The sequence below is a fragment of the Pseudoalteromonas sp. OF5H-5 genome (genome assembly GCF_021530695.1).
Taxonomy (GTDB): Bacteria; Pseudomonadota; Gammaproteobacteria; order Enterobacterales; family Alteromonadaceae; genus Pseudoalteromonas.
In genome coordinates this window covers 1-230,686 of the sequence record NZ_JAKGBF010000002.1, presented here as the reverse complement: position 1 = coordinate 230,686, position 230,686 = coordinate 1, and the positions used below count along the sequence as shown (strand labels likewise).

Sequence of the window (230,686 nt, the reverse complement as noted above, 5' to 3'; positions counted from 1 at the left end):
ACATAACGACTGGCGTCACTGCGCCTTGGTCAACCAAACGCTTAAACAGTTTCCCGTCGAGCCATTTCGCACCGCGGGGGCCTTAATGGTGAGAAATGCCATTCGCCGTAAAGAAAGCGCAGAGGATAACAACACGCCACCGCATAAACTCGATGTTTGGCTAAGCAAGCTTAGTGGCAGCGCAGCAAAATTAGATCCGAACGTGAAGCAGGAGTATATAAAGTGAATGCCATTGCACAAATAAAACAGCTATTCGAGCAATATGGTCACGCCACCTATGACGAGGCATGCAGCCAAATTTATCATGCCGAGCAATGCGCCACCCTCGCGAAAGAAAATGGTTATGATCAAGCGACTCAAATCGCTGCATTTTTACATGATATTGGCCATTTTGTTGCTCAATCTCAGAATAACCCGGACTTTACCCCACAAGGATATAGCAATCATGGCGATTTAGGGGCAGATCATTTAACTCAGCTTGGCTTTGATCGCGCGGTGACAATGCTAGTGCGCAAACACGTAGATGCGAAACGCTATCTGGTCAGTATTGATGAGGAGTATTACCAAACGCTCTCTCCTGCCAGCCAATTAACGCTAACAAGACAAGGTGGAAAAATGAGCAGCGTAGAACTTGCGGCATTCTCCAAGCTACCTGAATTGGACGCTATTATCGCGCTGCGTCGTTTTGATGATTTAGGGAAAGATCCGAGTTTAGCCGTTTTGCCGAGTAGCTATTGGTTTAGCCAGATAGAAGCCTATTTGGCGAGTTAGGCCAGTCTGAGTTTACAAGTCTATGATTATAAATATTTATCCTGTCATAAAACGATAGTAAGCTTGTCACAAAAGGTTTTATCGACTCTATTATGCTGCTTTATCAACGTATTCGAAACCATATCCAAGCGCTGCTAGCCGCTGGCAGCATGACGCCCGGTGCCAAATTGCCTTCAGAGCGTGCGCTGCAAGAAACATTTAGCTCAACACGGATCACCGTCCGTGAAGCCCTAGCACGACTAGAAGCCGAAGGACTTATCTTTAGCCAAAAGCGTCGCGGCTGGTTTGTCACCCCCGAAAAACTCAAATGGCATCCAGCTAAAAAAGTGAACTTTAACCACCTTGCCATTGAACAAGGCTTTACACCAACAACTCAAGTAGTGGCAATTAATGCCCCTTCCACAGAGCCTGAGTTTAGCCACTCTCATTTTAACGGCCAGCCTGTATATGAATTAACTCGAGTACGCGCGTTAGATGGTCGCGCAATAATGATGGAACAGATCTATTGTGCAGCCGAACGTTTTGCCGACTTGCACAACCAACCGCTGGATGGCTCAATCACAGAAGTGATGTCGACCCATTACCAAGTTGACGTCAGCTTTGAACAGTGTGTAATAAGCGTCACCGTACTACCCGATGACGTTGCCGACAAATTAGAAAAGAACAGCGGCGCACCTTGCTTAAAGGTACTGCGCGCCCGCTATGACGCCGAGCAAGCATTGGTGGATTACAATATTGAATATTGGCTCCATGACGCCATAGAAATGATTGTTGAAGGCGTGTAACTCCCGTACCCGTAGGTCGTGCTTTAGCACGATAACTTTTCCTATCACCTGCGGTTGTCCTATTTTAGAAATAGCGCTAAGTTTAAATTCGGTACTCCCACATTTGACAACTGCAAGGAACATCAAGATGACTAATTTTAATGAGCGACTTAAAAGCCTAGATCTAAGCCGAATAACACATAGACTCAAAACCGCAACAGGTATGACAGAAGCAGATTGTTTACAAGCAGAAGTACTGTACAGGCAATTTCTTGTGTTAAAGTCAAAATATCCAGATACGCCTATCACACCTCCGCAGCTGGCAGATGAGGTATGGCATGAGCATATCACCGATACACTCGCGTATCACAATGACTGTGAAAACCTCTTTGGCACATTTTTACACCATATCCCAGACGAAGATAATCAAGAAACATGGCAAAAGGCTGTGTATTTATATCAGTTAGAGTTTGGTCTAGATGTGAGTGGCTTACAGGCTGCTGTGTGCAGATAATCAGCTAAGTCCGCTACTGCGGGTTTTTTCTTTTTGCTATCTGACTATTCATAAATCCAATACTTCTGGCTTTTGATGCTAGTGTTGCATATGAAGTGATAGAAATGGCAATAAACCTTGTCAGCAATGAAGTGACATACACAATACCTGATCCACGAAAGCTTACGGCTGCACTGAATAATTTGTATAAGTCAGTACCTGCACTCGGAGAAAAAACTACATGATACAAGTGCTACTGGATATTACGCCCATTCTCGTTAATATAGCTTCTTTTCTTTGCGGGCTTTTGCTAGGTCACTGGCTTAAACTTGGAATTGTTAGACGTGCAGAGTTCAATTCCTCTGTACAACCTATAAGGTGCTTATTATTAGATAATCGTTTCGTTAAAAAAGAATTAATAACCGAATTAGAATCTAAAATAGGTCGTCGAGCTAGAAAAATTGTATCTGTCTATAATAATGACTATTGCCCTAGCCAACAGCTACCAACAATACAACGTGAGGTTGATGAGTTTGGAGACCCAGTAGAGCCGATAGGGCAAAGCACTCTTGATAAAAATAAACAGACTCAGCAACGAGCGAAAAAAAACTGCTGAAAGCTTGCGAACTAAAGCGCTAGAAGTAGACACCTTTCAGTTCGGAGCTGTCAAATTTAGCAATGTTTAATTGGAATAGCGCCAGTGAGAGAGAACGAATCATTTAATATCAATGATATATTGGCTTTAGTCGAAAAGGATACGGAGCAATATCAAGAACTCAGCATTGCTTTAGATAGTATCAGAAGACATATGGGTCATTGCTGGTATCATTATCAGGAGTTTAAGAATGCTACCAAGATGCACAAAGAAGCAATGTTTGGCATATTACCCAAGACGGTTGATATTCAACACCCCGAATATTATAGGTGTGCATTTGAAGCGAACTGCTTTGCATTTTTTAGGGCGCTGCATGCTTTAATTGATAGTTTACCTCTAATCATATATCTATTGAGTAAAGATCTTGATTTTAAAGAAAAAGTAGAATGGAGAAAAGCTAAAGCATATTTAAAAGATTCGATATCAAAAGATTTAACGGAAAAATTAGAGGCTCTTAAGCAAAGTGATATATTCAATGAGTTAAAAGACTTGGTTAACATCACAAAGCATCGCAGGCTACCAAGGATAGACAGTTGTATATTTACAAACGAACCTGCCAAATTTTTAGCTGAAGACTTAGGTGGTATGTTGAGTGAAAACTCGATTGAACCTTTCATGGAAAGAGCTCATAAAGTAATCGTTGAGGAGTTTCTCATAGGTTTTGTTCGCGAACTTGGTTGCCGTTTAAAGCAAGTAAATGATGCTGACAGTTAAAATTTAAAACCATTATTGGAATAACTAAAATGGAAACCTGGAATCGAGAAACTTTACTTCACTACGCTCAAAATAATCAATCAGAGAAAGATATATCAAAATTGAAGAGGGCTATTAGCTCTGTAGTTGAAACTCAAATGCTATGCAACTACCACTACCGTACATTGCAAGCTTTACTTGACGAGCACATGCGCAATAACCCTACAGAAAGTTGTTTATTTAGATCAAGGTTCAGTGGAGATGCCGAGGCGAATAACAAAAATTTTGAATTTACATTAGGATGTAGAGCCAACATTATCGCTATCGTAAGAACTTTACATTCGTTGTCAGACATAGTGAGTTTTGTAATTTATCTGGGGCTAGGCCTTAACCTAAACAAGAGTACAAAGCTACCTAATTCTAAGATCACCTTGTACCATGTAAAAATAAAACTTGAAACACACACCAAATACATGGAACTATTACTTCTTTTAAATCGACTCACCGACAAAACCGATTATAAACACCTCGCTAGGCTGAGCAACCAAACAAAGCATTCAAGTATTGTAAGGCCACTTTCCCATTTCAACCTTAAAGAAAAAGGCATAGAACGTTATCAGTTCATCTTTGAAGAAATTGAAACACAACCTGGTTCAAATGAAAAATTTGCAGAAACTAGCGCAATACCTCTAATTGAGAAAGAGTTTCAGCGGCAGAACGACATTGTAATTAATATTTTGCATTGTTTGGACAAACTAGTATCAGAAGCCATATAAAAAAACCGGTGAAAGCCAATATTGGAACACGAACCATTGCTTATGCCGTGTTTAATGCGTACATCGGAAGCTTTCTAGCTTCTGTTAACACAGCGATGTTCTGTGATTTGGTAAAAGCGTGATTTTCTTAGTTGGCATCCAGCTTTAATGAGTGCAGAATCATTTTATGGGAAGGTGACAGCCCAGATTAGGCCATCGTTAAAACAATTGAAGATTCCCTGCTCATTTATTTAGCTAAAGGGGTGTAACCCCCTTAACCCATCGCCGCGTAAAGCGTCTCCTACCCTAACGGTTTACCAGTACTTTGCTTCAGAAATAGCTTTAAGTAGTCCGCTAATATCTGCGGCATACACTTCGCCAATATTACCGATCCTAAAGCAATCTGCGTTTGATACTTTACCGGGGTAAATTACATATCCTTTTTGCTTCAATGCTTCATAAAAGCGCTTAAACTCATAGCTTTCGTCACTTGGTGAATAAAAAGAAGTGATAATAGGTGAGTGCATGGCTTCTGGTAACAAGGCTTCAAAACCAAGGGCTTTCATGCCGCTAACGAGCTGTTTTTGATTTTCGCTGTAACGCTTGAATCGTGCAGAAGCGCCTCCCTCTTGCGCCAATTCTTCTAGTGCTTTGGCAAAAGCCCTGACAACATGCGTTGGCGAGGTAAAACGCCATTTACCATGATGATTTTCCATGGTTTTCCACTGAGCGTGTAGATCCAAAGAAAGTGAGCGTGCTTGTCCTTCAGAGGCAATCAAGAGCGCTGTTTTTGTAATCACAAAGCCAAAACCTGGAACACCTTGAATACACTTATTTGCTGAGCTAATGAGGATATCAATTTGCCACTCGTGCATATCCATCTCAATGCCGCCAAAACTGCTCATGGCATCAAGGATCATTACTTTATTGTGATGTTTCGCAAGCTCCGCTACGCGTTTAGCCGGATTCAGCATCCCCGTTGTGGTTTCGCAGTGTACCATTGCTACGTGGGTGATCTCAGGGTGTTGCTCAAGCGTTTGTGAGATCTGCTCAAGTTGCGGCAATTCGGTTTCAACAAAGTTGAGCGCTATCACATTAATATTTAGATAATTGGCTATCTCAATAATACGCGCACCATAGGCACCATTATTGATAACCAGTAAAGTGCCAGACTTAGGAATAAAAGTCCCAATAGCCGCCTCTACACTTGCTGTACCACTGCCCTGCATTAAGGTTGCACTGTAGTCACTGCGATACTGCGGATCTGCAACCGCAATTTCACAAAGCTGATTGCGAATAACTTGCACCACACCTTGGTTATATTCATCATCCCAGGTGCACCAGTCTTTCAACATGGCTTCTTTCACGGTGTGAGATGTACTGAGCGGGCCTGGCGTCAGGAGTAAATAATCGTTGTTCATAACTTGCCTCTAAACTGGTCTATACCAGAATATTTAACCGAGTTTAGGTGACAACGGCATGACAGTTTTATGAAACTAAGATTGATGTGGTAATGATGTTCAATGAAACCTCGCCTTTACCCTAAATGGCAAAGGCGAAGAGAAGCAACAGAGGCTCTGGTTATTTTATTTATACCCATTTGGATTATTGCTTTGCCAGCGCCATGTATCTTGCATCATGGCATCCAGTCCACGCTCTGCATGCCAGCCTAATTCGGATTTGGCTTTTTCAGGCGCAGCGTAACAAGCGGCAATGTCACCATCGCGACGCGGTTTAATGTCATAGGGTATAGCTTTGCCTGCAGCCTTTTCAAAGGCAGTAACCATCTCTAGTACCGAGTAGCCATTGCCGGTACCTAAGTTATAGATATGTGTGCCTGCTGCTACTGCGATTTTCTCAAGTGCTTTTAAATGGCCAATAGCTAGGTCAACCACGTGAATGTAATCTCTCACGCCCGTGCCGTCTTTGGTGTCATAGTCGTTACCAAAGACGCCTAAACTCGCCAGTTTACCAACAGCAACCTGTGAGATGTAGGGCAGTAAGTTATTGGGAATACCATTTGGGTCTTCACCAATTAACCCCGACTCGTGTGCGCCAACCGGGTTAAAGTAACGCAAAATAGCAAAGGCCCAACGCGGGTCTGATTTAGCGACATCCTGTAGTACCATTTCAACCATCAGCTTTGACGTGCCATAAGGATTGGTTGTGCCACCAACAGGGAAATCTTCACGAATAGGAAGACTGGCAGGATCTCCATATACCGTCGCTGACGAGCTAAAAACTAGCTTAAATACATTAGCATCACGCATTGCATCAAGGAGCGTCAACGTACCTTGGACGTTGTTTTGATAATACTCGATTGGCTTTTGAACCGACTCTCCTACGGCTTTTAAGCCTGCAAAGTGGATCACTTCTTCAATATCATATTGCGCGAATACACTATCAAGAAATGCCTTATCAAGAATATCCCCCTGATGGAATGCCGCTTCCTTTCCTACTATCTCAGCGACTCTATGTAATGAAGTCTGCTGAGAGTTGCTTAGATTATCTACGACCACTACCTTTTTGCCTTGCTGTAGCAGCTCTAATACAGTGTGAGAGCCAATATAGCCTGCACCACCAGTTACAAGAATCGTCATATCTCTTCCTATGGTTGTTGTCTACGCATCGCATCGAGCATTCTACTCAATTTGTTATTGTCAGTCTTGGCGGTAGCATACAAATGCCAGCTTGTTATCAAAAAAGCTCAAGCGAGAAATTGAAGTCTGACAGTAACTTCTTAAGTTTCTTAATAAGTGGACTTTTTTAGGCGCATTTAAATCCCGATAATAAATTTTATTATCTAGTGCATATGCCACTTTATTATCATCCAACCAGGTATAATCTTGCACTTGACTGGGAAGAGCAAAAAATCGCTGAATATGATCGCTCTCTCTGTGGTAAGTTGCGAACCACATTAAGCCATTGACTTGATATGTAAAAGCAAACACATCACGCGCACGGTTGTAAGACAAAGTTCGGCCAATATCTTCGGCAAGAATTTGTGGTAAATGACCATTAATATCTGTGTACTGTAAGGTATGCGGAGCACTCTCAGTCGCACCTAAAATAAACATAATCAGATCTTGGTTGCTCCCCCAAGCATGATACCCCACAGGTTCAATATGCTCAAAAACACGACTTGGTTTTGTAGCCTGATCAAACGGATAAAACCACAGTTTTTGCTTACCGGATCCCTCAACCACAATCGTCGTTAACCCTTTCCCATTCGGATGCAGTGTGGGTGAATACTCGGAGACAGGGGATTGCGTGAGGTTGGTTGTGTTTTGGCTTTGAAAGTCGTAAAAAAACAGATCCGTTTGGCTATTGCCATCAGCGCTTACTTCCGCGGTATAGTAAACCCCAGAATCAGTTACTAGCGGCTGATTAAAATATGCGGTGTTTTCAGTAATTGGTTTAGCACTGAAATGTTCACCTAATTCAGCTAGCCAAATTTGGCTTTTGGGCATGGCTGAATACGCAGGTAAACAGGACGCGAAAGCGAATAGACAAACTGCGAGCTTCACACGCATTGAAATGGGCATGGACGTTCCTTTGATTTTTCATTGTAGTTATATCACCCCGCTATGATACCCAACACTCGCCCTCAAGCAAAGCTTGCCAAAAACTTTGCTTCGCGTAACATCGAATTAACGGATGATGAAAGCTAAGGCAGATTTATGTCAGACAAACACCCTATTATCGCCATTACTGGTAGTTCAGGCGCAGGCACTACAACAACGACAAGCGCGATAAAACATATATTCCGCAGTCTTAATACCAAAGCCGCCTATGTCGAAGGCGATAGCTTTCATCGCTACACTCGCCCTGAAATGGATAAATTGCGTCGCGAAGCGCTGCAAGAAGGTAAGCACATTAGCTACTTTGGTGAAGAAGCCAATGACTTCGGCGCATTAGAAAGTCTGTTCAAAAGCTATGGCGAAACCGGCAATGGCAAAGTCCGTCGCTACCTTCATACGTTTGACGATGCCGTGCCATTTAATCAGCTACCGGGCACTTTTACTCCTTATCAAGAACTGGAACAAAACACCGATATGCTGTTTTATGAGGGGCTGCACGGTGGTGTCGTGACCCCCGAATATGATGTGGCCAGCAACGTTGATCTATTGATTGGCATGGTGCCTATCATCAACCTTGAGTGGATCCAAAAGCTCATTCGCGATACCAATGAGCGCGGCCACTCCAAAGAGGCGGTTATGACGTCAATTGTGCGCTCAATGGATGACTACATTAATCACATTACCCCGCAGTTTTCTCGCACGCATATTAACTTTCAACGCGTGCCCACCGTGGATACCTCTAACCCATTCAGTGCTAAAGACATACCCTCATTAGACGAAAGCTTTGTGGTTATTCGCTTTCGTGGCATCGAAGATGTTAATTTCCCTTACTACTTACAAATGATCGAAGGCAGCTTTATGTCTCGTGTAAACACGTTAGTTGTGCCGGGCGGGAAAATGGGGCTGGCGATGGAGTTGGTACTGACTCCACTTATCAAGGAATTATTAGTAAAGAAACGCGCCCTTGAGAATATGGCACCAGTCGATTTACCGATTTAACCCAGCTTATGTTTTGATTAGGAATAATAGCTTCCTTGCATCGCTCCATATCACACTTTACACTGACGCCTTTTAGGGCATCACGAGTAGTTGTTATATGGACATGCTTACCATTTTAGTGGGGTCTAAAAACCCAGTAAAAATCAATGCTGCAAAAACCATCTTTGCGCAGTACTTTCCCAATGCAAAAATTGATTGCCAGGGCATCTCAGCGCCGAGTCTCGTTGCGGATCAGCCTTTAGGTGAACAAGCCACCCGCGAAGGCGCAGAGAATCGTGTTACTTACTTACAGCAACATCATCAAGCCGATTTTTATTGTGCTATGGAAGGAGGCGCTGCCAAATTTGAATACGGTGCAGCTACTTTCGCTTATGTCGTCATTGCGGATAACCGTCGTACGAGTGTAGGCCGTAGTTGTAATTTGCCGCTACCGACATCGGTCTACGCACGCCTTGAACAAGGTGAAGAGCTAGGACATGTAATGGACGACCTGTTCAATACCACTAATATCAAGCAACAAGGCGGTGCTATCGGTTTACTAACCAACCATCTTGCCACCAGGGAAAGTAGCTACACGCAAGCCTTATTGCTCGCAATGGCACCCTTTAATCACCCCGAGATGTATTTATAATGCCGAACTACACACATATTTTATTTGATGCGGATGAAACCTTATTTAGCTTTAATGCCAAACTTGGATTACAAACGCTGTTTACTCAATATGACATCGTGTTCACTGACGAGGACTACGAAGAATATAATAGCTTAAATGCGCCACTTTGGGTGCAGTATCAAAATGGTGAGATTGACGCAAAAACACTTCAGGTAACGCGCTTTAGTCGCTGGGCTGAAAAACTCGATATCGCGCCTGAAGTACTCAATGCTAGATTCTTGGCAGCGATGGCAGAAATTTGCCAACCGTTACCGGGAGCTAAAACCTTGCTCGACAGCCTGAAAGGCCAATGTACTTTGGCTATTATTACCAACGGATTTGCCGCGCTTCAGCAAAAGCGCTTAGAGCACACAGGCCTTGTGGATCGTTTTTCTGAAGTGGTGATCTCTGAGTTGGTAGGTAAAGCCAAGCCAGATCCGAGTATTTTTGCGCATACGTTAGCGCTGTTGGGGAACCCCGACAAATCCAAAGTATTAATGGTTGGTGACACGCCAGCGAGTGACATTTTAGGCGCAAACCGCTTTGGGATTGACAGCTGTTGGTTAAAGCATGATGGCAAAGTCTGCCCTGACCATATCAAGCCAACCTATACCGTAGAATCTCTTAAAGAGTTGCAAGCGATTTTAATGGGGTAATGCCCTGTACAATTGTGTGGGAATAAGCTGACCTGTCGGGTTTTAAAAGCTCGCCGAATAAATCGGCCCCTACCAAAGGTAGACCTGTGTAGGAGCAAGTTTACCTTGCGAGCTCTTAAAGCTTTTGAAGATGCGCCGAGAAAATCGGCTCCTACCAAAAGTAGACCTGTGTAGGAGCAAGTTTACCTTGCGATCTCTTAAAGTTGTTGAAGATGCGCCGAGAAAATCGGCTCCTACCAAAGGTAGACCTGTGTAGGAGCAAGTTTACCTTGCGAGCTCTTAAAGCTTTTGAAGATGCGCCGAGAAAATCGGCTCCTACCAAAAGTAGAGCTGAGTAGGAGCAAGTTTACCTTGCGAGCTCTTAAAGCTTTTGAAGATGCGCCGAGAAAATCGGCTCCTACCAAAGGTAGACCTGAGTAGGAGCAAGTTTACCTTGCGAGCTCTTAAAGCTTTTGAAGATGCGCCGAGAAAATCGGCTCCTACCAAAAGTAGAGCTGAGTAGGAGCAAGTTTACCTTGCGATCTCTTAAAGCTTTTGAAGATGCGCCGAGAAAATCGGCTCCTACCAAAGGTAGACCCGTGTAGGAGCAAGTTTACCTTGCGAGCTCTTAAAACTTTTGAAGATGCGCCGTGAAAGCCGGCGCTTATTAAGTGATTAAAGTGCTGAGCGCTGTCTTAACACTTCAAATAAACAAACACCGGTCGCAACCGATACATTTAAGCTAGACACGCTACCTACCATCGGGATCTTAACCAGCTCATCGCAATGCTCTCGAGTTAAACGGCGCATGCCATCGCCTTCGGCGCCCATTACAATGGCCATAGGCCCAGTCAGGTTTGCATCAAAAACAGCTGTATCGGTTTCACCTGCCGTACCTACAACCCACACACCGGCTTCTTTAATATCACGCAATGTGCGAGCAAGATTGGTTACTTGGATAAGCGGAACCGTTTCTGCAGCGCCACACGCTACTTTTCTTGCAGTGCCGTTTAGCTTTGCAGACTTATCCTTTGGTACGATAACACCATGTACACCTGCTGCATCAGCACTACGCAGACATGCACCTAAGTTATGAGGATCCGTTACCCCATCAAGCACCAAGAAAAATGGTGTGGTTTCTCTTTGAATGATCTCATCAAGATCTTTTTCATTGTATCCGCGCGCCGCTTTAACATTGGCAATAATGCCCTGATGTTGCTCACCATTCGCTTTGTTATCAAGCGCTTTACGCTGCATAAACTGCACTGAAATACCAAACTTACGGGCATCGTTTACGACTTGATTTAAACGCTGATCTTCACGTCCCTTTAGTGCATAAATTTCTAAAAAGCGCTCCGGCGCGTTATTCAAAATGGCTTCGATTGAATGAAAGCCAAAAATTAATTCGTTACTCACGTTAAAGCTCCCGCTTTATAATCTATTGCGCTTTTTTGCTACGATTTCTTTCGTTTTTACCTGGGCGCTTTGCTTTGCCCTTTGCCGCTTTGGCTTTTTTACTCGTCGATTTTTTCTTCGACTTCAGCGTGCCTGCCTTTTTCGCCTGTTTGAGCTCACCCTTAGGGGTCGTTCTTTTGCGCTTTTTGGCTTTGTCATCGCCTTTATTATCTTTATCGCGACCAGACGTTTCACCGTCACGGCGCTTAGTTCCCGGGATTTTACCCGTTTTTAGCTGCTCACGAACACTACTTGCTGTGCTTTTTGGCGATTTTCGACGCCTTGCATACCTGTCTTGCTGACCTTCTTCAGCCAAAGCTAAGTTGATGCGACGATCGTCCAAGCTAACTGAAGCAACCACAACAGTAAGTTTATCACCGAGTCTAAACACCGTGCGACTATGCTCGCCAATCAAACATTGCTTTGCACCATCAAAGTGGAAGTACTCATGCCCTAAATTGCTAACATGGATCATCCCGTCAATCTGTAGATCGTCCAACCTCACAAATAATCCAAAGTTGGTGACTGATGAGATCACACCGGTAAATTCATCGCCAACATGATCTTGCATAAATTCACATTTAAGCCAATCAGCAACTTCACGAGTGGCGTCATCAGCGCGGCGCTCTGTCATCGAGCACTGCTCACCCAGTTGTTTCACTTCATCTTCATTGTAGATGTAAGCGCCACTTACTGGCTGTTGTTGCTGCTGTAAAATGCCTTTGATTGCGCGGTGTACCACCAGATCCGGATAACGGCGAATAGGTGAGGTAAAGTGTGCATAGGCTTTTAATGCCAAACCAAAGTGGCCAATATTTTCTGGCTGATATACTGCTTGCTTCATTGAGCGCAGTAACATGGTTTGGATCAATTCTTTTTCAGGGCGATCTCCCAATGACTCAAGCGCTTGGGTCAACTCCTCTGGCGACGGATCGTTAGGTAATTGACTTTCGATACCCAAGTCTTGCAAGAATTGTCTAAACTGGCTCAATCTTTCAGGGTCTGGCTCATCATGAACACGGTACAAGCTATGGGCTTCATGTTTTTCCAACAGCTTTGCTGCTGACACATTAGCCAAGATCATGCACTCTTCAATCAGCTTGTGGGCGTCGTTACGAACCACAGGCACGATAGAATCAATTTTTCGATGGGCATTAAATACAAAGCGCGTTTCTAGGGTTTCAAACTCAATCGCGCCACGCTCCTGCCTTGCAGCCTTCAGCGCCATATACATGTTATGGAGCTCAGTTAGATGAGGCACAAGAGGCTGATAATCCGCTCTGAGCTTTTCGTCACCTTGTAAAATCGCATGGACTTTGGTGTAAGTAAGACGAGCATGAGAGTTCATCACGGCTTCGTAAAAACGGTAGCCAGACAAACGACCCGCTTCGGACACGGTCATTTCCGCAACCATACATAAACGGTCTACCTTAGGATTCAATGAACATAGACCGTTCGATAGCACCTTAGGTAGCATTGGCACAACTTGCTCAGGAAAATACACTGAGTTACCACGCTCAATCGCTTCTTTGTCAAGCGCAGTGCCTTTGCCGACATAATGAGATACATCCGCAATAGCAACCCATAAACGCCAACCTCCTGACTTTTTACGCTCGCAATATACGGCGTCATCAAAGTCACGTGCGTCTTCACCGTCAATGGTCACTAACGGTAAGTCGCGCAGGTCGACACGGCCTTGTTTGGCAGACTCTTCTACAAACTCACCAAGATTTGCAACTTGTGCTTCTACTTCACTTGGCCACTCATGAGGAATGTCATGATTGCGAAGTGCCACCTCAATTTCCATACCCGGTGCCATATGATCGCCGAGCACCTCAAGTACTTTACCCATTGCATTCATTTGTTTGCTAGGGCTTTGAGTGATCTCTACCTGCACCATTTGATTATGGCGAGCACCATTTTCTTGGCCAGGTACGATGATGATATCTTGAGTAATGCGAGGATCTTCTGGCACCACGACTGCCATGCCAAACTCAACAAAATAACGACCGACGACTGGCGCACGCTCTTTTTCAAGTACCCGCACAATGCGCGCTTCCACCTTACCACCTGAGCCTCGGCTGCCAGCCTTTGCTAACACCCAATCGCCATGTAGCACGCGCTCCATTTGATACTTAGTGATAAACCAATCTTTGGGTTCGCCTTCGACTTCTAAAAAGCCAAAGCCGTCACGGTGTCCAACAACGCGGCCTTTGACTAGACCATCATCACTTGGAATGGTGTAACACTTAAATTTATTGAAGTGCAGTTGACCGTCTCGCTCCATTGCGCGCAAGCGGCGTTTAAGCGCAATTTGACGTTCTTCGTCTTGCACTTTTAAATCGTTACACAATTGAGAGAAAGAAGGTGGTTTGGCCGCGCTTTTAATGTGTTCTAAGATAAATTCGCGACTAGGTACTGGATTGTCGTATTTTTGCTGTTCTCTATCGAGATAGGGATCCTGTTTTGGCATTACTGTCTTGTTAAATAAGCTATGCTGTTATTTTAACCCAAAATAGCCTAATGACCTAGGCCAAGATCGATGAATCTTTTTATGCAGATAGATTAACCACTGAATTTGATGTCGATTCCAACGTTGCAATTTGGGCGTGAAGCTCTAATAAACGCTCAACTGAGCGTCTAGCAACCATAGCAAGACCGTCCCAATCGACTTGCTCTTCAGAGTAACTCAGCTGTACTGTTGCTGCTTGAACAAGCTCTGCAAAATTCACCATGCCGAGCTCTAGAGCTTCATTTTCAATGTAGGCTAGTTTATCAATGGCTAAATCTGTTACATTTAACTCTGTGAGTCCTTTAATTTGCGCAATCTCATATTCAAACCTGTCTGCTAAATACATTAACTTCGTTGCCAACACGCCTGAACTTTCACGGTTTGCGAGATCCATAAATCTTGATTGATCAATCAAAGTCTTACATTCCAAGCGAGATGTTGTTTTTACAGTCGCACATTCCAGTGCCGCATATAAACGGCTTGGCATGATAGGCTTAGTTAAACAGTCCTGCATGCCAGCTCGGAGGCATTGTCTTTTCAATTCAGGATCGCCATCACCCGTTAACGCTATCACCTTAACGCTGGAGGTAAAGCCAATTTCGTTGAAGCCCTCTTTAAACCACTCAAGACCATTTCCATCTGGCAGTCGCATGTCTAACAAAATAATATCGAAGTTGTGTTCTAATAGTGCGACTTCCGCTTCTGCAAGGCACTTAGCAATAGAAAACTCGCTCACCATATCGTTTAAATAAGTGCTGATCACATCAATATTCATGAGGTTATCTTCAACAACAAGCACATTGAGTGCTAGCTTCTCTGTATTAAACTCTGTGCTCTGTAACGGTGAATCACTACACTGGCAATCTAACTCAAAGCTAAACACAGTGCCATTGCCAAGCTTGCTGTCGACGTTAAGCTCAGAGTCTAGCCCTTGCAGCAGTTGCTTGCATAACGCCAACCCAAATCCTGAACTTTGCGAGATGGATTGTTCAGTATTTAATGTGACAAAGGGCTCGAAGATCTTTTCCATTTGTACTTCAGTCAGTCCTTTGCCCGTATCCTTAATTGCAAAACGAATAGTTTGCTTATCCTCAGCGCGACTTGTGCCTTCAAGGATCAGCGTAATAATGCCTTTATCTGTGTACTTAATCGCGTTCGAAAGCAGATTTCTGAGTACCAAAGACAATGTATCTTGCTCGACGACATGAACGTCCTGTGGATACAGACCTTTAACCTCGACCCTCAAACTCAACCCTTTAGCCAATGCCAGCGGCTGTAAAAGGCGAACTAACTCTTGCGAAAGACTATAAAGCGAGACAGGCACGCGATTTTGCGCGGCATATTCCCCTTTCGCTTGCAATAATACTTGATTGGCTAAGTCTGACATCGACATCGCGGCGTGGACGATAACATCGCATAGTTGAGCATGGCGATTGGGCTCACGCGGCACTTTTTTAAGTGATTCTGCGTGACCAACAATAGCGTTTAGTGGTGTTCTCAGTTCATGACTTAATAACGTTAAAAACTGTCCTTTTACTTGCGCTGACTGCTCAGCAGCAGTTTTTAACAGGCATAGTTCTTTTTCACGACGGCTGCTACATAACAGGCATAAAGAAAAACACAACAGCAGCGGCATCGTACTCACTGAAACTGCAAAAAACTGGTTAACCCAATTTGCCGAAACCAGGCTATCTGTCACCGAGTAGCCGCCAAGCATGACCACTCTAAAAGTAAACACGGCCAATAAGCTCAAGCACGATAGGCCAAACGCCCAATGTGCCGCACTAAACTGTTGTGATAATAATTTATGGCCTTTATTTAACGCTCGCAGGCAGTAAATCATCGCCATCGCCCAGACTAGGTAGTTGATCCCGACACGAGCTATAAAATTAAACTCCACGTACAAAAAGTAAGTAAAACTGGGAATACCCAATGCGGCTAATACATACCAAGGCATGTAATTGCTTTTCACACTAAAAAACGCATCAACACCACGAGCCAGATAAAAAAGTCCCAATGCGATAGTAAGATTGGGAATAAAAATTGAGAACGTAATGGGAAGTGTATAGGCGGCCAACAGGCCACACCCAATTGCGGTAAGCGCAATGAAAACAAGCCAATCTCGAGTGCCTGGTAGGCCTTTATTAATAAACCAGTTTACGGCCATAAAAACTGTACAAACCACAGTCGTTATTGCGGTAACTTGAATAAGTAATTTAGGATCCATCATTACACTCAAAATTAATACATTATTATTACTTGGCGGATGGTGCAGTATATTACCGCACTGCATTATTTTGAAGTATTAACTGGATATATGCTATTACACCGAGTTACAGCCATCCTTTTTGCTTAGCAATTCTTGCTGCATCTACTCGATTTGTCGCATGTAATTTCGCGATAGCGTCGGATAAATAATTCCTTACCGTTCCCTCGCTCAAAAATAGCTGTCCTGCGATTTCAGCAGTTTTTAGTCCTTCACTGGCCAAACGCAACGCTTTTCGCTCTTTATCAGTAAGCGGGTCAGCATCCTCCAAAGCGTACAGAGCAAGCTCTGGGTCAATAACCTTATATCCGTTCATTACCTTTTTCAGCGTTGATAGCAAGTACTCACTTGGTGCTTCTTTTAATACAAAGCCATTTACCCCTAAAGTGATCGCGCGACGAATATAACCTGCCTTAGAAAAGGTCGTCATGATAACTACTTTTGTGTCTGGCATTTTTTGTTGTAAGTGCTGAGCAAGCTCAAGCCCAGTGACTTGTGGCATTTCAATATCCGTTAGCACGATATCAGGCGTTAACTTTGCTAACTTTTCCTTTGCAACTTGACCATTTTCAGCCTCGCCAACCACCTCAATCTCTCTATCTAAGCTCAATAATGCCGCAATAGCCCCTCTTACTAATGCTTGGTCTTCAACAATAAAAACTTTGATCATCCTACTTCCCCTAGTACCGCCTTAAAGTATCCGCCCTGTTCGGTGTTATAAAATAATTGGCCACCACATTCTTTCAATCGGGTACGGATCCCCATTAAACCATTTCCTTCTTTTATGGACTTTATAGAGCCATTATCTTTAATTTCTACAAAGACATTATTGTCAGTTTGTCGTAGTGTGAAGCAAACCTTATCTGCGTCGCTGTGACGAATAATGTTGGTGCATATCTCTTTAGCAAAAAAGCACAAACAGGCTTCGCTTACTTTATCTAAAGTGACCGCCTGCAATTCTAGCGTTACGGCAATGCCCTTATCTTTTAGCCTTGATGCCAAAATGTGCAGCTGAGCATCAAGCGCTAGCTGATGGTAGCCGGTGACGGCTTGGCGCACTTCGCTTAGTGCTTCTCTCGCTAAGTCTGCAACCTGCTGCGCTTCTGATTGCGCTTGCTCTAATGCATTTGCAGCAGCAAATTTACTCGCCAACTCTGCTTTTAATGCTATCGAGCTGAGTGAATGACCAAGTAAATCATGTAGGTCGCGCGCAATACGCTCACGCTCAGCCACGGCGCCTAGCCGCTTAATCTCTTCTTCACTTTGCCTCTGCAACTCTTGATGTACTCGCTCTCGGTGTGACATCCAACCAAAAATAAAGAGTCCACATGCCACGCACAGTGCAGGCATCAAGAAATAAACCGTTTGCTGGGTCGCGATAAATTTAGCCGTTAGCAATACCAACGCTATGATGACCAGCATCGCAATGATTTTATAGCGAGGCAGAAAATTAAAACCGCAGAAAAAAGCAATAAAGCCAAATAACGAACTCGTCCCGGTCGTCACCCAACTACCTGCGACACAAAGCCCTGCCATCAGCACTAAATTCATCACCAACGCATTGCCCGTTTTTGTAATACTCTGCCAATAGAGCAAGACAAAACTAAGGTACACAACAACTTGCAACGCAATATTAACTGCGCTCAATTGCGCCCAGCTAAATATTAACGGGAAAAAGTAAAAGGTTGAAAATATAAGGGGTCCAGCATTCCAAAATGAGCGCCGTTTCTCTACTAGGGTAAATTCTGTGGTAATGGACACAAGCTTCTCTGGTTCACTCTTTTTATTATTATTTACGTTTAAGCGCAGAATGTTGAGTGACAAGTGTCAACAATCTTGTCATCTCAAAGCGATTAAATGATAGACTGCTAAAAAACAGTTCTAATATTCGATATGCGCCCACAACAATCCGCTTTGCTCTCGCTTCATAGTGCCGTTTTATTATTTGGTGGAACAGCATTATTTTCAAAATTAATTTCACTCTCAGCATTGGATATCACCGTTTACCGTACCGCCGTTGCTTTCGTTGTGCTACTACTGTTACTCAAAATACAACGGCAGCCGATAAAATTAATACACAAAAAAGATTATCTAACGGCTTTAGTTCTCGGTGTCATCGTGGGACTTCATTGGGTGACTTACTTTGCAGGCATGCAAATGGCGGGAATTGCAGTTGGGATCATTGCCTTTTTCACCTACCCCGTTATCACCGTTTTTTTAGAGCCGCTCTTCACTCGCAACCGTGTACAGCTAAAAGATTTTATCAGTGCGAGCGCGGTGCTATTTGGTATCTATCTGTTAGTACCAGAAGCGAACCTTGGCAACCAAGTTACCTTAGGGATTATTACGGGCGTATTCTCGGGCGCACTCTTTGCACTACGCAACTTGCTCCAAAAGCGCTTCTTTTCTCACTATAGCGGCCCACACACGATGCTTTATCAAACGCTTGTTGCATGCCTCATGCTGTTAGCATTTGTGGAAGTGCCAATTCAACAAGTTTCCACAGAAAACCTCTGGTTAATCTTGCTTGCAGGAGCAATATTTACAGCAATTCCACACGCTTTGTTTGCCTCTAGCCTACGTTATTTATCTGCCACCACTGCAGGGTTAATTTCTTGTTTACAACCATTGTATGGAACGCTATTAGCTTATATTCTGTTACACGAGACGTTGACACTTACAACATTACTTGGCGGGTTGTTGGTAGTTAGTGCAGCCTGTTTTGAAACTTGGTCTATTACAAGGAAAAAAGCATGATTCAAGTCTTAGCGCACCGTGGAGCCAGTGGCAGCTATCCGGAAAACACACTTGCTGCAATAGAAGCAGCTCTCCATATTGGCGTTGATGGTATTGAGTTGGATGTGCAAAGTTGCGCGGATGATTACGCCATTATCCACGACACTTGGCTAGACAGGACCACCAATGGCGTAGGTAGAGTTAATGAACAAACTCAAGCCTACCTTGCCACGCTTGATGCCGGTAAAGGACAATCAATTCCAACCTTGCAGCAAGTGTTTGCCACCATAGGCAAACAGACAGATATCAATTTAGAACTGAAGCATACCTTTGGCCTAGATAAATTCGTTACCTATATTGAAGAGCATATCCAGCAAGGCGTGATCACCAGAGAGCAGCTACTCATCTCCTCTTTTGACCATCATCAACTATTGTGGCTAAAGCAAAAATTACCTTGGGTAAGAATTGGTGCGTTAACCGCTTCGATCCCAATTCATTATGCGCAATTTGCCGAATCGCTCCATGCCTACAGCATTCATATGGACAAAAACTTTATTAATCATGAATATGTGTTGGACGCAAAATCTCGCGGATTAAAGGTATTTGCTTATACGGTCGATAAACAACAAGACATAGATATGATGCTAAATTTCGGGGTGGATGGTATTTTCACTAACTTTCCATGCCAAACCAAAATGTATTTACAGGGCATTGGCGCTTACGCCACCCCAATTGAGTAACTGCTTGATCGCTTTAGCATTGTTATTCCATTTAGCTCATCTATACTGAGACAAATAAAGTGGCACAATGATGAGCCCAATATGAGTTTATATATGCGCATTTATAATTTTTTAGAAGAGACGTTTTTCTTTACCCTAACACGCAAAATCGTTGGCAATTTAGGTTTTTTACTTCTCTTTCAAGCAATTAGTTTATTTTGGCTGTATTCGGAGCTATCCCAATCTGGCGCGAATATGGGGCTGTTTTGGCTGATCACTATTGTGATTATTGCTGCGTTTGCATTTACCGTCTTTTATATGCGCTTTTTAATCGTGCGGCCTGTACAAGCGATGAAAGAGTCACTGGAACGTGTTAACCGCCAAGACGGTAACCTAGATGCAAAGCTGCCACAATTCACTTATGACGAATTTAGAGATTTAAGCGAGCAGTACAACGCCTTTACCACCCACCTTAGTGTCCTTTTGGAAAAAACATATGAAAGTGCTGCTGCGGCAACACAAAGCAACCGCGATATCACCAATTCCATGCAAAGTACCGCAAAGTATGGACAGCAGCAGCTGAGCCAAGGTGACACAATTATTGCAGCTTCCGATCAGGTCAGCCACAGTTTACAAAGTATTGTGCACAATACCGATCAGGTTTATCAGGCCAATACCGAAAGCTTGCATTTTGTTCGCGGTTCATCACAGTCGTTAACTAAGCTTGTCGCTGAAGTAAAACAAATCACCACGCTACTAGGTAACTTTTCATCGACGGTTTCAGGCCTAAAAGAAAATAGTGAGAATATTCGCAACATTCTAAAAATGGTTGAAGAGTTTTCCGACCAAACCAACTTGCTTGCGCTCAATGCGGCAATTGAAGCAGCTCGAGCAGGTGAAGCCGGACGTGGCTTTGCAGTGGTTGCCGATGAAGTTCGTGCGCTGTCGGTCAAGGTCAATGCGGCCACCCGCCAGATCAGCGATTTTATCAATCAAATGAACGTGCTTGTCGGTGAAACCAATCAAGAATCAGAACAATTGATTTCTCATTCAAGCTCAGCAGAGAAAGCCATCAGTGATACCTCTCAAGGCTTTATTTCGATGAGTGATGACTTTGAACGCAATCAAGCACAATTAGAAGAAATCGTTAGTGCGGTACACCAACTTGAAGAAACACAAAAACATACCCACCAAGCAGTGCAACAAATTGTCGAACTGGGTCAGCAGTCTAAATCACAAATTGATGGCGCGTTAGCTGAATGCCAAAGTGCCCAAAAGCTCACAGAAACCACTCAAAAAGAGCTTACTCGTTTTGTTTCGCGGCGCTAAGCTCGCGAAACATCAAATGTGAGCACTTCGCTTATGCTAGCTTTGTTTAGCGCCAGCATGACTAGCCTATCTACTCCCAGTGCAACGCCAGCACAATCAGGGATGCCTGCGTCAAGTGCAGCCAATAACCGCTCATCGGCCGGCACAGGATGCAATCCCATCTCAGCTCTGAGTTGGTTATCTTGCTCAAAACGCGCTCTTTGCTCTACCGCATCCGTCAATTCATTAAATCCGTTAGCCAGTTCCATGTTGCGATAATAGAGCTCAAAACGCCCTGCAACGCGATTGTCTTTCGGGTTAAGTTTTGCCAGCGCCGCTTGCGATGCCGGAAAGTGATAAACAAAACAAGGTTTCTGCTGACCTATTTTAGGCTCAATTTCCATGCAAAATAGCAATTGCAGTAAAGTATCTGGATTATTCTCGATAGCTGCAATATCACCATAACCATATTTGTTGGCGTGCGCTTTTAATTCCGTCAGCGACACGCTTAAAGGGTCAAATCCAAGGTATGTCTCAAAGGCTTGTTGGTAAGTCATCGAATCACTAGCAGGACAGTCCAATAACATCTGCATCAACTCATCGATTTCCGCCATTAAGTCAAATTCGTCAAAGCCCGGACGATACCACTCTAACATCGTAAATTCTGGATTGTGATGACGTCCTGACTCTTCATTACGAAAAGCCTTACATAATTGAAAAATCGCACCACTGCCGGCGGCTAGTAGCCTTTTCATCGCGTACTCAGGTGACGTTTGTAAAAATAAAGGCAAACCTTGGCTGTGATTTGGGCCAACAAATCGAGTATGGAAAGTATCTAAGTGAGGATCGGTCACTGAGGCTTGAGAAAGGCTCGGCGTGTCGACTTCCATCACGTCACGAGCCGCAAAAAAGTGCCGTATCTTCGCTAAAATTGCAGCCCTTTGCCTAAGCGTGTCTATCGTTGCACTCGGCTGCCAATTGTTCACCGTCATTGTTTACTCCAAAAAAATCCCAGCAACATGCTGGGATTTATAAAACATCGTAAATTGCTTTACGCTATTATTTTACGCGGCTTACGTATTCGCCACTACGCGTATCAACTTTGATCACTTCACCAATTTGAACGAACAAAGGAACACGAACAACAGCACCTGTGCTTAGGGTTGCAGGCTTACCACCAGTACCCGCAGTGTCGCCTTTCAGGCCTGGATCGGTTTCAGTGATCTCAAGTTCAACAAAGTTAGGTGGTGTTACTGCGATTGGGTTACCATTCCACAGTGTGATAGTACAAACGTCATTTTCAACCAACCATTTTACGCTATCACCCACTGCTTTTTCATCAGCTGCGATCTGCTCAAATGTTTCGTTGTTCATGAAATGCCAGAACTCACCGTCAGTGTATAAATACGCTAGATCAGTATCCATTACGTCTGCGCCTTCCACTGAGTCGCCAGACTTAAAGGTTTTCTCTAGTACTTTACCTGAGATAAGCTTACGGATTTTAACGCGGTTAAACGCTTGTCCTTTACCAGGCTTGACCATTTCATTTTCTAAGATAGAACAAGGCTCGCCGTCCATCATAATTTTTAGGCCGCCCTTGAACTCGTTGGTGCTATAATTCGCCATCGTATCCTCTAATCTACGTATATTCGAGTAATTAACCTGCTAATGATACAAATAAATGAAGTAAATTTGCAGACTAACTGGCAAAAAGAATTAGCAAATGTTGTCACTGACCCACAAGAGCTACTCAACATCTTGGGGTTGCATGACCAATTTGATGCACGAGACTTTGCAGCTAAGCGCTTGTTTCCTATGCGAGTACCTCGCCCATTTATCGCTAAAATGCGCCACGGAGATCGTCATGATCCCTTGCTATTACAAGTGTTACCTGTACATCAGGAATATTTAACTGAAGCGGGATTTAGTAAAGATCCACTCGAAGAACAAGACGCACCTGTACCTGGTTTGTTACATAAGTACCGTTCTAGGGTATTACTCATGCTCAAAACCGGTTGTGCGGTCAACTGCCGCTACTGTTTTCGACGCCACTTCCCCTATCAGGATAATCAGGTCAACAAACGCACCTTAGAGCCTGTATTTGATTATTTGCGCGCCCATCATGAAATCAATGAGGTGATCTTAAGTGGCGGTGATCCGCTGATGGCCAAAGATGACATGATAGCTTGGGTGCTAAAACAATTAGAGGCTATGCCACAAATCAAACGTTTACGTATTCACAGCCGCTTACCGGTAGTGATCCCAGCGAGAGTAACCGAGGAATTGTGCCAACGTTTAGCAAACAGTCATTTAAAGGTGATTTTGGTAAATCACATTAATCATGCAAATGAAATCGATGATACTTTTAAAGCGGCAATGCAAAAACTTAAACAAGCCAATGTGACCTTGCTAAACCAAGCAGTGCTACTTAAAGGAATTAATAACGATGTTGCGGCTCAGGCCCAATTGAGTGAAGCCCTATTCGATGCAGATATACTGCCTTATTATTTGCATTTACTCGATAAGGTAGAAGGCGCTAGTCATTTTGATGTAGAAGAGCGTGAAGCCAAGGCGATAATGGCTGAACTTTTAGAAGTGCTACCAGGATTCTTGGTGCCTAAATTGGTGCGAGAAATTGGTGGTCAGCCAAGTAAAACGCTGATCGACTTAAATTTACTAGACTAAAATAACAAAAAATCGGTGCTAATGACCCTAGCACCGATTGCTTTGCACATATCTATCGGACATGCCGAAGACAACGTGCCATCAGACATAAGCTTACGCGTATGTATTGATGTTGTTGCCTAACGTTGCTGTCACTGATTTCGCTGGCGTTTGTGCTGCTGCACTGCTGCCCGCAGATTCAATTAAAGCAAGTGCGGCTTGTCCATCTGCTTGCTGTTGCTTCTTTGCCAATGCAGCGCTGTACACTTCACCACTTTGGCTCGCTCCAGACATAGCAGGTAGGTTACTTCCGGAAATATTCATAAGTGATTACCTGACTTTTTGATGGATCAAATTGGTTATCGGCGTATAAATTTAAACCTTTAGGATAAATTACGAGATAAGTTTCCAATTCCTTTGTACTACTTATAAAAGGGTAGATTTACACCTGACATTTGTAAATGAAACCCTTAAAATAAGCCCTTTTAGTAGGGCGATTAGGACTGACCATGCAAGCCGTTATCGAAAAACTCAATGAAAATCTCAAGATCATATACCGCCAAGCACTAGATGCGGATAAAAAACTCGATGAATTGCAGCAGCAAGGTCACGGTAAGTTTAAAGCACTATTTACAGAAGAAGCGGGGTTTACGTTTGAAGCCAAGCGCTTTAAACCTTATGTTTTGGATGTTGCAGCCGACGTTGAAGGTCTATCGACGACTGAAGAGATTGACGAGCAAAAACTTGCACTTGTTGTGAAAAAGCTACAGAGCCTATTACAACTGCTCGCTACCTTTAAATAATTTATCAATTCAGGTTCTGTTGTTTGGGGCCTCTGTAATGTACAAGGAATGAAATCATGTTTACATACCCGACTTGGGTTGGCTTTGATTTAGACGGTACTTTAGTAAGTACCGCTGAAGATATCGCCTACGCTTTAAACACGACATTAAACCATTACTATTTGCCGGATATTGAACTTGCCCTTGTTAAAACTTGGATTGGCAATGGTACAACTAAGCTGACTGAACGTGCGTTAGACTTCCATAACAATACCAATATTGACAGAGCCGAAGCGACTCGTTTACTTGAAACCATTTACGATGACTGTGTTACACGCTCATCCAGTTTATTCTCTAATGCAAAAGCTACACTGCAGAGTTTACATCAGCAAAGAATTAAACTCGCTTTAGTCACCAACAAGAATACTTCACATACTCATAAGTTATTAGAGCACTTAGAAATTAAAGCTATGTTTGACACAATTGTGTGTGCTGACACTTTGAAAAAGAAAAAGCCAGATCCACTGCCTTTATACACCTCTGTAAATAATATGAATTGCGAAGTACAAGATGGGTTTTATGTCGGTGACTCCATCAACGATGTGACAACTGCACGAAATGCAGGTTGTAAAGTTGTTACCGTTGACTATGGCTATAATCATGGCAATCCAATTTCACAAAGTGAGCCTGACGCCATTATCAGTGATTTATCGGAAGTATTAGCACTATTCAATTAGTAATCTTAGATAAAAAAGCTCACATCCATGTGAGCTATGAGAAAGTAAATACATTACTATAGAATATGAACCCGTTTTAGATGACGATTTAAGCCGCTTCCTTCAAAGCGACTGCGTCCATGTAATAAAGCTAGATTATCCACAAACACAAACTCGCCTTTCCTCCAACTATGTTTATAAAAGTAGTTCGACGAGTAAAGTAACGAGTTCATTTCTTTCAAAAAGACGTCACTTTGATAAGTATCAAAACCTATCACCTGTGCCTCAACTGGATTCACTGCCATATTATCTTTATTGAAAGGTTCAATATAACGCATGCGAGGCTTGCCTGTCTTAGGGTGACGGCTTATTAAAGGAACTTCAATCACCCCTCCATAGTGGGCTTTCTTTTCCGTTTCATAACGGATCCGAATTTGCTTCCATTGCTCAATGGTATCGTTCGGTAGACTTTCTAGTAACCGTGTTGTATTCAAAAATGTAGTCTCTCCACCACCGGAGCTGGAACTACTCTGCAAGCATTGAAAGAAGTTAAACCTTGGCTCTTCTGAGGCGAATGCTCCGTCCCAGTGCAGCTCTACCTTACCCTCACTGAAAATATGATTTTGCGGTTGCTCTTGTATTTTTAAATCAAGTACATAACCGAAGTCCCACTGTAAAAGCGGACCGATCTCTTTAGCTACTAACTCCATATCAGTATCATTGAGGGGCTCAAATCCTTTGAGCACAACCAGTCCTTGAGAAAATATTTCATCGATCAATGACGCAATATTAAGACGCTCAACTCGTTGACAAGCCATAGAAGTTGCATCAATGACAACTCCAACGCTATCCAAGGCTTTAATTGTATCCATCACTCCGCTCCTCGATGAATACGCTCAAAATGGCTTGCACGGCCTTCGTTAAACACCAATACACAACCTAACTTCTCAGCTTGTTCACGCGGCATGAGTTGATAACTTGTATTATCTTTCACCAATACTGAATGCCATGGCGTTGTCCAGACATCAGTTTGTGAAACTAAAGAAATACCAATTTTTTCAGACACTAAGTATTGAGGGTGAATTGATAGGCGTAACGCTTCAGGTAAGTGATCTTTCAACAATCGACTCCATGCATTACTCCTTTGGATCACTCGGTAGGCAGCTGTTTTAGCAACTTTTTGCAACGCTGTGCGGCTATAATCCGAAAACTTTTCAATGCCAGAGAAATCCTCCAACATAAAGCGTGTTATGCCTTTATACATCGTGGACGCTTCTTTTTCATTTTTCACTCGTTGACGTAAGTCTGACAAGCTCTCTCCGTAGCGGATCATCAGCTCTTCACGAAGTACAGTAAAGTCATCAACTTTGTCAAATACATCTTCTAAATTAAAGAATTCAAAATAGTTAGGGTAATGACGAGCCGCGTATTGGCGTAGCGTATTTACATACTGACTGACATGTGAATCCGTGACATGAATGATATCGGCAAAAACACGACCATCAGAACAAATTGTTACTTTTGCACCTGGTTCATAAATAGATTCAATCTGTTTACAGAGATTGACTAAGCGTTCAAATGCATAGAACTCCCCTTTATCAGGCAAGAAACCCAGTGTTTTCGTTCTATTTGGTGACTTTGCAGGGAAAGCTGGCAATACCATATTAATAGGTTCGTTATTTGCGATGAATTGCTCGACTCTCTCCACATGCCCCGCGATCTGCTCAGTGAATGGTGCGTTATCTTCTATAGGTAACAAACGGCGTTGCTCAAAAATTAGTGAAATAATATCTTCTGCTAACGACTGTATTTGACAATCCTGGATGCGGTGTTTAATAGCTAAATTTTCCATTTTCTTTGCCTAATTATTATATGTGAAAAAGCTGCATAGCATGGGTAAGTGATAATTTATCTTCGATAGCAGCTTGAACTACCATCGGCATTTTTTCTTCGTCAAAGTCGACCTTTTGAATTTCACATAAGCTACGTAAAAACCCCTGATAGGTGACTTCCAAAAGTGCATGATCTAACTCTGCAATCGCCGCATCGTCTAACATTGCACCTCTTGTATGTGCGTGTTTCATACGTTGTCGCGTGAGTTCAATATCGAAAAAGTGTCCACGATTGTAGCGGTATTCATACCCTTTGATTAATTGAATAAACTCATCTTTTAATACGTGAATGCGTGCAATCGCAGCATTTTCTATCATCGCGATAGCTTTTTGATTAACTTCGTCTTGACTCATTCCATGCTGGCTTGGGCAATAACCATAACGACGAGACATAGAGGACGGTAAAATAAAACCAAACCAATGCATTAGTAATGCTTCAAAATGCGTTTTATGTACTTCATAACTACCATGGTAGTTACCTGTAATGTGCAACATAAAACTCTCATACCAAGAAAGAAGGTACGCATTGAATGCCTTTGTTTTACCAGCAAACACTTCTGCATCTTCGGCGATATCCGCCTCAATAAGCTCGCCAATCATGCGGTTAGCATCGGTTAGGTAAGCAGAACCTGGTGATAACAAGGGATCTAAAAAGGCTGATGACATTCCAGTTAAGAACCAGCGTTCTGTAGAAAAGGATTGCTTTGCCTTTCTAGATAGTCGCTTCATCGAGGTGTAATCTAATAATTCAGCGTGCTGTCCTAGAATTTCATTGAGTGCTTGATGGGAGCGTAAAAACTGCTCAAATTCTTCAGCTGAACGAATATTTAAATTCACTTCATTATTTTTAGCAGTAATCCCTATGCTAAAGGTGTCTTGATTCAATGGAATTAACCAAATCCAATATCCTTTATACATAAAGTGATTGGTAGCCAGTGCTCTACTCGTAAAGTTCGATCGAGCACGCCACTCATCACTTCCAAGGTGATCAATCAGCTCAATATGCTTAAACCTTCCCCAGTATGAACTCACAGGGTGGCGATCATTTTGTGATTCAATTAATCCAAGCTGTTTACCCAACGGTGAATTAAAGCCAGATGCATCAACTAAATAACGACAAGTATAAGTGCTACCACTGCTGGTAACGACAGTGTGTCCTTGCTGCGCATCGAGACTAATTTCATTAACTGTAGTGCCCATTACAACATCGACACCTAGTTCACGATTGAACTGCACCATATCGTTATCAAACTTTTCGCGGTCAATTTGATGCGCAGGGATGCCATGATACCAACTACGCCCAAGCTCACTCAGTTCTTCCACACTTAAATCGCGGTTATCACTATCAAAGTAAAAACGCAGCCCATGTTTGTATAGGTGGTTTGTTTCAAGATAAAAACCAAGCTTTAAATCGTTTGCCATGTAGTCCCAAAAAGACTCCAGTGTCGACTCTCCAACCCAACTATTAAACGCCTGCTTTCTCTCTATAACCGTAATTTTCATATCTGGATGAGCCAATTTTAGTTGTCTTGCCAAGCAAGCCCCCGCCATTGAACCACCAATAATCAATACATCTGCGTATTGGCTTACCATAATTTCTCCTTAAAGGTAGTAAGTCAGCCTAAGTTCTATAAAATCATCATCTTTAAACCCGTAGGTCGCATCACGCTGGGTTTGCTCTAAAAACAAGTTTGCTTCAAGCGCTAGACTCAAGTGACTGGAGAGCCTAGTCGAAAATTCGGTTTTAATGGTGTGAGCCCCAGTATCGTTATCGATTAAGACCCCAGTAATCATGCTCGTATCATCAACATCATTCCACGCGAGTCGCATGCCAATAAATGTCGCATCTTGATAGAGACGATTTAGATTCACCTGTTCTTCGGTATCTCTATGTAACTCCATGAGTAAACTGAGATCTTTGTTGGAATTGGCGATGCCGTAAAAGTAGTATTCGGCACCGACTACATAAGCCCAGCTTTTCCCTCCCATTTGGTGATGGCGATGTACCGCTTCAACCTTCCCAAGCAGGTACTCAGACGTCCACTGTAAGTCCAATGCTGTTTGTTGAAGGCGCCGATAAATGGCATCGAACTCTTGATTATCATTAGGGCGTATAACGGGCTCCCTGTCGATGCCGTCGAAGTAGTAGGTTCCGACATCCCAATCACCAAGTACACCGCGATAACCTAATAAGTAGCTACCTCTATAATTAGCATCTCGACCTACAAATTGCTCATCGGTCACAGCTAGTGGCAACGACAAGCGGTCATCAGGAAGGCCGAAATCACGCTCACGAAAATAAGGTAAAGACATGGCAAACCAATGACCATTATCAGTAAAATGCTGATAATGGAGTAGTAATTCTCCAAGCTTAGCCTCGTTATCTAAATTTCGTGTCGGCTGCTTTTGATTGACGATATCAACCAAATGACGAGACTCTGCAACTCCCCAAAAAACAGTATTTACACCAACATTCAACTGTCCTTGAGAGAAAGAACGAGTGATATATGCTTCTTGAATGTCGAATGCCCTTACCCCCTCATTTTTCGCTGCACTCAATACAGGTTTAAGCCCTCCGCTTAAGCCTGTCTTTGGGTTTTCAAAATCCAGCTCCCACATCAATTTAGCATCGAACTCTCGGTCAAGTTGTGAGGCTCTCATCGGAGAGCCATTATACTGCCGAGTGCTAAGGTCAATGCTGGTACTACTTTGCCATTCCATCTCAGCTTTCGCATACGGAATGCAAGATAGCACAACAGCAAGCATCGCCTTGAGTCGCATACCACCCCCTATTTCAACGACGATTTAATAAAGTCGCGAGCACTCAAGGAAATATCAAATTGGTAGTCTGAAAACTCTAATATCGTCTTTTTGCCCGACTGGTGATTTTCCATTGTCATGGTAAGCGGACGCCAGTACGCCTGTTGATATAACTTGTAGTTATCTAGGCTCAATGTTTTTAAATGACTGCCTTTTCTATCGTAGAAGTCTATTTTTCTAACTTGATAATCCTTGGTATCTATTAATGCACGTTGTTTGGTATATCCCGAGTTTTCATATTTTGGAAACCGATCTATCACCGCACATGTCAGCTCACCACACGCCTCTTCCGCTACATATTCATAGCTATACTTATTGAGTTCTTGAGCCGTAAAATCTTCAAACGCAAACTCGCTGCCAACAAATGGTCCCGATTTGTTTGCAGAAGAGATCCGTTTAACACGCTTAAGCGCTGGGAGATATAACCACTGATCATCAGCATCTATAATTTGCGCATGTGAAAGCAGCTTGGTTTCTTTTACATCTGCAGGAGAGTTAAAAATGATAAGGCTTTTGTCACCCTTGTCTTCGTCTGCCACTTCCATGGTTTTCATGGTCAATAAACGTTCGGTTTCTTGGCCTTTCTTGTCTATCAAACGCATTTTTAAATCAACCGCACTGACTTCAAAACCTCGATCTGAACGATCTGCTTTAGCTGCTATGTTGTAGCCTAGATTGTCTTGCGTTGCGTTGCTGGCAAAAGGTATAACCAGCAATCCGATTGCTAAATGCGATAAAAACTTAGACGTTGTAGATTTCATTTTTCGTTCCTTCTTGAATAGGCGCTTTGCTCGCTTGCTTTGATCTTTTAGCCAGTAACATAAGCAGCGCGGGTAAGAATAAAAAGTCCACGATGAGTGCCATGACAATGGCAAGTGCAGTTAGCAGCCCCATCTGCGCATTGATCATAAAGGTTGAATAGGCCAACACTGCGAAGCCGCCAGCCAGAATAAATGTGGTCAGTAAAATAGCTTCACCGACGGTTTCAAAGGCATACTTCACCGCACCTGCGGGGTCCAATCCCTGCTCTCGCCTCGCCCGTAAATACTTGGATAGGAAATGCACGGTATTATCAACAATGATCCCTAAAGAAGTTGAAGTTACCGTAGCCGCCGCCACACCAACTTGACCGACCAATATAGCCCAAATACCAAAAGTGAATAGCATCGGAATTGTGTTGGGTAGAATACTTGCGATCCCATATTTAATACTTCTCAGCGTCATCACCATAATCAAGGTGATCACGATAACGGCAATTAAATTACCGCTGAGCATGCTTTCTGCGTTACGCTGGAAAATATGTGAGAACATTACGGTCGCACCAGTTGCTTTAGCATGCATAGCATCTGGTGTATGGTCGACTAACCAAGCCTCAGTGCGAGCGATAAAAGATTGGATCTGGCCAGTTGAGAGGTTATCTAGAGTCAAGCTTACTCGAGTTGCCGATTTATCCATACTGATCCTGTCCGTCAGGTCTAACCCAAATGGCAAGGACATTTCATAAAGCAGGAGATACTGCGCTGCTAACTCTCTATCTGCAGGTAAACGATACATACCGGTATCATCTTGATGCATATTTTTGTTGAGACGCTTAACAATATCCGTGTAACTATAGACATGAACCACCTCTGGTTGCATTCTCAGCCACTGTGTAAATTGATTCAGATTGGTAAGATATTCAGGTTCACTGATCCCGCCTACTTTGCCACTTTCAACATCAAACTCAACCACATAAATACCAGTAAGGTTTTCCATGGTAAAATCGGTATCACGGCGAAACTCCACTCGATGATCGAAGTACTTCACAAACTCATCATTGAGATCAATATTGGGGACCACGTAGGCACTAGCCGCAATCGCAACAACAGTAAATAGCAAAATAGCTCGATACTTCTGCGCTACAGCACCACCAAAACGACCTAGGTAATGAGATAACATGCTTGTACGAGTTGCATAGCTCTTTTTGTCTGGCAAAATGGCGATCAGGCTGGGTAGTAAAATTAGAGATAATACCCAAGCAGCAGCAATACCAAATGCTGTAATGTTGCCCAAATCTGCAAATGGAGGGGCATCCGACATGTTAAGAGTTAAAAAGCCTACAATTGTAGTCAAGCTAGTTATAGATACGGGAACGAAGTTAATTCGTAAACTTTCCACTATCGCGTGATTTTTTTCGTGTCCTGCTTTTCTTGCAGCATAGTAAGACAACAAAACGTGTATGCTGTCAGCTATCGCTAGCGTTAGAATAATAGTTGGTGCGGTTATCGAAATAGGAGTTAATTGAATACCAGCGTAGCCACTGACCCCCATAGCCACAACACTTGAGAAAATCACCACAGATACAGCTGCAATAGTTCCTGGAAAACTGCGTAATCCACAGTACATTACAATGATCAAAACCAAATACATGATAGGCGTAAGGGTTTCGGCATCTTGCTGCCCTGACTCACTAAACGCATTGTTTAGCATCGAAATTCCAGAAAGCGCAAACACTAAATCAGGATTCTCTTGCTGTGCTTTTGCAACTATTTCGCGAACATGTTTTACCGCTGTCGGTACTTCAGTCAGTGATTCACCTGGGTACTGAACGGTAATATTGATACCTGTCGTCTTACCATTATTTGCGATCAAGCGCTGTTTTAATAAGGGTTCTTGTTGTGCAATTTCCGCTTTTTGTAAAATGTCTTCTTCACTTAATGACTGGACGTTTTTCATCAAGTCCGCAACTATCAGCTCATCTCCCTCCGCGTAACTATGCTGAAAGTTAGTCACAGAGTCGACTCGACTAGCATAGGGTGTTTGCCACGCAGCCTCTGTCAGCTGTTCAACCACCATTGCGTGCTGTTTGGATAAACCGTTACCCGCCTTTTGATGTACAACAATAAGAATATTATCGTTCTTGGTGTACTTATCCTGAAAAGCTTCAAAAGCCAGTAGTTCGGGGTTTGAAGCACTAAAAAATGCCCGATAATCATTAGAAAATGTTAACCCTTTTGCCCCAATACCAATTGCAATACAAGACATGATACTGAAGAGTAAACACAAGTATTTATATCTAGTGACAAACTCACCGAGTCGCTTAGCAACTCCTTCTAGCGATGATCCCATTGTCTCTCCTTAAATAACAGAACAATCATTCTGATATAAAATAAAAAAATAGCTAAAAGCTTTTCTTCACGATCACTTCTAGCAATTAAGCAAACGCTTTGGGTAATCTTTACTGATCACTCAATTCAAATCTTTATCACGACGTATTATCTTTCGTTACTTCTGCGCCATCATGTCAAAAATCGTAGTTAAGTAATGTCTCAGAGTTTCACGATGGAAATCTCCTTTTGCCATCACGGCTACACCTTGAAGCACGCCAAGTAAACAAAAGCTCAAGCTGTTTGCATCAATCTCTTTGCGAATCTCACCTTGCGCTTGCGCTTTTTCAATGAAATCTCGAAACTGCGCACTCAGCGCACTGTAGACCTGTTGCACCGCTGAATTCATATCAGAGTCGGATTCACCCACTTCTGTGGCCGTATTACAAATCAAGCAGCCATTAGCACCATGCTCTGCAATGTTTTGACTATACAAGTTAAAAAATGCAGTTAAGTCTGCCAAGCTGCCATCGCTTGCACTTAAACGCTTAAGCCCAGGCCCAATTTTACGCAGAGAATACTCCTGCAAACAGCGTTGAAACAATTCCTTTTTATTACCAAATTCTTGGTAAAACCCGTACCGACTGACACCAGTACAAGTGACTAACTGTTCCATGGAAGTATTCCTATATCCTTGCTTCCAAAACAGGATTGTCGCTTGTTCCAATGCTTTATCGACATTAAACTCTCGCGTTCTTCCCATAGGCTCCTCAAAAAACAGAATATACATTCTGAAATAAAAAAGTCAACAAAATCACAACAAAATAATAAAACCGTAACAATTGGATTGTTATGACTTTAGTTCAGCTTAGGTGCTTATAAAAGCATCCAACCTAAGTACGAAATAAGTAGTGAGTTACGATTAGAACTATTCACAACTCCAAGAAACAGTAACATGTATTTGAGGTAGGCAAAATATTTTGAGGTATAAAACTAAAAATTACTACAATAGAGTACGAGTAGTAGCAACTCATTTAACTTACTAATATTCAGCTAAAAGAAGATGAGAACACCCAGTCTCGGCGCTCTCATCAAGATCACCATAGCTGTTGATCAACTCAACTAGCTTTCTTCATTAAGTCATCTTCAAACCAGTCAGTTAAAAGACGCTTTTCGTAATAAAAGGATTCGTCCATTCCCCTTTTTATTCTATCCATGAATGACATATCTTTTAACGTCACACCATTTTCCTCTGCGATGGTTTTACCAGACTTATCAGTTAACTTATAACTAATTTCAAAACGGGGGAAATGGATTGGTTTAATCACCCGAATATCAGTAGTACCATAATGAACATCACCTGCAAGATCTATATCATCAAAAGTAATCGCAAGCTTGTAACCCTCGGGTAAGTTGGTCGCTAATTCTTCTAGGTGTTTCTGTAGTTGCTTCTCAACCCGTTGATGAAACGAACCTCGCGTTTCATTACCTGGCCTAACATCGCGATACTCTTTAAAGTCCTTCCAAGTCACAGCGACTTCACCTGCATTGACAAACAAGGGAGTCATAAATAAAGCAAGTATTGCAATTTGTGTTTTCATCTTTGGATCTCCTTCAAACTCTACCATCACCTTACTCCTTCATTATGCGAAGTAAAGCAAGATCACACCCTTTTACGCAGTGTGACATTTGGCTACATTTACATCAATATAATAGTAAGACCGAAGTTATTGGTAAATGTTCTCAAACAGGTATAAACACCATGAAATGAACGATAACTTTCATTTTTCATCTGCGCTACACCCTCTACCTGCTCAGTGAATAGATCGGTAATATTTATTCTGTCGTCAGCGGTTAATCGCATAAAGTGTAGTCAATGGTTGCTAATGCCCCCTTAATATCTATCACTTCAGTCCTAAAAGTGTCGCGTAAATTTCCTATGTAACCACATTATCGATCTTAGATCAGACCTTATGACAGCCGCGACATTCAGAATTTAGGTACACCACAAGCTACGTCTTGAGGTATGTTTGCATGGTAAAGTTGGAGACATAGCCGCAGAACACGATGGTGAACGCGACATGTTGCCGAGTGATTTTTTTTGCAGTAGTAAGGGAGTTACTAAGCTGAGCAACCAGCCTTCAGTTTTGATGATTTTTTAGGTCGGGATTTATCCTGCTATATCTCACTTGTCATTGTGAAAGAAATCACTACTTCTCGAATGTTTGTGCTGCATTAAAACCTAATCACATAAAAAACAGGTTACATTTTACCGATTTGTTTGGTTTACTGGTCTATTAAATAACCTGAGCTTCGGATAATTAATACCTTATTCAAACCTCAGGTTCACGAGTCAGATTATAATAATTAAAAGAATTTATATGAAAAAAACGATTAACATCTCCCTTGGTACTTTAGCTAGTTGCCTTTCTGTGCTTGCAACGAATTCTCATGCGCTTGGAAATGACAACAATTCAACAGACAACCTGCCAAGCACAGCTTTGCAATGGCAAGCCGTAGCAAAACAAGATATCCATTACGCCTATCAGCAATCTGCTACTAATCACCCCGGTATATTGGATAGCCACAATCCTGGCTTTGCGCAGTTACTTGAAAACGCAAAACAACAAGCGTTAGTGCTTGCTGAAAAGATCAAAGATGCCCCTGGCTATGAGGCCACAATTGCCCGTTTTAATACTGTTTTACAAGATGGTCATGCTGGCGCTGTGGCGGTTTTACCAAAGGCGGTGAAGCAACCTAGGCGCTGGCCGGGGTTCTCGGTGGTTTGGCGTGGTGATGGTTTAAAAGTGTATTACAGCGAGCATGATAAAGTGACTAAGGGCGACAAGGTCATACGCTGTAATGATACGCCTATTAAGCCTTTGATGCGTAACACGTTGTTTAAGTTTCATGGTCAAGTTGAGCAACCTGGTCATTGGTGGAATCAAGGGTGGCGATTATTAATCGACGACGGTAATCCATTTTTACCACCATTAAAAACATGCGACTTTATGCAATCGAATGGCGTGGCTTACAGTCTACAGTTACAGTGGGTAGAACGACCAGATAGCGTTAGTCAACACCTAGTAAATGCTTACAATGGCGATAAGTTGGAGGTCGGTTTACATTGGCCTGTTGAAGATATAGCCTGGATAGCAATGCCCACCTTTGCACCTAACGAAACAGAAAAATCAAATTACCAACAACTATTTGCTGACTTAGCTAGGCAACGCGAACAACTTCTCACAGCTACAGCCGTGGTATTAGACCTTCGTCATAATCAAGGTGGTTCAACGTATTGGAGTTTGAAAATCGCCGAGCAATTATGGGGGCAGCAAATCGTTAATTATCGAAAAGATAAACATGACGAAAAATCACAGGTGTGGTGGCGAGCATCAAAAGATAATACTCAGTATGTAGAGTCGTTAATAACTGTATTACGCGACCAGCCTGAGATGCATGAAATGGTGAAAGCAGTGTCTGTAGGTATGCGTGCATCTTTAGAGGCTGGAAAGCCATTTTATGTAGAGCATAAGCCACAAGCAAACAATGCTTTAAAGCAGCTAGCTGAAAGTGACTTTAAAAATAAAGCGATAGTGATCGTGCCGGGGCAATGTGGCAGCGCCTGTCTGGGTGCTGTCGATACTTTTAAGTTGTTTTCAAATACAGTGTTATTTGGCGCTCCAAGTAGCTCAGATTCAACCTATATGGATGTAAGGTTGGCTGATACCCCATCAGGCTTGAGCAAGGTCATTATTCCTAATAAAGTCTATGTAAATAGAGCCCGTGGCAATGGTGATTTTTATCAACCTGACATCCCATTTAATGAGGTAGAGTGGACAACAGAAGCCATATTAGAGGGAATCAAAAAAGTGGCCGATAAAGGGGTTAGGCGCTAGGAGTTAGGTGCTGGGAATCTGGATGTCTGCTACCAATTTGCAGTTTATGATTTAAATTGAGAAAAATAATGCAAAAAAATAAAACCTTATTTGTCATTACACATCTGCTGAAGGGCTAATGAGGATTCTTAGAAATAGGCAGCTATGGGCTACACATCCACGGTATTTGGATGATATAGGGACGTTTAATTAGATTTTTGGGAATAAAGCAAAGCTGCAAGGTGCTACAGAGAAAAGCTATGATAGCCATGATATGGAGTTAATTTTATACAGTGATAACAGCGAAATTGCTCTTCTCAATGCTCCAAAGTGCTACAAAAAGACATAAAAAACCTAACATCTGAATTAACCCCCAATGTTGGTCTCCAACTATTGGGGGTCGGTTCAAGCTAGGTGACTTTTTAATTTATCTATATTTTAGATAAGAATATGAGATTACATCTCTGGTCTATCAGTGTTACAGATTTCAATCGATAATGTATAAGTCGTAGGTCTGTCACAGTCGATTGAATTCAAGTTGCAGTTGTGTGTGACGAAACCACCACCAATTGCCGGAGTTGCCTTAACTGGCAGTGTTTTATTATCACGAGATAGGTTTTTGATGCTTTTTTTAGTTAGATGTAGTTTCATTTTCAATATTCCTGTTGAATTAGTAATTAATTATTCTGATATTTTTATTAGATTGAATACTAAAGATAATGTCACCATTGCTACAAAATACAATGTGCAGTGGATTATTCATAAGACATGACTCAATAGCATTAATTAAAGTTATCAAAATAGGAACTAGGTATCAACGGATTTTTGTACGTTTTTAATACCAACTTGCTTAATTAAGCTCTCTATTTTGAAGCGAGAAAGTCTTGTCAATAGCACAGCTACCGCATCCTGCTATCACCAAGGTAACGACATCCATACAGATAAGAAAAACTTTCTACTCAATTGTTTTAAATAATAAAATATTAAAACCAGCTGCGTCAAACTTGCTCCTTCAAATTAAGAAAGAAACTAGTATAAGTTCAAATGTAGCTGAAGATTTTTATTATTTTTTAACATGGCAAACGAACGCTTATGCGTTAATTTGCCATTATTATAGAGTGGTAAAGATAAGCTTAAAGTAGCCAACCCCTTCTTTAAATCCAAGATCGTTTAGATCGGTGAGCCTGGTGGCATTTCAAGCGCTTTAAAGCTTTCAGGCCACTCTCCTGAATCTAGGTAGCGATTGATTTGCTGTGCGAGCATATGTTTAAACGCTTGCTCAAAAGCAACATCGCTAAATACCGACGACTGATTAAAGTCTTTCGCAACTTTTGCTAAATAAAACTTTAATTGCGCCTGAACTTCAGGTGCGACTTTATCGTTGTGACTCAGTTTTACAAGCTGAGTTGCACTTAGGTATTGCACTCGTTGCTGTAGCTTTTGAGCCATACCTTTGCTGCCTGACTGGGTAAATACCTGCTGATATAAAGCATCTAAAAGTGCTTGAGTACCAAAATATTGAGTATCACGTGCGTGCTGCTGTGCAAGACGATTTAATCGCTGTGGGTTAAGCAGCAAGTTAAGGCTATGCTGTACGGCGACTTCTGGTAATGCCATCGCATCTAGGGTTAGCCCAGTTCTCCCTTTAATACTTTCGCGAGTTTTGTACTCACCGTAAGCCTTAGGAGGTATTAACGCCAAAATAGAGTCAGGAATAGTCAACGCCGCAGGCGACAGCGTACTCAAAAGCGCATTGGCCGCATTTTGCTGCGCCTCTTTAGCCACAACTTTCGCCCCTTTTATTACCTCGTCACCGCGAACTTCATAGTCGTAATCCACGCCGCCAATCAATTTTACTGCGGCTTCAACCTGATAACGATGGAAAAGATACAGTGGTACCAGTTTCTCCTCTAGCTGCGACAGAGCAACTCCTTTTTGAATGCTGTGAATACCAAAGCTATTCAACGCCTGCTTGCGGACATCCAACACACGCAGTAATTCGGCAGCAGGATCAGCCCCATTATCCCAAAGGTGCGCCGTTGGATGTGCCCCGCCCTGCGCTCTGGCGTCAGAGTCAGAGATAAATTCAAGCCCTTGCGCCTTATTTTCAGCAAGAATAGCTGCAAGCTCAGTGGCTTCATCAGCGCCAGCGAAATCACTATAACCATATTTAATCACTTGTGTATCCCACACGCCCATGCCTTTTGCGTAGCCCTTGGTAATATCAAGTTGGCCATTTTCAAATCCCACCAGCGGATGAGGATAGTCCATGACTGACGCGCGATCCTTTACCGACGCTGAGAAGTTGTGTGCAATGCCCAATGTGTGGCCAATTTCATGTGCACTCAACTGACGAATACGGTCTAGCGCCATAGCATGAAGTCGCTCAGTCACCTCATTACCCTCAACAAACGGCGCAGAAAGTGCCTCGGCGATAAGAATATCTTGACGGACACGCAACGAACCTAGCGTCACGTGACCTTTTAAAATTTCACCGGTACGAGGGTCAATCACCGACGCGCCGTATGACCACCCACGAGTAGCACGATGAACCCACTGGATCACGTTATAGCGAATATCCATAGGATCAGCATTATCAGGAAGTACTTTGACTTGAAACGCATTTTTGTAGCCAGCAGCTTCAAATGCTTGATCCCACCATTTAGCACCATCAAGTAATGCTGTTTTGACCGGCTCAGGTACGCCAGGATCAAGATAGTAAACAATTGGCTCTACGGCCTCCGAGACTTGTGCAGTTGGGTCTTTTTTCTGTAAACGGTGGCGTGGGATATAACGCACAAACATTGACTGTCCAAGCGGCGCTGAGTAATCCTTATGCTCGATACTCCAATAACCCGATTGCGGATGAAATGCACGTGGCTGGTAGTTATCGTCAGGCAGCTCAATTAAAGAATGGTGCTGATGTACCGTAAGCGCATAAGGATCTGCACTCACCTGGCGTACATATTCACCAGGCTTTGTTCCTTTGAATGTCAACACAGCTTCAAGTTCTGTGTTGTTAACAAATGCCTTTGAACGCGACATAAACACAGCACTGCGGCTTGAGTCTAAGCTAAAACTACCTTGATTACGATTTGCCAACGTGCGAGAAACACCATGCACATCGCTGAGTAGATAAGGCGTGTAGTCAACCAAAACACTGTCTTTATCTTCTGCGACCACGTTGAACCCGTGTAGAATGCTTGAAGCAAAAGCCTCTTTAACGCTTTGCTTTTCGGCCATATTATTCGCACTTGCGCGATAATACGTGTTGATAGCACGCAGCATGACCTTATCACCAAAACGTTCAAACTGAACTAAGTGCGTACCACCTAACTGCCCGCGGTCTAAACCTATATCATTCGAACCTACACCATAAGGTAAACTATGCTGTAACAAGAAAGGGGCGTCTAGTTTGTCGATGTCTAAGTACAGTTTGCCGCTCGAATCATCGCTATAGAAGGCGTAAAAACCGGGATGATAATTAAAACTGGCAGTAAATTCATCAATAGACTTAATTGCTGCGTGTGCTTGGGTTATCATACACAGTAGCAAAGCGGATACAGTTTGAGTGAAGCACGTTATTTTTCTCATGGCTGCTCTTTGTTATTTATGGTTTTGAGGCTTAACCCCAGTTGTATATGAAATCGTATACAATTTACAGTCTTTCAAGACGAATTACAGCGCTGTTTATGGCACCTCTCACACTATTTATTGCCATAAACACAAGGTGATCAGGATTTAAAAAATGCGTAGACTCCCTCCGGTGTTAATTGAAGATGGTTGTTCTCGTGAGTTGGTTTCTCTAATCCGAACCATTCTCGCGGCATGTAAAGAAATATCGTTCCGTGTTGGCCAAGGTGCACTTTCAGGTGTATTAGGTTCAACCTTAGATGAGAACATTCAAGGTGAAACGCAAAAGAAGCTCGATGTACTTTCAAACCAGCTATTGAAAGATATTTTGCTTGAATCTGGCTATGTCAAAGCCATCGCTTCTGAAGAAGAAGATTACACCGTCGCCGGCAATCCAAAAGCGAACTATATTGTCGCTTTCGATCCGTTGGATGGTTCATCCAATACTGACATTAACTCACTAGTTGGTACTATTTTCTCTATTATGGAAGCCCCTGAAGGTTCAGATCCTAGCGATCCTGCAATCTTTATGCAGCCAGGTCATAAACAAGTAGCAGCGGGCTATGTGTTATATGGCCCATCAACCATGTTAGCGCTATCAACCGGCAAGGGAACTCGCTTGTTTACCCTAGACAAAACACACGGTAGCTTCCTACTCACGCAAGACTTTGCTGCCATTCCTGAAGACACCAAAGAGTTTGCCATCAACGCTTCAAACCAACGCCACTGGACCCCAGCAATGCAAAACTACATTGCCGATTTACTTGAAGGTGAAACCGGACCGCGTGGTAAAAACTTCAATATGCGCTGGATTGCGGCAATGGTTGGCGATGTTCACCGCGTATTATGCCGTGGCGGACTATTCACTTATCCAGAAGATCGCAAAGATCCAAACAAGCCATTTAAACTTCGCCTACTTTACGAAGCCAATCCAATGGCGATGCTTATCGAACAAGCAGGCGGTATTGCCCACACTGGGCGTGAACGCATTTTGGATATTCAACCTGAAGAAATACATCAACGCGTTGGTGTTATCTTAGGTTCAAAGCACGAAGTTGAAGCGTGCCTTGCTTATCATAAGTGATCTATTTTGAAGCGAGAAAATAGCTCGCTTCGCAAATGAAAAAGGTGCCATTGGCACCTTTTTCACATTAAATAGTGGATTAATTTGTCTCAACGGGCACATCGGGATCAGCGCCCCATTCACTCCACGAGCCGTCATATACCGTCAAATGTTCATAACCTAGCTCGTCAGCCACCAGCGCTAAAATACAAGCTGTAACACCTGAGCCACAAGAGAATATCAGAGGCTTAGTTTTGTCCTTTGATAAGTCGCTATACAGCACTTCAAGCTCGGTGAGTGGTTTAAAGCAGCCATCAGCATTTAGCAAACTCGTATATGGTAGGTTTTTACTTTTAGGCACATGGCCGCTGCGCATATCTGCACGAGGCTCTTGCTCTTCACCAGTAAAGCGCTTTGCACCTCTAGCATCAAATAGATAACTCAGTTCAGCATCAATATTACTAAGCACAGCCGCTTTATCGACAAATGCTGTTTCGTCATATGCAGCGACAAAGTTTCCTGCTTGTTGGACTTGCGCGTATGCTTGACTCAAAGGGTATTGTTTTTCACACCAAGCAGGTAACCCGCCATCCAGTACATACACTTGTTTATGACCCATCATTTTGAGCATATACCAAGCTCTGGCAGCGCTAAACATGCCCTTATCATCGTAAGCGACTAACACATCATGTTGGTTGATACCAAGCTGTCGCATTTCTGCTTGAAATTGAGCTGGACTACAGCACATATTGGGTGTTTTAGCATGGGGATTAGCTAGCGCACCACTAATATCAAAACGCAGCGCGCCTTGAATGATTGCTGGGGCGTTATAAGGGCCTGACTGACCCGGTTTCACAATACCAGCATCCAATACTTTCACTTTGCCAAGGTTTGCAAAGAGCCATTCCCTATCGACCACATGCTTCATGCTATTACTTTCCTTCGGGTCTGCGTACGACCTCTATTATTTCCGTTGTTGAAATTGATGGAGTGCGCTCTAAATAAACCACATCACAGATATCTTTATATATATCGAACTTGTCTTTCCAATCATCACCCATCAACAGAACATCCGCATCAAAGTCTTTAATATATTGCGCTTTTAGCTCCAGAGATTCTTCCACAAACACTTCATCCACAAATCGCAATGAGCTAATGATTTTTAGGCGATCTGCTATTGAGTATATTGGATTTCTACCTTTTTTCGAAAAGTTAAGTTCATCTGATGAGATCCCCACAATGAGATAATCACCCAGTGCTTTCGCTCGCTCTAAAATATTGACATGACCAACGTGGAATACATCAAAGGTTCCAAATGTGATAACTTTTTTCAACTTGGCTCTCTTCATTCGTTAATAAGTTTATGTGTAAACACTATATGAAGTATCAACAGCACCTTCTAATCTTATGAACTATAAGTACCGAAGGTAGAATGTGATTGTAGCATTCATTGATTTTCTTACAACGATATGACGCTTTTGGGCGTTTACTTGATTGGCTTTTAAAGAAGTGTGAAAACGTTATAACCAAGTCACTTCTGCGAAACAACTTGGTTATACGGTGTTGTTAGTACTGTCTGACTTCTAGGTTTACTTCAAAACCATCAAAGTCATAAGCGTCATTATCTGTCGCTAAATCAGTCCAGCCACCACCATTGGAAGCCCATGGAGTGAACGTCGAGTTCCCAACTTCTCGCCCACCCCTATCAGATACTCGCAAGCCGATACGAAAATCGCTTAAAGAGCGGCTACTGTTCCAAGCTCTGGTTTCAATGCGAATGCGAAAAGCATCAGGGTCGAATCGGTCTGTATCAAATGCCATACCAGACCAACCACCACCTTCACTCGCCCAAGGAGTGTATTGCCAGTATCCAAAATCACCTCGGCCGCCTCGGTCTGCAGCTTGGATAGCTAATCGGAAATCACGGTTTGTCGGGATCTGGTTAAGTACAGATAAGTGTAAACGTAATGCATCGGGGTCATATGCATCTCGATCAACAGCCCAATCAGACTGAACATTAGAACCTGCAGAAAGATACTTAGTATACTCTACAGCACCAGGGTCTCTGCCACGATCATCTAGAGCTTGTAGTCCTATACGGAAATCGTAATTCGAACCTGTACCAGCTAAATTAACAGTTGAATCAATTTGCTCTGCCGCAAAAGTAGATATGCTAACGCCCAGTGAGCACATAAGCATGATAGATTTAAACTTCATGTAAAACTCCTTTTATATATAAATGTGTAGTACCAATTTGATACCTAGGAATTTTACGACTCAAAACATGATAATTTAATGTAAATAAAGTTAAAAATTGTAGCTATTGATTATAATTTGATTATCTCACTTCGCATCGGTGCTAGACGGGCCAGAACTTGATTTTGTAGAGAGTGAGCAATCCCAACCTCATTCATTGCGTTGATCAAGAGATCAACCACTCGATTAAAGTCAGACTCACTAATAGCCATGCCGGTGTGGATCTGCACCATGCTATCACCTTCATAATCACAAGGGCCATCTAAGGTATCGCACAAATGAGTGATAAACCCTTCACGAAAGTGCCTAACATTGGACTCTCTAAAATACGGTAAAATAACGTCATCATTGCCAATCTGTTTAATAAACGCGTCTACTAGCTTTTCTGCGCCGGCGTTACCCCCTATTTGCTCATACAGGGTGGTTTGTGGAGTTGAAGCACTACACGCCACGAGGAAAAGCAAGATTGCCGTTAGTGATAGCCATTTCATTTAAAAGTACCCCGTAACAGATAGATACCAACCCGTTTGAGAAGGTTGCCCTGCGATTTTTCCAAGGTCTAGCCATGCCGCCGTCACACTTACTGACTTATTCGGGATCCAAGCGACAAATACATCTTTCCAATCTGATTCACCAAGTCCAAGGTTATTGGATTTTTGGCGGTATTCTGCACCGACAGCCCAATGCCTAGATAAAAATACTGCGCTGCTGGCTTCTAGTTGCCAAGGCGCACTGTCGTTAGCCCCACCATAACCTAGTATGCCAAGTTGATTAGCTCTAGAGTGCCTCATCGTAATATTCCAGAACCAGTTATAACCGCCTACAGCACCCAAATGCAGTTTGCTTGCAGCTAAGTAATAATCCGTTCCTGAGTCTTCTTCAGCGCCAAGTAAATTGGCAACCGTTGCATCATCCAAGGACTTATGCTGAATACCAAAGCTCAATTGTGGATATTTACTGTAGACGATATCGCCATATAGCCGCACCTTAGCACCGACAATATCTTGCTCAATATCAAGATTAAGCGCATCCACATCGAAGTTTTGTCGAGCGAAACTTAACTCTACGCGATTGAATAAGTTGGCTTGAACGCCACACACATCGAGCTGGTAGTCTTTTAGGCTAGCTCGGCTACAAAACCCGCTCGCCGACCATTCATCTTCCGAAGCATATCCGGCAAGCTGCGCCCATGGCACAATACCGCCACCGGCACTTCCCTCAACCTGTGACACCCCGGGAGTCGCTAGTAACTTTCCTGTTGCGGCGTAAGTTGGTCCGCATACTATTAAGCACACAGCAAAAACATTAGCCCACTTCATTATATCTCCCCAGCCACAGGTCAAAGTCTGCGGCTTTGAGTGGCTTACTTAGATAGTAACCTTGTGCATAATCACACTGCATTGACTCAAGTAGCTCAAGCGATGCTTTGTCTTCAACCCCTTCCGCGACCACGCTAAAACCAAGTTGGTGACCAAGCGTGATGGTTGAGCGCACAATAAACTGATCTTTTTCCGATTGGGCGAGCTTTAAAATAAATACCTTGTCGAGCTTCAGCTCATCAATAGGTAACATTTTTAATCGACCAAGGGAAGTTTGACCCACACCATAATCATCAAGCGAGACCTGCACGCCAAGCTGTTTGAGCGCTTGGAGAACCGCAATGCCTTTTTCCTCATTCTCAATCATGTCTCGCTCAGTAAGCTCTATGGTGATCAACTCAGGTTTGACGTTATATGTGTCTAGTAGCGTCTTAAGATGAGACAAGAAGTTTTTATCTGCGATGTCTTGTGCCGATACATTAATGGCAGCCTTGATGCGTTCACCTTGGCGTACCCAATTAGCAACTTGAGACACCACGGTTTTTACTACCCACTGAGTTAACTCAACAATTAAACCTGATTGCTCGGCAAGATCGATAAATAGTTCGGGCGACACCCATTCGCCATTTTTACGTTGCCAACGAATAAGAGACTCAACCTTATCAATACGATTGGTTTTCATATTTAGCTTTGGTTGGTAGGTCATAAAAAGCTGACCATCGTCGTTGGCAATAGCGTGTTTTAGTTCATCAATAATTTGCAGGCGCTCTAGGTGGGCTTCATCTTCACCAGATTGGTAGTAGTAAACATCATGACCATCGTGCGCTGCAGTATCAACTGCTATCAAAGCCCGGCGAACAACATCCTCGGGAGTATGCGCTTGTTTGGGGTAATGCACTACGCCGATACTAAAGTGAAGCGAAATATCTAACCCCTGCACAGTGTAGGGCTTGCTCAGACCTTGATTTAGCATCTCAGCGCATTCAACAATACCGAGCACAGCACTTTGCGGATCGGCACACGCACTCGCTTGATGTGCAACTAAGAACTCATCGCCGCCAAGCCTCACATTCAATCCGCCTTCTGCTGTATTGATCTCCGCTATCCGTTTCGCCACGGCCTTAATACAATCATCCCCTACCCGAGGGCCGAGCTTGTCATTAATATGGCGTAATCCCTTTATGTCTATGGCAATAAAGTAATACTCTGCACCACTGCTGAGCATACTATGTAGTTTATCCAAAGCCGCATTACGATTAAAAAACCCAGTTAAATGGTCATGACTGGCTTGAAAACGGATCTGCTCTTCACGCTGTTGAATGTCTTCGCCCATATCATTAAAAGCGTCAACAAGCTGGCAAATTTCTTGGGTCGGTCGAGCCTCTTCCAGTTTGGCTGAGTAATCCCCTTTAGCAAAGCGTTTTGCCAACTCAGTAAGCTTACTAAGCGGTGTCGTAAGATTCTTGGCAACAATACCACTGGTGATAAAACCAATAAGGATAGTACCGAGGGAGAGTAAAATAATGGTCAACACCATTTTATCGAATTCTTGATACTGAGTAGTTAAATCCGCACTGAGTACCAAACTCACCGGGTTACTTTCAAGAGAAGGTAAGCTCACCTCAGCACTTTCATATACCGGATACTGGCTAAGCCACCGTGTCGTTTTTTGCGCCGCTAAGAAAGTAAATAAATCACCACCGAGTGCAAGAGCAGTCAGCGAGCTTGCTTTTAGGTTATCAGCGGCACCAACAAAGCTTGTTTCCATTCCTGTCAGCTCTTTGAGTTCTAGCGCCACAGCAGATCCAACCTCAAAGCCAATAATTGAGTATGCAATCGTCCTAGGTGCTCGCACAGGCAAAATAATCACTTGATACAACTGCTCACTAAGCACCACAAAAGCTGAGTGGTCGGTGTGGCTTTGCAACGCTTGCATCCAAGTTCTGGTGTCGCTCGGGAAGTCGAGTCCTTCTCTGTTAGCGGAGATCAGGTCGCCTTTCACATCCAGCAGCAGCATTAAGTCGGCATCAATACGGCGAGAGTGATTAAGCAACACACTACTGATGGTTTGTGCGTCTCTTGTCGCGACCGCCTGTTTAAAGCCAAAGTCGGCGGTCAGTACAGTCGCCGCGGTAACCAATAGCTGCTCTCGCGCTTTTAAATATTGTTGATAAACATTTTGTGCCACTTGAATTTTTCTTTGCACTTGCGCTTCATTGAATTTACTTGTGGACCACCAAAAACTTGCCAAGCTCATCCCCGCCGTGACTAGGATAAGCAAAATACAGAGACTAATTATTTTATTTTTAAAGCTGTTATTCATTCATGTTGTCCAAAGCGCTCGCCAAAGGTATTACGCGGCGCTGGATAAGTTGTTTTTATTGTTACGGACATCGGCTCCATAGTGTTCACTATTTGCACGGTTTGCCGACTATCTATGTCATTATCTTGATAAGGATGCCATACCGTTACTTGTTTCGTAGAATTCGGCAAAGTTACCAGTCCATTCGCATCAGATACCAATACTTGCTTGTCATCTGCAATGTAAATATAGCCCACCATAGAGTCGTGAATGTTACAACCTAACACCACTACACCAGCGTTTTCAAACTTAAGCGGCTGATTTGGCGTGCCAGCGTATAGCTTTAGCTCAAAAGGTTTTACCGCAGAAAACGAATAAACGTGATGACGGATATCATCGCTATTGGGAAAATTAACCAACTGTCCTTTTTGGATGGTAAGGATGAAAGGAACAAACTGTTTATTGATTTGATCCATAACCGCCACTGCTTTTGCTGCTGACTCAACAGGCTCGTCCGTCAATTCAACAACGGCGTGCTGCAAGGGCTTGCCGCTGCCATCTAGCACTGTTAATTGCCCAGCATTTGCGCAGCTTGAATCTAAAAGGAATAAAAAACAAAAACTTAGTAGGAGTAGAACAGACGTTCGCATATCTGACTCTATTTTTTGCAACAATTAGGTTAAGTAAAAGAGACCTTGCAATGAAAAGCAAGTGAATTGAGGAAATTGCCCTAATAAACTTGTCTATCAGGGCAACTGAAAAGGAATTAATCTATTAAACCGTACTGCTTATCAAGAATATCAATAACTTCTTGGCGAGGATCCGCAGGGATCGTTAGCTCACGGCCAACGATTTTACTTGCGATCCCAACGTAAGTTTCGCTTACTGACATCATCACAGCTTCTGGCAATAGATAGTCGCGAGCAAGCGCTTCTCGCTCAGGCATGCGGTCTTTATTCAGCAGCACATCGCTATCTGGTACGTTGTTTATCAATAGCTGGCGGAAACCTTCTTTTGAGTTTTCAACAATCTTACCATCACGATAAGCAGGGCCATCCCAAATACGTGACGAGTCAGGCGTACCGACTTCATCAATGTAAATTAGGCGCTCTTGGCCGTCTTTATCTTCAACGTAACCAAACTCAAATTTAGTATCAACAAAGATCTGATCAAGCTTTTCAAGCTCTTTACTGATCAGGGCAAAGCCCTCGGTTAGCAACTGCTCGTACTTATCCACATCTGCCGCAGATTTAAAGTTGAACGCTGCAAGGTTATCTTCGATGTTTTTACGAGAGATGTTTACGTCATCCACTTCTGGTACGTCTGCTAAACCTTTGACGATCCCTTTAGTTGATGGTGTGATTAAGACATTATCTAGTTTTTGATTGGCCTCTAAACCTTCTGGTAATTGCAAGCCACAAAACTCCCTTACGCCCTTTGCGTAATCGCGCCACATGCTGCCGGTAATATATTGACGCGCAATCGCTTCAACTCTTACCGTACTGGCTTTGCGCACAATCCAAACATAAGGATGTGGAATATCAACAATGTGATTACCTGCAAGGCCAGCTTTATCAAAAAGTGAAAACCAATGTGAAGCAACGCTGTTAAGCGCAATGCCCTTACCCGGTACACCGTTAAGACCATTTTCACCTTGCCAAATACAATCAAACGCTGAAATACGGTCTGAAATGACCATAATTGCCAGCTCTGTACCAACCGGGACTTGATAGCCTTTTTCTTCAATTAAACGTGCACTGTCGGCGTCGGTTAACCAATAAACTGAACGTACTTTACCACTGTGAACCGCACCTTTAGTGCGAATTGGAAGATCGTCATTAACGTCTAAAACTTTGTAGCTACTCATTGTTACTCCAATGACAGGATGCGCCTTGCTAAAGGGCACAAAATAATGAGGGGGTTAGGGTCGCTATAATAGTCGAGCTGAACAAAAATCACAATTTAACTTACACGCTTGTTGTTGAGCTTAACTTAGTTTTGCTTTAGTCATTATTGTTATACCATCACAACATTATTTGCCAGCGTTGAGGCGTTATGCTTACGATATCTCAATTACAGTTTACATGGCCTAAGTCGAGCACCCCGGTGCTAACCATACCTAAGCTACATATCGCCCGAGGTGAACACGTGTTTTTACATGGTCCAAGCGGCAGCGGTAAATCGACTTTGCTTGGATTGATTGCCGGCACCTTGGATTGCCAGCAGGGAGAAATTGAAATTGCAGGTACAAACGCGAGCGCACTGAGCCGTGGCCAACGAGATAAGTTTAGAGCCGACCATATAGGTACTATTTTTCAGAACTTTAATTTATTGCCCTATTTGTCGCCAGTTGAAAACGTTACCCTTGGCTGTGAATTTTCCAAAAAGCGCAGGCAAAACATCTCCTCACAGAATAAATCGCTTGAGCAGGAAGCCAAACTTCTGCTCTCTGATCTTGGCATAGACGAGCACACTCAGCAGCGCAGTGTCGCGGAGTTAAGTATTGGCCAACAGCAGCGCGTAGCCGCCGCTCGCGCATTTATTGGCAGGCCCGAAATCATTATGGCCGATGAGCCAACCTCAGCCCTCGATGCCGACAGTCGTGATGGATTTATTAAATTACTCTTTAGCCAAGCCGCGGTTTACAGTGCATCTATTCTCTTTGTCAGTCACGATAAAAGTTTAGCCTCGTTATTTGATAGGCAAATAAGCTTACCTGATTTACAACAAGGAGCACCGCTATGTTAATCAAACTTGCGTGGAAAAGTACGCTAAACCGAAAAGCCAGCGTTGCCCTAACTCTAGTGACCATTGCAATTAGTGTCATGTTACTGCTGTCGGTTGAGCGTGTACGCCAAGACGCAAAATCCAGCTTTGCGAACACTATTTCTGGCACTGATTTGATTGTCGGCGCACGTACTGGTGATATTCAGCTTTTGCTTTCAAGCGTATTTAGAATTGGTCATGCCAATAATGCCGTACAATGGCAAAGTTACGAGTATATCAAGGCACAACGCGGTGTTGCGTGGAGCATTCCCATTAGTTTAGGCGATAGCCACAAAGGCTTTGCTGTGCTGGGCACAGATGCAAGTTACTTCAGCCATTATCAATACGCTAAAAAACAGCATCTCACCTTTGCCGCTGGTCGACCATTTCACAATGGCCAAGAAGTGGTGCTTGGGGCTATGGTCGCAAAAAAGCTGGGTTATCAACTGGGACAAAAAATCGTCATTTCTCATGGCATGGGCAATACCAGTTTCCATCATCATGATGACAATCCGCTGGTTATTTCTGGCATTTTGGCAGCCACGGGAACGCCCGTAGATAAAACATTACATGTGCCGTTAAGTGCCATCGAGAGCATGCATAGCTCAGGCCACAGCAAGCCATCTCGAATGGTTGCACGAAAGCAGGATGCAACGCACCACGAGCATGAACATGAACATGAACATGAGCATGAACATGAACATGAACATGAGCATGAGCATGAGCATGAGCATGAGCATGAGCATGAGCATGAGCATGAGCATGAGCATGACAGTAAAAACAATAGCGCTCTACTTCACAACCTCGACTCCAAACCCGGTGATTTAATTGGCTCGACAAAGCAAATCACTGCATTTTTACTTGGTTTTGAGTCACCACTTTATACCCTACAAGTGCGCAGAAATATTAATCAATATAAAGGTGAGCCTTTACTGGCAATTATGCCGGGGGTGACATTGAGAGAATTGTGGGAAATGCTAGATATTGTCGAAAAAATCCTGCTGCTTATCACCCTCGCGGTGGTGTTGATAAGCTTGCTTGGCATGCTAACCTCATTGCTCGCCACGCTGAATCAAAGGCGTCGAGAACTTGCTATTCTACGCTCCGTTGGTGCGCGACCTTGGCATATTTTTACACTTCTCATTAGCGAAGCAATTTTTATTACCGTGTTAGGATGTGCTTTCGGTGTAGCGCTTTTTTATACCTTGCTCATTGCAGCCCAATCCGGCCTACAAAGTCAATTTGGCGTAGTCCTCAGTATCTCAGCGCTCTCAACCTATGAACTCACGCTACTAAGCGTTATTATAGGTGCAGGTACTTTGATCGGCGCCATTCCTGCCGCCCGTGCTTATTTTTACTCGCTTGCCGATGGCATGCAAATTAAAACCTAAGAGGATCAAGATGCAGTTAACCGCACGAACTCACGTTTTTTACTTCATTGCATTCATCACTGCGATGGTATTCAGTGGTATTGCAAATGCGGCACCACCTAAAGAGATATTCTGGGAAGATTTAATTCCAAAAGGGCATGTCCAGATCAGCAATCAAGACGCAGCAAGCCATGATGGCGCCGAACAAAATTGGGTGCAACCTGACTTAGACGCCCCAGTCGTCAAAGAGTTAGATGGTCAACTAGTCAGCTTACCCGGCTTTGTTGTACCACTTGAAGGTGACAGTGAAGTGATCACCGAATTTTTGTTGGTTCCCTACTTTGGCGCTTGCATCCACGTGCCGCCTCCGCCACCAAATCAAATTGTTCATGTCAAAATCAAAGGCGGTGTTCCGATTGAAAGCCTATATGATGCAATCACAGTCAGTGGCACGATTAAGGTTTCTACTTGGAAGGGCGACATCGCGCAAACAGGTTATATGATGGAAGCCAAAGGCGTCGCGCCATTTGAGCTCTAAAAGTCATATAAATCACTAAAAAAGAGTGCCAATACTTAATTGAGCTTGATTGGCACTCTTACCACTGCAAAACATACAATTTTATTTCTTTTATTTATCCTACTCAGTGGCAGGAACACTGGCATACACCAGTTCGATGAGATTATTCATGGTTCGCGACTTTTGCATATACGCCTTTTCCATATACGCCAGCTCCTGAAGCTCAAATAAAGTACTCTCTACAAGAGAAAACCACTTAGTGGTCGTCTCAGCTATCTCAACCTCTCCGCGACTCGATTTTTTAAGTGCTTCATAGAGAATATTTAAGTCGTTATATTGACGTAGATAATCCATATCACCCTCAGTCAGTTGTTACCCTTGTTTCATTTCACACTACAGTAACAAAAGCCTCGCTAAAAAATCTTGTCGAACCAACTTTTCTATTAAAATGATGAAAATAAAGTGAAAAGTATAAGTGTATTTCTGAGCGCCACATTCAGATCTTACTAATTAAATTTCCTCTTGCAGAAACATTTTTATTGATTACAATTACAAATTAACAAAGATTACACATAAAAATAACTTGGGTGGCACTGAGCAGACTCCCCATGCAAGAAAGGACTAAATTGGTGGGCAATCCCTATTTTAAATATAACGGTGACGACCTTAGAAGAATGCGCCTTGCTGCCCAAAAAACCACGCAGCAAATGGCTGACCTTGTGGGTATTAGCCGCCAAACCTACGAAAACTATGAAAATGGTGTAAGCCGTATACCTTGGGATCACTTTCAGGTTTGGTGTAGGTACTGTGATATTGACCTTTCTCCCATTATTAAACAGTTTCAAGCGCTACGAAGCTTAATTAGTGATACCCAATTAAGACGCAAAAGCCCGACCTCTCCTGATGCAAAGAAAGTGGAAGAGTAAGTAATCATGTTTTCAGCTGGTTTAAGTAGTAAAAGGATAAAAATAAATGAACTCATTAATGCAATGTACAACACCCAAAAATTTAAACTCCAGAAAAATATACTTTCATGAAATCAAGAAGGTAACTGGGGGAAGTCATGGCGGAACAGCAAAAGATCCGAAGTTAAGCCTTCATGCTCAAAAGGCAACGCAGCTCCAAGTGCTCGATATTCACCAGTTAAATACCGTAATCGGGGGTAGTGACGGTTTATTAAAAATAGATCCCAAAATCACAAAAGGTGAGTAAGGCAATCAAGACTAAAGTAAACCCAGAAGGGGTGGGATTACAGGCAAGCAAACAGCTGAACAAGAGATCACATTTAAAACCTCTCAGTTTTACAAGTGATTCTCAATAGGTGATTTTCAGGGTACAGTATTAACAAGTTTAACCCACTGCAAAGACCGCAAGGAACACTAATATGAAACTCTTGAATCGCCATTTCGTAAAAAAGTTATTACTCACAAAACCAAAAAATAAGCTAATTTACACCCAACCTATATATATTACTTCTGCCAAATTGGTGAGTGGTGGTAGTACAGGAAAAATTGGCGACGATCCAAAAGTAGAAACAGAAAATGTAACAGCCGATTTAGGAAGTTAACACGTATGAAGTTTGGAGTTATCTAATGAACAGAACATGGGGCTTTGCTCTCATCATGCTAACCCTTTGGGGATTGATCTCGTACTTTCATATTTATTTTGAACGTTTCGTTGATATCCCCTTGCTATTACTAGTTTTATCTTTCTCTTACATAGCAAAAGAACAAGAAAATATAATACATATTACTATCGGATTACTCCTATTTATTGCTATTGAATTTGTTGGCTATGAGTTAATTGCAGAACTATGGTTCGCTGAGCATCCAGCCTATGTAAAAAACACCCTAACATTATCATTTCAACTTTTGATGGATCTTGGGGTATTTTTCTATCTCAAAAATAGAGTTCGCTTATCCACCTATTATGTAAATAGATTTGCCCCGGAGAAGCAAGAATATATCTATATGACACATGCTGATATTCTGCTGGTCGGTTTATTCTTTTTGTTTATGCTAGTAGATCTGGCAACTTTAGCTGAGAACATTATTCGAAATCTAGAATACTTTGGAGTAGATGAAAGTTTTGCAAAACAATTTTGGAGCTGGAATTGGTTTTATAAGGCTTACCCCTACATTAAATCGATTCTGCTTTCATGTGTCATAACTGTACTCCTAGCAACAGTTTACGTTGAACGCTTTCGTCCTGCGCCAATTAAAGAAAGTGAAGAAGACTTAACGCTTAAAAAATCCGAGCCACAGCATAGGTCATAGTGATCTGTGCTGCTTTTACCCTAAATCAATTGAAGGAATAAACGATGGATTTAAAACTGAACAAAAAGCAATTGAAGTCATTAGCAGGTAGTAAGCTAATTTTGGATAACAACAAGACCCGTGAGATTGGCGGTGGTTGCTCCTACTATTGTAGTCGCGACTTAAACTGTGACACCGATGGCCCAACGATGGTCTGCCCATCAAAGGCGTTAGCATGTGTTCCTGAGCCAAATACATTACATTGTGATTGCCCAACCAATATGTGTTAGTCACTAACCTGTCGCGACACTATGTCGCGACAACAACCGTGCTATTCTCCGTTCAACTTATACCAATTGTATTAAGTATAGACCTCTGCTTGATACTGCTGAAAACGCATAAAGGCCTGACGAGCGCCGGTGATCAATGCATCTTCTTGCGTACTAGTTAACTCAACCGTATCGATAAATTGAATTAAGTGACGCCACGCACTGCCGCGCCCGGAACCTGGGCCTGCTAAGTAACGCGCACCATGCTCACCTGTGACAGGCAAACGCGCCTGCACTTGACGCCCAAGCATCGCGGCCCCAACCTTAGAGCCTTCAACGACATAAAGCGCTCCCAAAGCAGTCGCAAACTCGGTTGAAGTTGTGATAAACGGCGACAAAGACGGCACAGGTAATGTGTGCTGTAAGTCAGCAAAGTCCTGCTCCAACAACCCAAGCCGTCGGCGCGATTTGAGATCGTCAATATGCATAGAGAGTTCACGGTGATCATATAATGCAGCGACATCGTTAAGAAACAGGTACTGAAGAGTCAAAAACTGGAGATAACGCTCAATGCTGGCGAACGGGTCTTTTGCCATAATGCTGCTATCTATACTGTCATGAAGATCAGCAGTACTTGCTTTTAATTTCAATGCACGGCTAGTAAGTGCGCTGGCTGCGGTCATGGGACTTCCTGTAATGTAAAGCGAGGGGAAAATGAGTGGACTGTGTTGGCTTTTTGAAAAGCCGCTCCAGCGATTGACACTGGAGCGAAGAGATATATCTAACAATTAGTTAGTTGAAGGTAACTCCATAATGCCATCAATCTCAACTTGTGCGCCTTTTGGTAGTTCTTTTACACCAATTGCAGCACGAGCTGGATATGGCTTTCTAAAATACTGAGCCATGATCTCGTTGACCGTTGCAAAGTTACTCAGATCAGTTAGGAAGATATTAACCTTAACCATATCCTGTAACTCGCCACCAGCCTCTTCACATACTGCGATAAGGTTTTTGAACACTTGGTGCGTTTGCTCTGCAAAATCTTCAGAAATAAATTCCATCGTCTCTGGTACCAATGGAATTTGACCAGATAAATAGACCGCAGTACCAACTTTTACCGCTTGGTTGTAAGTGCCAATTGCTGCTGGCGCTTTATCTGTTGAAATAATAGCTTTGTTCATTAATGTTCCTTTATTTTTTACGATACACGCGTTGTACATCTGGCATCACTCGAATTCGGCGCATAATATCAGCGACATGAATTCGGTTTTTCACGGTAATACCTAAATCAATCACGTATAAATTACTTTCTTTTTCGTCCGTTGCGATTTCGACAATATTAGCTTGAGTCGTCGCAACCACATTGGTTAATTTAGCCAACGCACCTTGGTGGTTAATAATTTCCACACGCAGCGCTGCTATATATTCTTTCTCTGGGTTGTCTTCCCACTTCACGACGAAGTACTTCGAACGCTCGTTGCGCCAACCCTTAATATTTTTACATTCTTGGCGGTGAACCATTAGGCCTTTGCCTTGGCTCATATATGCTGTGATAGCATCACCCGGCACAGGACGACAACATTTAGCATAGGTTACCAACATGCCTTCTGTTCCGATTATCGCGGCTTTAGCACGTTTAGCAATATCTTCTACCGCATTATCATCTTGCAGTAAACGCTTCGCTATCAATACACTCATAATATTGCCACAGCCAATCTCAACCAGCAGCTCCAACAAGGTATTGAGGTTATGCTCTTCAAGTACGTTGTCGATTTGCTCTTGAGCAATATCATCTAGCTTATACTCACCCAGTGCCGAGTCGAGTAAACGGCGGCCTAGTTGGATCGCTTCTTCTTCTTGTTGGCTCTTGAGATAATTGCGGATCCCAAGGCGTGCTTTACCCGTTACCACAAAGTTCAGCCAAGTAGCGTTAGGGTGTGCACCTGAGCTAGTAATAACCTCGACCGTTTGGCCGGTATCGAGCGCTTTACTCAAAGGATAAGGCTTACGGTTTACACGAGCACCTACACAGGTATTACCCACATCGGTATGCACGGCATAGGCAAAGTCAACTGCCGTCGCCCCCATTGGTAACTCGACAATACGTCCATCTGGCGTAAAGACGTAAATTTCTTCTGGGAATAATTCGGTTTTAACGTTTTCCACAAATTCAAAAGACGAGCCTGCGCTTTGCTGTAGCTCAAGCAAGCTTTGCATCCACTGACGCGCACGCTGCTGCGCGGTATGGCCGGCATTATCACCTGACTTTTTATACATCCAGTGCGCTGCTACCCCTTTATCCGCCATATGATCCATATCGTGAGTACGAATTTGGATTTCTACCGGAATACCGTGCGGGCCTACCAGCGACGTATGAAGCGACTGATAACCGTTGGTTTTCGGTACGGCAATATAGTCTTTAAAACGAGTTTCAATTGGCTTATATAAATTATGTGCAACGCCTAGCACACGGTAGCAAGTATCTAGGTTGTCGACATTGATCCTAAAGGCGTAAATGTCCATCACCTCGTTAAACATTAACTCTTTATTCAGCATCTTGCGGTAAATACTGTATAAGTGCTTTTCACGGCCTTTTACTGAGCCTTGAATACCCGCTTCTTCCAGTCTAGATTCAATCTCAGACTGAATATTGCTGATCACTTCTTTACGATTACCGCGTGCTTTGGCGACTTCTGAACGTAACGCACGATAGCGCATTGGATATAACGCCTGAAACCCGAGATCTTCTAACTCATTTTTAATATCATGAATACCAAGGCGGTTTGCAATTGGTGCATAAATCTCTAGTGTTTCGCGGGCAATTCGACGGCGCTTGTCAGGACGCAAAGCACCTAGCGTTCGCATATTGTGCGTTCTGTCTGCAAGTTTAATAAGGATGACACGAATATCCTGCGTCATCGCCATGATCATCTTGCGATAGTTTTCGGCTTGGAACTCTTTTTTATCTTTGAAGCTCAGTTTATCGAGCTTTGACACCCCTTCCACCAACTCAGCGACCGTATCGCCAAAGATCTCCGCTAAGTCGTCTTGGCTAAAGTCAGTATCTTCAATAACATCGTGCATAAGCGCAGCCATGAGTGTTTCATGATCAAGCCTCATGCTCGCAAGGATCTGGGTTACTTCTACTGGGTGAGTGATATAGGGCTCACCGCTAGAGCGCGTCTGTCCCTCGTGTGCCTCACGGGCCACGACATAGGCTTTTTGCACCAAATCGACGTCTTCTGGTGACAAATATTCTGAGATTTTCTTTTTGAGGCCTTCAAACAGATACATTCACACTCCAATGTTTCAGAGAAGCTATACTCGGCGAGTATAAAACGGGTTACAAGCTAGTTACTTAAGAATATACGATGAAACACCAGCAATGCCAATGAACAATTTATGCTACTTGTTAGGAAGTTAAAGGCGTTACGCGTTGTGTAATGTGCTGGCGATTTATACCAATTTGCTTAATTTCAATTGCTATAAAACAATAATGCCAGCAAAAAAAGCTGGCATTATTGAATCTAGACAGTGGTTGGATTAGCGATTGCCACCAACGATTGCAGCTACTGCAGCAAGCTCTGCAGCTTCTTGATGCTGCTGCTCTTCACGGTCGATAATATCAAGCGAGTCAGTGGTGACAAAACCTTGCTCAATTTCACGTAGCGCGATTACGGTTGGCTTGTCGTTTTCAGCATCAACCATAGGATCTTTACCGCCTACAGAAATTTGGCGAGCGCGACGCGCTGCTACTAAAATCAAGTCAAAGCGGTTACCAATTTTATCTACTGCATCTTCTACAGTTACGCGAGCCATCGAAGCACTCCAAATTCAGTTCATTATGCAAAAGGCTAGTTTACTGTATGTCTAGCCTTTCGCCAAGTATTGATGGTTAAAAAACCTCAGGTTTAAAAGTAATTATTTTAGCAAGTCGGCGATAAGTGCTTGATGACGGATAGACTGTGCTTGTTGCTCAAGTCTTGCGGCAATAACAATATGTTCAAGCTCACCGCGTGTTTGCTCAAAGTCATCATTGACAAGAATATAGTCAAACTCGTTGTAGTGTGAGCTTTCTGATTTCGCTTCAGCCATGCGACCTGCGATTACTTCTTGAGAGTCTTGACCACGACCATTTAAGCGCTTTTCTAGCTCCGCAGTTGAAGGAGGTAAAATAAAGATGGTCTTTACTTCAGGCATCAACTCACGCACCTGACGCGCACCCTGCCAGTCGATATCTAAAAACACATCAATACCAGCGGCAAGCTGATCTTCTATCGCTTGTTTTGAAGTGCCGTAGTAATTTTCGAATACTTGCGCCCACTCAAAGAAATCGCCTTTATCGATCAGCTGCTTAAATTCATCAACCGAGACAAAATGGTAATGTACGCCGTTTTCTTCGCCTGGACGAGGAGCACGCGTAGTGTGAGACACCGACACTTTAATATCGTCGTGCTTTTCCAATAACGCTTTGATTAAACTTGATTTACCCGCACCAGAAGGCGCAGAAAGGATAAACAGATTACCGCGTGTAGGTGATGTCATAGTCATTCTCAACAATAAGTACCGGCCGAGTAATATTGGTTTACTCAAGTCTGCCGCAGAGCTAAAAGCGGGCATTATACCGAGTAACGTATAAGAATACACTAGGGATGAGAATAAGGAAAAGTCGAGGAATAAATTCAGCGTTGTGAGTAACCCAGAAACCTATCACTGTGCTAAATTTATTCCTCTAAAACAGAATGTTATTTTGCCGTGTAAAGCAGCGCCTACCAAGGTGTCCACCCAGTAGGAGCGAGTTCATCTCGCGATCTCTTCACAGCTCGCCGCGTAAAACATCTCCTACCAAGGCATTCACCCCGCAGGAGCGAATTCACCTCGCGATCTCTTAACCGCTCGCCGCGTAAAGCATCTCCTACCAAGATATTCACCCAGTAGGAGCGAGTTCATCTCGCGCTCTTTTAACTGCTCGCGTGTAAAGCATCTCCTAACAAAATATTCACCCAGTAGGAGCGAGTTCACCTCGCGCTCTTTTAACCGCTCGCCGCGTAAAGCGGCTCCTACCAAGGTATTCACCCAGTAGGAACGAGTTCATCTCGCGATCTTTTCACTGCTCGCCGCGTAAAGCATCTCCTAACAAAATATTCACCCAGTAGGAGCGAGTTCACCTCGCGATCTTTTCACTGCTCGCTGCGTGAAGCATCTCCTACCAAGGTATTCACCCCGTAAGAACGAGTTCACCTCGCGATCTTTTAACCGCTCGCCGCGTAAAGCGGCTCCTACCAAGGTATTCACCCAGTAGGAACGAGTTCATCTCGCGATCTTTTCACTGCTCGCCGCGTAAAGCATCTCCTAACAAAATATTCACCCAGTAGGAGCGAGTTCACCTCGCGATCTTTTAACTGCTCGCCGCGTAAAGCGGCTCCTACCAAGGTATTCACCCCGTAAGAACGAGTTCACCTCGCGATCTATTTAAAGCAAATCAGCTACGCTGCTACGTACTTCTTCAGGCCATACCCCAACTTGTACCTGACCAATATGCTGCTTTTGCAACAGCAACATCACTAAACGCGATTGGCCAATACCACCTCCTATGGTTTGTGGTAATTCACCCGCAACTAACTGTTGGTGCCAATCTAAGCTCAAGCGTGCTTCGTCATCGGTTAATTTAAGCTGTCTTGCAAGCGAATCAGGGCAAACACGAATGCCCATTGACGAGATCTCAAATGCGTCTTCTAGTACTGGGTTCCACACCAAAATATCACCGTTAAGCCCTTGGTATTTGTCGCACGTTGGCGTTGACCAGTCGTCATAATCCGGCGCGCGAACGTCATGAATCTTACCATCACCAAGCTCACCACCAATGCCAATTAAAAATACCGCGCCATATTCTTGGGCAATCGCTTTTTCACGTTGCTTGGCAGTAAAATCTGGATACATAGTGCGTAATTCTTCGCTGTGCACAAACGTAATTTTCTCAGGAAGGAATGCCGCAATGCCAAACTCATCCTCAACCACTTTTTCCGTTGCTTTAATTGAGCGATAAAGGGTTTCTACCGTTTCTTTTAGTTTTGCCAGCGAACGCTCACTGTTTTCGCAAATCACCTTTTCCCAGTCCCACTGATCCACATAGACAGAATGGATTGGCGATAGCTTATCTTCGTCTGGACGTAGCGCTTTCATGTGCGTATAGAGGCCTTCGCCTTTAGCAAAACCATAATCGCCTAGTGTTTTACGCTTCCACTTAGCAAGTGAATGCACTACCTCAAACTGCGCATCCGGTAGCGTTTTCACTTTTACCTGTACCGCCTGCTCGTGGCCACTTAGGTTGTCTTGAATACCGTCGCCCAAACGCGCCAAAATAGGCGCTTGTACTTCAACTAAACCCAATTGCTCGGTTAGCTGTGCTGAAAATACTTGTTTTACTCGTGCTATCTGTTTTTGTGTCTCTTGATACTTGCTCAACATGGTTAGGTCCTCATTCCCGAATTTGTCGTTTTGTTGAGTCTATATTTAAAGAAACCGACACAAACATCAATAACCCGCAACAAAAACACCTTTACGTAATTATTTTCATCAAAAATATGCTATAAATTTTATATAAACGATAATTGTTAATGGATATTTACATGGAAAATTATGAGATCGACAATCTGGATAGATCCATCCTTCACGCTTTAAAAGAAAATGCACGAACGCCCTACGCGGAATTAGCAAAAAGATTTGCTGTTAGCGCCGGTACCATCCATGTTCGGGTCGAAAAAATGAAGCAAGCGGGGATCATTGAAGGGACTCAAGTGAGCATTAATGCCAAACGACTTGGTTATGATGTCTGCTGTTTTATCGGAATAAACTTAAAACACGCTGGCGACTACCCAGGAGCCATCGCACGTTTAAAGGAATTTGAAGAAGTTGTTGAAGCCTACTACACCACGGGCAATTACAGCATTTTTATCAAAGTGATGGCGCGCTCCATCGACCACCTTCAAGATGTGCTTATTAATAAAGTGCAGACCATTGAGTCAATCCAGTCAACCGAAACACTAATCTCACTGCAAAACCCAATTCAGCGCACCGTTATGCCCTAGCTTCTTTTTTGTTATAATCGCGGGAATTTTTTGATTAGAGTAGTAAGTAGATGGCTGAGAATAGATTCCATCGTGTAAAAAGCGTATTAGATAGACGCCAAACCGACCTCACAGTGTGCCTAGATGAAGTGCATAAGCACCATAATCTGTCAGCGATAGTACGTACCGCCGACGCGGTTGGCTGTCACCACGTACACGCAGTATGGCCACAAGATCAAAGACGGTTAACAAACAATACCTCAGGCGGCAGCAAAAATTGGGTTGAAACCCATATGCATGAGGATATAGACCAAGCTGTTGCGACAATTCGTGAACAAAACCCAGGTGTACAATTATTAGCAACCAACCTTAGCGATAGCGCCGTTGATTTTCGTGAAATTGATTACACCAAACCTACCGCAATTATTGTCGGGCAAGAGCGTTTAGGGATCTCAGAGCGCGCACTTGAGCATGCGGATCAGCACATCGTGATCCCAATGCAAGGTATGGTGCAATCACTCAATGTGTCTGTTGCTGCAGCGCTTATTTTATACGAAGCGCAGCGCCAAAGAGATGCAGCAGGACTGTACAAACGTACAGATATGATGGATCCTGTGGTAAAACATAAGTTACTATTTGAAGGATGTCATCCAATCATTGCAACCCGCTGTCGCGAAAAAGGGCTACCTTACCCGGCACTTGATGAGCACGGTGAAATCGTTGCAGACGACGCTTTTTGGGACATTCTTAAGTTTACGCAGAAGAAATAAATAACGCGGATCACGCTAGAGGATTAGCATGTCGACACCAAATTTGGCCACTTATCCAATCACCGAATTAAAAGGCGTAGGCCCAAAAGCGGCCGAGCGTTTGGCCAAACTTGGCATTCAATCGGTGCAAGACATGTTATTTCACCTTCCGCTACGCTACGAAGATCGTGCGCGCACCTATCCTATCTGCGAGCTGCAAGCGCATAGCCATGTCAGTATTGAAGCCGAGATTGAACGCAGCGAAATCACGCAAGGCAAACGCCGCATGTTGGTGTGTTATGTTAATGATGGGACGGGGCGGATCGCGCTGCGCTTTTTCAACTTTAATGCAGCACAAAAAAATGCCATGCAAGCGGGCAAAGTGATCCGCTGTTTTGGTGAAGTTCGCCGTGGTCACTATGGCTTTGAAATGGCGCATCCAGAATACAGCATCAAAGAGACGCGCTCTGCACCGAGCGATCCGAGCCTTGCGACGCTTACCCCAGTTTATCCTACCACCGAAGGATTAAAGCAACTGAGCATTCGGGCAATTGCCGATCAAGCCGTTGAGTTACTACGCAAATATGATGTACCAGACTATTTACCAGCTCAATATCGACCATCGCAGCAAAGCCTAAAAGAAGCGCTGTTATTACTGCACCGTCCACCACAGGAAGTGGATTTAGCACAATTAGAGCTCGGGCAACATCCTGCACAGGCACGATTGGCGTTTGAAGAGTTATTGGCGCAAAACCTCAGCTTGCTTAAGCTAAGACAAAAAGGTCAAGCGGTAAAAGCGGTTGCACTACCGCCCACCAACCCACTTGAAGCTCAGTTTTTGTCATCCTTGCCATTTGCCCCCACCAATGCCCAAAGCCGAGTAGTGGCAGAGATCAAAGGCGATTTACAACATCCCTACCCCATGATGCGATTGGTACAAGGGGATGTTGGCTCAGGAAAAACGCTTGTGGCAGCGCTTAGTGCGTTAACGGCTATCGCGCAGGGTTATCAAGTAGCATTGATGGCACCCACTGAGATACTATCTGAGCAACACGGCATCAACTTCCTTAATTGGTTTGAACCTATGGGCATAGAAACCGTATGGCTGGGTGGTAAAACCAAAGGTAAGGAACGCACTCATGCGCTTGAGCGTATTGCTTCAGGACAAGCACAGATGGTGGTCGGCACCCATGCTTTGTTCCAAGAGCAAGTACAGTTTTCTAACCTTGCGCTTATCATTATCGACGAGCAACATCGTTTTGGCGTGCATCAGCGCCTAGCGCTGAGAGAAAAGGGAAAGTTTGGCGATTGCTATCCGCATCAGTTAGTGATGACCGCAACCCCAATCCCGAGAACCTTGGCAATGACGGCCTATGCAGATCTTGAAACCTCAATCATCGACGAGCTACCACCGGGCAGAACACCAATCACAACCGTCGCCGTGCCAGACACCAGACGCAATGAAGTGATCAAAAAAGTACAAAAGGCCTGTGTTGAAGATAAGCGCCAAGTTTACTGGGTATGTACGCTGATAGATGAGTCGGAGGCGTTACAATGCCAAGCCGCAGAAGACACCGCAAAAGCACTTGCCGAAGCCTTGCCAGAACTTAATATTGCGCTGGTACATGGTCGCATGAAAGCCCAAGAAAAGCAGACCATCATGGACCAATTTAAACAAGGTCATACCCATGTGCTGGTTGCAACTACCGTGATTGAAGTGGGCGTGGATGTACCCAACGCTAGCCTTATCATTATTGAAAACCCTGAGCGTTTGGGTCTGGCGCAGCTTCACCAATTGCGCGGCCGTGTTGGTCGCGGACAAATCGCATCACATTGTTTACTGCTTTACCATGCACCACTGTCGGTCACTGCGCAAAAGCGTTTGGGGGTGCTGAGAGAAAGTAACGACGGATTTGTCATCGCCGAGCGCGACCTTGAGATCCGCGGCCCCGGTGAAGTGCTTGGTACAAAACAAACTGGATTGGCGGAGCTAAAAATTGCCGATCTTAGCCGTGATAAACATTTATTACCGCAAGTGAGAAGCCTCGCTTTTACCGTGCTAAAAAACCACAGCGATATTGTTGACCCTATCATCTGGCGCTGGATGGGTGATAAGAGCGAACTAGCCATGGCGTAAGCCTGAAGCGCCAAATGATATAGAGATCGCGAGGTGAACTCGCTCCCACAAAATAACCCTGCTCCCATAAAATAAGCCATTCTGGTAGGAGCCGCTTCATGCGGCGAGCAATTAAAAGATCGCGAGGTGAACTCGCTCCCACAAAATAAACTCGTTCTCACAACTCTCTCATACAAAATAACCCATCGCGCTACGCTTGCTTCTTTTATCAAAGCTTGGCTACCATCTCTCTACATCAACTAAAAAAACTCAAAAATGAATCGTTTACTACGTGCTGTATGCACCTCATTTGCTGCTTGCATGGCGTCGATCGCCTCAGCAAAAGCAGTTTATCCAGATATACCTGAGCAGATTAATCCATCTGCCAAATATGTTTTTTACTCTCATGGCTATATCGTCGAAGGTGATAATGAAACGCCTATTCATAAGCGCTGGGGTAAATATGACTTTCCAGCCATCAAACAGGCATTAAGTGATGATGCCTATACGCTAATTGCTGAGCATCGCCCTAAAGGCGTCGCACCAGAAGCGTATACAAAAACCTTGGTTAGCAAGGTTCACAAGTTACTGGACGCGGGCGTCAGCGCCAACAACATTACACTCGTGGGGTTTTCTCGCGGTGGCGCGTTAACGATAATGGCAAGTGATGCATTAAAAAATGATGCCATTCACTACGTGGTACTAGCAGGCTGCGCTGGGCTTATCAAAAGTAAAACCGAGATTAAACTCTACGGCAAGGTGTTGTCGGTTTACGAAACCTCAGATCAAGTAGGTTCTTGCGATTTTGTGAAAGCACGCTCTGCAAACCTCAAAAGCTTTACAGAGCTTTCGATTTCAACCGGTAAGGAACACGGCGCTTTTTATCTCCCGAGAGACGAGTGGTTAAAGCCAGTTAAAAGCTGGATTTTAAATCACTAAATAACCTGAGGTTTGGTTAATTAGCGTGGCGTTCTTTCAGAGGAACGCCGTACAGCGCATTCATTCTACTCCCTTTGATATCTTTAAATCGCATTTTCAAGCAAGCCCCCTGATTACTTATTGCACTTTTAAAAATGCTCTCTATAATTGAACCTTATTCGAATAACATTCGAATAAGGTTCAAACTCTAAGGAGAAACGATGGCACCGGCACCTAAATATGATAAAGAAACCCAGCAACGCATGATTTTAAACGCTGCGGAACAATGCATTAATGAGTCTTCAGTCACTGACTTTACAATGGCAAAGGTCTCTTTGCTTGCAGGATTGTCTATGGGCTCAATCTATAAATTTGTGCAGACTAAAGAAGACCTAGTAATGGCGCTGGCCTATGAGTCTTTTACCCATACATCCAGTGTTTTTAAGCAAGTGTTGTCGTTACCACTTAGCACGCCAGAACGCATGCTCGCGGTGTGTCTTATCTCGCCACAAAAGCTAAAACGCTTCTCTTTTGATTATGAATTGCAGTCCTACTCTACCAATGAGGCGGTGATTAAAAGGGCTTCTGAGTTTTGGACCAATAAAATTATCGAATCCTGTGGTGGCTGTGAAAACGTGTTTAAACAAGCGCTAATTGATGGCATTGAAGCAGGTGAGTTGCAAGCTACACCAGATCTACACGACATGATAGAAGAAATTATCATCACCGGCTGGGCGCTTACCGTGGGATATGAGCAAGTACTGCGCTTGCAACAAACTAAGCAAATTGTTGAGGGCACAGCTTCATTGCTCGCACCACTTGAGCTTAATGATCCTGTTATTCGCAGCACGGTGAGGCTACTTAACAGTTATCCATGGCAACAACCTATCACTCAAGATTCTCTGGTACGCATAGAGAAAGAATTGCAAGCGCTCGAGCTTCGTTAACTTAAGGAAATCACAATGAACATCAAACGTTGGCTTATGGCCGTTGTCATCATTCTCATCGTTATTACCAGCCTTGGTTTTGTGAAGTTTACACAAATCCAAGCAGCAATCGCCTTCGGGGAGTCTTTTCCGGAGCCTTCGGCTTCGGTAAAAAGCACGTATGTATCAACCACTGAGCATATTAAATCGGTTAAGGTTGTAGGTCAGCTCCATGCCAAGCGCACCGTCACCATTAGTAACGAGTATCCTGGTCTTATCACTTACGTCGGTTTTAAACCCGGTGAACAAGTGGAAGCGAACCAAATATTGTTGCGCTTAGATAGCAGCATTGATGAGGCAAATCTATTAGCGGCTAAAGCTCGAGTAAAGCTTGCTAAATCAACCTATCAACGGGTTGCCAAATTACTAGAACAAAAGCGGATCAGCCCAGATGAGGTGGACAAAGCCGAAGCCGAGGTGGCAATTAATCAGGCAGACGTAAAACGACTAACCACATTAATCGAGAAAAAAACCATTCGTGCACCTTACCCGGGTCAAACGGGGTTAGAACAATATCAAGTTGGTCAATTACTTGATGCCAATAGCGAAATCACTTTCTTGGTTGGGTTAGAGGACAGCATTTGGGTGGATTTCAAAATTCCACAAACCTTACCACAACCTAATATAGGCGAAGACGTTAGCGTGGCAATTTCTAATGCTAGCGGCCAAATGCCTGCTCGCGTATCAGCCAAAATGCCAATGGTCGATGTCGCATCGCGTCAACAAAGTTATCGTGCTGAGCTACAAAACAGCAATGGCACACTCAGCCACAATCAAATGGTGTTAGTCAATGTACCAACCGAGATTGTGAACGCCGCAGTTGTGCCAACCAATGCGATTACGCGCAATCACTTTGGCGAGTTTGTTTATGTACTTGAAAAAGACGACAGCCAAAACTGGCGGGCAAAACCGGTAAAAATCACATTAGGCGATAAGGTCAACGATCAGCAACTTGTGCTATCAGGCCTTAGCGGTGGTGAATTTATTGCTGCTGAAGGCGCATTTAAGCTACAAGAAAACTTACTGGTTTATACCGATCAGATTGCCGCTGTTGATGGCAATAACGGAGGCCAGTAATGAGCGCATTACACGAAAATAAGCCGTCTATCATGGATATTTTTGTTAACCGGCCGGTACTGGCGATCGTGGTGTCATTGCTTATTGTACTAGCGGGTTTTAATGCCGCCCGAGATATATCGGTTCAGCAATATCCAAAAATAGAAAGTGCCTCACTGGTGATCAACACTGTCTATACGGGCGCTGCCGCAGACGTTGTAAAAGGCTATGTTACCGAGCCTATCGAGCGAGTGGCCTCTACCGTTCCGGGTGTAGACTATGTAGACTCGATAACTACCTCGGGACTTAGCAAAGTCACCGCTTGGCTTGAGCTTAATCACAGTACCACCGACGCCTTGGCTGAGCTGACCACCCGATTAAACCAGATCAAGTTTGAGTTACCCAGCGGAGCGGAAGATCCAGCCATTCAAATCGTACGTGCCGACAGCCCATATGCGGTATTCTATCTCGATGTAGAATCTCAAGGTCTGCCACGTAATAACGTGAGCGATTATTTGATCCGTAATGTTGTCCCTTCAATGTCTGATATTCCCGGTGTCCAAAAAGTGACACTGGAAGGTGGCCGCGATCCAGCAATGCGAGTTTGGCTCGATACCGAAAAGCTCGCTATCTATGGCGTAAGTGCTAGCGATGTATTTACCGCGCTACAAGCAAACAACACCATTGCCACCTTAGGTTACAGTGAAAATAACAGACAACGCATCGACCTGATGGCCAATACCTCGTTAAAAACGGTAGCTGATTTTAACAACCTAGTGGTAAAAGAAATCGATGGCACGCAACTCAAGCTCGGTAACATCGCCACGGTAGAACTCGGTGAAGCCGAGGGCATGGTAACCGCACGCCTTGATGACCACGATACCGTATTCTTAGCGGTGTGGGCATTACCAGGTGCCAATGAAATCGATATTGGTGACGCGCTGTATAAAAAGATTGATGAGATAAATACCATCTTACCCGACGGCATGCATCTAAGAATTGGCTACGATGGCACGCTTTATATGCGTGATTCCATAAAAGAAATCTTCACCACGCTTGGGGAAACCGTCCTACTTGTGGGGATTGTTGTACTCGCGATGATGGGCTCGTTTAGAACCGCCATGGTGCCGCTGGTTACCATTCCTATCTCGATTTTAGGCGCAATCGCGGTGATCTCAGCAATGGGCTTTTCGCTCAACTTACTGACTATTTTGGCTATCGTACTTTCTGTTGGGTTAGTGGTGGATGATGCCATAGTGGTAGTTGAAAACGTTGCGCGTCATATGCGCGAAGGCAAACCCAGATTACAAGCCGCGCTTATCAGTTCACGTCAATTACTCGTCCCAATAATTGCCATGACGCTGACCCTTGCAGCGGTCTACGCGCCAATCGGATTTTTAACAGGTTTAACGGGGTTCTTATTCCGAGAGTTCGCGTTCACCCTAGCCATTGCGGTATTAATTTCTGGACTGGTTGCTATTACCTTATCGCCCATCATGAGTGCTTACGTTAATCCCGAAGGCGGTAAAGAAGGTAAATTAACGCAAAAGGTCAATGGCTATTTTGATCGATTACAAACGTTCTATTTTCGTGCACTCGATACCTTGTTTAAGTGGCGTCCACAGGTCTTTTTTGTCGCTATCGTGTTCTCTTTATTGTCGGTGCCGTTTTACCTGTTATCACAAAAGGAGCTAGCGCCCATCGAAGATCAAAGCAGTATCCAAGTCGTAGTGGAAGCTCCACCTGAGTCTTCTCAAGCTTATACTTCAGCGAAAATGAATGACACTGCCGAGGTCATGAACGCCACTGAAGGCGCTGAGTTTACTTGGCAGATTATTACGGCAGCAGCGGGTTTTGGCGGTGTAGAGCTTGCACCATTTGATGAGCGAGAAAACTCAGTACACGACTTGCTATACGATCTATACGGCCGGTTAGGCAGCGTGACTGGGCTAAGTTTATTCCCTATTCTACCGGCATCGCTTCCTACCGCAGGGCAGTTTGACGTTGAAGTAGTATTCCGTGCCAGTGACGATCCAACCGCGATGAAGCAGTACGCCGATGAGATTATTCAACGGGCAACCGCCAGTGGCAGCTTTATGTTCGTCAATACCGACCTAAAAATTGACCTGCCGCAAGCCGAGCTTGAAATCGACCGAGAGCTAGTTGCTGACTTAGGTCTAAACTTGTCGTCGGTAAACGAGCAACTTAGCATTTATATGTCGAATAATTTTGCCAACTACTTCAACAAAGAAGGCAAAGCCTACCGCGTCATTCCCATTGTCGGCGATGGCGAAAGGTACAATCCTGAGAACATTCTTAATATGCAAGTAAGAACGGATGCTGGCGATCTTATTCCGATTTCAGCGTTTGCTACCTTGCGCACCTTTACAAGCCCTAGAGTGCTTGGCTCATTCAATCAGCAAAACTCGTTTAGAATATTGGCAGGCACACTGCCACACATTACCAAAGAGCAAGCGCTCACACAGGTTGAAGAAATTGCAGCAGAGGTCTTACCTAGTCACTACTCCATTGACTACGCTGGTGAATCAAGACAGCTAAGAAAAGAAGGCAACACCATGGTTGGCGTACTCCTGTTTGCCATGATAGTGGTGTTTTTCTTGCTGACGATCCAGTTCAACAGCTTTAGAGATCCGCTCGTGGTACTACTCGGCTGCGCACCTTTGGCACTCGCAGGTGCATTGATGCTACCGTTTTTATCACTCACGACCGTCAACATTTACAGCCAAATCGGCCTAATTACGCTTATCGGTTTAATAGCCAAAAATGGCATCTTGATTGTTGAATTTGCGAACCATTTACAGCTTGAAGGTAAATCGAAATTTGAGGCGGTAAAAGGGGCTGCGGCCACACGTCTAAGACCCATACTGATGACCACAGGTGCAACCGTGCTTGGTCACTTCCCGTTGGTATTGGTAACCGGTGCAGGCGCAGAAGCGCGCAACAGCATAGGTATTATCTTAGTCGCAGGCATGCTCATCGGTACTTTCTTCACTTTGATTGTCTTACCGCTGCTTTATGAAAAGCTAGCCAGCGATCACCGTGGCGAAGCCGAAACCATTGAAACCTATCCTGAAGCACCGTTAGTAGGCAAAGTCAGTATGACGTGATAACTGGCTAATAACCAAAAGGACACTAAGTGCCATGCTTAGTCGCTCCTGAAACAAATTTACAAACTGTCCGATGAGAATAGGCTGGCCATGTGGGGCGAAAGCCCATATTGGCCAATACTTTTGTGGAACACAGCTTTTTACCCATGAGCTGCCTTGCTGCCCAGTTAAATGACACGCTTTCGAAAGCGATTTGACGAAGATGGGGCTGAGTCGATGTTGTCGTTACCTGTTGATACTGGTCTTAAAAGTAATACCATTAAGCCTTCAAACTTGCGAGAAGTACTCGTAGACAGTACAACCATGGAGAAAAATGTTACCCATTCAAAAGGTTGTAAACTACTAGAAAAATACTGCGATAAACTGGCTGGTTTCGCTAAGCGGGCCGAGCGACTGTTAAAGCAAGAAAAAACGAGTAAAAACAAACTCTATAGCCAACATGAACCGAGTGTTGAATATATCGCCAAGGGAAAAAGCGCAAGGCCGTATGAGTTTGGTGTCAAAGAGAGTGCCGCAACGACATTGAAAGAGCAATTTGTAGTGTACTCTCATATGATACACAGTAATCCCTATGATAGTGACGCGTTATAGAACACGTTGAGCATAGTGGAAAATGTCAAAGATGAGCGACCTTAAAACTGTTTTTTAGATAGACGTTGGCGCGGGCACTTTACAGCACGTTATGATGTGTATATTGCTGGGCAATAACGGAAAATGGTGCAGAGCATTAAGAAAAAGCTCAGGCGACGCAATGCGATAGAGCCAATCTTCGGGCACATGAAACAGGACGGTCACTTAGGTCTTAACCGTTTGAAAGGAAAGCTGGGTGATAGGCTTAATGCAGTGCTTGCAGGCGTAGGCCAAAACTGCCGTACAATTCTAGCCCAACAGCTGCTTTTTTATGCTTTGATTTCATATCAGTTATTAGCAGCATGAAGCACTGTGCGATAACAGAGCTTTCAATACAGATAATACTCAGTCCAAACTGATTTAGTTCAGCAAGCTGAGTATTAATACGTCATTATTCAGAATCGACTAGATGAACAGGCCGAAGCGCTAGTCCGCTCGGAAAAAGTCGCAATAGAACGCACAGGCTGCGCCATTTACATGACGTGGCCTGTAAGTTCAATCGCTACAGCCAAAGTGTAGCGGTTGATCGGGAAGTTAATGCTGAGTAACTGCAAGCATTTTGTCCAGCAGCACAGCGCTGCCAAGCTCTGCATCATCGTCCGCAGTATCAGCAGCATGAACAGCCTGCATCAGACGTTCAAAACTGATTGAGACACCACTTTGCTCACTGCTCACAAGCAACCTGCCCGCAATATCCGTGGGAGTCAGCTGCACAGAGTCTGCAAACTGGAATTGCTCCAGCTGATAACTTGTTTGCTCGGAACCGACAAAGTAGTTGAGCACTGTGACACTGCTGTCTGGCGATATATCGATGATCAGATCCGCTTGAGATTGCCTGAACTGGACATCTGTTGAGCTAGCCTGAGTAAATATCAGCGTCTCTGTGCTCACCACTGATTCATCAAAATTGTTAATCACCACATGCCCGTCCTGAGCACCGATCACATAGGTATCATTGCCCGCCCCACCAATCAGATAGTCATTTCCACCGCCAGAGATGATCCAGTCATCACCGTTCTTACCATCGATCAGATCAGCACTAGAGCCGCCGAGCAGGGTATTTTGGCTGCCATCGCCAGAAAAACGTGACTCAAACCGCGTTTCATCAGGCAAGTTGTCATACTGTACTGAGCGCACTCGGCTTGGGTTTGTCATACCAAATGCGGAAAAGATCTGATCGGCTGAAATACTCGAGCCATCAGATAGTTGAATTTGTTCAACCACAAAATCTCCACCCAGAAACCAGTTTTTGACCGTCAGCTTGTCACCCCCAGAGCCGATATTCAGCACCAGATTGTTACCGGACTTTTGCAATCCGCGTGCTACATCAGAAAACCCAATGCCCTGCATTTCAATAACATCATCACCACCATGGGTGTTGTCAATGACATCCTGACCATCGCCAGCCCTGAACAGGTAGCGGTCATGACCGCGGCCGCCAATAAGTAAGTCATTGCCTTTACCACCAGACACAGTATCATCACCGGACAATCCCTCAATGATCTCATCGTTGTCTGTGCCATTCAGGGTATCGCTGCCTGCGGTGCCGTAACTGATTGCTGCGGCTGGCGCTTCAGGGTTCGGTAATGGCAAGCCAAAAGCGCCATAAATTTGCTGCGCATTGAACATCCCCCCGGTTTCAAACTGGAATACTTCAACCATGTTGTGGCCACTGGCAAAAAAGCCTTCTACCGTTAGGGTGTTCTCATTGCTGCCTTGTACTCTCAACACCAGATCATCACCAGATCGTGTAAGGCCAGATGCGACATCGGAAAAGGTAATGCCATTTCTGAACATCACAGTGTCAACGCCTTCACTATCACGGATCACGTCCTGGCCACTGTCGTAGAAGTAGTAGTCATCCCCTCTGCCACCCAGTAACAAGTCGTCACCCGCCCCGCCAATCAGCTCATCCGATCCAGCGCCACTGCTGAGCACATCATCGCCGTCACTGCCCGTTAGTACATCCTGTGTACCTCCTGAATTGGTCACAGAGGCACTGCTGTTGTCATTTGTTTTACCACCATCGTTCCCACCAGAGTCCGCTGTGATGCTTTGTTCAATATCAGCAATGCTGATCACTGAGCCATCTGTAAATTGTAGCTCATTGACTTTATAGTACTCAGTACCCATAAACCAGTTTTTCACCGTGATCTTGTCGGTACCTCCGGCAATTTCAATCACCAGATCTGTGTGAACCTGACGGAACACAAGGTCTTCTTTGCCTATCCCTTCTCCGAACTGGATCACGTCGTAAGAGGCTTCATGTTGCGGTTTGCGCATGCGTGGATCCCACTCGATGATGGTATCCTGACCATCTCCTTTGTTGAAAATGTAGGTATCATTTCCTAGGCTGCCGAAGATTTCGTCATTTCCTTTACCACCCTCAAAAGTACCTGAAACCCGGTAAAAGTCGTGAAAATATGCATGCAGCGTATCGTCGCCTTCACCACCGAATAGGTGATTCCCATCAAAAAAACCAGCTCTCAGTTCGTCATTACCAATACCGCCATCTAAATAGCCATTACCTTCAATGGTGTCATTGCCATCCCCGCCATAAAATTTGGAATAGATTTGGCCGTAAGAAATAATGGTGTCATTGCCACCCAAACCATGGATTTCAACGGCTGATTGCTCTTTCCCATAGAGCATGTCATCACCCTCGGTTGCAGTGTTCAATAGCTGGTAGAGATCTTCAAAGCGCAGTTGCTGGCCGTCGGAAAACTCAATGACTTCTATAGTGTAATCATTGACGCCATCACCCCAAAAATATTTATCTAGTTGTATCTGGCTATCATCTTCTTTAGCAATAATAGTCAAGTGGTTGGCATTACGTTCAAATCGCACGTCAGCCAGTGTGATACCATCTTCAAAAATGATCCAGTCATCCTTTGAGCCATACTCCTCAATGATGTCCTGGCCCCAACTTTTCGCAAAGATATACTTGTCGTTGCCCGAGCCTCCATTGAGTAGGTCATTACCAGAACCACCAACTAACAGGTCACCGTCTTTACCGCCTTCCAATACGTCATCACCAGCACCGCCAAACAGCTCGTCATAACCGGTTCCACCCACTAGAGTATCATTGCCAGCTTCTCCATAAAGCTTGTCTCTGCCTTTCCCCCCATCAAGTCGGTCATCACCAAGCCCGCCCTTTAGCTGATCATTACCATCCAATCCTCGAATGTCATCGTTACCCGCGCCGCCTTCGATATGATCAGGTTGTGCTAGACCTGTGATCGTGTCATCTCCATCTGTTGCGCCAAATGTCAACGCTTTTATCTGCTCGTAGGTGATCACGTCACCATTAGCAAAATGAATTTCATCGATGTGAGCAAAGATCCTTAGTGTATTAAAATCAACCTCAGACGTAAAAAACTGTTTCACGAGAATTGAGTCATCATCATGCTCAATGAGCAGTGATTCTTCAACACGCTTAAATGTCATATCGCTGAGTGATATGCCGTGACCAAAGGCTATAACATTGTGTGGATCATAACGCCAGTCAGCATTGGCAAACTCGCCATTTTCATCCAAATAAGCTTCAAAATACTCTCGCGGTGCAAGCAATGTGTCTTGTCCCCAACCCTGCTCAAAATAGAACACATTATCGCCATCAGTATCTTCTATGGTGTCGTTACCGATACCACCGGATATAAAATCATCGCCACTACTACCATAGATAGTATCGTCTCCCGCACCGCCATAGATGACATCATCACCACTACCACCATCCAGAGTGTCATTACCTTCGTCACCTAATAGCGCATCGTGGCCGGAGTCGCCATGCAGCGTATCTTTGCCTCGACCACCATAAAGCTCGTCATTGCCTGATTCACCCTTAAGCTCATCATCTCCACCCAAACCATACAGCACATCATGCTCGCCCCGATTACCTGTCAAGGTGTCGTTTTGCTCGCTACCATGTACGATCAATAACCGTGTTTTGATTTCATTAGCCGTCATGACAGACCCATCATGAAACTCGAACACGTCAATTTGCTGGTGCTGACTGACAAAATAGTCACGAATAGTGATGGTTTCGCCGCTGGGTAAGATAGTTAGAACGATATCTTTATCCTGCCGCGCCACCTCGATCTGATCTTTAGTCACATCCGAGCCAAAAACAATTTTATCATGAGCATTGGACCAGTAACGGGACATATCATTAATAATGATGTCGTTACCATCTCCTACATTCCACAAGTAAATATCATCATCGGCGCCACCAGTTAAAATATCATTACCTTGTCCACCTTGCAGTATATCTTCACCGGCACCGCCCTCTAGCCGATCATTTCCTAGCTCACCTTGCAATTCGTCATTGCCAAAGCCGCCATTTAGCACATCATTTCCAGCATCGCCAAACAAGATATCGTTATCTGCACCACCGTACAGATTGTCAGCCCCTTTGCCGCCAAGAAGTATATCGTTTCCCATACCGCCATAGCTTTGGCTGTCTATCTTATCTCCCACTAAAAGGTTATGGCTACTAGTTCCTTTCAATATTCGCCCATAGGAGTGCGCAGCATGTCGTACAAAACTTAGTTCTGACAATACCGCGCGTTTATGTGGGTCGCGTGCTGCAGCAATCACCTCGTCCTGAATGCGAGGGAATATGTGCTCAAAGACATCTTGGTCCGTTCTTCCTTTACTTTGCAACAGTGCAACTTCTGGGAAAAGCTCAAGCTCGCTCATAGAGCTTTCAAGAATAGATAGCAACTTACCAAAATCACCATTTTCCAGTTCTAGTCGTTTTTGTGGGTCAAGTAGTAAGATACGCAGCTCATCCTTAACCAGAGGATATATTTCAATTAACATCGACTCGCCAGGTTCTGAGTAATGATCCAGAATATCAATATATCGGAACAAATAGTCTCCATGTACCAACCCTTGCTCTATATCAACAACCAGCCGAGAGGTCGATACTACGAGGTCTACCGTGTCATCATATAAAAAGCCAAGGTAAGGCGCTAAGGTCGAAGTTGACAACATCTGAAAGTAGAACCCGTCAACCATTTCATCGAACGTGGCTTTGATCCTGTCACCGAGCCTATCTAGAGTCCATGATGTGATTTCCTCACCCCAAAGCTTTTCAAGAAACTGAACATAACCCGATTCCAGCCCTTCGCTCGGCGCATCCGCGGGGATACCAGCCCATTGCCAGATAATATCCATCAGCATATTGCGCTGAGCAACTGGCTCTCTTTCCTCAGCAAATGCCCGCACCAGAGACTTTAACTGGTCACCTTCTTCGAGCAGCATTGCGTATCGTAGTGATGCCATGTTGCCATAGCCGTCTGCATCGGGCAGCAACATCAACTCAGGAGGGATGCTTTTATCTTTACTCTGATGGATCTCAACAGGAATAGTATTTATCGTATCCCGCTCAAACCAGAGGCTTTCAGTCAACCCCTGACTTCCATCCGTGCGCGTGAAATAGCCGGCACCACGGTGATCAACCCCATTGGGATCCATGCCTGTCCCGCGTGACGTGCGTAGTGACAACTCAGTAATACTCAGCTCTGCAAGAGAGAACAGTTCACCTTCAGAGCTTACTCCATCGCTGTTCAGGTCCTGCCATACTTTAAGTGCTGCAAACTGCGTATCTTGCGCATCAATAATACCATCTTCGTTGCTGTCCAGCTCTGCCAGTGCCTCGTAACCATCTCTGGCGAAATCGCCACTCGCTAACATGGTCTCAGTACCGAAAAGCTCTCCACCACCATTTACAATCCCATCATGATTTCGGTCAAGAAATACAAAACCATCGTCGGGTGCCAGCCAACTGACTTTCTCTGCAAAACCACTGTTGTCTAGATCAAAGTGCACCCCATTTTCTAATGATTTGGTCTCTATACCATCACCATCTAAGTCCACCGCAAGCGGGTCTCTGGGGACTCTTGGCGGCGGCGGTGGTGGTTTAGGTTTATACTTAGGTTTCTTTTTACTGCCTGAACCACCATCATCATCATCATCATCGTCCTTGTTGTTACCATTGCCACTACCTGTTCTTGGTCTGTATGGCACATAGGTGGTACCATCGGGGTGAGTAAGCTTACCGGTGATCACATCCCGCAGTACCAAAGTAAAATATTCCACAAATTCCCCGGTGTGACTCTCTATCAGCTCAACACTAGGAGGAAGTAAATTGGTAGCTGGGTCTTTGTAGCCGCCTTTAGTAATAGAGCCATCTGGATTCACCCAGAGCTGATCGCTGGGGTGAATATCCTGGCCCATATAAATAAGATAGGGCTCTGTTGGAAAGGTAGTGTCAATTTTACATTCAAACTCACCGACCGGAAAGTCGGCCGCATCCAGCTCGGTTTTCAGCTCTTTAACCAGGTTATTAAATTTGGCGAACATGGCTGTTTTACGATCGTCCGCCAGCAGACTGTGCTCCCCCTTGTTATTGACATCGACAACATTATTGAGATAGTCATTAATCTTGCCCTTTTGCTCACTGAGCAACGCGTACAATTGTTTTTTTTGCGCCAGTGTCATTGATTCCAGCACTTTGAACGCTTCCGCAAAACGGCGCTCCTGCAACCCATATGACCTGCCATCGGCCTTGCCATCATCGTTGAAGTCCTTGGATCTATTACTGCCAAACAGCACTTCAAAAAAAGCATTATGAATGTTACCGCTGACAATCGCAGCCGACAGATTTTTGCCTACCATGGCCTCGGTACCGCCATTAAAAGCCAAAGATAACACTGTGGTACGCTGCGACTCACTCAGCCCATCCCAGTGGGCTTTGGCATCAGCGCGGCTTATTTTCTGACGGCTCGCCAAGGTGTTAATAATTTGCTTCTCATAGTCCTGCATAGCCGTTTCGAAAATAGGCTTCATGGCCTCTTTGGCTGCAGTATCATCGCCAAACTCACTAAAACTAAAGGTATCCTTCGCTTTGGCCTTTAATTCCGGATCCGTGATTTTATCCTTATACTTTTTTAGGATATCGTTGATTTTTTTGGTGTTAGCACTGAGGGTACTTTTGTTCCATTCTGAGTCATTAAAAACAGTTCTTACATCTTGCTCAAGATTGTTATAATTATCATTTAAAACAGATTCTCTATAACCAAGAGCATCGAGAACCAAATTTAGAACATCACTATTCCTAAGATTATACCCAACGCCTATTGTCGGTATCCCCTTATGATCAGGATAGATAGAATTTTCCACACCTTCATATTTTGATATGAAATCAAATACACTCTCTTCACTAGACAAAACAAACACTCCTTTTTTAAAAATCATCATTAATAATTATACCAAAAACCACACCATGAGCTCAGTTCTAGACGTGATTTACTGAAATCAAACATTGAAACTTTAATGTCTTGCTTACTTCCTACAGGGCCTGGGTTAATACTATTCATGAAGTAACCTTTTGAAACAGCATAGAAATCATTATTCATTCTAATAATTTCGTTCCTACCTTTAATGTTAAAATAACTAATAACTCCATCCACACCCAGTGTAAAATACGCATTATTGTAACCATTGCTCCTTGTCTTATTTAAAACTTCTTCATCAGGAAGAAGTTCCCATTCAGCTGCTTTATCCAACGGGCTTGCATCATATTCCCACATTTCACAATGGTAGTTAGGGTAAGAATATTTAACGATACTTTCGTTCTTTCCATCGTTATTAAGATCAACGTCAGCAATCTCCAACTTTAAATACCCACTTTGATATTTTTGCAATTGATCCTGCCAGTTGTTCTGTTTCCTGTGGTAAATCAGTGCTATTTGCTGATCCAGCTGCTTGAGCAGCTCTCCCTCAACCGGTTTAAAGGGCAGTGTCGTAAAACCAGAACCGGTCAAATCTGGAAGCTTACAGCTTCGAAAATCTTCCCTGGGTGTGCGGTTAAGCACCTTGAGGTAAGCCTGACATTCTTTATCTCCCCAGCCGTAGGTCGTCAGCCTGAAGTTGGGTAGCGGCGTGTCCTGGCCGTTGATCTGGGCGACCCGAGCCTGATAGGCACGGGTAAAGCAGTCGTTCGTCTTGCATTGTGCCAGCACAGCTTTATCCCACTGCTGCTGCTCAACCTCTAATGTCTTTTTAGCTTCTACACAGTCCCAGTCATCGTCATGCTGTAACTCACTCGCTAACTCACACAGCCATGCTCGTTGGTTGTAATAAGCAACTTGCAACGCGTTGTTTTCTATTTTGAGCATTGCCGACTTGCATATTCGTTTATCCAGCTCAGACGTCGGTTGTTTACAATTTGCTCCCACCGCCCAGACTGAGGGTGATATAATCAGCAAGCACAGACTGAGCCTGCTCAAAAATAATTCTTTTTTCATTGCTATCCTTAAATATTTTAATCAAATTAGTCTTTATAAGACCTTTAATAACCTTTATTTAAGTGGCGTAGCTCCTTAGCTACCAAAATCTATTAAACCTTCTGAAAAACCAATAAAATATAGATTCATTCAAACAACACACCTCACTGATTTATCGGCTCGATAACTCCCTCGAAATTTTTCAATACATTAATAAAAAATTTAAAGCTCTTTATAGCCGTATCAAAAATGACTGCATGGCCTCTTTGGCTTTCGACTTTCCAATATAAAAACGCCAAACTCACTAAAACTAAAGGTATCCTTCGCTTTGGCTTTTAATTCCGGATCCGTGATTTTATCCTTATACTTTTTTAGGATATCGTTGATTTTTTTGGTGTTAGCACTGAGGGTACTTTTGTTCCATTCTGAGTCATTGAAGATGTCTTTTATTTCTCTGAAAAACCCATCATAGTGTGTCACACTTAAGTTGGACGCATTATAACCCAGCTTATCCACCACCAACTTTAAAACATCATCATTATTTAGGTTATAGCCCACACCAATTGTTGGTATCCCTTTATGATCAAAGTAGATATTTTTCCTAACACCCTCATGCTCTGATATAAAGTCAAAAATATTATTCCCACTAGTCAAAACTCACTCTCCTTTCGCAATTAAAAAACTAGTAATTATACCAAAAACCACACCACCTTTCTTTTTCCCCCTTACCACTTTCAAATCTAAAGTAATCCATCTGGATATATTCCTTCCCCCCCCAGTTTTCATAATTTCTACTTGTCACCATACGATTCCCTTCAAAAGTCAAAAACTTACCTTCAAATACAACTAAATCATTCTCCTGCCAATATTCAACAGCTCCCAAAACGCCTTTCGAATCAAGATTGAAAAACAAGTTTAAATACCCATTCCTTTCATTTTTTCTCACAATCTCTTTGTCACTTAATTCCTGCCAAACAGCCTCTTTTTCGCTAGCTTCCATGTCGGCATCAAGCAAGTCGCATAGAAAACTAGGTCTCGAGTACTTAACTACCTTCTCCATCTTCCCATCTTTATCCAAATCAACTTCGGCTATTTCCAGCTTTAAATACCCACTTTGATATTTTTTTAGCTGCGCCTGCCAGTTAGCCTGCTTCTCGTGATTACGTAGCGCTATTTGCTTATCCAGCTTTTTAAGTAACTCCCCCGTAACCGGTTTAAACGGCAACGTTGTAAACCCCGAACCGGATAAGTCCGGAAGTTTGCAACCCCGGAACTCTTCTCTGGGCGTGCGGTTAAGCACCTTGAGGTAAGCCTGGCATTCTTTATCGCCCCAGCCGTAGGTCGTCAGCCTGAAGTTGGGTAGCGGCGTATCCTGGCCGTTGATCTGGGCTATCCGAGCCTGATAGGCTTGGGTAAAGCAGTCGTTCGTCTTGCATTGTGCCAGCACAGCTTTATCCCACTGCCGCTGCTCAGCCCAAAAGTCTTCCTTGGCGGCCATACAATCCCAGCCATCTTCACGGCGCAGAATCTCAGCACTCTGGCATAACCAGGCACGCTGGTTATGAAACGCCACATTCAACGCTTCATTAGCCGCTGTTAAACTAGCTGACTGACATATTCGTTTATCCAGCTCAGACGTCGGTTTTTTACAATCCGCCCCCACCGCCCAGACGCAGGGGGTCAGTAGCAACAAGGTACTGCTGAGTACAGCCAGTTTAGTGAAACCAGACATAATGCTTCCTTATTTAAGTTAAGTGTTGTGCCTTAACGCTCGCGGGCACCTTCGTCTAGGTGTTGTACAACGGGCGATAACAGAAATTCGATGATCCGACGCTGACCAGTTTTTACTTCAGCAGACACACTCATACCTGCACTAAGCGGAACAACGCGGCCATCGATTTGGATAGTTTGTTGATTAATCGCTACCTTGACAGGAAAATACAGGCCAAGCTGCTCATCCTCTACCGCATCTGTAGACACGTCGAGTACTTCACCTTCGATGATCCCATAACGGGTAAACGGAAAGCTGTCGATTTTCACCTCAACAATCTGTCCTTGGTAAGTAAAACCGATGTCTTTGTTTAATAGCCGTGCTTCTACTATCAGTTCATCTTCTGCCGGTACTATAGTCAGTAATTGTTGAGCTGGGGTTACCACTTCACCTAGTGTGCTTAGTGCCAGCGCCTCCACAGTGCCGGACACAGGTGCATACAGTTTATTTTGGTTTAACAAATACTGAGACTTTGCCAGTTCTTGCTGCGCATTCACTAACTCCTGCTCCAGCTGGTTGAGCTCGGCCTGAGCTGTGCGTATTAAAGTCGCTTTTAACGTTTCCTGTTCTTGCCGTGTTGCTTTTATGGTGGCCTGCAAGGTTTCTATGGTTGCCAGCTCAATATGACGCTGTTCACGGTTGTGAATCGCCGTTTGTTTAATTTCAAGATACTCTTCTCGCGAAACCAGTTTGTTAACTTGTAGCTGCTCCAGCGCTTGCGCCCGTTCCTCAACCAAAGGCAGCACCTTATCCAGCTGAGTTAGCTTCGCCCGCGCACCAGCCAGTTCGGCTTCAAATCTGAGTAATTGCGATGACAGCGAAGCCCGTTCACTACGATACTCGGCCAGTTCTGCTTCCAACAGCGCTTGCTGTGCAGGGTTGAGTAATCCGGTGCTAGATGGCTTAATCTGATTAAGGCGCGCAATGAGTAGCTGTTTACGACGGATCTGCTGAGAAAAGTCTTGTGTTGACAATCTGATACGCTGAAAATTTGACTCGGTAATGGCCGGATCAAAAGACACCAATAGTTGGCCTTGCTCAACCCGCTGCCCTTCATGCACATGGATCCCCCGTACCACCGCCGTTTCCAGTGGCTGGATCACTTTGACCTTTTGCTTCGGGATCAGCTGGCCCTGTGCCACAGCAACAATGTCTACCCGGCCAATGTAGGCCCAAGCAATTGCGATGATTATGCACACCAATAAAGTCCACACAATAGCCCGCGCACCTTGTGGCGGCGGAGCTGCCTCGATCTCAAGCGCGGGAGCCAAGAATTCATATAACCGAGTATCCTGCTTGCGGCTCATGGCGTCACCTCCGGCTCCAAAGAAGCGTACTGCACTTGTCCCCGATGCTGAATATGCGACAAACGGGCATAATGTCCGCCTAACCTGAGCAATTCAAAATGACTCCCCTGCTCAACGACCTCTCCTTTATCAATTACCAAAATACGGTCGGCATTTTGTACAGCGCTCAGACGGTGTGCGATAATAAAGACAGTGCGATTTTGGGCGATGCGTGCCATATTGTTGGCAATGATCTGCTCAGATTCATAATCCAATGCGCTGGTCGCTTCGTCAAAAATAAGGATGGGTGGATCGCTCACCAATGCCCTCGCAATTGCCAGACGCTGCCGCTGGCCCCCTGAAAGCATACCGCCTTGTTCACCTATCTGGGTGTCATACGCTTCTGGTAGTTGTAAGATAAACTCTTCGGCGCCAGCCATACGGGCCGCTTCTATTACTCGCTCCAACGGCATCGACGGATCGCTCAGTGCAATATTGTCGCGCACGGAGGCATTAAACAAAAAGTTTTCCTGCAACACTACACCAATTCGGGTCCTTAACCAGGCCGGCGGCAATAAGCTGATATCAATTCCGTCGATAAATACACGACCTTGGTGGGGTAAGTACAACCGCTGGATCAATCGAGTTAGTGAGCTTTTTCCAGATCCAGATCGCCCCACAATACCAACCACCTCGCCCGCTTTAATGGTCAGGTTTATGTTATTCAAAACAGGAGGTCTGTTTGGTGCATAACGAAATTCAACATCTTCAAACCTCACCTCACCACGCAGTTTTGGCAGCATCATATTGCTTGACCCCTGTGTTTCAGTGGGAGTATTGAGTACATCCCCAAGACGAGCCAAAGATATTTTTGCCTGCTGAAAGTCCTGCCATAAGTTTGCAAAACGCATGATCGGTGCGGCCACGCGCTGTGCTAAGATGTTAAATGCAATGAACTGGCCTATCGTCAGCGCGCCACTTGTAACACTAATGGCACCAAAATAGAGGATCAGTAAACCCGTTACTTTAGTCACATAGCCCGACAACTGACCATAAATATTATTAAGCTGAAATGCCTGAAATGACACACGGACGTAATTTGCCAGCTTTTCATCCCAGCGTTGCCTGAGCTGAGGTTCAACCGCCAGTGACTTAATGGTTTCGATACCATTGACTGATTCAACCAAAAACGAATGGTTTTCTGCACTGCGCTGAAACTTAGCTTCCAGCTGGGTTCTCAGGGCGGGCCCCATCAATAACGCTATCACAAAATAGCATGGCAGGCTGGCGACCACTATCCATGCTAGCGCGGGAGCGTAGTAAAACATGATGGCAAAAAATACCACGGTAAAGAACATGTCGAGTACCACGGTCAAAGCGGAGCCGGTCATAAACTCGCGAATGGTATCAAGCTCTTTGATCCGCGCAACAGTATCACCGACCCGACGGGATTTGAAATAGGCCAGCGGCAGCGCTAGCATGTGCTGATACAACTTACTACCGAGGCTGACATCCACCCGGTTGGTGGTATGACTAAACAAATAGGAGCGCAGACCGGTTAACACCACTTCAAAGGTAATGACAAACAAAAAACCGATCGCCAACACATCAAGTGTTGTCATCCCTTTATGCACCATCACTTTATCTATCGCAACTTGAAAAAATATAGGCGAGGCCAGTGCCAGCAACTGGATAAAAAATGAAGCCAGTAAGACATCGGTAAAATACACTTTGTACTTGGCCAGTGCTGGTATAAACCACTTAAAGCCAAATGCCACTTTACTAACGCGATCTAAAGCGCGTGGAGTCAGCATCAGCAGCCGCGATCTAAATAACTTCGCAAACTGAGCATATGGAATCAACTCAGGTGGCCGCTGTAGATCAAAATGTTGAATAACAGCCCCTTCAGCGGCTACTTTTGCAATCACGACAAACTGGCCATCAGATGTCTCGGCCATGGCTGGCAGCAGCTTATCATTGAGGTTTTCTAACCTTACATTTCTGAATTTGGCTTTATAGCCTACCGAACGGGCAGCTCTAATGATCTGAATATCAATAAATTCATGATCATTTCGCTGTTCTAACGGAAACTCATGACTAAGCTCGGTCATATTAATCGGTTTTTGGTGAAATTTACCTATCAGTGACAGACAAATGAGCGCCTGTTCAAAACGCGCTTCCGGGCTGATTTGTGTATTAAATTTTTTAATGGTCAATTTGAAATTCCCGCTTCCCCTAAATAGGGACTATCCTTTGTCGCGGAATATAACAATCAAATATTTCAACTTCAATGAAAATAGTAAGATATTACAGTCAAAACTCACAAAGCCGCATTAAGTGATCTGCTTTAATCAAAAAGCAGACACTTTGAGAAGGGAATATAATCCTACTATTAAGGTGTATGTATATGACAAAAAGAAAAAATAGAATTTATGTCAATGAGTTCAAACAAAAAACTGTGGTATCGGTAACGGAGTATAGCTATAGAGTATCTAAGACAGCAGCTTCTCTAGACATTACACAAATGATGTCTTTGCATATATGCGATATTACAACTTAGATCGGCTTCATACTGCCAACAACAATATGTCGCCAAACAACTATGAAAATTCCTTTAGGAGAGTCTCCGGTTTAACTTGAGCAGAACAAAAAAAGCCTGTTGTCATTAACTCAGGCATATCAGTTCTCTTACAACTAGATGAGTAACACAAATTGCAGACACTACTTTCTGTGAAATACCTAACTTACCAAATTCAGCAATATGAAAGATTCAGATTCTATACCTTATAAAAATAATGATATCGCTTTACTTTTCTTCCAAATGCTGTTGATTTGTTCCATCTGAACTGAGGTCTTGTATTCGGATCCATGGCTTATAGCTTTCTTCATTTACCAATCCCATACTTATTTTTAAGGGAGTGATTAAAATCTTCAATACTCGCAAGCCGCCTACTTTGCGCCATTCGTTTTGCCTACTTCAATAGCCTTAATTATGAAATATAGCTCCGGATTTGCTACGGGCAAACTCTATTATCGCTACATAGCTGTGAAAGGACAATAAAGTTTGCCCGCAAGGAATGATATGGACAATAAAGTTTGCCCGCAAGATGCATTAGTAACTTAAAATTATGCTCCTACACGTTAGAACTGTGCTTCGCTCTGCTCTCATATACCAACACTGTATGAGTATTTTCTAGCGTATTTTTCAAACCAATAGCTTTTCTGTTGCAACATAATTGTCCTTTCAAGTTACCGTAGAGTAAATTTGGAAGCTATAACACAAACTCCATTAGCTCCCCACTCTCCAAATCTTCCTCCGACAGAAAAGAGTTAATTCGAAAAGGCATCCACATGTAATCGCCAGTCAAGGAGATCTGTCCTTGGTCAATAGCATACCTCTTAAATGAGCTTGAGTGATGAAACAAAAACTGCAGGTCAATTTCCTCTTTGATCTCGTTATACTCAAACTTCAAAAAGGAGCAACTTTTATTCTTAGCACATGACTGGCAATCGCGCAGCTTAGGAAGCATCATAACTTCAGATAGCTGACCTCTTGGCGAAACAAACACTTTAACATATTCAACATGTTCGCTTATATATTCGTTTAAACTGGAGTTTCGTCTAAAAGACACAATCAATGCATTTAGCTTCCTAAGAGCTTGTGAGTAATCATTTGAATCTATTGGTAGATTCAATAAATTCCACGGGAGAAAGGCCCATTCAACTTTCGTTAAAAACTCAGCAACCTCACTCAGTTTGCTGAAATTTAACGTTAGCCAATTCGCCAATAAGCGCCCTAAGCAATATGGTGCATGAACTGCAAATAAGAGCTCAAGTTCCTTTGAATTATTGACCGATAATGATTCGACAGCACCCGAAGGTCTAGTTTGTGTACACACTTCGTTAATCGGTATGCCGCCAGCTAAAATTTCTTTTACATCTTCAATAGCATGTTTATATGAAGCTCTTGTTAAGTGCCGTAAGGGCAATTCATGCAAATAGCACCAAGTGTTTCGAACCCATTGATGTTTAAAATAACCGTGTCCATACTCGAAAATGGCCTCATTAACACATGTCTGACAAAATCGAATTTTCGTTTTATTTATCATCCGACTATCCTGCTTACCGTTGTTAAAAAATATACTCCATAGAGACATACAATAGTCATCGGAAGAGGTAAAAATGCCATCTTGGCAAGCTCGTATAGGCTCACCTACCTCTGCCGCTTCAAGCAAAATGCTATCATCAAGTCGATGAAAAATATGTTGTACTTCTTGATGGGCATAAGGAGATAAGTACCACATTCCATTTCTTGTTATCACTTTCTTAGGGTCTAGTTTCCCCGCAAATAACATCTGCTGCCGAAATAGAAAGCTTTGCAGTGATTCATCCAAAGGTATATTCATTTATTTCTTAACTTATAGTTTTCAATAATCGTCATAGCTGTTGGTAGTTTATGTCTATATCTCGTCAACCACCCATGAGCACCTAATAACTGTTCTAACTTAGTTAAAGTTACGGATTCTGTATTCTTAGACAAAAGATCACCGAGTTGTTTTGAAAGCTTTCTATCTCTTTCTTTCCAATCAACCCTTTGATTCCTACAGCCCTTAATCGCCGTTGGCAAAATGGTGCTCAACCAATCATGTTCGTGATTATATAACCAATAAAAAGCTGCATAATTACTTCTCTTACAATCTTGCCTAGATGCAAGCGGGTGTGTCTTAATAAAATTCATTATTGTATATTTATATCTACGACGCTTTGAGTCAGATTTACACTTCCTTCGCCAAATCACTAGGTCAGGACAACTAGAAATAAGTTGCTCAACACTTCCACTTGATATGCCATAGCGATTAGCAATCTCGCGTCGGTGAAATCCTTTCTTAGCTAAATTTATAATATATAATTTAACTTTTTTGGTTATGATTTTCGGCTTTGATTCAAATTCAACATTTTCTTTTAGTGCTAACGTTTTAATGTAACACCTGCTTCTACCAGTCCTCCGACTAATCTCAGCCATAGAATGACCTTCCTTTAAAAGCTTCAAGCATTGCGCTTCAATAATAGTAGGGTCTGGCTTTAGGCTTCTATTCAACACAGGCTTAACTGCCAAAAATTGAGCTACATTTAAATCCGACAGGCAGTAAGCTAATAAAAGGTGTTTGAAGGGATGCTGATTAACATTAGGTTTCAAAAGATTAGAGAAATATTTATAATCACGCTCTGACTCAGGCATTAGCTCGGTATAAGGGAAACCCAACTCTTCAACTAATCTCGCAAGTTCAGTCGCTAGTAACCGCCTTCGAATACACCCACCTTTTGTCACATACCCTTTATCTGCCAAAATAGGTAAGTAATCATTTTTAAGCTGCTTACCTGCTTGTATTGATTGTAATATTTTTGATGTGTACTTAGCAAAACTAAAGGCTTTATCATTACAGTTGAAAGTATTGCTACTTTCACAAGGTAACAACCCTTCGTGGACTTGACTAGCTTTATGCAAAGGTTTGTGGAGAAGCCATACTGGATGACTACAGCAACATTCAATTCCAGGTATCTGATGCTCAATATGCCAATAGGCCACCCCAAAGTGCTTAATATCGCTCATTGCACATAAAGGGCAATATTTTAATGTTAAACATTCGTGTTCCCTAAAGTTCGCCAGCTGGCAGCTTCTGAAACCATAAGGTGTAGATAACGCTGAGTAGTAAATTTCATTACTATGCGAAGGTAAATAATGGGCAAAAAGCGGGAATAGTGTCTGAGAAAAGTATAAGCTATTTGCTGACTCCTCCGCTTTACTCGCTATTTTGATAAGATTTGACGTAAGATATGGATGGAAACTAGCTCTTGAGCTTCCAAGTAGCCAGAAATAATAATGAGGGCGACTGCTCCCCGAGATTGTCAGGCCCCGGATTAAGCGGCTAAATAATGTTTCACTAGGAAGGACTGAAGGTAATCGCAAAACAAAGTCTAAACTCACTCTTGATTAATATTATTATAGACTCAAGTTTCAAGATAAAGACAGAATCTATTGTTGAGTAAAATGTTAATTAACAACAGTATTCGATTTCCATTGTTTGAACTTACAGACATCACATGCATATTTAATAGCATTAGCGTCAGCATCACTCGCTGTTCCTTTTGGTCTATGACTTGTACTGCGAATGTTACTTATGTTCTTGTTATTAGAAACAGGTTGAAAATCCCCCGTTCGACAACTTCTTATACTTGCATTTTTCTAGGTCCATTTGCTTTGTAGTTTAATCCGCAAGCTGGTGACCAATTTCCAACTACGTCACATTCTGAATGCACCTGAATCTATTGCTCGACATCATCGTTATAGGGCCAATAACAGATGGAGATGCTACTTTTCTGCGGACGGCTAAAGGCTTGTTCTGACTGAGCCCAAACATGAAGCATTCGGCTCAACACGTATTTTGCAAGGTAGTGTTGATAGCAGTTGGTGCATTCTCAGTTATTTCATTGAAGTGAGAAAACTCTTTTATTTTTCTGCTAACAATGTTTATTCCCATTCTATACTACTAACAGGTCGAATTGTTTAACATACTTAACGCCGCATACTAGGAAGGACATGGTAAGTAAAAATCAACTTGAATTAGAAAAAGAAATCCACAGTCTTAAATCTCAACTAGCTGAGACTTCTTTTGAAAGAGACAAGTATAAAAAGCTGTTCGAGGCTTCAGGAGATGCATTATCTATTCTAGACCTCAATACAGGTAAGTTCATAGAATGTAATCAAGCTGCTGTGGATTTACACGGTATCAAAAGTAAAAGTGAGTTTTTGTCATTATCACCAGCGGATATTTCCCCAAAGTATCAACCTTGCGGCCGTACTTCCGAAGAACTTGCGATGGAGTACATAAGAAACTCTCTGACCGAAGGGCCTCAGCTTTTTCAGTGGATCCACTCTAATTTAAATGGCTCAACATTCCCCTGCTTGATATCACTTACAGCTGTCCAGATCCAAGGCGAACAGTTAGTTCTTGCAATCGGAAGGGATATATCTGAATTAATTGATGCTAAAGAACAGCTAAAAAAAGCAAACACCAATATCAAACGTTATAAAACAGCTTACCAAAAGGAAAAGATGAAGTTTGAACGCTTTGTCAACTTAGCACCGATTGGTATTGCTGTTAATACACTAAAAGACGGTACATTTCACTATGTAAACAATGAGTTTAGTCGAATGACTGGATACTCTGTAGATGAGTTGAATAATACTGACTATTGGCAAATTACCCCTCCGAAATACCAAGAGGAAGAGCAAAAGCAACTAATTAACTTGAAAGAACAAGGGAGATACGGACCATATAAAAAGGAGTATATTCATAAAAGTGGTCGCACTTTTCCCGTTCTATTATCTGGTATAAGAGTGACTGATGAGAATGGCGAGAACTCTATTTGGTCAGTCATTCAAGATATATCTCCGCAAAAAAAAGCTGAAGAACAGCTTAGAATTGCAAGAAATAAAGCTGATTCTATGGCACTTAGAATGCAATTAGCCAACAATTCAGCTCAAATAGGTGTATGGGAGTGGGACTTAGTCACAAATGAACTGATCTGGGATGAGCTAATGTTCAAGCTCTATGGAATATCAGAAGTGCAGTTTACAAAAGTCTATGATGCTTGGGCTAATGCTGTACATCCTGATGATATAGATTTTGCAAGCGCACAGTTACAAGCAGCAATAGCTGGTACCGGAGTTTATGAGCCAGAATTCAGAGTTATACACCCAAATGGTGAGGTCAGAACAATCAAAGCAAGTGCGGAAGTTATTAGAGAGAATGGAAAGGCAATAAAAGTTGTTGGCGTAAATTATGACGTTACTGAAAAAATAGAAGCAATGGAAACTTCTGAAACGGCTAGACAAGCAGCTGAACACTCATCTAAGGCAAAAAGTGATTTTCTGGCTAATATGAGCCATGAAATCCGAACGCCAATGAACGCCATCCTAGGCGGTCTACAGCTACTCGAAAATGCTAATTTAGAACCCGACTTAGAGAAAGTATTAGCTAATGCTGTATATTCTGCCAAAAGCTTACTTACCATCATTAACGATATTTTGGATTATTCAAAAATTGAATCAAATAAAATTGAGCTGGAAAGTACTGAAATCTCAATTTTAGAAATTTTGGAATCGGTTAAGTATGACTTAGATGCCTTGGTCAGTAACAAAGGTATAGATTTCGCCGTAATAGTAGATAATAGCTTCGAAGATGGGTGGCTTGGTGACCTAGTTCGAGTAAAGCAGATTGTACTTAATTTGGCATCTAACGCTGTTAAGTTTACCAACAGTGGAGAGGTCAAAATAGTTATTAGCTGTCGCACTTATAATGACAAAAAAGCAATTTATTTAAGTGTCCAAGACTCTGGTATTGGAATGAATGAAGATGCGCAAAAACGTATTTTTGAGCGTTTTTCCCAAGCTGATACCTCAACAACTAGGAAGTATGGTGGTACTGGTTTAGGTATGTCAATAACCGTAAGTCTCATTAAGCTAATGAATGGCAATATAAATTTAATTAGTGAGGCAGGTAAAGGCACAAATGTTGATATCATTTTACCGTTAGAGAGAGCGAAAAATTTATCAAAACCTGCCCACAAAAAATCGTTCACACCGCCCAATCTAGAGAACACTCATATCTTGATTGCGGAGGATAATAAAATTAACCAAATTTTAATCAAAACCATGCTTAAAGAGACAAACGCTACATATGTGATCGTTGAGAATGGTATATTGGCATTAGAAGCACTCAAAGAAAAAGCATTTGATTTAATACTTATGGATATACATATGCCTTTCATGGATGGAGTCGGCGCAATAAAAGCAATACGAAAGGAGGGTAACCTGATTCCTGCTATTGCTCTAACTGCAAACGTTATGGTTGAAGATGTTAAACACTATATGGAAATAGGCTTTAATGCTCATATTGCAAAACCAATTGAACTCCCTGTTCTATACGGTATTTTAGCCGATTATGCTAAATCAGGAGGCTTAAGCTGAATAAACCTTAACTTTACCTTACAAGCTCTTTATTCAATGACTTAATTGTCCTTAAAATGTTCTTTTCGGATATAGGGCTTGAAAAGTAGTAACCTTGAATTTTATCAACTTTTACTTCTTTACAGACATAATATTGCTGGTAATTCTCTACCCCCTCTACAATAATGCTTAATTGCAAACTCTTAAGCATGTTCACTAAACCCAAAAAAATTCGCTTTCCGCGCTCCTCAACTCCAATTCTATCTGTCAAAGATTTATCTACTTTAACAATATCAATAGGATAATTAAGTAAGTGCGAAATTGAAGAGTAGCCTGTACCAAAGTCATCTAATGCAATCTTACATCCAAGCTCTTTAATACGTTGAAGGCTCGAGCTTACTCGCTTACTTTCAGTTAATAGCGCCGTTTCAGTTAGCTCAAAAGTAAACAAACTGCCGTCGACGTCTATACGCTTAAGGCAATCATTTATATATGCAGGTAGGGAAATATCTTCAAGTTGCAGTGGAGAGAGGTTTATTGCTAAGCGAACGGGATACCCAAGCTTAGTATTTACTTCCTTTAGCGTAGTAATTGCACGTTCGATAATCCATTTGCCTAACGGCTCTATCAGCTTGGATTCTTCTGCTATCGTAATAAACTCTTGAGGATTGCTAGTGAATTTGGCAGTAGGCCACCTAATTAAAGCTTCGAGTGAAACAACTTTGGGTAACTGAATATCTACAATAGGTTGAAATGCAAGTTCCAATTCTTGCCTTTCAATTGCTCCTCTTAAATCTTGTTCTACATTGTATTTCATTTGAAACTCTGTCTGCATGTTATCTTCAAATATACAAGCAGAAGAGCTTTGCGCTGATTTTGCTCTAAATAGCGCGATATCAGCAAACCGTATTAAGTCATTGGAATCACTACCATTTAGAGGATACAGTGAAATTCCCATCCTAATTTGGCAGTAAACGTCCTGAGACTGGATTGAATAAACTCGACTTAGTACCCTAATGAGTTTTTCAGCTTCAATTTTTATCTGTAAAGGGTTATCACATGAGACCATCAAACAGGCAAATTCATCTCCACCGAAGCGACTTACTATATCCTCTTGTCTAGTATGTCTCTTGAAGCTTGCTCCAAGCTCAATAAGAAGCTGATCTGCCACTTCATGACCAAAACGGTCATTAATCTTTTTAAAGTTAACAATATCGGCTACAAGAACACCTGCACATTTATAGCGCTTTTTATCTGCCTGCATCAACCTTTGACAAGTTTCCTCAAAATAATAGCGGTTATACAAACCTGTTAACGAGTCAAGTTCAGCTAATTGTTTTACTTGAAGGTAACTTGTATGTAGTTGCTTTTCTAACTCAAAACGCTTTTTTGCTTGCAGAATAGAGCGCGTTAAAAGTGACGCTGTAACCTCTTCTTTGAGGAGAAAGTCTTGCACGCCTAGATCTAGGCATTTTAGTATCAACTCTTCTGAATGTGAATTACTAATCATCACTATTGTAAGCTCTTTTATATGATTGATACGCTTTAGTTCAATTAGCAAATCTAGGCCATTTTTTGAGGGCATATTGTAGTCAAGAAGTAGCAAGTCAAAGCAAAGCTCTTCTAGTGCAAATATTCCCTCTTCTACTGTGCTAACCTCTGTCAATTGGTGTTCAATTCCTCCTTTTATTAGAGAGCGACGGATCATCTTGCGATCAACAATATCATCGTCAACAAGCAGTATATTCATACATCACCTCGCTACTTCGTTGGGAATTGTACAATACGCCAATATCCATCTAACATATCAACAAGGCTCATCATAGAGTCGCTTGCTTCTTCTTTTAGGAAATATCCAGCCACATTTTTTTCGTAGCTATAGTGAATATCATCTTCATCTTTTGAGGTGGTTAACACAAACACAACCGTGTCTTTTAACTCGCTGTCGGCTCTCAGCTTTTCTAGGAATTCAAGCCCCCCCATTCGAGGCATTTTCAGGTCTAGTAAAATAATATAGGGATATCCAATTTTTTTACCTTTCAGAAGCTCTAGTGCCTCCACACCATCAATAGCTCTAACCATTGGGTTCATGATTTTTCGTTTAGAAAAGCTTCGCTTTACTGTCATATAATCAATGTCATCATCTTCAACAACTAATACCGTAATATCATTATCTTGCATTGAAATTATACCTAATTGGGGTTAACTATGGTGTCTACTTTTGGCCACCTAACGACAAACTCTGTTCCAATATTACTATCTACAATATTTATTGAACCGCCATAATGGTTGAGTACTTTCTTTATTATCGCCAAGCCCATCCCACTACCTTCTTGCTGATCTCGTGGCTTCAGCGTTTGGAACATTTCAAATACTTTTTGTCGATATTCAGTAGGGATCCCTGGACCATCATCAATAAAGTGCATTTCATATTCATTAGAGCTTTCTTTTACTTGAATAATTAGTGATCCACTTTTTCGGTCATGATGCTTGAGTGCATTGCTAATTAAATTGCGGGTGATCACTTCTAGTGCTGTCTTCGGAAGGGTTACTTTTATTGGTGTACACTCCAGTTTCAACACCAACTCAATATCAATAGAGTCATATATCTCTTTGGTAAACTCACCGAACTCAAATGTTTCTATTTCGCTGTGCTTTCGATTTACTCGGGAATAGATTAGCAAGTCGTGTAGTAACTTGCTCATACGAGCAACTCGCTGTTGAATTAAGTCAAAGTTTTCCTTAGCACCTTCAGGAAGCTCATCGCCGAAATCCTCATCAATCCAAGTAACCAACTTCGAAATCGCATTTAACGGCGCTTTTAAATCATGTGATGCAATATAAGCAAACTCGTCTAGTGCATCATTGGACCTTTTTAATTGTGCCATCAAATGCTCTCTTTCAGTCACATCACTTGAGAGCCCGAGAATAAATACAGCCCCTTTTGAGTTAAAGAATCTCTTTTTTCGAGTGTATAAAGTTCTTACACCTCCATCAGGAAACGTAATTGTTTCCAAGCATTCAGCATATCCCAATTCCAATGCTTTCTTATCATCTTTGATAAATTCTTGAACCTCTTCAGGGTTGTAGGACTCAAGTGTAGTGAATCCTATTATCTTTTCCCTTGCTTCTGAGGGGTACATAGAGCGAAATGCGCTATTCGCTTTTACGATCCTAAGTTTATCGTCCTTAATGAATGCATAGTCTGGAATATTGTCAAAAATGAGGTCTGACAATGAGTCGTCACCAACAAATTGCTCTGCTTTTTCATCCATGCCAATCTCCTTTATTTTCTTATTACTTATAAAAGGGCATTTTATCTTTATAGACTCTGGTGTAGACAATGCAAGGAAACTACTTGAATTTAAGCTAAGTTAATTTGGCTCGAAGAAGCCTTTGAATCAGGCTGTTTTAAAGCTTTATATACAACCTGTACAAATTCATGGTGATCTATTGGTTTGGATATAAAAGCGCTCATTCCAACTTCAAGACACCGCTTTTTATCCTGCTCAAGAACGTTAGCTGTTAATGCAATAATCGGTATATCACGGTAGTCTCTATATTTACGGATATGTTGTGCTGCCGTAGGGCCATCCATTTCAGGCATTTGCATATCCATTAAGATCAATCCAAACTTCTCAGCTTTACAAAACTCTACGGCTTCTAGGCCATTTTCAGCAATAATAATATTTTCTAGTCCCATATCCTTTAGCATTGACTTCGTGACTATTTGATTGATTTTGTTGTCTTCTACAAGCAGAATTTCAATGTCACGATTAATAGTGAGTTTAATTTCTTGGAATTGTGAGTCTATGTCTTCATTGACTAGTTCGGAAATAGGAAACGTGACAGTAAAGCTGAAAGTCGAGCCTTCCCCTAAGCGACTCTCAACTTCGAGTCGAGAGTTCATCAGGTCTAATAATTTGTTTGAGATAGTTAAGCCCAGACCTGTACCGCCAAACCGGCGAGTTATAGAGGTATCGGCTTGGGAAAAAGCCTCAAAAAGCATTTCTATCCTGTCTTGTGGAATACCAATTCCCGTGTCAATGACACTAAACTTCAGCTGTGCTTTATCTACATTTTCCTCTTGTACTTCCACTAGTAATTTTACTGTGCCTTGCTCTGTGAATTTTATTGCGTTGCTAAGTAAATTCAGTAAAACCTGCTTGAGTCGAACAACATCTCCTGCAAGAACGTTTAACTTTATAGGTATATTATTCTCGATGATTAACTTTGCTGAAGATGATTTATTAAGCGTTTTTCCTGTATGTTCGAGTTCATACAATAGCTTATTAAGTGCAAATGGTTGCGATTCTAGCTCGATTTTTCCAGCTTCAATTTTACTCAAATCGAGAATATCATTTAAAATAACTAGCAAACTTTTTCCAGATGAATCAACAAGCTCAAGCATATTTATTTGCTCTTTGTTTAAGTCAGTTTGCCTCAACTGCCTTACCATTCCTAAAATCCCATTCATAGGTGTTCGGATTTCATGACTCATGTTGGCTAAAAAGTCAGATTTTATTTTTGATGTATGCTCAGCGACCTGTTTTGCCTCAATAAGTGCCTCGCTTAGCAATTTAAATTGATTTGCGGCGTTGGCTAGCGTGCCTATTTCATCTTTTCGTTCAAGGCCTTTTATCTCGTCAGATAAATTTCCTTCAATACAGTGCTGAAAATTCTCGGTAAGCCGCTTAATTGAACGGATTATATGGAAGTGAAAAAATAAAACGAAAAACACTAAAAAGAGTAAACCGACAGCCATTGATATTTTGATTATTCTCTCAAAATCGAGAACTTTTTCCTCAGCAGTATTTCGTATATAGTCTAGCCTTGATAATGAGTCTGTTCTCAGCTTATCCACTAAGTTTGAGAACTCCACAGCATCACCGGCCATTACCACATTGACTAAAGTTAAATAATTTCGATTTGCTTGAATACTTTTATTAAATGCGTCTCGAAACTTATGAACTTGGGCTTGCAAATTAGAAGTAATGTCACCACTCACCTTATTGCTAAAAAGCAACTTACTTTCTATTTTTTCTAGCCCGTCTAAAACCGCTTTTTTCTTCTTGTAGTCTTTTTGTGTTAGATACAGGTTTGCATCTCGATAAAGCGTCAACCATAAATCTAGCAGTTGATATATAGTGATTTTATCCTGACTAGAATCGCTGTCATTGAGAAATAATCGTAAGTAAACTTCCGCTTCTTTAAACACCTCTGGTAGCTGGATTTGAAGCAAATATTTTCTTTCTTGATATCGCTGCATGAGCACACTTAAGTTACTACCGTACCTGCTAACAATTTCCAACAATGAATCTATAAGCTGCTTTTCTACTTCGCTTTGTGCCTTTGACTTTATTTCTAAAAGTCTTGTGTTGATTAGCTTCTGGTTGGCCTGCACTTTTTCATAGATAGCAGGACTGCCAGAGCTGCTAAACACTGAGATATCACGCTGCAACTCCACGATTTCTTTGTTAATCTTAAGTACCGATACAGAGCTTTTTGAGACATTCAAAGTATTAATTAGAGTATTATCAATAACTTCTACACGCGAGCTTAACACTATGTACACAGCGGTTAGACTTGCAGTGAATGCGAGTAAGACCATCAGTATCTTGCTAGAAAGCGATCTAATTGAAAGTTCTGGCATATTAGCGCCTTATGCGTTTAATAATTCATACCAACGATCTAGACTGTAATCGTAGTTTTCCATGACTGTATTCCATACTGCAATGTTCGAAAATCGTTTAGTGTAACTTCCACCATCACGCAATTCACCTGTCTTGACGATGACTTTTCCATCCGTTCCTTTTAGAGGTGTTGTTGCAGGTTTGCCGTCATACCAATAACTCCATTCAGGTTCAGACATCATGGGCCTGCTACGCTCTGGATTTGAGATGTAATACCCTTGTCTCGCGATAAATGCTCCAGGGTACCCTGAGAGCCACCAGTTCATGTAGTCATACGCTGCGTCTTTGACCTGACCGTGTACATGAGATGAGAGACACATAACACCATGCCATGCCCTATATCCTTCTTTTGGTGACGCATAAGTGATCGGTAACCCTTGGCCCCTACAAGCGCTAACTCCAGGCGAGAACATACTCTGAATATGCACTCTTTTATCTAACATGAACTGCACCGACTGCGGAACTGAAGTCCAAAAACCAGAAAAATGCCCTTTTCGCTTTCTTATCAGCAGAATCTCAAAAAGCTTATCTATTTCGTCAATAGTCATGTTTCCTATATTTTTGAAAGTAGCCAAGCCTTTAGCTTGTGCTGCTAACGCTAAATCAAAAATACCGATAGTTGGCGCATTAACCACAGCTGTTTTTCCTGCATTTGATTCATCTAATAACCAACCCCATGACTCAGTTTCATAAGCGCTACCTTGTGGAATAAAGTCAGTGTTGTAACCAAAGGAGTCAACATTGTGCACATAGGGAAGAAAGCTTATTTTTTTCGTGGGATTGTTAGCTAGAGTTCCATCCTCTTGAACATACAGTAATTTATTTGGAGCGTCACCTGCACCAACTTTAGCTGATGGTATAAGCCTACCAGTCTTGGTTAGTGCATTTATTTCAGGCCAGTAAATAAGCCTTTCAATATCAATAGGCTGTATGGCACCGGCTTGCCAAAGTATATTGATGGAATCTGACCATTGCTCATAAAGGTCAAATGTAGCAGGATTTGCCGCCGCCCTTTGAAGAACCGCCGCGCTACCCATGGGGTAGAATTGGATATCTATTCCTAGCTCTTTCATGGCGCGCTTGCGTAAAGGTTCCTGTAACGTAACGTGTGTTCCCATTACACGAAGAGTTGTTCTATTCTTTGCGAATACATAGGGGGCTTTTATTGCAGCCGCCGATAAAGCTACCCCAAGACCAACTTTGCTTAAAAATTCCCTTCTTCCAATCTCTTTCATATAGAATTACTGTGTTTACATAGCGTGTTATTAAATATAGTTTATGATTACAGTAACCGCGGATAATATCCCAACTTTATTGGGTTACACGGCATACACGATTGCGTTATACCTAACAACACGGAATTGAAATACCTATGTTTGAGGAAGTAGCAGAGCTTAGTGACTGTACGATCGTCGTCGTCGAAGACTCTCCATTAACACAAAAAGTTCTATGTGCCTGCTTGGAAGATATTTGCAAAATAGTGGCATTTGAAAGTGCCGAAAAAGCACTAGACTATATTAGATTAGCCCTACCAGACCTAATCCTAATGGATTGGATGCTAGATGGTATAACCGGTATCGATGCATGTAAAGAGCTACAAAAAGATCCTATCACTGCACAAATTCCCGTAATGTTCGTCACCTCAAATATAAAAGAAAACCAACAGGAAATGTGCTGGGATGCAGGCGCTGTCGACTTTATTAGTAAACCCATAGTAGCGCGGACGTTATTTAATAGAGCGATAACTCACTTAAAATACAAGAAGCAGGCAGATCAACTTCGTGAATACTCTTATGTAGATGGTTTAACCGGCGCTTTTAATCGGAGGTTATTTGACTCGGACTTAGAGAAACATTTTCGAGGTGCAAAGCGAGCTAGTAGCCACCTTAGTTTAGTGATGATAGACGTAGATTACTTTAAACGATACAACGACGAATATGGCCATTTACAAGGCGATGACGTGTTAAAGACCTTTGCTTTAGTGACGCAAAGGCATATAAGGAGGCCAATGGATGCATTGTATCGCTATGGTGGAGAAGAGTTCGCTATTCTTTTACCAAATACACCTAACGGTGCTGCAATGGAGATTGCTCGGCGTATCACTCAGTGCTTTTTGGATGAAAAAATAGAGCATAAGCACTCACCGTTTGAATATGTTACAGTAAGTGCTGGAGTAGCCACCTACGAAAGTAACACTAAAATACACGAGTTAAAAGATTTAATCGATACCGCCGATTCAGCTCTCTATGACGCCAAAACAGCTGGACGTAACAGGGTATGCGGTAGGGGCTGAGTGGTGTTCCACAGGCGTTAATGATGCCTTGTTGTTTGGAAGAACAATATTCTTTGGTTGAAGAGCAAAGCCTTAGGCTCACCCACTTATATTCTACCTACTATTAATCCCTGTACTAAAGGCGGTGAAATTAATAATCACATTTCTCCAAATTTCATACATAAAAAGTTGGTGTCGGGCGAGGATTGTCTCTATTGCATTACATGGCTTAAGATTCTTCTTAATGCTAGGTTCCACTCCGCTCTTTTGCCACATCATAGCGCACAGCAAAGTGCCTTCGTTAACCTTGATCTACAAAACAGCGATAGAGTCCCTTGTCAGTGATATTTTCAATCATTCTCAATGTTTCCCATAAGGTGACATAAACGCCGCCAATCAATGAGTTCAATTTGAGACTAGTCATTTTGTGATGTTTGCGTGGTTAGCTTTGGCACCATTGCTACGCTCAAAGTGCAATTTTTTGGTTATCAAGTTCAAAATAGTTGTAAGATCAGAGTAATAAGATAGATTATATTTATTCCAATTGCCTTTCTCTACAAAAGAGCAATGTCTGAAGCTCATTGATAAGCCTATTTATCACTTTAGCTCACCTAAAGGGTCATCAAGTACCGTATTTGTGCCTTTTAATAGAGAAAACCCTTCATCTTGCTCTGCAATGTCTTGGAACAAACAAGGGTTGGCTATCCGATCTGGGAGGTCTACAGCCCCCAAAAGTTCAACTATACTTGATTCAAACTCTGGATGTTGGGGTCGAGTAACGTCAGCAATTGGCGTTCTGGTTGGTGTAGATAACTCCAGCTCTTTGGGGGAGTTCTGGTTGCGATTCCCAGTTGGCAATGATACAGACTCTCTAAGAGTCTGAATTTCAGGTGTATTGCGAGATAACTTACAAGCTCTTGCATAGGCAATATCTAACACGGCTGGCGTTATTCTCTCATCCGCTAAGGGATCTAAAATAACCATTCTTTGGGCTTCTCGATATATGCGATGAGCAATATCCAAATTGCCCAAAGAAAGCTTATACATCTTGTCACTCAACTCAGGAGTAAGTTCGTTGTATACCTTGGTCCACTGTATTTCCCACAGCTCTCCAATAAAAACGTCCCATTCACCGCTTTCTCTTGTTAACGGCTCAAACTCAAAGTATCCAGCACTTTCAGCTCGACGCGCCGCTTTGAGTTGTTTCGATAAAGTTTTATCAAAAGGCGGATTAGCACAAAAAACGAGTGGAACACCCAGTTTATTTACCAACTTATGAAGGAAATTCAACAAGTTATTTTCACCACCAGTTTTCTTAAGCTCCAGCCGCTGCATTTCATCTATAACAAGTACCCCGAGAAAACTTGATTTAATCCTTTGTTCAATTTGCCACAAAAGACCAGATATCGTTGCTGCTAGAGGCTCTTTTGGTTGGTTCATTGCTAGATCAAGGCTAAAAATTATATCTTCACATAGCTCTCTAACACTTGAGTTTCGAGAGCATTCTACCTTCACCCATACGACTTGTTTTGTATACTCTAGCTTTTGTCCATGATAAACATCATGTTTAATCACATGTGGAAGATAATTTAAAATTTGCTCAAGCATACAGGTTTTACCTACCCCACTTTCTCCAATGATAGTTATAGTCTCAGCCTTTGGCACAAAAAAGCCTGAAGATGGGGCAACTTCAGGAGGCTTATCAACGGGGTAATGTAAAAACTGTGAAGTGGTAGGGCTGAATGGATTTTTCCTTGAGTAGCCATCTTTTATTGCAGTTTCGATTGCTCTGAAGCATTCATAATATATAAAAAATGGTTGTCTTAATTGCTTTAATCGGATCGTATATTCTTCACGTATCAGTGGATCAGGGTTGTCTCTAATATGTTCATCAAGATCAACATAGTTGGAGAACTTCTCCAACAAATCTTCAGCCCCAAGCTTTGGAGGTAGCGCTTCAATAAAAGGGTTGCCTCGGTACTCTGGTAAAATAGCTTCATGATATTCAGCATCAACTTTTCTCACGTATTGTCCCCCTATTTCCTATTCCGCCTTGGCAACATAACAACATTCTGCTGCATACTCTTTGTATCTACATCGTCGCTGGTATTGCTAATCTCTGCATCTATTTCACTGTGAGTCGTTTTACGCAATTCTTCACGGCGATTTTCACGGATATTACGAATTCTTTCTGAGCGCGTTAACGTGCTTTGTTTAGCCCTTTTCTTAGCTTGAGTTTCTAACGCCTCATGTCTGGTTTTCATATCAATCGATTCGACGGTTACGGGAGAAAGCTCTTCAAACTTTGTTATCCAATCTTGCACAAAATCTACTTCAGCCATTGGCATATCTTTGAATATGGAGTTGCGCTTCAATAAAGTACATTTAGTAAAACCCTCATTATTATTCATTCTCACATAAATATAATTTAGAGTGTTGTCATCTATTCGTGCATCGAGCGACCAACGGCCGCCTTCTCGGGCTATAGCAGCTAGGTTTTCATCTTCTATTTTTTTGCACGTATAGTACATTTCTTTGAACTGAATCCCGCTTCGAGTCATACTGGCAGTTTCCGGAGGTAACAACTTAGCTATTGCCTCACTAAATGAGACTTGGTGAAGGCTATGTCGATGATTGGCTAAATATACTTTCCATGTATTGATTGGTGTGGGTTTTATATTTTTTTCGACAAGGATTGGGTTGTCAAAAACAAGTTTACTCAAAATATCACGGTTATGTTCTAGCACAGCTTCTATCAACATGCTCGTCACTTCATATAAGGTATATATTGACTCTTTACGAGGGTCGACATCACCGCGTACGACCTTTCCTCCGCGTGTTGTACCAATTAATTGATGAAGTAGCTTATCATTGATGGTTTTAAACCGTCGCTCCACAAAGCTCTTGTAATCGGGCCTATATGCAGGAGCGAAACTTAACTCAGCGAACGGCGTGATCTTTTCCCCTGGCTCTAGCCCAATCATTTCGCCATTGTCACATGTAAAGTAAGCAGGTACATGCGAGCATGGCCACTCGGATTCATAAATGTTGACACCGTATTGAGCACAAAACTCAGCTTTAGGAGTAAAACAATTAACAAAAGCTTGTCGCGCAGCACGCCAAGAAGCATGATAAAGAGAAACGTGCATTCCCGTTATCATTCGAGTTGCGCAATCAATAATATAATACACTGTAGGCCGCCCTAAGACGTACCTTGGACTGAATTCAGATATAATATTTATATCAGCCACCGTAGCATCTACTTCAAAGCAGCTACCCGGCACGAGACCATCCTGTAACGGGCTCTCTAACAATGCTCTTTTTTTAAGATTATAATTGTGATCGGTATTGCGTAGCCGAACTTCCATATTTTTCTCGACCAACTTACCTTTCCAATATTTAAATTGCTTATAAGAAGGTATATGAGGAGCTCTATCACATGCATCTGCGATTTTAACTTCATCTGCATGAAATTGCCGTAGATAATCCCTGTAGCATTCAGTAAGATACTTTCCATTTGGCTTTAAATAGTATTTCTTTAAAGTCTTTAGAATGTTCTTTTTATCTGCTTCTCGAATAATGTATTTTGGTGCTCGTTCAAACATCAATGTTCTAGAAGTGCGTGGTGCACCAAGTGGGGTTTCTTTAGCTATTCTTGGCTTGCCATAGCCACCACTGTTTGCATACGCAGGCAACAGCGCATTTTTACTTTGCCCGAAATGCCAGTAACGACTTAACAAACGGGACAAGCTTTTTCTGTCATAGCCAATTTGCTTTGCATGTTGTGCCAGTTTCGATGTTCTTTTTGAACATGCATAGTCTAATATGAACTGCTTGTCAGACACTAAGCTTCTTATCTTTTCATAGTTCGAATTTCGCCTTTCAAGGTTTTTAGGTTCGATTTCTTCGTCTGAAACGAGCAAAAATGCAGGTGGAGTAATGTCAATTTGAATTGCTCTACCTTCTTTGTTCCATGTAATAAAGGTAGGCAGGTGAACCGTTATAGGTCTACACGTACCAACAGTTTCGTTTAACTCAAAAAGAATGAGACAGTCTAAATCAGCTCTCACCTCTATGATGCGAAATACTCCATTTAAGTCACTCTCAGAGGTTTCTATTTTCCATGTACTATTTATTTCAAGCACCATATAAAGACCCACTTTGACTCTGAGCCAATGATAATATTTCTATAGTGTTAGATGTAACAATAGAGTAATCCAAATCAACATGAATATACTTTTCAGCAATGAGGTATCGCAATACATATAATCCATCAACACCTCTTCCTTTCAAGCTCAAGTTCAATTCGCTGCATAATTGAGAAAGCAAGTACTTTCCTTTGGATAGAGCTCCTAGTGCTATTTCAATATCTGCTTGTGTAATATCTACCGCACCAGAGCGAAAAGGACTTGTTGCCCACTTGATATTAGCAGCCTGAGCTTTAGTAATCTCATTACCAGTGAAGAAAGAAAATTTTATCCCCAAAAGCTCCCATATGACTCTCTCAATATCCAATTTTTCTGATATTCTTTGGGTTAGTTTTTCGTCTGGTTTAACTGATATAGCGTGAAAAGATGTATCGCCAGCACATTGACGGGTCAACAAAAAGTCTGTCGTCATTATGTTAGGCACATCCGTTCCCGTTACTATTGGGTGAGGAACACCAATTGCAGACGCAACTTTCTGTGATAACGTAAGCGGAAGTAGGGGGAACTGCTCTCGGATATCAATGACTGAATCACTAAATTCAGCAATATAAAAAAATTCAGATTCTCTTCCTGATAAAAAATGATGATATCGCTTTATTTTTCTTCCAAAAGCTGTTGATTTTTTTCCTTTAGAATTAACGTCTTGTATTCGTAGCCATGGCTTATAGGCTTCTTGCGTGCCAATACCATACTTTTTCTTGAGCGAGCGATTAAAATCTTCAATACTCGCTAGCCGTCTGCCTCTCGCCATTAACTCTGCCTACTACTCTAGTTTTCATTATCAAATATAGCTCTAGCTCTCACTACGGGCAAACTTTATTATCTTTTTAATATTTACGGGCAAACTTTATTGCTAACGGGCAAACTTTATTGTCTTTTCACAATAGCTAACAAGCCTGTCCGCATGCCCAGCCGGAGCTCCATGCGTATTGGAAATTATAGCCCCCGAGCCATCCGGTGACATCGGTTACTTCGCCGATAAAGTACAGGCCTTTTTGTTTTTTAGCTTCGAAAGTTTTTGAGCTTAATTCGTCGGTATCTACACCACCTAACGTAACCTCTGCGGTGCGATAACCCTCTGTGCCATTTGGTTTTATTTTCCAGCTAGTGAGGGTTTCTGTCAGTTTTTCAATCTCTGTGTGGCTGAGTTGGTTGGCGTTTTTATCTGGGATGCTGCCGTCGCTGATTAAGGCCTCAATAAAGCGCTTTGGTAAGATGGTCGAAAGCAAGTTCTTCAGGCTCTTTTGCCCTTGCTCACTACGCCAGTCATGGAGTTGTGCTTGCACATCTAAGTCAGGTAATAAATTGATGCTAACAAACTCTCCTGCTTTCCAAAATGAGCTGATCTGCAAAATTGCGGGGCCAGATAAGCCTCTGTGGGTAAAGAGAATATTTTCTCTAAATTGGATACCGCTTTCGCTGGTCACTAGGCTATCTACGCTAATACCAGACAAACCATCAAAGCGTGCTTTGTCGTGATCATGGAGTGTAAATGGTACAAGCGCTGCCGTGGTTGGTAATACCGTTAAGCCAAATTGCTCCGCTATTTTGTAGCCGATTGGCGTTGCGCCAAGTTTTGGCATGGTTAGGCCACCAGCGGCGATCACCACTGACTCGCAGTTGAAGGTTTGAGTTGTGGTTTTGACTAAGTAGCGGCCATCGCTTTGATGCTCAACCGCTAATACTTCTTGACGTAAATGGAGTGACACGCCCGCCCAGTCACATTCGGTAAGAAGAATATCTACGATCTCTTGCGCGCTATTGTCGCAAAACAATTGTCCAAGCGTTTTATGGTGATAAGCAAGGCCATGGCGGTCTACCAATTCAATAAAATCATGTTGGGTATAGCGGCTCAAACACGACTTTACAAAGTGTGGATTTTTACATAGATAGTTAGCAGGTGAAGCATTTTCGTTGGTAAAGTTACAGCGGCCACCACCACTGATCAAAATTTTACGGCCAGGCTTTTTCCCCATATCAACCACTGCAACTTGTCGCCCTCGGTATCCAGCCTGTGCAGCACACATCAATCCAGCAGCACCTGCGCCGATAACGACTACCTCTATTTGTTGCATAAACTCACTCAACTTTTTATCTAAGATTTCTACACTTACCGTTTTGCCAACAGTTTAGCTTTAAACGGCAAAATCGCGACCAAGCGAAAATTATACCTAGATTCTTTATCTAATCACAGCGACGAATAGAAGAAGCAACTCGCATACCTTTCAAACACTTGTAAACATTATGTCAGCGCTATCATTTCTCAAACCTTAAAAAACAAGAAAATAAGATTAGAATAATAAAATAAAACCAACCTTTAGCACCAACCAAACTCCCACTCTACTGGCTACAAATGCTTCACAAAGTTAAAAACACTATTTTGTTTACAGTCATTTACAATGTAACTGAAATTTATTCGCTCTCTCACAAAAATGAAAAATATCGATTAAAAACAATACAATAAGAATTTTTTATAGCCATTTATCCGTCCACATATAACTAAAAAATTAGTGCAAATAACAAAACAGCGCTTTCTTTTTTTTAACCATGAGTTTACTTTCACTGACCATCAGCTTTTTATTAACAGCTGAACAACAAGTTAGAAACTAGGGAAACATTATGACAATCAATAAAAACTTTAAGCGCGCTGCACTAAGCATCGCAGTGAGTACATTATTCACTGCAACAGCAGTTACAGCCGCACCAACACAATCAATCGGTCAAGATGCAGCACTTGCAGCAACGGCACAAAAACTATCATCACAAAGCACGCTTGGTACACAGTTCATCATCAAGTACAAAGATGCTAGTTCACAAATGATTAGCCTTTCAGCTGCGGATCTTGCTCCAGCAAAAATGCAACAGCGTGCAGAAAGCTTTGTACAAGGCTTTAAGAGCAGCAAAGCGAGTGCTCGCGCTAAGTACGTACGCCCAATGGCACTTAGCAATCACCACGTTATGCGTGCTGACAAAAAGCTTTCAGCAAAAGAAGCACAGGCGTTCATGAACGAAGTGATCGCTTCTGGTAATGTTGAATACATCGAAATTGACCAAATGTTAAAGCCATTCGCAACGCCTAACGATCCGCGTTATAACGATCAATGGCATTACTACGAAGCTGCTGCTGGTATTAATGCCCCAGCTGCGTGGGATAAAGCGACAGGTCAAGGTGTGGTAGTTGCGGTACTAGATACAGGTTATCGCCCACATTTAGACTTAGATGCCAACATTCTGCCTGGCTATGACATGATCTCTAATACCTTTGTTGCTAACGATGGTGGCGCACGTGACAACGATGCTCGTGACCCTGGTGATGCGGTCACTCGCGGTGAGTGTGGAACTGACTCTTCAGGTCAACCTGTGCCACGCGCAGATCAAGACTCAAGCTGGCATGGTACGCACGTAGCGGGAACGGTTGCTGCAGTAACAAATAATGGCGAAGGTGTAGCTGGTGTTGCTTACGACGCTAAAGTAGTGCCTGTACGTGTTCTTGGTAAATGCGGTGGCTTAACTTCTGACATCGCTGACGGCATCATATGGGCATCTGGCGGCTCGGTATCTGGTGTGCCTGCAAATGCTAACCCAGCTGATGTTATCAACATGAGTTTAGGTGGTGGCGGTGCATGTAGCGCAACTACACAAAATGCAATCAACCAAGCACGTAACAACGGTACAGTCATTGTTATTGCGGCAGGTAACGACAACGATAACTCAGCAAACTACAACCCAGGTAACTGTAATGGCGTAGTAAACGTAGCATCTGTAGGTCGTGATGGTAGCCGAGCTTATTACTCAAACTATGGTGCAAACATCGACGTTGCCGCTCCGGGTGGCGCACAAAGTTTTGCGAATGATCCTGAAGGTATCCTATCTACCCATAACTCAGGTTCTGGTGCTCCTTCAAATGATAGCTACCACTACTCACAAGGTACGTCTATGGCGGCACCTCACGTTGCGGGTGTTGCAGCGCTAATCAAGCAAGCAAAACCATCTGCTACGCCTGACGAAGTAGAAACTATCTTGAAAAACACTACACGTAGCTTCGCAGGTAGCTGTTCAAACTGTGGTACGGGTGTTGTTGATGCAGCCGCTGCGGTAAATGAAGCTTTAGGCGATGTTGTCACGCCACCTACAGGTAATACGCTTGAAGATGGCGTAGCGAAAACAGGCTTAAGTGGTGCAGCTGGTAGTGATCAGTTCTTCACTTTTGATGTACCTGCAGGTAAAACCAATGTTACCTTCACTATGAGCGGTGGTACTGGTGATGCTGACCTTTATGTAAAGCTTGGCAGTCAACCAACTTCAAGCAGCTATGATTGTCGTCCTTATGAAGGCGGTAATGCCGAAGTTTGTAGCTTTGACGCACCTCAAGCTGGTACATACCATGTAATGATTAACGGTTATAAAGCTTATTCAGGCGTAAGCTTAGTTGCTGCAACTTCAGGCTCAAGTACAGGAGGCCCTCAAGCGGGTGGCGGTACCGTTGAAGATATTTCAGCGTCAAGCGGTCAGTGGGTGCACTACACAATCGAAGTGCCTGAGGGTATGAGCGACTTCACCGTGAAAACATTTGGTGGCTCAGGTGACGCTGACTTATTCGTTAAGTTTGGCTCTCAACCTACAGCAAGCAGCTATGACTGTCGTCCATATGAAAATGGTAATACCGAGACTTGTGTAATCACTAATCCGCAAGCGGGTACATGGCACCTAAGTGTTAATGCTTACCGTACGTTCTCTGGCCTAACGTTAGACGCGCAGTACAAGCCATAAGCAAAATTTAGTAGGCTCTGATTGAGTCTTCTTTCCCCAACGAGAGGCCGCATTTGCGGCCTTTTTTAATTATTTCGAGTTTAGTTTGTGGGAACGAGTTTACCTCGCGATCTTGTAACTGCTCGCCGCGTGAAGCGGCTCCGACGTTTCAGCTTATACTGTCGAGATAAATCTCGACCTACGACACTCGCTGGTAGGAACGAGTTTACCTCGCGATCTTTTAACTGCTCGCCGCGTGAAACGGCTCCGACGTTTCAGCTTGCAGCAGTCGAGATAAATCTCGACCTACAAAACTCGCTGGTGGGAGCGAGTTTACCTCGCGAGCTTTTAACTGCTCGCCGCGTGAAACGGCTCCTACGTTTCGGCTTATGCTATCGAGATAAATCTCGACCTACGGCACAATCCTGATTACCGCAGGCCTAAGGTACCCCTAATCTCCCGCATTTTCTCTTTAAGGCTTTGCTGGATTTGTTGCACTTGCTCATGTGAGCTATTAACCTGACCTTTCATACTATCCATAGCGTGGCCAAAGGTATCTAAGAGATCCGATTGTTGATTGGCAAGATCCATTGCATGGGCGGCAACTTGGTTGGCGCTCTGTGCGCTCTCTGCCACACCTTCTGAATTGCGTTTCAACTCTTGTGCATGACCAGTTTGCTGCTGTGCCTCATCTGCCAAAGCCGAGATTTGTGTCGATACTTTGTTTGAATTATCACTCAAAACATTTAATTGCTGGTGGATATCAGTCAGTGAGGCTTGTGTTTGCTGTGCAAGCTTTCGTACTTCATCCGCAACGACCGCAAATCCACGGCCATGCTCTCCTGCGCGCGCCGACTCAATCGCTGCGTTGAGCGCGAGTAGGTTCGTTTGTTCTGCGATGGAGCTGATCATATCAATCACTTTACTCACATCTGAAACACCATTAAGTAATTCATTTAAGCTCTCTAATCCCTGCTCTACCCGCTTTTGCGTGGTCGATGAAGCGCTCAACATAGCATCCGCATAGGACACACTTTGTGTCATTGCTTCAAAGGTGTTATTGGCATTGTCGGCAACTTGCGCGTTGATTTGATTGGCATCCGCCCCAAGCGCTCTAAGCGAGTCAAGCTGTGCTTGGTTTTGCTCCACCTGCTCAAACGTGTCTCCAGCTTGTGCAGAGATCTGCGCCAAGTTGGTGTTCATCTCCTCCATAAAGGTATTGATCACACTCAGCATTTCTGAGCGTTCATCAGCTTCTGCTCGCTGCCTATCAATTAACTGATTAAAGTAACTCGCAATTTCGCCAATTTCAGTGTCTTGGTTTTTACTTTCAATATTGCGTAACTCATTGCTTTCGATTAGCTGAGCAAAGCCATCGCGTAGTTGTCTTAGCGGAGTTAACACTTGATTGAACTGTACAAAATACACACCACCCGCAAGGAGTACGAGTAACCCAATCGCCACACCAAACAGCATAAACACATTGGTTTTTACGTCAGCCTGCTCTGTTTTTAAGTTGGTTTCTGCTTGTAGGATATTCTCTGAGATTGCTTTAATATCACCTCGCAGTGCTAGCATGCCAGCTTGGCGTTGTTTCGACTGCTGTAAGGTATTTTCTAAGTCGCGGGCATAACGTTTAGGCCAGCTCACAAGCTCCGCTTTTATTTCTAGCGCTAAATCTTCGGCTTCGGCACCTAAAAATAGCTCGTCTTCGTCTACCTCACTCATTACCCCTAAGTTTTCGAGTCGGTCTATTCGCGCGGCAATATCCTGCAACCGGCTTAAGCTCGACATCAAACTCTGTTCGGTCTGCTGTTCGTAAGCCATGACTAATTGGTAGGTATATAAGCTCAAATTCGAGACTTCGCTAAAGTAGTCTGAAGCAAGATTAAAGTAGGATTCTTTGGCGGCACTGTATTGTGCTTTAATTGCATACTTAACTAGACTCGATGCTGAACCTGACATTTGCCTAAGCGCATTATCCAACAACGCAAGTTCGTTACCAGAAAGCTTGCCGAGTGCACGGTATTTGCCTGCAATATCTTGTTGTAGTTGTATGAGTTTAGTTTTAAGTTGCTCAGCAAGTGCAGGTGGCAACTGCTCTACACTTTGCTGTAATGCTTTGATTTGTTCATCGGCCTTATTTAAATACTGGCTATCGCCCGCACTCAAGTAATCTTCTACTGTACCCTCAAGCTCGATGATCACCGCATTTTTAACTTGATTGTAAGCGGCGTCTTGCGCATCAAGTTCAGTTAATACTTGGCTCGCCCAAAACAGACTCACCCCAAGTAGAATACTCGCTGTCGTCAATAATATTGCCAATAACCGAGTAAAAGTAGACACGCGCATAGAATCACAACCCCTTTATCAAAATGCTCCGCAAGAGTATTAAGGATTTATGACAACTTGATTAAATCTGGTTACCTTTCCTGAGCAATAGTACAAAACCATACTTTTTGCGTATATCCATCTAGATATCTGCTGCACAAAATTAAATCAGGTAGTGGTGTGCTATTTCATTGCAGAATTAACATAAACGTCAAAGCGGTTTTTCTTGGTTTTTATTTGCATACTTGGCGTTTTATCATTTAAAAATCCAGCGTAGTCTGGACGTTTTACCACCACCCTTTTTGTGGCTAACTGCAAAGCAAAAGGCAAAAGCGCGTCCGCATCCAAGTCATTGCCAACTAAGTCTTGGAATACACGCATTTCTTTTTTCACTTGCGCCGATTTTTCACGATGCGGGAACATAGGATCAAGATACACTATATCTGGACGCCAACCCGCTTGCTCTAGCAAGTCATGGCTGGAGCCAAACTCCAGTCGCATAGTTGACTGTACCCATTCGCCAATTTCAGCATCTTGATAGGCGCGTTGCAAGCCATCGTATAACAACGCTGCGACTACCGGGTTACGCTCGTGTAGCACGACTTTGCAACCCATAGACGCAAGTACAAAGGCATCGCGTCCAAGTCCTGCTGTCGCATCCAAGACCGTAGGCACAGCACCTTTATTTAAGCCCACCGCTTTTGCAATTGCTTGCCCTTTACCACCACCAAATTTGCGTCGATGAGCAACTGCGCCAGTCACAAAATCAACACGGATAGCGCCGAGCTTCGGTTCATCTTTTTTGAATAATTGTAAGCCTAGCTCATCATAAACCAATTGAAACTCCGCCTCGTTAATATTAAGCGCGGATAAATTAAACAGCTTAGTTAGCGTATTTAGGTAGGATCTGTTTTCTTCAAAAGGGGTGTGAATATACAAGCTAAGCTCCCAAGGGTTACCAACCGTGGCAGTATACCCCTTTCCCTTTCTAGTGTCTTTGATTATCCAGTGGCTTAAAACAGTTCAATATCAGCCTGCGACGCCACTTCATCCTCACCCCAAGGTTTCGCTATTTTGTTTAAACTCTCTATAAGCTGCTGACGTACCTCAGTCACTTCTCCTAACTTATATTTAATTATGGTTAGCTCATCGCTTAAATAAGTGAAATGCTCATAGAGTTCTTGCAACCGTTCTCTTTCACTTGGTTCTAAGACTGCAAGCTTGTCGCTTTCCAGCACCGTCTGAAACTCAGCAACTTTGCCACTGTAATGATCGCCAACGCCGCTTAAATGATCGCTTAGCTCAGCAAATACTTGCCCTATATGCTCCACTTTCTTAAGTGCATCTTCACTGACTTCCATGTCTCTGATTTTGGCATCAGTGGCTTCCAGTATGTGCGGAAATAAATCTTTATAACGACCATAAACGGCAACATCGTCCACTGGCATGTTCTTAATCAGTAAAGAGACTTTAGGATAGTTAATTATGGTTCTGCGACCAAAATCAACAAAACGACTGCTATCTTTGTGTTTCTCAAATAGCTCTTGCTCTATCGGTTGGATCGCTCCCTCGCTGGAGTAAAACATCGCGTCTTGGTGATACCAAAAAGCCACCGCAACATCGAGCTCCATCGGCATAAAAAACTCTAAAAAATGAGCGCTCAACGTATTGAGATCATGCGCGTGATACGACTGCCCAACGTAGCGCATTATACGGCCCATATCACCAGAGTCAGTCATGGCTATTTCAGCAGTGGTTTGAGCGCGCTGTACATCTTGTTTTAGCTGCGACGAGATTTTTCGATAGTCATCAAGGACATTAATACGCGCTAACAACTCTTCAGCGTTAAAAGGTTTGACTATATAGTCTGCGGCACCAGCGTTATAGCCCCGCATTCGCTCTGAAATATCGGCACGAGAAGACAAAAACATAACAGGGATCTCTGTAGTGTCCTCTAGTTTTTTGAGTTGCTCACATACCTCAAAGCCCGACAGCCCTGGCATCTCGACATCAAGCAAGATAATATCCGGACGATATTTTTTAGCCAACCGCAAGCCTTCCTCACCATTTTTCGCATGTAATATTTTGCATGTCCGCGATAGCGCCTCATCAACAATGTGATGGACGAGTTTGTCATCATCAATGGCAAGAACCAGTTTCGTCATGTGGCTTTCCCTATTAATTCATATCTTTATAGAATAGTCAGAGATATTGAATTTGCTAACAAAAAGTCACACTTTCTAAGACAAAAAAAACGCCTTCAGAAGAAGGCGCTTAGAGTGGAAATATAACTAGGCGGCGATCCCGCTGTGGCGTAGTAACGCATCCACTTTTGGCTCTCGACCACGGAAGCGGGTAAACAGCACCATTGGCGCTTCCGATCCACCCTTTTCAAGAATGTGATACATAAATTCACGCCCGGTTTGTGGGTTGAATATCCCTTCTTCTTCAAACTTAGAAAACGCATCCGCAGACAGCACTTCTGCCCACTTATAAGAGTAGTAACCCGCGCTATAGCCACCAGCAAAAATGTGGCTAAAGCTATGTTGGAAACGATTAAACTCAGGCGCTTTAACAACTGCAGTACGCTCACGCACCGCATTAAGCGTTGCTTGAATTTGGCAATCCGTGTTTGGCTCAAAGTCTGCGTGAATATGAAAATCAAACAACGAAAACTCCAACTGACGGAGCATTTGCATGGCTGATTGGAAGTTCTTTGCCGCCAGTAACTTGTCTAACATTTCTTTTGGTAACGGCTCACCCGTTTCATAGTGTCCTGAAATGAAGTTCAGCGCTTCTTCTTCATAGCACCAGTTTTCTAAAAACTGACTTGGCAGCTCAACCGCATCCCATGCCACACCATTAATACCAGCAACCGGCGCGGCATCTACTTGCGTTAGCATGTGATGAATACCGTGACCAAACTCATGGAATAAAGTGGTTACTTCATTATGGGTAAATAGCGCAGGTTTATTGCCAACAGCTTTATTAAAGTTACACACTAAATAAGCGACAGGAGTCTGCAACTCACCATTTGCGCGTACTTTTCGGCCCATGCAGTCATCCATCCAGGCACCACCACGCTTATGTTCACGAGCATATAGATCGAGATAGAAATGACCACGCAACTCACCTTTATCATCATGAATAGCAAAAAAGCGTACATCAGGATGATAAGTATCAACGTCTTTGACTTCACTCACACGGATCCCAAACAGGCGATTTACGGTTTCAAACAAACCGGCAAGTACCTTATGCTCAGGGAAGTAAGGGCGCAGCGCTTCGTCAGAAATCGCATACTTAGCTTGTTTTAATTTTTCGCCATAATATGCGTAATCCCAAGGTTTTAACTCAGTTACACCGTGTTCTTTATTCGCAAAGTCACGTAGTTCAGCCACTTCTTGCTCGGCTTGTGGTTTTGACTTAGCGGCCAGGTCATTCAAAAACGTAAATACTTGCTCTGGCGTCTCAGCCATTTTGGTTGCCAATGATTTTTCTGCAAAACTAGAAAAGCCAAGCAACTGAGCCAGTTCGTGTCTAAGTGTAAGTGCTTCATGCATAATCGCTGAGTTATCAAACTCTCCAGCATTAGGCCCTTGATCAGAAGCACGGGTTACAAACGCACGATAAGCCTCTTCACGGAGCATTTGGTTATCTGCGTAAGTCATCACAGGAAGATATGAAGGGAAATCTAGCGTAAATACCCAGCCTTCTAATCCTTTGGCTTCAGCAGTATGAGCGGCAAGCGCTAAAGCCGACTCTGGTAGCCCTGCTAATTCTGACTCGTCAGTAATATGCTTTTGCCATGCCTGAGTGGCATCCATTACATTATTGCCAAACTTTGATGCCAGCTCCGACAGCCGTGCCACTATTTCGCCATAACGCTTTTGCTTAACTGGCTCAAGTGCAATGCCCGACAATTGGAAATCACGTAGGGCATTATCTACGGAGGTCTGTTGAGCAATCGTTAAGTTACTAAATTCAACCGATTCTTTTACCGCTTTATAGGCTTCATACAACCCTTGGTGCTGACCAACATAAGTAGAATATTCAGAAATTAATGGCAGACACTCATCATAAGCTTTACGTAACGCTTCTGAATTTACTACTGAGTGCATATGTGAGACTGGTGACCACATACGATTCAATTTATCGTCTGACTCTTCTAAAGGCAGTACAAAACTGTCCCACGTATAGCTTGGTTGTGCTAAAACAGTGTCGATAGTTTCACGACAGTGCGCAATGGCAGATTTTAATGCTTCAACAATATGTTCAGGCTTAATTTTCGAAAAAGGAGGCAATCCTTCTAGCCCGATTAATGGGTTACTCATGGGCACGCTCTTTATTTTCTAATCTAATATTGAGGTTGAAATAAGGGTGAATGACCGCATTTACAAGTATCTGAACAGATTTTTGCTTAATATCGGTCTTCGGTTGTGCACTTGTGCTATTTAAAGTAGTAGGGTTTAAGCAAAACAAATAATTGGCGAGGAATTTTTATGGCTCAACATTTTGACTATATCGCAATCGGTGGTGGTAGCGGCGGGATCGCATCTGCAAACCGAGCGGCGATGCGAGGTGCCAAGGTGGCATTAATAGAAGCAAAGCACTTAGGCGGTACTTGTGTAAACGTGGGCTGCGTTCCAAAAAAAGCGATGTGGCACGGTGCTCAAGTTGCTGAAGCCATTAAACTATACGCACCAGATTATGGTTTTGATGTTGAACTAAAGAACTTCGATTGGGGTAAACTCGTTGAGAGCCGCGAAGCCTACATTGGCCGTATTCACCAAGGTTACAACGGCTACCTAGCGAAAAATGGCGTCACCGTGATCAATGGCTTTGCTAAGTTTGTTGATAACAACACCATTGAAGTCAATGGTGAGCACTACACTGCCGATCATATCAATATTACCGTAGGTGGCCGCCCAACGATCCCTAATATTCCAGGCGCTGAGCACGGTATCGATTCAAACGGTTTCTTTGAGCTTAAAGAGCAACCTCGCCGCGTAGCGGTTGTGGGCGCGGGTTATATCGCGGTAGAGCTTGCGGGCGTATTGCACAGCTTGGGCACAGAAACCCATCTATTTGTTCGTAAGCACGCCCCTCTTCGTAATTTTGATCCTATCTTGGTTGAAACCTTAACTGAGGTAATGGAAAAAGAAGGTCCAACGCTGCACACTCACGCAGTACCACTGTCAGTGACCAAAGAAGAGGATGGCTCAGTCACCTTACATCTTGAGAATGGTGAGTCTTACACCGTAGACAAACTGATCTGGGCAATTGGTCGTGAACCAATGACAGATCTTATCAACCTCGCTGCGACAGATGTAGAAACCACGCCTAGCGGCCATATTAAAGTCGACGAATGGCAAAACACCTCAGCCAAAGGTATCTACGCGCTCGGTGATATTATGGATGGTGGTATAGAGCTTACTCCGGTAGCCGTAAAAGCAGGTAGAATGCTAGCCGAGCGCCTATTCAATCCGGAATTACCAAACGCAAAAATGGATTACGATCTAGTCCCTACCGTCGTCTTTAGTCACCCACCGATTGGCACAATTGGTCTAACAGAGCCAGAAGCGGAAGAAAAGTACGGTAAAGACAACATCAAGGTCTATACCTCTACCTTTGCCGCAATGTACACCGCGGTCACTCAGCACCGCCAACCGTGTCGCATGAAACTTGTATGCGCAGGCCCAGAAGAAACCGTAGTGGGTCTACACGGCATCGGCTTCGCAGTAGATGAGATGATCCAAGGTTTCGCCGTTGCAATGAAGATGGGCGCAACCAAAGCAGACTTTGACTCGGTAGTCGCGATACACCCAACCGGCTCCGAGGAATTTGTTACTATGAGGTAACAGACTGATTTAATTATCAAATAATATTTTAAATAAAAAACGCGAGCCTCAAACAAGCTCGCGTTTTTTATTTCCCACACATCTCAACGCAAGCACTTATCCGTAGGTTTGATAAAGTGTGAAGCAGCGTCACCCAACACAGGTAAAAGCTTCGCATCGCACCTTCAAATAAGAAAGATAATTAACCTGAGCTGCGCATAAGAAAATGAACTAAAAGCCCTTGTGGTGATCAGATCTTTCGACCAAGAAACATAAGATTACCAAGGACAAGGGCATGAATAACTTAGACGCAATTTTCGTAGATGTCGATGACTTTTGTGTATTGTTTGAACCTCAGTGGCTGGCACACTTGCTCGAAACAGGTGAAAAGCAGCGTATTAAGCCATCAAGGCTGAGTTCTAGCGAAGTTATGACTATTCTTATCGCCTTTCACCATTCAGGCTTTAGAGATTTTAAAACTTATTACACCAAGTTCGTTTGCCAATATTGGCGGTGTTATTTTCCTGATTTAGTCAGCTACACCCGAATGCTGAAGTTAATACAAACTGTATTACCTGCCCTATGCAGCTATCTAAAACAGCGATTTGCTATGGGATCGCATTTATTGACTCAACATCGCTGAAAGTTTGCCACAACATGCGTATCCCTCGTCATCAAGTATTTTCAGATGTTGCGAAGCGAGGCAAAGGGTCTATGGGGTGGTTCTATGGCTTCAAACTTCACCTGATCATGAATGATGAAGGTGGTTTGTTAGCGGTTAAAGTGACGGAGGGTAATGTGGATGATAGAAAGCCTGTTTTGGATATGGTTGATAATGTGACAGGTAGTTTGTATGGCGACAAAGGTTATGTATCAGCAAGCTTAAAGGCTGAATTAGCTGAGCAAGACATTGATTTTATTACAGGCCAGCGAAGCAATATGAAGCGCCAACCTATTTCAGATTGGGATAAGGCAATGCTGTCAAAACGGTTCATTATTGAAACGGTGTTTGATCAACTCAAGAACATAACTCACATAGACCACACAAGACACCGTAGCTGTGTTTCATTTATGGTGAACTTGATGGCAGGCCTCATCGCTTATACTTTTCAAGCAAAGAAACCGAGCATAAAGGTTACTCGGCTTTAGTTCTTATACAGATCTCAGGTTAATTACATCCACATCACGGAGATGATTCTGCCGTGTACCCTAAACTCTCAAAAATTACCTCATTATGAAAACCTTGGAAAAGTGAAAGGTACTTTTCTTCACTTTCAAGGTCTGAATTAAGTCGCCACACAATTGTGCCTTTGTAAAAAATCATATAGATAATATCTAAGCGCTCTCTGTAGGCAGCAATGTCCCAGAGTAATTTATGGCACTGGCTAAACAAAGAATCGAACTTTTGCCTAAATAAGTAGTTATAAATATTAGATAAGTCATTAATATCTTGCTCTTTTATACGGTCATACATTTCACTATCTAACAGTGTCTGGAACTTATAAATCATTGCCCTACAAAAATTATAACCACTTCTGTCGGACTCAATTGCCTTATCAAGATTCTTGATTTTTTCAACACGGCTACGCTCTTTGTTAATTTCGAAGAGTATATTATTAGCAGTAGTGATATAGCCGAGCTTTCTTGCTCGTTTCTCCAATCTAACCAGCGTTTTAAAACGTTCTTCGGCGGTTTTAGCCTCAGCAAGAACCACATCAGACAGAATAGAAGCTTTAGAATTTTTGTGATAATCCTTTTTCCTCGCTCTAGCCAAGGCAATTGCTGCACTTTTGTTCGTCTTCTCTAAAAGGTGAAGGCGCTCAACATAGAGAGACTCGAGCATTCTTTTATCCTCTGCAGGACAAAGTTCATCACAAAGATCTAGGTACTTTTTTGCTTCGGAGTAATTAGACCTCATTCTGTAAGCTGATGCCAAATGTTCGTAGTACATGTATAAATTATCACTATCAACCTCTTTGATAGTATCTAGTAAAAGCTCTATTGCGGAAATTAGTTCAGCGTAACGAGAGGTATTACATAAAATGTACACATAAGCTCTGCTATAATAACATAGCTTGTTTAGCCTCCTCCCGTTCATTTCATTACTCTCACCGCTCATTTCATTATGGCTAATACTCTGTATACACGAATCAATTGCGTAAAGAAGCAAAGTCCCTGTATTATCTTCTTCTGTACTGTACCCAGCTTGGTAAACTTTACGATTGAGAGAACTAAGCTTAACTCCAGTCTTTGTTGGAATTACCGTAACTTTCAAATAAGCATTGGATATATCGAAAACTTCTGCTTTAGGTATTTTGCTAAGAACATAGTCTTTGATGATCGGGTTAATCTTGATGACTGTAGTAGAAGTGTCAATTTTGACTGTCGTCGCTAATTCAAACTTAACTAGCTCTTGAACGTGCTTAGGGTTAAAACCAGCTCCAAGTTTATCTCGCTTTAGATTAGTTAGTGTTTCTCCATTTTTTAGAATAGACAGAATATTCAACATCCTCAGAGTTAACCTTTTTGAACTATCTCTCATTAGGAGATCTATTTGATCAAGCGTAGTTTTTGGAATATAAGCAAGATGGAAATCATCATCGAAAATATCTTCATGAGCTAAAACTTCTTCTACTGAGCTATTGTCAAGAAAGTCCATTATCTGTTCAAGCTTATCTACAACGCCTTCAGAGCGATCATGAATTTGAACTATTTGAGATTGGGTAAACTGGGCCGAGTTAAATCTATCATTTAAAATTAATTGACTTTCATGCAGAGTAAGTGCGTTTAACTCAACATGAAATTTTCTAAACTGTTTTATCGCTATACTCGAAGAAAAAATAAAAAAAATATTTTTTCCAAAATCAGGTAGAGAATCTGGTAAGTTAGCCAAATACATTAAAGCATCGGCGCTCATTTTGCTCTTAATGTTGTCAAAAATGATGAAATATACCTCTTCTCTCGCTTTCAAGCCAAAAAGGTAAATAAGTTGGGATAAAGGCTGATTGGTTTCTGTCTTAATCTGCTTTTCTATTTGTACTCTTGTTAGCACTTCAGAGCAATCAATTCGCAAAAACTTTGCTTTTCGTTCCCCAAGGGCATGCCTATAAGATGAGATAAAGTCATAAACACCATAACCCAATGCTGCTCGAATAGAGAGTGCGTTATTACGATTAAGAAATGCCAATGAATCTAAAAACGTTTGTTTCCTAACATTGCTATTGTAGCCTCTGTCCTCTATATCATAGAAAGTAATCGCCTCTTGCCGTTGACGAACAAGCTCACGTTTTTCTAGATTTTTTTTTTTAAACTCACTTACCTGACTCAATTGAGCAAAGGTCGTATTGCAATCTACACCACAATAAAACTGAATGCGACCACGAGAAATAGCATCTTCAAGTGTACTGAACAAATCCTGTCGAGCATGCTCAATTCTCGCAGCTTCAGACTCATAAAAGCTCCAAAGAATATCATAATTAGCCACTGTATTAGTTACAGCTGTAGCTAATGAGCGGGTGAAGCTATCCTCCCAGCCACTATATGCCATAATAACGACTAAATCGCTACCAACAAGATTTTGTAAAGACATCTCAATTCGTGAACGACTCAGTTGCAGCTGACTGGTCGTGTGCATAGTATCGCCTTGATCCCATCTCCCATGCAGATGGTAAATATTGATATTGTCGTTAACTTTATTTTGAAATTGCGTATCAGCAACGACGCTGAATGAATTGTATGGAATACTTTGATTATCGAACTCTTCTTCCAACAAAGTATCAAAATTTGTTGTGATAATATTATTAACTTTAAAGTTGTTGTTTTTAATACCTGATACAAAGTCTTTAATCGCTTGTGGGACAAGGTGATTTCCATTGGCATCAATATTACTTTCTACCACATTTCGAATAATCTCATTGACAACACCTTGACCGTAGGAGCCAGCAATAATACTGAAAGCTTGTTGATATTTATCTTGTGGTTTTACTCCACTTAGCGCCTCTTGATAATCAGTTAGCCCTTCTAAATCGTCTTGCTTTCGTACATAGTCTTCAATGAATCCGAGCACTTCTTCAACATTAGGAATACCTGCACCACCATTATTAGCTTGGCTCAAGGCGGCACCGAAAAGAAACGTAGCTCCGTTGTTATGGTTCTTTATACGTCTAATGATCGAACGTTCTGAATGAAATTCTAAAGGCATGTATTACACAACTCCAATAAACCAAAATGACAACAAAATATAAACAAATTTATTTCATATTACATCAAAATAAAAACATATGCATCAAAGTTAAATATTCCCCAGCTCACGCTTTTTAGTTCCCAAACGACCTCAACGCAAATACTCGTTCGTATGTTGGAGAAGGAGTCGAACAGCACCACTCAACACAGCTAAAAGCTTCGTGCAATATTAGACACACGCGAGTGCTCCACTCTTTTGCAAAGCTAACAACAACGGGCTTTTTCGCTAAGACAAGTAATCTCTAGTAAGAACTTAGCGCGCTTAACTTTATTTGGCGTGTTTTAGTGAAAACCTTTATTCACCATTGAGATAAATTTATCAGACTGATGTTTGGTTTGTTTTTCTGATGATTGTATTTTAAACAATTTTTCAATACTTTAGATAATCCGCTTCGCATCGTCAAAACCAAATGACTCCGCTGTTATGCCCATACATATCCATCTATTCAAATGCTGTCTTTCAAGCTTATTACGTACTTCAACAACTGCATTACCAATCGCTTGAACAAAATCGTCAAAAGAATGCGAAGCCACAGCCTTTATCCTTATTACCTTACTGACGTTTTAATTTAACAGCTTTTATAACCTTTAAAAATTACAAGGCATTACAGTTAATTGCATATCATGTGGTGATACGAAAAAGTCCAAATAAGGATATTTGGGCTTTGGGGGAAGTGACGATAAACATCAACTAGTAGGGATTAGCGCTGAGCGCTATGTCAGATGTTATCGGTTAGACAGCTCAGTCAATGCCTGTTTAATAAGCTCAGGGTGGGTAAATGGGATCAGATGCTCAGTTGATGATATTGGTAAATACTGCCCACCACTGGTTTCAGCAACTTCTTGAGACCATTTTCTCCCCTCTGCCTCCCATTTAATGAGATTAGCTTTCGCTTCTTCAGAGTCTGCATTGGCGATATCTAGTTTTTCAAACTCACTATCTATCACTGAAATAGGAATGCTGCTGTCTGGCTGCCAGTTTCTTACTAACTCCAAGTCATCATGGTAGTTCATCATTTCGTGTACTCGAGTAAGTTGAGCTGCAACACTGTGGCGGGTTTGCATTATGTGATTGAAATATTGCCAATCCATGTAGTCTGCAAACTCGCTTCCTTCAAGCAGTGTTTCAATATGCGCCTGCTCTTCAGCTATTTTGCTATCCATCTTTTCTTGCCAATTACCAGCAGCAACATGATCAATCAAGTCTTGTCCGTATTGACGATAAACATCAACTGGGTAACCTTGATACTGAGCAATAGAATGTGGCAGTAAAATATCTGGGTCTAACCACAACATGCTTGCTATCTTTTGCTTAAACTCCTGTGATTTTTGCATCGCAATTAGCGGCACTGAATTACTATTTGCGTAACTCAACAAATGCACATCACTGAGATTGAGCTTTTCAAATAGTACAGGGAGGTCGTGTGCAAATTTATTCATGGAAGGTGTGTCATCAACACTACTTAATCCCTGCCCTAGCCTATCAATGACGTAAACATTGAAACTGTCTGCCAAGTAAGGCTGTAGTAACGCGAACCAAGCACTATCACTATGAAAATGCATATTCGCACCCGAGAGCATGACCACGGTTGGCTTATCTGCATGCTGCTTTAATTGCCGAACATGGTAATAATCGTTGTTTACTGCGATAAGATCAGAGCCTTGGGGCAGCACATAACGGCTTGTCGACTCAAAAAATGCCATTATCGATTCGGTGGTTTGAACAGGTGGTAAATTCCAACTATGACGAGCCCCGCCTACACTAATGAGCTGCGTTTGAATATTGCGATTAGGATAGTGAGTTAACGTCACGCCTTCCGCTATTTCTTCATCAACAGATAAAGCAGCCTCATAGTTTAGATTAGCAATAATTTTAATCGCTTGAGGTGACGAGAGTAGCCCAAAATTTGCGTGACTTTTGCCATTATAGGGCAATACTGAGTCTGCTTTACCGTGCATAATTCGGTAGTTTGTAGGTGTCGAAAAGTTACAGCTATCACCTAATTGGTAGGACATAGGTGCGGCAACCGTTACTATCGCATTAAACGTCTCCGAGCGGTTACATAATAAGTTTTGTACAAATAACCCGCCTTGAGAAAAGCCGGTCGCATAAATTTCACCGTCAATGACATCATATTTGGCTTTTATTTCTGCAATCATCTGATCAACAAAGCCTAAGTCATCTACACCTAAACGATGTGCCTTGTTACAACCACAGCCTTCATTCCACTCTTCGTTTTTTGATTTGGGATAAACAACAATATAATCATCGCTTTGCTCATGTAGCTTGGTTAAACCTGCCATACCGTAAGCAGTGCCTCCAGAACCATGAAAGGCTAACATCAGCTTGTACGCTTTATGTGGCTTTTCAATCGGCTTCATATAATAGTAACGCTCATTGAGTTGATGAACCTCCAGACCATTTACGGGCTTTAACACTCCATCGTCATTGCTTAACGCCTTTTTGCTGTCGCTACTGCTGCCACAGCCCGCGACTAAAGCTGCGAGTGTTAAACCTAACGCCTGTTTTAAAAACATTCGACTTGTCATGTTGGCCATTCCTATTTTATTGTTTTCATGTACTCTAAATACTTTGAAAAAGGGCGCGACGAATTCACATGAAATCGTTGTGAGGAATTCCTTACCAATAAATATAAACAATATAATCAAAGGGATAATAAATGCGCTATGAGATTGCAGCCATTCGGTTTGATACTGTTAATCGAACGCTGACGAGTAGCACAGACTCCATCAGACTTGAGCCTAAGCCATACTTATTGCTACAAACCTTAATTGCAGCAAATGGTAATGTTGTTTCGCGCGATAAACTCATTGCAGAAGTGTGGCAAAGTCGCGTAGTCACAGAGAGTGCAATCAATAAAGCCGTGTCGACATTGCGCCAGTATATGAATAAATTAGATGGTAAAACTGAGTATATAGAGACTATCCCTACTCTTGGATATCGACTGATTCCCGCGGCCACAAGTCATACTCCGGCTACAATAAATAAGACCAGCTCCCGGATCGCGCCACTTTTGGGTGTTTCTCTACTTATTACCAGCGTATGTGCGTTTATTGTCTATCAGTTCATGCAGCCAGCGCAAAATAACGAACCACTCCTACCACAAAAATTAACGAGCCAGAGCGGTATCGAGCTACAGTTAAGTAGCGCGCCTCAATATAAAAGCTTTAGCTACCTGCATCCTACCGGCACTCAGCAATCGGAGTTATGGCTCAATCACAGCAAGCAAAATAGAAAGCTGTTTTCTGGCAACATCAGCACACAAGCCTTAAGCTCAGACGCCAAACACATCGCCTATATTGACGATGATAATGGCTGTACCGTAAAACAATTTGATATCGCGCAGGCACGGCACACGACGCTATTCTCTTGCCAGCCTATCGAAAACATTAAACTAATATGGGGCGCAAATCCGCACGAAATCATTTATCGAAAACGCACAAATATACATAGTGGATACGGCCTTTACCGTTTCGACTCGAATACAAAGCAGCATATCCAGTTAACGCTTCCTCCAATCTCAGGAAACCTCAGGGGCGACCACCTATTTAGCTTATCCACAACTAAAGACCAACTCGCCGCCGCACGCTATCTTGGAGAAGATAAGCACGAGCTGACGGTGTACGATTACCCAAGCATGTCAGTTAAGAGCACCGTTAAGTTACCTTATAATCTCACGGCACTGACTTGGTCTGCTAGCGGACAATCTATTTACTTTAGCGCAGGCAGCAGCATTTATCGCGCTGATATAAAATCGAGCAAAGTAAAACTGCTTCACAAGCTCACAGCACCAATCGAAAGCCTAGTATTACAAGATAACAATGAGACCCTGCTCTTTAATCAATATAAGTTAACTAGTCTAATTCACCTTTTCGACGTATCGGAGCAAACCTTTTCACCACTTGTTGATAATCAGGCGTTGAATCGCTTACCTCGCGCAAATCAAATGCCGCAAGTTTGGTATATTTCGGATCACGGCGCGCGTTCCGCTTTATGGTCTATCAACACTGAAACACAACAACACACTCAAGTTCACTTGCCTCACATTTTTAACTTTCAACGTTATCAACTCAACAATGACGCTTCTAAAATACTTTTTGAATATCAAGACGCCATTTACCAGTTTGCTATCAACAGTCAAAAAACAACACAACTTATAGGTACTGAGCTTAAGCCTTACGTTGCCAATTACAGCCAAGATGACCATGAAATCATTTACAGCAGTGAACGCTCTGGTAGTTGGCAGTTATGGTCTCTAAATCTAATAACAAACCAACATCAGCAACTTACAACACAAGGTGGCTACAGCGGCTACAAGCTTAATAATGTGTTGTATTTTACCAAGTTTACACAGCCCGGAATTTGGCAACTGGAAGACGGGAAAGAGTCTGTAGTTGTGACGGATGTACCGGTGAGAAATTGGCTGAATTGGCGGCTCAGAGATAATGCGCTTTACTATGAAAAAGACAAAAGTATTTGGCGATTTGACCTGAAGACTAAACAAGAAAAGTTGTATTTCACCCCGCCACAACGATTTATTGGGCAGTTTGATATATTGCAAAACGGCGATGTGGTTTTCAGTGAGCTGAAGCAACCAAGTGGAGAGCTTTGGCAATTAGCCGTAAAAAATTAAAGCACAAACACAAAAAACCCAGCCGAGGCTGGGTTTTTATTGATTCTTGAAACGAATTACTTGATTTTCGCTTCTTTGAAGATCACGTGTTTACGAACCTTAGGGTCGAACTTTTTGATCTCCATTTTTTCAGGCATGTTACGCTTGTTCTTGTCGGTAGTGTAGAAATAACCAGTACCAGCAGTTGAAACTAAACGGATCTTATCACGCATGATTTAAGCTCCTTAAATTTTTTCGCCGCGAGCACGGATATCTACTAATACCGCGTCGATGCCTTTTTTATCGATAATACGCATACCTTTAGTAGTAGTGCGTAGAGAAACGAAACGCTTTTCACTTTCAACCCAAAAACGGTGTGTTTGTAGGTTAGGTAGGAAGCGACGCTTAGTAGCGTTGCGCGCGTGCGAACGGTGGTTACCAACCACTGGGCGCTTACCTGTAACTTGACAGACTTTAGACATGTCTATGTATCTCCAATAACTTCGCTCGAGCTTAATTTTCCCTTAAAGGCCTTTTAACTGCGTGCCCTAGGTAAAATCAAAGGGCGCTCTTTATACAGTATCTACAGGCAGAGATCAAGGATCTGATCCTACTGAAATCAGCTCATGGGTAAATTTGATAGCGGCCAATTATAATGATCCGAAGCCCACTAGGAAAGTAAAAACTGCATTTAAATTGAACTAATTTATAAAATTTATACAAATATGCTGATTTAACGAGCAAATTTCTTTTTTGGCCCTTTCTACATCGTAATTTTCACTGTTTAATTTTCGTGCTTATACGTATATTTGGGCAGCAACACTCCACCAGCTACCTCACACTTCGAGTAAAAGCTGAGTGATCAAGCTCCATTCCATTTTGCTCAGTTCAAAAGGACAGCTTGAGAAAGCGAAACCCACCTGATAAAACAGCAACTCAGCTTAAATCAGTCCTCGTTCGGCAAACGAAATACAATGACTTCCGGCGACGATTAAATGGTCAAGTACATTAATATCAACCAGTGCCAAACCTTGCTGCAATTTTTTCGTGATGAGTTTATCCGCTTCGCTGGGCTCTGCTACACCCGATGGGTGGTTATGGGCAAAAATCACGGCTGCACAGTGGTATTTTAGTGCCGCCTTTACTACTTCTCTTGGATAAACCGAGGCCGCGTTAATTGTACCGTGAAACAACACTTCATCTTTTATCAGGCGATTTTGGTTGTCTAGATACAGCACCATAAACACTTCATGCCCAAGCCCCCGTAGTTGAGCACTCAAATAGTCACGTACCGCTGTCGGGTTTTGAAATACCGTTTCTCTTAAGCACTCTTCTTTTAGATAACGCCGGCTTAACTCCAAAACGGCCTGTAACTGGGTGTATTTGGCAACGCCTAAGCCTTTTAACGCTGAAAACTCTTCTAATGAGGCATTGAATAAACGCTGTAACGTTTGCTGTTCTTGTAACAGGGATTCGGCAAGCTCTATGGCATTTAATCCTTTGATCCCAGTGCGTAAAAAGATAGCCAATAACTCGGCATTTGATAATGCCTCAGGGCCTTGCTCTATTAACTTTTCCCTTGGTCGTGCGGATTTGGGTAAGGCTGATATTTGCATCCTACTATTCCTTATATTTGTATGTCTCCTTGACTAAATTAAGCTTAGCGGGTGATCACGATTATTCAAAAGCAAACACAGACTGTGATATCTTTAGTTTATTGATACTGTGATCGTATAAAACAAACATGCAAAGAAATAAACGCCTCTTACTTGGGATCAGCGGTGGTATCGCTGCTTACAAATGCGCAGAACTCGTTCGCCGCCTAAAAGAACAGCAAATAGATGTCAAAGTGGTGATGACTGAGTCTGCTAAGCACTTTATCACGCCACTGACAATGCAGGCGGTCTCTGGTGAAATCGTTTCTGACTCTTTGCTTGACCCACAAGCAGAAGCATCAATGGGGCATATCGAATTTGCAAAATGGGCAGACCTAGTGCTGGTTGCTCCAGCGACCTCAAATATCCTCGCCAAAATGGCAGCAGGTATTGCGGATGATTTACTGACCACATTACTGCTCGCAACGCCCGCGCCTGTTGCCGTAGCGCCGGCAATGAATCAACAGATGTATGCACATCTATCGACTCAAGCAAACCTCAATACCCTTGCTTCACGTCATGTCCAAATCTGGGGACCCGGTAAAGGCGAGCAAGCCTGCGGAGATGTAGGCGCAGGACGCATGCTGGAACCCCATGAGTTGGTGCAACTGTGTTTAGCTGCACTTCGCCCTACTGAGCAAGTATTAGCAGGAAAAACGGTAACTATCACCGCAGGACCGACGCGCGAAGCATTAGATCCGGTGCGTTTTATTACTAACCACAGTTCAGGAAAAATGGGCTTTAGCCTTGCTGAGGCGGCAAAGGCTTTAGGTGCAAGCGTAAATCTGATCGCAGGCCCGGTTTCACTGAATACCCCCACAGGAATTACTCGAATTGATGTAGAAAGTGCTGAGCAGATGCAACAAGCTGCACTCGAATATGCCGTACAATCGGATATTTTTATCGGCTGCGCGGCGGTCGCTGATTACCGTGCAGCCACCGTTGCCGAGCAAAAGATTAAAAAGCAAGGCGATGAAATCACACTTACACTGGTCAAAAACCCCGATATTATCGCCACTGTCGCAGCACTAAAACAGTCTCGTCCTTATACCGTTGGCTTTGCCGCTGAGACGCAGAATGTCGCCGAATATGCGCAAGGAAAATTGGTCAATAAAGGGTTGGATATGATCTGTGCGAATGATGTGTCGGATAGCACAGGTGGTTTTAATTCTGATAACAACACATTGACCCTATATTGGAAAAAAGACCGACTTGAACTCCCTCACTCTAGCAAAAAAGAGTTAGCACTTACTGTCATGCAAGCTATTGCCGAAAAGATAAAATAACCTTCATGTAAAAGACTGGAAAGAAACTGAATAAAACATTAACATGATACCCCGATAATGTGTAAACAAGTCGGGGTTTGCACTTCTGCGCATCACTCTCTGTGCTTAATAAACCCGACAAAAATAATATAACAATTAGAAAAATAAGGGAAATTTCATGCCAGCGACAAAACGTAGTAATCGCAAAGAGCAAATTCTTCAATCACTCGCACAAATGTTGGAAACCAGCCCAGGACAACGTATCACCACAGCTAAACTCGCTGCTGAAGTCGGGGTTTCAGAAGCTGCGCTTTATCGTCACTTTCCAAGTAAAGCGAGAATGTTTGAGGGGCTTATTGAGTTCATCGAAGATACGTTGCTGTCACGCATTAATTTAATTCTAGAAAACGAAAAAGAAACTCGTAACCGGATCTACAACATTCTTACTCTACTCCTAGCCTTTGCAGAGAAAAATCCTGGCATCACACGTATCTTAACGGGAGATGCACTACAAGGTGAGCAAGAACGTTTACGTGAACGAGTTCAAAGCTTATTTGAAAAGCTTGAGACACAATTCAAACAAGTTTTAAGAGAGCGCAAGCTGCGAGAAGGTAAGGCATTCACGAGTGAAGAAAGTGTACTGGCTAACTTATTCTTAGCTTTTGTTGAAGGTAAGATGAACCAGTTTGTAAGAAGTGACTTTAAAGCAAAACCAACCGCGCAATTCGATAAACAGTGGGTTGAGCTTGAGAAAATCTGGCTTTAAACACCTGCGGCTAGCCGCTTAAATACATCCGCACACCGCAGAGCATTTTAGTTTCACTGTTAAAAGTGATAAAAACACAATAAATAAAGACTAAAATGCTCTAGATATGACTCTAAAACTCTCTCTTCTAAGTGCGGCACTTTTTAGTGTAAGCAGCTTAGCAGCTAAACCCAGCCTTGAATTTAAAGACGTTTTTGATTTTCGTTACCCACAAGGTACAGTAATCTCCGAACAAGGTACATTCCTCGGCCTAAGTGCAAAGCCTTACCGTGGTGACAGCGAAGGCCAAGTGTATTCTCTCGACAATAAAGCACTGATTGCATCAGTTCCCCGTGGTACAAATCCAGTTATCAATAAAGGCGCTCAATGGGTTGGTTTTACCCAACGCCCTACCCTACTTGAAAAAGAAACTGCAGATAAAAAGAAGAAAAAAACGCTAAAGAACAACTTAGTGTTGGTGAACACCACAACCAAAGCACAACAAACTTTTAGCTCAGTTAAAGATTATCAACTTTCAGATGATGGCCTGTGGCTGGTGTATCGTGAGGATGCAAAAAAAGGCGACAAAAAGTCAGACGCAAAAGCGAATACAGACGAGCAAACTGATGAACTCAAAATCAGTGCAGATAAGGGTGATGACGCCTTAACGCTTGTAGTGCTGAACCTTTCTCACAATGAAAGTACTCGCTATGACAATATCGCAGCATACAAAGTTGCACCAAATAGTAACGCGATACTGGTCAATCAGCGCAGTGAGGACGGCAGTAAAAACCGTGTTGCTGTTATTGACTTAGCAAGCAATCAAATCACGAGTCTTATTGATGAGCCTGGTGTCACTTTGGGAGACATTGCTTGGCAACCTAACTCACAACAAGTCGCTTTTTATTTGGGTAATTATGTCAACGATGACAAACGTCGTCGCAACTACCAGCTCAAATTATGGTCTCCAACAAGCAATAAAATTACCGACATCCACAACCCAAGCGGTTGGTTTTCGGGCAAAACAGCATCAATCAAATGGTCTGAAGACGGCTCACGACTGTTTTTTGAAAATCGTCCACAGCTTGAAGAAAAAACCAAAGTACTCAAATACACAGATGAAAGCTCGCTTTTTGATTACGATACCATTCGCCAACAAAAAGGCTTAAAGGTTTGGCACAATGCCGATCCTGAAATCAAAACTAGAGAAATAAAAACATGGAACGAAAGCCGCCGAGATCAACATTATCAAGCGGTTTACCACGTAAATGGCGAGCGTGTAGTACAGCTTGAAAACCTTCAGGTGCCTTCTATTTCACTTCACACAAACGCAAACTTTGTGCTGGGCAGTGACGATACACCATACCTAAAGCAAATTATGTACAAAGGCTTTTATCGCGACTACTACAGCGTTGATATCGATAATGGTGATAAACAACTCATCGTTAAAGAAAGTTCAAACCGCCCTACTGTCGCGCCTGACGGTAAACATGCTGCCTATTTCGACGGTGAACAAGTCTGGTTGAAGTCGCTATCCACTCAACAGCTTACCCCAGTAAGCAAAGCGGTTAAAAACGCACTATTCGCGGATGATAAACATGATAAGCCAGAACCAAATAAAGGGTTTGGATTTGCTGGTTGGCAGCTCAATGGCTCGACGCTCTACGTCTACAGTAAATATGATATTTGGGCATTTGATACCAAAACAGCAAAAGCAACTCGGCTAACCGACGGCTATAAGACCCAAACACAATACCGAATTGAGTATAAAGATAAGGACAAACTAAGCTTTAACCCAGACGATACCTTACTGTTAAGTGCGCACAACCTCGAAAATAAACAAACGCATATTGCAACGCTTTCCCTACAAGATAACAAGTTGCAAACTGTTTTGTCTGGCGAAGCTAAATATAGTGTAGTGAGAAAAGCCAAAGAGGCGGACACTTATATTTTCACAAGACAGTCTTATCAAGAATTTCCTGATTATTGGGTCTCAGATAGTAGCTTTAATAACCCGACAAAGCTCACAGATTTAAATCCACAGCAGCAGACATTTGCTTGGGGCCAAAAACCTGAACTTGTGAAGTACAAAGGCTACGATGGCGAAGATCTTCAAGGCGTGTTAATCAAACCTGCTGATTATAAAGCTGGTGATAAAGTGCCTGTGGTGATTTACTTCTACCGCTATATGAGCCAGCGCATGTATGACTTCCCGAAAATGGTGCTAAACCACAGACCAAACCTGCCAATGTATACCTCAAATGGTTATGCGATATTCTTGCCTGATATTCGTTTTGAAATTGGTCACCCTGGGCGCTCCGCAACACAAACAATGCTCAATGCAGCGCAAGCGCTTATTGATAGAGGTGTTGCTGATCCAGATAAAATTGGCTTGCAGGGCCACTCTTGGGCTGGTTACCAAAGTGCATTTATGATCACACAGACGGATATGTTTAAAGCGGTTGTCTCTGGCGCACCAGTATCCAATATGACCTCTGCTTTCAGTGGGATCCGTTTAGAATCAGGTCTTGCAAGACAGTTCCAGTACGAAACAGGCCAAAGCCGTATCGGTAAACCGTTAACGGAGGCGCCTGAATTATACATAGAGAACTCTCCGGTATTTTACGCGGATAAGGTAAATACACCTATTTTGATCATGTTTGGTGATAAAGATGGGGCGGTTCCTTGGCAAGAAGGTATCCAATACTACTTAGCCCTAAGAAGACATGATAAAGATGCCATTTTCTTACAATACGAAGGTGAACCTCACCATCTGAAAAAGCTGCCTAATCAGTTGGACTATTCAATTCGCATGAAAGAGTACTTTGATTACCACCTGAAAGGGTTGCCACCAGCAGCGTGGATCAAATCAGGCGAGGCATTCATTGCTGAATAGTAATTATTCTGGGTACCTTTGAGGTACCCTTTTTATTTCTCAAAAATAGGTTATTTCAACTTATATCTTTATAATTTTGCTATAAAAACCTACCCCACGGCTCCTCCTGGCTACTTTACAGTCTAAGTGTTGAAGTTTATGTAAATGCAATGTAAGTTCTATGCTGCAGGGAAATTTTCCTATTCTGCTAACAAAATACATAAGGAAATAAGATGAAACTTTCAAACCTATCAGCGAACATTAGGCTGTCTTTACTTGCCTGTTCAACGCTAACAGTGGGTGTATCTGGCATCGCTTATGCTGAACAGTCAGGCACCACAACAGCGAATACTGTCGAACGAATTGAAGTAACCGGTACACGAATCAAGCGAGCAGCAATGACTGGCGCGAGTCCTGTGACGAGTGTAACCGCTGAAGATATAGAAATCGCGGGCATTACCCGAGTTGAAGACCTATTGAACAACATGCCTGCGGTATTCGCAGATCAGACTTCAGGTACAGCAAACGGTGCTACTGGTACAGCAACCGTTGACCTTCGAAATTTAGGCCCTTCTAGAACACTAGTTTTAGTCAACGGCCGCCGATTACCCTCAGGCTCACCAGCTGGAATTGAGGGTGTTGGTGCCGACGTAAACCAAATCCCAGCCTCTTTGGTTGAGCGCGTAGATGTGCTAACCGGTGGTTCATCTGCAACATACGGCTCTGATGCTGTTGCTGGTGTTGTAAACTTTATTATGAAAGACGACTTTGAAGGCTTTGAAGTCGACTATCAAGGAAGCGTTTACAACCATAAAAATGACCATAAAGACATGCAACGAGCACTAACTGCCTCAGGCTTCGACATTCCTGATTCCTCAGTTACTGACGGTGATACTCATGATATATCTATGATTTTTGGTATCAACTCAGCTAACGATAAAGGCAATATTACAGGTTACCTCACTTGGCGTGAAATTGATGAAATCCGTCAGGACTCCCGTGATTTTAGTGCCTGCTCAATGAATATCAATCGTAGCAGAACGAGTTCAGCTCCAGGGCAAAGAATATGTCGAGGCTCTGGCACAATACCTGACGGTAGGATCACAGACCAAGCTAGCTATGACTTTAAAGTCGCAGGAGATGATCTAGTACCAACGGGTAATAGTGTCTATAACTTTGGCCCACTTAATTACTTCCAGCGTCCGGACAAGCGTAAAACATTTGGTTTGCTTGGCCATTACAATTTTACCGATCAACATACCTTTTATGCTGAATTGAACTACATGGATAACCGTACCGTGGCACAAATTGCGCCATCTGGTTCTTTCTTCAATGAAGTCGATATTAAATGTGATAACCCGCTTCTTTCAGCAAAACAACGAGAAGTCCTTTGCGGTGCCAATGGGCCTGCGGTCGATGGTGTTGTATCTGGCGCATTTATCGCAAAACGAAACGTAGAAGGAGGCCCTCGCCAAGATGATTTACGACACACCTCTACCCGTTTTGTATTAGGTATGAGAGGCGAAATTGATGATAACTGGACTTATGATGCATTCTTTAACTACGGAAATGTGTCTTATGAACAAACCTACCAAAACGACCTATCAAAACGTAAAATTGTTAGAGCCTTAAAAGCAACCACTGATGACAATGGCAAGATTGTCTGTGAGTCAGTTATTGATGGTAGCGATCCCGACTGTATCCCTTGGAATATATTCGACCCAGCAAATATTACCCAAGAGCAAATTGATTATCTTACCATTCCACTCTTTGCTCGCGGTGATACACGTTCAAAACAAATCAGTGGTTTCGTCACTGGGGACTTAACTGAATATGGCATAGTCGTGCCTGGTACTTCAACAGGCGTCGGTATTGTATTGGGTCTGGAACACCGCAAAGAAGCTATTGATTTTAATCCGGACATTAACTTCATTTCTAACGATGGCGCAGGTCAAGGTGGACCAAGAAAACCCGTTTCAGACCAGTTTGATGTAAATGAATTCTTTACTGAGCTAAATATTCCATTAATTGAAGATAGCTCATTTGCGGATTACATTACATTAGAACTCGCTTATCGCTATTCTGATTACTCAACAGATAAACAAACAGATACCTACAAAGCAGCGTTTGATATACGCATTAACGATAGTTTAGGTTTACGTACAAGCTATCAACGAGCAGTGCGTGCCGGTAACATTCAAGACTTGGCGAGACCGTCTTCACTTGCCCTAGTAAACTGGGACGACCCTTGTGCGGGAGCTAATCCAGCTTATACACTTGAGCAATGTATGAGAACCGGTGTTACAGCAGACCAATATGGTTCTGTTTCTTCAAATCCAGCGGGGCAATACAATGCGATTGAAGCAGGAAACCCAGACCTCAAGCCTGAGAAGTCTGATACCTATTCATTTGGTATTCTTTACTCTCCTGAGTTTGTTGAAGGCTTAGATATCGCTGTAGATTACTTTGATATTACCGTTAACGACGCCATTCAACCTTTCCCAGTACAGTATATCGTAGAGCAATGTGCGATAGACAATAACGAAGAGCTCTGTGGCCTAATAAACCGTGGTGAAAAAACCGGTTCGCTTTGGTTAGGAGAAGATGCCGTAACCGCTACAGATACCAACATTGGTAGTGTAGAGACTTCAGGTATTGATTTTGATGCATCATACCGTTACACGTTACCTGAGGATATGGGTCTTTTAAGATTCTCTCTAATTGGTACATGGATGGAGAAGTTTGATACACAAAACGCACCAGGTGGGATTGTTGATAAGTGTGCCGGGAAATGGGATAAAAATGTATGCGAAAGCCCAGTTCCCGATATGCGTTATAACTTTAAAACAACTTGGGTAACTCCATGGGATGTGAATATTACAGCGACCTATCGTTACGTGAGTGAAGTGGAAGAGTTCTATCGTCCTACAGCTGCGGAATTGGCTGACCCATCAAAATCACCAATACTAGTACCATTGAGTGCAAGAGATTATGTTGATATTGCTGCAACATGGAACGCAACTGAAAACCTCTCATTCAGAGCCGGTATCAATAACGTGTTTGACAACACGCCACCGCTCGTTCCTGATGGCCCTACAACCTTCTCTAATGGTAACACCTATCCGGGGTTCCACGATATCCTAGGTCGTTACATCTTTGCAGGATTTACATTTAGAATGTAAGCACTTTAAATAGTAAATGGCTAATTGCTAGCCATTTACTATTATTTAGATGTCATTTCACTCAGTTTTTATTACATGTCGGGCAGCTAGGTGGACGAGTTGGCTCTCCAGGTACCATAACCATCCCTAGCTTTTTAGTCTGACCATAATTGCCATCATTCATAAATGCTTCCACATAATACGGTCCACCACCCATCGAAAATCTCATTCTTACCACAGCACTTCCAGTAAGTTGATTCTCCGCATTGTAAATTGCTTTGGTTACGCGCTTAGTGCCTCCGCTAAAATAATCACTTTTTGTCGTAACACCAACAATTACAGGTACACTAGGATCCAAAGCAGCTTCAGAGAATTGATCTAATTCAAAATCAATTTTTACTTCGTATTTATCACCATACGGATTTTTAACGGCTTCCATTTTGGGCATATCTTGAACAATTACACCTTTAGCAGAGCACTCATCACTCACTGTTGACCAGACTAAGCCTGCACCATATGTAGAATTAAACGCCAGATTAAAGTATGAATTTGAGTCCCAATTACTTCGGTCATTACCTAAACGACCCCTTTCAGAGTTGTAGTAGGCGACATCTCGAAGCATGTCATTTGGATTACCTACCTCTAGATCTGTTTTAAATCTGTAGCTCTGATTACGTAGAAGATAAGTAGGGCCTGATAATTTTGCAGAAGAGCTTGAATTTATACCGGGTAAAGATCTCAGAAATTCTACGACCGTGTAAAAACTTGGGGCTCGATACAAGTTCCAACCAGCTTCGATAGTAGCTGGTAATTCAAGTAAATTAAGCTCGTGTATTGTACTCTCTTCATATTTACAGCCGCTTGGAACTCCAACTGCAAATGCACTTCCAGAAAAAGTACATAGTAATATTATAATTTTTTTCACTTAAATATCCTTCTATGTGTTTAAAGAGATCAAAATTTAATCAACCTCTATGCAACGTTAGCAAAAAACACATTTCAGGTACAAGTTATTTTGGTAATCTTTATAAATGAGAATTTCAGCTGTAATCGGAAACTAACCTATGGGAACCATGTAACAGTGTCTTAATCAAAATACCGTTGTTTTTTCATGTGAGCATCAATTTGTTTGTGCAATATTCGCCCTATTTTGGATTTAGACTGAGTTGAGCTTCTGCACTAACTTCCTGTGTTGTAGATATCACAAACACATATTTCACTCTGCACCCTTAGGCTAAAATCGAAAAACTTTCCAAAAGCGACCCTCATAACAGATCATCACTGCACTTTTTAAAGGTTGCTTCATCAACGTATAAGACAAGTAATATACTTGTCTTAGGTCACTACTATACACTGTTCTGATTATCTAAAAACTCAAGTAACTCCTTTTCAGGCATAGGCTTTGCGAGTAAAAAACCCTGTACTTCATCACAGCCGAGCTTTTGTAACACCGTCATTTGCTCTTCTGTCTCAACGCCTTCCGCAATTGTTTTTAGGCCGAGATGCTGACCTAAAGAAATGACAAGATCGGCAATTGCACCGCTGTCATCATGAGGGATATCTTTGACAAAAGCACGGTCGATTTTAAGCCGTGCTAAAGGTAGTTTTTGCAAATAGCTCAAAGAAGAAAATCCAGTACCAAAGTCATCAATGGCCACCTCAACACCAAATTCCTGGAGTTCTTGAAGTGTATTGATCACCGAGTTTACTTCGTCCATGACTACACTTTCTGTCACTTCGAGCTCTATATGTTTAGGCTCTACATCAAATGACAAGATAGTGTCCTTAACCTGCTGTGCATAGTTTGGCACCTTAAACTGCGGCACAGAGACGTTAACAGCAATGCTAAGCTCACCGAATCCCTGTTGCTGCAAAGTTGCCTGCAACTGACAGGCTTGTTCTAATACCCATTGGCCAATTTCGACAATAAGCCCTGCATTTTCCGCAAGCGGAACAAAAATCGCAGGGGAAATATAATTCCCATTTCCAGAAGGCCAACGTAATAAAGCCTCACAGCCAATCACCTTGCGATCAACAATGGAAAACTGAGGCTGATACCAGACCTCTAGTTTTTTCATCTCAAAATCTTGCCTGAGCTGTCTTATTAATCCCAGCTTCCAAGCCATTTTTTCTTCTAAGTCTGGGGTATACCAATCTAGTGGAATACTCGACTGCTTTGCTTGGTTAAGTGCAATATACGCGAGTTTTAAGGTTTCTATACCTTGCGGTTGGAAGTCTTCTTGACGACACACTCCAATATGAAAGTGCATGGTCAACAAATGCTCCCCAACATGGTAAGGAACACACAAGTTATCAATAAAAGACTCTTCATCAAACTGCGACTCAGGCATTAAAAAGCCAAACACATCTGCACCAATACGTGAAATTAACTGGGCCTCTGGAAACTCAATACTAATTCGCTCGGCAACCCCTAATAACAACAAGTTTCCAACTTCTTGGCCTAAACCGTTATTGATGTCAGAAAATTGGGCAATATCAACAAGAATAAAAACGAGAGATTGCTGCTGGTTAAAGTAAGACTCTATTTTCTCAATAAAGTTAGCGCGATTGGGAAGTTTGGTTAGATTATCCTTGTAAGCAACCTCACGCAACTCATTGAATAGCTTGATATTATCAAGACCAACACCAACGTTAGTCAGAAATATTTCAGCAAACTTCAATTGCGCTTCCGACGGCTCGCCCTCTAGCTCTAAATAAATGGCTGCCTTTTTGTTTTTGCTTTCAAGTAAGAAGGTAATGTCATGCGCGGTAGATTGGTGGGATTCGGTATCAATACAGTTTTGCACTTGCATGATGACACGACCATTATCAAGCTGCTCTATACCATGACCAAAAAATTCACGGTACTGCTCACTACCGCCAAACACCCTTAAATGCATATCATCATCTAGGTAGCCACTCACTAAGCCTTCGCCTGACGCATCTAAAATATTTGCCAATTGAGCGACAACTGCCGCTGCAAAGGAGCCCATATCGGTATGTCCGAGTATGGCACGAGAAGCTGAAAGGATCTGCTCTAGTGCGTGGCTTTGCGCTTCGAGCTCACAAATTTGTTGATAAGAACGGATAGCGGTAAGCAACGAGGTAACCAGTTTGCTGCGGGTAAGCTCTGTCTTCATTTTATAATCGTTAATGTCGAACTCACGAATGACCTTTTCTTCCGGTGCATAACCCGGTTGTCCTGTGCGCATAATAATACGTACTGCCATATTTTTTATTTCTTCGCGCACTCGACGAACGACATTAAGACCTGCGTCATCGGTTTCCATCACCACATCAAGTAATAGGATGCTGATATTATTTTGTTCTTTTAAAATCTCAATGGCTTCTTTTCCAGAATAGGCGTGAAAAAACCTGAGCTTTTTACCCCAAAACTCTAAATTAGACAGCGCAAGTTTAGTAACAGAATGGATCTCTGGATCATCATCAACGACTAAGACATCCCAAAAAGCACTTGTCGTTTCTTCTTCTTGAGTAACTTCTTCGTGCTCTGCAAACAAATAATCTTCTTGCTCAGGTGCCATGTTTTACCCTTTAAATCCGCACTACTCTTTAATTATAGGCACTGATTCACTCCAGTGTTTACCATCTTACAAAATATGGTACATTTTTACTATTACAGTTCTGTTTGATTAACATACATGAAATATTATAGTCGAGCATAGAACAAAAGAGATGATTTAGCATACTTTTTACCAAAGAGGATTCTGTATCAAACGTTTATCTACTCCTATTAGAATGCTGATGATTTTAGCACTTGTTATCGTGATTGCTGGTTTAGCGATGCCACACCATTATAAAGTGGTAAAAAGCACCGATATTTCTGCAAATAACACAACACTTTCCCCATTAGTGTTATCCCATTGGCCGACATTATTTAATTGGCAAACAACTGAAGACATCCACTTTCGCATACTGCCAAAAAGACAGCGAGTAGGAGCCTCAGCAGTGTTAGTGCATCCTTGGGGAGAAGCAGAAATAACCATCACCAAAATCGACGAACAGAGTTTAGAGCTGTCATTACATTTAGACGATGAACATTTAGCCAAAATTAGCCTTAATTTATTTACCATTCAAGCCGATAAACAACTGACCATCACAATTGAAGGAAGAGCCAATACGCCCTTTATTGGCAGTTTCATCGCACTTTTTATGCAGCAGTATTTACAGCAACTCACTAACTCCGCGGTAAATCATATGCACACACGATATAAACTACGAGCTTGATATGGCAGTCAAAAATGCACAAGTAAAATCAGCCTTAGCGCTTTCGATTGAAGAAAAGCTCGGCTACCCTATGGTGAAACGGATCACACCACTTGTCACTCAAAATGACCGTTATCAGTCTGATAAGAATAAAGACAACCAATACACGGTGCGAACTCAACATGGCACACTAAAACGCGCCCTCAAGCGCCAACAACTAATCAAAATCCAGCGCCAGCAAAATCTTGAGGCCATTATGGGCATGGCGCTTACATTGTGCCCCGAGGTTACCGCCCGAGGTCGCCCAGACCCCGATTGGTTGGAGCACTTCATCACCCTTGCAGAAGACATTGCCAATCACTCCATGCAAAAATTGTGGGCAAAGATATTAGTAGGTGAAAGCATTACGCCTGGCACTTTTTCAATTAAAAGTCTGCAAACCCTAAAGATGATGACCCAACGTGAAGCAACTGCGTTACAAAGATGCGCTCCGCTGTGCGGCTACTTAGAAAAAGAAGACAGCTACCTTATTCTTCATGGCTACTATAAAAAGCCGTCTATTTTTGATTTGCTACGTAAAGGCAGCACTGAATCCATCAATTTAAGCCAAGCAGGGCTGAACTTCCCGAATATACTTACGCTGATGGACATTAATATCCTTTACCGGCAAGAAATTGAGTCCGCTTCACTACAAAAAGGACAGTCAATGCAGCTGGTGTATTTACGTAAAAAAATGACCTTAACGGCCAAATCCAATGACTTGGTGCTAAGCTATTACAAGCTGACGCAAACCGGAGACGAGCTAAAAAAATTACTTCAAAGCCCGATAAATAAACAATACAAACAACTTGTAGAAAAGGCCTTTGAAAGCGAATTTTCTCTCGAGTGGGAAGAGAGATAAAGAAACTATTCTATTTACCAAACAAAAACAGCTTGGTCGATCACTCGTACCAAGCCGCTAAAGGAGTAAACTACACTATCTTAGAAGTGTAGTTGGATCCCTGCAAATGGACCAGAGACATCCAGGTCTGTGTAGATATCATCGATATCATCTAGCTCAAGTACCATAGAGCGGTAACCCACTTTTACCGCAACATCAACAGCCATATTGTCGATAAACTCATAAGCGATACCAATTTGATAATCTTGGATTTTGCTGTCATCAATTGCAAGCATGCTGCCTTCGGCAAAAACACTTAGCCCTGTAAGTGGTAAACCCACTTCACCGCGCAAATAACCGAGAGGAACAAAGCCTGAGAATTCAACTTCTTCTGTGCGTGTTTGACCATTTGCAGTACCAGTTACCATGATAGAACCGTCAAACTGCTTAAAGTTCACACCAAAGTCTAACGTCAACAAGTCATTGTCTAGCACTTCGTAATACAATGTGTAGTCGATGTGGTTTAGATCTGCGTTTGTTGTCGCATCAGTACCTACCGTATAAACTTGGCCGCCAAAGTCAAAAGACTCTGTTAACGTCGTTTGACCATTTAGCTCAAGCTCGGTATAGCGTAACTTGATATTTGGTACCAGCGGTACTGGGTGCTCAAGTGCAGCATAGAAACTCGTAAAAGTTTCATCGTCAAAGTTAAAGGTTTGCATATTGCCTTTTTCAGCAAAGCTACCTTCGGTTTCGGTATCCCACCCTTCTGCACCGACATAAAGCCCGAGTACCGTGTCTGCGTGTGCAGCAGGTGCTAAGCAAGCGAGAGATAATGCCGTTGCTAAAAAGTGTTTTTTCATGATGTTATCCTTGCGCTAAAAGTTCACTAAGTTCGATGAGAGCCGCATTGGCTCGCGAAATATAATTTGCCATAACCAGAGAATGGTTCGCTACCAAGCCAAAGCCACTGCCGTTTAACACCATAGGGCTCCACACCGTCTCTTGAGTCGCCTCTAACTCTCTGATGATCTGCTGTAGGCTGACAAGTGCATTTTTCTTTTCAAGCACAGGTCTAAAGTCATGCTCTACCGCTTTCATATAGTGCAGTAACGCCCATGTGGCGCCTCTGGCTTCATAAAATACATCATCAATCTGCCACCAAGAGGTTTTCACCATATTATGGCTTGGCGTCATGGTTGCTTGATCAGCTGCCGAATCCCCAGCTAAATCGGTATTTAATCTGTCTTGCCCTACGCTCGCACTTAATCTTTGGCTTAAGCTGCCCATGCGCTTTTCGGCCTCTTTTAACCAAGCTCTCAAGTTATCAGCACGCGCATAAAACTGGCTATCGCGGTTACTATTATCAGAAATTTGAGTCAAATACTGACGTAGTAAATCATTACCTTTTTGATACTCACCCTCAGCACTTGGCCACATCCACGCTGTTGAACTGATATTAAACTGTGGCTGAGCTAGCTTTAAACTCGGGTGCTCTGTCGATTGAGATTGTGAACGACTAAAATCTTTACGCATCGAAAGCGTGAGATCTCGTGTCATCTCAAGCACACCGTACTCCCAAGCAGGCATGTTATCCATCATTACGCTTGGTGGCATCATGTCATTCGACAAATAACCGCCCGGCTTATTCAGCAATGTATCCGTCACTTTAATCAAGGTATGTGTCGTTACATATCCAGTGACCAAAGTATTGCCATTTTTCTGCGCATCCGCTTTTGCAACTGCGACGACGTCAAACTGTTCTGGTTCCACACTCCAATATACGGCTATAACATAACCCAGAAGTATGACAGCGATAATGCCAGAGATGATTTTTCCCGTATGATTTCCCATTTAATACCTCACTGTTTTTAGTGATGAGAGTGATGTCCTGCGTTTGATTTTTCTTTGCCACCAAACATATCTGCAAGTGCGACGACTTCAGCCATTGTGAAGATCCTATCGCCATCAGCAAAATATAGCGTAAGCTTACGCTGCTCACCGACTTTTAATGTTTCTATTGGTTCAAACACCATTAAGTGATAACCACCAGGCTGAAATGTCACTGATTTCCCCGCTGGAATAACAAGCTCGTCAACGCGTTGCATTTTCATCATGTCTTCTTTATGTACATGCTCGTGAATTTCAACACGCTTAACACCCTCGAGCGCAGCCTTAACCAACACTTTATTTTGCTGTGTTGGATTTTCAATAACGAGATAACCTGCAGTTGAAGGTGCTGCCGGTAAAAATGCACGCACGGTTGCGTTGTGAACAGAAAGTTGCTCCGAACCATGATGATGTTCACCATGCTCATGCCCTTGATGAGCTGAAGCGTTAAAGCCGATAAAAGTTGATAAAGCAAAAATTAAGGTTTTGATTACACTTGATTTCATGTTGGCTTTCCTTGGATTTATAACTGCAAATAACTATATCACAGATCCCAATTTAGCGTGTTTTTTATCTCCTATCACCAACAAAAACCACTACTCAAGCTTTTGCCTGAGCAGATTTGTCTACCACTAACCACACAATTGCAATAATACAGATGAGTGGAAATAGCACTATCAGCGAATTAAATAGCAATGTCATTACTAGCCCAATGAACACAATAAGGAGCAACCCTAAAACACCTGCGCTCAAGAGTGCTCCTAGCACCACCAGCGCTACAATTGCAAATAGCAACGTGAGTATTTCAAAGCCAAACCAACCTAGGTCAAATCCCATATCGAGTTGCAGATCGCTGATGTCTAACCATATTAGTGGCAGCGACACCCAAGATAGCGCCAATAAAAATACCAGCGCTAATAATATACCGGCCACGACTTTCATAGTGCCTACCTCGTCGCCGTTACTTAGTTTTCGTATTGCGCTTTTGGCATTGCAAACCAAGCGACGCCATACGCTAGCATTACAAATATTGGAAACTTAAAAAACAGCAATACCGTTAGTAAACGCGTTAACCAAATTGGCATATCAAAACGTTGTGCTAGTTGCGCACATACGCCACCAATTTTCTTTGAACTATTCATTTGAGACAGTGTTGATTGATATCTATTTTTCATCTTTATCCCCTTTCGCTTTGATTGCTCAGTTGGTGTAGGAGGCGAGCCTAGCTCGCCATTTTTTGCTTCAGTTGGGCTAATTCATCGTCGATTTGTTGTTGCTTTTGCTCATCTTCAAAGCGCTGCCATACATCAGGCTGCCCTAAGTCATAGGATTCGACTTCAGCTTCAAGGCGCGACACCTTACGCTCTAACTCGTCGAACTTGCGCGTTGCAGAGTGCATGTCGTCACTATTCAGCGTTTGTTTGATGGTTAACCTTGCCTTACCAGTTTCCAAGCGGCGCAACATGGCCTTTTCTTTTGCCTTTAATTGCTGAATTTTGCTTTGCAACTTGTCCGCATCTGTGCTGAGTTTTTCAAGTGCAGGCGTTAGATCATCAATTTTTTGCTGTGCTTCTTGTGCTTTTTCGGTTTCTCGCTGCTTTTGCTCAAGGGCTGAGCGGGCAAGATCTTCACGACCTTTTTCAAGAGCATGTTCGGCTTTGCTTTGCCACGTTGTCGCAGCTTTGTTTGCTTGCTCAGCTTGACGCTGCGCTACTTTTTGTTGGCAAATAAGCTCAGCTGCCGTTGCACGACAATCAGATAGCGCTTCTTCTAAATCACGCACTAACTGAGTTGCCATTTTTTGTGGGTCTTCCGCTTTGTCTAGTAACGCGTTAAGTTCTGCTTTGATAAGGTCTTCAATTCTGTTGATGATGGTCATTGTTCGGCTCCTTTTATAATATAATTAGACTATTCCAAGAGCCGTGCCAAAAATAAAAACAAAATTAAATCATTGAGTTAAGGTTTTTTAAAAAGAAAAATAGATTTACTGAGAGACATTAAATAGTGAAAAAGACGATAAAATCGTCTTTTTCACACATAGGATTGGAGCAATATATTTTACACTTCAGGTACAAAAGACAGCGCCTTCTCCATCACCTCTATGCTAGCCTCTTTTTTGTGACCGTTTTCAGATAAGTGACGACGGAATCCTCTCGCACCAGGCTGATTTTGAAAAATACCCAACATGTGACGCGCAATATGCCAAAAGTTTGCACCATTCGACATTTCACTTTCAAAGTAGCCATACATGCTTCTTACGACTTGATGACGTGTTTGCGTAAACGCAGCTTCGCCATACAATAGCTCATCTACCTGTGACAACATAAACGGGTTGCTATAAGCTTCTCGGCCAACCATTACCCCATCTAAGTGGGCCAAATGATGCTGACATTCCTCAAGAGTTTTAACACCACCATTAATACTGATATGCAGATCTGGATAGTCTTTCTTCAATTGATAAACGCGAGGATAATCGAGCGGTGGAACCTCACGGTTTTCTTTCGGGCTTAAGCCTTGCAACCATGCTTTACGGGCATGAATGATAAAGTCATCACAGCCCACCGCCTGCGAGGCTTCAATCAACGCCGTAAGAAACTCATAAGAGTCTTGTTCATCAATACCAATGCGCGTTTTTACCGTTACCGGAATATTCACTTCTGCCTTCATCGCCGCCACACAATCAGCAACGAGCTGAGGCTCAGCCATTAAACACGCCCCAAAGCGACCATTTTGCACGCGATCTGACGGGCAACCCACATTTAGGTTTACCTCACTGTAGCCATATTCCTCAGCACGCTTAGCGCACTCTGCCAGCGCCTTAGGATCAGAGCCACCCAACTGCAACGCCACTGGTAACTCATGCGCACCAAATGCCAAATAATCCCCTTTACCAAAAATAATCGCACCTGTGGTGATCATTTCAGTATAAAGCACCGCATGTTTAGTCAGCTTACGGTGAAAGGTTCTGCAATGTCGATCAGTCCAATCCAGCATAGGTGCAACGCTAAAGCGGCGAAACGCCGAATTACCTGTGTTTATTGGCGCAAAGCCTGATTTATATGGGTTATGCATATTACCTCTAGTGCCCCGAATCACCTTGAATTTCCCTCAATATCGTTATATGGTGCCCCACATGTGCCCCAAATTTTGTAGGACGACATGGCATCATTAACCATTGAGAAGCGCAAAAAATCCAACGGTGAATATAATTACCGCGCCTTAGTGCGCGTAAAAAAATCGGGCGTAATTATACACCGAGAATCTAAAACTTTCACCCGTATCGAACACGCCCGCACTTGGGGTAAGAGGCGCATTGAACAAATTGAGGTTAACGGTTTAAAAAAATACAAAACGGTTACTCTCGGTGAACTGCTAAATTTGTACTACGAGGATCACGATTTATGGTCAAAAACTGGCAGGACAAAACGCTACGTAATTAAAATGCTAATGGACTGCGACCTATCACAGATAGATAGCAACGAACTGAGAACCAGCCATCTAATTGAACACTGTAGACACCGCCGCAATGCGGGAGCCAGCCCGCCAACTATTTACCACGATATTGCGTATTTACGGAGCGTCATGAAAAAAGCGATGTCGGTATGGGACATCACAGCAAACTATCAGATATTTGAAGATGCAGTACCCACATTGATAGACATGGGTCTAGTAGGCAAAAGCCAAAAGCGCACTCGCCGCCCAACAGATAACGAACTGGAGGTATTGCGATTGGGTCTACAAAAGCGCATGGAATACCGTCCGAACGGCGCAACCCGCATCCCCTATTTAGATATTTTGGATTTTAGTCTACTGACCTGCATGCGCATTGGTGAGGTATGCAAAATCACGTGGGATGACCTAAACACCAAACACAAAACAGTCATAGTTCGCGACAGAAAAGACCCACGAAAGAAAGAGGGTAATCATATGATCGTGCCTCTGCTTGGTGGCTCATTTGATATTGTAAAGCGCCAACCCAAAACAGACGAAAGAATATTCCCGTATAACCCGCGCAGCGTTGCCTCGGGATTCCAACGAGTACGTAATGAGTTAGGTATTGAAGATTTGCGCTATCACGATTTGCGCAGAGAGGGAGCAAGTCGTTTGTTTGAAAAAGGTTACAGCATAGAAGAGGTTGCGCAGGTTACAGGGCATCGCAATCTGAATATTTTGTGGCAGGTTTACACCCAACTATTCCCGCACAAATTGCATGACAAAGAAGATTTGTAATGTAGTGAGGGAGTCGAACCCCAAAAAGCAATGTGAATACCCCCACATACCCCGCCATATCTACGTTTTAGAATTTGACAATGGATATGTTGGGGTATGTTTTTCTCTGGGATAGCCCCAAAATGTCCCCAAACCCTACTGGATTTTTTCCTTGATTTCTTTGACCGATTCCTTGAGCCATCGAATATCTGTTTTGTTGGTCGTTACAGCGCCATACAGAAATATAGCATTCGCCAGTATCGTGAGTATCGTGTCTTGACTGATGTCCATCCCTACCTCGCTTGCACGGTTGCTACTGTTTGTGGTGAGACCTCACCATCTAACAACACCTGATACTCAGGCCGCAGCCTCATTTCAGCATCAAAAATGGTGTCCACCAATGCCTGATTTTTAGGGTTCAGCTTGATAACCGCTTCCAGCCACAGCTCATCTTTGACCTTGTAACTAAAATCCAGTTTTGATTTATCAAGGAAAAAGCCCGCCCATGCTCGTTCAATATCATGCGAGCCGTTCGCCTGAAATTGCAGTTTGGCCAGCAGATTCCCGAGCGGTTCGGTAAATGATTTTGAGCCGCTATTGATGTATTGGTAAATGTAGTAAACACCCCCAATAGTGAGCAATAGACTCAGGTTTTTGCTAATGAAGTTACCCATAGAACCCCCATTCAAACCCCTGCTTGATGGTCTCCAGTGGGAACGGTTGTTCGCCGTTCTCCATGTGTATCATCGCGGCCATTACATGCGGGTATTCATCACGGGTAAGCAGTCGGCTTGCAGGAATGCCCGTATAATCGACCACAAAGTTAATGTAGTTGGCGGTGTCGTTTTCATTGGTCGGCGCCCATCGTTCAATGATGCGGCCAATGGTTTTACGTCCGTGTTTATTGGCATAGGTGCGCAGAATGCGCGCCCCTGCCCTTAGTCCATATAGTGGCGTTTGAAATTCTTCAAAGGTGGGGTCAAGGTCAAGCTCGTGCTCGCCCTCCCACTCAATATCATTCCATTGCTCTTCTTTGATGTTTAGCGGGTTGTTGTTACGTAGCCCGCGAACCGTGTCTTTTGTCGTCATGAGATAGCCAATTCCTAATACAATTAATGCGGTGATGATGTGTGTAATGTCTAATTTCATCAGACACGCTCCTCCAGCACTTGCGCGATGCCAGCCGATACCAACACAGGCACTTCTGCGTACAAATCTAAAAAATAAGTGAACGATGTGCCGTAGTACTCAAGTGGGTAATGGTCTCGCACATCGCCGTCGACAAAGCTCTCAACCATGAATACCCTATGAGTACCTGCCGACATTCGCACTCTCGCGCGCATTTCACCACAACTGCGACCACCTGAACCAATACGCCATCCACCTCCGAATTCTAGCTGCTCGCTTTGCTCATCTCCGACTGTCCAAAATAGCGCTGGATTGGTCTCGTGCGTCCCTTCCCAATCGTAGGGGTCACTGGGGTATTGGCGCTGCACATCAACGATTGCATTTGCATAAATGTAAAAATACTGATTATCCAGTTCGGGCGGTATTACGATATCAACGTAGCGCACACCGCCCGCCTCCATTTCTGAGCGCGTGGGCATTTGGCTTTTGGGCCATGCGTATCGCGCAGGTTCCATCAACTGGTTTTCGTAGAATTTTGTTGTCGTCTCGTCAGTGACCCAATAGTAAAGCTCACCGTAGCTATTTATCTCAATATCCCGCCCCGCCTCGTACAACCTGCCGTTTTGCACAATGCCAGCGCCAGAAGTCATATTAGAACCACCAATGTACATGTCGCGGTCACATGTAATTGTGGTTTTTAGGCGCGGCGGGTCATAATCAAGCAGTTTATTGACGCCTGGCATCAGTGTTATTTGGCGTGATGTCATCATATTTGAGCGCATGGGCTGGGGCGTAAAATGATACTCGTGCCACGACACCCATATTGCGATATCCATTGCAAACTCTGTATATATCGCAACACGCGCAAACTTAACGCTATTCAGGTTCATACCCTGATAAATCTCAGTTTCCAGTTTTACACTACCGTGCTCATCAAAAAAACGTGCAAAGACACCTGTTAGCGCCCTTACTACAGCAAACGAGGTGCCCGGCACATTAACATCCCACAACTCACCTGCGGCTAGTTTGTTTTTCAAAATCATCAATTAGCCCTCATCATTGCTACAGCCATACCCATGCCACCCAAACCCAACATGACGTACATCATGGTTTTGTTGGTGCTGATTGCGAGTTGCTGACCATCCGAGCGCGTGGAGTGGTCTGCGAACTGCAGCGCTTGCTTATGCGCCAAAATAGTTTGGTCGCTGGCGTCTTTGTATGCGTCCTGCGTTGCTGTAATTACCTGCGCCCCCAAATCCTTTGCTAAGTTTGATGCGTTATCCATCGAATACACTGCAACGTCTGTCATGCGTGCATTTGCATTGTCGGCGGCATCAATTGATAGGCCAGCGAGTTGCGCCGAGTTATCCATTGCGTAACTGGCAACGTCAGTAATTCGTGCGTTTGCATCCCCTATCGCACCAATCGTTGTATTTAGCGTGTCACCAGCAAAACCAATAACATCGCTATTGATACCAGCAGACAGCCCCAACATCTCACGCGCTAAATCGCCATTTTCTGCAAGCGCATCTCGCGTTAGTGAGTTTTGTGCGTTGATACTGTCACCCGCAATGTTTCGGGTCATCGACAGCGCATCGCCCGCGAAATCTAGTGAGTCGCGATTTACATTCCCTGCAAAATCAAATCCGTCTCGAGTCATATTGCCAGCAGCATCAAACCCCGCGATATTTGCATCAACCAACCCCGCACCTAGTGACTCAATTGCGCTAACTAAGCCGCCGTCAGTCATGTTGTACGTGTTGCCGCTGCCATTTGTGATAAAGCCGTTATTGTCACCCTGAACACCAATACTCGTACTGGTGTTATTGGTGGTTTGGCGTGATGTACTTCTGGATTTACTACCCATTTAGCGTCATCCTATAAATTGCATAGCCGTCTTCGTCCGTCGACTCGTACACAAATTGATAGGCCGACAACAAACGTTTTAACGCCTTGCGTTTTGTGTGGTAAACAATGGAGGGGGCTGAAATGCGGCGAGCTAACGACACCACTTTTGGTGCAATCGACAGCAGGTTTTTACCTGCCGCGCACACCACACACAACCCGTCACGGTCTACACGCAACACGCAATAGCACCCCTCAAACTCAACCAGTACCGCCGAACCATGCGCCACTTCATTTTTTACGGTTTCATAGTCTGCCGCTGCCGCTGATTTAATTTGATGAATTTCGCTAATGTGCGCCACGCGCATACCGCCCCCTATTTTTTCAACAGAAATAAAGCAGCAATCGCCACAGCACCAATAATCAACAACTGGTTGTTAGTGCCGCCACCGAAATTGATATTTCCACCCTGAAAACCAATTCGCTGCATTTGGTCGCCAGTGCCAGATGTTGCGCCTGAACTAATGGGACTCCCAGCCCCATTAGTCATACCGGGTATCGCACCCGCTGCACCTAGCATTGCGCCAAACATTACGACTGCCCCGCAGGTTTGCGCATCCAATCACGTACATAGTCAGCCAAAATTGCACCCGCGACCGAGATAGCCACGCCATACGCAAAATACTTTAAGTTCTTCGGATTACCTTTCATTTCATTGCCTTCATAATTAGTGCTACAGCCAACAACCCACCAAATCCGTACAGTACGGTTGATTGTGGTAAACCAAACACCATTGGTTCAGTAGGTTGCGCGGTTTGGGTTTTTGGTGCGTCCACAAGTACCGCCGCGCCATTGTCTAGCTCTGTGGTGTTCATGTGTTCGTTTTGGGTGATGCCGTTTGATGACTTGATGGCCTTAACCTTTTCGACATCACCCCAAATTTTCAGCGCGTTACCCAAAAATGAGTTCGCGCCATCCCACCAACCGCCGCCCGTTGTAGTTGCCGCCATTGTTGGCGCTCCCTCTGGTTGCATTGGTCAACCCCCTTAGAATGTTGATTTTGCGTAGTCATCGAAGTAATGCACGACCACTTCAGCGCTACCCGCTTCAGACGCTTCAACACGTAAACGCATGTCATTGATGGTGTTATCCAGCGCTAGCGCACTAAACACATCCCCTGCCAAAAACAGGTCAATTGCGTGTGTATTGGTTCGTGGTGAACGGCCGCGCTGCTTTAGGTGGTGCGTGTGTAGTGGTGCAGGAATGTGGTCACGCCATTTCACGTTGTTCACCAGAAATTCGGCAGATGTAACGCCCGATTTTTTAATTTCAATTAGCGCGATTTTTGCACCTAATGGGCGCGGTAGATTTTCAATTTCATTGATACCAACCGCAAAGTTGTAGCGGAACGAACGGCGCTTGAACAACCAACCAGGAGCAGAGCCAGAAGATTTTTCCGCGAATGCTTTAATCACCGGTGCAATTGCATCCGTTGCGATATCAAATTTGATTTGTGCGATAGATAATCCAGTTGTACCCAACGCAAAAAAGCGTTGCTCAACCAGCGATGGATTTAATACACCCTCAATCTCAGGACGCACAAAGTACAGCGTTGCAATACCGTCAACCTGCTCACGTTTAAAATATGCATTTTCGTCAAGCAGGTCTTGCAGCGTGGCGTACTCTGTTAGCGTTCGGCCTTGTAGCTCAACTTTTAGATTTTTGATTTGTGCAGGTGTTACACCTGAATATTCAAAATGGATTTTTTCGTATGTGCGGCCAACTGGCAGCGTTAACGAAACACTGCCGCCAGCAGCAACACCAGTTAGGTTATTTAGTGGAGAAACTTCTAACATTGCACCCCCTTAACCTACGATTGTGCGTTTGATTGAACGAAGCGCACGAACGTTATTGAGGATGGCTAAAACGCCGAGGGTGACACCCACGGATGTCAGAGTAGATTTATTTAACATGCGATTACCTTGTTTGGTTTTAAAATCGCTAAGTAATAAATCAGGCGTTTCGCTCTTGAGGGAAACGGTTTTCGCTCCCCTTATAGCGAAAAGAGCGAAATTTTCGCTCTTTTAGGGTGTTTTTTAAGCAGCTCGGAGCTGGTCAAATGTCAAATTTTCAGCTTTGCCTGTTTTCAGATGGATTACTTTTGGCTCAATATTCCCTATTCCCCCCTTACTTTTTACCAAATAATAAAGCCGCTCATCTTCGTAGAGGGCGTTGAGTTTACTTATCAGGTAAATGTCCGTTAATTCCGCATCCAACTCCACAGAGACGCGCTTTGCATCCGCTTGCGCTTCCTGCGCACCAAGCACTTTACGTGGCGAATTGTTCCAGATGGTTTTGGGCACTTCCTGCGAACGCTGAAATACCGTGTGCAGAATCACACCGAATTTTCGCCCACCCGTTGCCAACTCACCAATGATGGAGTCATCCTTACCAGCGGTGTCGCTGAGCTTGGCGAGCTCTTCAATCACAACATGTAGTTCACGGTTGCCGTCTGCCGCTTCCCACATAAGCTGACCAAACCAATAGAGCTCGGCTTGCTTGGCTTTTTTCAGTTGCTCGCCTTTGAGGGATTTAGGGAACTCAGGGCTGTACGCCACAACAAACTTTTTACCCGAACGCCACGCTTCCACAAACGCCTGAGCAAATTGCTTGCGATTTGTGTAGTGATACACCGCACGGCCACCCAAACCATTGAAATGCCCTTTCTTGCGGCCATCGTATTTGTAATCGCCGTATAAATCGAAAATCGCGCATTGGTCGCCCACCATATCCAGCAACTTAACGGCGGTAGTTTTACCGCCGCCAGTTCCTGCCAAATAACATACATGCTTTGCTTTTAAAGCATTGTTAGAGTTAATGGCCACTAACAACCTCCGTATTTTCGCTATTTAATTCACTCTTGGTGTTCTCTTTTTCGTATGCCTTAATTTGCTTAAAGACCGAAATCGCAGCAGTGCCAAGAACAAGGCCGAGTTCAATTTCTTCTTTCCACTTCACCATCCAAGAGGGCATCCCGCCCTTGCAGTATTTGCGCACCACTGGCGCGGCTTTTTCTGCAATCACTTCGCGAGTATCGTTATCAATGGTTACTGGCGCTTCAATGGTAGACTCGATAAAGTCAGCCAGCGAAGAAACGCCATACCCAGCCAGCGCACTAATATCGCTTTCGGTCATTTCTTCCGATTCAGCAACTTCCCCCACTTGCTCATCCTGAACAGCAGTGAACTTATCTAGATGGCTGTATTCGTCCACCTGTGGCGATTGCTGCAACTCCGATTGCTCCGATTGCGAGCCATCCCCAAAAGTTAAATCCTCCATCGCCGTCGCTATCGGTGTTTTCTGCATATCGCTCGGTAGTGGATTCGCTTGGTTTTGCATGTTCATTTGCTCCTAGTTCGCTAATTTGCTCTGTTTGTGGCACCCATTCATCGGGTGCGGGATTGTGTAAAACCACCTGCGTTTGCATTTCGCTATTTTCGCTCTGCAAAGCTGGCGGTTGCTGGGATTGTTTATTTACCGCTTTCGCCCATTTCGCTTGAACATAGTCCCCGCTTCTTTGGTCCATTCCGCAATTGGAACAGTGCAAGTAAAAAAGTTTTTTGCCGTTTTTTCGGCGTTTGATACTGGCGAACGTGCCGCAGCCATCACACTCAATTACGCCTAGTTCCTCGTTAGTCGATTTCGCCATAAGTCGCCTCCAGCATTTCTATTCGACTGACCATTTCAGATATCAGTTGCACGGTTTCATCCAGCGCCTTTTCTGCTAGCTCAGCTTTTCGCCCCGCTTTGTAGGCTGGCATACTTTTCGCCTTTTCAATTTTGTCCTTGATAGACCTAACTATGTGTTGCATAACTCATTGACTCCTGCATTAGATTCCCGCCGCGAACCCAGTAATGAGTTACGGTTTGGTTGATTTCATCATCTTCTTGGTAAGTTGCCCCCCGCATCACCGCTTTTCGATGTTCGGGTGGTATTAAATGAATGGGGTTTACCTTTTCCCCATGCCCAATCTGCCAATCATTGGCTGGGGTATTACAGTTATTTCCAGTGCTCCAAGGAGAGTCGCTGTCGCTCCTCTTTAAAAGCCACTGAGTAACCCGAGTGACATAGGTAAACCCGCGCGATGCGATACCTATGGTGCGCTGTTTTGGCTCTCCGTATGCGTTTGCACCACTCTCCTCCTTGGCTAGTTCTACTGGTCTTGATTGCTCACCCAATGCGCCGCCGAGCAATTCAATAAACTCAGCAAAGCGGCTATTGTCGGCCGCTTCGAATATCTCTTTTGCGATTTCAGACAATTTTTCGACTGACTCTTTAGGCACACGGCGAAACTCGCGCCATATACCAACAGGCGCACCGCCGATAAATTGAAATTGACGAATACGCCAACGGCTAGCCCATGCCGCTACATTCATCACAATGCCGTTTTCAGACTCAATAGGTAGCCCCGTTTCGTCATCAAACATATCGCCCATGTGCGCGCCGTTTATGTTCTTGGAAATGTATTTGATGATGTACGACACCGCGTCGCCTTTGCTTTTGTCTTCCGGTGTGGCATCAAAACGATTTTCTGCAGCGCCCTCTTCGTCGCCATCGTGTTGCAAGGCATAGCGGCGCAGGGTGTTTGTGACTGTGACTTCGTCATTTGGCTTCATAAACAACACCATGTGCCAGTGCGGGGTTGCATCTGCGTGAGGCTCAACAATACGCAAACCAAACACCCCAATTTTAGCCTTGGATAACTCAGCGCGGACTTTCGACCATTGTTTTACCAAATACTCTTGGGTTTCGCGTGGCGATGCGTTGTTATATTTGCCGCTACAGGCGTGGTACTTAGACGGCGCAGTAACGGTGTAGAACATGCACGCCATGCCTTTTTCCTCTGCCCATTCTTTATAGCCACGAATGCGAACTATCATTTCAATGCGCCTAATTTCGGGGTTAGAAATGGAATGGTCAAAAACGTGTTTTAGGTCGATGGTTTCGCCGTCCTTGCTTTCAAGCTGCATGGACTCAACCCATTCACGTTGTGACTTTTTGCTGTGGCGGAACTCTTGAACTGCATCTTTGCTGGCATACGGGGAGACCCCTTTTTTAACCAGACCCATAGTGATATTTAAATGCTCAAGTGTGGTGTCGCGTAAACGGTTTAGTTTGCGCAACCACCATTTATCACATTGCATGCGGCGTATACCGCGCTCTAATCGGTCTGCTAGCAAATTGGTATCGCAACGTTCCCAAGTACCGTCTACCTTTTTTGACTTGGCGGCGTTAAAAGTGGCTTGATATGGGGGCGTCACCCCTTGCGACATCGTGAAGTCATGCATTGCAATGTAGCTGGCAAAAACCAGTTGCTCTGCATCTTCAAGAGTCGTACTTTCATCAAACTCAACAATACCCATTTGCTGGCAAATCGTGGTGATCTGCTTAGCTTTATCTTTACGGGCTTTTTTGCTGTTTAATTCGCGGATAGTAAGTGGCGAACGGTCAACAATTTCAGTGACTCGCTCAATGGTTTTTCGCAGGTAAATATTGGCTGAGCGCTCTGGGTTTTTCGCTGTCTCTGAGTTAAAGCGTTTCGCATACCCATGCGCAGCAATGCGGCGTAAGCGGTTAGTGGGTATTAGCGCAAGCTTTTCTTTAACTTGCTCTGCGACCTTATCAAAACCGAACTTACCCCAACAATGCGGAGCAGCCCTAGTAATGGTAATGGGCTGCATCTTTTCGCTATTGCCGACAAGCTCCCAGCAAATTGGTAGTGAACGTGAATCAATCATTTTTACGAATAACCGAACCAGGAGCGCCGTTTTCTTCAAAGCATTTAATGCAGCTACGACATAGCCAATGTTCTACAACTTCTTGATTCGGCTGCGATACCAGACCAACCATTTCTCTGCCAACAAAATCGCTGTTTTGGCAATTCTCACACTCCAGCAAATCATCAAGCAGCTCTTGCAGCGCCTCGCTAGTTTTATCAGCTCCCCACTCGTTAAGAGTGGCAATATCACAGCGCATTAATTCAACAGCCGCCAGATTCTCCCGCGCTTCTGTCTTGGCTTTTTCCTTTTCATCTGGGGTTAGCTGTTGGTATACATTAATATGCTTCCAGTAGTGCTCCATTCGTTCATTTATTAAAACTAATAGCGATTTCATAGCACCACCCTCTTGCTGGCGCTCATGCGGTTGCGTGCTGCCATGGCTAGCGCTGATTTCAATAATTGATTGCTGCGTTCGCCGTTGCGTTGGGCGCGGGTTTCTTGCTCAATGCGTTGCTGCTCGGCTTCGTGCTGCGCTTTGTGCCTTTGGATTTGAGCGCGCAATTGGCGGACTTTCATCAACTGGATGTCCCAATGTGATGGCTCGGTGATTAACTCGTCGATTTCTACGATTGAATGACTCATGGTTCACCCCTCAATGACCATAAATTTATTCATTAGCGCAAGTGTCATTTGGCAGTCAGCAAGCGCGCGGTGCGCATTAAACTTTGAAGTATCAATGCCCTGTTGCTCACACGCATTGACTAGCTTTTGCCATTTAAAATCACCGTAGTAATTAACTTCGCCGTAATATTCGGCATAGTCTTTCATCACGCAGATAGAATCTGCTATTCGATTCCACAGCAATTGCTCAAAACTGATAGATTGGGAGATAATGCGCAAATCGTAGTCGGCATTGTAAATGCACAGAGTTCTTCCACTGATAATGCTTTTAACTTTGGGTAGAATCTCATGAAAAGTTGGCTGACCTTTTACCATCTCATTTGTGATACCGTGTATCGCAATTGCCCCGTCTGGGATTTCTGCCATCGGGTCAACTAGCGAATTCAGCAACGTATTACCGAAGCCGTCAATTATCGCGATTTCACACACCACAGCATCATCACCTAAGCCCGTAGTTTCTGTATCTAAAACAATGATGTCTTTTCTGTTTATTGTATTATTCATGATTTCACCCGTTTACTTGTTGCCACTGGTTGCGGCCTGCTTCGTAGCGCTTTTCTAGGTACTCTGCTAGGTCACTGATATTGACTAGGGTCGGTGAACGCTCCGAATCCCGCGCCTTAAAGGTCGGAATAGGCAACTTTCCGCTTTTAGCATCCGCCTCAGCTGTCTTAGGCATGATGCCAAAGAACTCTTTACTAACATCTTTTAGGCTCACCACAGGGGATTGGTAGCGAGCAAGCAACGCAAAATACATATTCATACAAAAACTCCATTTAACAATGTTCCCGATTAGGTCATTACTATGCTAACCTGAGAATTAATAACGAATAACATTAAACAAGTGACCGAAGTGGATTTTTGTGAATCGACTTCAATTACTTTTAGATAATTGATCGGAATAGACCACATGTCAAATGATTTTTCTGACAGACTAAAGAAACTCCGTCTTCATACGGGGATGTCTCAAATTGAATTCTCGGAATTTATTGACGTCCCGACGCCGTCTTACAGAAAATATGAAGCGGGTGGCAGAGAACCTTTATTGAATGTGATTCAAAAAATCGTAATGAAGGATGAGCTAAAAGAATTCTCGTATTGGTTGATTACAGGTGAAAAGCTAGAACCTTCAAAGCAAGAAATTAGCAAGCAGCCTCTCAAAATGCTCACAACTGAGGAGGAATTTGAGGAAGCGTTTATTTCGGAGTCGATAAAGTCATTACAAATGTTTGGTTATCTAGATTGGATCAGTATTAATACTGATAAAATTGACTTTGATGCTTGTGGGAAGCTTTTTCTGAAAGATTTAAAGCCTGTGATTGAAAGTCATTACAGCAATAAGAAAAAGAAAGCAGGATAAACAAGGGCTGCTGATGCAGCCTTTTTATTTGACTAGTTTTAGCTTTGGCCGCTCCACAATATCAGCGACTTTGATATTTTGACCTTTCGAACGTTTGTAATATTCAATAGCCTTAGGATGAATTTCATTTCTTATTTTCTCGTAGCTTTCAGCTGTTTTTAATTCAGCTAACGCTTCACCTAGCTCGTATATTAACTTTTGCGAAACAGGCTCTTCAACTGCGCTCTCGCCACTTTGTTTTTTATCTTCAAGACCTAGCCAATTAAATATTTTAACTTCCAGCTTGAGGACTTTATCGCTAGATTGAACTGAGTGAACATATAACGCTATACCCAACCCAAACCCAAAAAACATAATTAAAAGTAGTGTGATTGATTCCAACATGATACTTCCTAGTACTGGTTTCTTAGTCGCCAACTACTAACCAGTGGATACACACCGACAGCCATTAACGTCCCGATATTAACAAACAAAATTACGCCTTTATAAAATGGCATGTAGTAATCTAGCCCAATAACACCTCTAATAAAAAATTGAATTATTTGATTCGCACACATAACAAGGGCTAAAAGCAAGGCAACCCTAGCGACATGTGAAAAACTACAACCTCTAATTTTATGTAAAGAGAACACACAAACGATAAAGGCCATTTCCATTATGAACATGAAAAAGTAGAAAACTTGCCTTAGTTCCATCCTTTCCAAATCAAGGCCTAAAATCATTTCTCTTATCGTTGAGGTAGATACGTGAAAGACGGCGACAGAAACTGCTGTGATAAAGCAACTATGCAAAAAAGCATCTCGCTCTGAGTTAATATCGCTTTTACCACCAAAAACCAACCTATTAACTTTTTGATAGCTCAAAAAGCAAATTGCTCCCAGAGCGATTACCTCTAAAGCAATAACGAACTGCCCTAAGAGTGTAAAAATCCCGTTTACCGTCATTGACTTACCTTATCTGATTTCAGTCGACCTTTAATGACTTTGCATCATCATATTGCTTAGTAGTGTACGATGTCGACTTCTGCACCTGAGGGGGTTCAACGCCATCACCACCGCCACTTCCACCACCAAACACTTTTGAAAGCGCTTTGCTTGTTAGTTTAATCATTTTCATTCCTTAATTTAGTCACAATTACAACCCTGTATTGTTGCCGCGATGTTAACGCAGTTTAACTATTATTACAACAATACGAGCTCATGATACTAAAACAGATCAACAATCTCACCATTTTGATACAAAAAAAAAGCGCCAACGTCGGCGCTTTCTATCTTTATGAGGTCGGTGCCCCACAATCGCAATACTTTTCTCAGTTGGTGTCCCTGTGGGCAAAATCGGTGCCCCACGCCTAAGCAGGTGCCCCACCTATGCCCCAAAACCGAAAAACAGCCTTATTTCACCTGATAATCAGTCCAATCCAGCATGGGTGCAACGCTAAAGCGGCGAAAGGCATCAACACAGTGGTTCGGTGTTTGTGGCTCTAAGGGTGGAGTAGGTTGTTGGCTCATGGTATGACTTTCTCAATCAGGTTTACTATCAATGACCTGTACTAGTTATGTCTATAGCAGTACATAGCTCAAATAGGTGATTGTGTAGTATACCGCAGCTTCTAATACTTCGTTAAGTATAGACAGCGATTTATTGCCAATAGTAATTAATCAGAGCTTCGGATAATTTATGCCTTTCTAGCAGCCTGTTTTTGCACTAGACAAGGAAATAATTAAATGTAATTTTAAAAACAATAACTTAGCTCATTTCTTATCCAAACCTCAGGTTAAATACCAAAAAGCCGCAAGTAATTGAACTTGCGGCTTTCGATTTGCTTAGGCTGCCGTCACAATCTTATGGAGAGTTAAAGATACTCCTTCACTACCGCTACTTTATTTTTTGCGAACTGACTGTTTGGGTTTATCGCAAGTAACTGCTGATAATGCTCAAGTGCTTGTGCATACTGCTTATTTAACTCATACGCTTGCGCGATGCTGTTGTGGTAATATGGCTGCTCGTTATTTTGTGTCAGTGCAAATTTAAAGATTTCGATACCATTATTAACTTGACCATCTTCAACAAGCTTATTGCCCCACTCCACCAAGATCTCTAAATCATACATTACACCGGTATCTTGCTGCGCTTTTGCAAACATAGCCGCAAAGTCGGCAAAGCCTTGTTTATCTGTAAGCTGCTTTAAGTACGCCATCGGCTGGTAGGCCTTTTGCTTACTAGCGTCGTTAAAGTTGGGAATATAGTAAGCGGCAATATCATCAACAAACTCAATGGGTAATCCACCCAACAGGTTAGTAAGCACAATCACGGAAACCTTGTCTTCAGGGTAGGTGATCACTGTAGTCGCATTTCCACCGCTTGCGCTAATCGCTGGGTGATACATACGCTGAGTCACTTGCCAGCCCATTGCATAGCCGTTTTCTTTGGTGTTAAAGGCTTCTGTGCGTCCGTTGTTCAGCTTAACTGGCGTCCATAGCATATCTAACTCTTTAACCAGCTCGCCTTGTTGTAGTGATACAACATAGTTAGCCAGCTCCGTTGCCGTTGAACTCATTCCTGCTGCAGTTCTTAGCATATAAGGGAATTCACCGTAAAAGTTTTTGTAATTTCCCTCACCTAAATGAATATATTGGCGAGCCTGATTTGGCACCATAAGTTCAAGATAATCAAAACCTGCCTGCGCGGTTTGCGGCATATTGGCACGTGCTAACTGCATCTTGGTAATAAAAGCAGGAAACCCTTCAGGTGCATATTTATCAATGATTTTACCCAAAATCACATAGCCGGTTTGGTTATAACTAAAACGCGAGTTAGGTGTAAATTGAAGAGGCTGCTTTTGCACAGCTTGCCATGAGGCTTCCACATCGTTCGGTACAATGGTTTCTAGGGCATAATTTGATGCAAGGATCGGCGGCAAACCTGTGGTGTGACCCATTAATTGATTAATTTTAAGTTGCTGCCAAGCCTTTGGTAAATCGGGTAAGTGCTTACCAATTTCATCGTCAATGTTTAGATAACCTTGCTCAGCGAGCTGTACAATCGCAACACCGGTAAACGCCTTTGTCATCGAATTAATCGGAAATAACGTCTGCTCAGTCACAGGCACTTGATGCTGTAAGTCTGCAAAACCATAACTTCCTTGCTTAATGATTTTATCGTCTTTAACCACGGCTAACTGTAAGCCCGGAATATGCCTTTCTTTCATGAGGGTTTTGATCAGCTTGTCTACCGACTCAGCCTTCACCAAGGATGAAAATAATGCCGACCATAAAAGCGTGCCAAACCATAACAGGGTTGATAGTAAAACTTTGTTGTTCTTGTACATGATAGTTCCATTACTCATTTTCGCTTGAGAGATGGCTCTATCTTTCCAAGTATTGTACCAACCTTAAAAACCATTATTTATCATCAGCTTAAATAAATCCAGCAAGTGAAAATTGGTGAATAAATTAACGAAAAGTGGTGAGATATACAAATAAATGGCGTTTTTAACAAGATAATCGTGAGGTGATAAAGTGGGAGTCTCAAGCGTAAACATCTCATGTAGGGATGTTTACGCTTGAGGTGTGAGTCAGCCTATAAGCCGGGTTCTGTTCACTCCCGAAGGAGATCGATAATCATTCGTCTAGGCCTAGGATCGCTCCTAGGCTCGAGCAACCTACCCGGTTCCGATGCGGGCCACACCATAAGGAACCCTATTTGGTCTTGCTCCGGGTGGAGTTTACCTTGCAACCAACTGTTACCAGTGGCCCGGTGCGCTCTTACCGCACCCTTTCACCCTTACCGGTCCCGAAGGACTTAGGCGGTCTTCTCTCTGCTGCACTTGTCGTAGGCTCACGCCCCCCAGCCGTTAGCTGGCACCCTGCCCATTGGAGCCCGGACTTTCCTCCCCCTGATCATTTTCGTCACAGGCAGCGATTATCCGGCTGACTCAGGCGGGCGATTATACGCACTTTAATGCAATAACGCACGCGATAAATTGCGTGTATTACGCTTCTCGCTCAGCAATGATAGCCTTATACAAGGCGTTCTTTTTTAGCCCTAAATATTCAGCTGCCACGCCGCAGGCCTTCTTCAATGGCATTTCAGGCTCTAGTAACTCAATCAGCTTTTTCGCTTCTGGCGTTAATGCTTGTTCATCTCTTTGTTCACCGGGTAGCATCAACACCAGCTCACCTTTTTGCTTTTCAGGCGTTGCGGTTAAAAACTCAATGAGCTCGATAACCGTGCCACTGAAAAAGGTTTCGTAGGTTTTGGTCAGTTCTTTAGCAAAAACGACTTGTTGTGTTTCGCCCAGCGCGATTTTCATATCTTCTAGACTCGCCATAATGCGGTGGGTGCTTTCGTACAAGATACTGGTGATGCCAGAGGCGACTGCATCTTTAAAAAATTGCTGACGCGCTTGGCTTTTTGCTGGTGAAAATCCCACGAATTGGAATTTATCTGTTGGTAAGCCTGAACAACTCACCGCAGCAATGGCGGCACACGCGCCAGGAACAGGAGTCACAGTAGCACCTGCTTCACGGCATAGGTTTACCACAGCATAGCCCGGATCGCTGATAAGCGGCGTACCCGCATCAGACACTAGTGCGATGTCTTTACCTTGGTTTAACCAATCTAAAATTTGCTGGGCTTTTTGCTTCTCGTTGTGATCATGCAGTGCAAAAGTTTTTGCTTTAATGCTAAAGTGGCTCAATAATTTACCGGTGTGGCGCGTATCTTCGGCAGCGATTAAATCGACCTGACTTAACACTTTCAGTGCACGTTCACTGATGTCATCTAAATTACCTATTGGTGTCGCTACAATATGTAGGGTGCCGATTTTGTTTTCGTTGTGAAGATTAGCCATTGAGCTCTCCAATATCAGTCAGTAAGATATCCACTCAGTCGTGAAAAAGAAGGTTTGCCTGTGCAGTTTAAAAAGATAGCGCTTTTAGTTGCCATATTGTCGGGGTTATCCGCTTGTAGTACAAGCACAAATGTCACCAAATCCCCCCAAGAAACTAAAACAACTAAAGCCGTTAGCCAATCGGATGACAATGCCGCGTCGTTATTTGCAAAGGCGCAGAGTAAAGAAGGCGTTGCCAAAATCCAATTGCTATATGCAGCCAGAGACGCTGCTATCTTAGAAAAAGACTGGCAAATGTTAGAGCAAATTGGTTTAGCGATGGAAGCTAAAGCCAGTGTTGATCATATTCAAAACAAATTATACATCGCATATGCTCGCAAAGAATTATCGCAGTATGCCAATGCGTTAGCCATCCTAAACACGCTAGAGGGCCGACTCAACACCCCTGAACACCAAGCTTGGTATGAGTATTTACTGGGTAGTATTTATGCCTCGCAACAATTACCAAAAAAAGCGTTGGTTGAATACTTTAAAGCGGCCGATATTGCCAATGAACATAACTTAGCGGTGGCCGGGTTACACGAAGAGATTTGGCTCGCGCTACAGCAGCTATCAAGTTACGCTCTAGAGCGCTTTGATTCTGGCTCTGTTTTACAACGTGGTTGGGTAACACTGGCTAAATATCAACAAATTTATTTGGGTTCGAGCGTCCAGCTCGACCAAGCCATGAATAATTGGCGTCGTCGTTTTACTAATCACCCTGCGGTTGCTTTGCTGCCTAAAGATTTACAAGGCGCTGTTGCGCTCGAACCTTACCAAGTTAAAAGACTTGCGGTGTTATTACCACAATCTGGTGCGAGCGAGCGACTCGGTACAGCGCTTAAAAATGGTTTCTTGGCTGCCACTGACGAAGGGACGATTGAAGAAGTCTTCTTCATTGATGAAATGGCATCCGAGTCTGAAATCGTAACGCAACTTGCTGAGGCAAATGTCGATTTTGTCATTGGTCCATTATTAAAATCCAACGTTGAAAAACTACTCGCAGATAAAGGTTTTGCGGCTTACCCAACTTTGTTTTTAAATGCACGCGAAACGCTTACGCCTAGCAGTAGTGAACAGTACTTTTTTGCGCTTAATCCTGAGCATGAAGTCGAGCAAGCAATGAAGCACTTTCTTGCTAAAGGCTATAAAAAACCCATGTTACTGGCTCCAGCGAATGCCTCTGGTAAGCGTTTAATTGAGTATTTTGATCAAGGTTGGAAACGCTACAGTGAGACCGCACCAGAAGTAGGTTATTACACTAATAGTAAAAATATGGCGGATGTCATCACCGACATTTTAGAGGTGGACGCTTCAAAGTCACGCACTAGCGTCATCAAAAGTCTATTTCGCAAAGAGGTCAAAAGCGAAACACGCTCTAGACGCGACATTGATGCCATCTATATTTTAGGTGATGCAATGGAAACTCGACTGCTCAAACCTTATTTAGACGTCAATGTCAGTACATTTGCCGACAGGATCCCTTTATATGCCAGCTCTCGCAGCTATAGTAAACAAATTGATGTTACTGATAAGGGCGATTTAGAAGGACTTTATTTTACCGAGCAACCTTGGATGCTACCGGGTGCCGTTGAAAAAGCACCGCTTCGAGATGCCTATCAATCTTTATGGCCTGAGCAGGCCGACTTAGAGCAGCGCTTGTTTGCAATGGCATATGACGCCACAAATTTAGTCCCCGAGCTGCGCCAACTGGCTTGGCTCTCGGGAAAAAGTTTTGATGGCTTAACCGGCCAGCTCAGCATCCGCGGTGGCAGTGACGTAGTACGAAAGCTCAGTTGGGCACAGTATCATAATAAACAAATTCGTTTGGTGAGCTTAGATGAACAGCCTCCACTACCATTATTTATGCAACAAGAGAAACCTGTGGGAGACTCTTTGATCAGATAGGATATCTGGATGTTTAAAGGACTATTTAGCAACACACGGAGTAAGGGCGAGCATTTTGAGTTGATTGCGGAGCAATTCTTGGTAAAACAAGGATTAACCCCCGTCACCAGAAACTATCTCTGTAAATACGGAGAGATAGATCTCATTATGCGAGAGTCGCAAACCTTAGTGTTTATTGAAGTAAAGTATCGCGATAGCAGTCACTTTGGTGGCGCAATTAACGCACTATCAAAAACTAAGCTTCAAAGATTAAAGCGTAGTATTTATAATTATTTAGCACAGCAAAATTTGCATAACACGCAACTTAGAGTCGACTTTGTTGCCATTCAAGGGGCCGATCCCCCTGAAATAAACTGGATTAGAAATATTTTTTAGCATGCAAGAATCTATAAAGTCTATATTTACAGAGTCAATTCAAGCGCAGATAGCGGCAGGCGAAGTATTGCCTAAAGCACTAGAAACCGCAGCTATGACTATGGCTCAGAGCCTGATCAATGGCAATAAAATCATCTGCTGCGGCGCGCCAAGTAATCATATGTTGGCGCACCACTTCGCAACCATCTTAAGCAACTTTTACGAAACCGAACGCCCGTGTCTGCCCGCGATTGCACTAACGAATGAGCAATATAATTTGGCGTCACCAGAAAATGGTAAAGCCAGAGAGCGCTTTGCCAAGCAAATACGCGCATTCGCGCAGCAAGGAGACTTGCTGGTGGCGTATGCCATAAACGGGCAAGAAAAGACGGTTATTGGCGCAGTGGAAGCAGCCCTGACTAGAGATATGAAAGTCATCGCGTTAGTTGGCGATGATGGTGGTGAAATCACCGGCCTATTGGGCCCACAGGACGTAGAGATCCGGATCCCAAGTAAACGCCCAAGCCGGATAATCGAGTCACAACTATTCAATACTCACTGTTTAAGTGAGCTAATCGACGCAATTTTATTCCCTCAGGACGAAGTATGATGATGAGAATAACCTCTTTACTTGCCGCCATCTTGTTACTACAAGGGTGTGCTGCTGCGGTAGTTGCTGGTACAGCCGGTGCGGTGTCTGCTGCAAATGATAGACGCACTATCGGTGCACAAATTGACGATAACAATATCGAGATTAAAGGTACGCTTGCCATCAAAGAGATTAAGCGCCTTGCAGATCATGCCAATATCACGCTGGTGAGTGTTAATGGCGTAGTATTAATGATTGGTCAGGTCACTAATCAAGAAATGAAAACGGAAGCTGAGCGTGCGCTACAGAACGTTGCTGGGATTAAGCAAGTACATAATCAGTTGAGAATAAGCTCAAACATCGGCATCACGACGCAAACACATGATACGTGGCTGACCTCCAAAGTTAAAACCAAACTGCTGGCGGCCGACGAAGTCAATGGCGCAAATATTAAGGTAGTTACTGAAAATGCCGAAGTGTTCTTAATGGGCTTAGTCTCCAAACAAGAAGCAAACTCAGCCGTAGAAATCGCCAGAAATATTAATGGTGTCAAACGTGTGATTAAAGCCTTTGAGTACATCTAAACAATAGCCATAAAAAAACCTGCATCCGCAGGTTTTTTTATTTTATCACTCGAAGGTGAGAACCTTTTTTCTTTTCAGGTTCCGGCTTAGTCTCTGGCGATTGTGAGACTTCCGTCTCTTCTACCAAATCAAACTCTTCATCTTCAAAGATTTCTTCTTCAGGTGTAAATACCGTGCCTTCACCATTTTCTCTTGCATAGATAGCCAATACCGCACCGTTTGGCACATATACCTGCATCGGTTGACCACCAAACCGAGCGTTAAAGCTCAGCGCTTGATTGTCCATAGAGAAATTCGTCACAGCAGACGGGCTTACGTTCAACACAATTTGCCCTTCTTGCACAAATTGTGTTGGAACCTGTACCGAGGGAAAGTCTGCGTTCACCACCAAATGCGGTGTACATTCGTTATCAACAATCCACTCGTAAAACGCGCGTAGTAAGTAAGGACGATTAGACGTCATTACGATCTGATCTCACGCTCTGCATCCGTTAGCGATGCTTGGAATGAGTCACGCTCAAATAAACGTAGCATGTATTCTTTTAGCTCTTTGCTACCAGCGCCATTCAGCTCAATACCAAGCTGTGGTAAACGCCAAAGTAGTGGAGCTAAATAACAATCTACTAAGCTGAACTCTTCACTCATGAAGTAAGGTGCTTCATTGAAGATAGGTGCTACAGCTAATAGTGCTTCGGTTAACTCTTTACGAGCTTGTACAGCTTCATCACCACCCGCAGAGACCTTTTCAGCAAGTGAATACCAGTCAGTTTCAATGCGGTGCATCATTAAACGACTACGACCACGCATTACTGGATATACAGGCATCAGAGGAGGATGCGGGAAGCGCTCGTCTAGATACTCCATAATGATATTCGCTTGGTACAAGCCAAGCTCACGATCGATTAGCGTAGGAACAGTGCCATACGGGTTAATCTCGTGTAGAGCTTCTGGTAAGTTGTCCTTTTCAGCCTGGTGAATATCAACACTTACACCTTTCTCAGCAAGTACGATACGTACCTGGTGACTGTACATACAGTTTGACCCAGAAAAAAGTGTCATTACAGGGCGCTTATTGGCAGCAACGGCCATGCCTACCTCCATTAAAAAACTAAAAGTAATTAAATCACTTTAAACAGCAAAAGGGGCGAACGCCCCTATTGCAAAAATCACCTTTGAATATTCAAATTAATGAACATCTCTCCAGTATTCTTTCTTCAAGAAGAATGCCAGGATGAAGAAGATAACTAAGAAACCAATAACCTTAATACCAATAGCTTCTGACTCTAGGCGAGAAGGCTCACCTACATAAGCTAAAAAGTTTGTAAGGTCACGTGCTGCTTGGTCATATTCATCAACACTCATCTCACCGGTACCATCTGTTTCAGTGCCGACAACTTTAGTCACTGTGTGACCGTGTTCTTCCACTTCTTCAGTGATCGGTGTTGGCAAGCCTTGTAACTCTTGTAGTACGTGAGGCATACCGACCAATGGGAAAACAACGTTGTTCACACCAAATGGGCGAGACTCATCTTTATAGAATGACTTCAAGTAAGTATAGATGTAGTCCGGAGACTTAACACGAGAGATAAGTGTTAAGTCCGGTGGCGCAGCACCAAACCATTTTGCAGCATCATCTTTAGCCATAGAGTTTTTAATATGGCTACCTACTTTTGAACCATCGAAAATAAGCGTTTCTTGACCAATTTCAGTTGGAATACCGATGTCACGGAAAGTACGCTCATAACGCTGATATTGCATTTGGTGGCAGCCAAGGCAGTAGTTCATAAATAACTTAGCGCCGCGCTGTAAAGATGCTTTATCAGTTAAGTCATTATTTGCTTCCATCAAAGGCACTGATGGGCCCGCTGCCATCGATAACGTTGGCAACAATGCGAATAAACCGATTACTAGCTTTTTCATCATTTCGTCAACCTCGTTGGTAGTGGCTTCGTCTTCTCGTTTTTACTGTAGAAGAATAGCAACACGAAGAACATAAAATAAGTTACTGTCGTGATTTGCGACAATAGCGTTTTAAAGTCAGTTTGCGGTGTTGCACCAATCCAACCAAGGATAACGAATGTGACAACAAACTGAGCAATGTTCAACTTATGGAAACCGCAACGGTAGCGAATTGAACGAACCGAACCACGGTCAATCCAAGGCAGTAGTGCCAATGCTACGATTGAAGCGCCCATTGCTAGTACACCAATTAGCTTGTCAGGGATAGCACGAAGGATTGCGTAGAATGGCGTAAAATACCAAACTGGGAAAATGTGCTCTGGCGTTTTCAGCGGGTTTGCAGCTTCAAAGTTTGGCGCTTCAAGGAAGAAACCGTTCATTTCTGGTGCAAAGAATACAATTGCGCAGAAGAAAATTAAGAAGCCAGCAACACCTAAGACATCTTTTACTGTGTAGTAAGGGTGGAATGGAATTGCATCCACAATATCTTTTTTATCAGTGTAGTATTCATGGAATTTAAATTTAGGTTTGTCTTCCTCAGCTACAGAGCCTTTCTTGCGCTTGATCTCAACACCGTCAGGGTTGTTTGAGCCTACTTCGTGCAGTGCAACAATGTGAAGGAATACTAAGATAACCAGTACTAATGGTAGTGCAATAACGTGTAGTGCAAAGAAACGGTTAAGCGTTGCACCAGAAATAACGTAGTCACCACGGATCCAAAGTGTTAAGTCATCACCAATTACCGGGATTGCACCGAATAATGAAATGATTACCTGAGCACCCCAGAAAGACATCTGACCCCATGGTAATAAGTAACCCATGAAGGCTTCAGCCATTAGTGCTAGGAAGATAAACATACCGAACAACCACAGTAGTTCACGTGGCTTTTGATAAGAACCGTAGATCATACCGCGGAACATGTGAAGATAGACCACGATAAAGAATGCGGATGCGCCGGTAGAGTGTAGGTATCGTAATAACCAACCGTATTCAACATCACGCATGATGTATTCTACGGATGCAAATGCACCTTCAGCAGAAGGTACAAAGTTCATAGTTAGCCAGATACCCGTTACAATCTGGTTTACCAGTACTAGAATGGCGAGTGAACCAAACAAGTACCAGAAGTTAAAGTTTTTTGGCGCTGGGTATTGAGCAATGTGCATATTCCAGACGCGAGTCATCGGAATACGAGCATCGATCCAATCAACAACTTTGCCCACAACGCCCGTATTTGCTGCTTTATCTACATTAACAGACATTATGCAACCCCTTCTTCTTCACCTACCAAAATGGTAGTGTCGTCAATAAAGGTATACGGAGGGATCTCTAAGTTTAGTGGTGCAGGTACGTTTTGGAATACGCGCCCCGCCATATCAAACTTCGAACCGTGACAAGGACAGAAGAAACCACTATCAGTGCCTTCTACTTTTTCACCAAAGCTTCCGTTAAGGAAAGATGGTGAACATCCTAAGTGAGTACAAATCCCAACCGCGACGAAAAGCTCAGGTCGCTTAGAACGGAAACCGTTCTGCGCAGATGCCAACTGCTGTGGCTCTTCAGAGTTAGGATCACGAAGTTGGTCTTCGTGTTGCTTCATTTGTTCTAGCATTTTTGGTGTACGATTAACAATCCAAACTGGTTTGCCTCGCCACTCAACACGAATAAGTTGTCCAGACTCAAGTTTGCTGATATCTACTTCTACAGGCGCACCTGCAGATTTAGCTCGCTCACTTGGATTCCAGGACGCAATAAAAGGAACAGCAGCTCCAACCGCACCAACGCCACCTACAACAGAGGTAGCGATAGTTAAAAAGCGACGTCGGCTGTTGTCTACAGGCGCATTGCTCATCCACTTATCTCCACTTGATTCCCAACACTTGCTATATTGAGAACATCAGTTACAGCAGGTTAATTTAAGAAATTACAAAATAGACGCGATCATAAATAAATACCTTGATTAAAACAAGGTTATTCCAGATCCATGCCCGAATAAACCCGCAGAAAATCATCTATGATTACTTCGAGCATGAAACCGAGTATTTATGATATCGCATCTGACACAACAATATACTGACTAAGATCAACCCCCCGACTAAGGATACGCACCAAATCGCGTGACTGGATCTCAGGCCTTTCTACTTGCTTCGCCAATTGTAGCAAAAAAAACCGCCAAGTTACCGCTCGAATTGCACTAATTATTATATTTATTGAACTTTTTTAACTCGACGCGATATTTTTGAGCAAATAAGTAGGACAAAACGAATTAGATACCTCGTAAATACGAGAGATTGATGTGCACATAGGAGATGCTAAAAACAAAAAACCCAGCATAAGCTGGGTTTTTGAATTCTTGAAACGTAATAAATTAACGCTTAGAGAACTGTGTCTTCTTACGTGCTTTCTTAAGACCAACTTTCTTACGCTCAACTTTACGAGCATCGCGAGTAACAAAGCCAGCTTTACGTAGAGCTGGACGTAGAGACTCGTCAAACTCCATTAGTGCACGTGTGATACCGTGACGGATAGCACCCGCTTGACCAGTTGTACCACCACCTGCAACAGTGATGTATAGGTCAAACTTTTCTGTCATTTCAACTAGCTCTAAAGGCTGACGAACAACCATGCGAGAAGTTTCACGACCGAAGAACTCTTCTAAAGAGCGCTTATTGATTACGATGTTGCCAGTGCCTGGGCGTAGGAATACGCGAGCACTTGAACTTTTACGACGACCTGTACCGTAGTATTGATTTGCCATGATAGTGCTCCTTAAATGTCTAGAACCTGAGGCTGCTGCGCAGCGTGGTTGTGCTCGTTACCAGCGTAAACTTTAAGTTTACGGAACATTTCACGACCTAGAGGACCGCGAGGTAACATGCCTTTAACCGCTTTCTCGATGATCATTTCAGGCTTTTTAGCTTGAAGTTTCTCAAAGTTGATAGACTTAAGGCCACCTGGGTAACCAGAGTGAGCATAGTACATTTTGTCCTGAGTTTTGTTACCAGTTACAGTAACTTTCTCAGCGTTGATTACGATGATGTAGTCACCAGTGTCAACGTGTGGAGTATACTCAGCTTTGTGCTTACCGCGAAGGCGACGAGCGATTTCAGTAGCGATGCGACCTAAAGTTTTACCTTCAGCGTCAACTACGTACCAGTCACGTTTTACAGTTTCTGGTTTAGCAACAAACGTTTTCATTATAAAAATCCAAAGTTTTCAATTTTAAAACCACAGGCAGTCCTTGGACTACCGCTCTACTTGTATTTGCTTTAACCCCTTCGAGTTTAAGACTTTTATGCCGCTCAAGTCAGTGGCTAAGCCGACGAGGGCAATAGAACGCAACGTGGCAGGCCGCGGATTATAGCAAGCCTTCTGGGTGAAAACCAGCGCTTGGTGCTTTTTTCTACAAGAAAATCTGAAGAATTTCGAAAAAAATAGAAAAGGCAAAAAATCCAACGAAATGACGACGTGTGCGTGACAAGGACTCGTTCAAATAAGATGTTTACAAACACCCACACCGAACAAGTCCTCTTAACAAAAAAGTAATTGCCGTTAGGCTAAATGCTCTTTTGCTAAATATTCATGGGATTGCATTTCTTGCAAGCGGCTAATGCAGCGTTTGAACTCAAAATTCAATGTACCTTCGGTATAAAGTTCAGTAATCGGCGCTGCAGCCGAGATGATAAGCGTTACATTACGCTCATAAAACTCATCGACAAGCGCAATAAAACGCCTTGCCGCATCATCGTTTTGCTGACCCATTTGCTTCACATTAGATAGGATCACTGTGTTATATAAGCGACTGATCTCCATGTAATCCACTTGCGAGCGAGCGGTTTCACATAGCGCTGGGAAATCAAACATAACAATACAATCAGACACTATTCGGGTTTGGATCATCCGACCTTCAATCTCAATCGCTTGCCCAGCTTTACCCGGCTCCGGAGAGAGTTTGTTAAAGTAGTCGAATAAGTTTTCATCCGCTTGTTTATCAAGTGGGCTGTGAAAAATTTCCGCTTGTTCCAACGTGCGTAAGCGATAGTCAATACCTGAGTCCACATTAACGACCTCAGTATTGGCTTTTACCAATTCAATGGCGGGTAAGAATCGCGCGCGCTGCAAGCCATTTTTATACAAATCGTCTGGCACAATATTCGATGTGGCCACTAACACGATACCGCGCGCAAACAGCGCTTGCATTAATCCACCCAGTAACATGGCATCAGTGATGTCTTGCACGAAAAATTCATCGAAGCAGATAATGTCAGTTTCAGATTTGAACGTATCAGCGATGCTTTCCAGAGGATTTTTCACTTCATTAAGCTTTTTCAGCTCTGCGTGAACACGATGCATAAAGCGGTGAAAATGCACCCGCATTTTGCGCTCCGTCGGCAACGCATCGTAAAAGGTATCAACCAGATAAGTTTTACCACGCCCTACTCCCCCCCAAAAGTATAACCCTTTCACTTTTGGCGGCTCAGCTTTACCAAACAGTCGCGAGAAGAAGTTTTGTTTGACCAGGGGCTGATTGATAAGGTCGTCATACAGTCGCTGTAAATGCTTTACGGCATTTTCTTGCGCGCTGTCATATTGAAAATCATCACGTTGTAGATCTTGCTGATATTTTTCCCAAGGCGTCATCGACTTAAATATTTTTTTACGATTTGTTTGTAGGTTATATTAACACGACTGTATTCACAGCGTATATTTAACTCTAACAGAGTTTTAATTTTATTTGCCGTTGAGGCACACAGGGAGAAACCTATGACTACCGTTACTTGGCTTGGATTACTGATCATTGTTGCCATTGCTGCATTCTTTTTAGGTGGCTTTGTAACGAAAAAGCAGTTCAAACACGACGAACTGGAAGTGCAAGCACAACAAGCTAAACATGACCTTGAGCAATATCGTCAAGACGTATCAGATCACCTAGCTAGCACCAAAAAACTAGTAAATAAAATGCAGGATAGCTATCAACAGCTGCTTACCCATGTGGAAGAAACCAACCAACTACTGACACAGGATCGCCCATCTCATCCTGCGGATCCTTTTTTCTCGAAAGAAACCACAGAACAACTACAAGCTTCTCTTCAAGCACGCCCAGAGAGAAGACGTAAACAAGACCCAAGTTTTGAGGCACCACCTAGTGACTATGCCGAAGGTGAAACTGGGCTATTTTCTGGTCAAAAAAAAGAAAGTGAGCAAATTAAAGCCTCTTGATGAAACTTTTTGTTGACCCCATAGTCTTTAAAAGAAGTTATTGATTACTCATAAGGGGCTAATTATCAGCCCCTTATGACTTATATTAACGCTAATAGCGGAGTACTTCACGACTATGAAATTTAAACTATCTTTGTTATCGGCCGCTTTACTTTCTTCTAGCTTATTGCTGTTACCGCAGCAAAGCATGGCCAAACTTCCTGTTGCCGTAGACGGCCAACAACTACCAACGCTAGCACCTATGCTAGAAAAGGTCGCCCCGGGCGTTGTTAGTATCCAAGTAAAAGGCGCTAAAGAAGTGCGTCGCCGTGTCGACCCTTTCGACTTTTTCTTTGGACAACCGCAGCCTCGTAGCCAAAAGCGCCCTTTTAGTGGCCTCGGCTCAGGTGTCATCATCGATGCAGATAAAGGCTATGTCGTTACAAATAATCACGTTATTGATGATGCAGACGAAATGCTGGTCACTTTAAAGGATGGCAGAGAGTTTGAGGCCAAATTAATCGGTAGCGACGCCGAATCCGATATCGCATTGCTACAAATCGACGGCGAAGACCTAACAGAAATCAAACTCGCTAATTCAGACAAGTTGAGAGTGGGTGATTTTTCCGTTGCTATTGGTAACCCATTTGGATTAAGTCATACAGTCACCTCAGGAATAATCAGTGCACTAGGCCGTAGCGGCTTAAATATCGAAGGCTATGAAGACTTTATCCAAACAGATGCGGCAATCAACCAAGGTAACTCAGGTGGTGCGCTAGTTAACTTAAACGGCGAACTCATTGGTATCAACACTGCTATTTTAGGCGCGTCTGGCGGTAATGTAGGGATCGGCTTTGCTATTCCATCAAACATGATGAAAAACCTAGTGGATCAAATTGTTGAGTACGGAGAAGTTCGTCGCGGTTCATTGGGTATTTTGGGTCGTACTTTAGATGCTGGTCTTGCTAAAGCACAAGGCTTTGATGTCAAGCGCGGTGCTTATGTCATGCGCGTGGTGGAAGATTCAGCAGCGGACAAAGCGGGTCTGAAAGCCAATGATGTCATTGTCAGCCTCAACGGCGACGACATTGAAAGCTTTAATGAACTCCACGGTAAAGTGGCTACGATGGGTGAAGGTCGTGAGGTACGACTTGGTGTCTACCGTGATGGCAAAACCAAGTTTATCGACGTAGAGCTTGGTGGTAAGCAAGAAGAACAGGCGAATGCAGAGGATGTACATCCAAACCTACGAGGCGCGGTACTAGAGAGTGGCGAGCGCAATGGCAATGAAGGTGTCGTCATTACCTCAGTAGAGCCTCGCTCACCAGCTGCACGTGTTGGCCTTGAAGAAGGCGATGTGATCATGCAAGTGAATCGCCAACGTGTCACTAGCGTTAAAGAGATGTCTAAACTAATTAATGGTATTAAAGGCAATATCGTACTAGGGATTAAACGCGATCGCGAGACGGTTTTCTACCTCATTCAGTAACGAAATCGACAAATATTAAAAATGAAACACAGCGAAACTTGTCGCTGTGTTTTTTTTTGTGTCATTATTAGCAGTATTACATAACGATAAATATAAGCTCTTGTGTTCAAATTAATTAAATTCATTTTTCCACCGCTGCTTGCCGGACTTGGGATCGCTTTTATCATCATTTGGTTTAATCCTGAGCTGAGGGATAACTTGCCAAAACTTGAGGCCCCACATATTCAGGCCCATCATATGAGTTTTGCTGATGCTGTAGAAAAAACGGCTCCAGCGGTCGTAACGATTTTTTCCGAGGGCTTTAGTAATCAGCCAAGATACCAGCGCCAAAATACGGTTAGAGAGCTTGGCTCTGGTGTTATTATGAGCCGAGATGGTTACATACTGACAAACTATCATGTGGTGAACAATGCCGACCAAATCATTGTACTTCTTCCTGATGGCCGCCAATATAGTGATACGCAACTGATAGGCTATGACACCATCACCGATTTAGCTTTATTAAAAATTCCAGCCGAGAATTTGCCTGTCATTCCTATCGATCACGACTACTCACCACGTGTTGGGGATGTGGTGCTCGCAATTGGTAATCCGTTGAACATTGGACAAACCATTACGCAAGGCATTATCAGTGCAACAGGCAAACAGACACTCACGGAAAGCCAATTCAATAATTTGCTGCAAATGGATGCCGCGATTAATGTTGGTAACTCAGGTGGTGCCGTTGTCAATTCTAATGGCGCACTAGTTGGCATTACCTCTGCACAATTTCGCACACGTTTGAATATTGATATCCAAGGTATCTCTTTTGCGATCCCTTATGATCTTGCACTGGACGTGATGCATAAACTTATTATGGATGGCAGAGTGATCCGGGGCTATCTCGGCTTTAGAGGCACGCCAGTTGATAATACAGGTAAAAGTGTAACGGATCTCTACACACCAATTGTCGGCCTTGCTGTGAGCGAATTAGACCCGCTAGGTCCCGCATGGCAAGCTGGCATGAAAGAGCATGATATTGTAGTTAAAGTAGGTGGAGAACCTGTGACTAATCCGCAAAGGACACTGAAGACGATAGGCAATACCGCGCCCGGTACTAAACTCGAGTTTGAAGTACTCAGGGGCGGTCAGCGCCTCACTATTACGGTGGAAGTCGCTGAACTCGAAACAGGGTTATATTAGGCAAAAAGGTTAAGCAAAAAGCGTCCCGGAAGACGCTTTTCGTTTTTTACCAATTTGCTTAATTATGCTCAGGTTTTACGGCGTTTTATATTTGCACCTAAACGGCTTAGCTTATCTTCTATCTTCTGATAACCCCTATCAACGTGATAGATGCGATCTACGATGGTTTCGCCTGTTGCAACAATACCCGTTAGGATAAGACTCGCTGAAGCGCGTAAATCGGTTGCCATTACCTGTGCACCAGATAACGACTCTGTCTCACCACAGATTGCAGTGTTGCCTTCTAAACGAATATTCGCGCCCATACGCTGTAACTCTGGCACATGCATAAAGCGGTTTTCAAAGATAGTTTCTGTGATTGTCGCGCTACCTTCAGCCACCACATTTAATGCAGTAAACTGAGCTTGCATGTCTGTTGGAAAGCCAGGATGTGGCATGGTTTTAATATTAACGGCTTTCAAAGCGCGTTGACGCATATCCACATAAATACTGTCTTCACTTACCTCAACGATAGCATTGGCGGCACGTAGCTTTTCAAGCACAGGTTCAAGACTATGATAATCCGTGTTTTTACATAGTACTTCGCCTTTTGCCATTGCCGCAGCAACCAAAAAGGTCCCTGTTTCGATGCGATCAGGAAGGATTTTATGCTCACAACCATTAAGACGCTCAACGCCTTCTATCTCAATTCGGCTAGAGCCTGCACCATTGATCTTGGCACCCATGGCAACTAAGCATTCAGCTAAGTTAATAATCTCTGGCTCTCGCGCAGCATTATCTATCACAGTTTTACCATCGGCGAGGGTTGCAGCCATCAATAAGTTTTCAGTAGCACCAACGCTGACGGTTTCCATAAAGATCTCAGCGCCACGAAGACGACCCTCGGTTACCGCATGGATATAACCATTCTCAACTTTGATCTTAGCGCCCATTTTCTCAAGGCCTGAAATATGCAGATCGACTGGACGAGCACCAATAGCACAACCTCCCGGTAGGGAAACTTGCGCCTGACCAAATCTGGCAACTAATGGGCCTAACGCCAGTATCGACGCACGCATTTGCTTAACGAGTTCATAAGGTGCAAGCACGCTATTTACCGTTGCTCCGTTGATTTCTAAGATATCGCCGTCCCACTCAACTTCAGCGCCCAGTGTTTTTAATAAGGCTTCAGTGGTACCTATATCGCGTAAGTGCGGTACATTAGAAAAACGGCTTTTACCATCGCCAAGCAGAGCGGCGAATAAAATAGGTAGGGCTGCGTTTTTAGCCCCTGAAATAGTGACTTCACCGGCTAAAGTGGTGCCACCTTGGATAACAAACTGATCCATTGCGGCACTCCGTTATTGTGGAAGAATAAATTTGCGCTCTTTTTGCCATTCATCAGGTGTGAATGCACGAATACTAACAGCATGCATAGTGCCGTCTTTAATAGTATCCATCAGTGGGCCGTAGATCAGCTGTTCTCTTTTCAGCCTTCTTAATCCGTCAAAACACGTTCCAACAGCAATGACTTCGTAGTGACTACCATTAGCTTTGACGATGATCTCGTCAAGCGATAGTGTATCTCTCAATAAAGTTTCGACTTGATTTGTTTCCATTAGACTCACTCAAATAGGGTTGTCACCTGTCCCAACTCCATTAAATTTTGCAGTTGCTCAGGCGTATTTTTCAGCTCGAGACGAATGTCGCGCTGTTTCAATTGACCTAAAGAGTGAATTAACCAAGCTAAGCCCGCGGTGTCAACCCTTGTCACCTCAGAAAGGTTAAAATAGACGGTTGATTGTGCATTTTTCAACACTTGAACGATGGTCGACTGTTTCAGTGCGCTTGGTAAACTCGCTCTCGTAAGCTCACCAGTTAACACGATTTCACCTTTACTTTCGGTGAATGAAATATTAGGCGTCACCATCATCCCCTCTAAATTGCACCGGAAGCTTGCTCTTCTTATCTAACAGTTGGATCACATGCTCAATACCTTGCTGACGCAAAATACCATGTAGCTCCGATTGTTTGGCATCTAGTAAACTAATGCCTTCCGCCATCATGTCAAAAGCACGCCAGTCACCGTCTTGCCCGCGTCTAACTTTAAAATCAATTTTGATATCAGGCTTACCTGGTTCTACAATTTTGGTCTTAACAACCACCACAGCCTCATTCTCAAATGGGCGATGCTCACCAAATTCTACCTTTTGGTCTTTATATTGAGTAAATACACCAGCATAAGTCGCTACCAAGTAATTTTTGAATACCTCAATAAACTCTCTAATATGCTCGACAGCAGCGGCTTTCTCCTCTTTACTTTCAATGTTGCGAACCTTTTGAATATAAGAACCTAATACACGATACGCAGCATATTTGTAATCAATGTAAGGCAAGAGCTCTTCTTCTACGATAACGCGTAAGTGTTCTTTGTCTTTTTCAATGATATTTTGCTCTTTCGTAACACGCTGAAAAGTTTGCGCCGCAACTTGCTCTACCATTTTATAAGGATCGCTTGAATCCACTTCTTTCGCCTGAACCAATGCGGTAGCCATCAATGCTACAAACAAAGTCAGACATTTTGCATAGATGTTTTTTAACATATTTACTCGCTCCCTTGATTAAATAGGAACTGACCAATTAGCTCTTCTAATACCAGTGCCGATTTTGTATCTGTGATCATGTCACCGTCTTTTAGCGCTTTTGTTTCCACACCAAAAAGAGACTCAAGATCAACGCTATCTTCACTCGTTACTTCCTGACCAAGACATTTTTGCTTCGCAGATTCAGCAGCAATAACCGGAGAAATACCTAAATACTGCTCACCTAAAATGCCCGACGTCAAAATCGAAACCGACGACGTATCGGAAAACTGACACTCGTAGTTTTTATCTAAACTCATTGAAACTACTGGCACGAACTCTTGTGGATGGATGTGAATTCCATCAACACGGCCAATCACAACCCCACCCACCTTAATTGGGGCACGAGTTTTCAACGAACCTATATTTTCGAACTTAGCATGCAAAGTGTAAGTTTCACCGTTGCCGCTTAAGCCTGAGTTAGCCACCTTTAGCGCCAACATAACAAATGCAGCAATGCCCAATGCCACGAACAAGCCAACTAAAATTTCTATTTTCCGTGTATTCATTTTTAAAACCTTTTAACTTGAGAACATAACCGCTGTTAATACAAAGTCAAAGCCAAGTACAGCCAGTGAAGAATGTACTACCGTCTCTGTCGTCGCTTTACTTATTCCTTCTGAAGTAGGAATACAGTCATAGCCTTTGTATAGCGCGATCCAAGTTACTAATAGTGCAAATACGAAACTCTTAATAAGACCATTTAAGATGTCTTGTTGAAACGACACTTGCGATTGCATAATTGACCAGAAGCTACCTGAATCTACGCCTAACCAATCAACACCGACCAAGTGTGCGCCTAAAATAGCGATCGCAGAGAATATCAGTGCGAGTAACGGCATACTAATAAAACCGGCCCAAAAACGAGGGGCAACCACGCGCTTAAGCGGGTCTATCGCCATCATTTCTAAACTAGATAATTGCTCCGTTGCCTTCATCAAACCGATTTCTGCAGTTAACGCACTGCCTGCACGTCCTGCAAATAAGAGTGCGGTTACCACAGGGCCCAGCTCTCTAAGTAAACTCAAAGCAACCAAAGGTCCAAGGCTATCTTCAGCGCCATACCCAACTAACACGGTATAGCCTTGTAATGCCAATACCATGCCGATAAATAAACCAGACACCATGATAATCAACAATGATTGATGACCAACCATGTAAAGTTGCTTTATCAACAGCGGCGTGCCTTTTCGGAAATTAGGTAAGCTACATAGCGCCCCAAAAAGCATTGTTGTGGCACGGCCAAGTGCGGCAAAACGGCTGAGGGTTTTGTGGCCTAGTTTTTGTAAAAAGTCGACCATACTCACTCTCCTTGCAACAGCGCTTGCTGATAATCTGGCGCTTTAAAGTGGAATGGCACAGGACCATCCGCAAGGCCTTGTAAGAACTGCTGCACTAATGGCGATTCGTGTTCAAGCATCTGTTCAGGGGTTCCCGTACCAATCACACCTTGTTCAGCAATAATAACGACGTGGTCAGCAATGCTCAGTACTTCGGTGACATCATGGGTAACTATCAACGACGATAATCCCAACACTTCATTAAGCGACTTAATCAAGCGAACTAGAACACCCATGGAGATCGGATCCTGACCTGCAAACGGTTCATCGTACATGATTAATTCAGGATCAAGCGCAATAGAACGCGCTAAAGCCGCACGTCTTGCCATACCACCAGAAAGCTCTGCCGGCATTAAATCTTTTGCACCACGAAGGCCAACCGCTTGGAGTTTCATCAACACCACTAAACGGATTAACTCTTCAGATAATTCAGTATGCTCGCGCAGAGGAAACGCCACATTATCGAACACGCTCATATCAGTAAACAAAGCGCCACTTTGAAATAACATGCTCATGCGCGTTCGAGCTTGGTATAAAGCTGCTCGAGACATGTTAGGGATACTGTTTCCAGCAAAAAGAATATCACCGCTATCAGGCTTAAGCTGACCACCAATCAGTCGCAACATGGTGGTTTTACCAATGCCGCTCGGCCCCATTATTGCGGTAATTTTGCCTTTTGGTACGGAAAAGCTCATGTTTTTGTAGATGATCCTTTCACCCCGAGAGAAGGTTACATCCTTGATTTCTACAATTGACTGCGACAAGTCGCTCTCCAGATCCAGACTATATTCATCCAAGTATGATACTTTTTTTTCAAACAAGATGGAAAATCGTTTTGGTAAAATTTTGTAAGTAGTGAAATGTAACGGTTTGCTTATACTTTCCAGAGCGCTTTTGGTAGTATCTATCGAAATTTTAATCCTATTGGCTAGAGGTTCATGGTTTTATCGTTTGTTATTCTCATTCTTGGCTTTATTGCACTGGTTTGGAGTGCTGACCGCTTTGTTTTTGGTGCGGCCGCTCTTGCACGAAACTTTGGTGTACCAACATTAATTGTTGGTTTAACTATCGTGGCCATGGGTTCTTCAGCACCAGAAATGATGGTTGCTGCGCAAGCCTCTCTTGCAGATAAAACAGACACCGCCGTGGGCAATGCCATAGGTTCTAACATCGCCAATATCTTACTCGTTTTGGGTCTCACCGCGTTATTAAGGCCACTCTCCGTTGGCTCTGGTATTTTGCGCCGCGAAATGCCGCTGTTAGTCGTCGTTTCATTGGCAGCTTGGTATATCGTTAGTGATAACCACTTTAGTTTCGTAGAAGGTGTTTTGTTATTAGTCGGTTTCGCCGCTTTTCTTCTTGCACTTATCATTATCACCAAGCGTGGTGGTGGAGATAATGATGACCCATTTGTCAGTGAAGCCTGTGAAGAAGTGCCAAATAATATTCCAACTCAAAAAGCTGTTTTCTGGTTAATCGTGGGTATGATTTTACTGCCTATTAGCGCGGACTATCTCGTTGGCGCTGCGGTTGATATCGCCAAATATTTTGGCATGAGTGACCTGCTAATAGGATTAACCATTATCGCCGTTGGTACTAGTTTACCCGAGCTTGCTGCTTGTGTTGCTGGTGTACTAAAGAAGGAGGACGATCTAGCGCTTGGCAATATTATTGGTTCGAACATCTTTAATATATTGGCCGTGCTATCCATTGCTGGGATCATTAACCCATCCGTCCTCGACGCCAATATTGCGTCACGTGATATATTTATTATGCTTGGCGCGACACTGCTGCTTATCCTAATGAGCCTCAGCTTAACAGGTCAGCGCCGCATCAACCGCTTGGAAGGTGGCATACTTGTCGCAAGCTTCGTCGGTTATATTTACTACATCATTTAAGGAAGCCTTGTGACAACGAACCCATTTATTGATTCTGCAAATCAAGTTTTTGCTACCGAACTTGCAGCAATAGAAGAAGTGCAACAGTTTGTTGATCAGCAATTTGTAAAAGCCTGTGAAATTATGTTTGGCTGTCAAGGTCGCATCATCGTGATTGGCATGGGTAAGTCCGGCCACATCGGTAACAAAATCGCAGCGACACTCGCAAGTACTGGCAGCCCCGCATTTTTTGTTCATCCAGGTGAAGCAAGTCACGGCGACTTAGGTATGATCACCAAAGATGATGTGGTACTGATGATCTCCAACTCAGGGGAAACCCAAGAGGTGATCTCAATCCTACCTGTAATTAAGCGCTTAGGGGCCCCCGTTATTTCCATGACAGGCAACCCAAGCTCTACAATGGCTCGTAATGCGACGGTTCACCTTTGTGTTAAAGTATCAAAAGAAGCCTGCCCACTAGGACTTGCACCCACGGCCAGCACCACAGCTACGCTAGTGATGGGTGATGCGCTCGCGGTTGCGCTACTTGAAGCCAGAGGCTTTACGGCTGATGATTTTGCACTTTCTCATCCTGGCGGTAGTTTAGGAAGGCGTCTACTACTAACCGTTGCTGATGTCATGCATCAAGGGGATGCAATCCCTATGGTCAATAGTCATTGCACAGTTAAAGAAGCTTTATTTGAAATGTCAGCTAAAAGTTTAGGTATGACGGCAATCGTAGATGAAAGCTCGCAATTACAAGGTATTTTTACCGATGGTGACTTGCGCCGTATTATCGAACAAAAGGTCGATATTCACACCACCCCAATCACGCAAGTAATGACGGCTAAAAGTACGACGGCACGCGCCGATATGCTCGCAGCTGAGGTACTCAATATTATGGAAACCAAACGGATTAACGGCTTGATTGTGGTGAACGAAAACAACATTCCGGTTGGCGCCTTGAATACGCAAGATTTACTTAGAGCGGGGGTGCTGTAATGCAATTTGAAGATTTATATCAGACGATTTCAACTGAAGCTTGGGAAAAAGCAAAACAAATCAAATTATTAATTTGCGATATTGATGGCGTATTCTCAGATGGCCGTATATACCTTGGTAACAATGGTGAAGAACTGAAAGCATTTAATACCAAAGACGGGTTTGGTATTAAGGCCTTGATTGATAGTGGTATCGAAGTCGCCGTTATCACAGGTAGACATTCACAAATAGTTCAGCAACGCATGACTAGTTTAAATGTAACTTATATTTACCAAGGTCAAGAAAACAAGTTAGTGGCATATGATGAACTGAAGACTAAGCTCAACCTTAATGATGACGAAATTGCATATATTGGTGATGATGGCCCAGATCTACCCGTAATGGAACGAGTTGGTTTTGCCGTTGCCGTCAATGATGCACATCCTCTTGTTAAACATATCGCCCATTACACGACCTTGATGCCAGGTGGCTTTGGTGCCGTGAGAGAACTAACTGATCTTCTAATGCTCAGCCAAAATCACTTATTGACTTCCAAAGGATCAAGTACATGACCGTATTACGTGTCATCTTACTCATTGTTTTCGCTTCTTTAATGGTATGGATGTGGTCGCCCATGTTTAATCCATCAGAGGCGGATCCAGCAAACGAAGATGAACCGTTAGCTAAACCCGATTATGTTGCAACCACGCTTCAGCAAACGACCTATAGTGAAAATGGCTTATTAAACTATCAGGTAACTGCTGATAAGATGGAGTTGTATCAAGATCTTGGCTTTAGTCACTTTGAAAAGCCCATTTTCACCTTATATAACGGTGAACAGAATTGGCAAATAAGCGCATTAGAAGCAACCCTATACGAAAACAACACCTTGATATTAGAGGGCAATGTGTTGGCAAAGAATTTAACACCTAACGCCATGATCACGGATATCAATGCCGATAATGTAAGAGTTGAAATTAAGCAAAAATTGATGAAGTCGGAACACCCTGTCGTTATCAACGGTCCTAGTCTTAGGATCACAGGTAAAGGACTGCATGCGGATCTACAAAAGCAAGTGATCGAACTCATCAACCACACAAAGACAATTTATTATGACCAGTAAAATCATTAACAAACTAGTTTTCATCGGCTTGCTTGCAAGTTCTACTCTAGCAATTGCTGCAGAACAAAATGAAGTCATTATTGATGCTGGCCGTCAGCAAGCTCAACTGCAAAGCAACATCGGTATTTTTGAACAGAATGTTGTTATTATTCATGGCAACAGAAAGATAAATGCCGATCGCCTAGAGGTCCACCGTCGCGCGGAACTTGGCATTAACAAGCAACTGCTTGTGGCAACTGGCAGCCCTGCCACTTTTAGCGAACGTCAACCCGATGGCAACTTGCTAGAAGCCAAAGCAAATGAAATCCGTTACGACGTAGCGAAGGGAACCCTAGTGATTTCTGGTGATGCTGAAATCAATCAAACTGGGCAAAAAATCAATGCTCAAGTCATCACCTATGACATTGAAAAGCAATTGATCAGCGCTGAGCGCTCAGACCAAGAAGACTCTCGAGTAAGAACCATCCTTGTTCCTGTTGATGACAAAAAAGACGCTAAAGAGAAAAAAGCGCAGGAAGAAGGTAACAATTAATGAGCGAGCTCAAAGCAACTGGTCTAGCAAAGAGTTATAAGGGTCGTCAGGTCGTCAAAAATGTTGGTTTAAGTGTTCAGGCTGGCAGTATTGTAGGCTTATTAGGACCAAATGGTGCAGGTAAAACCACTACGTTCTACATGATTGTAGGGTTAGTACCAAGCGACAAAGGCTATATTCAGATTGATGACGAAGATATCACTTTGTTACCGATGCACAGCCGTGCACGACTTGGTATTGGCTATCTACCGCAAGAGTCTTCAATCTTTAGAAAACTCACGGTCTATCAAAATTTGATGGCGATTTTAGAAACTCGAAAAGACTTATCTAAAGTTGAAAGAGAAGCTGAACTAAACGAGTTACTGGATGAGTTTAATATTCAACACATTCGCGACTCACAGGGCATGGCATTGTCGGGAGGCGAAAGAAGACGAGTCGAAATTGCTCGTGCTTTAGCCGCAAACCCTAAGTTTATCCTGTTAGATGAACCTTTTGCTGGTGTTGATCCTATTTCGGTGTTAGATATAAAGACAATCATAGAGCACCTAAAAAACCGTGGTATCGGTGTGCTTATCACCGATCATAACGTTAGAGAAACACTGGACGTATGTGAAAAGGCCTACATCGTTTCACATGGTGAGTTAATCGCTGCAGGCACGCCAGAACATGTTTTGGCAGATCAAACCGTAAGAGATGTCTACCTAGGCGAACAATTCAAGCTATAGTTAAGACGTAGTATTAATAACTGTTAAAAAGGATTGTTAGAGATACATGAGGCAATCATTACAGCTGCGCATGGGGCAGCAACTTACAATGACTCCGCAACTGCAACAAGCCATTCGCTTGCTGCAGCTTAGTACATTGGATCTGCAACAAGAAATACAAGAAGCATTAGACAGCAATCCATTGTTGGAAGTGGAAGAAGGTGATAATACTGACGGCGAAAACGCTGACCAACACAGCCAAGAAAAGAGCCGTGCTGACGACAATCAAGATTCAGCCGATGAAACGCAGGTTAGTGACTATGAGATAGACTCAGATACCGCCATGAGCAAAGACACTGTGAGCGATGACCTTGCCATGGATGTCACTTGGGACGAGTATATGAGTGCAGCGCCTGCTGCAAGCTCAGGTCCACTTCCCGATGACGATAATGTTTATCAAGGGGAAACCTCTGAATCTCTCCACGATTATCTCATGTGGCAACTCGAACTGACACCATTTAGTCCAACAGATAGAGCTATTGCGATTGCGATTATTGAAGCGGTCGACCTGTCAGGCATTCTAACACTGTCTTGCGAAGACATTTTAGAAAGCATTAATGACGAGAATAGCGAAGAGCCTATTGAGCTAGATGAAGTCGAAGCCGTACTCAAACGCATTCAGCTTTTTGACCCTGTCGGTATCGCAGCGCGTAGTTTACAAGAATGCTTATGCATTCAGCTAAACCAATTCGCCCCAGATACCCCATGGATTGCCGAAACAAAAATGATCCTGACAGAGCATATCGACTTGCTTGCCAGCCGTGACTATCGAACTTTGGCTAAGAAAACGCGCCTTAAAGAAGCCGATCTCAAAGAGGTCATGACGTTAATACATAGCCTTAACCCAAAGCCTGCGGCAAGCATTATTCATGAAGAGCCTGAATATGTGATCCCTGACGTATCGGTGAAAAAAGTAAAAGGTCGTTGGGTCGTAGAGCTAAATCCTGATGCTATGCCTAAAATAAGAGTAAATGACCATTACGCTGCGATGTCTAGAACGGCGAAATCCAGTACGGATAGTCAGTTTATTCGCTCACATTTACAAGAAGCAAAGTGGTTTATTAAAAGCTTAGAAAGCCGAAATGATACTTTATTAAAAGTTACCAATTGCATTGTGCAACAACAACAGGCATTCTTTGAACATGGCCCCGAAGCAATGCGCCCTATGGTGCTAAATGATGTTGCTGAAATGGTTGAGATGCATGAGTCCACAATTTCCCGTGTGACAACACAAAAATACATGCATACACCTCGGGGAATATTTGAGCTGAAGTATTTCTTCTCTAGCCATGTAAGTACGGAAAATGGAGGTGAGTGCTCTTCTACAGCAATTAGAGCACTTATCAAAAAGCTGATAGCTGCAGAGAATACCGCGAAGCCATTGAGTGACAGCAAAATTGCAGATATCTTAGCTGAGCAAGGAATTAAGGTAGCGAGACGTACGATTGCAAAATATCGTGAATCCCTAGCCATTCCACCGTCAAATCAGCGTAAAAGCTTGATATAAGACGTAAAACCCAAGAAGGAAAAATGCTTATGCAACTAAATCTAACTGGTCGCCATGTAGAAATTACTGACTCATTAAGAGACTATGTCACCAACAAGTTTGCGAAGCTAGAAAGGCACTTTGATCATATCAATAATGTGCATGTGATCCTTGATGTCGAGAAACTAGTACAAAAAGCAGAAGCAACATTACACGTAAACGGCGGCGAGCTATTTGCATCAACAGAGCATCAAGATATGTATGCCGCAATTGATGGCCTTATCGACAAGCTAGATCGTCAAGTTATTAAACACAAAGAGAAGCTCACTCGACACTAAGATGAAATTAAGTGAATTAGTGAACAAGGACTGCAGTAAAGCTGCGGTCCTTTTTAATAGCAAAAAACGTATTTTAGAATACATCAGCGAACTGGCTCATAGCCAAATTCCAAATACCAGTCAGCATGCTATCTTGGACGCCTTAATGGCGCGAGAGAAATTAGGCAGCACAGGGATCGGTAAAGGCATTGCCATTCCCCATGGTCGACTTGAAGGTTTGGATAAAATCCTTGCTATGGTGCTTGTCAGCGAGCAAGGGATCCAGTTTGAAGCCATAGATAAGCAGCCTGTCGATATTTTTGTCGCGTTCATCGTACCTGAAGGTGATAATCAACAACACCTGAAGACCTTAGCGGCGATTGCTGATACACTCAAAGACAAGTCTTTTTGCAAAATGCTTAGGCAAGCAAAAAGTGATGATGAGTTATATGCAGTGATCCAAGGTGAACTTGATGAGTGATGAAGAAAAAGGACTCGAGCTTATCATTATCAGTGGCCGCTCAGGCTCTGGTAAATCTGTAGCGCTTCGAGTATTGGAAGACTTAGGCTACTATTGTGTGGATAACATTCCGGTCAATTTGCTGCCGTCTTTAGTCCGCAGTGTTTCGGACAATTATAATAAAATTGCAGTCAGTATTGATGTTAGAAACTTACCTAAAGAACAGGACGAGTTTAATGACATTCTTGAATACTTACCAGGCTTTGCCAAACCTACCCTGTTTTATTTAGACAGTGACGATCAAACCCTGATAAAGCGCTTCTCAGAAACACGCCGTTTGCACCCTCTTTCACTGCATAATCTTCCATTAGATGTTGCGATAAAGAAAGAACGGGAATTGTTAGACGTGCTGATCACTCGCGCCGATTTTCTCATTGATACTACAGGCCTGAGCGTTCATCAACTTGCAGAAGATATCCGCGAAAAAATCTTAGGTAAAAAAGACAAACAACTCATTATTACCTTTGAATCTTTCGGCTTTAAACACGGCATCCCAAAACAAGCGGATTACGTTTTTGATGCGCGCTTTTTACCCAACCCACATTGGGAGCCTGAGCTTAAGCCGCTAACTGGCTTAGATCAGCCAGTCAAAGACTATTTGTCGAGTCACAGCATCGTGCAAAAGTTTACTTGGCAGATCCAAACCTTCGTACAAACTTGGTTACCACACTTAGAGCGTAACAATCGCAGTTATCTAACGATCGCAATAGGATGTACAGGTGGGCAACATCGCTCGGTATACTTAGCGCAAACCATTGGTGAACGTTTTGCTAAAACCCATCCCAACGTCAAAATTCGTCACCGAGAGCAAGAGGGTTAAATGTTAGAAGATACGTTTTTAATCCAAAACAAACTCGGCCTGCACGCTCGAGCAGCGACGGTTCTTGCGCAATTAGCAACCCAATTTGATGCCGAAGTGACCTTATATCAAGGAGACAAAAGTGCTGCTGCTGACAGCGTACTAGCGCTGTTGTTACTTGAAAGCAGCCAAGGGAAAGAAGTCCGAGTGGTTTGTGAAGGTCCTGATGCTCAGTATGCACTAGACGCCATTGGCGGACTGATAGAAAATAAGTTTAATGAATCCGAGTAATCGTCAGTAAAACAATAAGGCCTGATTCATTTACTCCCTGCTAATCTCCCCCTCCTCCGTAACCAAAGTGGTCTAATAAGTCTCTCATAATTAAGCGTAAACCTTGGTAGTTCCTAATAAACTGAGTTACACTGTAATACCAATTTAGGTTTCTTTCGTGCAGTAAAGCTAGTTGCCGGAAAATCCTACTTTATCGTTGCGTACACCTTTAACGTATATTAACGATAGCAACCCACCAGCAGAAACAACACGAATAAAATTCAAATTAAGAAATTGATTTCTGCGATAAAATAAATGAATAGGGTTAACTTAATCACGTTAACCACCATTAATATCAAAAAGGATGCCTATGCCTGAAGTATTTGAACAAGACTACACACTGGAACAACTCCAAAAGGTAACTAACGCCTTAAACAGTGGTCAGTTTGTTCAAGTTAGGCGTATGCTCGCAGAAACAGCACCTTGTGACACTGCACTGCTTTTAGAATCATCCCCTCATAAAATTCGCTCTATGCTGTGGCAGCTTGTTGACCCAGATATCCAAGGGGATGTCTTAGAGGAACTGTCAGAGGACGTAAGACTTGGGATCATCGCCCAGATGGAACCTGAGCTAATCGCCGCCGCTACAGAAGACATGGACGACGATGACCTTGGTGATGTCCTAAGAAGCCTGCCTGATACCGTCTACAAAGACGTTATCGGAGCGATGGATAGCCAAGATAGAGAACGTGCGACACAAGCTTTGTCCTACAAGGAACACTCTGCCGGTGCGCTAATGAGCACCGACACGGTAACTATTCGACCCGATGTTACCTTGGAAGTTGTATTTAGATATCTACGTCTTAAAGGCGAATTGCCAGACGGCACAGATGAGCTATATGTTGTCGATAAAGACAACTGTTTCTTGGGTGCCTTACCAGTCAATACCTTATTAACTAAGTCTCCTGACAGTATGGTTCGAGACTTGATGGATGAAGATAAGGAAACGATCCCTATCTCCATGGATGAGTCTGAAGTGGCGCAGCTTTTTGAGCGTCATAACTGGATCTCAGCTCCCGTCGTTGACGATAACGCCCATTTGCTTGGCCGTGTCACCATTGATGACGTTGTTGACGTTATTCGTGAAGATGCTGAGCACAGCTTGTTAAGTATGGCAGGTCTTGAAGATGAAGAAGACACCTTTGCGCCAGTTTTAAAAAGTAGCCAGCGCCGCTCTATTTGGCTTGGGATTAACCTGCTAACTGCCTTGATGGCTGCGTTTGTTGCAAGCTTCTTCGAAGGTACTTTGGATATTTTACCTATTCTCGCGGTGTTAAATGGCATAGTACCAAGTATGGGCGGCGTTGCCGGTAGCCAAACGCTAACCCTAGTGATTCGCGGTATTGCCCTTGGTCATATTAACCAGACTAACCAAAAGTTTTTAATGGGTAAAGAGCTGGCGATCGGCGCCTTAAACGGCGTGCTGTGGTCTGTCTTGATCGCTGGGGTTATTGCTATATGGCAGTGGGATTTTACACTCGGTGCTGTAATTGCCTTCGCAATGTTTATGAACTTAGTCGCAGCGGGTATTGCAGGTGCCAGTATTCCAATTATGTTAAAGAAAATGAATATCGATCCAGCGCTAGCTGGTAGTGTGGTACTAACAACCGTTACTGATATCGTAGGGATCTTTGCATTCCTTGGCACCGCAACTTGGTTATTAGTGTAGCAGTAATAGAGTCAAAATAGCGGGAAATGCTGGTCAAAACCAGCATTTCTTGAGCTGAGAGAGGGAGTTATTCGCCCGCTATTTGCATATTATTGAGTAGTATAGAGCCGGTTTGTACTGCTCCTCGGCATTCAATATCAGCGCCAACGCCTTCAATCCCCATAAACATATCTTTTAAATTACCAGCGATAGTAATTTCACTTACAGGATATTGAAGTTCTCCATTTTCGACCCAAAAACCAGCAGCTCCCCTAGAGTAATCACCAGTTACCGTATTAACACCTTGCCCCATAAGTTCAGTGACTAACAAACCAGTGCCCATCGACTCAAGTAGGCTGGTTAAATCGTCGTGTGTTGGTTTTACTAACCAGTTATGGATCCCACCTGCGTGACCTGTCGCTTGCATATTCATTCTACGTGCAGCATAGCTTGCCAATAAGTAAGTATTGAGCACGCCATCTGTGATAATTTCACGGTCGATGGTTTTTACACCTTCGCTATCGAAAGGACTCGAAGCAAGCCCTCTTAATAAATGTGGCTTCTCTTCAATGTTAACGCAGCGATTAAAAATTTGTGTGTCTAAAGAATCCAACAAGAAGCTAGACTTACGATATAGCGCGCCGCCACCAATACCTGACACTAAGTGCCCAAATAAGCTGTTAGCAATATCCGCTCGAAAAATAACAGGCACTTTGCGCGTTGACACCTTACGACTGCCTAATTTTGCAAGCGTTGATTGTGCCGCCTCTAAACCGACTTCTTCAGGGGATTTTAGCTCCGCGTGCACGCGAGATAACGCATATGCAGAGTCCCGTTGCATTTGCTCACCCTCTTTACCAATCACCATGGTGCTCAGGCTGTGTCTGGTGCGTGGAAACCCTGCAATTAAGCCATGGCTATTGCCATATACACGGATCCCTTGGTGGCTCGATAAGCTCGCGCCATCAGAATTCACGATTCGAGGATCGAATGCTAACGCAGCTTTTTCAGCAGCAATACATTGCTCAATGGCTTCATCGGGAGAAACTTGCCAAGGATGGAAAAGATCTAAATCTGCTGCTGACATCTCTAGCAAGGCTTTATCCGCCACACCATTACAGGGGTCATCCGAGGTAAATCGAGCAATATCTACGGCTTTTTCAACCACTGAGCGCAGGGCTTCAGGACTCAGATCCGCGGTTGATGCTGAGCCTTTATGATTACCCACATAAACGCTAATACCAAGACCACCATCTTGATTAAACTCAATGGTTTCAACCTCTCCCATTCGTGTACTTACAGACAGACCAGAGGTACTAGACATCGCCGCTTCTGCCGAGGTTGCACCTAGTTTTTTAGCATGCGCTAACACATCGGCAACTGCATTTTTCACATCATCAATTTGATTATATATAGGGTGTTGTTGAGGTTGAGTCATAGATACCTTATCCGCTCGCTCGTCTAACTAAAACATATTAGCTAATATGCTATCACAGCTACTAACTATTGTAGTGATCAATTGTGGTATACTCTAATGTAGAGACCTTAATATTTACTAGTATAGACAAGACCAATGGCTAAACACGAGCAAACGACCGAAGAAGAGATTATTTACGTTTCAAAAAGCGAGCTTAAGCGCGAGGCGCTAGAGTTGCATGAACTAGGCTGTGAAATTGCAGGGCTTGGCAAGAAGCAGCGTGAGAAGTTACCTCTAACGGACGAGCTTAAAGAGGCCATGACTGTTGCGGATAGGATCCGTGCTAAAACAGATGCTTACCGTCGTCATATGAACTACATTGCCAAGACATTGCGTAGTACTCCAAATGTCGAAGATATTCAGGCTGCGATGGATTTGATGCTAAATAAGAACAATAAAGCAGACGTATTGCTGAATAAGATTGAGCTTATTCGCGATGAAGTGATTGCCAAAGGAGATAGCAAGATTAATGAGCTATTGGATAAGTATCCTGAACTTGAGCGTCAAAAAATGCGCCAGATGGCGCGCCAAGCAAGTAAAGAAGTAAAAGCTGAGAAGCCAGGCAAAGCCTACAAAGAGCTGTTCCAGTATTTAAAAGAAGCGATTATGCCGTAACGCAGTGTTGTGGCTCTGATACAACATAAAAAGGCGCTGATGCGCCTTTTGCTTATTACTTTTGGCTTATGAATAGTTACCGCAGGTAGTATTACGCTGTACCACCGACAGTAATTTCGTCAATCTTCAAACTCGGTTGACCGACTCCCACAGGGACGCTTTGACCATCTTTACCACATACCCCAACGCCTCTATCAAGCGCAAGGTCATTGCCTACCATAGAGACCTTTTTCATCACCTCTGGACCATTGCCTATAAGCGTTGCACCTTTAATTGGTTGGGTTATTTTACCATTCTCAATTAAGTAGGCTTCAGACGCTGAGAATACAAATTTACCAGAGGTAATATCCACTTGACCACCGCCAAAGTTACTAGCAAAAATGCCTTTATCTACGCTACGAATGATCTCTTCTTGACTGTGCTCACCCGCAAGCATGTAGGTATTTGTCATTCTTGGCATCGGTAAATGGGCATAAGACTCACGACGCGCATTACCTGTAGGCGCCACGCCCATTAAGCTCGCGTTTTGCTTGTCTTGCATATAGCCCTTTAAAATACCATTTTCAATCAGTACGTTGTATGCCGCTGGCGTACCTTCATCATCCACATTCAAAGAGCCGCGACGGTCGGCTATCGTGCCATCATCCACCACAGTACAAAGACTCGAAGCGACTTGTTCACCTATTTTGCCACTGAATGCAGAGGCACCTTTACGGTTAAAATCACCTTCTAGGCCATGTCCAACAGCTTCGTGTAACAAAACGCCCGGCCAACCAGAACCGAGCACCACAGGCATCGCACCTGCTGGTGCATCAATGGCTTCAAGATTCACGCGTGCTTGGCGCACAGCTTCTTTGGCAAACTGCATCCATCTCGGTGCACCGTCTACTAACTCTTTAAAGTAACCATAATCTAAACGCGCACCACCACCGGCACTACCACGCTCTCTGCGATCATTTTTCTCAAGGAGTACCGAACAATTTAAACGTATTAACGGGCGAATGTCGGTTGCAAATGTGCCGTCGCTTGCGGCAATTAACACTTCTTCATATACCGCCGACAGCGAACTGACCACTTGCTGCGCCTCAGGTGCTAAATCGCGAATGCACTGTTCAATCTCTCTTAGTAAAGCCACTTTATCCGCATCACTCATGCTGGTAATTGGCTGTGCTGGTTGAAATTGAATGGGTGCTTTTACATCGCTAAATACTTGGACTTTACTGCTTTCGCCAGCTTGCGCAATGCTACGCGCAGCTTCTGCAGCTTTGGTTAAGGCTTCAATATTGATGGCATCAGAATAACTAAAGCCAGTCTTCTCACCACTCACTGCACGCACACCAATACCACGTTCGATGTTGTAGCTGCCGTCTTTGACTATGCCGTCTTCCAGCACCCAAGTTTCGTGGTAGCTTGATTGAAAGTACAGATCGGCATAATTTACTTTGTGCTGATGAATATACTCGAGAGTCTGTGATAATTGCTCACGTGTCAGCTGGCTATTGGTCAGTAAATTCTGCTCTACATTACTCATAAAAACTCACTTTTAAATCGGTTATGATCCGCAACCGGCATTTTTTGCCGGATCGAATCAAGAAACGCGCTATCTAGCTGCTGTGAAATAGGTTCTAAATTCGCACCAGAGTCAATTAAGACTTCACCCCAAGGCGATACAATTAAACTGTGTCCATAGGTTTCTCGGCCATTTTCATGACAACCTACTTGCGCGGCTGCAACTACATAGCATTGGTTTTCTATCGCCCTCGCCTGTAATAATGGCTGCCAGTGTGCCTTACCCGTTGCACAGGTAAAAGCACTCGGGACTAAAAATAGCTCAGCTCCCTTCGCTCTCATCATTTGGAACAAACCTGGAAAGCGCAGATCATAACACACGCTTAATCCAATTTTGCCAAATGGACTATCCACTACCACGACATCCTGTCCACGCTCTGTTCGCTCAGACTCTCGATATTGTTTAGTTTTGTCACTCACATCGGCGTCAAATAGATGGATCTTATTATAGCGTGCTACGATTTCGCCACTCGAATCAAATAAGTAACTCGCAGCCAGATATTTATCGCTCTGGCTTGGTATCGCGATGGTACCTGCCGCCAACCAAATGCTATATTGTTGACAAAGCGCTGAAAGCTCTCCAAGCAGTGCTTCATTATGCTGCGCGTATTCCCAAGTCTGTTGCGCATTGTCGCAAAACGCCAGCCAAGTTTCAGGTAAACAAACTAAGGTTGGCTCTTCCATCACTAACTTAACCAGCTGACTTTTAAGATAATCTATATTTGTTTGGGGTGCTTTAGCCGAGCACATTGGCAATGCAATCACCTTAGCCATTACCACTTTCCTTATTTTGCGACACAAGAGGTTGCTCACTATGCTTAAGTGTAGCACTTGGATGTGATTCTGAATTCATTGCTGGTGCTTCTTTACTGGTATTCTCATCAGCTCCATCTGGCATAGCTTCTTCACTAAGAGGCACAACCGGTTTGGGTAACTCAATTTCTTTACTCTTACGATCAACCTCGGTAACCACCGGCTCTTGCATCGTTCCGGTGATTTTAAAATTAATCTCAGAGATCACTCGCGCCGAGTGGATAACCTTATCTAATGCCAGTGCAGCTAATCCCGTCACAGGGTTCACCGCCCATGCCATAATCACAGGTAAGCTCGACGTGACTTGTGGTGCGACGGCTAAATCATAATTAATTTCGTGAGTATTGAGATCGGCATAGCCACGTATCGTTAGATCCGCGGGCACGCCATCGAGCTTCGCATCTTCAGTGATCGCAATACCATTCGTTAGTTGTACCGAACCACTCATACTGTTATAGAAAAAGCCTTTAGAAAACACATCTCTAAAGTCCAAGCGTAACTTTCTGATCAAAGAGTCCAAACTCAGCAATGAAAAGACACGTGCTCCTTTGTCGCTTATTTCTGCCAAGTGGCCCTCTCCTAAGCGCCAAGTCAACTCGCCACCTAGGCTAGGTAAATCCATTTCGTATGGCGCGCCTTGCCAATTGAGGACAAAATCTATGTTGGCGCGGGAGTCTTTAATGGTCGAAGTAATATCAAACTCATCCGTTAGTTCACCAAAGTCATTGCTGTTTAACGCGCCGCTTAGCGTCGTTTTACCTTGCTCAAACCGGCCACTGGCATTGAGTTTATGATCTTTTTTGTCAATCACTAACTCTGAAATATTGAGTCTATTACCATCCCCAAACAACGACATATTGACCTGATCTAACTGATATTCATCAACTTTACAGTCACCGCACACAAATTCGGTTGCAGGTAAGCTCAACAACCAATCTAATGAGTGAACGTCTTTTTCCACCGTCTCTTGCGCTTGCGGCTCCGACTTAGGTAAATTTAGACGTAAATAATCACTATTAATGTGAATAGGCCGGCTTGAGTTTGACGCTGGAATAGCCACTTGTGAGCGCATTTCTTTACTATTGATTTTAAGCTGCATCGCGCCGTCAATCGCGGCCATAGTAAAGTCAACATCATGGAAAGGGATCTCAGAGAATGTTACTTTTGAGAAAGAACCATTTACCTGATTCAGTGCTGGTAGAAATGCAGGGTCGGAACCTGAATTTGGCGCTTTGATAATGCGGTTGATCAGTGGTAACCAAGGCAACAGCTCGACTTCTTGTTGTTTGATTGTGATATCAAAACCGGATGCATTTAAGCCTTCATCTTTACTGCCAATTATCAGGTGTGCATTACGCATCGCACCGGATCCATTTTCAACGATGCCATTAAAATACAATTGATTATCTAGGCTTGCCGTAACAAGATTCGAAATATCATCCCCTAATACTGTGCCGCTTAGCAGTTTAGCTTGATCAGCAGGTTTGCCGAATTGATCGGGTAAGTGACTCGCGATCCCCCGTAAATCACTAGCAAATTTGGCTTTATAGTTAAATCCAGCATCGGCAAAATTAAGGATAAGCTCAGTGCTCAGCACGCTATTGCCTTCAAAGTAGCCGTCAATAATTCCATTTGCGTGCGGTTGCAGTTGCTCAACCCCAGCTTCAAGACTGACCTTGGTCGTTACTTGATAATTTTGCTTATCTCCGCTTCCTGATAAGTCCAACGACAGGGGCATGTCCAGCCACTTAGCGGTCAAATTATTCACTTTGATAGTGTCATCATCGAAGCTAACCACACCTTTTACTTGCTGTAATTGCATGCCAGGCTTTGCCAAAAAAACAGGATTGTTGTCTAGGTAGATGTCACCTTTAGCATGTACGGCACCTGATTTCAGGTCGACGACCAATTGCACATCCCCTTTTGCATCACCTTTACCTTGAACAATATCTAATATATTCGCGAGTGGATCTGCGAGCGGCGTTGCCGCAAAGAAAGGCTGTAGCGTGCTCGCTTCTGTGGAGTGACTAATATCAACAGTCAGCACATCAGCGTGATTTAGATCCGCAATACTCACAACGACACCCTCATCAATACTTTGATTAACAAGTTCTCCACGGTGTGCGTAGATATCCATTCTTTCGTTTTCGAAGTGTAGTGTGACATCCCCTGAAGTAACGCTAGGCCAATCCGGTGCAAAACCAAAAGTAACATCATTCAAACGTGATTTAACTTCAAACTGACCTTGCTTATCAGCGAATGGAAATTGTGAAAGCGCCCCACTCAGTAAGACTTGAGTCTGCAAGTGCTGACCACCTTGGATCCCTGCTTCTAAATAGTCAACTAAGCTTTTACGCATAATACTGACAGGAAAGTACTGTGAAGCGATTTCACCACGCCCACCGAGTAGCTCCGCATATAAATCAAGCCGAGGGTCATCTGATAACTGCAAGGAAAATTCTGTGGCTAATGCTACGTCTTGATTACTAAGCCAAAAGTTGGGACTGGAAACTTGCCAGCCTTGTGCTTGTTGATTGCGAATATAGACATCACCACTGAGCTGCTGGAGCTTAATATTATCTTTGAAGGTCTCTTTGGATAGCAATTCAGTTTGTTCAGCACTTAAATTGAGCCTAACTTGCTCATCAGTCGCATTCACCTCTAATCTGGTACCATAAATTCCCGGGATCCCATGAAATGGCTCAAAAGCTATCTCTTCAATAACTCCCCATGCCGCAAAAGCGTTATTAGTACCAAGACTGAATTTCGCTGCGCTCAGTTGACCATTGGGATTCATACCATACAACAAATCTCGTCCAGGGAATTTAGCAAGTTGTGCTAACTCAGCTAAAAAGTTGGCGTTAATATCCTTTAACCAAAAGGTCTTGTTATCTTTATGCCATTTCGCTTCAAATAAAATAGGAGCAAGCGCTTCTAGATTACGACTAAACTGGATACCACTACTTTGCACCCACCAACCTTGCTGATCTGGCTTTAACAGAAATTGCGCATCGTCTAATGCCAATGTGCGCTGATTTTCGTCTTCTTGCCAAGTCAAGGTACTGGGTTTGATATCCACTGTAATATCTTGCAACGTACCTTGCTCAAAGCCTAGCCATAGCTGAGCATTGATGTCTGCTTTTAGGTCTGGATGTGCTAAGGTGATAAGCTCTTCTAACCAATCGACCGGATTAACCTTATCCGCGGATACATAGATATTCCCTGCCAATTCACGTAGCTTTCGCCCCGACAAAGAAAGACGAGCGTTAAACTGGCCTTGAGAAAACCCAGGTAATGCGATTTCTCCTGCCCCCTCATGTAATGCACTAGAGTTTTGCCACACCAAATCTTTCAATAATAAACTGTGGGTCTTACCACTAGAAAAGGTGATATTAAGACGACTGTTTTGCACCGCAAAATGCCCAACATCACCTAAGAAAAGGCTTTCAATTAATGCTTGCTGCTCAAAAGCACCTTGATCTTGAGCCGCGCTTAATTTGCTCAGATCTATATCGGCCTCAAACCCTTCCAGTACAAAATAGTTAGATGCGATCTGCATTTGTCGTACAGACTCAAATACATTGAGCTGCAAAGAGGTTTTGGCAATATTAATGGAGATTGGCGAGTCTTTATTGTCTTTAAAAGAGAGCGATTCCAACACCAGAGCAGGCCCATTGCCTTCCCAACTCGCACTGATCTGGCCAATACTAATATCAACATTCAGTTGCTTTTGGATCAGCGCTTCGATGTTACTTCTATAATCATTAACATAGGGCAAGGCGTACTTCAGCGCAGACACCAGCACCGCGAGTGTCACTAAAGTGATCGCAAAGATTTGCCACGCTTTACGCAGGCAGAAAAAACAGACGGCCTTAGCCTGCATGTACCGCTACCCTTTACATCATTACTACGTCAAACTGCTCTTGGCTATATAAGCTCTCAGTTTGAATGCTAACCTGCTTACCAATAAATAATTCAAGCTCAGCTAAATTATGATACTCATCGTTGATCAAGGCTTCGCTCACTGCTGGCGAGGCATAAACCATAAACTTGTCGGCATCATAAGCACGATTCACACGCACGATTTCCCGTAGGATCTCATAACAAACGGTTTCGACCGTTTTTAGTGAACCACGACCGGAGCAAGATGGACACACATCACAAAGAATATGCTCTAGACTTTCGCGCGTGCGCTTGCGGGTCATTTCTACAAGACCAAGTGCAGAGAGTCCATTGATATTGGCTTTCGCTCGGTCTTTAGACAACGCAGTTTCTAAAGAGTGCAATACTCGGCGTTTATGCTCGTCAGATACCATATCAATAAAGTCGATAATAATGATACCACCAAGGTTTCGTAACCTTAGTTGCCGCGCAATTGCTGACGTTGCTTCAACATTAGTATTAAAAATCGTCTCTTCGAGGTTACGATGGCCAACGAACGCGCCAGTATTGACATCAACCGTTGTCATTGCTTCTGTTTGGTCAATGATAAGGTAGCCACCAGACTTTAACTCAACCTTTCGATGTAGTGCCTTTTGGATCTCAGTTTCAACATCAAACAAGTCAAAAATGGGACGCTCACCTGGGTAATACTCAAGTGCACTTGCGAGCTGGGGAACAAACTCTTCAGTGAAAAGTTTTAGCTCTTGGTAAGTTAACTTTGAGTCAACACGGATACGCTCCATGTCCTCACCAACATAATCACGCAAGGTGCGAAATGCTAAGGTAAGATCCTCATGCAAAATTTTTGCTTTGCTCGTTTTGCGGCGGCGCGTTACAATTTTCTGCCAAAGCTTTTTCAAAAACTCCGCATCATGCTGTAACTCTGCTTCCGAAGCGCCTTCAGCAGCGGTACGAACGATAAAACCACCGTTTTCGTCATTATATTGTGCAACGATCTCTTTTAACCGGTCACGCTCTTGTTCGGTTTCAATACGCTGACTCACTCCCACATGCGTCGCATCAGGCATAAACACCAAATAACGTGAGGGAATAGTGATATCCGTCGTCAGTCTAGCGCCTTTTGTGCCAAGCGGATCTTTGACTACTTGTACCATAATGAACTGGCCTTGTTTCACCAGCTCACGAATGTCCTGCACTTTCTTAACTGGGGACTCGGCCACCCCCTCTTCGATAGAAGCGCTGTTCACGATATCTGACGCATGTAGAAATGCCGCTTTTTCCAAGCCGATGTCCACGAAAGCAGCCTGCATACCAGGAAGAACTCGGCTTACTTTGCCAAGATAAATATTACCGACGATGCCTAGGTTACCGATCCGTTCAACTTGAACTTCTTGCAGCACCCCATTTTCGATTAAGGCTACGCGACTTTCACTTGGGGTGACATTGATTAGTAGTTCGCTACTCATATTTTATTTTAAAAACCGTTGAATTAATTCGTCTGTCTCATATAAAGGTAAGCCGACAACTGCAAAATAGCTACCTTGGATCTCAGTTACAAAGCGTCCACCTACCCCTTGGATCCCGTAACCACCGGCTTTATCTTGCGGCTCGTTGGTGTCCCAGTAGGCATCAATTTCAGTTTCGCTTAGCGTTTTAAAAGTCACATTGGTCACAATCACATCGCTCAGTACTTTGCTTGTATCTGCAAGTGCAATCGCCGTCATCACCTGATGCGTATGACCAGAAAGGCGCTGCATCATCGCTTTGAAATCCGCTTTATCACGAGGCTTACCAAGCGCTTCTCCGTCAATGACAACCACTGTGTCACTGCCAAGAACCGGCCTATCGGTATACCCTAACGCCACACCTGATTGCGCTTTTAAACACGCTAAACGCTCCACAAGCTGTAATGCGCTTTCATCGTCTAGCGGACTTTCATCAGCATCAACACTAAATTGCTCGAACGAATAGCCCAGCTGAGAAAGTAGCGCTTTGCGACGTGGAGAAGCCGAAGCTAAATATAAAGAGATAGACATTATCTGATCCTAAACTGTCTACGATATTTTCTCAGCAGTGGGAATATCCACAGCCAGCACACCATGCCCGTAACCGCAGGCCACAGATAATGCGGGTTAAAGTAGATATCAAGCAAGAAATGATTAAGCCAAAATTGTAACAAATGATAGAGCGCGAGAAATAGCCCGATCAGCACTGCTTGCTGCCAGATGGAGAAATTACGAATTTTCTGAAAGTTGCTGGCGGTAATATAAATACAAATGGAATAGGTCAACGAGTTCACCCCGAGTGGTGCGCCCATCGCTAAGTCTATTATCAGGCCAGTCATCCAAGCCCAACCAATATTCACACGGTGAGGGACGGCCAAAGACCAGTACATCAGCACCAATAATACCCAGTCAGGACGAAATGGTTCAAGTGAAAAAGGCAACGGCATAAGTGCCATGACTAACGCAACAAAGACACTCAATGCAATCAATAAGTTGCTATGTTTACTCATGATTTATTGCCTCTTGGCTGCGTTTACCTAACACCACGAGTAAGCGAATGCGATCTAGTTGTGCAATCGGCTCTGCCTGTACTTGTGCAAATGGTAGGCCTTCGTCTCGGTCTATCTCAGTAACTACAGCCACCGGATAGCCTTCAGGGAAAGTACCACCAAGCCCGGAAGTGACCAACACATCGCCAATGCGAATATCCATGCTATGCGGTACATGAGCAAGGCGAACATTATTGATTTTACCCGTCCCCTCAACCACAGTGCGAACGTCATTACGCAATATTCTGACCGGTGTCGCATGGGTGGTATCTGTCATAAGCAGCACTCTTGAGGTCGTTGTACCGACTTGAGTTAGCTGCCCAACAATGCCCATTTCGTCAATAACAGCCTGCCCTTCGCTTATCCCATCAATAGTACCGCGATTAATCACCACCTGATGACTATAAGGGTTCGAATGAACAGACAACACTTGAGATATTAAACGTTGATTGGTTTCCCTAGCCGAAGCACCTAATAAGGCGCGCAATTCTTGATTTTCTTTTTGCAAAAACTGAAGTTGCTGTAATTGCTCACTCTGTATTAATTGTTTTTCTCTGAGTGCTTGGTTTTCTTGTTGCAGCTTTTCTCTGGTATTGAGACTTTTCAGGCCCAAGTTGAACGCTTCATAAGGAATGTTAGCAACGTACAGTAGCGGACTGACCAAAGTGTTTAAACTGGTTCGCACCATAGTCCCACCAACTGTGTAACGGTCACCAATGATCAGAATAATACTAAGCACAACTGCGACAGTAAGTCGCAGTTGTAAGGGAACGGTTCGGCCAAATAATAAATTCATCAGTCGTAACTAAATACGTCACCACCGTGCATGTCTATCATCTCTAACGCTTTACCACCACCTCTTGCCACACAAGTTAATGGATCATCGGCAACCACCACTGGAATACCGGTTTCTTCCATCAACAAACGGTCTAAGTCTTTGAGTAATGCGCCACCACCTGTTAATACCATGCCGTGGGCAGAAATATCAGAGGCAAGCTCTGGTGGCGACTGCTCTAGCGCAACCATTACTGCACTTACTATCCCCATCAAAGGCTCTTGTAACGCTTCTAGGATTTCATGTGAGTTGAGTGTGAAAGAGCGTGGCACACCCTCAGCTAAGTTACGGCCGCGAACTTCAATCTCAATCGGCGTTTCACTCTTAAACGCTGAGCCTATTTCATGTTTGATATGCTCAGCCGTCGCTTCACCAATCAGGCTTCCGAAGTTGCGACGTACATAGTTAATAATCGCTTCATCAAACTTATCACCACCGATACGTACTGAAGACGAATAAACAACACCATTTAGTGAGATAATCGCCACTTCCGTCGTACCACCACCTATATCAACAACCATTGAACCCGTTGCTTCAGATACTGGTAGGCCAGCACCAATTGCAGCAGCCATTGGCTCTTCAATTAAGTACACTTCACGTGCACCAGCACCCATTGCGGATTCACGGATAGCACGCTTTTCAACTTGCGTTGCACCACAAGGTACGCAAATAAGTACACGAGGGCTTGGACGCATGAAGTTATTATTGTGCACCTGTTTGATAAAGTGCTGTAACATTTTTTCTGTTACATAGAAGTCTGCAATCACCCCGTCTTTCATCGGGCGAATAGCTTTGATGTTACCCGGCGTTCGACCTAGCATTTGCTTAGCCGCAGTACCCACTGATGCAACGCTTTTTGGGCCACCAGCTCGCTCCTGACGAATTGCCACCACCGATGGCTCATTCAGTACGATGCCTTCTTCTTTTACATAAATAAGTGTGTTTGCCGTCCCTAAATCGATAGAGAGATCGTTAGAAAATAATCCGCGTAATTTTTTAAACATGAGGCTGGGTGACCTTTCAGAATTCTGTCAAACAAAGCAGCATCACCTGCTGCTCTTAATTTACTACTTATCGCTCTCGAACAAGTCGAAAACCTATATAATTCGCTCTAAAATCTGGCGCTAACGCTAAGCGAGTTGACACTCGAGCCAAACTCGGCGCGAAGTTCCATGCACCGCCACGCACTGTAACATCGCCCTGAGAAGCACGCTTTTGCGTCCACTCCCAAACGTTTCCTACAGTATCATATAAGCCATAGCTATTCGGTGAAAATTGGGCAACTGGTGAAGGACTTTTATTAGACCACTCACTGCCACACCAACCACAATTAGCTAGGTTTCTTCCGATTTCATTACCCCATGGGTACTCAGATGCAGTGCCTGCACGCGCCGCATATTCCCATTCAACTTCATTGGGTAATCTAAATTGCTGCCCTTTTTCACCAGATAACCAGTTGGCATATGCTTTGGCATCGTCATAGGCAACACACACAACGGGAAAATTATCTGATTGCTCGTAACCTGGGTTTTCCCAATTATATTCAAGCTCCCAAACCGGTTCGCCATTTTTATAGTATGCGCAGCCTTTACCTTGTTCGGCTAAGGTTTTATATCCTGTGCTTTGCGCAAAACGGCGAAAAGCCGCCACTGTAACCTCAGTGCTCTGCATGGCATATGAATGGCTCAACACTTTTTCAACAACGGGACGCTCATTTGGTAAACCATTACCCGTCAGGTCGCCCATTTTAAAAGTGCCCGCAGGGATAATAGCGAGCTTATTTTCGGTGGTTGCTACGGCGACCACTTGTACTTGTTGCGCTTCAGGCTCAGGCTTTTTCGTTACAACAGACGTTACCGATTGGCGTTTCTTCACCAATTTCGCATTAATGGTTTGCGCAGCTCGTAGGTTAATGCGTGCTTTATAAGGTTCATAACCTAATTTCCGGATCTCAACATCATAAAATCCAGCAGGAATTGCTACTGTCGTTTTTGTCGCGCCGTAACTGACTCCATTAATAAATACTTCGTCGTCGTAAACATTTGATCTTAAAGTTAACTCGACTGTTTTATCAGCCGTTTGTGACTTTTTTACAAGAGGGGTCTCCACGACGGGCTGCTTTGTAATAGTCGCAACTTCAACCGGCTCACTTTGTTCGTCCGAAAAAGTCAGTTGGTTATCACTGTAGACTGTCGAGTAGTTCGACTGGTAATTTACGGCAAGCGGAGTGCCATACTCAGCACAATAACGATTGTCTAAGCTCAACAAGTTACATAAGCGGCTGCTATTTACATCACCACGCATCGTCACACTGAGGTTAACGTTGTAGTTGCCTTGTCCACTAAACCCACTATTTACAACATGGCTGCTAACCACTTGAACCTGCGCGCCAGCCATATTGCGTTTTGGCTCAACAACACGACTCTCGGTTAGGTTTGCAAAAATCTGGTCAATAAAGCGCTTGGTTGCTTTTTGAAGCCCCATTTGCTGACCACGCTGTTCACAAGCCGCCAAGGTCTCTGTGCGTTTACAGTTAATCGTGTGATCTACTTCTAGTGTACCTTCACGAGTAAACTCATTACGTAGTCGCTCTACTCGCGCTGTGCCAAGCTGATCTTTTAAGTTTTCAAGCGTATTTACTAAGGTGTGCTTAGTCACACGGACTTGCTCAATATCTTTACGTTGTGATGCAATCGCCGCAATTTGCATCGCAATGTCTTCTTTGTTCTGCTTGTGATCTGTCACAGCTTGTTGATACCGCGTTTGCGCAGAAGAAATATCAATGGAAGGATCATCAATTAGCCGACGATACAACTCATTCATTGCGTCTAAGGCCTGATTTTTTTCTTTGTCTAACTCACCTGAACGTTTTCTCAATAACTCAAGTTGAGACTGCAGACGCGTTTCCTCTGCTAGGTGTTTTTCTAAAACGACCGAGTATCTGTCTAATTCGCTTTGCTTGTTAGACAATTCAGACTCGATGGCAGTGACCGTTGCAGTATCTTGCGCCATAGCGCTTTGAGCAACAGTACCCATGGCCAGGATCGAGGCCGAGACAATAAAAGTTAAAGGAGCAATTCGCATATGTTCCATTCCCAACAGCGGCAATTGTTTGGTCTTGTTATTTCTTATAGTTAGGGCTCTATGCTATGTACTTACAAAGTAAAACACAAGCTTTGCACAATTAATATCTGAGTTTACAACTATTAACCAGCGTCTTGCCAGTTTTTAGCTGAGATTTTGTCTATTTTTCTCTAACATCGCGATGTGTTACTAATTCAAGTCCAAAATAGAAGGTAGATAATCAAGGATGTATGATAACCTCTGGAGTGAAACGCTCGGGTTATTTATTATAGTGTGCAAAATATCAGACTGATTTCATCATGCAAACCATCACCAATATCGCCGAGTCACCGATCCAAACTATTCACCACCCGACATTGGAAAAATACGGTTTAACGTTGCAGGTTAAGCGTGATGACTTGCTCCACCCGGTGATCCAAGGAAACAAATGGCGTAAGCTAAAATACAATATACTCCACCTAAAGCAAGCTGGCCTTGAAGAGTTAGTCACTTTTGGCGGGGCGTTTTCCAATCACTTATATGCTACTAGCATGGCGTGCAAACTTTTCGCAATCAAAGGTCACTTAATTGTTAGAGGCCCAGAGATTGACTGGCGCAATCCAACGCTAAAAATGGCAAGCGCTTGCGGGCTAACACTTCATCCCGTGAGTCGAGTCGAATATCGGCAAAGAAATCAGCCTGAATACATTCAAACTCTGCAAGCCAAGTTTAATAATGCTTATCTCATACCAGAAGGCGGCACTAATGCACTTGCACTGCAAGGCGTTGAAGAGTTAGCGCATTCCTTGCCTCAAAGTGATTATGTCATGACGGCTGTAGGTAGTGGCGGCACAGTGGCAGGACTAATCTCGGGATTACCTAATCACACGCAGGTTCTAGGCGTTACGGTACTAAGAGGTGCTGAATACCTAGCACAGGAGATACATGAATTAATCACAGCTCAGCGCTGCGCGCCATGGCAGCTACTCCATGATTTTCACCACGGAGGTTACGCCAAGACTACACCTGAATTGCTGAGTTTTTGTCATGAAATGAAGGTAAAATATCGTTTGCCTCTTGAGCCTATTTATACTGGTAAACTGTTTTACGCCATTTTCACTTTGGCTCAACAAGGATACTTCAAAAGAGGCAGTGTGATCACCGCAATCCATACCGGCGGCTTACAAGGATTAGATGGTTTGAGATATTTGACTAATAAAAAGTCGGCCTAATCAGCTCATGCGGTTAGCGTTTTAGTGAATATCAGCGAGCTGTTGTAACGGTGCGGAAAAATAATGCCCTTGGGCCCCTTTCACTCCAAGCCCTTTGATACAACTCAATTCAGCAACGGTTTCAATCCCCACTGCATACACGGGAATACCCAAGCTTCTTGCTTGAGCGACTATTTGCTTAACTGTGCGTTTACGATACGCAGACTTTTCAATGCCATGTACCAGCTCGCAGCTGAGCTTGATAGCTTTTACCAACTCGGCAAGCGGTGTGCGCCCTAGCGTAAGAGCTTGTGTAACGTTATCCAAATAAATATCGCACCCAAGTCGATTCAACCTATCAAAAGCCGCTAGCAAACGTTCTCCATGTTGATAGACCTCTTCTATGCTAAGTTCAAACCCAATTGCCGCCCCGCTATGAGACGCAATGAGCTGCCCCTCGAGCCACTCAATAAACTGACTATCCACCCAACTCGAAATATGTAAGTTAATGCTTACCTTACCAAAACTCCTTTCCTGCTCATAAACAGACAACACCTGCTTCACTATCGCTCTATCCAGAAACTGAAATTGCTCTGGAGTATAAAGGTGTTGCATCACCTGCTTGGCCGAAATTCGCCCCATTTCTTTGTGAGTCACTCTTAGTAGCGCTTCGCTTACAATTACGTCTTCGGCTAAAAAGTCGAACAACGGCTGGAAGAATAAGGAAAACTGTCCGGCTTTCAAATAACTCAGCAAAGCTTCACCGTCTTCGTTAAGGCGTTTTGCCAATAACTCTGTGAGATGCACTAGATGAGTATGTTGCCACACTTGATTTTGCGCAATTGAAAGCGCTGATTTTGCGCTTTGATAAACCTGTGTTTGTTGTTTATTTTCCTGATAAAAGCAAGCGCCAAGCTTCACTTTGCTGCGAGATAAATCTCCCCGAAACTCTAGTAGTACTCGATAAACGATTTCGTGCATTTGCTTTGCCAAATCCATACCTTTAGTCGCCCCTATCTGCTTCACTGTCACGGCTAATGCCCCAGAAGCTAGATATTTAACTGCCACCGTCCCAAACTCTCCAACGCCTTTAACCAGCGCAAGCTGAAAATGTAACTGCAGATCAACTTCTTTAGGCGTACTGCACTGCCAATGGATTAACGCAAATAATGCGTACTGCCCTTCAGGAGCGGGGGCTGGTAAAGCCACAGGCTTTTGCGCATGTGAGGTAGACTCAACCTTACCGTATAAAAACCACCACCGATGTACGAATAACACCAGCCCAATTGACAATAAATTGAAAAATATCAATATATATCCATGACTTATCCATATAGATTCATGGTACAAGGTAACGGTTTGGTCATTGGCAACAAATTGGTGCTCTTCTGCATTCGCAACAGGTAACAATGAAAAACCATACTTCGTAGCTATTTCACTTACTCCCGCAGCAAAAGCTTCAGCTGATAGCTGAGAAATTTCAGCCGCGGCTTCTTCGCCTTGCGTGTGAACCTGAAGGTGCAGTAAATGATTAAGAAGGAAATTTAGACACAACAACACCGCCAAACTTACCGCGACTAGCTTTTTTTGATACTGACGACTAAATCCATCTAACAGCTGAATTGGCATAATGTTTTTATTGGGTGGAAAGATAACTGAAGTGTTGTTCAAAATAGTGCAAAACTCAAGCGAGATGCGGCTTTTAATTGTACAGAAAGGATAAGCAACTGAGCCAAAACTAGAAATGCGTTAAGTTTATTAATCGTACAAGATGGTAAGCTTTATCTAAGCTTACTCTTCACCATTTTCTTAGAGATATTTATACCAGTAAAAAACAAAAACCCCAGCATGATGCTAGGGTTTTCTTAGATGCTATACCACCGTTTAGAACGGAATGTCATCATCAAAGTCAATTGGTGGCTCCATAGGATTTGAGCTACCACCTGATTGACCATTGTTTTGGTTCTGTTGTGGTGCAAAGCCACCTTGAGACTGGCCACCGAATCCAGAAGACTGCTGAGAATTCTGTTGCGATTGCTGTGGTGCGAATCCACCTTGCTGCTGGTTTGACTGGCTTTGCTGTGGCTGCGAATATTGCTGCTGAGGCGCTTGATTATAGCTTTGCTGGCCATAATTATTTTGCTGCTGTTGACCACCTTGGTACTGGCCGCCACCTTGACCCTGCTGCTCGCCACGGCCACCTAGCATTTGCATTTGGCCACCCATGTCCACCACGATTTCCGTTGTGTACTTTTCTTGGCCGCTTTGATCTGTCCACTTACGAGTCTGTAGACGACCTTCAATGTAAACCTGCGAGCCTTTTCTTAAATACTCACCCGCAACTTCCGCAAGTTTGCCAAACAACACCACACGGTGCCATTCTGTGCGCTCTTGCAATTGACCGGTGTTTTTATCTTTCCAGCTATCCGTAGTTGCAATGCTGATGTTAGCCACGCCGTTACCGTTTGGCATATAGCGAACTTCAGGATCTTGGCCCAGATTACCTACCAAAATTACTTTATTAACACCACGTGCCATGGCATTGTCTCCTCACACTATGACAAGCCCAGCACTTGCTTGGCTTGCTTCAAATCAAAAATTTTATCATCTACTTTTAGGTAGCTACGATTCTCATCTCTCACTACCGTGGCCTCAAGTACCCCAGGTAATGAAACCAATTGGTCTGCCAATTCCGTCGCTTGTTGCTCATTTTCTACAGCAGAAACTAAGCTGATCGCTTTGCTCTTAGGTGGCACTTGCATGCCCCATGCGATAACAAACCATATTACCCCAATAATGGCCGTCGCGGCAAATATCGTATCGACCGCAAAATTTTGTGCCAAGATACCACCCAAAGCACCACCTATAAATGCACCTAGAAACTGGCCAGATGAAAATACTCCCATCGCCGATCCCTTTTGGTTTGCTGGAGCTATGCGAGAAACCAACGCAGGCATAGTTGCTTCGAGAAAATTAAAGGCAATAAAATAGACCAGCATTGCACCTGCGATCATCCACAGTGAATCTACAAAGCAATACAAAGTAACTGAGCTTACCACTAGCATTGCAATAGACAGCAAGAATGTCTGCTTTTCTTTTTGTTTGCGGATTGCCACTATCATCATCGGTGCCATCAAAATAAAGGCGAGTAAAAATACCGGAATATAGAGTTGCCAGTGCCTATCTGCAGCAAGACCATCACGGATCAACTGGCCTGGCAAGGCTACAAAAATTGTAGTCAGCGTCAAATGCAATAGCAACACCCCAAGATCGAGCCTCAGTAGCTGTGGGTTTTGCACCAAGCGACGAATATCTGCAAAGCTTGCAATTGTGTCGCCTTTTGGGGCTTTATTTACCGCATTTGGCACCATAAAGGTAATGATAGCGATACCTACAATTGCCAATACCGCCGTCAGCCAGAAGATCCCTTCGATACCAAAAGACGCTGCAATCATTGGTCCTAATAACATGGCTACAGCAAAGCTCATACCAATGCACATGCCAATGACCGCCATTACCTTCGGACGCTGCTCGTCACGGCTCAAATCCGCAGCAAGCGCAAGTAAAGCACTTGCAATCGCGCCCATGCCCTGTAGGGCTCTACCAAATGTCACCCAATAGATTGAATCCGCTAATGCCGCGATAACGGATCCTAATGCAAATACCAACAACCCACCAATGATGATTGGCTTACGACCGAACTTATCAGACAACCAACCCATAGGTATCTGGAGTACAGCTTGAGTCAAACCATAAGCACCAATAGCCAAACCAATCCACAGTGGCGAGACATCCTGTAAAGACTGGCCGTAAACAGCTAACACAGGCATCAGCATAAACAAACCAAGCATGCGGAAAGCGAAAACGCCAGCAAGAGAAATCGCGGCGCGCTTTTCAGTTGGATTTAAAGAGTCATTAGACATAAGGCGGTATTCATCACTATCGAAAATCACGCGCAAGTTTAACAAACTCTTTTCTTAACTTACACTAGCGCGAACGGATCTTTGCAATGCGATTGTTACCATCATGATTTTGAACGGCTTACTTCGAGAGAAAAAAGCGCTAGTTGGTGCCGTACTTGGCCGTGATCTGATCTAATTTTCCGCTACGTTTAACCCGTTCAAATGCTTGACTCAAACGCTGCAAACGCTCGCTCGAGGTGCGTGCCTTGCTAAAGGCAAAATATACTGGGTTTTCGTTAATAACCAACGGGCTAATCGCAAACTTTTCAAAATCAGGGTTATTTTTACTTTGATACAGGATGTTGAATTTTTCTTCTAAAAACCCTGCTATCCGTCCTTTTTTGAGCAAATTCAATTTTACCTGATTGTCGGGTACATAAATAAATTGTGTTTCACTGTCGGTACGACGCGCAAGGCGAGCTGTAAACGCCTCACCGTAATAAGCATTACGCTGAATAGCGATGGGCTTTGACAGATGGAATAACGACTCAAGTGAGTCAAGCTGATGAGGCTCGCCTGAGTTCATTGCAAAAACAATCGTTTCCATTCGTTGAGGACCAATAAAATGCGCAAACTGTTCACGTACCGGTGTTTTTGTGACGCTCAAAATAAGATCGATATCGCCCTCCTCTAAAAGCTTCAGCGCCCGACCCCAAGGAATACTTACGAAACGATAGCTACACCCTGCTTCATCCAACAAGGCTTTAGCGAAATCAACATCCATACCGTGCCAAACAAGGTCGTCATTTAACTTAGACTGCGCAGCATAATTCTCAAACCGTACCACCAGCTCACAGGCGAAGACATTTTGGCAAAGCAGCGCCAAAAGCAATAAAAGTCGATACAAAATCAATATCCCAAGTTGATCGGTTTAATAAGTTTAGTTCGTTTAGCAGAGATAACTTAATTTTGTATTCGGGATGCGGTAATCTGTTCACTTCACATCATGCTTTGACTGATCCAGGTTTCAATTTAGTGGATTAGTATCGCGTACTCAGTACAGCGCACGAAAAAACACAAGGGTCGTATGGATAAAATAGAAGTTAGGGGTGCCCGCACCCACAATTTAAAAGACATTTCACTCACCATTCCAAGAGACAAGTTGATAGTGATCACGGGTCTTTCTGGCTCAGGGAAGTCGTCTTTAGCATTTGACACCTTATACGCAGAAGGCCAGCGTCGTTATGTTGAGTCTTTGTCTGCGTACGCGAGGCAGTTTTTATCGCTGATGGAAAAACCAGATGTGGATCACATTGAGGGCTTGTCTCCCGCGATTTCCATTGAACAGAAGTCGACTTCTCATAACCCACGCTCAACCGTGGGAACCATTACCGAAATATACGACTATTTAAGGTTACTCTTTGCCCGAGTGGGTGAACCGAGATGCCCTACGCATGATTTACCGTTAGCCGCACAAACCATCAGCCAAATGGTTGATACTGTGTTGGCGCTACCCGAGGGTAGCAAACTCATGCTGCTTGCACCGGTGGTGAAAAACCGTAAAGGTGAGCACGTAAAACTGCTAGAAGAGCTTGCGAGCCAAGGTTTTATTCGTGCACGTATTGATGGCGAGGTGTGCGATCTCTCAGATCCACCAACGCTAGAGTTACAGAAAAAACATACCATAGAAGTCGTGGTGGATCGTTTCAAAGTTAAAGCAGGGCTTGAGCAGCGGTTAGCCGAATCTTTTGAAACCGCGCTTGATTTGGCTGATGGCATTGCGCAAATCGCCTATATGGATGATAGCGACGCAGACGAACTGATCTTCTCGGCCAACTTTGCCTGTCCAACTTGTGGCTATGCCATGAGCGAACTTGAACCACGACTGTTTTCTTTCAATAACCCCGCTGGTGCGTGCCAAAGCTGTGATGGTTTGGGGGTAAAGCAGTATTTTGATCCCAAACGTGTAGTGCAAAACCCAGAACTAAGCTTGTCTGGCGGTGCAATCAAAGGGTGGGATAAACGCAGTTTTTACTATTTTCAGATGCTAAGTTCGGTTGCCGAGCAATATGGATTTGATTTAGAAACGCCATTTCAGGATCTGCCGAGTAAATTTCAAAAAGTGGTTTTAGAAGGCTCAGGCAAAACTAAAATCGCGTTTAAGTATCGTAATGACAGAGGCGATCTTATCACCCGCAATCACGAGTTCGAAGGCGTGTTAAACAATATGAATCGCCGTTATCGGGAAACGGAGTCCAGTTCAGTAAGAGAAGAGCTTGCCAAATATCAAACCAGCCAAGCGTGTCCAAGTTGCCATGGCTCACGACTGCGCGAAGAAGCTCGCCATGTGTTTATCGGCTCGACCAACCTGCCAACTGTAACAACGATGAGTATCGGCGAAGCCAGTCAATTTTTTATCGACTTAGCACTCACAGGCCAAAAAGCACAAATTGCGGACAAAATACTCAAAGAAATCCGCGACCGTTTATCTTTCTTGATCAATGTAGGCCTAAACTACCTCTCTTTGGAGCGTAGTGCTGATACTTTATCTGGCGGTGAAGCTCAGCGGATCCGTCTTGCAAGCCAAATTGGCGCCGGTCTCGTGGGGGTAATGTACGTACTGGATGAGCCTTCAATTGGTCTACATCAGCGCGATAACGACCGTTTACTTAAAACACTCACGCACTTAAGAGATCTTGGCAACACCGTGATTGTGGTAGAGCACGACGAAGATGCCATTCGTGCAGCCGATCACATCATAGATATAGGTCCAGGCGCCGGCGTACACGGCGGCTATGTCGTCGCTGAGGGAACTCGCGATGAGATAATGCAAAGTAAAGACTCATTAACTGGTCAATATCTCAGTGGCGAGAAATGCATTGAAGTTCCAGCGCAACGTCATCAATGTGATGACAAGTGGCTTGAGCTGAAAGGCGCAACGGGCAACAACCTAAAAAGTGTCGATTTAAAAGTACCAGTTGGTCTAATGACCTGCATAACAGGGGTATCTGGTTCTGGTAAATCTACCCTCATTAATGACACCCTATTCAAGCTTGCTCATCAGGAGTTAAACGGTGCAACAACGCAAGAAGCTGCACCATATGAATCAGTTCATGGGCTAGATCACTTCGATAAAGTTATCGATATTGATCAAAGTCCTATCGGTCGCACACCACGTTCAAACCCAGCAACTTATACAGGGATCTTTACCGCTATCCGCGAATTATTTGCAGGAACACAAGAATCGCGTTCACGCGGTTATAAGGTTGGCCGCTTTAGTTTTAACGTTAAAGGCGGTCGCTGTGAAGCCTGTCAAGGCGATGGAGTTATCAAGGTTGAGATGCACTTCCTGCCGGATGTCTATGTTCCTTGCGATGTCTGTACTGGTAAGCGCTATAACCGTGAAACACTGGAAGTACTGTATAAAGGTAAAAATATCCACGAAGTGTTGGAAATGACAGTTGAGGACGCCCGGGAATTTTTTGATAAGATTCCCGCAATCAATCGCAAACTACAAACTTTAATGGACGTTGGCCTCTCCTACATTCGTTTAGGGCAAGCCGCCACGACTTTGTCCGGTGGTGAAGCGCAGCGTGTTAAGCTCGCTCGTGAACTATCAAAACGAGATACCGGCAAAACACTCTACATTCTCGATGAGCCAACCACAGGTCTGCACTTCCATGATATTCAACAGCTACTCGCGGTATTACATCGTTTGCGCGATCATGGTAATACAGTGTTGGTTATCGAGCACAATCTAGATGTCATCAAAACCGCAGACTGGATTGTAGACTTAGGTCCAGAGGGGGGAGCTGGAGGTGGTCAAATACTCGTCTCAGGTACGCCTGAAACGGTGGCTAACTTTGCAGCTTCGCATACAGGTAAGTACCTTAAGCCCTTATTGTCTTAATTTCTAAAAGTCTCTATTATTGGTGCATAATAATTACAAATTCATTTATTATGCATCAACTTCTCGCGCCAAAAAACTTAACCGCGTACCTAGCAAGGCTGCGTTTTTCCATCGGCCAATTTTGGCAAAGCCTAACACTGGCTCAACGCTATTATTTAGTTAGTTTTATCATTTTTATGTTCAGCTTGAGTGAAACTGAAGATGATAACTTCACCGCTTTTTTGATCTTAATAACCACAGTAACGGCGCTATGTTATGAATTCTGGCCAAGGATCATGACCTTTTGGGAAAGTGTGCCAGGCAAAGCACTAATACTGTTATTTTATGCCTTTATCGCTAACTTTGTGTTAGTGCAAGCTGATGGCCGTATCAATGATTTAACTGGGGTCAGCACAGATAATTTCCCTTACACACATAATTTGAGTGTGTTGTTGTCGTTACCTACTTGGTTTTTTATTACCAGTACCTTCTTGTTAATTCTCGCGCAACTCTTTATGACATGCTATGTAGTTGTACTTTTCCTACTTAAACCATTGCGTATAAAGCCTTTTTGGCATCAGAATCACTATCGTTATCCGGCAACAACAGCAATCATCAGGTTGATCATGTGTTTTGTTTTATTGGCTTTCTTGGTGCTTGGCATCGCTAAATCAGGTGCTTCAACCGCATTTACTGAGTTTTCTTCTGATTTCAAAATAGATGAGGACGGAATTTCTTTCCATGCCAACGCGAAAGAATCACGCTTAGCAGACTCCGAAGAAGAAAACGAAGGATCATCGGAAACTCAACCACAAGTGGCCGACATGAGTGGCGGTACTCCACAACAAGATGAAACACAGTCCACTGCAGATGAGCCGGAGTCGTTAACGGTATCTATTAATAACGATTCTAACCCAGATTTACATGAGCAAGGCAAAAACTATAACGATGTGCTTAACCAAATATTGGCTTACTTTATCTTTCGCTTTGAGTCTGACGGAAACTCACGCTGTGAACATAGCGAAGGCAGTAATATTGTTGAATTAAACGATTATGAGATCTTAGAGATCATGCCGGATAACGCCGCGGAATACGGCTACACCTATACAGTAAAGCCTTGTATTTCAGCGGCAATTGGTCACCAGTTTAAGCCGCAGCAACCATAAAAGTGCCTAGCGCATCGCGCTCTTGCTGACTCAGCGGTTGAGATTGCTTAACCGCAAAGTCATATCGCACCATAATGGTTTTACCTTCAGCACAGCATTCTCCATGCTGCCAAGCCTGCTGCAAAATCACAAATGAGCTGTTGCCGATATGTTCAACAGCCGTTTTTATTTCGACTTCCTGACCATAAAATAGCTCCCCTTTAAAGGTGACTTCGACTTTGGCAACAATCAATTTCCACTCTTTTGGATTTAAATCTGGTGTAAATATTTTGAAAATAGGTGTGCGCGCGGCTTCAAACCACACAGGGAGTACGGTATTGTTGATATGTCCAAGCACATCTGTGTCGCAAAAACGCGGCATAAGCTTTTCAGACAGCATAATAACTCCAATAAAAACTAGGGAAAAACATGAGTGATTTTATTCGCGTTTACGATAACGCACTCAGTTCAGACTTTTGCGATGAATTCGTAAAGACCTTCGATCAAAGTCCACATTTAAAACAGGGGACTACATCTGGTGGTGTCGACTTGAGTAAAAAAGTCAGTCACGACCTTTATTTAAATTCCTATCCTGACTATGCCAAACAGTTACAACACATTCAACAGGTTACGGCAAAGCACTTATTTGAGTACCTTGAAGAACATTTCTTTATGATCATCGGTGCATTTGGACTTAAAGTGTATCACCCCAAAACTGGTGAACCTGTCGATCTCACTGTGGATAACTTTGAAGAAGTCGGCAAGCCACAACTCCCGGTCCTTGCTCAGCAGCTATTTCGTTTAGGCGCTATCCAAGCTCAACGCTATCAAATAAATAAAGGCGGCTACCCCTACTGGCACAGCGAAGTCTACCCTCAACATGACCATAATGAAGCCTTACACCGAGTGCTGTTATTTATGTTCTACCTTAATGATGTCGAGGAAGGTGGCGAGACCGAGTTTTATTATCAGCAGCGTAAAATTGCCCCAGTAAAAGGTTCTATGGTGATAGCACCAGGGTATTTTACACATACACATAGAGGTAATATTCCGGTTTCTAATGATAAGTATATACTCACTTCGTGGGTGTTATTTAATAGAGCAGAGCAACTCTATGGTACGCCCAAATAAGCTATCTCTATACTTCAGGGGCTGTTGAACTCAAGCATAAAAGATAACAGCCCCCACAGAACTTATTTAACCTGAGGTTTGGATAAGGAATGGACTAACTCACTGTTTTTTAATCACCTTAAACTATCTTCTTATCTAGCCAGAGAGTTTTGGGGATAACTCCGCTTCCGCGTCCTGCTCTCGCTAAGGTACCTACATCCTGTAGGCAAGGCGAATTTACGCACCAATAGCTGGCTATTGGAAGTGAATTCAACGCAGTTAGCGCTAAAACTGGCTGCTAGAAAGGCATTAATTATCCGCAGCTCAGGTTATTTAGCTTTGGTAAATTCAGCCCACTCTACCAGCATGGGTAAAAAGTCTTCATAGCCACACACCGCCATCATACCCGACTCATCTAAAGCCAGTGCGTCTTCTTGATATTGTGCTATGTCATCACTTTCATGAAACAAAGCGTGGCTTTCAAATAATGCTTCTTGCGGCGTGAACGTGGCGCGGATCTCTTTTCCAGCCAACACAAGCTCTTCTTTTTGATTTGGCAGGTTTTCAAGCTGTGTCAGCAGGCTGACAATACGCTCATGTGCTAGCTCCTCACTCAGCCACCGACCTATCAACGCGTGCTCGTCATTTAAGCGAGCTCGAAACCCAGAAAGTGGGTCACGAATAAACTGGTATTCCATCTTTACTTCTTAACTAAATCACCTTGTTTTATTATACCTAAGTAGCGTCCGCTAAGCATTCATTGATAGAATTACCTTTTAACCACTCGATTGTTGGTCAACGCATGTCGCCTGTTGAGATCTTATTTCCTCTCATCTTTATCGTTATTTCTGGGTTTTTGAGTGCAAAGATAGGCTTTATTGCCATCAATCAGCTTGATGGCTTGCGTACTTTTATCTTTAATTTATGTATTCCTGTGCTGTTATTTAGCAGTATGGTGCAAGCAGATCTGGAAAGCCTCGCGACGGGCTCATTGTTATTATCCTTTTATCTTCCAGTCGCTCTGACTTATGTAAGCTTATACCTATTTCTCTTTAAGGCTCAACATCGTTCAAAAGCAGACAGCGCAGCATTGGCATTAAGTGGCACCTACTCTAATACCGTGTTAGTCGGATTACCGATTATCTTAATGGCACTCGGTGAGCAAGCCGCTGCCATGGTATTTATGATTATTACATTCCACAGTGCGATGCTGTTTTTTATGACATTTTTACTGGCAGCAAGGCACAAAAATAAGGTGGATATTGTCAAACCCTTGCTGCTAAATCCAATAGTAATAAGTATTTCGGGTGGTTTGATATTAAACGTTGCTGGGTTAAAACTACCAAGCTTAATACTTGAAAGCTTTAGTTGGTTGGCAAAACCCGCCATTCCTGGGGCGCTATTTATTTTAGGTGCGAGCTTGGTACAGTATGGCGTACAAGGTAAATTACACGGTGCAATATGGCTAAGTGCAGTAAAACTGATGCTACTGCCGGGATTGGTTTATCTCTTTGCCACTTATTTAGGATTGGCAACTCAACAAGTTCAGGTAGTGACTTTAATGAGTGCCTCTCCTTTGGGCGTTAATGCCTATCTTGTTGCTAGACAACTCGACAGCCGACAAGCAACGCTTGCGGCTACCGTTGTGCTGTCTACTGTGCTGAGTATGTTCAGCCTGACTGGTTGGTTATACTTTTTGGTATAACCGTTAATACCTAGGCGGCGTATACTTAGCAGCATCAATAATAGCCCATAAATGGAAAACGGCTGCAATTACGGGTGGAACCAATAAAAACCACAGTGCATATCCACCTACAACAACAATTGCGAAGATTAAAGCCGCCAATATACGACCTTGAACCAACTGACCAAGGCCAGGGAAAAAGACGTTACAAATCGCTGCAATTACATTACCACCAGAACCTTGTCCAGACATGGTTACCTCTCTTAGTTACTTAAAGTCTTTCTTTTTAATATATCAGATTTCATGCCAACCCTAACACCTTGATTTTAAAAGAAACCAATGAAACTCATTATTTTCTGTTCACTATAAGTTAGCCTAAACCACTAACTTTTAGCTTAAAGTTTAGCTATATTATTATGCGTAATTCAATCGCTTTGATTTACATAAAATAATAATGAAAACAGGATGTCTTATGCTTGGCAAGTTTACCACCCCACTAACAAAATTAGTCGACAAGTATCTACCCGATCCATTTGTGATTGTACTTTTACTCACTTTTTTGGTGATGGTACTCGCCACATTGTTTACGCCGGCAACGCCTGTCATGGTGCTTGAGGCATGGGGTAATGGTTTTTGGAAGCTACTTACTTTTGCGATGCAGATGTTGTTAGTTTTGTTATGTGGTCACATGCTTGCCGTTACCCCTCCAATAGCAAAAGCGCTAGGCCGTATCGCAGGCCTAGCTAAAACTCCCTCTCAAGCAATTATACTCACCACCTTTGTTGCGATGAGCGCCAGCTGGCTAAATTGGGGATTTGGCTTAGTAGTCGGGGCTTTGTTTGCAAAGGCCATCGCTCGAAAAGTGAAAGTCGATTATCGCTTGTTAGTGGCTAGTGCTTACTCTGGTTTTGTTGTTTGGCACGCAGGCCTATCAGGCTCAGTCCCTCTAACTATCGCAACCCCGGGCCACTTTAGTGAAAAGAGCATCGGTATTATTACCACTTCAGAGACAATCTTTGCACCATTTAACCTGCTCATCGTACTCAGTATTTTTATCGTTTTACCACTTATAAATAAACTGATGCTGCCCAAAGATGATGACGCAGTTATTGTTGATAAAGAAAAGCTCATTGAACAAAGTAATGATATCAGTAACCGCGATACTCCGGCTGCAAAATTAGAAAATGCTTCATGGCTTGGTATGTTAGGAGGAGCAATCGGTCTTAGCTACTTGGGCTTTTACTTTATTTTAAATACAGGCACATTGACATTGAATATCGTCATAGCCCTGTTTTTGTTCTTAGCCATGCTGCTACACAAAACCCCTGCAAATATTCTTAATAGTCTACAGCAAGCAATTCAAGGTGGTGCCGGTATCGTGATCCAGTTTCCTTTTTATGCTGGGATCATGGCTATCATGGTCGAAACAGGACTAGCGCAACAAATATCTCAAGGATTTGTTTCTATTAGCAGTCAATGGACATTACCGCTGTGGAGCTTTTTAAGTGCAGGCTTTGTAAATATATTTGTGCCTTCAGGTGGCGGCCAATGGGCAGTACAAGCACCAATTATTATTCCCGCAGCAGAAGCGCTTAATGCAGACATAGCCAGAGTCGCGATGGCAGTTGCTTGGGGTGATGCTTGGACTAACCTGGTCCAGCCATTTTGGGCACTCCCGGTACTTGCAATTGCAGGCCTTAAAGCCAAAGATATTATGGGGTTTTGCCTAATACAATTGCTGGTAACAGGTGTAATTATCGCAACTTTATTGTTGCTGCCCCTGTAAGAAGGTGCGTAATGCACCTTCTTACACAGGTTAACTTGATAAAATTTTCATTGGTAAGCTTAGGATTGGATTCTCTGAATCAGCAAAATGCATCATTACCGCAACATGACCTGTAATAACAACTATATACATAATGGCGCTGACCACTTGCCCATATCGGTCTAGGGGTAATAAGTGACTGTAATTACGGCCACGCCACTCGATCAGGATTTCAAAACTACCAATCAAAATAAATATTACCAGTAGGATTAAGCCAAAGGTGTAACTTATCCAAAGGCCGAATAATACCCCAGCCATACACGCCAATAACCCCACCCAAGAGCGCATTGAAAAGCTTATGCTTTTTAGAACATGCCCACCATCTAACGGCAAAATGGGTAGTAAATTGAATAAGTTCAACAGTGCACTTAATACTGCAACACCAGCAAAGATTTCCATCTCTGTCACGTAATATAACACCACTCCAAGGATTGAGGTTATCAACCCAAATGCCGGTCCCATCAACGAAATAACTACATCTTGCCAGCGGGTCGTGATCTTATCGTCACTTACAGCCAGTCCACCAACGAAAGGGATCAAATAGATGCCTTTTGTTTTAATCCCAAAATAGCGCATAGCGCGGACGTGGCCATATTCATGAACGACTAAGCAAGCCACAAGCATAAGCGCAAACTGCCAAGAAAATAGCCATGCGTACCCTGCCACGGACGCGCCAGCCAAGGCAGCTTTAACCACTTTGGCACTTTTAAATAACTTTAAGCCCAATGCCGCCAAACCAAATAAGCTGCGTTTTTCTTTAGGTGTTTCAGTGCTCACTTCAAGCCACTGAAGTTCAGCTCCATTTACTGCAATCCCAAGTAACCCCTGAGGTAACTGCTCTGTATTTACCGCCAGTGCTTGTCCATCAATGGTCGCTAAAATGCCATTATGTTGCTCTTCAAAGGTAATCGCTTGCTGCTCGACAAAAAGCTGTACTACTTGTTGTTGGTTAAAAAAGATAGATACCGCTTTGTCCGCTAGCGAAAGCTCGACTCTATTCATATTCAGATCCAAAGGTCATTTGGGGCATTATCGCTAAAAGCGTCCGCCTCATAAAGTGCTGCCGAGATCTGAATTAGAAAAATGCAGGTAAAGTGTCATTATTGCGCTTCAAATTGAGTAAAAATCACCTTTTAAAGCGTTTTGAGATTTGAGCACTTTAAATTATTTGTACTAGACTTTAAGGAGGTAAGGTATACGAAGGAATTGTTAATGTCATTAGCAAAACATCGGATAATGGTAGTAGATGATTCACCCGCGATCCTCGTTGTAATGCAAGCTATTATGACTGAGCTTGGCATTGAGCATGTCACAACCTGCTCAAGTGCGGTAAATGCTGTAGAAAAAATACGGCAGACTCCTCATCAATTTGACGCCATTTTTACAGATCTCAATATGCCCGAAATGGATGGCATGGAGTTTATTCGCCAACTGGGAGAGCTAAGGTTCTCTGGCGGCATTATTATTATTTCCGAAATGGACGAGAAGATTATTGATCTAGCAACCAATCTTGCCAGACAGTCCAATGCACACCTTATCGGCAATATTTCCAAGCCCGTACAATTGGTTGATGTCGAGCGCATGCTCAAAAAAATGGAGACATATACCACTGTAAAACGTAGCCGCATTGAAAAGGTGACCGAAAGCGATCTTTTGCATGCCATTAGTCACAACGAAATTACACCTTACTATCAACCAAAGGTTCACCGTGGTGACAAAAAGATAAAAAGTGTCGAAGTGCTTGCCCGTATTGTGTCTAAAAATACTGAGCAAGTTATTTTACCGGACCATTTCATTGGCGTGGCCGAAGATACAGATCTAATCAATATCATTACTTTCCAGCTTTTTGAAAAGGCAACGGATGAGTTTAAAGCAATCAAATCTGAACTCAATTATCCAATTAAAATGGCCTTTAATTTATCACCTGTGCAATTAAATGATTTAAGCTGCCCAGATAAATTGGCACTTATTTTAGAAATAAACCGTTTAAAGCCTAGTGATATCATTTTAGAAATTACTGAAAACCAACCAATGAATCAGTCTATCCAATTGGAGACAATGAACCGTTTACGGATCCGAGGGTTTGATATTTCGTTAGACGACTTTGGTACTGGGTTTACCAATATTCAGCAGTTAAAGTCTTTGCCGTTTACCGAGATCAAAATCGACCGCTCTTTGATAACCCATGTGGAATCCGATCGCTTTTCACAGGTACTTATCGACAGCTTAATCGACATCGCACAAAATCAACAATTAGACATAGTGGCTGAAGGTATAGAGCGGATTGAAGAGCTACAATACCTTGACCGCTACAAGCATAGCCTATTAATGCAGGGTTTTTTAATCAGCAAACCCAAACCACTAACAGACCTAGTAGGGTGGATACACTCTTGGCAGCGCATGATTAATTCGAACCCTTAACCTCTGGAGAGGATGTTTCCTCTCCGTGGCTTTGCGTTTCAGACACTTCTTCAGCTTCGTCGCTGTCTTCAATCAAATTATCATGATTATCTACTCGCTCTCGCCACTTTTGCTTAGCAGCAGCTTGCATATTGGTGGTTTGCTCTCGCTCATCAACAATATCCATTCCCATTAATGATTCAAGCAAATCTTCTAATGTCACTATGCCTTGTACATCGCCATATTCATCAATGACAAGCGCAATGTGTAGACGCTTTGCCAGTAACGCTTTGAATAACTCTGGCGCAGCTAGTGTTTCCGGTACGGTATAAAGAGGGCGAGATAGCTTACCAATTTTATATTCTTCTCCAAGCCTATGATAAGCAAGCATAATATCATTCTTGTGTACAAAGCCGATGATGTCATCTGTGTTTTTATCGAATACCAACACTCGAGAAAAAGCAACCGAACCATGCTCAGACAAATACTCGTGCACTGTCATATCTTTATGCACCTTAAATAACACCGTTCTTGGTGTCATGATGCTTTCTAGTTTGGCATGACGAAAACGTAATAAACTACGAATGGTTTCAGTCTCGTCCTGATGCAGTGCACCAGCTTCAGAGCCTATTTCCGCCATCGCTTCGATTTCTTGACGAATATAGTGAGCCTCATCTTCTTTACGGCCTATCACTTTTGTAAGTTGATCCGACATCCACACGAATGGCTTCAATAGTCGAACTAGCCATACCAACACACTGGAAACGATAGGTGTTAATCCGCGCCAATAAGTCGCTCCTAAGGTCTTTGGAATGATTTCCGACAGCACCAAAACTAGTAGCGTCATCACCGCTGACGCAATACCAACAGCTGCATCTGAAAATACCACAGCAGCTTGTGCGCCAACCCCTGCAGCACCGGCGGTATGCGCAACGGTGTTTAACGTTAGAATGGCAGATAAAGGCTGATCAATATTGTCTTTAAGGCGTTGAACTCGCGATGCTAATGCATCATTGTCTTGCTTTAAGATCCCTATATGACTTGGCGTAATACTAAGTAGCACCGCTTCCATCACCGAACAGATAAAAGAGATAGCTATTGCCAAAAACATGTAGGTTAATAATAAAACCAAGTAAATTCTCCTCTTTATTCAACGCTAAGTGTTTGCTTAACTACATACGTTATGTTGCTCATCAACACAGACTATTAAATTTAGGACGTCTATCGCAGCAATACAACCGGTTCAAAATACTATGATATAGTTTTATCATATAATTACCTACAATAGGCGCACATAAATGAAATTACGTACAGCCGTCACTCTACTATTTACGGCAGTCTCAACACAACTTTCAGCAAGCCCATTAGACGAATCAAAAATACAATTTTTGGGTCCCATCGCAGGCGAATCAACAATAAAGCCAGCGGATACAGCTCATCGTGATGCAATTATTGAAAACCTGCTACCAGCATTACAACAAGACGCCAAACAGGTAACGCTATTCAATAATGAAAGCAAATGGCAGCCTCTAAACAAAACTACACAATTAACGATACCTGGATTGCAGGCTCTAAAATTTAATTTCACTACTGAACGTTTTGTTTCAGGTAAGCTCAAGCTTGAGGGCATCGAGAAAGCCAAAGTATTTCTAAATGGAGAGCCAGTCTCCGGTGTTAAAGAGGTTCAGCTTGATGTCGTCAAAGGCGATCATCAAATCCTCGTTATCGCTGAGCAGGTAAATGACTGGAATAAGGTTGATCTTAGCTTTGAAGGCGAAGCAGCGCATGACGTTATCACGCTAACAGAAAAACAAACCAAAGCGCTGTCTGCAAAGCAGTTGTTTGATGCCCCAACGGTGAGTGCTATCTCACTTGCACCTAACGGCGAATATTACATTTCGACCGTCCGCCACTACGATGATGAAAAAGGCAATTCAGCAATCACCGAAACTGCTTTATACAATGAAGATGGTGATATGCTTTACAGTTTCGATGGTATGAGTGCAACTAGCTTTGCATGGCGTGATGACAGCAGCAAACTCACTTATTTAAAAGATAATAAAGCTTACATCCTTGATCTAAAAACCTTTAAACGTACTCAAGTTGCTACTAAGCTCAATGGCGCGAATAGTATCGAGTTTTTTGATAATGACACGCTTATTTTTGCTTGGACCAACAGCGGCAAAGAAGAAGGCAAACTGACTAAACATTATCAAGGATTAGAAGATAGATGGTCATATGCCCGGACCCAGTCACAAATCTTCTTACTTGATATCAAAAGTGGGCTACTTAATCCTGTGACCGTTGGCGCACAAAGCCACAGCTTGGCCGACTTTGACGCACAAGCAAACTCGGTTTTAGCAACGCGTAATAAGCAAGACTACGCACAACCTCCTCACATGTTGACAGAGCTAATAGAAATCGATCTATCAAACAATCAGCAAAGTGTTATTGGTCAGTATCGTACGTTTAGCGGCGCGCAATACACTAAAAATGGTATTTATGTAACTGCGGGTCCTGATTTTGCAGAAGGTGCGGGGCGCAACTTACCTGAAGGTATGCTCGCGAATAATTATGACGGCCAACTTTATTGGATAGATCGCAAAGGCAACGATGTAAAAGCACTGAGTAAAAACTTTGACCCAGCCATAGGCAGCTTTACCGTACTCAATAATGGCGATGTGGTACTAAAAGCGACTGACCAAGATCGTCAACAGCTTTTCTTCTTCGACGAAAGTAAGTCTACTTTCAAACGCTTAAACACCGGGCTGGATGTTGTCGCGAACTATTCTGTGTCTAGTGAACGTAACCCAGAGATCTTGTTCACGGGAACTACAGCATCAACTCCGCAACAGTTAAAAACCATGTCAATCTCAGATAAGCGAGCTGACACGCTCTGGGACTCAGCAAATATCGCATACCAGAATGCAGAAATTGCCAACCTAGAAGAGTTTAATTTTACTAATACTGAAGGCGTGGAGATTAAAGGCCGCGTGTATCTACCACACGATTTAGACAAAGCTAAAAAATACCCAGCACTCGTTTATTATTACGGCGGCACTTCTCCAGTGACTCGTGGCTTTACAGGGCGTTATCCATTTAACTTATGGGCAGCAAATGGCTATGTTGTTTATGTCTTGCAACCAACAGGTGCGACAGGTTTCGGTCAGAAGTTCTCAGCAGAACACGTCAATGCTTGGGGTGAACACACCGCTAACGATATCATCATGGGTACCAAAGAGTTTGTGAAAGCCTACCCTTTCGTTGATGACAAGCGTTTAGGTAATTTAGGCGCTTCTTACGGCGGCTTCATGACTATGCTGCTGACAACAAAAACTGATTTGTTCTCAGCTTCTATCTCACATGCTGGTATTTCTAATATTACTTCATACTGGGGTCAAGGCTGGTGGGGTTATTTGTATTCTGGCGAGGCCTCAAAAGGAAGTTTCCCCTGGAACAATCCAACGCTTTACTCACAACATAGCCCGGTATTTAATGCAGACAAAGTAACAACACCATTATTGTTAATTCACGGTGACGCGGATACCAATGTGCCGCCAGGTGAAAGTCACAATATGTATACCGCATTGAAGATCCTTGGCCAAGATGTTGAATTGGTCGAATACAAAGGCGCAGATCATCAAATTTTTGCTCGTGACAAGCGCTTCCATTGGTGGAACACCATGCTGGCTTATTTCGACAAGCATTTAAAAAAAGAGCCACAATGGTGGGAACATCTATACGGTAAGTAATCAATGCTAGGCGGCACTCTGTGCCGCCTTTTTGTTTAGCGAAGCAGCAATCAAACACATCATTGTATATAATTTAATAATAAAGCTAGGTTTCCCCTTGATCGAACTAGGTTGTCAGGTTAACGTGCCAGATACAGAGTTGTAAGAATTCGTTTCATGCACTTCCAAGCAGCGATCTCTCAGTGTTATATTTACGACAATTAAACAACAATTAACAGTGAAAACATGAGCATAAAGGTTTTATTAGTTGAAGATGATGAACTCTTAGCAAAGCGGCTGTGTAGTCACTTTGAAAATACCGAGTTCAGTATCACTGTAGACAATACGGGTGCTACTGCGCTTGAGCTTATTCAAGCTCAAACCCAAAACCCATTTGCACTTGCTATTGTTGATGTTGTTTTACCCGCCACTGATGGCCTGCAACTCGCGAAAGAAATTAATACCTTATCAGACCTTGGTGTCATCATGCTTTCTAGTCGAGACTCTCAAGCCGATAGAATCGCAGGTCTTGCGCAAGGTGCTGATGACTACGTCTGTAAGCCTGTTGATACGCTTGAGCTTGAACTGCGTATGCGTGCCTTATACAAACGTTTAGTTGGTAATAAAGACGATGAATCGGAAGAATTTATTGAATATGCAGACTTTAAACTACACCCTGATAACCGTACCTTAATCAATCAACATGGCATTGAGTCTCGACTTACCGAAGCAGAGCATAAAGTGTTGATTTGTCTTATTTCCAATGCTGGAAGGGCAACATCCAGAGAGCGTATTTCAGAAGACATTGGGCAACCTGATTGGAGCCCAAGTGACAGAACGGTTGATGTCTTAGTTGGCCGACTACGCAAAAAACTCGGCGATGAAAAAGAGCAAAAACGCATTGTTACGGTTCGCGGTAAAGGTTATATGTTGTCAGCTTAACCTTTACCAATAATACACTCCCTATCTATTGAAGTGCCGTTAGCTAATACTGTGTTAGCTGACCTAACAACCTCTCCAGCGCGCGATAACTAAGCGCTTCCTTTAAATGTGACAAGCTAATATTAGGTGTAGAGCTCAGATCCGCTATGGTACGCGCAACTTTGATTATTCGATGATATGAACGTGGTGATAGCTTTAGTTTTTCTGCTGCCTTTGCTAGAAATAAACTTTCAGCATCAGCAAGATAGCAGATATGGTTTAGCTCTTTTACACTCAGTTGGTCGTTACATTTTCCCTGACGTGCTAAAGCTGTTTTATAGGCCTGCTCCACCCTAGCTCTTATTATTGCACTAGACTCTCCATCATGCTGTGACTGTAGCTCTTCTGTTTTTAGACGAGGTAATTCTACCTGTAGATCTATTCGGTCTAAAAATGGACCTGAAATCTTAGCCAAATAGCGCAATACTTGATCTGGAGACGCTCTTTTGTCAGTGTAACAACCTGTAGGACTGGGATTTAATGCTGCGATCAGTTGAAAGTTTGCAGGGTAATCAACTTGCCGAGCTGCGCGCGAAATCGTTACCATGCCCGTTTCCATCGGCTCACGTAATGAATCCAGTACCTTCCTATCAAATTCTGGTAACTCGTCCAAAAATAGAACGCCATTATTTGACAATGATATCTCCCCAGGCTTAGGGTTTGACGAGCCTCCAACCAAGGCTACTGCAGAGCAAGTATGATGTGGAGCTCTAAAAGGCCTTGTTTTCCAGTTTGATTGGCTGATGGTTTTTCCCAGTATGGAATAGATAGAAGCCGTTTCTAACGCCTGATTATCCGTCATTAATGGCATTATCGTAGGTAAGCGCTGAGCAAGCATCGATTTTCCAGTACCAGGAGGACCAAGAAATAAAACGTTATGCCCACCTGCCGCGGCTATTTCTAGTACTCGCTTTGCCCCCTCTTGCCCTTTCACCTCAGCCATGTCCAGCAAACTCCCCCTTGAAGCTTGTATATTTAAATCATCTGGGTAAAGTTGATTAAACATAAGTGATTGCTGGCCGCTTAAACCTAACCATGCTGTACGCAAGCAGCCTATAGCAACACGATTGGCATCCGCAGCCAGGCTCGCAACTGCATCGTTACCAATTGGCAAGTAAGCAGTTCGCCCCTCCTTCGCAGCAGCAATTACAGAGGGTAAAATGGCAGTGACCGTCCTAAGCTCACCGTTTAGCGCAAGCTCACCATAAAATTCTTTATCAGTAATAGCATGGCTATCTAACTGTCCTGATGCGACGAGAACACCGAGTGCGATTGCAAAGTCAAAGCGGCCCCCATCTTTTGGTAGGTCTGCTGGTGCTAAGTTTACTGTGATACGCTGTTCTGGAAATAAAAAGCCAGCATTAACAAGTGCACTACGGACGCGTTCTTTGGCTTCTTTAACGGAGGTTTCAGGTAGGCCAACAATACCAAAGGCAGGTAAACCATTGCTAAGGTGCACCTCAACAATTACCTCTGGTGCAGTAATACCAACTTGTGCTCTAGTGAAGACTCTTGCTAAAGACATCCATGTCTCCTGCTTACTTAATATTTATATTTAAATACGTGTAACACCAAGTGGTATCGCATAGCCGCTAATCTTAATAACAAGGTTGCCGCCATGGACAATACCATTACGTATTCTGTTACCATGCCCAATTTAATTGCTTGAGTATAGACTATCCCGCCAAAAATGCAGGTGATCGCGTATAACTCTCCTTTTAAAAGAAGGGGGATTTCGCGAGCCAACACGTCTCTGATGACTCCACCAAAACACCCAGTCAATACGCCCATGATCACAGCTGTAGTATTAGGCATTCCAATACTTAAAGCCTTTTGTACTCCCATTACAGCGAAAAAAGCAAGCCCAATGGCATCAGCAACCTGCAGTACAGTTCTTGGAATATTTTGATGTCGATTTAGCCACCATATACTCACAGCAACAGCAAATAAAATAGCGTAAATATAGCTAGTATCATGAAGCCAAAAAACAGGTTGATCTAAAATCAAGTCTCGTAATGTTCCCCCTCCGATACCAGTTACAGTCGCAAGGACAATCACACCAAAGCCATCCATATGTTTACTATGCGCAATTAAGGTTCCCGAAATTGCAAAAACCATGACGCCCAAGAGATCAAACCAATGATAGAGTTCTGACATTTCGTAATTAGTTGTGAAACAAAAGCAAAATCATAACGAAGATCTCACACAAAAGGTAGTGGGATCGCCGATATTTACAGTTTTCAATGAACTGAGTAAAGTGTCTTTATAAAATATTTAGGATGAATGCCTGCGGATAAACCGCCTTATATGGACTCCTCCAATTGTACAAGCCATTTTTAGCATTATTGGTGTGATTGCGTGCTTATATCCGGGCTCTTGATGAGGTGCTACCTCGGCCTCTTTGATGTATTCGCGCCCTTGTGCCTTCTCTCCCACGCGGTATTTGTATACACCTGCGGTTTAACAGGCTCTCAAGGGTGGGTCTCACCGCTCAATGCTCTATCTTGGCTTGTTCAATACTGGGGGTAATCTCAGTATGCTTTCTGCTTTTACGTTCTATTTATCTTGATTTGTTCTTCTGTTACTCAGTGCTACACCGCTAAGATTTTTGGCTCGTATGTTGAGCCGTTTTTAAGTAAGGCATAGGCTGTTCTAACCGCTTTGTTGGCCAATGCAATGGCAACACATTTCACACTCTTCTTGGCGAGTAGATTTTTTATCCAGCGTTCTTTCTCTGTGGTCGCTTCTTTATGTTTTAGCCTACTGACTACCGTTCTTGCACCGAGAAATAGGTTTTTCCTTAATGTATTGCCTCGTCTTTTGGGGATATGGCCTATCTTGGCTTTTCCGCCTGATGAGTGCTGGATTGGTGTAACACCTGCACATGCAGCCGCCCCTCTGGCATCACTAAATTGTGAGGTATTGCCTAAAAAGGATAGCAGCTCTATCGCGGTAATTGGGCCAACACCTTCTAATGCCATTAAACGCTGGCAGCTCTCATTTTGCTTGGTTATCGCTTCAACTTGTTTATGTAGCTGTGCTTTAGCGTCGCATTGTGTTTTATATAGGTCATAACTCACCGCGAGTGCTTGTTTTAATGCGATGGGGAGCGCATTTTCAGCATCTTCTAAAATATCTGGAACCGCTTGTGTTAACGCTGCATCGCCTTGATTAATGACAACACCAAACTCTAATAGCAAGCCACGTATTTGATTTGAAAGCTGAGTCTTTTGTTTATCTACTAAGGTTCTCGCTTGGCTCAATGACTGCAACGTTTGCTCTTCAACTGTCATGATTTTACAGGGCTTCACGTTATATGCTTAGCTGGCACTGGCAATGGCGAGAACATCATTTGCATCGGTTTTTTGGCCTTGCCTAAACGCTTTAACAAATTTAGGGGGAAGCAACATGACATCATGCCCCAGTGACAGCGCTTTGCGAGCAATATGCTGGGCGCTACCGCAAGCTTCTATCACGACCTTTGAACCCTCGGCTTTTGCAAGCAACTCAAGCATAGGTTCGCGTTTCATTGGCTTATTAAATTTGAGTTTATTGCCTTTCAGCTGTGCCACCTGGAAAATGTTTTTTGCCAAGTCGATAGCAATTAAATTAGACTGTGCCATGTATGGACTCCTTATTTGGTAAAAGTGTTTTGCAATATCTTTATACCGTACTCTCCCGTTAAGGGGGAAGAGTCCATACATCTCCCACCATGTTGCACTGTGCTGATACTGTGGTGGGAGCGAGTTCACCTCGCGATGTGTTGATTGGCTTGTGAGGCTGTCTATATCCCGAAATTATAGCCCCCAAACAACAAAAAACCCGTCGCATTACTGCAACGGGTTTTTCTTATAAGGCCCTGACGATGTTCTACTTTCACATGGGAAGCCCACACTATCATCGACGCTGTTTTGTTTCACTTCTGAGTTCGGCATGGGGTCAGGTGGGTCCAAAACGCTATGGTCATCAGGAAATTCTGTTCATTAATGAAGTATCCTTCATTAATATAAATCCGGAAAAAGCTATTAAATTCTTTGTCTACTTTAGTCTATTAACTTCTGTCGCTTATAAACCACTTTGGCGTTGTATGGTTAAGCCTCACGGGTAATTAGTACGAGTTAGCTTAATGCCTCACAGCACTTCCACATCTCGCCTATCAACGTTGTAGTCTTCAACGGCCCTTCAGTTGACTCTAAGTCAAAGTGAGAACTCATCTCGAGGCCTGCTT

At 43.3% G+C, this 230,686-nt stretch carries 209 protein-coding genes, 2 rRNA genes, 1 other RNA gene and 1 pseudogene (1 of these 213 cut by a window edge); 78 read left to right on the top strand and 135 right to left on the bottom strand.

What is annotated here, in order from left to right; translation table 11 throughout:
• The 7 genes from L1271_RS03925 to L1271_RS03895 all read left to right on the top strand — a co-directional run.
• Positions 1-226, top strand: the final stretch of a protein-coding gene (locus tag L1271_RS03925; RefSeq protein WP_235366794.1) for an FAD-dependent oxidoreductase. Its footprint begins 1,193 nt before the window's first position; the window shows 226 of its 1,419 coding nt (coding positions 1,194-1,419); its start codon lies off the left edge, out of view; the stop codon is at positions 224-226.
• Complete coding sequence (locus L1271_RS03920; RefSeq protein ID WP_102056067.1) at positions 223-771, top strand: HD domain-containing protein; 549 nt, start codon at positions 223-225, stop codon at positions 769-771. The genes L1271_RS03925 and L1271_RS03920 overlap by 4 nt, the downstream gene beginning before the upstream one ends.
• A 92-nt stretch (positions 772-863) precedes the next feature.
• Positions 864-1,556: a UTRA domain-containing protein gene (locus L1271_RS03915; protein ID WP_088531664.1), complete on the top strand. Its 693-nt coding sequence runs from the start codon at positions 864-866 to the stop codon at positions 1,554-1,556.
• Positions 1,557-1,683: 127 nt separating this feature from the next.
• Positions 1,684-2,049: a glycine-rich domain-containing protein gene (locus tag L1271_RS03910; protein WP_235366793.1), complete on the top strand. Its 366-nt coding sequence runs from the start codon at positions 1,684-1,686 to the stop codon at positions 2,047-2,049.
• Positions 2,050-2,269: 220 nt separating this feature from the next.
• Complete coding sequence (locus L1271_RS03905) at positions 2,270-2,644, top strand: hypothetical protein (protein ID WP_235366792.1); 375 nt, start codon at positions 2,270-2,272, stop codon at positions 2,642-2,644.
• A gap of 84 nt (positions 2,645-2,728) precedes the next feature.
• Complete coding sequence (locus L1271_RS03900; RefSeq protein WP_235366791.1) at positions 2,729-3,397, top strand: hypothetical protein; 669 nt, start codon at positions 2,729-2,731, stop codon at positions 3,395-3,397.
• A 29-nt stretch (positions 3,398-3,426) separates the two neighbouring features.
• The gene (locus L1271_RS03895; RefSeq protein WP_235366790.1) at positions 3,427-4,152 is read left to right on the top strand and encodes a hypothetical protein; all 726 of its coding nucleotides are present in this window, start codon (positions 3,427-3,429) and stop codon (positions 4,150-4,152) included.
• A 293-nt stretch (positions 4,153-4,445) separates the two neighbouring features.
• Here L1271_RS03895 and phnW read toward each other — a convergent pair whose 3' ends face one another.
• From phnW to L1271_RS03880, 3 genes are all read right to left on the bottom strand, one after another.
• Positions 4,446-5,552, bottom strand: a complete 1,107-nt coding sequence (gene phnW, locus L1271_RS03890; protein WP_235366789.1) for a 2-aminoethylphosphonate--pyruvate transaminase — start codon at positions 5,550-5,552, stop codon at positions 4,446-4,448.
• Positions 5,553-5,717: 165 nt separating this feature from the next.
• A complete protein-coding gene (gene galE / locus L1271_RS03885; protein ID WP_138582982.1) occupies positions 5,718-6,731 on the bottom strand; it encodes a UDP-glucose 4-epimerase GalE in 1,014 nt (337 codons plus the stop codon).
• Positions 6,732-6,791: 60 nt separating this feature from the next.
• On the bottom strand, positions 6,792-7,676 hold the full coding sequence (locus L1271_RS03880; RefSeq protein WP_174170452.1) for a hypothetical protein: 885 nt from the start codon (positions 7,674-7,676) through the stop codon (positions 6,792-6,794).
• 135 nt (positions 7,677-7,811) lie between these two features.
• On the opposite strand from L1271_RS03880, the gene L1271_RS03875 reads away from it, so the two are divergent.
• The 3 genes from L1271_RS03875 to yjjG all read left to right on the top strand — a co-directional run bounded on the left by L1271_RS03875 (position 7,812) and on the right by yjjG (position 10,019).
• Entirely contained in the window at positions 7,812-8,711 is a 900-nt protein-coding gene (locus tag L1271_RS03875; protein ID WP_010368692.1) for a phosphoribulokinase, read from the top strand.
• 97 nt (positions 8,712-8,808) lie between these two features.
• A complete protein-coding gene (yjjX, locus tag L1271_RS03870) occupies positions 8,809-9,342 on the top strand; it encodes an inosine/xanthosine triphosphatase (protein ID WP_235366788.1) in 534 nt (177 codons plus the stop codon).
• Positions 9,342-10,019 (top strand): pyrimidine 5'-nucleotidase, encoded by a 678-nt coding sequence (gene yjjG, locus L1271_RS03865; RefSeq protein ID WP_235366787.1) that lies wholly within the window; start codon positions 9,342-9,344, stop codon positions 10,017-10,019. Before yjjX ends, yjjG begins: the two co-directional genes overlap by 1 nt.
• A 654-nt stretch (positions 10,020-10,673) precedes the next feature.
• Here the strand turns inward: yjjG and rlmB are convergent.
• The 5 genes from rlmB to L1271_RS03840 all read right to left on the bottom strand — a co-directional run bounded on the left by rlmB (position 10,674) and on the right by L1271_RS03840 (position 17,878).
• Positions 10,674-11,414: a 23S rRNA (guanosine(2251)-2'-O)-methyltransferase RlmB gene (gene rlmB / locus L1271_RS03860; RefSeq protein ID WP_102056057.1), complete on the bottom strand. Its 741-nt coding sequence runs from the start codon at positions 11,412-11,414 to the stop codon at positions 10,674-10,676.
• A gap of 22 nt (positions 11,415-11,436) precedes the next feature.
• A complete protein-coding gene (gene rnr / locus L1271_RS03855) occupies positions 11,437-13,926 on the bottom strand; it encodes a ribonuclease R (RefSeq protein WP_102056056.1) in 2,490 nt (829 codons plus the stop codon).
• Between the two features lie 79 nt (positions 13,927-14,005).
• Entirely contained in the window at positions 14,006-16,195 is a 2,190-nt protein-coding gene (locus L1271_RS03850; protein WP_235366786.1) for an ATP-binding protein, read from the bottom strand.
• Positions 16,196-16,298: 103 nt separating this feature from the next.
• Entirely contained in the window at positions 16,299-16,901 is a 603-nt protein-coding gene (locus tag L1271_RS03845; protein WP_010605828.1) for a response regulator transcription factor, read from the bottom strand.
• Complete coding sequence (locus L1271_RS03840; protein WP_235366785.1) at positions 16,898-17,878, bottom strand: sensor histidine kinase; 981 nt, start codon at positions 17,876-17,878, stop codon at positions 16,898-16,900. The genes L1271_RS03845 and L1271_RS03840 overlap by 4 nt, the downstream gene beginning before the upstream one ends.
• 246 nt (positions 17,879-18,124) lie before the next feature.
• On the opposite strand from L1271_RS03840, the gene L1271_RS03835 reads away from it, so the two are divergent.
• The 3 genes from L1271_RS03835 (at position 18,125) to L1271_RS03825 (ending at position 21,015) form a co-directional block, all read left to right on the top strand.
• On the top strand, positions 18,125-18,988 hold the full coding sequence (locus L1271_RS03835; protein ID WP_010605830.1) for a DMT family transporter: 864 nt from the start codon (positions 18,125-18,127) through the stop codon (positions 18,986-18,988).
• On the top strand, positions 18,985-19,707 hold the full coding sequence (locus tag L1271_RS03830) for a glycerophosphodiester phosphodiesterase (protein WP_235366784.1): 723 nt from the start codon (positions 18,985-18,987) through the stop codon (positions 19,705-19,707). Before L1271_RS03835 ends, L1271_RS03830 begins: the two co-directional genes overlap by 4 nt.
• 93 nt (positions 19,708-19,800) lie before the next feature.
• Positions 19,801-21,015: a methyl-accepting chemotaxis protein gene (locus tag L1271_RS03825; RefSeq protein WP_235366783.1), complete on the top strand. Its 1,215-nt coding sequence runs from the start codon at positions 19,801-19,803 to the stop codon at positions 21,013-21,015.
• On the opposite strand, the gene epmA is transcribed toward L1271_RS03825, so the two are convergent.
• Positions 21,012-21,986 carry an elongation factor P--(R)-beta-lysine ligase gene (gene epmA, locus L1271_RS03820; protein ID WP_102056051.1) on the bottom strand — a complete coding sequence of 325 codons (975 nt, stop codon included), beginning with the start codon at positions 21,984-21,986 and terminating at the stop codon, positions 21,012-21,014. The two genes, L1271_RS03825 and epmA, sit on opposite strands and share 4 nt — an antisense overlap.
• Positions 21,987-22,053: 67 nt before the next feature.
• Positions 22,054-22,620, bottom strand: coding sequence for an elongation factor P (gene efp, locus L1271_RS03815; RefSeq protein ID WP_010605834.1), 567 nt, complete (start codon positions 22,618-22,620; stop codon positions 22,054-22,056).
• A gap of 42 nt (positions 22,621-22,662) precedes the next feature.
• Between efp and epmB the strand changes: the two genes are divergently transcribed.
• A complete protein-coding gene (gene epmB / locus L1271_RS03810; RefSeq protein WP_235366782.1) occupies positions 22,663-23,679 on the top strand; it encodes an EF-P beta-lysylation protein EpmB in 1,017 nt (338 codons plus the stop codon).
• Positions 23,680-23,772: 93 nt separating this feature from the next.
• Here the strand turns inward: epmB and L1271_RS03805 are convergent, their stop codons facing one another.
• Entirely contained in the window at positions 23,773-23,982 is a 210-nt protein-coding gene (locus L1271_RS03805; RefSeq protein ID WP_010605836.1) for a hypothetical protein, read from the bottom strand.
• 185 nt (positions 23,983-24,167) lie between these two features.
• On the opposite strand from L1271_RS03805, the gene L1271_RS03800 reads away from it, so the two are divergent.
• Positions 24,168-24,461 carry a hypothetical protein gene (locus L1271_RS03800; protein WP_010605837.1) on the top strand — a complete coding sequence of 98 codons (294 nt, stop codon included), beginning with the start codon at positions 24,168-24,170 and terminating at the stop codon, positions 24,459-24,461.
• 56 nt (positions 24,462-24,517) lie between these two features.
• Positions 24,518-25,177, top strand: a complete 660-nt coding sequence (gph, locus tag L1271_RS03795; RefSeq protein ID WP_174170460.1) for a phosphoglycolate phosphatase — start codon at positions 24,518-24,520, stop codon at positions 25,175-25,177.
• Positions 25,178-25,233: 56 nt separating this feature from the next.
• Here the strand turns inward: gph and L1271_RS03790 are convergent, their stop codons facing one another.
• The 9 genes from L1271_RS03790 to L1271_RS03750 all read right to left on the bottom strand — a co-directional run bounded on the left by L1271_RS03790 (position 25,234) and on the right by L1271_RS03750 (position 34,818).
• On the bottom strand, positions 25,234-26,028 hold the full coding sequence (locus L1271_RS03790) for a TauD/TfdA family dioxygenase (RefSeq protein ID WP_010605839.1): 795 nt from the start codon (positions 26,026-26,028) through the stop codon (positions 25,234-25,236).
• A complete protein-coding gene (locus L1271_RS03785) occupies positions 26,028-27,008 on the bottom strand; it encodes an L-tyrosine/L-tryptophan isonitrile synthase family protein (protein WP_010605840.1) in 981 nt (326 codons plus the stop codon). Before L1271_RS03785 ends, L1271_RS03790 begins: the two co-directional genes overlap by 1 nt.
• A gap of 16 nt (positions 27,009-27,024) precedes the next feature.
• Positions 27,025-28,641, bottom strand: a complete 1,617-nt coding sequence (locus L1271_RS03780) for an NAD(P)/FAD-dependent oxidoreductase (protein WP_206471829.1) — start codon at positions 28,639-28,641, stop codon at positions 27,025-27,027.
• 9 nt (positions 28,642-28,650) lie between these two features.
• Positions 28,651-29,829 (bottom strand): hypothetical protein, encoded by a 1,179-nt coding sequence (locus tag L1271_RS03775; RefSeq protein ID WP_235366781.1) that lies wholly within the window; start codon positions 29,827-29,829, stop codon positions 28,651-28,653.
• Positions 29,830-29,837: 8 nt separating this feature from the next.
• Positions 29,838-30,629 (bottom strand): outer membrane lipoprotein-sorting protein, encoded by a 792-nt coding sequence (locus L1271_RS03770; protein ID WP_010605843.1) that lies wholly within the window; start codon positions 30,627-30,629, stop codon positions 29,838-29,840.
• Positions 30,610-32,976, bottom strand: coding sequence for an efflux RND transporter permease subunit (locus tag L1271_RS03765; RefSeq protein ID WP_010605844.1), 2,367 nt, complete (start codon positions 32,974-32,976; stop codon positions 30,610-30,612). The genes L1271_RS03770 and L1271_RS03765 overlap by 20 nt, the downstream gene beginning before the upstream one ends.
• A 156-nt stretch (positions 32,977-33,132) precedes the next feature.
• Positions 33,133-33,717: a TetR/AcrR family transcriptional regulator gene (locus tag L1271_RS03760; RefSeq protein ID WP_158299096.1), complete on the bottom strand. Its 585-nt coding sequence runs from the start codon at positions 33,715-33,717 to the stop codon at positions 33,133-33,135.
• 355 nt (positions 33,718-34,072) lie between these two features.
• A complete protein-coding gene (locus L1271_RS03755; protein WP_010605846.1) occupies positions 34,073-34,582 on the bottom strand; it encodes a DUF3016 domain-containing protein in 510 nt (169 codons plus the stop codon).
• Positions 34,583-34,653: 71 nt separating this feature from the next.
• Entirely contained in the window at positions 34,654-34,818 is a 165-nt protein-coding gene (locus tag L1271_RS03750) for a hypothetical protein (RefSeq protein WP_157782795.1), read from the bottom strand.
• Between the two features lie 517 nt (positions 34,819-35,335).
• Between L1271_RS03750 and L1271_RS03745 the strand changes: the two genes are divergently transcribed.
• The gene (locus L1271_RS03745) at positions 35,336-36,853 is read left to right on the top strand and encodes a S41 family peptidase (RefSeq protein WP_010605847.1); all 1,518 of its coding nucleotides are present in this window, start codon (positions 35,336-35,338) and stop codon (positions 36,851-36,853) included.
• Positions 36,854-37,288: 435 nt separating this feature from the next.
• Here L1271_RS03745 and L1271_RS03740 read toward each other — a convergent pair whose 3' ends face one another.
• Both L1271_RS03740 and L1271_RS03735 read right to left on the bottom strand, forming a co-directional pair.
• Positions 37,289-37,483, bottom strand: coding sequence for a hypothetical protein (locus tag L1271_RS03740; protein ID WP_010605848.1), 195 nt, complete (start codon positions 37,481-37,483; stop codon positions 37,289-37,291).
• A 519-nt stretch (positions 37,484-38,002) separates the two neighbouring features.
• Positions 38,003-40,426 (bottom strand): zinc-dependent metalloprotease, encoded by a 2,424-nt coding sequence (locus L1271_RS03735; RefSeq protein WP_235366780.1) that lies wholly within the window; start codon positions 40,424-40,426, stop codon positions 38,003-38,005.
• Between the two features lie 154 nt (positions 40,427-40,580).
• Between L1271_RS03735 and L1271_RS03730 the strand changes: the two genes are divergently transcribed.
• Positions 40,581-41,549 (top strand): class 1 fructose-bisphosphatase, encoded by a 969-nt coding sequence (locus L1271_RS03730; protein ID WP_010374260.1) that lies wholly within the window; start codon positions 40,581-40,583, stop codon positions 41,547-41,549.
• Between the two features lie 79 nt (positions 41,550-41,628).
• Here the strand turns inward: L1271_RS03730 and L1271_RS03725 are convergent, their stop codons facing one another.
• The 8 genes from L1271_RS03725 to L1271_RS03690 form a co-directional block, all read right to left on the bottom strand.
• The gene (locus L1271_RS03725; protein ID WP_235366779.1) at positions 41,629-42,456 is read right to left on the bottom strand and encodes a sulfurtransferase; all 828 of its coding nucleotides are present in this window, start codon (positions 42,454-42,456) and stop codon (positions 41,629-41,631) included.
• A 4-nt stretch (positions 42,457-42,460) separates the two neighbouring features.
• Positions 42,461-42,862 (bottom strand): adenylyltransferase/cytidyltransferase family protein, encoded by a 402-nt coding sequence (locus L1271_RS03720; RefSeq protein ID WP_235366778.1) that lies wholly within the window; start codon positions 42,860-42,862, stop codon positions 42,461-42,463.
• A gap of 232 nt (positions 42,863-43,094) precedes the next feature.
• Positions 43,095-43,745: a hypothetical protein gene (locus tag L1271_RS03715; RefSeq protein WP_010605852.1), complete on the bottom strand. Its 651-nt coding sequence runs from the start codon at positions 43,743-43,745 to the stop codon at positions 43,095-43,097.
• Positions 43,746-43,855: 110 nt separating this feature from the next.
• Positions 43,856-44,275, bottom strand: a complete 420-nt coding sequence (locus tag L1271_RS03710; protein WP_010605853.1) for a group I truncated hemoglobin — start codon at positions 44,273-44,275, stop codon at positions 43,856-43,858.
• Entirely contained in the window at positions 44,276-45,103 is an 828-nt protein-coding gene (locus L1271_RS03705) for a DUF3034 family protein (protein WP_235366777.1), read from the bottom strand.
• The gene (locus tag L1271_RS03700) at positions 45,090-47,426 is read right to left on the bottom strand and encodes a putative bifunctional diguanylate cyclase/phosphodiesterase (protein WP_010605855.1); all 2,337 of its coding nucleotides are present in this window, start codon (positions 47,424-47,426) and stop codon (positions 45,090-45,092) included. The genes L1271_RS03705 and L1271_RS03700 overlap by 14 nt, the downstream gene beginning before the upstream one ends.
• Positions 47,423-48,055, bottom strand: a complete 633-nt coding sequence (locus L1271_RS03695) for a methylamine utilization protein (protein WP_174170468.1) — start codon at positions 48,053-48,055, stop codon at positions 47,423-47,425. The genes L1271_RS03700 and L1271_RS03695 overlap by 4 nt, the downstream gene beginning before the upstream one ends.
• Positions 48,056-48,171: 116 nt before the next feature.
• A complete protein-coding gene (locus L1271_RS03690) occupies positions 48,172-49,272 on the bottom strand; it encodes a phosphoribosylaminoimidazolesuccinocarboxamide synthase (protein WP_235366776.1) in 1,101 nt (366 codons plus the stop codon).
• A gap of 188 nt (positions 49,273-49,460) precedes the next feature.
• Between L1271_RS03690 and L1271_RS03685 the strand changes: the two genes are divergently transcribed.
• The 3 genes from L1271_RS03685 to L1271_RS03675 all read left to right on the top strand — a co-directional run bounded on the left by L1271_RS03685 (position 49,461) and on the right by L1271_RS03675 (position 52,079).
• A complete protein-coding gene (locus tag L1271_RS03685; protein WP_235366775.1) occupies positions 49,461-50,153 on the top strand; it encodes an ABC transporter ATP-binding protein in 693 nt (230 codons plus the stop codon).
• Positions 50,147-51,562 carry an ABC transporter permease gene (locus L1271_RS03680; protein WP_235366774.1) on the top strand — a complete coding sequence of 472 codons (1,416 nt, stop codon included), beginning with the start codon at positions 50,147-50,149 and terminating at the stop codon, positions 51,560-51,562. Before L1271_RS03685 ends, L1271_RS03680 begins: the two co-directional genes overlap by 7 nt.
• A gap of 64 nt (positions 51,563-51,626) precedes the next feature.
• Entirely contained in the window at positions 51,627-52,079 is a 453-nt protein-coding gene (locus L1271_RS03675; RefSeq protein WP_370599249.1) for a DUF3299 domain-containing protein, read from the top strand.
• Positions 52,080-52,178: 99 nt separating this feature from the next.
• On the opposite strand, the gene L1271_RS03670 is transcribed toward L1271_RS03675, so the two are convergent.
• Positions 52,179-52,412: a hypothetical protein gene (locus tag L1271_RS03670; RefSeq protein ID WP_010374281.1), complete on the bottom strand. Its 234-nt coding sequence runs from the start codon at positions 52,410-52,412 to the stop codon at positions 52,179-52,181.
• Positions 52,413-52,666: 254 nt separating this feature from the next.
• On the opposite strand from L1271_RS03670, the gene L1271_RS03665 reads away from it, so the two are divergent.
• The 5 genes from L1271_RS03665 to L1271_RS03645 all read left to right on the top strand — a co-directional run bounded on the left by L1271_RS03665 (position 52,667) and on the right by L1271_RS03645 (position 54,603).
• Complete coding sequence (locus tag L1271_RS03665; RefSeq protein ID WP_235366773.1) at positions 52,667-52,984, top strand: helix-turn-helix domain-containing protein; 318 nt, start codon at positions 52,667-52,669, stop codon at positions 52,982-52,984.
• A 46-nt stretch (positions 52,985-53,030) separates the two neighbouring features.
• Entirely contained in the window at positions 53,031-53,270 is a 240-nt protein-coding gene (locus L1271_RS03660) for a hypothetical protein (protein WP_045964904.1), read from the top strand.
• Positions 53,271-53,442: 172 nt separating this feature from the next.
• Positions 53,443-53,625, top strand: coding sequence for a hypothetical protein (locus L1271_RS03655; protein ID WP_045964906.1), 183 nt, complete (start codon positions 53,443-53,445; stop codon positions 53,623-53,625).
• Between the two features lie 25 nt (positions 53,626-53,650).
• Complete coding sequence (locus tag L1271_RS03650) at positions 53,651-54,334, top strand: hypothetical protein (RefSeq protein WP_130165030.1); 684 nt, start codon at positions 53,651-53,653, stop codon at positions 54,332-54,334.
• 44 nt (positions 54,335-54,378) lie between these two features.
• A complete protein-coding gene (locus tag L1271_RS03645) occupies positions 54,379-54,603 on the top strand; it encodes a hypothetical protein (RefSeq protein ID WP_193521847.1) in 225 nt (74 codons plus the stop codon).
• A 71-nt stretch (positions 54,604-54,674) separates the two neighbouring features.
• Here L1271_RS03645 and L1271_RS03640 read toward each other — a convergent pair whose 3' ends face one another.
• From L1271_RS03640 to asnA, 6 genes are all read right to left on the bottom strand, one after another.
• Entirely contained in the window at positions 54,675-55,265 is a 591-nt protein-coding gene (locus tag L1271_RS03640; protein WP_235366772.1) for a biliverdin-producing heme oxygenase, read from the bottom strand.
• Positions 55,266-55,370: 105 nt separating this feature from the next.
• Positions 55,371-55,763, bottom strand: a complete 393-nt coding sequence (locus L1271_RS03635; RefSeq protein ID WP_010374286.1) for a RidA family protein — start codon at positions 55,761-55,763, stop codon at positions 55,371-55,373.
• Between the two features lie 10 nt (positions 55,764-55,773).
• Positions 55,774-57,876, bottom strand: a complete 2,103-nt coding sequence (spoT, locus tag L1271_RS03630) for a bifunctional GTP diphosphokinase/guanosine-3',5'-bis pyrophosphate 3'-pyrophosphohydrolase (RefSeq protein ID WP_010605866.1) — start codon at positions 57,874-57,876, stop codon at positions 55,774-55,776.
• 249 nt (positions 57,877-58,125) lie between these two features.
• Positions 58,126-58,401, bottom strand: coding sequence for a DNA-directed RNA polymerase subunit omega (rpoZ, locus tag L1271_RS03625; RefSeq protein ID WP_010374289.1), 276 nt, complete (start codon positions 58,399-58,401; stop codon positions 58,126-58,128).
• Between the two features lie 102 nt (positions 58,402-58,503).
• Positions 58,504-59,127: a guanylate kinase gene (gmk, locus tag L1271_RS03620; protein ID WP_010605867.1), complete on the bottom strand. Its 624-nt coding sequence runs from the start codon at positions 59,125-59,127 to the stop codon at positions 58,504-58,506.
• A gap of 927 nt (positions 59,128-60,054) precedes the next feature.
• Complete coding sequence (gene asnA, locus L1271_RS03615; RefSeq protein ID WP_010374293.1) at positions 60,055-61,050, bottom strand: aspartate--ammonia ligase; 996 nt, start codon at positions 61,048-61,050, stop codon at positions 60,055-60,057.
• 161 nt (positions 61,051-61,211) lie between these two features.
• On the opposite strand from asnA, the gene asnC reads away from it, so the two are divergent.
• From asnC to L1271_RS03570, 9 genes are all read left to right on the top strand, one after another.
• The gene (gene asnC, locus L1271_RS03610; RefSeq protein WP_010374296.1) at positions 61,212-61,670 is read left to right on the top strand and encodes a transcriptional regulator AsnC; all 459 of its coding nucleotides are present in this window, start codon (positions 61,212-61,214) and stop codon (positions 61,668-61,670) included.
• Between the two features lie 50 nt (positions 61,671-61,720).
• Positions 61,721-62,419: a tRNA (guanosine(18)-2'-O)-methyltransferase TrmH gene (gene trmH / locus L1271_RS03605; RefSeq protein WP_010605868.1), complete on the top strand. Its 699-nt coding sequence runs from the start codon at positions 61,721-61,723 to the stop codon at positions 62,417-62,419.
• Positions 62,420-62,447: 28 nt separating this feature from the next.
• Positions 62,448-64,535 carry an ATP-dependent DNA helicase RecG gene (recG, locus tag L1271_RS03600; RefSeq protein WP_235366771.1) on the top strand — a complete coding sequence of 696 codons (2,088 nt, stop codon included), beginning with the start codon at positions 62,448-62,450 and terminating at the stop codon, positions 64,533-64,535.
• A gap of 255 nt (positions 64,536-64,790) precedes the next feature.
• Positions 64,791-65,453 carry an alpha/beta hydrolase gene (locus L1271_RS03595; protein WP_235366770.1) on the top strand — a complete coding sequence of 221 codons (663 nt, stop codon included), beginning with the start codon at positions 64,791-64,793 and terminating at the stop codon, positions 65,451-65,453.
• 200 nt (positions 65,454-65,653) lie between these two features.
• Positions 65,654-66,379, top strand: coding sequence for a TetR/AcrR family transcriptional regulator (locus L1271_RS03590; RefSeq protein WP_010605871.1), 726 nt, complete (start codon positions 65,654-65,656; stop codon positions 66,377-66,379).
• A gap of 15 nt (positions 66,380-66,394) precedes the next feature.
• Positions 66,395-67,495: an efflux RND transporter periplasmic adaptor subunit gene (locus L1271_RS03585; RefSeq protein WP_235366769.1), complete on the top strand. Its 1,101-nt coding sequence runs from the start codon at positions 66,395-66,397 to the stop codon at positions 67,493-67,495.
• Complete coding sequence (locus L1271_RS03580) at positions 67,495-70,602, top strand: efflux RND transporter permease subunit (RefSeq protein WP_235366768.1); 3,108 nt, start codon at positions 67,495-67,497, stop codon at positions 70,600-70,602. Before L1271_RS03585 ends, L1271_RS03580 begins: the two co-directional genes overlap by 1 nt.
• A 171-nt stretch (positions 70,603-70,773) precedes the next feature.
• Positions 70,774-71,193, top strand: coding sequence for a hypothetical protein (locus L1271_RS03575; protein ID WP_235366767.1), 420 nt, complete (start codon positions 70,774-70,776; stop codon positions 71,191-71,193).
• A gap of 123 nt (positions 71,194-71,316) precedes the next feature.
• Entirely contained in the window at positions 71,317-71,538 is a 222-nt protein-coding gene (locus L1271_RS03570; RefSeq protein WP_010605875.1) for a hypothetical protein, read from the top strand.
• A 228-nt stretch (positions 71,539-71,766) separates the two neighbouring features.
• On the opposite strand, the gene L1271_RS03565 is transcribed toward L1271_RS03570, so the two are convergent.
• From L1271_RS03565 to L1271_RS03530, 8 genes are all read right to left on the bottom strand, one after another.
• Positions 71,767-78,465 carry a calcium-binding protein gene (locus L1271_RS03565; RefSeq protein WP_235366766.1) on the bottom strand — a complete coding sequence of 2,233 codons (6,699 nt, stop codon included), beginning with the start codon at positions 78,463-78,465 and terminating at the stop codon, positions 71,767-71,769.
• A gap of 29 nt (positions 78,466-78,494) precedes the next feature.
• Positions 78,495-79,544 (bottom strand): hypothetical protein, encoded by a 1,050-nt coding sequence (locus L1271_RS03560; RefSeq protein WP_235366765.1) that lies wholly within the window; start codon positions 79,542-79,544, stop codon positions 78,495-78,497.
• Between the two features lie 222 nt (positions 79,545-79,766).
• Positions 79,767-80,177 carry a hypothetical protein gene (locus L1271_RS03555; RefSeq protein ID WP_235366764.1) on the bottom strand — a complete coding sequence of 137 codons (411 nt, stop codon included), beginning with the start codon at positions 80,175-80,177 and terminating at the stop codon, positions 79,767-79,769.
• Between the two features lie 28 nt (positions 80,178-80,205).
• The gene (locus L1271_RS03550) at positions 80,206-81,255 is read right to left on the bottom strand and encodes a hypothetical protein (protein WP_235366763.1); all 1,050 of its coding nucleotides are present in this window, start codon (positions 81,253-81,255) and stop codon (positions 80,206-80,208) included.
• 32 nt (positions 81,256-81,287) lie between these two features.
• A complete protein-coding gene (locus L1271_RS03545; RefSeq protein WP_235366762.1) occupies positions 81,288-82,601 on the bottom strand; it encodes an HlyD family type I secretion periplasmic adaptor subunit in 1,314 nt (437 codons plus the stop codon).
• The gene (locus L1271_RS03540) at positions 82,598-84,796 is read right to left on the bottom strand and encodes a type I secretion system permease/ATPase (RefSeq protein WP_235366761.1); all 2,199 of its coding nucleotides are present in this window, start codon (positions 84,794-84,796) and stop codon (positions 82,598-82,600) included. Before L1271_RS03540 ends, L1271_RS03545 begins: the two co-directional genes overlap by 4 nt.
• 1,056 nt (positions 84,797-85,852) lie before the next feature.
• Positions 85,853-86,986: a hypothetical protein gene (locus L1271_RS03535; protein WP_039492839.1), complete on the bottom strand. Its 1,134-nt coding sequence runs from the start codon at positions 86,984-86,986 to the stop codon at positions 85,853-85,855.
• Positions 86,983-88,566, bottom strand: coding sequence for a TnsD family Tn7-like transposition protein (locus L1271_RS03530; protein ID WP_084204186.1), 1,584 nt, complete (start codon positions 88,564-88,566; stop codon positions 86,983-86,985). Before L1271_RS03530 ends, L1271_RS03535 begins: the two co-directional genes overlap by 4 nt.
• Positions 88,567-89,178: 612 nt before the next feature.
• On the opposite strand from L1271_RS03530, the gene L1271_RS03525 reads away from it, so the two are divergent.
• Positions 89,179-91,611 (top strand): PAS domain-containing hybrid sensor histidine kinase/response regulator, encoded by a 2,433-nt coding sequence (locus L1271_RS03525; protein ID WP_235366760.1) that lies wholly within the window; start codon positions 89,179-89,181, stop codon positions 91,609-91,611.
• Positions 91,612-91,624: 13 nt separating this feature from the next.
• Here the strand turns inward: L1271_RS03525 and L1271_RS03520 are convergent, their stop codons facing one another.
• From L1271_RS03520 to L1271_RS03500, 5 genes are all read right to left on the bottom strand, one after another.
• On the bottom strand, positions 91,625-93,340 hold the full coding sequence (locus L1271_RS03520; RefSeq protein WP_235366759.1) for a two-component system response regulator: 1,716 nt from the start codon (positions 93,338-93,340) through the stop codon (positions 91,625-91,627).
• A gap of 11 nt (positions 93,341-93,351) precedes the next feature.
• Entirely contained in the window at positions 93,352-93,771 is a 420-nt protein-coding gene (locus L1271_RS03515; RefSeq protein ID WP_039492843.1) for a response regulator, read from the bottom strand.
• A gap of 11 nt (positions 93,772-93,782) precedes the next feature.
• A complete protein-coding gene (locus L1271_RS03510) occupies positions 93,783-94,865 on the bottom strand; it encodes a PAS domain-containing sensor histidine kinase (protein WP_235366758.1) in 1,083 nt (360 codons plus the stop codon).
• 89 nt (positions 94,866-94,954) lie between these two features.
• Positions 94,955-97,243, bottom strand: a complete 2,289-nt coding sequence (locus L1271_RS03505; RefSeq protein ID WP_052258200.1) for a hybrid sensor histidine kinase/response regulator — start codon at positions 97,241-97,243, stop codon at positions 94,955-94,957.
• 9 nt (positions 97,244-97,252) lie between these two features.
• Entirely contained in the window at positions 97,253-98,518 is a 1,266-nt protein-coding gene (locus L1271_RS03500; protein ID WP_039492844.1) for an ABC transporter substrate-binding protein, read from the bottom strand.
• 137 nt (positions 98,519-98,655) lie between these two features.
• Between L1271_RS03500 and L1271_RS03495 the strand changes: the two genes are divergently transcribed.
• Complete coding sequence (locus L1271_RS03495; protein WP_039492845.1) at positions 98,656-99,576, top strand: GGDEF domain-containing response regulator; 921 nt, start codon at positions 98,656-98,658, stop codon at positions 99,574-99,576.
• Between the two features lie 576 nt (positions 99,577-100,152).
• Here the strand turns inward: L1271_RS03495 and L1271_RS03490 are convergent.
• From L1271_RS03490 to L1271_RS03475, 4 genes are all read right to left on the bottom strand, one after another.
• Positions 100,153-101,580 (bottom strand): ATP-binding protein, encoded by a 1,428-nt coding sequence (locus L1271_RS03490; protein WP_039492846.1) that lies wholly within the window; start codon positions 101,578-101,580, stop codon positions 100,153-100,155.
• An 11-nt stretch (positions 101,581-101,591) separates the two neighbouring features.
• Entirely contained in the window at positions 101,592-103,703 is a 2,112-nt protein-coding gene (locus L1271_RS03485) for a DDE-type integrase/transposase/recombinase (RefSeq protein ID WP_039492847.1), read from the bottom strand.
• Positions 103,693-104,514 (bottom strand): heteromeric transposase endonuclease subunit TnsA, encoded by an 822-nt coding sequence (locus L1271_RS03480; protein ID WP_039492848.1) that lies wholly within the window; start codon positions 104,512-104,514, stop codon positions 103,693-103,695. Before L1271_RS03480 ends, L1271_RS03485 begins: the two co-directional genes overlap by 11 nt.
• A 136-nt stretch (positions 104,515-104,650) precedes the next feature.
• Positions 104,651-105,838, bottom strand: a complete 1,188-nt coding sequence (locus L1271_RS03475) for an NAD(P)/FAD-dependent oxidoreductase (protein WP_174170478.1) — start codon at positions 105,836-105,838, stop codon at positions 104,651-104,653.
• A 544-nt stretch (positions 105,839-106,382) separates the two neighbouring features.
• Here L1271_RS03475 and L1271_RS03470 point away from each other — a divergent pair.
• Positions 106,383-108,533: a S8 family peptidase gene (locus L1271_RS03470; protein ID WP_235366757.1), complete on the top strand. Its 2,151-nt coding sequence runs from the start codon at positions 106,383-106,385 to the stop codon at positions 108,531-108,533.
• Between the two features lie 408 nt (positions 108,534-108,941).
• Here the strand turns inward: L1271_RS03470 and L1271_RS03465 are convergent, their stop codons facing one another.
• The 4 genes from L1271_RS03465 to prlC form a co-directional block, all read right to left on the bottom strand.
• Positions 108,942-110,864, bottom strand: a complete 1,923-nt coding sequence (locus tag L1271_RS03465; protein WP_235366756.1) for a methyl-accepting chemotaxis protein — start codon at positions 110,862-110,864, stop codon at positions 108,942-108,944.
• Between the two features lie 162 nt (positions 110,865-111,026).
• Entirely contained in the window at positions 111,027-111,782 is a 756-nt protein-coding gene (locus L1271_RS03460) for a class I SAM-dependent methyltransferase (RefSeq protein ID WP_442960399.1), read from the bottom strand.
• A 74-nt stretch (positions 111,783-111,856) separates the two neighbouring features.
• Positions 111,857-113,008 (bottom strand): response regulator, encoded by a 1,152-nt coding sequence (locus L1271_RS03455; RefSeq protein ID WP_010605885.1) that lies wholly within the window; start codon positions 113,006-113,008, stop codon positions 111,857-111,859.
• Between the two features lie 126 nt (positions 113,009-113,134).
• Positions 113,135-115,174 (bottom strand): oligopeptidase A, encoded by a 2,040-nt coding sequence (prlC, locus tag L1271_RS03450; RefSeq protein ID WP_235366755.1) that lies wholly within the window; start codon positions 115,172-115,174, stop codon positions 113,135-113,137.
• A 168-nt stretch (positions 115,175-115,342) separates the two neighbouring features.
• On the opposite strand from prlC, the gene gorA reads away from it, so the two are divergent.
• Both gorA and L1271_RS03440 read left to right on the top strand, forming a co-directional pair.
• The gene (gorA, locus tag L1271_RS03445) at positions 115,343-116,701 is read left to right on the top strand and encodes a glutathione-disulfide reductase (protein WP_235366754.1); all 1,359 of its coding nucleotides are present in this window, start codon (positions 115,343-115,345) and stop codon (positions 116,699-116,701) included.
• 274 nt (positions 116,702-116,975) lie between these two features.
• Positions 116,976-117,829: pseudogene (locus L1271_RS03440) on the top strand (IS982 family transposase).
• Positions 117,830-117,863: 34 nt separating this feature from the next.
• Here the strand turns inward: L1271_RS03440 and L1271_RS03435 are convergent.
• The 3 genes from L1271_RS03435 to L1271_RS03425 all read right to left on the bottom strand — a co-directional run bounded on the left by L1271_RS03435 (position 117,864) and on the right by L1271_RS03425 (position 123,472).
• Complete coding sequence (locus L1271_RS03435) at positions 117,864-120,794, bottom strand: SIR2 family protein (protein WP_235366753.1); 2,931 nt, start codon at positions 120,792-120,794, stop codon at positions 117,864-117,866.
• Between the two features lie 506 nt (positions 120,795-121,300).
• A complete protein-coding gene (locus L1271_RS03430) occupies positions 121,301-121,456 on the bottom strand; it encodes a hypothetical protein (RefSeq protein ID WP_235366752.1) in 156 nt (51 codons plus the stop codon).
• Positions 121,457-121,648: 192 nt separating this feature from the next.
• Entirely contained in the window at positions 121,649-123,472 is a 1,824-nt protein-coding gene (locus tag L1271_RS03425) for an alpha/beta hydrolase (protein ID WP_235366751.1), read from the bottom strand.
• 131 nt (positions 123,473-123,603) lie between these two features.
• Between L1271_RS03425 and L1271_RS03420 the strand changes: the two genes are divergently transcribed.
• Positions 123,604-125,577, top strand: a complete 1,974-nt coding sequence (locus L1271_RS03420) for a winged helix-turn-helix domain-containing protein (protein ID WP_235366750.1) — start codon at positions 123,604-123,606, stop codon at positions 125,575-125,577.
• Positions 125,578-125,633: 56 nt separating this feature from the next.
• Here L1271_RS03420 and rpmG read toward each other — a convergent pair whose 3' ends face one another.
• The 3 genes from rpmG to radC form a co-directional block, all read right to left on the bottom strand.
• Positions 125,634-125,789, bottom strand: coding sequence for a 50S ribosomal protein L33 (gene rpmG, locus L1271_RS03415; protein ID WP_010364212.1), 156 nt, complete (start codon positions 125,787-125,789; stop codon positions 125,634-125,636).
• A gap of 12 nt (positions 125,790-125,801) precedes the next feature.
• On the bottom strand, positions 125,802-126,038 hold the full coding sequence (rpmB, locus tag L1271_RS03410) for a 50S ribosomal protein L28 (RefSeq protein ID WP_010605890.1): 237 nt from the start codon (positions 126,036-126,038) through the stop codon (positions 125,802-125,804).
• Between the two features lie 459 nt (positions 126,039-126,497).
• Positions 126,498-127,172, bottom strand: a complete 675-nt coding sequence (gene radC, locus L1271_RS03405; RefSeq protein WP_010605891.1) for a RadC family protein — start codon at positions 127,170-127,172, stop codon at positions 126,498-126,500.
• A 128-nt stretch (positions 127,173-127,300) separates the two neighbouring features.
• Between radC and coaBC the strand changes: the two genes are divergently transcribed.
• From coaBC to L1271_RS03385, 4 genes are all read left to right on the top strand, one after another.
• Positions 127,301-128,497: a bifunctional phosphopantothenoylcysteine decarboxylase/phosphopantothenate--cysteine ligase CoaBC gene (gene coaBC, locus L1271_RS03400; RefSeq protein ID WP_010605892.1), complete on the top strand. Its 1,197-nt coding sequence runs from the start codon at positions 127,301-127,303 to the stop codon at positions 128,495-128,497.
• A 157-nt stretch (positions 128,498-128,654) separates the two neighbouring features.
• Positions 128,655-129,242 carry a nucleoid occlusion factor SlmA gene (slmA, locus tag L1271_RS03395; protein WP_010376740.1) on the top strand — a complete coding sequence of 196 codons (588 nt, stop codon included), beginning with the start codon at positions 128,655-128,657 and terminating at the stop codon, positions 129,240-129,242.
• A 106-nt stretch (positions 129,243-129,348) separates the two neighbouring features.
• Positions 129,349-132,117: a S9 family peptidase gene (locus tag L1271_RS03390; RefSeq protein WP_235366749.1), complete on the top strand. Its 2,769-nt coding sequence runs from the start codon at positions 129,349-129,351 to the stop codon at positions 132,115-132,117.
• A 212-nt stretch (positions 132,118-132,329) separates the two neighbouring features.
• Positions 132,330-135,278 (top strand): TonB-dependent receptor plug domain-containing protein, encoded by a 2,949-nt coding sequence (locus L1271_RS03385; protein ID WP_010605895.1) that lies wholly within the window; start codon positions 132,330-132,332, stop codon positions 135,276-135,278.
• A 61-nt stretch (positions 135,279-135,339) separates the two neighbouring features.
• Here L1271_RS03385 and L1271_RS03380 read toward each other — a convergent pair whose 3' ends face one another.
• Together L1271_RS03380 and L1271_RS03375 are read right to left on the bottom strand one after the other, a co-directional pair.
• Positions 135,340-136,182 carry a hypothetical protein gene (locus L1271_RS03380; RefSeq protein ID WP_235366748.1) on the bottom strand — a complete coding sequence of 281 codons (843 nt, stop codon included), beginning with the start codon at positions 136,180-136,182 and terminating at the stop codon, positions 135,340-135,342.
• Between the two features lie 421 nt (positions 136,183-136,603).
• Positions 136,604-138,802, bottom strand: a complete 2,199-nt coding sequence (locus L1271_RS03375) for a bifunctional diguanylate cyclase/phosphodiesterase (protein ID WP_010605897.1) — start codon at positions 138,800-138,802, stop codon at positions 136,604-136,606.
• 220 nt (positions 138,803-139,022) lie between these two features.
• Here L1271_RS03375 and L1271_RS03370 point away from each other — a divergent pair, with 220 nt between their 5' ends.
• Together L1271_RS03370 and L1271_RS03365 are read left to right on the top strand one after the other, a co-directional pair.
• Positions 139,023-139,505 carry a hypothetical protein gene (locus L1271_RS03370; protein ID WP_010605898.1) on the top strand — a complete coding sequence of 161 codons (483 nt, stop codon included), beginning with the start codon at positions 139,023-139,025 and terminating at the stop codon, positions 139,503-139,505.
• A 1-nt stretch (position 139,506) separates the two neighbouring features.
• Positions 139,507-140,385, top strand: coding sequence for a TIGR03899 family protein (locus L1271_RS03365; protein ID WP_010376727.1), 879 nt, complete (start codon positions 139,507-139,509; stop codon positions 140,383-140,385).
• Between the two features lie 80 nt (positions 140,386-140,465).
• Here L1271_RS03365 and L1271_RS03360 read toward each other — a convergent pair whose 3' ends face one another.
• The 7 genes from L1271_RS03360 to dusA form a co-directional block, all read right to left on the bottom strand.
• Positions 140,466-141,227 (bottom strand): TIGR04219 family outer membrane beta-barrel protein, encoded by a 762-nt coding sequence (locus tag L1271_RS03360; protein WP_235366747.1) that lies wholly within the window; start codon positions 141,225-141,227, stop codon positions 140,466-140,468.
• A 4-nt stretch (positions 141,228-141,231) separates the two neighbouring features.
• A complete protein-coding gene (locus L1271_RS03355; RefSeq protein WP_010605899.1) occupies positions 141,232-142,218 on the bottom strand; it encodes a DUF2333 family protein in 987 nt (328 codons plus the stop codon).
• Positions 142,219-142,235: 17 nt separating this feature from the next.
• On the bottom strand, positions 142,236-142,760 hold the full coding sequence (locus L1271_RS03350) for a copper chaperone PCu(A)C (protein WP_010605900.1): 525 nt from the start codon (positions 142,758-142,760) through the stop codon (positions 142,236-142,238).
• A gap of 94 nt (positions 142,761-142,854) precedes the next feature.
• Positions 142,855-143,196, bottom strand: a complete 342-nt coding sequence (locus tag L1271_RS03345; RefSeq protein WP_010605901.1) for a hypothetical protein — start codon at positions 143,194-143,196, stop codon at positions 142,855-142,857.
• 23 nt (positions 143,197-143,219) lie between these two features.
• Positions 143,220-143,429 (bottom strand): PspC domain-containing protein, encoded by a 210-nt coding sequence (locus L1271_RS03340; RefSeq protein ID WP_010605902.1) that lies wholly within the window; start codon positions 143,427-143,429, stop codon positions 143,220-143,222.
• Between the two features lie 47 nt (positions 143,430-143,476).
• Complete coding sequence (locus L1271_RS03335; protein WP_235366746.1) at positions 143,477-144,133, bottom strand: PspA/IM30 family protein; 657 nt, start codon at positions 144,131-144,133, stop codon at positions 143,477-143,479.
• Between the two features lie 179 nt (positions 144,134-144,312).
• A complete protein-coding gene (gene dusA, locus L1271_RS03330; RefSeq protein WP_235366745.1) occupies positions 144,313-145,326 on the bottom strand; it encodes a tRNA dihydrouridine(20/20a) synthase DusA in 1,014 nt (337 codons plus the stop codon).
• Positions 145,327-145,413: 87 nt separating this feature from the next.
• Between dusA and L1271_RS03325 the strand changes: the two genes are divergently transcribed.
• The gene (locus L1271_RS03325) at positions 145,414-146,484 is read left to right on the top strand and encodes a tyrosine-type recombinase/integrase (protein WP_235366744.1); all 1,071 of its coding nucleotides are present in this window, start codon (positions 145,414-145,416) and stop codon (positions 146,482-146,484) included.
• A 272-nt stretch (positions 146,485-146,756) separates the two neighbouring features.
• Here L1271_RS03325 and L1271_RS03320 read toward each other — a convergent pair whose 3' ends face one another.
• From L1271_RS03320 to L1271_RS03250, 16 genes are all read right to left on the bottom strand, one after another.
• A complete protein-coding gene (locus L1271_RS03320; RefSeq protein WP_174168657.1) occupies positions 146,757-147,137 on the bottom strand; it encodes a hypothetical protein in 381 nt (126 codons plus the stop codon).
• The gene (locus tag L1271_RS03315; protein ID WP_235366743.1) at positions 147,130-147,612 is read right to left on the bottom strand and encodes a virion protein; all 483 of its coding nucleotides are present in this window, start codon (positions 147,610-147,612) and stop codon (positions 147,130-147,132) included. Before L1271_RS03315 ends, L1271_RS03320 begins: the two co-directional genes overlap by 8 nt.
• Positions 147,612-148,634, bottom strand: a complete 1,023-nt coding sequence (locus L1271_RS03310) for a hypothetical protein (protein ID WP_235366742.1) — start codon at positions 148,632-148,634, stop codon at positions 147,612-147,614. Before L1271_RS03310 ends, L1271_RS03315 begins: the two co-directional genes overlap by 1 nt.
• The gene (locus L1271_RS03305; protein WP_235366741.1) at positions 148,634-149,458 is read right to left on the bottom strand and encodes a hypothetical protein; all 825 of its coding nucleotides are present in this window, start codon (positions 149,456-149,458) and stop codon (positions 148,634-148,636) included. The genes L1271_RS03310 and L1271_RS03305 overlap by 1 nt, the downstream gene beginning before the upstream one ends.
• On the bottom strand, positions 149,451-149,804 hold the full coding sequence (locus L1271_RS03300; RefSeq protein WP_235366740.1) for a hypothetical protein: 354 nt from the start codon (positions 149,802-149,804) through the stop codon (positions 149,451-149,453). The genes L1271_RS03305 and L1271_RS03300 overlap by 8 nt, the downstream gene beginning before the upstream one ends.
• A gap of 8 nt (positions 149,805-149,812) precedes the next feature.
• Positions 149,813-150,028, bottom strand: coding sequence for a hypothetical protein (locus L1271_RS03295; protein ID WP_235366739.1), 216 nt, complete (start codon positions 150,026-150,028; stop codon positions 149,813-149,815).
• 115 nt (positions 150,029-150,143) lie between these two features.
• A complete protein-coding gene (locus L1271_RS03290) occupies positions 150,144-150,470 on the bottom strand; it encodes a hypothetical protein (RefSeq protein WP_235366738.1) in 327 nt (108 codons plus the stop codon).
• 12 nt (positions 150,471-150,482) lie between these two features.
• Positions 150,483-151,292, bottom strand: coding sequence for a major capsid protein P2 (locus L1271_RS03285; protein WP_235366737.1), 810 nt, complete (start codon positions 151,290-151,292; stop codon positions 150,483-150,485).
• Between the two features lie 240 nt (positions 151,293-151,532).
• Positions 151,533-152,321, bottom strand: coding sequence for an ATP-binding protein (locus tag L1271_RS03280; RefSeq protein ID WP_235366736.1), 789 nt, complete (start codon positions 152,319-152,321; stop codon positions 151,533-151,535).
• Entirely contained in the window at positions 152,311-152,841 is a 531-nt protein-coding gene (locus tag L1271_RS03275) for a hypothetical protein (RefSeq protein WP_235366735.1), read from the bottom strand. The genes L1271_RS03280 and L1271_RS03275 overlap by 11 nt, the downstream gene beginning before the upstream one ends.
• Before the next feature lie 287 nt (positions 152,842-153,128).
• On the bottom strand, positions 153,129-153,257 hold the full coding sequence (locus tag L1271_RS24680; RefSeq protein WP_268831250.1) for a hypothetical protein: 129 nt from the start codon (positions 153,255-153,257) through the stop codon (positions 153,129-153,131).
• A 34-nt stretch (positions 153,258-153,291) separates the two neighbouring features.
• Positions 153,292-155,235, bottom strand: a complete 1,944-nt coding sequence (locus L1271_RS03270) for a replication endonuclease (protein WP_235366734.1) — start codon at positions 155,233-155,235, stop codon at positions 153,292-153,294.
• Entirely contained in the window at positions 155,228-155,611 is a 384-nt protein-coding gene (locus L1271_RS03265; RefSeq protein WP_235366733.1) for a hypothetical protein, read from the bottom strand. Before L1271_RS03265 ends, L1271_RS03270 begins: the two co-directional genes overlap by 8 nt.
• Positions 155,608-155,859, bottom strand: a complete 252-nt coding sequence (locus tag L1271_RS03260) for a hypothetical protein (protein ID WP_235366732.1) — start codon at positions 155,857-155,859, stop codon at positions 155,608-155,610. The genes L1271_RS03265 and L1271_RS03260 overlap by 4 nt, the downstream gene beginning before the upstream one ends.
• Before the next feature lie 3 nt (positions 155,860-155,862).
• The gene (locus tag L1271_RS03255) at positions 155,863-156,402 is read right to left on the bottom strand and encodes a 3'-5' exonuclease (RefSeq protein WP_235366731.1); all 540 of its coding nucleotides are present in this window, start codon (positions 156,400-156,402) and stop codon (positions 155,863-155,865) included.
• Positions 156,403-156,406: 4 nt separating this feature from the next.
• Positions 156,407-156,661 carry a pyocin activator PrtN family protein gene (locus L1271_RS03250; protein WP_235366730.1) on the bottom strand — a complete coding sequence of 85 codons (255 nt, stop codon included), beginning with the start codon at positions 156,659-156,661 and terminating at the stop codon, positions 156,407-156,409.
• 147 nt (positions 156,662-156,808) lie between these two features.
• On the opposite strand from L1271_RS03250, the gene L1271_RS03245 reads away from it, so the two are divergent.
• Complete coding sequence (locus tag L1271_RS03245; RefSeq protein ID WP_235366729.1) at positions 156,809-157,258, top strand: helix-turn-helix domain-containing protein; 450 nt, start codon at positions 156,809-156,811, stop codon at positions 157,256-157,258.
• 24 nt (positions 157,259-157,282) lie between these two features.
• On the opposite strand, the gene L1271_RS03240 is transcribed toward L1271_RS03245, so the two are convergent.
• From L1271_RS03240 to rsmI, 6 genes are all read right to left on the bottom strand, one after another.
• On the bottom strand, positions 157,283-157,642 hold the full coding sequence (locus tag L1271_RS03240) for a hypothetical protein (RefSeq protein ID WP_235366728.1): 360 nt from the start codon (positions 157,640-157,642) through the stop codon (positions 157,283-157,285).
• 8 nt (positions 157,643-157,650) lie between these two features.
• Positions 157,651-158,202 carry a hypothetical protein gene (locus L1271_RS03235; protein ID WP_235366727.1) on the bottom strand — a complete coding sequence of 184 codons (552 nt, stop codon included), beginning with the start codon at positions 158,200-158,202 and terminating at the stop codon, positions 157,651-157,653.
• Between the two features lie 19 nt (positions 158,203-158,221).
• On the bottom strand, positions 158,222-158,368 hold the full coding sequence (locus tag L1271_RS03230) for a hypothetical protein (protein ID WP_235366726.1): 147 nt from the start codon (positions 158,366-158,368) through the stop codon (positions 158,222-158,224).
• Positions 158,369-159,110: 742 nt separating this feature from the next.
• Positions 159,111-160,586 carry a serine hydrolase domain-containing protein gene (locus L1271_RS03225; protein WP_235366725.1) on the bottom strand — a complete coding sequence of 492 codons (1,476 nt, stop codon included), beginning with the start codon at positions 160,584-160,586 and terminating at the stop codon, positions 159,111-159,113.
• A gap of 238 nt (positions 160,587-160,824) precedes the next feature.
• Positions 160,825-161,195: RNase P RNA component class A (gene rnpB, locus L1271_RS03220), an RNA gene on the bottom strand.
• 54 nt (positions 161,196-161,249) lie between these two features.
• A complete protein-coding gene (gene rsmI, locus L1271_RS03215; protein ID WP_235366724.1) occupies positions 161,250-162,110 on the bottom strand; it encodes a 16S rRNA (cytidine(1402)-2'-O)-methyltransferase in 861 nt (286 codons plus the stop codon).
• Positions 162,111-162,170: 60 nt separating this feature from the next.
• Here rsmI and L1271_RS03210 point away from each other — a divergent pair, with 60 nt between their 5' ends.
• The 4 genes from L1271_RS03210 to dolP are packed head-to-tail and all read left to right on the top strand — an operon-like array spanning position 162,171 to position 165,584.
• Positions 162,171-164,057: a penicillin-binding protein activator gene (locus L1271_RS03210; protein WP_206473439.1), complete on the top strand. Its 1,887-nt coding sequence runs from the start codon at positions 162,171-162,173 to the stop codon at positions 164,055-164,057.
• Between the two features lie 9 nt (positions 164,058-164,066).
• Positions 164,067-164,432 (top strand): YraN family protein, encoded by a 366-nt coding sequence (locus tag L1271_RS03205; RefSeq protein ID WP_010605918.1) that lies wholly within the window; start codon positions 164,067-164,069, stop codon positions 164,430-164,432.
• Between the two features lies 1 nt (position 164,433).
• A complete protein-coding gene (locus L1271_RS03200; RefSeq protein WP_010605919.1) occupies positions 164,434-165,021 on the top strand; it encodes an SIS domain-containing protein in 588 nt (195 codons plus the stop codon).
• A complete protein-coding gene (gene dolP, locus L1271_RS03195; protein WP_017219053.1) occupies positions 165,018-165,584 on the top strand; it encodes a division/outer membrane stress-associated lipid-binding lipoprotein in 567 nt (188 codons plus the stop codon). Before L1271_RS03200 ends, dolP begins: the two co-directional genes overlap by 4 nt.
• Positions 165,585-165,621: 37 nt before the next feature.
• On the opposite strand, the gene L1271_RS03190 is transcribed toward dolP, so the two are convergent.
• From L1271_RS03190 to zapE, 8 genes are all read right to left on the bottom strand, one after another.
• Positions 165,622-166,047: a ClpXP protease specificity-enhancing factor gene (locus L1271_RS03190; RefSeq protein ID WP_010605921.1), complete on the bottom strand. Its 426-nt coding sequence runs from the start codon at positions 166,045-166,047 to the stop codon at positions 165,622-165,624.
• The gene (gene sspA / locus L1271_RS03185; RefSeq protein WP_010605922.1) at positions 166,047-166,673 is read right to left on the bottom strand and encodes a stringent starvation protein SspA; all 627 of its coding nucleotides are present in this window, start codon (positions 166,671-166,673) and stop codon (positions 166,047-166,049) included. The genes L1271_RS03190 and sspA overlap by 1 nt, the downstream gene beginning before the upstream one ends.
• Before the next feature lie 96 nt (positions 166,674-166,769).
• A complete protein-coding gene (locus L1271_RS03180; protein ID WP_029215832.1) occupies positions 166,770-167,507 on the bottom strand; it encodes a cytochrome c1 in 738 nt (245 codons plus the stop codon).
• Positions 167,504-168,805, bottom strand: a complete 1,302-nt coding sequence (locus L1271_RS03175; RefSeq protein WP_017219050.1) for a cytochrome b — start codon at positions 168,803-168,805, stop codon at positions 167,504-167,506. The genes L1271_RS03180 and L1271_RS03175 overlap by 4 nt, the downstream gene beginning before the upstream one ends.
• Positions 168,805-169,395, bottom strand: a complete 591-nt coding sequence (gene petA / locus L1271_RS03170; protein ID WP_010376697.1) for a ubiquinol-cytochrome c reductase iron-sulfur subunit — start codon at positions 169,393-169,395, stop codon at positions 168,805-168,807. The genes L1271_RS03175 and petA overlap by 1 nt, the downstream gene beginning before the upstream one ends.
• Before the next feature lie 516 nt (positions 169,396-169,911).
• The gene (gene rpsI, locus L1271_RS03165) at positions 169,912-170,304 is read right to left on the bottom strand and encodes a 30S ribosomal protein S9 (protein WP_161796706.1); all 393 of its coding nucleotides are present in this window, start codon (positions 170,302-170,304) and stop codon (positions 169,912-169,914) included.
• 8 nt (positions 170,305-170,312) lie between these two features.
• The gene (rplM, locus tag L1271_RS03160; protein WP_010376694.1) at positions 170,313-170,741 is read right to left on the bottom strand and encodes a 50S ribosomal protein L13; all 429 of its coding nucleotides are present in this window, start codon (positions 170,739-170,741) and stop codon (positions 170,313-170,315) included.
• Between the two features lie 354 nt (positions 170,742-171,095).
• Entirely contained in the window at positions 171,096-172,184 is a 1,089-nt protein-coding gene (zapE, locus tag L1271_RS03155; RefSeq protein WP_235366723.1) for a cell division protein ZapE, read from the bottom strand.
• Positions 172,185-172,307: 123 nt separating this feature from the next.
• Here zapE and L1271_RS03150 point away from each other — a divergent pair, with 123 nt between their 5' ends.
• The 3 genes from L1271_RS03150 to L1271_RS03140 all read left to right on the top strand — a co-directional run bounded on the left by L1271_RS03150 (position 172,308) and on the right by L1271_RS03140 (position 175,413).
• A complete protein-coding gene (locus L1271_RS03150) occupies positions 172,308-172,763 on the top strand; it encodes a YhcB family protein (protein WP_010376689.1) in 456 nt (151 codons plus the stop codon).
• A 115-nt stretch (positions 172,764-172,878) separates the two neighbouring features.
• Entirely contained in the window at positions 172,879-174,231 is a 1,353-nt protein-coding gene (locus tag L1271_RS03145) for a DegQ family serine endoprotease (protein ID WP_102055985.1), read from the top strand.
• 102 nt (positions 174,232-174,333) lie between these two features.
• On the top strand, positions 174,334-175,413 hold the full coding sequence (locus L1271_RS03140) for a trypsin-like peptidase domain-containing protein (protein WP_010605926.1): 1,080 nt from the start codon (positions 174,334-174,336) through the stop codon (positions 175,411-175,413).
• A gap of 68 nt (positions 175,414-175,481) precedes the next feature.
• Here the strand turns inward: L1271_RS03140 and murA are convergent, their stop codons facing one another.
• The 7 genes from murA to L1271_RS03105 are packed head-to-tail and all read right to left on the bottom strand — an operon-like array spanning position 175,482 to position 180,138.
• Positions 175,482-176,741, bottom strand: coding sequence for a UDP-N-acetylglucosamine 1-carboxyvinyltransferase (gene murA / locus L1271_RS03135; RefSeq protein WP_235366722.1), 1,260 nt, complete (start codon positions 176,739-176,741; stop codon positions 175,482-175,484).
• A 12-nt stretch (positions 176,742-176,753) separates the two neighbouring features.
• Positions 176,754-177,011 carry a BolA family protein gene (locus tag L1271_RS03130; RefSeq protein WP_010605927.1) on the bottom strand — a complete coding sequence of 86 codons (258 nt, stop codon included), beginning with the start codon at positions 177,009-177,011 and terminating at the stop codon, positions 176,754-176,756.
• A 5-nt stretch (positions 177,012-177,016) separates the two neighbouring features.
• Complete coding sequence (locus L1271_RS03125; protein WP_010376680.1) at positions 177,017-177,322, bottom strand: STAS domain-containing protein; 306 nt, start codon at positions 177,320-177,322, stop codon at positions 177,017-177,019.
• Complete coding sequence (locus tag L1271_RS03120) at positions 177,309-177,995, bottom strand: MlaC/ttg2D family ABC transporter substrate-binding protein (protein ID WP_010376677.1); 687 nt, start codon at positions 177,993-177,995, stop codon at positions 177,309-177,311. The genes L1271_RS03125 and L1271_RS03120 overlap by 14 nt, the downstream gene beginning before the upstream one ends.
• Before the next feature lie 2 nt (positions 177,996-177,997).
• Entirely contained in the window at positions 177,998-178,543 is a 546-nt protein-coding gene (gene mlaD / locus L1271_RS03115; protein ID WP_010376676.1) for an outer membrane lipid asymmetry maintenance protein MlaD, read from the bottom strand.
• Between the two features lie 12 nt (positions 178,544-178,555).
• Positions 178,556-179,335, bottom strand: a complete 780-nt coding sequence (mlaE, locus tag L1271_RS03110; RefSeq protein WP_010376675.1) for a lipid asymmetry maintenance ABC transporter permease subunit MlaE — start codon at positions 179,333-179,335, stop codon at positions 178,556-178,558.
• Positions 179,336-179,337: 2 nt separating this feature from the next.
• The gene (locus L1271_RS03105) at positions 179,338-180,138 is read right to left on the bottom strand and encodes an ATP-binding cassette domain-containing protein (protein ID WP_010376674.1); all 801 of its coding nucleotides are present in this window, start codon (positions 180,136-180,138) and stop codon (positions 179,338-179,340) included.
• 174 nt (positions 180,139-180,312) lie between these two features.
• Here L1271_RS03105 and L1271_RS03100 point away from each other — a divergent pair, with 174 nt between their 5' ends.
• The 12 genes from L1271_RS03100 (at position 180,313) to mgtE (ending at position 189,772) form a co-directional block, all read left to right on the top strand.
• Positions 180,313-181,272 carry a calcium/sodium antiporter gene (locus L1271_RS03100; RefSeq protein ID WP_102055983.1) on the top strand — a complete coding sequence of 320 codons (960 nt, stop codon included), beginning with the start codon at positions 180,313-180,315 and terminating at the stop codon, positions 181,270-181,272.
• Positions 181,273-181,281: 9 nt separating this feature from the next.
• The gene (locus L1271_RS03095; RefSeq protein ID WP_010605930.1) at positions 181,282-182,253 is read left to right on the top strand and encodes a KpsF/GutQ family sugar-phosphate isomerase; all 972 of its coding nucleotides are present in this window, start codon (positions 181,282-181,284) and stop codon (positions 182,251-182,253) included.
• Positions 182,253-182,804, top strand: coding sequence for a 3-deoxy-manno-octulosonate-8-phosphatase KdsC (gene kdsC / locus L1271_RS03090; protein WP_010605931.1), 552 nt, complete (start codon positions 182,253-182,255; stop codon positions 182,802-182,804). Before L1271_RS03095 ends, kdsC begins: the two co-directional genes overlap by 1 nt.
• Complete coding sequence (gene lptC, locus L1271_RS03085) at positions 182,801-183,355, top strand: LPS export ABC transporter periplasmic protein LptC (RefSeq protein ID WP_235366721.1); 555 nt, start codon at positions 182,801-182,803, stop codon at positions 183,353-183,355. Before kdsC ends, lptC begins: the two co-directional genes overlap by 4 nt.
• A complete protein-coding gene (lptA, locus tag L1271_RS03080) occupies positions 183,345-183,887 on the top strand; it encodes a lipopolysaccharide transport periplasmic protein LptA (RefSeq protein ID WP_010605933.1) in 543 nt (180 codons plus the stop codon). The genes lptC and lptA overlap by 11 nt, the downstream gene beginning before the upstream one ends.
• A complete protein-coding gene (lptB, locus tag L1271_RS03075) occupies positions 183,887-184,612 on the top strand; it encodes an LPS export ABC transporter ATP-binding protein (protein WP_010605934.1) in 726 nt (241 codons plus the stop codon). The genes lptA and lptB overlap by 1 nt, the downstream gene beginning before the upstream one ends.
• Before the next feature lie 46 nt (positions 184,613-184,658).
• Positions 184,659-186,158 (top strand): RNA polymerase factor sigma-54, encoded by a 1,500-nt coding sequence (locus L1271_RS03070; protein WP_102055981.1) that lies wholly within the window; start codon positions 184,659-184,661, stop codon positions 186,156-186,158.
• Positions 186,159-186,187: 29 nt separating this feature from the next.
• A complete protein-coding gene (gene hpf / locus L1271_RS03065; RefSeq protein WP_010376661.1) occupies positions 186,188-186,475 on the top strand; it encodes a ribosome hibernation promoting factor in 288 nt (95 codons plus the stop codon).
• Between the two features lies 1 nt (position 186,476).
• On the top strand, positions 186,477-186,935 hold the full coding sequence (gene ptsN / locus L1271_RS03060) for a PTS IIA-like nitrogen regulatory protein PtsN (RefSeq protein WP_010605936.1): 459 nt from the start codon (positions 186,477-186,479) through the stop codon (positions 186,933-186,935).
• Positions 186,928-187,794 carry an RNase adapter RapZ gene (rapZ, locus tag L1271_RS03055; protein ID WP_010605937.1) on the top strand — a complete coding sequence of 289 codons (867 nt, stop codon included), beginning with the start codon at positions 186,928-186,930 and terminating at the stop codon, positions 187,792-187,794. The genes ptsN and rapZ overlap by 8 nt, the downstream gene beginning before the upstream one ends.
• Positions 187,795-188,064, top strand: coding sequence for an HPr family phosphocarrier protein (locus L1271_RS03050; RefSeq protein WP_010376658.1), 270 nt, complete (start codon positions 187,795-187,797; stop codon positions 188,062-188,064).
• Between the two features lie 349 nt (positions 188,065-188,413).
• Positions 188,414-189,772 (top strand): magnesium transporter, encoded by a 1,359-nt coding sequence (gene mgtE / locus L1271_RS03045; protein ID WP_102055979.1) that lies wholly within the window; start codon positions 188,414-188,416, stop codon positions 189,770-189,772.
• Positions 189,773-189,839: 67 nt separating this feature from the next.
• Here mgtE and pmbA read toward each other — a convergent pair whose 3' ends face one another.
• Positions 189,840-191,189, bottom strand: a complete 1,350-nt coding sequence (gene pmbA / locus L1271_RS03040) for a metalloprotease PmbA (RefSeq protein WP_235366720.1) — start codon at positions 191,187-191,189, stop codon at positions 189,840-189,842.
• 135 nt (positions 191,190-191,324) lie between these two features.
• Here pmbA and yjgA point away from each other — a divergent pair, with 135 nt between their 5' ends.
• A complete protein-coding gene (gene yjgA, locus L1271_RS03035) occupies positions 191,325-191,843 on the top strand; it encodes a ribosome biogenesis factor YjgA (RefSeq protein WP_010605940.1) in 519 nt (172 codons plus the stop codon).
• A gap of 91 nt (positions 191,844-191,934) precedes the next feature.
• Here the strand turns inward: yjgA and tldD are convergent, their stop codons facing one another.
• The 9 genes from tldD to L1271_RS02990 form a co-directional block, all read right to left on the bottom strand.
• Positions 191,935-193,374: a metalloprotease TldD gene (gene tldD / locus L1271_RS03030; RefSeq protein WP_102055976.1), complete on the bottom strand. Its 1,440-nt coding sequence runs from the start codon at positions 193,372-193,374 to the stop codon at positions 191,935-191,937.
• Positions 193,371-194,186 carry a carbon-nitrogen hydrolase family protein gene (locus tag L1271_RS03025; RefSeq protein WP_102055975.1) on the bottom strand — a complete coding sequence of 272 codons (816 nt, stop codon included), beginning with the start codon at positions 194,184-194,186 and terminating at the stop codon, positions 193,371-193,373. The genes tldD and L1271_RS03025 overlap by 4 nt, the downstream gene beginning before the upstream one ends.
• Positions 194,179-198,108, bottom strand: a complete 3,930-nt coding sequence (locus tag L1271_RS03020) for a YhdP family protein (protein ID WP_235366719.1) — start codon at positions 198,106-198,108, stop codon at positions 194,179-194,181. Before L1271_RS03020 ends, L1271_RS03025 begins: the two co-directional genes overlap by 8 nt.
• 13 nt (positions 198,109-198,121) lie before the next feature.
• The gene (rng, locus tag L1271_RS03015) at positions 198,122-199,594 is read right to left on the bottom strand and encodes a ribonuclease G (protein WP_010376650.1); all 1,473 of its coding nucleotides are present in this window, start codon (positions 199,592-199,594) and stop codon (positions 198,122-198,124) included.
• Between the two features lie 3 nt (positions 199,595-199,597).
• Complete coding sequence (locus L1271_RS03010; protein WP_010605944.1) at positions 199,598-200,164, bottom strand: Maf family protein; 567 nt, start codon at positions 200,162-200,164, stop codon at positions 199,598-199,600.
• Entirely contained in the window at positions 200,164-200,643 is a 480-nt protein-coding gene (gene mreD, locus L1271_RS03005) for a rod shape-determining protein MreD (protein WP_268831068.1), read from the bottom strand. Before mreD ends, L1271_RS03010 begins: the two co-directional genes overlap by 1 nt.
• A complete protein-coding gene (gene mreC, locus L1271_RS03000) occupies positions 200,636-201,478 on the bottom strand; it encodes a rod shape-determining protein MreC (protein WP_010376644.1) in 843 nt (280 codons plus the stop codon). Before mreC ends, mreD begins: the two co-directional genes overlap by 8 nt.
• Complete coding sequence (locus L1271_RS02995; RefSeq protein WP_010376642.1) at positions 201,478-202,521, bottom strand: rod shape-determining protein; 1,044 nt, start codon at positions 202,519-202,521, stop codon at positions 201,478-201,480. The genes mreC and L1271_RS02995 overlap by 1 nt, the downstream gene beginning before the upstream one ends.
• Positions 202,522-202,588: 67 nt before the next feature.
• The gene (locus L1271_RS02990) at positions 202,589-204,601 is read right to left on the bottom strand and encodes an SUMF1/EgtB/PvdO family nonheme iron enzyme (protein WP_235366718.1); all 2,013 of its coding nucleotides are present in this window, start codon (positions 204,599-204,601) and stop codon (positions 202,589-202,591) included.
• A 299-nt stretch (positions 204,602-204,900) separates the two neighbouring features.
• On the opposite strand from L1271_RS02990, the gene L1271_RS02985 reads away from it, so the two are divergent.
• The gene (locus L1271_RS02985; RefSeq protein WP_102055972.1) at positions 204,901-205,812 is read left to right on the top strand and encodes a 1-aminocyclopropane-1-carboxylate deaminase/D-cysteine desulfhydrase; all 912 of its coding nucleotides are present in this window, start codon (positions 204,901-204,903) and stop codon (positions 205,810-205,812) included.
• Positions 205,813-205,833: 21 nt separating this feature from the next.
• On the opposite strand, the gene L1271_RS02980 is transcribed toward L1271_RS02985, so the two are convergent.
• From L1271_RS02980 to L1271_RS02965, 4 genes are all read right to left on the bottom strand, one after another.
• A complete protein-coding gene (locus L1271_RS02980) occupies positions 205,834-207,420 on the bottom strand; it encodes an EAL domain-containing protein (protein WP_235366717.1) in 1,587 nt (528 codons plus the stop codon).
• 255 nt (positions 207,421-207,675) lie between these two features.
• The gene (gene ssb / locus L1271_RS02975; protein WP_010376633.1) at positions 207,676-208,329 is read right to left on the bottom strand and encodes a single-stranded DNA-binding protein; all 654 of its coding nucleotides are present in this window, start codon (positions 208,327-208,329) and stop codon (positions 207,676-207,678) included.
• A gap of 17 nt (positions 208,330-208,346) precedes the next feature.
• Positions 208,347-209,714: an MFS transporter gene (locus tag L1271_RS02970; RefSeq protein ID WP_102057836.1), complete on the bottom strand. Its 1,368-nt coding sequence runs from the start codon at positions 209,712-209,714 to the stop codon at positions 208,347-208,349.
• A 139-nt stretch (positions 209,715-209,853) separates the two neighbouring features.
• Complete coding sequence (locus tag L1271_RS02965) at positions 209,854-210,600, bottom strand: substrate-binding periplasmic protein (protein WP_010605950.1); 747 nt, start codon at positions 210,598-210,600, stop codon at positions 209,854-209,856.
• A gap of 180 nt (positions 210,601-210,780) precedes the next feature.
• On the opposite strand from L1271_RS02965, the gene uvrA reads away from it, so the two are divergent.
• Positions 210,781-213,603, top strand: coding sequence for an excinuclease ABC subunit UvrA (uvrA, locus tag L1271_RS02960; RefSeq protein ID WP_235366716.1), 2,823 nt, complete (start codon positions 210,781-210,783; stop codon positions 213,601-213,603).
• A gap of 50 nt (positions 213,604-213,653) precedes the next feature.
• On the top strand, positions 213,654-214,748 hold the full coding sequence (locus L1271_RS02955; RefSeq protein ID WP_206473421.1) for a hypothetical protein: 1,095 nt from the start codon (positions 213,654-213,656) through the stop codon (positions 214,746-214,748).
• Here the strand turns inward: L1271_RS02955 and L1271_RS02950 are convergent.
• Positions 214,729-215,127 (bottom strand): acyl-CoA thioesterase, encoded by a 399-nt coding sequence (locus L1271_RS02950; RefSeq protein WP_010605953.1) that lies wholly within the window; start codon positions 215,125-215,127, stop codon positions 214,729-214,731. The genes L1271_RS02955 and L1271_RS02950 overlap by 20 nt on opposite strands.
• 29 nt (positions 215,128-215,156) lie before the next feature.
• Between L1271_RS02950 and L1271_RS02945 the strand changes: the two genes are divergently transcribed.
• Complete coding sequence (locus L1271_RS02945; RefSeq protein WP_088531994.1) at positions 215,157-215,858, top strand: 2OG-Fe(II) oxygenase; 702 nt, start codon at positions 215,157-215,159, stop codon at positions 215,856-215,858.
• Between the two features lie 308 nt (positions 215,859-216,166).
• Here the strand turns inward: L1271_RS02945 and L1271_RS02940 are convergent, their stop codons facing one another.
• Positions 216,167-216,535: a YacL family protein gene (locus tag L1271_RS02940; protein ID WP_235366715.1), complete on the bottom strand. Its 369-nt coding sequence runs from the start codon at positions 216,533-216,535 to the stop codon at positions 216,167-216,169.
• A 62-nt stretch (positions 216,536-216,597) separates the two neighbouring features.
• Here L1271_RS02940 and L1271_RS02935 point away from each other — a divergent pair, with 62 nt between their 5' ends.
• On the top strand, positions 216,598-217,542 hold the full coding sequence (locus L1271_RS02935; RefSeq protein WP_235366714.1) for an AEC family transporter: 945 nt from the start codon (positions 216,598-216,600) through the stop codon (positions 217,540-217,542).
• A gap of 3 nt (positions 217,543-217,545) precedes the next feature.
• On the opposite strand, the gene L1271_RS02930 is transcribed toward L1271_RS02935, so the two are convergent.
• Positions 217,546-217,773, bottom strand: a complete 228-nt coding sequence (locus tag L1271_RS02930) for a hypothetical protein (protein WP_010376621.1) — start codon at positions 217,771-217,773, stop codon at positions 217,546-217,548.
• A gap of 220 nt (positions 217,774-217,993) precedes the next feature.
• Between L1271_RS02930 and L1271_RS02925 the strand changes: the two genes are divergently transcribed.
• Entirely contained in the window at positions 217,994-219,307 is a 1,314-nt protein-coding gene (locus tag L1271_RS02925; RefSeq protein WP_235366713.1) for a short-chain fatty acid transporter, read from the top strand.
• A gap of 30 nt (positions 219,308-219,337) precedes the next feature.
• Here the strand turns inward: L1271_RS02925 and L1271_RS02920 are convergent, their stop codons facing one another.
• On the bottom strand, positions 219,338-220,348 hold the full coding sequence (locus L1271_RS02920) for a metalloprotease (RefSeq protein ID WP_235366712.1): 1,011 nt from the start codon (positions 220,346-220,348) through the stop codon (positions 219,338-219,340).
• Positions 220,349-220,558: 210 nt separating this feature from the next.
• Here L1271_RS02920 and L1271_RS02915 point away from each other — a divergent pair, with 210 nt between their 5' ends.
• Positions 220,559-221,767, top strand: a complete 1,209-nt coding sequence (locus L1271_RS02915) for an EAL domain-containing response regulator (RefSeq protein ID WP_102055961.1) — start codon at positions 220,559-220,561, stop codon at positions 221,765-221,767.
• Here the strand turns inward: L1271_RS02915 and L1271_RS02910 are convergent.
• Complete coding sequence (locus L1271_RS02910; RefSeq protein WP_199539671.1) at positions 221,751-222,878, bottom strand: hemolysin family protein; 1,128 nt, start codon at positions 222,876-222,878, stop codon at positions 221,751-221,753. The genes L1271_RS02915 and L1271_RS02910 overlap by 17 nt on opposite strands.
• A 166-nt stretch (positions 222,879-223,044) precedes the next feature.
• Here L1271_RS02910 and L1271_RS02905 point away from each other — a divergent pair, with 166 nt between their 5' ends.
• Together L1271_RS02905 and L1271_RS02900 are read left to right on the top strand one after the other, a co-directional pair.
• Positions 223,045-225,498: an alpha/beta hydrolase family protein gene (locus L1271_RS02905; RefSeq protein WP_235366711.1), complete on the top strand. Its 2,454-nt coding sequence runs from the start codon at positions 223,045-223,047 to the stop codon at positions 225,496-225,498.
• A 225-nt stretch (positions 225,499-225,723) separates the two neighbouring features.
• A complete protein-coding gene (locus L1271_RS02900) occupies positions 225,724-226,419 on the top strand; it encodes a response regulator transcription factor (RefSeq protein ID WP_010605961.1) in 696 nt (231 codons plus the stop codon).
• Positions 226,420-226,462: 43 nt separating this feature from the next.
• Here the strand turns inward: L1271_RS02900 and L1271_RS02895 are convergent, their stop codons facing one another.
• The 6 genes from L1271_RS02895 to L1271_RS02870 all read right to left on the bottom strand — a co-directional run.
• On the bottom strand, positions 226,463-227,983 hold the full coding sequence (locus L1271_RS02895; RefSeq protein WP_010605962.1) for a YifB family Mg chelatase-like AAA ATPase: 1,521 nt from the start codon (positions 227,981-227,983) through the stop codon (positions 226,463-226,465).
• Positions 227,984-228,000: 17 nt separating this feature from the next.
• Positions 228,001-228,615 (bottom strand): trimeric intracellular cation channel family protein, encoded by a 615-nt coding sequence (locus tag L1271_RS02890; protein ID WP_235366710.1) that lies wholly within the window; start codon positions 228,613-228,615, stop codon positions 228,001-228,003.
• A gap of 434 nt (positions 228,616-229,049) precedes the next feature.
• Entirely contained in the window at positions 229,050-229,769 is a 720-nt protein-coding gene (locus L1271_RS02885; RefSeq protein WP_235366709.1) for an IS110 family transposase, read from the bottom strand.
• A 9-nt stretch (positions 229,770-229,778) separates the two neighbouring features.
• A complete protein-coding gene (locus L1271_RS02880) occupies positions 229,779-230,081 on the bottom strand; it encodes a hypothetical protein (RefSeq protein ID WP_235366708.1) in 303 nt (100 codons plus the stop codon).
• A gap of 234 nt (positions 230,082-230,315) precedes the next feature.
• Positions 230,316-230,429 (bottom strand): 5S ribosomal RNA (gene rrf, locus L1271_RS02875).
• A gap of 116 nt (positions 230,430-230,545) precedes the next feature.
• Positions 230,546-230,686, bottom strand: a 23S ribosomal RNA gene (locus L1271_RS02870); the annotation flags it as partial.

Coding starts and splice junctions, on each gene's coding strand:
- L1271_RS03915 (WP_088531664.1), top strand. CDS start 864: ATGCTGCTTTATCAACGTATTCGAAACCATATCCAAGCGCTGCTAGCC.
- L1271_RS03910 (WP_235366793.1), top strand. CDS start 1,684: ATGACTAATTTTAATGAGCGACTTAAAAGCCTAGATCTAAGCCGAATA.
- L1271_RS03905 (WP_235366792.1), top strand. CDS start 2,270: ATGATACAAGTGCTACTGGATATTACGCCCATTCTCGTTAATATAGCT.
- L1271_RS03895 (WP_235366790.1), top strand. CDS start 3,427: ATGGAAACCTGGAATCGAGAAACTTTACTTCACTACGCTCAAAATAAT.
- phnW (WP_235366789.1), bottom strand. CDS start 5,552: ATGAACAACGATTATTTACTCCTGACGCCAGGCCCGCTCAGTACATCT.
- galE (WP_138582982.1), bottom strand. CDS start 6,731: ATGACGATTCTTGTAACTGGTGGTGCAGGCTATATTGGCTCTCACACT.
- L1271_RS03880 (WP_174170452.1), bottom strand. CDS start 7,676: ATGCCCATTTCAATGCGTGTGAAGCTCGCAGTTTGTCTATTCGCTTTC.
- L1271_RS03875 (WP_010368692.1), top strand. CDS start 7,812: ATGTCAGACAAACACCCTATTATCGCCATTACTGGTAGTTCAGGCGCA.
- yjjX (WP_235366788.1), top strand. CDS start 8,809: ATGGACATGCTTACCATTTTAGTGGGGTCTAAAAACCCAGTAAAAATC.
- yjjG (WP_235366787.1), top strand. CDS start 9,342: ATGCCGAACTACACACATATTTTATTTGATGCGGATGAAACCTTATTT.
- rnr (WP_102056056.1), bottom strand. CDS start 13,926: ATGCCAAAACAGGATCCCTATCTCGATAGAGAACAGCAAAAATACGAC.
- L1271_RS03850 (WP_235366786.1), bottom strand. CDS start 16,195: ATGATGGATCCTAAATTACTTATTCAAGTTACCGCAATAACGACTGTG.
- L1271_RS03845 (WP_010605828.1), bottom strand. CDS start 16,901: ATGATCAAAGTTTTTATTGTTGAAGACCAAGCATTAGTAAGAGGGGCT.
- L1271_RS03835 (WP_010605830.1), top strand. CDS start 18,125: ATGCGCCCACAACAATCCGCTTTGCTCTCGCTTCATAGTGCCGTTTTA.
- L1271_RS03830 (WP_235366784.1), top strand. CDS start 18,985: ATGATTCAAGTCTTAGCGCACCGTGGAGCCAGTGGCAGCTATCCGGAA.
- L1271_RS03825 (WP_235366783.1), top strand. CDS start 19,801: ATGCGCATTTATAATTTTTTAGAAGAGACGTTTTTCTTTACCCTAACA.
- epmA (WP_102056051.1), bottom strand. CDS start 21,986: ATGACGGTGAACAATTGGCAGCCGAGTGCAACGATAGACACGCTTAGG.
- efp (WP_010605834.1), bottom strand. CDS start 22,620: ATGGCGAATTATAGCACCAACGAGTTCAAGGGCGGCCTAAAAATTATG.
- epmB (WP_235366782.1), top strand. CDS start 22,663: ATGATACAAATAAATGAAGTAAATTTGCAGACTAACTGGCAAAAAGAA.
- L1271_RS03805 (WP_010605836.1), bottom strand. CDS start 23,982: ATGAATATTTCCGGAAGTAACCTACCTGCTATGTCTGGAGCGAGCCAA.
- L1271_RS03800 (WP_010605837.1), top strand. CDS start 24,168: ATGCAAGCCGTTATCGAAAAACTCAATGAAAATCTCAAGATCATATAC.
- gph (WP_174170460.1), top strand. CDS start 24,518: ATGTTTACATACCCGACTTGGGTTGGCTTTGATTTAGACGGTACTTTA.
- L1271_RS03790 (WP_010605839.1), bottom strand. CDS start 26,028: ATGGATACAATTAAAGCCTTGGATAGCGTTGGAGTTGTCATTGATGCA.
- L1271_RS03785 (WP_010605840.1), bottom strand. CDS start 27,008: ATGGAAAATTTAGCTATTAAACACCGCATCCAGGATTGTCAAATACAG.
- L1271_RS03780 (WP_206471829.1), bottom strand. CDS start 28,641: ATGGTAAGCCAATACGCAGATGTATTGATTATTGGTGGTTCAATGGCG.
- L1271_RS03775 (WP_235366781.1), bottom strand. CDS start 29,829: ATGCGACTCAAGGCGATGCTTGCTGTTGTGCTATCTTGCATTCCGTAT.
- L1271_RS03770 (WP_010605843.1), bottom strand. CDS start 30,629: ATGAAATCTACAACGTCTAAGTTTTTATCGCATTTAGCAATCGGATTG.
- L1271_RS03765 (WP_010605844.1), bottom strand. CDS start 32,976: ATGGGATCATCGCTAGAAGGAGTTGCTAAGCGACTCGGTGAGTTTGTC.
- L1271_RS03760 (WP_158299096.1), bottom strand. CDS start 33,717: ATGGGAAGAACGCGAGAGTTTAATGTCGATAAAGCATTGGAACAAGCG.
- L1271_RS03755 (WP_010605846.1), bottom strand. CDS start 34,582: ATGGTAGAGTTTGAAGGAGATCCAAAGATGAAAACACAAATTGCAATA.
- L1271_RS03750 (WP_157782795.1), bottom strand. CDS start 34,818: ATGCGATTAACCGCTGACGACAGAATAAATATTACCGATCTATTCACT.
- L1271_RS03745 (WP_010605847.1), top strand. CDS start 35,336: ATGAAAAAAACGATTAACATCTCCCTTGGTACTTTAGCTAGTTGCCTT.
- L1271_RS03740 (WP_010605848.1), bottom strand. CDS start 37,483: ATGAAACTACATCTAACTAAAAAAAGCATCAAAAACCTATCTCGTGAT.
- L1271_RS03735 (WP_235366780.1), bottom strand. CDS start 40,426: ATGAGAAAAATAACGTGCTTCACTCAAACTGTATCCGCTTTGCTACTG.
- L1271_RS03730 (WP_010374260.1), top strand. CDS start 40,581: ATGCGTAGACTCCCTCCGGTGTTAATTGAAGATGGTTGTTCTCGTGAG.
- L1271_RS03725 (WP_235366779.1), bottom strand. CDS start 42,456: ATGAAGCATGTGGTCGATAGGGAATGGCTCTTTGCAAACCTTGGCAAA.
- L1271_RS03715 (WP_010605852.1), bottom strand. CDS start 43,745: ATGAAGTTTAAATCTATCATGCTTATGTGCTCACTGGGCGTTAGCATA.
- L1271_RS03710 (WP_010605853.1), bottom strand. CDS start 44,275: ATGAAATGGCTATCACTAACGGCAATCTTGCTTTTCCTCGTGGCGTGT.
- L1271_RS03705 (WP_235366777.1), bottom strand. CDS start 45,103: ATGAAGTGGGCTAATGTTTTTGCTGTGTGCTTAATAGTATGCGGACCA.
- L1271_RS03700 (WP_010605855.1), bottom strand. CDS start 47,426: ATGAATAACAGCTTTAAAAATAAAATAATTAGTCTCTGTATTTTGCTT.
- L1271_RS03695 (WP_174170468.1), bottom strand. CDS start 48,055: ATGCGAACGTCTGTTCTACTCCTACTAAGTTTTTGTTTTTTATTCCTT.
- L1271_RS03690 (WP_235366776.1), bottom strand. CDS start 49,272: ATGAGTAGCTACAAAGTTTTAGACGTTAATGACGATCTTCCAATTCGC.
- L1271_RS03685 (WP_235366775.1), top strand. CDS start 49,461: ATGCTTACGATATCTCAATTACAGTTTACATGGCCTAAGTCGAGCACC.
- L1271_RS03680 (WP_235366774.1), top strand. CDS start 50,147: ATGTTAATCAAACTTGCGTGGAAAAGTACGCTAAACCGAAAAGCCAGC.
- L1271_RS03675 (WP_370599249.1), top strand. CDS start 51,627: ATGGTATTCAGTGGTATTGCAAATGCGGCACCACCTAAAGAGATATTC.
- L1271_RS03670 (WP_010374281.1), bottom strand. CDS start 52,412: ATGGATTATCTACGTCAATATAACGACTTAAATATTCTCTATGAAGCA.
- L1271_RS03665 (WP_235366773.1), top strand. CDS start 52,667: ATGCAAGAAAGGACTAAATTGGTGGGCAATCCCTATTTTAAATATAAC.
- L1271_RS03660 (WP_045964904.1), top strand. CDS start 53,031: ATGAACTCATTAATGCAATGTACAACACCCAAAAATTTAAACTCCAGA.
- L1271_RS03655 (WP_045964906.1), top strand. CDS start 53,443: ATGAAACTCTTGAATCGCCATTTCGTAAAAAAGTTATTACTCACAAAA.
- L1271_RS03650 (WP_130165030.1), top strand. CDS start 53,651: ATGAACAGAACATGGGGCTTTGCTCTCATCATGCTAACCCTTTGGGGA.
- L1271_RS03645 (WP_193521847.1), top strand. CDS start 54,379: ATGGATTTAAAACTGAACAAAAAGCAATTGAAGTCATTAGCAGGTAGT.
- L1271_RS03640 (WP_235366772.1), bottom strand. CDS start 55,265: ATGACCGCAGCCAGCGCACTTACTAGCCGTGCATTGAAATTAAAAGCA.
- L1271_RS03635 (WP_010374286.1), bottom strand. CDS start 55,763: ATGAACAAAGCTATTATTTCAACAGATAAAGCGCCAGCAGCAATTGGC.
- spoT (WP_010605866.1), bottom strand. CDS start 57,876: ATGTATCTGTTTGAAGGCCTCAAAAAGAAAATCTCAGAATATTTGTCA.
- rpoZ (WP_010374289.1), bottom strand. CDS start 58,401: ATGGCTCGCGTAACTGTAGAAGATGCAGTAGATAAAATTGGTAACCGC.
- gmk (WP_010605867.1), bottom strand. CDS start 59,127: ATGACATCACCTACACGCGGTAATCTGTTTATCCTTTCTGCGCCTTCT.
- asnA (WP_010374293.1), bottom strand. CDS start 61,050: ATGTTGAGCAAGTATCAAGAGACACAAAAACAGATAGCACGAGTAAAA.
- asnC (WP_010374296.1), top strand. CDS start 61,212: ATGGAAAATTATGAGATCGACAATCTGGATAGATCCATCCTTCACGCT.
- trmH (WP_010605868.1), top strand. CDS start 61,721: ATGGCTGAGAATAGATTCCATCGTGTAAAAAGCGTATTAGATAGACGC.
- recG (WP_235366771.1), top strand. CDS start 62,448: ATGTCGACACCAAATTTGGCCACTTATCCAATCACCGAATTAAAAGGC.
- L1271_RS03595 (WP_235366770.1), top strand. CDS start 64,791: ATGAATCGTTTACTACGTGCTGTATGCACCTCATTTGCTGCTTGCATG.
- L1271_RS03590 (WP_010605871.1), top strand. CDS start 65,654: ATGGCACCGGCACCTAAATATGATAAAGAAACCCAGCAACGCATGATT.
- L1271_RS03585 (WP_235366769.1), top strand. CDS start 66,395: ATGAACATCAAACGTTGGCTTATGGCCGTTGTCATCATTCTCATCGTT.
- L1271_RS03580 (WP_235366768.1), top strand. CDS start 67,495: ATGAGCGCATTACACGAAAATAAGCCGTCTATCATGGATATTTTTGTT.
- L1271_RS03575 (WP_235366767.1), top strand. CDS start 70,774: ATGACACGCTTTCGAAAGCGATTTGACGAAGATGGGGCTGAGTCGATG.
- L1271_RS03570 (WP_010605875.1), top strand. CDS start 71,317: ATGGTGCAGAGCATTAAGAAAAAGCTCAGGCGACGCAATGCGATAGAG.
- L1271_RS03560 (WP_235366765.1), bottom strand. CDS start 79,544: ATGAAAAAAGAATTATTTTTGAGCAGGCTCAGTCTGTGCTTGCTGATT.
- L1271_RS03550 (WP_235366763.1), bottom strand. CDS start 81,255: ATGTCTGGTTTCACTAAACTGGCTGTACTCAGCAGTACCTTGTTGCTA.
- L1271_RS03545 (WP_235366762.1), bottom strand. CDS start 82,601: ATGAGCCGCAAGCAGGATACTCGGTTATATGAATTCTTGGCTCCCGCG.
- L1271_RS03535 (WP_039492839.1), bottom strand. CDS start 86,986: ATGAATATACCTTTGGATGAATCACTGCAAAGCTTTCTATTTCGGCAG.
- L1271_RS03525 (WP_235366760.1), top strand. CDS start 89,179: ATGGTAAGTAAAAATCAACTTGAATTAGAAAAAGAAATCCACAGTCTT.
- L1271_RS03520 (WP_235366759.1), bottom strand. CDS start 93,340: ATGAATATACTGCTTGTTGACGATGATATTGTTGATCGCAAGATGATC.
- L1271_RS03515 (WP_039492843.1), bottom strand. CDS start 93,771: ATGCAAGATAATGATATTACGGTATTAGTTGTTGAAGATGATGACATT.
- L1271_RS03510 (WP_235366758.1), bottom strand. CDS start 94,865: ATGGATGAAAAAGCAGAGCAATTTGTTGGTGACGACTCATTGTCAGAC.
- L1271_RS03505 (WP_052258200.1), bottom strand. CDS start 97,243: ATGCCAGAACTTTCAATTAGATCGCTTTCTAGCAAGATACTGATGGTC.
- L1271_RS03500 (WP_039492844.1), bottom strand. CDS start 98,518: ATGAAAGAGATTGGAAGAAGGGAATTTTTAAGCAAAGTTGGTCTTGGG.
- L1271_RS03495 (WP_039492845.1), top strand. CDS start 98,656: ATGTTTGAGGAAGTAGCAGAGCTTAGTGACTGTACGATCGTCGTCGTC.
- L1271_RS03485 (WP_039492847.1), bottom strand. CDS start 103,703: ATGGTGCTTGAAATAAATAGTACATGGAAAATAGAAACCTCTGAGAGT.
- L1271_RS03480 (WP_039492848.1), bottom strand. CDS start 104,514: ATGGCGAGAGGCAGACGGCTAGCGAGTATTGAAGATTTTAATCGCTCG.
- L1271_RS03475 (WP_174170478.1), bottom strand. CDS start 105,838: ATGCAACAAATAGAGGTAGTCGTTATCGGCGCAGGTGCTGCTGGATTG.
- L1271_RS03470 (WP_235366757.1), top strand. CDS start 106,383: ATGACAATCAATAAAAACTTTAAGCGCGCTGCACTAAGCATCGCAGTG.
- L1271_RS03465 (WP_235366756.1), bottom strand. CDS start 110,864: ATGCGCGTGTCTACTTTTACTCGGTTATTGGCAATATTATTGACGACA.
- L1271_RS03455 (WP_010605885.1), bottom strand. CDS start 113,008: ATGACGAAACTGGTTCTTGCCATTGATGATGACAAACTCGTCCATCAC.
- prlC (WP_235366755.1), bottom strand. CDS start 115,174: ATGAGTAACCCATTAATCGGGCTAGAAGGATTGCCTCCTTTTTCGAAA.
- gorA (WP_235366754.1), top strand. CDS start 115,343: ATGGCTCAACATTTTGACTATATCGCAATCGGTGGTGGTAGCGGCGGG.
- L1271_RS03425 (WP_235366751.1), bottom strand. CDS start 123,472: ATGACAAGTCGAATGTTTTTAAAACAGGCGTTAGGTTTAACACTCGCA.
- L1271_RS03420 (WP_235366750.1), top strand. CDS start 123,604: ATGCGCTATGAGATTGCAGCCATTCGGTTTGATACTGTTAATCGAACG.
- rpmG (WP_010364212.1), bottom strand. CDS start 125,789: ATGCGTGATAAGATCCGTTTAGTTTCAACTGCTGGTACTGGTTATTTC.
- rpmB (WP_010605890.1), bottom strand. CDS start 126,038: ATGTCTAAAGTCTGTCAAGTTACAGGTAAGCGCCCAGTGGTTGGTAAC.
- radC (WP_010605891.1), bottom strand. CDS start 127,172: ATGCAAATATCAGCCTTACCCAAATCCGCACGACCAAGGGAAAAGTTA.
- coaBC (WP_010605892.1), top strand. CDS start 127,301: ATGCAAAGAAATAAACGCCTCTTACTTGGGATCAGCGGTGGTATCGCT.
- slmA (WP_010376740.1), top strand. CDS start 128,655: ATGCCAGCGACAAAACGTAGTAATCGCAAAGAGCAAATTCTTCAATCA.
- L1271_RS03390 (WP_235366749.1), top strand. CDS start 129,349: ATGACTCTAAAACTCTCTCTTCTAAGTGCGGCACTTTTTAGTGTAAGC.
- L1271_RS03385 (WP_010605895.1), top strand. CDS start 132,330: ATGAAACTTTCAAACCTATCAGCGAACATTAGGCTGTCTTTACTTGCC.
- L1271_RS03375 (WP_010605897.1), bottom strand. CDS start 138,802: ATGGCACCTGAGCAAGAAGATTATTTGTTTGCAGAGCACGAAGAAGTT.
- L1271_RS03370 (WP_010605898.1), top strand. CDS start 139,023: ATGATTTTAGCACTTGTTATCGTGATTGCTGGTTTAGCGATGCCACAC.
- L1271_RS03365 (WP_010376727.1), top strand. CDS start 139,507: ATGGCAGTCAAAAATGCACAAGTAAAATCAGCCTTAGCGCTTTCGATT.
- L1271_RS03360 (WP_235366747.1), bottom strand. CDS start 141,227: ATGAAAAAACACTTTTTAGCAACGGCATTATCTCTCGCTTGCTTAGCA.
- L1271_RS03355 (WP_010605899.1), bottom strand. CDS start 142,218: ATGGGAAATCATACGGGAAAAATCATCTCTGGCATTATCGCTGTCATA.
- L1271_RS03350 (WP_010605900.1), bottom strand. CDS start 142,760: ATGAAATCAAGTGTAATCAAAACCTTAATTTTTGCTTTATCAACTTTT.
- L1271_RS03345 (WP_010605901.1), bottom strand. CDS start 143,196: ATGAAAGTCGTGGCCGGTATATTATTAGCGCTGGTATTTTTATTGGCG.
- L1271_RS03340 (WP_010605902.1), bottom strand. CDS start 143,429: ATGAAAAATAGATATCAATCAACACTGTCTCAAATGAATAGTTCAAAG.
- L1271_RS03335 (WP_235366746.1), bottom strand. CDS start 144,133: ATGACCATCATCAACAGAATTGAAGACCTTATCAAAGCAGAACTTAAC.
- dusA (WP_235366745.1), bottom strand. CDS start 145,326: ATGCATAACCCATATAAATCAGGCTTTGCGCCAATAAACACAGGTAAT.
- L1271_RS03325 (WP_235366744.1), top strand. CDS start 145,414: ATGGCATCATTAACCATTGAGAAGCGCAAAAAATCCAACGGTGAATAT.
- L1271_RS03320 (WP_174168657.1), bottom strand. CDS start 147,137: ATGGGTAACTTCATTAGCAAAAACCTGAGTCTATTGCTCACTATTGGG.
- L1271_RS03315 (WP_235366743.1), bottom strand. CDS start 147,612: ATGAAATTAGACATTACACACATCATCACCGCATTAATTGTATTAGGA.
- L1271_RS03310 (WP_235366742.1), bottom strand. CDS start 148,634: ATGATTTTGAAAAACAAACTAGCCGCAGGTGAGTTGTGGGATGTTAAT.
- L1271_RS03305 (WP_235366741.1), bottom strand. CDS start 149,458: ATGGGTAGTAAATCCAGAAGTACATCACGCCAAACCACCAATAACACC.
- L1271_RS03300 (WP_235366740.1), bottom strand. CDS start 149,804: ATGCGCGTGGCGCACATTAGCGAAATTCATCAAATTAAATCAGCGGCA.
- L1271_RS03295 (WP_235366739.1), bottom strand. CDS start 150,028: ATGTTTGGCGCAATGCTAGGTGCAGCGGGTGCGATACCCGGTATGACT.
- L1271_RS03290 (WP_235366738.1), bottom strand. CDS start 150,470: ATGCAACCAGAGGGAGCGCCAACAATGGCGGCAACTACAACGGGCGGC.
- L1271_RS03285 (WP_235366737.1), bottom strand. CDS start 151,292: ATGTTAGAAGTTTCTCCACTAAATAACCTAACTGGTGTTGCTGCTGGC.
- L1271_RS03275 (WP_235366735.1), bottom strand. CDS start 152,841: ATGAACATGCAAAACCAAGCGAATCCACTACCGAGCGATATGCAGAAA.
- L1271_RS24680 (WP_268831250.1), bottom strand. CDS start 153,257: ATGCCAGCCTACAAAGCGGGGCGAAAAGCTGAGCTAGCAGAAAAGGCG.
- L1271_RS03270 (WP_235366734.1), bottom strand. CDS start 155,235: ATGATTGATTCACGTTCACTACCAATTTGCTGGGAGCTTGTCGGCAAT.
- L1271_RS03265 (WP_235366733.1), bottom strand. CDS start 155,611: ATGAAATCGCTATTAGTTTTAATAAATGAACGAATGGAGCACTACTGG.
- L1271_RS03260 (WP_235366732.1), bottom strand. CDS start 155,859: ATGAGTCATTCAATCGTAGAAATCGACGAGTTAATCACCGAGCCATCA.
- L1271_RS03255 (WP_235366731.1), bottom strand. CDS start 156,402: ATGAATAATACAATAAACAGAAAAGACATCATTGTTTTAGATACAGAA.
- L1271_RS03250 (WP_235366730.1), bottom strand. CDS start 156,661: ATGAATATGTATTTTGCGTTGCTTGCTCGCTACCAATCCCCTGTGGTG.
- L1271_RS03245 (WP_235366729.1), top strand. CDS start 156,809: ATGTCAAATGATTTTTCTGACAGACTAAAGAAACTCCGTCTTCATACG.
- L1271_RS03240 (WP_235366728.1), bottom strand. CDS start 157,642: ATGTTGGAATCAATCACACTACTTTTAATTATGTTTTTTGGGTTTGGG.
- L1271_RS03235 (WP_235366727.1), bottom strand. CDS start 158,202: ATGACGGTAAACGGGATTTTTACACTCTTAGGGCAGTTCGTTATTGCT.
- L1271_RS03230 (WP_235366726.1), bottom strand. CDS start 158,368: ATGATTAAACTAACAAGCAAAGCGCTTTCAAAAGTGTTTGGTGGTGGA.
- L1271_RS03225 (WP_235366725.1), bottom strand. CDS start 160,586: ATGTACAAGAACAACAAAGTTTTACTATCAACCCTGTTATGGTTTGGC.
- rsmI (WP_235366724.1), bottom strand. CDS start 162,110: ATGGCTAATCTTCACAACGAAAACAAAATCGGCACCCTACATATTGTA.
- L1271_RS03205 (WP_010605918.1), top strand. CDS start 164,067: ATGTTTAAAGGACTATTTAGCAACACACGGAGTAAGGGCGAGCATTTT.
- L1271_RS03200 (WP_010605919.1), top strand. CDS start 164,434: ATGCAAGAATCTATAAAGTCTATATTTACAGAGTCAATTCAAGCGCAG.
- dolP (WP_017219053.1), top strand. CDS start 165,018: ATGATGATGAGAATAACCTCTTTACTTGCCGCCATCTTGTTACTACAA.
- L1271_RS03190 (WP_010605921.1), bottom strand. CDS start 166,047: ATGACGTCTAATCGTCCTTACTTACTACGCGCGTTTTACGAGTGGATT.
- sspA (WP_010605922.1), bottom strand. CDS start 166,673: ATGGCCGTTGCTGCCAATAAGCGCCCTGTAATGACACTTTTTTCTGGG.
- L1271_RS03180 (WP_029215832.1), bottom strand. CDS start 167,507: ATGATGAAAAAGCTAGTAATCGGTTTATTCGCATTGTTGCCAACGTTA.
- L1271_RS03175 (WP_017219050.1), bottom strand. CDS start 168,805: ATGTCTGTTAATGTAGATAAAGCAGCAAATACGGGCGTTGTGGGCAAA.
- petA (WP_010376697.1), bottom strand. CDS start 169,395: ATGAGCAATGCGCCTGTAGACAACAGCCGACGTCGCTTTTTAACTATC.
- rplM (WP_010376694.1), bottom strand. CDS start 170,741: ATGAAAACGTTTGTTGCTAAACCAGAAACTGTAAAACGTGACTGGTAC.
- zapE (WP_235366723.1), bottom strand. CDS start 172,184: ATGACGCCTTGGGAAAAATATCAGCAAGATCTACAACGTGATGATTTT.
- L1271_RS03150 (WP_010376689.1), top strand. CDS start 172,308: ATGACTACCGTTACTTGGCTTGGATTACTGATCATTGTTGCCATTGCT.
- L1271_RS03145 (WP_102055985.1), top strand. CDS start 172,879: ATGAAATTTAAACTATCTTTGTTATCGGCCGCTTTACTTTCTTCTAGC.
- murA (WP_235366722.1), bottom strand. CDS start 176,741: ATGGATCAGTTTGTTATCCAAGGTGGCACCACTTTAGCCGGTGAAGTC.
- L1271_RS03130 (WP_010605927.1), bottom strand. CDS start 177,011: ATGGAAACAAATCAAGTCGAAACTTTATTGAGAGATACACTATCGCTT.
- L1271_RS03125 (WP_010376680.1), bottom strand. CDS start 177,322: ATGGTGACGCCTAATATTTCATTCACCGAAAGTAAAGGTGAAATCGTG.
- L1271_RS03120 (WP_010376677.1), bottom strand. CDS start 177,995: ATGTTAAAAAACATCTATGCAAAATGTCTGACTTTGTTTGTAGCATTG.
- mlaD (WP_010376676.1), bottom strand. CDS start 178,543: ATGAATACACGGAAAATAGAAATTTTAGTTGGCTTGTTCGTGGCATTG.
- mlaE (WP_010376675.1), bottom strand. CDS start 179,335: ATGGTCGACTTTTTACAAAAACTAGGCCACAAAACCCTCAGCCGTTTT.
- L1271_RS03100 (WP_102055983.1), top strand. CDS start 180,313: ATGGTTTTATCGTTTGTTATTCTCATTCTTGGCTTTATTGCACTGGTT.
- kdsC (WP_010605931.1), top strand. CDS start 182,253: ATGCAATTTGAAGATTTATATCAGACGATTTCAACTGAAGCTTGGGAA.
- lptC (WP_235366721.1), top strand. CDS start 182,801: ATGACCGTATTACGTGTCATCTTACTCATTGTTTTCGCTTCTTTAATG.
- lptA (WP_010605933.1), top strand. CDS start 183,345: ATGACCAGTAAAATCATTAACAAACTAGTTTTCATCGGCTTGCTTGCA.
- lptB (WP_010605934.1), top strand. CDS start 183,887: ATGAGCGAGCTCAAAGCAACTGGTCTAGCAAAGAGTTATAAGGGTCGT.
- L1271_RS03070 (WP_102055981.1), top strand. CDS start 184,659: ATGAGGCAATCATTACAGCTGCGCATGGGGCAGCAACTTACAATGACT.
- hpf (WP_010376661.1), top strand. CDS start 186,188: ATGCAACTAAATCTAACTGGTCGCCATGTAGAAATTACTGACTCATTA.
- ptsN (WP_010605936.1), top strand. CDS start 186,477: ATGAAATTAAGTGAATTAGTGAACAAGGACTGCAGTAAAGCTGCGGTC.
- rapZ (WP_010605937.1), top strand. CDS start 186,928: ATGAGTGATGAAGAAAAAGGACTCGAGCTTATCATTATCAGTGGCCGC.
- L1271_RS03050 (WP_010376658.1), top strand. CDS start 187,795: ATGTTAGAAGATACGTTTTTAATCCAAAACAAACTCGGCCTGCACGCT.
- mgtE (WP_102055979.1), top strand. CDS start 188,414: ATGCCTGAAGTATTTGAACAAGACTACACACTGGAACAACTCCAAAAG.
- pmbA (WP_235366720.1), bottom strand. CDS start 191,189: ATGACTCAACCTCAACAACACCCTATATATAATCAAATTGATGATGTG.
- yjgA (WP_010605940.1), top strand. CDS start 191,325: ATGGCTAAACACGAGCAAACGACCGAAGAAGAGATTATTTACGTTTCA.
- tldD (WP_102055976.1), bottom strand. CDS start 193,374: ATGAGTAATGTAGAGCAGAATTTACTGACCAATAGCCAGCTGACACGT.
- L1271_RS03025 (WP_102055975.1), bottom strand. CDS start 194,186: ATGGCTAAGGTGATTGCATTGCCAATGTGCTCGGCTAAAGCACCCCAA.
- L1271_RS03020 (WP_235366719.1), bottom strand. CDS start 198,108: ATGCAGGCTAAGGCCGTCTGTTTTTTCTGCCTGCGTAAAGCGTGGCAA.
- rng (WP_010376650.1), bottom strand. CDS start 199,594: ATGAGTAGCGAACTACTAATCAATGTCACCCCAAGTGAAAGTCGCGTA.
- L1271_RS03010 (WP_010605944.1), bottom strand. CDS start 200,164: ATGTCTATCTCTTTATATTTAGCTTCGGCTTCTCCACGTCGCAAAGCG.
- mreD (WP_268831068.1), bottom strand. CDS start 200,643: ATGAGTAAACATAGCAACTTATTGATTGCATTGAGTGTCTTTGTTGCG.
- mreC (WP_010376644.1), bottom strand. CDS start 201,478: ATGAATTTATTATTTGGCCGAACCGTTCCCTTACAACTGCGACTTACT.
- L1271_RS02995 (WP_010376642.1), bottom strand. CDS start 202,521: ATGTTTAAAAAATTACGCGGATTATTTTCTAACGATCTCTCTATCGAT.
- L1271_RS02990 (WP_235366718.1), bottom strand. CDS start 204,601: ATGCGAATTGCTCCTTTAACTTTTATTGTCTCGGCCTCGATCCTGGCC.
- L1271_RS02985 (WP_102055972.1), top strand. CDS start 204,901: ATGCAAACCATCACCAATATCGCCGAGTCACCGATCCAAACTATTCAC.
- L1271_RS02980 (WP_235366717.1), bottom strand. CDS start 207,420: ATGCCAATTCAGCTGTTAGATGGATTTAGTCGTCAGTATCAAAAAAAG.
- ssb (WP_010376633.1), bottom strand. CDS start 208,329: ATGGCACGTGGTGTTAATAAAGTAATTTTGGTAGGTAATCTGGGCCAA.
- L1271_RS02970 (WP_102057836.1), bottom strand. CDS start 209,714: ATGTCTAATGACTCTTTAAATCCAACTGAAAAGCGCGCCGCGATTTCT.
- uvrA (WP_235366716.1), top strand. CDS start 210,781: ATGGATAAAATAGAAGTTAGGGGTGCCCGCACCCACAATTTAAAAGAC.
- L1271_RS02955 (WP_206473421.1), top strand. CDS start 213,654: ATGCATCAACTTCTCGCGCCAAAAAACTTAACCGCGTACCTAGCAAGG.
- L1271_RS02950 (WP_010605953.1), bottom strand. CDS start 215,127: ATGCTGTCTGAAAAGCTTATGCCGCGTTTTTGCGACACAGATGTGCTT.
- L1271_RS02945 (WP_088531994.1), top strand. CDS start 215,157: ATGAGTGATTTTATTCGCGTTTACGATAACGCACTCAGTTCAGACTTT.
- L1271_RS02940 (WP_235366715.1), bottom strand. CDS start 216,535: ATGGAATACCAGTTTATTCGTGACCCACTTTCTGGGTTTCGAGCTCGC.
- L1271_RS02930 (WP_010376621.1), bottom strand. CDS start 217,773: ATGTCTGGACAAGGTTCTGGTGGTAATGTAATTGCAGCGATTTGTAAC.
- L1271_RS02925 (WP_235366713.1), top strand. CDS start 217,994: ATGCTTGGCAAGTTTACCACCCCACTAACAAAATTAGTCGACAAGTAT.
- L1271_RS02920 (WP_235366712.1), bottom strand. CDS start 220,348: ATGAATAGAGTCGAGCTTTCGCTAGCGGACAAAGCGGTATCTATCTTT.
- L1271_RS02915 (WP_102055961.1), top strand. CDS start 220,559: ATGTCATTAGCAAAACATCGGATAATGGTAGTAGATGATTCACCCGCG.
- L1271_RS02905 (WP_235366711.1), top strand. CDS start 223,045: ATGAAATTACGTACAGCCGTCACTCTACTATTTACGGCAGTCTCAACA.
- L1271_RS02900 (WP_010605961.1), top strand. CDS start 225,724: ATGAGCATAAAGGTTTTATTAGTTGAAGATGATGAACTCTTAGCAAAG.
- L1271_RS02895 (WP_010605962.1), bottom strand. CDS start 227,983: ATGTCTTTAGCAAGAGTCTTCACTAGAGCACAAGTTGGTATTACTGCA.
- L1271_RS02890 (WP_235366710.1), bottom strand. CDS start 228,615: ATGTCAGAACTCTATCATTGGTTTGATCTCTTGGGCGTCATGGTTTTT.
- L1271_RS02880 (WP_235366708.1), bottom strand. CDS start 230,081: ATGGCACAGTCTAATTTAATTGCTATCGACTTGGCAAAAAACATTTTC.